At 65.2% G+C, this 228,292-nt stretch carries 195 protein-coding genes and 5 pseudogenes (1 of these 200 cut by a window edge); 77 read left to right on the top strand and 123 right to left on the bottom strand.

Annotated elements, in window-relative coordinates; all coding sequences use genetic code 11:
• Positions 1–490: 490 nt before the first annotated feature.
• Positions 491–733: a hypothetical protein gene (locus tag ACE3P9_RS02520; RefSeq protein ID WP_374491662.1), complete on the top strand. Its 243-nt coding sequence runs from the start codon at positions 491–493 to the stop codon at positions 731–733.
• A 75-nt stretch (positions 734–808) separates the two neighbouring features.
• Here ACE3P9_RS02520 and ACE3P9_RS02525 read toward each other — a convergent pair whose 3' ends face one another.
• The 7 genes from ACE3P9_RS02525 to ACE3P9_RS02555 form a co-directional block, all read right to left on the bottom strand.
• A complete protein-coding gene (locus ACE3P9_RS02525; RefSeq protein ID WP_374491663.1) occupies positions 809–1,321 on the bottom strand; it encodes a thioesterase family protein in 513 nt (170 codons plus the stop codon).
• Positions 1,322–1,487: 166 nt separating this feature from the next.
• Entirely contained in the window at positions 1,488–2,246 is a 759-nt protein-coding gene (locus ACE3P9_RS02530; protein WP_374491664.1) for an enoyl-CoA hydratase, read from the bottom strand.
• A gap of 149 nt (positions 2,247–2,395) precedes the next feature.
• The gene (locus tag ACE3P9_RS02535; RefSeq protein WP_374491665.1) at positions 2,396–3,595 is read right to left on the bottom strand and encodes an acetyl-CoA C-acyltransferase; all 1,200 of its coding nucleotides are present in this window, start codon (positions 3,593–3,595) and stop codon (positions 2,396–2,398) included.
• A gap of 80 nt (positions 3,596–3,675) precedes the next feature.
• A complete protein-coding gene (locus tag ACE3P9_RS02540; RefSeq protein ID WP_374491666.1) occupies positions 3,676–6,075 on the bottom strand; it encodes a 3-hydroxyacyl-CoA dehydrogenase/enoyl-CoA hydratase family protein in 2,400 nt (799 codons plus the stop codon).
• A gap of 183 nt (positions 6,076–6,258) precedes the next feature.
• Entirely contained in the window at positions 6,259–6,678 is a 420-nt protein-coding gene (locus tag ACE3P9_RS02545; protein WP_374491934.1) for a DUF2147 domain-containing protein, read from the bottom strand.
• 88 nt (positions 6,679–6,766) lie between these two features.
• On the bottom strand, positions 6,767–8,563 hold the full coding sequence (locus ACE3P9_RS02550; RefSeq protein WP_374491667.1) for an acyl-CoA dehydrogenase C-terminal domain-containing protein: 1,797 nt from the start codon (positions 8,561–8,563) through the stop codon (positions 6,767–6,769).
• Between the two features lie 162 nt (positions 8,564–8,725).
• Positions 8,726–9,391 carry a TetR/AcrR family transcriptional regulator gene (locus ACE3P9_RS02555; RefSeq protein WP_374491668.1) on the bottom strand — a complete coding sequence of 222 codons (666 nt, stop codon included), beginning with the start codon at positions 9,389–9,391 and terminating at the stop codon, positions 8,726–8,728.
• A gap of 352 nt (positions 9,392–9,743) precedes the next feature.
• On the opposite strand from ACE3P9_RS02555, the gene ACE3P9_RS02560 reads away from it, so the two are divergent.
• Complete coding sequence (locus tag ACE3P9_RS02560; protein WP_374491670.1) at positions 9,744–11,552, top strand: sensor histidine kinase N-terminal domain-containing protein; 1,809 nt, start codon at positions 9,744–9,746, stop codon at positions 11,550–11,552.
• A gap of 62 nt (positions 11,553–11,614) precedes the next feature.
• Here ACE3P9_RS02560 and ACE3P9_RS02565 read toward each other — a convergent pair whose 3' ends face one another.
• The 15 genes from ACE3P9_RS02565 to galU all read right to left on the bottom strand — a co-directional run bounded on the left by ACE3P9_RS02565 (position 11,615) and on the right by galU (position 26,920).
• Positions 11,615–12,289: a response regulator gene (locus ACE3P9_RS02565; RefSeq protein ID WP_374491672.1), complete on the bottom strand. Its 675-nt coding sequence runs from the start codon at positions 12,287–12,289 to the stop codon at positions 11,615–11,617.
• Positions 12,290–12,357: 68 nt separating this feature from the next.
• Positions 12,358–13,245, bottom strand: coding sequence for an acetylglutamate kinase (argB, locus tag ACE3P9_RS02570; protein ID WP_374491673.1), 888 nt, complete (start codon positions 13,243–13,245; stop codon positions 12,358–12,360).
• Positions 13,246–13,267: 22 nt separating this feature from the next.
• A complete protein-coding gene (locus tag ACE3P9_RS02575; protein WP_374491674.1) occupies positions 13,268–14,551 on the bottom strand; it encodes a flippase in 1,284 nt (427 codons plus the stop codon).
• A 1-nt stretch (position 14,552) separates the two neighbouring features.
• The gene (gene rfbC / locus ACE3P9_RS02580) at positions 14,553–15,113 is read right to left on the bottom strand and encodes a dTDP-4-dehydrorhamnose 3,5-epimerase (protein WP_374491675.1); all 561 of its coding nucleotides are present in this window, start codon (positions 15,111–15,113) and stop codon (positions 14,553–14,555) included.
• On the bottom strand, positions 15,110–15,997 hold the full coding sequence (gene rfbA, locus ACE3P9_RS02585; protein WP_374491676.1) for a glucose-1-phosphate thymidylyltransferase RfbA: 888 nt from the start codon (positions 15,995–15,997) through the stop codon (positions 15,110–15,112). Before rfbA ends, rfbC begins: the two co-directional genes overlap by 4 nt.
• A 58-nt stretch (positions 15,998–16,055) precedes the next feature.
• Positions 16,056–16,994, bottom strand: coding sequence for a dTDP-4-dehydrorhamnose reductase (gene rfbD / locus ACE3P9_RS02590; RefSeq protein WP_374491677.1), 939 nt, complete (start codon positions 16,992–16,994; stop codon positions 16,056–16,058).
• A gap of 18 nt (positions 16,995–17,012) precedes the next feature.
• A complete protein-coding gene (rfbB, locus tag ACE3P9_RS02595) occupies positions 17,013–18,071 on the bottom strand; it encodes a dTDP-glucose 4,6-dehydratase (RefSeq protein ID WP_374491678.1) in 1,059 nt (352 codons plus the stop codon).
• A gap of 5 nt (positions 18,072–18,076) precedes the next feature.
• Positions 18,077–19,285 carry an O-antigen polymerase gene (locus ACE3P9_RS02600; RefSeq protein WP_374491679.1) on the bottom strand — a complete coding sequence of 403 codons (1,209 nt, stop codon included), beginning with the start codon at positions 19,283–19,285 and terminating at the stop codon, positions 18,077–18,079.
• Positions 19,221–20,186 (bottom strand): glycosyltransferase, encoded by a 966-nt coding sequence (locus tag ACE3P9_RS02605; protein ID WP_374491680.1) that lies wholly within the window; start codon positions 20,184–20,186, stop codon positions 19,221–19,223. The genes ACE3P9_RS02600 and ACE3P9_RS02605 overlap by 65 nt, the downstream gene beginning before the upstream one ends.
• Before the next feature lie 7 nt (positions 20,187–20,193).
• A complete protein-coding gene (gene glf / locus ACE3P9_RS02610) occupies positions 20,194–21,294 on the bottom strand; it encodes a UDP-galactopyranose mutase (RefSeq protein WP_374491681.1) in 1,101 nt (366 codons plus the stop codon).
• Positions 21,291–22,547: an oligosaccharide flippase family protein gene (locus tag ACE3P9_RS02615; protein ID WP_374491682.1), complete on the bottom strand. Its 1,257-nt coding sequence runs from the start codon at positions 22,545–22,547 to the stop codon at positions 21,291–21,293. Before ACE3P9_RS02615 ends, glf begins: the two co-directional genes overlap by 4 nt.
• A gap of 41 nt (positions 22,548–22,588) precedes the next feature.
• The gene (locus ACE3P9_RS02620) at positions 22,589–23,488 is read right to left on the bottom strand and encodes a glycosyltransferase (RefSeq protein WP_374491684.1); all 900 of its coding nucleotides are present in this window, start codon (positions 23,486–23,488) and stop codon (positions 22,589–22,591) included.
• A gap of 20 nt (positions 23,489–23,508) precedes the next feature.
• Positions 23,509–25,005, bottom strand: a complete 1,497-nt coding sequence (wbaP, locus tag ACE3P9_RS02625) for an undecaprenyl-phosphate galactose phosphotransferase WbaP (protein WP_374491685.1) — start codon at positions 25,003–25,005, stop codon at positions 23,509–23,511.
• A gap of 20 nt (positions 25,006–25,025) precedes the next feature.
• Positions 25,026–26,036: a UDP-glucose 4-epimerase GalE gene (galE, locus tag ACE3P9_RS02630; RefSeq protein ID WP_374491686.1), complete on the bottom strand. Its 1,011-nt coding sequence runs from the start codon at positions 26,034–26,036 to the stop codon at positions 25,026–25,028.
• Positions 26,033–26,920, bottom strand: a complete 888-nt coding sequence (gene galU / locus ACE3P9_RS02635; protein ID WP_374491687.1) for a UTP--glucose-1-phosphate uridylyltransferase GalU — start codon at positions 26,918–26,920, stop codon at positions 26,033–26,035. The genes galE and galU overlap by 4 nt, the downstream gene beginning before the upstream one ends.
• Positions 26,921–27,112: 192 nt before the next feature.
• Here galU and ACE3P9_RS02640 point away from each other — a divergent pair, with 192 nt between their 5' ends.
• From ACE3P9_RS02640 to ACE3P9_RS02700, 13 genes are all read left to right on the top strand, one after another.
• Complete coding sequence (locus ACE3P9_RS02640) at positions 27,113–28,444, top strand: nucleotide sugar dehydrogenase (protein ID WP_374491688.1); 1,332 nt, start codon at positions 27,113–27,115, stop codon at positions 28,442–28,444.
• 204 nt (positions 28,445–28,648) lie between these two features.
• Positions 28,649–29,602, top strand: coding sequence for a Gfo/Idh/MocA family oxidoreductase (locus ACE3P9_RS02645; protein WP_374491935.1), 954 nt, complete (start codon positions 28,649–28,651; stop codon positions 29,600–29,602).
• Between the two features lie 93 nt (positions 29,603–29,695).
• On the top strand, positions 29,696–30,328 hold the full coding sequence (locus tag ACE3P9_RS02650; RefSeq protein ID WP_374491689.1) for an acyltransferase: 633 nt from the start codon (positions 29,696–29,698) through the stop codon (positions 30,326–30,328).
• 198 nt (positions 30,329–30,526) lie between these two features.
• Complete coding sequence (locus tag ACE3P9_RS02655) at positions 30,527–31,618, top strand: DegT/DnrJ/EryC1/StrS family aminotransferase (RefSeq protein ID WP_374491691.1); 1,092 nt, start codon at positions 30,527–30,529, stop codon at positions 31,616–31,618.
• Between the two features lie 55 nt (positions 31,619–31,673).
• Positions 31,674–32,999, top strand: a complete 1,326-nt coding sequence (locus ACE3P9_RS02660; RefSeq protein ID WP_374491692.1) for a lipopolysaccharide biosynthesis protein — start codon at positions 31,674–31,676, stop codon at positions 32,997–32,999.
• Positions 32,996–33,685, top strand: a complete 690-nt coding sequence (locus tag ACE3P9_RS02665; protein ID WP_374491693.1) for a DapH/DapD/GlmU-related protein — start codon at positions 32,996–32,998, stop codon at positions 33,683–33,685. Before ACE3P9_RS02660 ends, ACE3P9_RS02665 begins: the two co-directional genes overlap by 4 nt.
• Complete coding sequence (locus ACE3P9_RS02670) at positions 33,682–34,839, top strand: glycosyltransferase family 4 protein (RefSeq protein WP_374491694.1); 1,158 nt, start codon at positions 33,682–33,684, stop codon at positions 34,837–34,839. The genes ACE3P9_RS02665 and ACE3P9_RS02670 overlap by 4 nt, the downstream gene beginning before the upstream one ends.
• Entirely contained in the window at positions 34,836–36,128 is a 1,293-nt protein-coding gene (locus tag ACE3P9_RS02675) for a glycosyltransferase family 4 protein (RefSeq protein ID WP_374491695.1), read from the top strand. The genes ACE3P9_RS02670 and ACE3P9_RS02675 overlap by 4 nt, the downstream gene beginning before the upstream one ends.
• 197 nt (positions 36,129–36,325) lie before the next feature.
• Positions 36,326–37,483 carry a DegT/DnrJ/EryC1/StrS family aminotransferase gene (locus tag ACE3P9_RS02680; RefSeq protein ID WP_374491696.1) on the top strand — a complete coding sequence of 386 codons (1,158 nt, stop codon included), beginning with the start codon at positions 36,326–36,328 and terminating at the stop codon, positions 37,481–37,483.
• A gap of 38 nt (positions 37,484–37,521) precedes the next feature.
• Entirely contained in the window at positions 37,522–38,124 is a 603-nt protein-coding gene (locus tag ACE3P9_RS02685) for a sugar transferase (RefSeq protein ID WP_374491697.1), read from the top strand.
• A gap of 38 nt (positions 38,125–38,162) precedes the next feature.
• Positions 38,163–38,465, top strand: coding sequence for a YciI family protein (locus ACE3P9_RS02690; RefSeq protein WP_374491698.1), 303 nt, complete (start codon positions 38,163–38,165; stop codon positions 38,463–38,465).
• Between the two features lie 165 nt (positions 38,466–38,630).
• Positions 38,631–40,697 carry a polysaccharide biosynthesis protein gene (locus tag ACE3P9_RS02695; protein WP_374491699.1) on the top strand — a complete coding sequence of 689 codons (2,067 nt, stop codon included), beginning with the start codon at positions 38,631–38,633 and terminating at the stop codon, positions 40,695–40,697.
• A gap of 76 nt (positions 40,698–40,773) precedes the next feature.
• Complete coding sequence (locus ACE3P9_RS02700) at positions 40,774–41,028, top strand: acyl-CoA-binding protein (protein WP_374491700.1); 255 nt, start codon at positions 40,774–40,776, stop codon at positions 41,026–41,028.
• Positions 41,029–41,055: 27 nt separating this feature from the next.
• Here ACE3P9_RS02700 and ACE3P9_RS02705 read toward each other — a convergent pair whose 3' ends face one another.
• Positions 41,056–41,784 carry a TOBE domain-containing protein gene (locus ACE3P9_RS02705; protein WP_374491701.1) on the bottom strand — a complete coding sequence of 243 codons (729 nt, stop codon included), beginning with the start codon at positions 41,782–41,784 and terminating at the stop codon, positions 41,056–41,058.
• 192 nt (positions 41,785–41,976) lie between these two features.
• Between ACE3P9_RS02705 and ACE3P9_RS02710 the strand changes: the two genes are divergently transcribed.
• Positions 41,977–42,267, top strand: coding sequence for a BrnT family toxin (locus tag ACE3P9_RS02710; RefSeq protein ID WP_374491702.1), 291 nt, complete (start codon positions 41,977–41,979; stop codon positions 42,265–42,267).
• A complete protein-coding gene (locus tag ACE3P9_RS02715) occupies positions 42,254–42,559 on the top strand; it encodes a BrnA antitoxin family protein (protein ID WP_374491703.1) in 306 nt (101 codons plus the stop codon). The genes ACE3P9_RS02710 and ACE3P9_RS02715 overlap by 14 nt, the downstream gene beginning before the upstream one ends.
• A gap of 17 nt (positions 42,560–42,576) precedes the next feature.
• Here the strand turns inward: ACE3P9_RS02715 and ACE3P9_RS02720 are convergent, their stop codons facing one another.
• From ACE3P9_RS02720 to ACE3P9_RS02800, 17 genes are all read right to left on the bottom strand, one after another.
• Positions 42,577–43,368 (bottom strand): ATP-binding cassette domain-containing protein, encoded by a 792-nt coding sequence (locus tag ACE3P9_RS02720; protein ID WP_374491936.1) that lies wholly within the window; start codon positions 43,366–43,368, stop codon positions 42,577–42,579.
• A gap of 50 nt (positions 43,369–43,418) precedes the next feature.
• Entirely contained in the window at positions 43,419–44,096 is a 678-nt protein-coding gene (modB, locus tag ACE3P9_RS02725) for a molybdate ABC transporter permease subunit (protein WP_374491704.1), read from the bottom strand.
• 72 nt (positions 44,097–44,168) lie between these two features.
• Complete coding sequence (gene modA, locus ACE3P9_RS02730) at positions 44,169–44,924, bottom strand: molybdate ABC transporter substrate-binding protein (RefSeq protein WP_374491705.1); 756 nt, start codon at positions 44,922–44,924, stop codon at positions 44,169–44,171.
• 468 nt (positions 44,925–45,392) lie between these two features.
• Complete coding sequence (locus tag ACE3P9_RS02735; RefSeq protein WP_374491706.1) at positions 45,393–45,632, bottom strand: hypothetical protein; 240 nt, start codon at positions 45,630–45,632, stop codon at positions 45,393–45,395.
• A complete protein-coding gene (locus ACE3P9_RS02740) occupies positions 45,633–46,220 on the bottom strand; it encodes a DUF6036 family nucleotidyltransferase (RefSeq protein ID WP_374491707.1) in 588 nt (195 codons plus the stop codon).
• Positions 46,221–46,643: 423 nt separating this feature from the next.
• The gene (locus ACE3P9_RS02745) at positions 46,644–47,153 is read right to left on the bottom strand and encodes a pilin (protein WP_374491709.1); all 510 of its coding nucleotides are present in this window, start codon (positions 47,151–47,153) and stop codon (positions 46,644–46,646) included.
• A gap of 19 nt (positions 47,154–47,172) precedes the next feature.
• Positions 47,173–48,963, bottom strand: a complete 1,791-nt coding sequence (locus ACE3P9_RS02750; RefSeq protein ID WP_374491710.1) for a hypothetical protein — start codon at positions 48,961–48,963, stop codon at positions 47,173–47,175.
• A gap of 131 nt (positions 48,964–49,094) precedes the next feature.
• Positions 49,095–50,678 (bottom strand): NAD(P)/FAD-dependent oxidoreductase, encoded by a 1,584-nt coding sequence (locus ACE3P9_RS02755; RefSeq protein ID WP_374491712.1) that lies wholly within the window; start codon positions 50,676–50,678, stop codon positions 49,095–49,097.
• Positions 50,668–51,090, bottom strand: a complete 423-nt coding sequence (locus ACE3P9_RS02760; RefSeq protein ID WP_374491713.1) for a GtrA family protein — start codon at positions 51,088–51,090, stop codon at positions 50,668–50,670. Before ACE3P9_RS02760 ends, ACE3P9_RS02755 begins: the two co-directional genes overlap by 11 nt.
• Positions 51,091–51,589: 499 nt before the next feature.
• Positions 51,590–52,108, bottom strand: a complete 519-nt coding sequence (locus tag ACE3P9_RS02765) for a pilin (RefSeq protein WP_374491714.1) — start codon at positions 52,106–52,108, stop codon at positions 51,590–51,592.
• A 449-nt stretch (positions 52,109–52,557) separates the two neighbouring features.
• The gene (locus ACE3P9_RS02770) at positions 52,558–54,831 is read right to left on the bottom strand and encodes a CHASE2 domain-containing protein (RefSeq protein WP_374491715.1); all 2,274 of its coding nucleotides are present in this window, start codon (positions 54,829–54,831) and stop codon (positions 52,558–52,560) included.
• Between the two features lie 187 nt (positions 54,832–55,018).
• Entirely contained in the window at positions 55,019–55,606 is a 588-nt protein-coding gene (locus ACE3P9_RS02775) for an FHA domain-containing protein (protein ID WP_374491716.1), read from the bottom strand.
• Positions 55,607–55,982: 376 nt separating this feature from the next.
• Positions 55,983–56,876 carry a succinate--CoA ligase subunit alpha gene (sucD, locus tag ACE3P9_RS02780; protein WP_374491717.1) on the bottom strand — a complete coding sequence of 298 codons (894 nt, stop codon included), beginning with the start codon at positions 56,874–56,876 and terminating at the stop codon, positions 55,983–55,985.
• A gap of 26 nt (positions 56,877–56,902) precedes the next feature.
• The gene (locus ACE3P9_RS02785) at positions 56,903–57,928 is read right to left on the bottom strand and encodes an OmpA family protein (protein WP_374491718.1); all 1,026 of its coding nucleotides are present in this window, start codon (positions 57,926–57,928) and stop codon (positions 56,903–56,905) included.
• A complete protein-coding gene (gene sucC, locus ACE3P9_RS02790; protein ID WP_374491938.1) occupies positions 57,925–59,115 on the bottom strand; it encodes an ADP-forming succinate--CoA ligase subunit beta in 1,191 nt (396 codons plus the stop codon). Before sucC ends, ACE3P9_RS02785 begins: the two co-directional genes overlap by 4 nt.
• Before the next feature lie 328 nt (positions 59,116–59,443).
• Complete coding sequence (locus ACE3P9_RS02795) at positions 59,444–59,770, bottom strand: type II toxin-antitoxin system PemK/MazF family toxin (RefSeq protein WP_374491719.1); 327 nt, start codon at positions 59,768–59,770, stop codon at positions 59,444–59,446.
• The gene (locus tag ACE3P9_RS02800; RefSeq protein ID WP_374491721.1) at positions 59,757–59,975 is read right to left on the bottom strand and encodes an addiction module antitoxin; all 219 of its coding nucleotides are present in this window, start codon (positions 59,973–59,975) and stop codon (positions 59,757–59,759) included. Before ACE3P9_RS02800 ends, ACE3P9_RS02795 begins: the two co-directional genes overlap by 14 nt.
• A 261-nt stretch (positions 59,976–60,236) precedes the next feature.
• On the opposite strand from ACE3P9_RS02800, the gene argC reads away from it, so the two are divergent.
• The 3 genes from argC to gshA all read left to right on the top strand — a co-directional run bounded on the left by argC (position 60,237) and on the right by gshA (position 64,328).
• Positions 60,237–61,169: an N-acetyl-gamma-glutamyl-phosphate reductase gene (gene argC, locus ACE3P9_RS02805; RefSeq protein WP_374491722.1), complete on the top strand. Its 933-nt coding sequence runs from the start codon at positions 60,237–60,239 to the stop codon at positions 61,167–61,169.
• Between the two features lie 152 nt (positions 61,170–61,321).
• Positions 61,322–62,911, top strand: a complete 1,590-nt coding sequence (locus ACE3P9_RS02810) for a chloride channel protein (RefSeq protein ID WP_374491724.1) — start codon at positions 61,322–61,324, stop codon at positions 62,909–62,911.
• Positions 62,912–63,032: 121 nt separating this feature from the next.
• Positions 63,033–64,328, top strand: coding sequence for a glutamate--cysteine ligase (gene gshA / locus ACE3P9_RS02815; protein WP_374491725.1), 1,296 nt, complete (start codon positions 63,033–63,035; stop codon positions 64,326–64,328).
• Positions 64,329–64,415: 87 nt separating this feature from the next.
• On the opposite strand, the gene ACE3P9_RS02820 is transcribed toward gshA, so the two are convergent.
• Positions 64,416–64,865 (bottom strand): polyhydroxyalkanoate granule-associated phasin, encoded by a 450-nt coding sequence (locus ACE3P9_RS02820; protein WP_374491726.1) that lies wholly within the window; start codon positions 64,863–64,865, stop codon positions 64,416–64,418.
• Between the two features lie 447 nt (positions 64,866–65,312).
• On the opposite strand from ACE3P9_RS02820, the gene ACE3P9_RS02825 reads away from it, so the two are divergent.
• A complete protein-coding gene (locus tag ACE3P9_RS02825; RefSeq protein ID WP_374491727.1) occupies positions 65,313–67,523 on the top strand; it encodes a malate synthase G in 2,211 nt (736 codons plus the stop codon).
• 278 nt (positions 67,524–67,801) lie between these two features.
• Positions 67,802–68,356 carry a cytochrome b gene (locus ACE3P9_RS02830; RefSeq protein WP_374491728.1) on the top strand — a complete coding sequence of 185 codons (555 nt, stop codon included), beginning with the start codon at positions 67,802–67,804 and terminating at the stop codon, positions 68,354–68,356.
• Between the two features lie 241 nt (positions 68,357–68,597).
• On the opposite strand, the gene ACE3P9_RS02835 is transcribed toward ACE3P9_RS02830, so the two are convergent.
• Positions 68,598–68,993 (bottom strand): TraR/DksA family transcriptional regulator, encoded by a 396-nt coding sequence (locus ACE3P9_RS02835; RefSeq protein WP_374491729.1) that lies wholly within the window; start codon positions 68,991–68,993, stop codon positions 68,598–68,600.
• Between the two features lie 160 nt (positions 68,994–69,153).
• Complete coding sequence (gene mnmA / locus ACE3P9_RS02840; protein ID WP_374491730.1) at positions 69,154–70,278, bottom strand: tRNA 2-thiouridine(34) synthase MnmA; 1,125 nt, start codon at positions 70,276–70,278, stop codon at positions 69,154–69,156.
• Between the two features lie 419 nt (positions 70,279–70,697).
• Between mnmA and ACE3P9_RS02845 the strand changes: the two genes are divergently transcribed.
• Both ACE3P9_RS02845 and ACE3P9_RS02850 read left to right on the top strand, forming a co-directional pair.
• Positions 70,698–71,954, top strand: coding sequence for an NAD(P)H-dependent flavin oxidoreductase (locus tag ACE3P9_RS02845; protein ID WP_374491732.1), 1,257 nt, complete (start codon positions 70,698–70,700; stop codon positions 71,952–71,954).
• A 459-nt stretch (positions 71,955–72,413) separates the two neighbouring features.
• Positions 72,414–76,010, top strand: coding sequence for an LAGLIDADG family homing endonuclease (locus ACE3P9_RS02850; RefSeq protein ID WP_374491733.1), 3,597 nt, complete (start codon positions 72,414–72,416; stop codon positions 76,008–76,010).
• 185 nt (positions 76,011–76,195) lie between these two features.
• On the opposite strand, the gene ppc is transcribed toward ACE3P9_RS02850, so the two are convergent.
• From ppc to ACE3P9_RS02880, 6 genes are all read right to left on the bottom strand, one after another.
• Positions 76,196–79,141, bottom strand: a complete 2,946-nt coding sequence (gene ppc, locus ACE3P9_RS02855) for a phosphoenolpyruvate carboxylase (protein WP_374491735.1) — start codon at positions 79,139–79,141, stop codon at positions 76,196–76,198.
• A gap of 6 nt (positions 79,142–79,147) precedes the next feature.
• Positions 79,148–80,968 (bottom strand): L-lactate permease, encoded by a 1,821-nt coding sequence (locus ACE3P9_RS02860; protein WP_374491736.1) that lies wholly within the window; start codon positions 80,966–80,968, stop codon positions 79,148–79,150.
• Between the two features lie 187 nt (positions 80,969–81,155).
• On the bottom strand, positions 81,156–83,924 hold the full coding sequence (locus tag ACE3P9_RS02865; RefSeq protein WP_374491737.1) for an FAD-binding and (Fe-S)-binding domain-containing protein: 2,769 nt from the start codon (positions 83,922–83,924) through the stop codon (positions 81,156–81,158).
• A gap of 242 nt (positions 83,925–84,166) precedes the next feature.
• The gene (locus tag ACE3P9_RS02870) at positions 84,167–85,696 is read right to left on the bottom strand and encodes a LutB/LldF family L-lactate oxidation iron-sulfur protein (protein ID WP_374491738.1); all 1,530 of its coding nucleotides are present in this window, start codon (positions 85,694–85,696) and stop codon (positions 84,167–84,169) included.
• Positions 85,693–86,394: a lactate utilization protein C gene (locus ACE3P9_RS02875; protein WP_374491739.1), complete on the bottom strand. Its 702-nt coding sequence runs from the start codon at positions 86,392–86,394 to the stop codon at positions 85,693–85,695. Before ACE3P9_RS02875 ends, ACE3P9_RS02870 begins: the two co-directional genes overlap by 4 nt.
• Complete coding sequence (locus ACE3P9_RS02880; protein WP_374491740.1) at positions 86,391–87,209, bottom strand: (Fe-S)-binding protein; 819 nt, start codon at positions 87,207–87,209, stop codon at positions 86,391–86,393. The genes ACE3P9_RS02875 and ACE3P9_RS02880 overlap by 4 nt, the downstream gene beginning before the upstream one ends.
• Before the next feature lie 208 nt (positions 87,210–87,417).
• Between ACE3P9_RS02880 and ACE3P9_RS02885 the strand changes: the two genes are divergently transcribed.
• The 8 genes from ACE3P9_RS02885 (at position 87,418) to ACE3P9_RS02920 (ending at position 92,711) form a co-directional block, all read left to right on the top strand.
• Complete coding sequence (locus tag ACE3P9_RS02885) at positions 87,418–88,248, top strand: GntR family transcriptional regulator (RefSeq protein WP_374491741.1); 831 nt, start codon at positions 87,418–87,420, stop codon at positions 88,246–88,248.
• Between the two features lie 600 nt (positions 88,249–88,848).
• On the top strand, positions 88,849–89,073 hold the full coding sequence (locus ACE3P9_RS02890) for a hypothetical protein (protein WP_374491742.1): 225 nt from the start codon (positions 88,849–88,851) through the stop codon (positions 89,071–89,073).
• 71 nt (positions 89,074–89,144) lie between these two features.
• Positions 89,145–89,369, top strand: a complete 225-nt coding sequence (locus ACE3P9_RS02895) for a hypothetical protein (RefSeq protein ID WP_374491743.1) — start codon at positions 89,145–89,147, stop codon at positions 89,367–89,369.
• 67 nt (positions 89,370–89,436) lie between these two features.
• Positions 89,437–89,601 (top strand): hypothetical protein, encoded by a 165-nt coding sequence (locus ACE3P9_RS02900; RefSeq protein ID WP_374491744.1) that lies wholly within the window; start codon positions 89,437–89,439, stop codon positions 89,599–89,601.
• A 55-nt stretch (positions 89,602–89,656) separates the two neighbouring features.
• Positions 89,657–90,439 carry a hypothetical protein gene (locus tag ACE3P9_RS02905; RefSeq protein WP_374491745.1) on the top strand — a complete coding sequence of 261 codons (783 nt, stop codon included), beginning with the start codon at positions 89,657–89,659 and terminating at the stop codon, positions 90,437–90,439.
• 99 nt (positions 90,440–90,538) lie between these two features.
• A complete protein-coding gene (locus tag ACE3P9_RS02910; RefSeq protein WP_374491746.1) occupies positions 90,539–91,414 on the top strand; it encodes a lysozyme inhibitor LprI family protein in 876 nt (291 codons plus the stop codon).
• A 169-nt stretch (positions 91,415–91,583) separates the two neighbouring features.
• Positions 91,584–92,069 (top strand): hypothetical protein, encoded by a 486-nt coding sequence (locus ACE3P9_RS02915; RefSeq protein WP_374491748.1) that lies wholly within the window; start codon positions 91,584–91,586, stop codon positions 92,067–92,069.
• A gap of 135 nt (positions 92,070–92,204) precedes the next feature.
• A complete protein-coding gene (locus ACE3P9_RS02920; RefSeq protein WP_374491749.1) occupies positions 92,205–92,711 on the top strand; it encodes a hypothetical protein in 507 nt (168 codons plus the stop codon).
• 242 nt (positions 92,712–92,953) lie between these two features.
• Here ACE3P9_RS02920 and ACE3P9_RS02925 read toward each other — a convergent pair.
• Positions 92,954–93,542 (bottom strand): annotated as a pseudogene (locus tag ACE3P9_RS02925) (IS30 family transposase); the annotation flags it as partial.
• Between the two features lie 220 nt (positions 93,543–93,762).
• Between ACE3P9_RS02925 and ACE3P9_RS02930 the strand changes: the two are divergent.
• Positions 93,763–94,718, top strand: a pseudogene (locus ACE3P9_RS02930) (IS5 family transposase).
• A 149-nt stretch (positions 94,719–94,867) separates the two neighbouring features.
• On the opposite strand, the gene ACE3P9_RS02935 reads toward ACE3P9_RS02930, so the two are convergent.
• On the bottom strand, positions 94,868–95,074 hold the full coding sequence (locus ACE3P9_RS02935; RefSeq protein ID WP_374491750.1) for a hypothetical protein: 207 nt from the start codon (positions 95,072–95,074) through the stop codon (positions 94,868–94,870).
• A gap of 385 nt (positions 95,075–95,459) precedes the next feature.
• On the opposite strand from ACE3P9_RS02935, the gene ACE3P9_RS02940 reads away from it, so the two are divergent.
• Positions 95,460–95,927, top strand: coding sequence for a hypothetical protein (locus tag ACE3P9_RS02940; protein WP_374491751.1), 468 nt, complete (start codon positions 95,460–95,462; stop codon positions 95,925–95,927).
• A 35-nt stretch (positions 95,928–95,962) separates the two neighbouring features.
• Here ACE3P9_RS02940 and ACE3P9_RS02945 read toward each other — a convergent pair whose 3' ends face one another.
• The 8 genes from ACE3P9_RS02945 to ACE3P9_RS02980 all read right to left on the bottom strand — a co-directional run bounded on the left by ACE3P9_RS02945 (position 95,963) and on the right by ACE3P9_RS02980 (position 107,304).
• Positions 95,963–96,286 carry a hypothetical protein gene (locus tag ACE3P9_RS02945; protein WP_374491753.1) on the bottom strand — a complete coding sequence of 108 codons (324 nt, stop codon included), beginning with the start codon at positions 96,284–96,286 and terminating at the stop codon, positions 95,963–95,965.
• Positions 96,287–96,376: 90 nt separating this feature from the next.
• Positions 96,377–97,270 carry a helix-turn-helix transcriptional regulator gene (locus ACE3P9_RS02950; protein ID WP_374491754.1) on the bottom strand — a complete coding sequence of 298 codons (894 nt, stop codon included), beginning with the start codon at positions 97,268–97,270 and terminating at the stop codon, positions 96,377–96,379.
• 504 nt (positions 97,271–97,774) lie between these two features.
• The gene (rpoN, locus tag ACE3P9_RS02955; RefSeq protein ID WP_374491755.1) at positions 97,775–99,490 is read right to left on the bottom strand and encodes an RNA polymerase factor sigma-54; all 1,716 of its coding nucleotides are present in this window, start codon (positions 99,488–99,490) and stop codon (positions 97,775–97,777) included.
• Between the two features lie 57 nt (positions 99,491–99,547).
• Positions 99,548–100,369 carry an LPS export ABC transporter ATP-binding protein gene (gene lptB / locus ACE3P9_RS02960; protein ID WP_374491756.1) on the bottom strand — a complete coding sequence of 274 codons (822 nt, stop codon included), beginning with the start codon at positions 100,367–100,369 and terminating at the stop codon, positions 99,548–99,550.
• Positions 100,366–101,049 (bottom strand): lipopolysaccharide transport periplasmic protein LptA, encoded by a 684-nt coding sequence (lptA, locus tag ACE3P9_RS02965; RefSeq protein WP_374491757.1) that lies wholly within the window; start codon positions 101,047–101,049, stop codon positions 100,366–100,368. Before lptA ends, lptB begins: the two co-directional genes overlap by 4 nt.
• 85 nt (positions 101,050–101,134) lie before the next feature.
• Positions 101,135–102,343 carry a benzoate/H(+) symporter BenE family transporter gene (locus ACE3P9_RS02970; RefSeq protein ID WP_374491758.1) on the bottom strand — a complete coding sequence of 403 codons (1,209 nt, stop codon included), beginning with the start codon at positions 102,341–102,343 and terminating at the stop codon, positions 101,135–101,137.
• Between the two features lie 169 nt (positions 102,344–102,512).
• Positions 102,513–106,559, bottom strand: a complete 4,047-nt coding sequence (putA, locus tag ACE3P9_RS02975; protein WP_374491759.1) for a trifunctional transcriptional regulator/proline dehydrogenase/L-glutamate gamma-semialdehyde dehydrogenase — start codon at positions 106,557–106,559, stop codon at positions 102,513–102,515.
• A 397-nt stretch (positions 106,560–106,956) separates the two neighbouring features.
• Entirely contained in the window at positions 106,957–107,304 is a 348-nt protein-coding gene (locus tag ACE3P9_RS02980; protein ID WP_374491760.1) for a phage holin family protein, read from the bottom strand.
• Positions 107,305–108,084: 780 nt separating this feature from the next.
• Between ACE3P9_RS02980 and ACE3P9_RS02985 the strand changes: the two genes are divergently transcribed.
• A complete protein-coding gene (locus tag ACE3P9_RS02985) occupies positions 108,085–108,681 on the top strand; it encodes a hypothetical protein (protein ID WP_374491761.1) in 597 nt (198 codons plus the stop codon).
• 364 nt (positions 108,682–109,045) lie between these two features.
• Here the strand turns inward: ACE3P9_RS02985 and ACE3P9_RS02990 are convergent, their stop codons facing one another.
• The gene (locus tag ACE3P9_RS02990) at positions 109,046–110,776 is read right to left on the bottom strand and encodes a long-chain-fatty-acid--CoA ligase (RefSeq protein ID WP_374491762.1); all 1,731 of its coding nucleotides are present in this window, start codon (positions 110,774–110,776) and stop codon (positions 109,046–109,048) included.
• Positions 110,777–111,070: 294 nt separating this feature from the next.
• Here ACE3P9_RS02990 and ACE3P9_RS02995 point away from each other — a divergent pair, with 294 nt between their 5' ends.
• Together ACE3P9_RS02995 and ubiA are read left to right on the top strand one after the other, a co-directional pair.
• Positions 111,071–112,069 carry a LysR substrate-binding domain-containing protein gene (locus tag ACE3P9_RS02995; RefSeq protein WP_374491763.1) on the top strand — a complete coding sequence of 333 codons (999 nt, stop codon included), beginning with the start codon at positions 111,071–111,073 and terminating at the stop codon, positions 112,067–112,069.
• 57 nt (positions 112,070–112,126) lie between these two features.
• A complete protein-coding gene (gene ubiA / locus ACE3P9_RS03000; protein WP_374491764.1) occupies positions 112,127–113,002 on the top strand; it encodes a 4-hydroxybenzoate octaprenyltransferase in 876 nt (291 codons plus the stop codon).
• A gap of 85 nt (positions 113,003–113,087) precedes the next feature.
• On the opposite strand, the gene ACE3P9_RS03005 is transcribed toward ubiA, so the two are convergent.
• The 3 genes from ACE3P9_RS03005 to ACE3P9_RS03015 form a co-directional block, all read right to left on the bottom strand.
• Positions 113,088–113,759, bottom strand: coding sequence for a LysE family transporter (locus ACE3P9_RS03005; protein ID WP_374491765.1), 672 nt, complete (start codon positions 113,757–113,759; stop codon positions 113,088–113,090).
• Positions 113,760–113,837: 78 nt separating this feature from the next.
• Positions 113,838–116,138 carry an NADP-dependent malic enzyme gene (locus ACE3P9_RS03010; RefSeq protein WP_374491939.1) on the bottom strand — a complete coding sequence of 767 codons (2,301 nt, stop codon included), beginning with the start codon at positions 116,136–116,138 and terminating at the stop codon, positions 113,838–113,840.
• Between the two features lie 410 nt (positions 116,139–116,548).
• A complete protein-coding gene (locus ACE3P9_RS03015; RefSeq protein ID WP_374491766.1) occupies positions 116,549–117,934 on the bottom strand; it encodes a lytic murein transglycosylase in 1,386 nt (461 codons plus the stop codon).
• Positions 117,935–118,294: 360 nt separating this feature from the next.
• On the opposite strand from ACE3P9_RS03015, the gene ACE3P9_RS03020 reads away from it, so the two are divergent.
• From ACE3P9_RS03020 to ACE3P9_RS03040, 5 genes are all read left to right on the top strand, one after another.
• Positions 118,295–119,317, top strand: coding sequence for an SIS domain-containing protein (locus ACE3P9_RS03020; protein ID WP_374491767.1), 1,023 nt, complete (start codon positions 118,295–118,297; stop codon positions 119,315–119,317).
• 1 nt (position 119,318) lies between these two features.
• On the top strand, positions 119,319–119,927 hold the full coding sequence (locus ACE3P9_RS03025) for a KdsC family phosphatase (protein WP_374491768.1): 609 nt from the start codon (positions 119,319–119,321) through the stop codon (positions 119,925–119,927).
• The gene (gene lptC / locus ACE3P9_RS03030) at positions 119,924–120,652 is read left to right on the top strand and encodes an LPS export ABC transporter periplasmic protein LptC (RefSeq protein ID WP_374491769.1); all 729 of its coding nucleotides are present in this window, start codon (positions 119,924–119,926) and stop codon (positions 120,650–120,652) included. Before ACE3P9_RS03025 ends, lptC begins: the two co-directional genes overlap by 4 nt.
• 17 nt (positions 120,653–120,669) lie before the next feature.
• Positions 120,670–121,467 carry an SDR family oxidoreductase gene (locus ACE3P9_RS03035; protein WP_374491770.1) on the top strand — a complete coding sequence of 266 codons (798 nt, stop codon included), beginning with the start codon at positions 120,670–120,672 and terminating at the stop codon, positions 121,465–121,467.
• A gap of 70 nt (positions 121,468–121,537) precedes the next feature.
• The gene (locus ACE3P9_RS03040) at positions 121,538–122,164 is read left to right on the top strand and encodes a chorismate lyase (RefSeq protein WP_374491771.1); all 627 of its coding nucleotides are present in this window, start codon (positions 121,538–121,540) and stop codon (positions 122,162–122,164) included.
• Positions 122,165–122,324: 160 nt separating this feature from the next.
• Here the strand turns inward: ACE3P9_RS03040 and ACE3P9_RS03045 are convergent, their stop codons facing one another.
• The 4 genes from ACE3P9_RS03045 to ACE3P9_RS03060 form a co-directional block, all read right to left on the bottom strand.
• Positions 122,325–122,471 (bottom strand): hypothetical protein, encoded by a 147-nt coding sequence (locus ACE3P9_RS03045; protein ID WP_374491772.1) that lies wholly within the window; start codon positions 122,469–122,471, stop codon positions 122,325–122,327.
• A 416-nt stretch (positions 122,472–122,887) separates the two neighbouring features.
• Positions 122,888–123,877: an IS5 family transposase gene (locus ACE3P9_RS03050; protein ID WP_374491773.1), complete on the bottom strand. Its 990-nt coding sequence runs from the start codon at positions 123,875–123,877 to the stop codon at positions 122,888–122,890.
• Between the two features lie 209 nt (positions 123,878–124,086).
• The gene (locus ACE3P9_RS03055; protein WP_374491774.1) at positions 124,087–125,010 is read right to left on the bottom strand and encodes a GTPase family protein; all 924 of its coding nucleotides are present in this window, start codon (positions 125,008–125,010) and stop codon (positions 124,087–124,089) included.
• Between the two features lie 667 nt (positions 125,011–125,677).
• Positions 125,678–126,268, bottom strand: coding sequence for a helix-turn-helix domain-containing protein (locus tag ACE3P9_RS03060; RefSeq protein ID WP_374491775.1), 591 nt, complete (start codon positions 126,266–126,268; stop codon positions 125,678–125,680).
• 499 nt (positions 126,269–126,767) lie between these two features.
• Between ACE3P9_RS03060 and ACE3P9_RS03065 the strand changes: the two genes are divergently transcribed.
• Entirely contained in the window at positions 126,768–130,598 is a 3,831-nt protein-coding gene (locus ACE3P9_RS03065; RefSeq protein ID WP_374491776.1) for a DUF748 domain-containing protein, read from the top strand.
• Positions 130,599–130,827: 229 nt separating this feature from the next.
• Here ACE3P9_RS03065 and ACE3P9_RS03070 read toward each other — a convergent pair whose 3' ends face one another.
• Positions 130,828–131,340 (bottom strand): peroxiredoxin, encoded by a 513-nt coding sequence (locus tag ACE3P9_RS03070; protein ID WP_374491778.1) that lies wholly within the window; start codon positions 131,338–131,340, stop codon positions 130,828–130,830.
• A gap of 243 nt (positions 131,341–131,583) precedes the next feature.
• Between ACE3P9_RS03070 and ACE3P9_RS03075 the strand changes: the two genes are divergently transcribed.
• The gene (locus tag ACE3P9_RS03075) at positions 131,584–132,522 is read left to right on the top strand and encodes an IS481 family transposase (RefSeq protein WP_374491779.1); all 939 of its coding nucleotides are present in this window, start codon (positions 131,584–131,586) and stop codon (positions 132,520–132,522) included.
• On the opposite strand, the gene ACE3P9_RS03080 is transcribed toward ACE3P9_RS03075, so the two are convergent.
• The 4 genes from ACE3P9_RS03080 to gatC form a co-directional block, all read right to left on the bottom strand.
• Complete coding sequence (locus ACE3P9_RS03080) at positions 132,519–132,830, bottom strand: hypothetical protein (protein WP_374491780.1); 312 nt, start codon at positions 132,828–132,830, stop codon at positions 132,519–132,521. The genes ACE3P9_RS03075 and ACE3P9_RS03080 overlap by 4 nt on opposite strands.
• A gap of 133 nt (positions 132,831–132,963) precedes the next feature.
• Positions 132,964–134,421: an Asp-tRNA(Asn)/Glu-tRNA(Gln) amidotransferase subunit GatB gene (gatB, locus tag ACE3P9_RS03085; protein WP_374491781.1), complete on the bottom strand. Its 1,458-nt coding sequence runs from the start codon at positions 134,419–134,421 to the stop codon at positions 132,964–132,966.
• 20 nt (positions 134,422–134,441) lie between these two features.
• Entirely contained in the window at positions 134,442–135,935 is a 1,494-nt protein-coding gene (gene gatA, locus ACE3P9_RS03090; protein ID WP_374491782.1) for an Asp-tRNA(Asn)/Glu-tRNA(Gln) amidotransferase subunit GatA, read from the bottom strand.
• A 109-nt stretch (positions 135,936–136,044) separates the two neighbouring features.
• Positions 136,045–136,347, bottom strand: a complete 303-nt coding sequence (gene gatC, locus ACE3P9_RS03095) for an Asp-tRNA(Asn)/Glu-tRNA(Gln) amidotransferase subunit GatC (RefSeq protein ID WP_374491783.1) — start codon at positions 136,345–136,347, stop codon at positions 136,045–136,047.
• 347 nt (positions 136,348–136,694) lie between these two features.
• On the opposite strand from gatC, the gene ACE3P9_RS03100 reads away from it, so the two are divergent.
• The 5 genes from ACE3P9_RS03100 (at position 136,695) to ACE3P9_RS03120 (ending at position 142,738) form a co-directional block, all read left to right on the top strand.
• Positions 136,695–137,738 carry a rod shape-determining protein gene (locus ACE3P9_RS03100; RefSeq protein ID WP_374491784.1) on the top strand — a complete coding sequence of 348 codons (1,044 nt, stop codon included), beginning with the start codon at positions 136,695–136,697 and terminating at the stop codon, positions 137,736–137,738.
• 150 nt (positions 137,739–137,888) lie between these two features.
• Positions 137,889–138,860, top strand: coding sequence for a rod shape-determining protein MreC (gene mreC, locus ACE3P9_RS03105; protein ID WP_374491785.1), 972 nt, complete (start codon positions 137,889–137,891; stop codon positions 138,858–138,860).
• Entirely contained in the window at positions 138,857–139,372 is a 516-nt protein-coding gene (gene mreD, locus ACE3P9_RS03110; RefSeq protein WP_374491786.1) for a rod shape-determining protein MreD, read from the top strand. The genes mreC and mreD overlap by 4 nt, the downstream gene beginning before the upstream one ends.
• A 19-nt stretch (positions 139,373–139,391) precedes the next feature.
• Positions 139,392–141,779, top strand: coding sequence for a penicillin-binding protein 2 (gene mrdA / locus ACE3P9_RS03115; protein WP_374491787.1), 2,388 nt, complete (start codon positions 139,392–139,394; stop codon positions 141,777–141,779).
• 68 nt (positions 141,780–141,847) lie between these two features.
• Positions 141,848–142,738, top strand: coding sequence for a TonB family protein (locus tag ACE3P9_RS03120; RefSeq protein WP_374491788.1), 891 nt, complete (start codon positions 141,848–141,850; stop codon positions 142,736–142,738).
• Positions 142,739–142,834: 96 nt separating this feature from the next.
• On the opposite strand, the gene ACE3P9_RS03125 is transcribed toward ACE3P9_RS03120, so the two are convergent.
• The 3 genes from ACE3P9_RS03125 to ACE3P9_RS03135 form a co-directional block, all read right to left on the bottom strand.
• Positions 142,835–145,090, bottom strand: coding sequence for a TonB-dependent receptor (locus ACE3P9_RS03125; RefSeq protein WP_374491789.1), 2,256 nt, complete (start codon positions 145,088–145,090; stop codon positions 142,835–142,837).
• A 336-nt stretch (positions 145,091–145,426) separates the two neighbouring features.
• Positions 145,427–145,843 carry a DUF2946 family protein gene (locus ACE3P9_RS03130; protein ID WP_374491791.1) on the bottom strand — a complete coding sequence of 139 codons (417 nt, stop codon included), beginning with the start codon at positions 145,841–145,843 and terminating at the stop codon, positions 145,427–145,429.
• 48 nt (positions 145,844–145,891) lie between these two features.
• Positions 145,892–146,434, bottom strand: coding sequence for a MarR family winged helix-turn-helix transcriptional regulator (locus ACE3P9_RS03135; protein ID WP_374491792.1), 543 nt, complete (start codon positions 146,432–146,434; stop codon positions 145,892–145,894).
• A 149-nt stretch (positions 146,435–146,583) separates the two neighbouring features.
• On the opposite strand from ACE3P9_RS03135, the gene recA reads away from it, so the two are divergent.
• Together recA and ACE3P9_RS03145 are read left to right on the top strand one after the other, a co-directional pair.
• Positions 146,584–147,657, top strand: a complete 1,074-nt coding sequence (recA, locus tag ACE3P9_RS03140; protein ID WP_374491793.1) for a recombinase RecA — start codon at positions 146,584–146,586, stop codon at positions 147,655–147,657.
• A 14-nt stretch (positions 147,658–147,671) separates the two neighbouring features.
• Positions 147,672–148,316 (top strand): regulatory protein RecX, encoded by a 645-nt coding sequence (locus ACE3P9_RS03145; RefSeq protein ID WP_374491794.1) that lies wholly within the window; start codon positions 147,672–147,674, stop codon positions 148,314–148,316.
• Between the two features lie 105 nt (positions 148,317–148,421).
• On the opposite strand, the gene ACE3P9_RS03150 is transcribed toward ACE3P9_RS03145, so the two are convergent.
• The 4 genes from ACE3P9_RS03150 to leuS all read right to left on the bottom strand — a co-directional run bounded on the left by ACE3P9_RS03150 (position 148,422) and on the right by leuS (position 154,120).
• Positions 148,422–149,711, bottom strand: a complete 1,290-nt coding sequence (locus ACE3P9_RS03150; RefSeq protein WP_374491795.1) for a glutamate-5-semialdehyde dehydrogenase — start codon at positions 149,709–149,711, stop codon at positions 148,422–148,424.
• A 109-nt stretch (positions 149,712–149,820) separates the two neighbouring features.
• Entirely contained in the window at positions 149,821–150,876 is a 1,056-nt protein-coding gene (gene holA, locus ACE3P9_RS03155) for a DNA polymerase III subunit delta (RefSeq protein WP_374491796.1), read from the bottom strand.
• On the bottom strand, positions 150,873–151,391 hold the full coding sequence (gene lptE, locus ACE3P9_RS03160; RefSeq protein ID WP_374491798.1) for an LPS assembly lipoprotein LptE: 519 nt from the start codon (positions 151,389–151,391) through the stop codon (positions 150,873–150,875). The genes holA and lptE overlap by 4 nt, the downstream gene beginning before the upstream one ends.
• 8 nt (positions 151,392–151,399) lie before the next feature.
• Positions 151,400–154,120: a leucine--tRNA ligase gene (gene leuS / locus ACE3P9_RS03165; protein ID WP_374491799.1), complete on the bottom strand. Its 2,721-nt coding sequence runs from the start codon at positions 154,118–154,120 to the stop codon at positions 151,400–151,402.
• 301 nt (positions 154,121–154,421) lie between these two features.
• Here leuS and ACE3P9_RS03170 point away from each other — a divergent pair, with 301 nt between their 5' ends.
• Positions 154,422–155,420, top strand: coding sequence for a TauD/TfdA family dioxygenase (locus tag ACE3P9_RS03170; RefSeq protein WP_374491800.1), 999 nt, complete (start codon positions 154,422–154,424; stop codon positions 155,418–155,420).
• A gap of 54 nt (positions 155,421–155,474) precedes the next feature.
• Here the strand turns inward: ACE3P9_RS03170 and ACE3P9_RS03175 are convergent, their stop codons facing one another.
• The 7 genes from ACE3P9_RS03175 to ACE3P9_RS03205 form a co-directional block, all read right to left on the bottom strand.
• Positions 155,475–157,211, bottom strand: a complete 1,737-nt coding sequence (locus ACE3P9_RS03175) for a dual specificity protein phosphatase family protein (protein WP_374491801.1) — start codon at positions 157,209–157,211, stop codon at positions 155,475–155,477.
• Positions 157,212–157,240: 29 nt separating this feature from the next.
• On the bottom strand, positions 157,241–157,645 hold the full coding sequence (locus tag ACE3P9_RS03180) for a hypothetical protein (protein WP_374491802.1): 405 nt from the start codon (positions 157,643–157,645) through the stop codon (positions 157,241–157,243).
• A 372-nt stretch (positions 157,646–158,017) separates the two neighbouring features.
• Positions 158,018–158,374: a DMT family protein gene (locus ACE3P9_RS03185; protein ID WP_374491803.1), complete on the bottom strand. Its 357-nt coding sequence runs from the start codon at positions 158,372–158,374 to the stop codon at positions 158,018–158,020.
• Between the two features lie 72 nt (positions 158,375–158,446).
• Positions 158,447–158,827: an ExbD/TolR family protein gene (locus ACE3P9_RS03190; protein ID WP_374491804.1), complete on the bottom strand. Its 381-nt coding sequence runs from the start codon at positions 158,825–158,827 to the stop codon at positions 158,447–158,449.
• Between the two features lie 56 nt (positions 158,828–158,883).
• Complete coding sequence (locus ACE3P9_RS03195) at positions 158,884–159,534, bottom strand: MotA/TolQ/ExbB proton channel family protein (protein ID WP_374491805.1); 651 nt, start codon at positions 159,532–159,534, stop codon at positions 158,884–158,886.
• The gene (dapB, locus tag ACE3P9_RS03200; protein WP_374491806.1) at positions 159,531–160,382 is read right to left on the bottom strand and encodes a 4-hydroxy-tetrahydrodipicolinate reductase; all 852 of its coding nucleotides are present in this window, start codon (positions 160,380–160,382) and stop codon (positions 159,531–159,533) included. Before dapB ends, ACE3P9_RS03195 begins: the two co-directional genes overlap by 4 nt.
• 81 nt (positions 160,383–160,463) lie before the next feature.
• Positions 160,464–160,988: an outer membrane protein assembly factor BamE gene (locus ACE3P9_RS03205; RefSeq protein WP_374491807.1), complete on the bottom strand. Its 525-nt coding sequence runs from the start codon at positions 160,986–160,988 to the stop codon at positions 160,464–160,466.
• Positions 160,989–161,128: 140 nt separating this feature from the next.
• Here ACE3P9_RS03205 and fur point away from each other — a divergent pair, with 140 nt between their 5' ends.
• The 5 genes from fur to ACE3P9_RS03230 all read left to right on the top strand — a co-directional run bounded on the left by fur (position 161,129) and on the right by ACE3P9_RS03230 (position 164,399).
• Positions 161,129–161,560 carry a ferric iron uptake transcriptional regulator gene (gene fur, locus ACE3P9_RS03210; RefSeq protein ID WP_374491808.1) on the top strand — a complete coding sequence of 144 codons (432 nt, stop codon included), beginning with the start codon at positions 161,129–161,131 and terminating at the stop codon, positions 161,558–161,560.
• A gap of 300 nt (positions 161,561–161,860) precedes the next feature.
• Positions 161,861–162,259 (top strand): CidA/LrgA family protein, encoded by a 399-nt coding sequence (locus ACE3P9_RS03215; protein ID WP_374491809.1) that lies wholly within the window; start codon positions 161,861–161,863, stop codon positions 162,257–162,259.
• On the top strand, positions 162,252–162,968 hold the full coding sequence (locus ACE3P9_RS03220) for an LrgB family protein (protein WP_374491810.1): 717 nt from the start codon (positions 162,252–162,254) through the stop codon (positions 162,966–162,968). The genes ACE3P9_RS03215 and ACE3P9_RS03220 overlap by 8 nt, the downstream gene beginning before the upstream one ends.
• Positions 162,969–163,430: 462 nt before the next feature.
• Positions 163,431–163,928, top strand: coding sequence for a carboxypeptidase regulatory-like domain-containing protein (locus tag ACE3P9_RS03225; protein ID WP_374491811.1), 498 nt, complete (start codon positions 163,431–163,433; stop codon positions 163,926–163,928).
• Positions 163,929–164,180: 252 nt separating this feature from the next.
• Positions 164,181–164,399, top strand: coding sequence for a hypothetical protein (locus tag ACE3P9_RS03230; RefSeq protein ID WP_374491812.1), 219 nt, complete (start codon positions 164,181–164,183; stop codon positions 164,397–164,399).
• A 28-nt stretch (positions 164,400–164,427) separates the two neighbouring features.
• Here the strand turns inward: ACE3P9_RS03230 and ACE3P9_RS03235 are convergent, their stop codons facing one another.
• From ACE3P9_RS03235 to lplT, 3 genes are all read right to left on the bottom strand, one after another.
• Entirely contained in the window at positions 164,428–164,925 is a 498-nt protein-coding gene (locus tag ACE3P9_RS03235) for a glutathione peroxidase (protein WP_374491813.1), read from the bottom strand.
• A 79-nt stretch (positions 164,926–165,004) separates the two neighbouring features.
• Positions 165,005–165,886, bottom strand: a complete 882-nt coding sequence (locus tag ACE3P9_RS03240) for a DMT family transporter (RefSeq protein WP_374491814.1) — start codon at positions 165,884–165,886, stop codon at positions 165,005–165,007.
• A gap of 189 nt (positions 165,887–166,075) precedes the next feature.
• Complete coding sequence (gene lplT, locus ACE3P9_RS03245; RefSeq protein ID WP_374491815.1) at positions 166,076–167,362, bottom strand: lysophospholipid transporter LplT; 1,287 nt, start codon at positions 167,360–167,362, stop codon at positions 166,076–166,078.
• 394 nt (positions 167,363–167,756) lie between these two features.
• Between lplT and alr the strand changes: the two genes are divergently transcribed.
• Positions 167,757–168,875: an alanine racemase gene (gene alr / locus ACE3P9_RS03250; protein WP_374491816.1), complete on the top strand. Its 1,119-nt coding sequence runs from the start codon at positions 167,757–167,759 to the stop codon at positions 168,873–168,875.
• 94 nt (positions 168,876–168,969) lie between these two features.
• On the opposite strand, the gene ACE3P9_RS03255 is transcribed toward alr, so the two are convergent.
• The 3 genes from ACE3P9_RS03255 to ACE3P9_RS03265 all read right to left on the bottom strand — a co-directional run bounded on the left by ACE3P9_RS03255 (position 168,970) and on the right by ACE3P9_RS03265 (position 172,064).
• Positions 168,970–169,776: a carbon-nitrogen hydrolase family protein gene (locus tag ACE3P9_RS03255; protein ID WP_374491817.1), complete on the bottom strand. Its 807-nt coding sequence runs from the start codon at positions 169,774–169,776 to the stop codon at positions 168,970–168,972.
• Positions 169,777–170,073: 297 nt separating this feature from the next.
• On the bottom strand, positions 170,074–170,553 hold the full coding sequence (locus tag ACE3P9_RS03260) for an RNA recognition motif domain-containing protein (protein WP_374491818.1): 480 nt from the start codon (positions 170,551–170,553) through the stop codon (positions 170,074–170,076).
• A 302-nt stretch (positions 170,554–170,855) separates the two neighbouring features.
• Entirely contained in the window at positions 170,856–172,064 is a 1,209-nt protein-coding gene (locus ACE3P9_RS03265; protein ID WP_374491819.1) for an ammonium transporter, read from the bottom strand.
• Positions 172,065–172,461: 397 nt separating this feature from the next.
• Between ACE3P9_RS03265 and ACE3P9_RS03270 the strand changes: the two genes are divergently transcribed.
• Together ACE3P9_RS03270 and metW are read left to right on the top strand one after the other, a co-directional pair.
• Positions 172,462–173,613: a homoserine O-acetyltransferase gene (locus tag ACE3P9_RS03270; RefSeq protein WP_374491820.1), complete on the top strand. Its 1,152-nt coding sequence runs from the start codon at positions 172,462–172,464 to the stop codon at positions 173,611–173,613.
• Entirely contained in the window at positions 173,610–174,206 is a 597-nt protein-coding gene (gene metW, locus ACE3P9_RS03275; protein ID WP_374491821.1) for a methionine biosynthesis protein MetW, read from the top strand. Before ACE3P9_RS03270 ends, metW begins: the two co-directional genes overlap by 4 nt.
• 42 nt (positions 174,207–174,248) lie before the next feature.
• Here the strand turns inward: metW and ACE3P9_RS03280 are convergent, their stop codons facing one another.
• Positions 174,249–175,748: an AMP nucleosidase gene (locus ACE3P9_RS03280; protein WP_374491822.1), complete on the bottom strand. Its 1,500-nt coding sequence runs from the start codon at positions 175,746–175,748 to the stop codon at positions 174,249–174,251.
• A gap of 430 nt (positions 175,749–176,178) precedes the next feature.
• On the opposite strand from ACE3P9_RS03280, the gene ACE3P9_RS03285 reads away from it, so the two are divergent.
• Entirely contained in the window at positions 176,179–176,745 is a 567-nt protein-coding gene (locus tag ACE3P9_RS03285; RefSeq protein WP_374491823.1) for a hypothetical protein, read from the top strand.
• 186 nt (positions 176,746–176,931) lie between these two features.
• Here ACE3P9_RS03285 and lysM read toward each other — a convergent pair whose 3' ends face one another.
• Entirely contained in the window at positions 176,932–177,420 is a 489-nt protein-coding gene (gene lysM, locus ACE3P9_RS03290; protein WP_374491824.1) for a peptidoglycan-binding protein LysM, read from the bottom strand.
• Positions 177,421–177,560: 140 nt separating this feature from the next.
• On the opposite strand from lysM, the gene ACE3P9_RS03295 reads away from it, so the two are divergent.
• Positions 177,561–178,370 (top strand): type III pantothenate kinase, encoded by an 810-nt coding sequence (locus ACE3P9_RS03295; protein WP_374491825.1) that lies wholly within the window; start codon positions 177,561–177,563, stop codon positions 178,368–178,370.
• A 211-nt stretch (positions 178,371–178,581) separates the two neighbouring features.
• Here ACE3P9_RS03295 and ACE3P9_RS03300 read toward each other — a convergent pair whose 3' ends face one another.
• The 3 genes from ACE3P9_RS03300 to ACE3P9_RS03310 form a co-directional block, all read right to left on the bottom strand.
• Positions 178,582–182,286: a mechanosensitive ion channel domain-containing protein gene (locus ACE3P9_RS03300; RefSeq protein WP_374491826.1), complete on the bottom strand. Its 3,705-nt coding sequence runs from the start codon at positions 182,284–182,286 to the stop codon at positions 178,582–178,584.
• Positions 182,287–182,382: 96 nt separating this feature from the next.
• A complete protein-coding gene (locus ACE3P9_RS03305) occupies positions 182,383–183,645 on the bottom strand; it encodes a M20 aminoacylase family protein (RefSeq protein ID WP_374491827.1) in 1,263 nt (420 codons plus the stop codon).
• A gap of 47 nt (positions 183,646–183,692) precedes the next feature.
• On the bottom strand, positions 183,693–184,601 hold the full coding sequence (locus tag ACE3P9_RS03310) for a transporter substrate-binding domain-containing protein (protein WP_374491828.1): 909 nt from the start codon (positions 184,599–184,601) through the stop codon (positions 183,693–183,695).
• A 471-nt stretch (positions 184,602–185,072) separates the two neighbouring features.
• On the opposite strand from ACE3P9_RS03310, the gene ACE3P9_RS03315 reads away from it, so the two are divergent.
• Positions 185,073–185,966 carry an aminotransferase class IV gene (locus tag ACE3P9_RS03315; protein WP_374491829.1) on the top strand — a complete coding sequence of 298 codons (894 nt, stop codon included), beginning with the start codon at positions 185,073–185,075 and terminating at the stop codon, positions 185,964–185,966.
• A gap of 45 nt (positions 185,967–186,011) precedes the next feature.
• On the opposite strand, the gene ACE3P9_RS03320 is transcribed toward ACE3P9_RS03315, so the two are convergent.
• Both ACE3P9_RS03320 and ACE3P9_RS03325 read right to left on the bottom strand, forming a co-directional pair.
• Positions 186,012–186,467 carry a rhodanese-like domain-containing protein gene (locus ACE3P9_RS03320; protein ID WP_374491830.1) on the bottom strand — a complete coding sequence of 152 codons (456 nt, stop codon included), beginning with the start codon at positions 186,465–186,467 and terminating at the stop codon, positions 186,012–186,014.
• A 67-nt stretch (positions 186,468–186,534) separates the two neighbouring features.
• Positions 186,535–187,005 carry a YidB family protein gene (locus ACE3P9_RS03325; RefSeq protein ID WP_374491832.1) on the bottom strand — a complete coding sequence of 157 codons (471 nt, stop codon included), beginning with the start codon at positions 187,003–187,005 and terminating at the stop codon, positions 186,535–186,537.
• A 240-nt stretch (positions 187,006–187,245) separates the two neighbouring features.
• Between ACE3P9_RS03325 and ACE3P9_RS03330 the strand changes: the two genes are divergently transcribed.
• Entirely contained in the window at positions 187,246–187,413 is a 168-nt protein-coding gene (locus ACE3P9_RS03330) for a DUF3149 domain-containing protein (protein WP_374491833.1), read from the top strand.
• A gap of 125 nt (positions 187,414–187,538) precedes the next feature.
• Entirely contained in the window at positions 187,539–187,760 is a 222-nt protein-coding gene (locus ACE3P9_RS03335; protein ID WP_374491834.1) for a YdcH family protein, read from the top strand.
• Positions 187,761–187,943: 183 nt separating this feature from the next.
• Here ACE3P9_RS03335 and ACE3P9_RS03340 read toward each other — a convergent pair whose 3' ends face one another.
• The 3 genes from ACE3P9_RS03340 to ACE3P9_RS03350 are packed head-to-tail and all read right to left on the bottom strand — an operon-like array spanning position 187,944 to position 190,659.
• Positions 187,944–188,762 carry a 16S rRNA (uracil(1498)-N(3))-methyltransferase gene (locus tag ACE3P9_RS03340; RefSeq protein WP_374491835.1) on the bottom strand — a complete coding sequence of 273 codons (819 nt, stop codon included), beginning with the start codon at positions 188,760–188,762 and terminating at the stop codon, positions 187,944–187,946.
• A 50-nt stretch (positions 188,763–188,812) separates the two neighbouring features.
• Positions 188,813–189,541, bottom strand: coding sequence for an SDR family oxidoreductase (locus tag ACE3P9_RS03345; protein WP_374491836.1), 729 nt, complete (start codon positions 189,539–189,541; stop codon positions 188,813–188,815).
• 38 nt (positions 189,542–189,579) lie between these two features.
• Positions 189,580–190,659 carry an aminoglycoside phosphotransferase family protein gene (locus ACE3P9_RS03350; RefSeq protein ID WP_374491837.1) on the bottom strand — a complete coding sequence of 360 codons (1,080 nt, stop codon included), beginning with the start codon at positions 190,657–190,659 and terminating at the stop codon, positions 189,580–189,582.
• Between the two features lie 224 nt (positions 190,660–190,883).
• Here ACE3P9_RS03350 and ACE3P9_RS03355 point away from each other — a divergent pair, with 224 nt between their 5' ends.
• Genes ACE3P9_RS03355 through rsmA form a run of 3 tightly spaced genes read left to right on the top strand, consistent with a single transcriptional unit; the run spans position 190,884 to position 195,624 of the window.
• Positions 190,884–193,364, top strand: a complete 2,481-nt coding sequence (locus ACE3P9_RS03355; RefSeq protein WP_374491838.1) for an LPS-assembly protein LptD — start codon at positions 190,884–190,886, stop codon at positions 193,362–193,364.
• Positions 193,365–193,384: 20 nt separating this feature from the next.
• Positions 193,385–194,797, top strand: a complete 1,413-nt coding sequence (locus ACE3P9_RS03360; RefSeq protein WP_374491839.1) for a peptidylprolyl isomerase — start codon at positions 193,385–193,387, stop codon at positions 194,795–194,797.
• Between the two features lie 44 nt (positions 194,798–194,841).
• Positions 194,842–195,624 carry a 16S rRNA (adenine(1518)-N(6)/adenine(1519)-N(6))-dimethyltransferase RsmA gene (gene rsmA, locus ACE3P9_RS03365; RefSeq protein ID WP_374491940.1) on the top strand — a complete coding sequence of 261 codons (783 nt, stop codon included), beginning with the start codon at positions 194,842–194,844 and terminating at the stop codon, positions 195,622–195,624.
• A 374-nt stretch (positions 195,625–195,998) separates the two neighbouring features.
• On the opposite strand, the pseudogene ACE3P9_RS03370 reads toward rsmA, so the two are convergent.
• Both ACE3P9_RS03370 and mnmE read right to left on the bottom strand, forming a co-directional pair.
• Positions 195,999–196,454 (bottom strand): annotated as a pseudogene (locus tag ACE3P9_RS03370) (acyl-CoA thioesterase); the annotation flags it as partial.
• Positions 196,455–196,698: 244 nt separating this feature from the next.
• A complete protein-coding gene (gene mnmE / locus ACE3P9_RS03375; RefSeq protein ID WP_374491840.1) occupies positions 196,699–198,135 on the bottom strand; it encodes a tRNA uridine-5-carboxymethylaminomethyl(34) synthesis GTPase MnmE in 1,437 nt (478 codons plus the stop codon).
• Between the two features lie 200 nt (positions 198,136–198,335).
• Between mnmE and ACE3P9_RS03380 the strand changes: the two genes are divergently transcribed.
• The gene (locus ACE3P9_RS03380; protein ID WP_374491841.1) at positions 198,336–200,336 is read left to right on the top strand and encodes an ABC transporter ATP-binding protein; all 2,001 of its coding nucleotides are present in this window, start codon (positions 198,336–198,338) and stop codon (positions 200,334–200,336) included.
• Positions 200,337–200,427: 91 nt separating this feature from the next.
• Here the strand turns inward: ACE3P9_RS03380 and ACE3P9_RS03385 are convergent, their stop codons facing one another.
• From ACE3P9_RS03385 to tsaB, 7 genes are all read right to left on the bottom strand, one after another.
• A complete protein-coding gene (locus ACE3P9_RS03385) occupies positions 200,428–201,690 on the bottom strand; it encodes an MgtC/SapB family protein (RefSeq protein WP_374491842.1) in 1,263 nt (420 codons plus the stop codon).
• Positions 201,691–201,927: 237 nt separating this feature from the next.
• Positions 201,928–202,689: a thiol:disulfide interchange protein DsbA/DsbL gene (locus ACE3P9_RS03390; RefSeq protein WP_374491843.1), complete on the bottom strand. Its 762-nt coding sequence runs from the start codon at positions 202,687–202,689 to the stop codon at positions 201,928–201,930.
• A gap of 51 nt (positions 202,690–202,740) precedes the next feature.
• Complete coding sequence (locus ACE3P9_RS03395) at positions 202,741–203,670, bottom strand: SPOR domain-containing protein (RefSeq protein WP_374491844.1); 930 nt, start codon at positions 203,668–203,670, stop codon at positions 202,741–202,743.
• 14 nt (positions 203,671–203,684) lie between these two features.
• A complete protein-coding gene (argS, locus tag ACE3P9_RS03400; protein WP_374491845.1) occupies positions 203,685–205,376 on the bottom strand; it encodes an arginine--tRNA ligase in 1,692 nt (563 codons plus the stop codon).
• 113 nt (positions 205,377–205,489) lie between these two features.
• Positions 205,490–206,461 (bottom strand): uracil-DNA glycosylase family protein, encoded by a 972-nt coding sequence (locus tag ACE3P9_RS03405; protein WP_374491846.1) that lies wholly within the window; start codon positions 206,459–206,461, stop codon positions 205,490–205,492.
• Positions 206,462–206,570: 109 nt separating this feature from the next.
• Entirely contained in the window at positions 206,571–207,128 is a 558-nt protein-coding gene (rimI, locus tag ACE3P9_RS03410) for a ribosomal protein S18-alanine N-acetyltransferase (protein WP_374491847.1), read from the bottom strand.
• 4 nt (positions 207,129–207,132) lie between these two features.
• Positions 207,133–207,888, bottom strand: a complete 756-nt coding sequence (gene tsaB, locus ACE3P9_RS03415; RefSeq protein ID WP_374491941.1) for a tRNA (adenosine(37)-N6)-threonylcarbamoyltransferase complex dimerization subunit type 1 TsaB — start codon at positions 207,886–207,888, stop codon at positions 207,133–207,135.
• 546 nt (positions 207,889–208,434) lie between these two features.
• On the opposite strand from tsaB, the gene dacB reads away from it, so the two are divergent.
• Complete coding sequence (gene dacB / locus ACE3P9_RS03420) at positions 208,435–210,054, top strand: D-alanyl-D-alanine carboxypeptidase/D-alanyl-D-alanine-endopeptidase (RefSeq protein ID WP_374491848.1); 1,620 nt, start codon at positions 208,435–208,437, stop codon at positions 210,052–210,054.
• 232 nt (positions 210,055–210,286) lie between these two features.
• The gene (locus ACE3P9_RS03425; protein WP_374491849.1) at positions 210,287–210,931 is read left to right on the top strand and encodes a MarC family protein; all 645 of its coding nucleotides are present in this window, start codon (positions 210,287–210,289) and stop codon (positions 210,929–210,931) included.
• 84 nt (positions 210,932–211,015) lie between these two features.
• On the opposite strand, the gene ACE3P9_RS03430 is transcribed toward ACE3P9_RS03425, so the two are convergent.
• The 3 genes from ACE3P9_RS03430 to purE form a co-directional block, all read right to left on the bottom strand.
• The gene (locus ACE3P9_RS03430) at positions 211,016–212,050 is read right to left on the bottom strand and encodes an L-threonylcarbamoyladenylate synthase (protein ID WP_374491850.1); all 1,035 of its coding nucleotides are present in this window, start codon (positions 212,048–212,050) and stop codon (positions 211,016–211,018) included.
• 143 nt (positions 212,051–212,193) lie between these two features.
• Positions 212,194–213,405: a 5-(carboxyamino)imidazole ribonucleotide synthase gene (locus ACE3P9_RS03435; protein ID WP_374491851.1), complete on the bottom strand. Its 1,212-nt coding sequence runs from the start codon at positions 213,403–213,405 to the stop codon at positions 212,194–212,196.
• Positions 213,402–213,914, bottom strand: coding sequence for a 5-(carboxyamino)imidazole ribonucleotide mutase (purE, locus tag ACE3P9_RS03440; protein WP_374491852.1), 513 nt, complete (start codon positions 213,912–213,914; stop codon positions 213,402–213,404). The genes ACE3P9_RS03435 and purE overlap by 4 nt, the downstream gene beginning before the upstream one ends.
• Before the next feature lie 314 nt (positions 213,915–214,228).
• Here purE and trxA point away from each other — a divergent pair, with 314 nt between their 5' ends.
• The 5 genes and pseudogenes from trxA to ACE3P9_RS03465 all read left to right on the top strand — a co-directional run.
• Positions 214,229–215,128: a thioredoxin gene (trxA, locus tag ACE3P9_RS03445; protein WP_374491853.1), complete on the top strand. Its 900-nt coding sequence runs from the start codon at positions 214,229–214,231 to the stop codon at positions 215,126–215,128.
• 543 nt (positions 215,129–215,671) lie between these two features.
• Positions 215,672–216,223: an isochorismatase family protein gene (locus tag ACE3P9_RS03450; RefSeq protein ID WP_374491854.1), complete on the top strand. Its 552-nt coding sequence runs from the start codon at positions 215,672–215,674 to the stop codon at positions 216,221–216,223.
• Positions 216,220–216,831 carry a DJ-1/PfpI family protein gene (locus tag ACE3P9_RS03455; protein WP_374491855.1) on the top strand — a complete coding sequence of 204 codons (612 nt, stop codon included), beginning with the start codon at positions 216,220–216,222 and terminating at the stop codon, positions 216,829–216,831. The genes ACE3P9_RS03450 and ACE3P9_RS03455 overlap by 4 nt, the downstream gene beginning before the upstream one ends.
• Positions 216,816–217,841, top strand: a complete 1,026-nt coding sequence (locus tag ACE3P9_RS03460) for a GlxA family transcriptional regulator (RefSeq protein WP_374491856.1) — start codon at positions 216,816–216,818, stop codon at positions 217,839–217,841. The genes ACE3P9_RS03455 and ACE3P9_RS03460 overlap by 16 nt, the downstream gene beginning before the upstream one ends.
• Before the next feature lie 147 nt (positions 217,842–217,988).
• Positions 217,989–218,279, top strand: a pseudogene (locus tag ACE3P9_RS03465) (transposase); the annotation flags it as partial.
• A 56-nt stretch (positions 218,280–218,335) separates the two neighbouring features.
• Here the strand turns inward: ACE3P9_RS03465 and ACE3P9_RS03470 are convergent.
• The 6 genes and pseudogenes from ACE3P9_RS03470 to ACE3P9_RS03495 form a co-directional block, all read right to left on the bottom strand.
• A pseudogene (locus ACE3P9_RS03470) lies at positions 218,336–218,575 on the bottom strand (subtype I-F CRISPR-associated endonuclease Cas1); the annotation flags it as partial.
• A gap of 46 nt (positions 218,576–218,621) precedes the next feature.
• Complete coding sequence (locus ACE3P9_RS03475; protein ID WP_374491857.1) at positions 218,622–219,542, bottom strand: phosphoribosylaminoimidazolesuccinocarboxamide synthase; 921 nt, start codon at positions 219,540–219,542, stop codon at positions 218,622–218,624.
• A 290-nt stretch (positions 219,543–219,832) separates the two neighbouring features.
• On the bottom strand, positions 219,833–220,897 hold the full coding sequence (gene fba / locus ACE3P9_RS03480; protein WP_374491858.1) for a class II fructose-bisphosphate aldolase: 1,065 nt from the start codon (positions 220,895–220,897) through the stop codon (positions 219,833–219,835).
• Positions 220,898–221,108: 211 nt separating this feature from the next.
• Entirely contained in the window at positions 221,109–222,236 is a 1,128-nt protein-coding gene (locus ACE3P9_RS03485; RefSeq protein ID WP_374491859.1) for a fatty acid desaturase, read from the bottom strand.
• A gap of 364 nt (positions 222,237–222,600) precedes the next feature.
• Complete coding sequence (locus tag ACE3P9_RS03490) at positions 222,601–223,701, bottom strand: alkene reductase (protein ID WP_374491860.1); 1,101 nt, start codon at positions 223,699–223,701, stop codon at positions 222,601–222,603.
• A 115-nt stretch (positions 223,702–223,816) separates the two neighbouring features.
• Positions 223,817–225,013 carry a phosphoglycerate kinase gene (locus ACE3P9_RS03495; protein WP_374491861.1) on the bottom strand — a complete coding sequence of 399 codons (1,197 nt, stop codon included), beginning with the start codon at positions 225,011–225,013 and terminating at the stop codon, positions 223,817–223,819.
• A gap of 279 nt (positions 225,014–225,292) precedes the next feature.
• On the opposite strand from ACE3P9_RS03495, the gene ACE3P9_RS03500 reads away from it, so the two are divergent.
• The gene (locus tag ACE3P9_RS03500; RefSeq protein WP_374491862.1) at positions 225,293–225,745 is read left to right on the top strand and encodes a universal stress protein; all 453 of its coding nucleotides are present in this window, start codon (positions 225,293–225,295) and stop codon (positions 225,743–225,745) included.
• A gap of 258 nt (positions 225,746–226,003) precedes the next feature.
• Here the strand turns inward: ACE3P9_RS03500 and ACE3P9_RS03505 are convergent, their stop codons facing one another.
• The 3 genes from ACE3P9_RS03505 to ACE3P9_RS03515 all read right to left on the bottom strand — a co-directional run.
• Positions 226,004–227,164, bottom strand: coding sequence for a branched-chain amino acid ABC transporter substrate-binding protein (locus ACE3P9_RS03505; protein ID WP_374491942.1), 1,161 nt, complete (start codon positions 227,162–227,164; stop codon positions 226,004–226,006).
• Between the two features lie 224 nt (positions 227,165–227,388).
• Positions 227,389–227,748 carry an AzlD domain-containing protein gene (locus tag ACE3P9_RS03510; RefSeq protein ID WP_374491864.1) on the bottom strand — a complete coding sequence of 120 codons (360 nt, stop codon included), beginning with the start codon at positions 227,746–227,748 and terminating at the stop codon, positions 227,389–227,391.
• Positions 227,745–228,292 carry the 3' portion of an AzlC family ABC transporter permease gene (locus ACE3P9_RS03515; RefSeq protein ID WP_374491943.1) on the bottom strand. The gene runs 220 nt beyond the window's last position, so the window shows 548 of its 768 coding nt (coding positions 221–768); the start codon falls outside the window, past its right edge; it ends in the stop codon at positions 227,745–227,747. The genes ACE3P9_RS03510 and ACE3P9_RS03515 overlap by 4 nt, the downstream gene beginning before the upstream one ends.

Consider the following 228,292-nt stretch of genomic DNA (forward strand, 5'->3'; position numbering starts at 1 on the left):
CTGCCGCAGGAACTCAAGGCCATGGGCAGCGACCGGGAAATCCTGATCATCGAAGGCATGGCACACCCTGCTCTCGTGGACAAGATCCGCTATTACCAGGAAGACCTGTTCACCCAGCGCCTGCTGCGGCCAGCCCCTCTTCCGACACGTGTGCCGCTGCACACGGAGTGAGCACCATCGGCGCACTGCGGCGGTCAGGAGTTTTGCAGAGAGGGGAGAAAGGAAATCGGCCGGAAGCCTGAAGTGCAGCTGCGCAGGCACTGGTGCGCGGTGAATCTGTCACGATCAGCTACTTTCATGATGGCATTCATGCCATTTTTAAAAAATTTACGCCGCTAAAGGTTTCTGGTGAATGGGCAACCATATGATTCTTCATGCTTTATTCGCCTATGTGCCGGAATGCCGACCGAGTTGCGTCACAATGCGCGTCAGCGGGGCGGGTAGATTCCAGTAGTTCCTTTCCGCCCTCTCGATTTGAAAAGGAATTCTCATGTCGGCAAAAAAATTGACTATCGAATTGCTGGATGCACAGGGGCAGCCGGTTTCCGGCACGCTCGTGTCTGCCAGCGGCTGTGGAGAACTGCGCACCAGTGTGATGGGCACTGTCATGTTCCTGGTGGATGAGCCCCAGGTAGTGGTCAAGGTGGATGGGCAGGAGGTGCACAACGGCATGCTCGACGCGCTGCCCGCTCAGCTGCGCCTCACGCAGCAGGCAGGTGGCTGGAAGGCCTGACCCCGAAGGAAGCTCCGGGCCTGTGTTCTTCCTACTCCTGCGCAGGAGTAGGGCACAGAGAGACAGGCCCCGGCTTCAGGCCACCATGTAGGCAGCGGTGCCCAGCGCCAGCACCCTGCCTTCTCCCGTCATGAACTCCATGCGGGTGCTGGCCAAGCGGGACCCGAGCCGAAGCACCTCGGCGCGCAGGGTGTAGTGTTCGTCGAGGCCAGGGCGCAGGTAGTCGATGCGCAAATCGATGGTGCTCAGATGCATGAAGTGGCGCAGACGCTGCTCCAGCGGTTCGTGCTGATAGCGTGCCCCGATGGCGTTCATGACGGCCAATCCGCCCATGGTGTCGAGCGCAGCCGCAATGGCGCCCCCATGGATGCGCCGATGGGCATAGTGCCCGATGAGCTCGGGACGCAGATCCATGGCCGCTTCGCTCACCAGCGGGGTGCTGCGCGTCAGCCGCAGGCCCAGCAGACGGTTGAAGGCCATTTTTTCTCCGAACATGTCGTGCACGGCGCGCACGAATTCCGGATCGAGCTCCACGGCGGCCAGCTGCTCGAAAGGGAGGGCTCTCATTGGGACCTGGGTACTGCTCATGGCCGGTGTCTCCTGAAACGGGAAAAAGGAAGAAAAAGAGAAGTGGGCAAAAGCGCAGCACAAGAGGGAGGCGGGGAGCACGGAACGCTGCCCTGCCCCTTTCTGCCGGCTGCCACACAGAGAGTGGAGCGACGATCCGGCTCCCGAGTGCTCAATTCCCGGGCGCTCAATGGAACTGGGGCGGGCGCTTTTCCATGAAGGCAGCAAAGGCCTCTCGCGCGGCAGGTTCGCGCAGCATGCGGGCAAAGACCGTGGCTTCCTCGGCCATGCGTGCGGCAATGGCTGGCTGCAGATCGGCCTTGAGCAGGCGCTTGGTTTCGATCAGGGAGGACAGGGGCTTGGCCGCCAGGCGCGCTGCCTGTGCCTGTGCGTAGGCGTTCACCTCGACAGGGGCGACGATGCGGTTGACGACGCCCATTTCGAGCGCTGCATCGGCCAGGAAGGGTTCACCCAGCAACAGGGCCTCGCTCGCACGGGCATGCCCCATGCGCAGGGACGCGAGCAGGCTGCAGGCGGCCTCGGGACACAGGCCGAGGTTGACGAAGGGCATGGAAAACGCGGCATTGTCGCCTGCGTACACCAGATCGCAATGCAGCAGCATGGTGGTGCCGATGCCTACGGCAGGACCGGCCACCGCGGCCACCACAGGCTTGGGAAAGGTGCTGATCTGCTCCAGGAAGCGGAACACAGGCGCCTCAGGCGTGGAAGGAGGATGGTGCAGGAAGTCGGCAATGTCATTGCCGGCCGAGAACACGGTGGGATGTCCCTGGAAGACGAGCACGCGCACCCCGTCCTCCTGTGCCACCTGCTCCATGAAACGGGCCATGTCGGCGTACATGGCAGCCGTGAAGGCGTTCTTCTTGTCCACCCGGTTGAGGGTGATGGTGGCAATGCCGTGGTCGATGTGGGTCAGGATGTCGGACATGGAAATGCAGGGAATCTGGGGAAGGAAAGGGGCGTGCCATGGTGTGTCCGCCACCGCCTGGCGCCCCGGCAGGGACGGCAAGCGGTATGGACAGGGAAGTCACGCACGGAACTCCCTGCCCGACACACGGGCAGGGACACGCGCCCAGCTTACACGCGCTCGAAGATGCCGGCAGCGCCCTGTCCCATGCCGACGCACATGGTGACCATGCCGTACCGGAGCCGGTTGCGCTGCAGGGCGTGCACGACGGTGGCCGAACGGATGGCACCGGTGGCGCCCAGCGGGTGGCCGAGGGCAATGGCGCCCCCCATGGGATTGACCTTGGCGGCGTCGAGTCCCAGGGTGTTGATGACCGCGAGGGACTGGGCGGCGAAGGCCTCGTTGAGCTCGATCCAGTCCATGTCGTCCTGCCGCAGTCCGGCCACGCGCAGGGCGGCGGGAATGGCCTCGATGGGGCCGATGCCCATGATGGCCGGGGGCACGCCCTTGGCCGCGAAGCTCACGAAACGCGCCAGTGGCGTGAGGCCGAAGCGCTTGACCGCCGCCTCGCTCGCCAGAATGAGGGCGCCCGCTCCATCGCTCGTCTGAGAGCTGTTGCCTGCCGTGACGGTGCCGCGCGCGGCAAACACGGTGCGCAGCCGGGCCAGTCCTTCCAGGGTGGTGTCGGGCCGTGCGCCTTCGTCCAGATCGACGGTGCGGGTCGAGACGCGGACCTCGCCAGTGGCCAGGTCGAGACGGCGCTCCTCGATGTCCACAGGGGTCATTTCGTCGCGGAAGGCACCGGACTGCATGGCGGCCACGGCACGGCGGTGGGACTCGACCGCAAAGGCGTCCTGTGCCTCGCGGCTCACCTTCCACTGCTGGGCCACCTTTTCGGCGGTAAGGCCCATGCCATAGGCGATGCCGATGTCGTGGTTGCCGTCGAAGATGGTGGGCGACAGCGAGGGCGTGTTGCCCATCATGGGCACGAGGCTCATGCTTTCGACGCCAGCGGCGATCATCACATCGGCCTCGCCCACCCGGATGCGGTCGGCCGCCATGGCTACGGCGCTGAGTCCGGAGGCACAGAAGCGGTTGACGGTGATGCCGCCCACGCTCTCGGGCAGCCCGGCAAGCACGGCGCCCACACGGGCGATGTTGAGGCCCTGCTGGGCCTCGGGAATGGCACAGCCGCAGATGATGTCCTCGACGGCGGCGGGGTCGAGCCCCGGCACCTGCGCCATGGCCGACTGCAGTGCCCGCACCAGCAGGGTGTCGGGACGGGTGTGCTTGAAATAGCCCTTGTGCGAGCGACCGATGGGCGTGCGGGTCGCGGCCACGATGTAGGCGTCCTGGATTTGTTTGCTCATGCTTCAGACTCCGGATATGGGGGCCGTTCCCTGTAGGGAACGGACTCTGTCAGGGGGGTGGCAGTGCGTGCGGTGCGGGGTCAGTTCCGCAGCGGCTTGCCGGTGTTCATCATGTGGAGGATGCGGTCCTGGGTCAGGGGATGGGCGATGAGGGCCGTGAAGGCTTCGCGTTCAAGCTGCATCAGGTACTCCTCGCTCACCAGCGTGCCGGGGTCCACATCTCCGCCGCACACAATGCGCGCGATCATGGAGGCGATGTCGTAGTCGTGCTGGCTGATGAAGCCACCGTCGCGCATGTTGACGAGCGAGCCCTTGATGGTGGCGATGCCGTCGCGCCCCGCCACCGGAAACAGCCGCTTCATGGGCGGGCGGTAGCCGGTCTGGTACAGGGCCTTGGCCTGGGCGATGGCCACGTACAGCAGTTCGTCCTTGTTGGGCACGATCACATCGCTGTCGAGCACATAGCCGAGCTTGCGGCTTTCGAGGGCGCTGGTGCCCACCTTGGCCATGGCTGCAGCGGTGAAGCCTTCGGTGAGGAAGGGCAGCAGATCCTTGCCCGTGCTGTGTGCGGCATGCTCGGCCGCGCGGCGGGCAATGTAGGTCAGCCCTCCGGCTCCAGGAATGAGGCCCACCCCCACCTCGACCAGCCCGATGTAGCTCTCCATGGCCACCACACGCGCACTGCTGTAGACGGCCATCTCGCAGCCACCGCCCAGTGCCAGCCCCCGCACGGCGGCGACGGTGGGCACCTGGGCATAGCGCATGCGCAGCATGAGCTGCTGGAGTTCCTGCTCCATGCCGTTGACGGTGAGGGCGCCCCCCGCCATGAAGGCAGGCAGCACGCTCTGCAGGTCAGCGCCGGCGCTGAACCATTCGTCGTTCGACCAGATGACCAGCCCCTGGTAGGACTGCTCGGCCAGCTCCACGGCGCGGGTCAGACCCTCGCCCACGGCGGGGCTGATGGTGTGCATCTTGGTCTTGATGGAAGCGATGAGCACTTCGTGATCGAGCGTCCAGAGGCGGAGGGCATCGTCCTCGTGCACAGTGGTGCCCGCCGTGGCCGGATCGGCCTGCACGCTGCCGTGCACGCTCTCGGGGAAGTACTGGCGGGCATACACGGGCAGTGCCGAGCGGGGCTCGAACTCGCCGGTCGAGGGGTTGAACGAGCCCTCGGGCGTGTGCACGCCGCCCGCGTCGGCAACCGGTCCCCGGAACACCCACTCAGGCAGCGGCGCCTTGCACAGCGCTTCGCCCCGGTCGATGTCTTCCTGGATCATGTGGGCCACTTCCAGCCAGCCGGCCTCCTGCCACAGCTCGAACGGGCCCTGCTTGCTGCCGTACCCCCAGCGCATGGCGAAGTCGACGTCCCGCGCGGTATGGGCAATGGTCTGCAGATGCACGGCCGCGTAGTGCATCTGGTCGCGCAGCACGGCCCACACGAAGCGGCCCTGGGCGCCTTCGGCATGGCGCAGCAGCCGCAGGCGCTCGGCCGCAGGCTTCCTGAGCATGCGGGCATACACCTCGTCGCTCTTGTCGCCGGCGGGGACATAGTCGTCCTCGGCCAGGTCATAGCGCAGGATGTCGCGTCCCACCTTCTTGAAGAAACCGGCCTTGGTTTTCTGCCCCAGATTGCCCTTTTCGATGAGCCGCGCCACCACGGCGGGAGTCCCGAAGCTGCCGTAGAACGGATCGGTCTCGGCCGAGAGGTTCTCCTGCATGGTGTGGATCACGTGCGCCATGGTGTCGAGACCGACCACGTCGGCGGTCCGGAAGGTGCCGGAGCTCGCCCGTCCGAGCTTCTTGCCCGTGAGATCGTCCACCACGTCATAGGTCAGGCCGAACTTCTCGGCCTCGATCATGGTCGAGAGCATGCCGGCGATGCCCACGCGGTTGGCGATGAAGTTGGGGGTGTCCTTGGCGCGCACCACGCCCTTGCCGAGCGCGCTGGTGCAGAAGGTTTCGAGGTCATCGAGAATGCGCGGCTGCGTGGTCGGCGTGGCGATCAGCTCCACCAGATACATGTAGCGCGGCGGATTGAAGAAGTGGATGCCGCAGAAGCTCGGCCGCAGGCTCTCGGGCAGGGCCTCCGACAGCCGGGTGATGGACAGCCCCGAGGTGTTGGACGCCACGATGGCATGGGGAGCCACGTGCGGCGCGATCCTGTGGTACAGGTCGGTCTTCCAGTCCATGCGCTCGGCGATCGCCTCGATCACCAGATCGCACTCCTGCAGGAGCGCCATGTGCTCCTCGTAGTTGGCCGGCTCGATGAGCGCCGCGTCGTCCGCCACGCCCAGCGGCGAGGGTTTGAGCTTGCGGAGATTGTCGATGGCACGCAGCGCGATGCCGCTCTTGGGACCTTCCTTGGCCGGAAGGTCGAACAGCACCACCGGCACCTTCACATTGACCAGGTGCGCAGCAATCTGCGCCCCCATGACGCCGGCACCCAGCACGGCGACCTTCTTCACTTGAAATCGGGACATGGTTTTGCTTTCGGTTCAGCCGTCTGCAGGCCGGTGGAGATACCCCCTGCGCACACTGCAGGAGCCGGTCTTCCCCACGCGGCCTCGCAGCCAGCGGGTTGATGGGATGGAGGAAAAAAGACAGTCAGCATCGGCCCGGGCCCGCTCGGCCCATGGCGGCCGGCCCGGTCTCAGGTGCCCGGATCAGTGCACGCGCACCCAGGTCTGTGTACGGCCGATGCCGAACACCGAACCGCGCACCTGCAGCCTGCGGCCTTCCTCCACCGGCGTCAGGCGCAGGGTATAGCTGCGTCCGCTCTCGGGGTCCAGAATCTTGCCGTCTTCCCAGACCGCCCGGTCGCCATCGCGGCGGGCGCCGCGGATGATTTCCAGCCCCACCATGGGCTTGTCCTTGCGGTCATCGGTGCAGTGGCTGCACACGGCATGCGGGTCGGCTCCGGGCCGCAGGAGCTTCTCGATGCGGCCATAGAGCGCTCCGCCGCGTTCGCGGATCACGATCTGCGCCTTGGGGGCGCCCGTCCTGTCGTCGATGCTGCGCCAGGTGCCGACCGGAGTCATCTCGGCCGCCCAGGCTCCCGCCTGGGCCAGCAGCGCACCGGCCATCCCCAGGGCAACGGCCAGTCCCCGGCCTCTGCGTGCATGCGTCTGGTTCATCATGGATCTGTCTCCTCCAGCAGGTTGCGCATGCCGCTCAGGCGAGTGCGGCATCAGTGTCGAGCAGCACCCGGCTGCCAGCACGCGCCGTCTTCATGAGCGTGAGCGTCTCGGGGAACAGCCGGGCAAAGTAGAACCGTGCCGTCTGCAGCTTGCCCTGGTAGAACGGATCGGTGTTCCCCTCGGCGATCGCCCGGAGCGCCACCTGCGCCATGCGGGCAAACATGTAGGCAAACACCAGATGCCCGGCCACGCGCAGGTAGGGCACAGCCGCTGCCCCCACCTCGTCGGCGTTCTGGAACCCCCGGAACCCGATTTCGGTGGTGAACTTCTCCATCTGGCCCGCAATCAGCGCCAGCGGGTTGATGAATTCGGCCATCTTCTCGTTGACGCCTTCGCTCTCGATGAAGGCCGCCACTTCCTTGCCGAACTTGCGGAGCGTGGCTCCCTGGTTGCCCAGTACCTTGCGTCCCAGCAGGTCGAGCGACTGCACGGTGTTCGTGCCCTCGTAGATCATGTTGATGCGGGCGTCGCGCACGAACTGCTCCATGCCCCATTCCTTGATGTAGCCGTGCCCGCCGAACACCTGCTGGCACTCCACCGCCGCCTGGAAGCCGTTGTCGGTGAGGAAGGCCTTCACGATCGGCGTGAGCAGCGCGAGAATCTCGCCGGCGTCCTTGCGCACCTTGGCATCGGGGTGATGCTGCTCCTTGTCGAGCAGCAGCGAGGCATAGACGCCCAGCGCCCGGCCCCCTTCTGCCCAGGCCTTGGCCGTGAGCAGCATGCGGCGCACGTCGGGGTGCACGATGATGGGATCGGCCGGCTTGTCCTTGGCCTTGGTGCCCGAGAGGCTGCGCATCTGCAGGCGGTCCTTGGCATAGACCAGCGCATTCTGGTACGCCACCTCGGTCAGTCCCAGCGACTGGTTGCCCACGCCCAGCCGGGCCGCGTTCATCATCACGAACATGGCCTGCAGCCCCTTGTTCGGCTCGCCGATCAGGGTGCCCACGGCATCTTCCAGGGCCAGTGCGGCCGTGGCATTGGCATGAATGCCCATCTTGTGCTCAAGCGACGTGCAGAAAATGCCGTTGCGCGCTCCCAGCGAGCCATCGGTGTTCACCAGGAACTTGGGCACTGCGAACAGGCTGATGCCCTTGCTCCCCGCAGGCGCGTCGGGCAGGCGGGCCAGCACCAGGTGCACGATGTTCTCCACCATGTCGTGCTCGCCCGCGCTGATGAAGATCTTGTTGCCGGTGATGCGGTAGCTGCCGTCTTCCTGCGGCACGGCCCTGGTCCGCAGCAGCCCCAGATCGGTGCCGCAGTGCGGCTCGGTCAGACACATGGTGCCCGTCCACACTCCGCTCACCAGCCGGGGCAGATAGGTCGTCTTCTGCCATTCGGTTCCGTGCGCGAACAGGGCCTCGTAGGCACCGTGGCTCAGGCCGGGGTACATGGTCCAAGCCTGGTTGGCCGAGTTCAGCATCTCGTAGAAGCACTGGTTGACCACGGCAGGCAGCCCCTGCCCGCCGAACTCGGGAGCGCAGGACAGCGCAGGCCAGCCCCCTTCCACATACTGGCGGTAGGCTTCCTTGAAGCCCTGGGGCGGCGTCACCTCGTGCGTGACCACGTCGAGCCGGCAGCCCTCCGTATCCCCGGAAATATTGAGCGGGAAGATCACCTCGGCGGCGAACTTGCCCCCCTCTTCGAGCACGGCGTTGACGGTCTCGCGATCCACCTCGGCAAAGGCCGGCATGGCGGCGAACTCGCGGCTCACGTCGAACACCTCGTGCATCACGAACTGCATGTCGCGCAGGGGCGGGTTGTAAATCGGCATCTGTCCATCTCCTGTGTCCGGCGCACGCATGCGCCTCGTTCATTCAAGACCTCGAACCCCACCGATGGCTCCGCAGCATCGGGCCTGCCCGCAGGCCCCCCGATGTCGCACCGCTTCCGGTGGAACTCCTCTCCGACGTCTACCGCCCGTACCCCGCCGCGCCTACGCGGACGTGCCGGTGCTGTAATACGCCACGATGCGCTCGAAACCCCGCGCAATCCGGTCGAGTGCGTGCGGCTCCTGCAGGAAGCGCGCCTCGTAGTGCACCGACAGAATCAGCCCATGGGTCTCGAACACCATTTGCTGCGCATCGGTATCGGGCCGGAGGTGTCCTTCTTCCCTGGCCTGCTCGATCGCCCGGTACATGGCCGCCAGCCAGCTGCGCACGGCACGTTGCAACGCATCGCGCACAGCCCCCTCGCGGTCATCGAACTCCACCGCGCCACTGATGAAGATGCAGCCGGACTGCACCTCCTCCGTGACCCGCTGGATCCAGTTGCCGAACATCGCCCGCACCCGCGGCAAGCCCCGGGGCGCCTTGAGGGCGGGATAGAACACCTCCTGCTCGAAACGCTGGTAATACTCCTGAACGATGGCAATCTGCAGATCCTCGCGCGACCCGAAATGGGCAAACACGCCGGACTTGCTCATGCCAACCATCTCGGCCAGCGCACCGATGCTGATGCCCTCCAATCCCAGCTCGCTCGCCAGCGCCAGGGCTGCATCGAGCAGCATGGCACGGGTGTGCATTCCCTTGTGGTGGGCACGGCGGCTGCCGTGGCTCTCCGCTTCGGGTTTGGACGACGAAACAGGATGGATCGTGGACATGGCGTGAATATATCAAATGAATAGAACGGTCGTGCTTTTTTCAGGCACATCTAGGGAAGACACCTAGCCGCGCGAGCCAGCACCAGGCATCCTGCAGCACATCTCTCCACCTCCTCGCGGGATGTAACATGCTTGCGGCGCCCATGGTAGCGCACCCCATCCCCGCAGCGCATGGGGAGACTCCTCGTTTCCTGCCGTTTTCCCTCGGGCGCACAGCCGGCAGCCTGCCCTCGATCTGCCCTCCGGGGGCCCGATGCCACGGTGCGGGCGGGGGCAGGAGCGCCACACGCCTTCGGCCGGACAAGCATCGCGGGCCTTGGGAATTCGATCCCTTTTCCCGCATACTCGCCCCATGAACCTTCCCCGCTGGCTGCGGCTGCGCCTGGCCCCCCACTCCCTCACCGAGGCGGACGCCGCCGACGCCCTGTCTTCCCCCCGCTCCCCCGATGCCGCCGCCAGTGCGCGGGCGCGGGCCGTGGCAGACCGCGCAGTGGCCCGGGTGGACACGGTGCGCATCCAGCGCCGTCTGCTCATGCTGCTGATCGCCCCGCTGGTCGTGCTCGCGCTCATCAACGCCTGGTCGGACTACCGCTCGGCCGACTCGGCCGCCTCGCAGCAGGACAAACAGCTCCTGCAGCTCGTGCCCCTGCTGGCGGATTCGATCATCGCGGTGGGCGCACATGAGGGCGACCCGCCCGTGCTCCTGCTCGCCCCACCGGTGGAAGAATTCCTCAAGGAGCGCCAGGGCCTCGTCACCTACAAGGTCTACACCCCCAAGCGCAAGCTGCTGCACGGGGACGAACGCCTGCCCTCGATCGTGCCCGTGACCCAGGACCCCGACTTCTTCAACCAGGACGTCAAGGGCACCAGCTACCGCATCGTGGTCCAGCGCGTGCCCAGCGTGGCAGGCGACGTGGTGGTCGAAGTGGCCGACGCCTCCGACCCGCGCAAGCGCTGGCTGCAGCAGCTCTTTCTCAAGGTCCTGCTGCCCAACCTCGTGATGATTGCGGGTGCCTCCCTCGTCATCAGCTGGGCGGTGCGGCGCGCCCTCAAGCCGCTGCGCGACCTCATCATGGCCGTCGAGCAGCGCTCTCCCCGGGACCTCAGCAGCATCGACGAACGCATCACACCGGAAGAAATCCGCCCCCTCATCGCCTCGCTCAACCGCCTGTTCGCCCTCGTGAACGCCCAGGCCGAAACCCAGCGCCGCTTCGTGGCCGACGCCGCGCACCAGCTCCGCACCCCGCTGGCAGGCCTGCAGGCCCAGATCGAGGCCTGGACCGAGTCCCTGCGGCAGCAGCAGGACGCACTGCCGTCCTCCCCACCCGCCCGGCTCCACACACCCGGTCTGGCAGACACGGCTCCAGCATTGCCCCCCTCGACAGGCTCTGGGGCAGGCGCGGGCACAGGAGCCGATGCCAACGGCATCCGTCTGGTCTGGAGTCCGGAGCTGCACCAGCATGTGGCCCAGATCCCTGTGGCAGAGCTCACCCGCCTGCGTGCGGCCATCCGGCGCAACTCGCAGCTCGTGCACCAGCTCCTGTCGCTGTCCCGCGCCGATTCCGATGCCATGGAAGCGCAGCACCTGCAGGCCGTCGACCTCAAGGCGCTGTGCGAGGACCTGCTCGAATCGCACCTCGATGCCGCCGCCGCCAAGAACATCGACCTCGGGCTGGACGTGCAGCCGGTGCGCGTCTCCGCCCATGCGCTGTGGCTGCGTGAACTCCTGAGCAACCTGATCGTCAACGCCATCCACTACACCCCGGAGGGCGGCGTGGTCACCCTGCGCTGCGGCGTGCAGGGCGTCGGCGATACTGATGAGCACGACCATGCCAGCATGCTGGCTCGTGTCACCGGCCACCCCGAACACGCCCCGGTTCCACCCCGCGCCTTCGTGGAAGTGGAGGACAACGGCCCCGGCATCCCGGTGACGGAGCGTACCCATGTGTTCGAGCGCTTCTACCGCGTCCCCGGCACCAAGGGCGAAGGCACCGGCCTCGGCCTGGCCATCGCCCGCGAAATCGCGCTGCGCCATCACAGCGACCTGATTCTCTCGGACGGCATGCCCCACGAGCAAGACACCGGCTGCGGCCTGAAGGTCACACTGCTCTTTGCCGCCTCGCTGCTCCTGCGCTACGGCAACACCGTGCAGGGGGAATAGTGACGGCTGCACACAGCCTCCATGCCGGGCAGCCGCCCGGCTGAAGCCCCCTTCAAGCCCCCTCAGTGCCCGTTGTGCTCGATGCGGTAGCCGAAGCCACGGATCGACCGCAGCGCGATGCCGTAGGGATCGAGCTTGGCCCGCAGCCGGGAGATATAGACCTCTACCGCATTGAGGGTGATTTCCTTGTCCCAGCCGGTGAGCGCCTGCAGCAGCTTCTCCTTGCTCACGGGCTTGGGTGCATGCAGCATCAGATACTGCAGCACCGTCCATTCGCGTGGGCCCATGTCGAGCGGCTGGCCATCGGCCGTGACCTGGTGGGCCGCCGTATCGAGCGCAATGGGCCCGAGCGTGAGGACCGACGTGGTGGCCGCCTGCGATCGCCGCAGCAGTGCCCGCAGCCGCGCCAGCAGCTCCGGCAGCTCGAAAGGCTTGACCATGTAATCGTCAGCGCCCACATCCAGTCCCTGCACCCGGTCCTGGAGCGAATCCCGGGCCGTCAGCATGAGCACCGGCAGATTCAGCCCCCGCTCGCGAATGCGGCGCGTGAGCGCCATGCCGTCCATGCCGGGCAGGCCCACGTCGATGATCGCGGCATCGAACTCGTCGGATGTCAGGGCATCCAGCGCCGCTTCGGCACTGCCCACAGCATCCACGACATAGCCGCCCGCCGTGGTCAGCCCCTGCTTGATGCCATCGGCCAGCATCTGGTCGTCTTCCACCAGCAGCAATCGCATGTCTGTTCTCCTTTATGACGGGGCACTCTCAGGGAGCCGCCCCGCCCCACGGGCCGGCTCCGCCGTCTTCAGGCCCGGATCATGGTGCCGTAGGCCTGCTCGGTCAGCACTTCGAGCAGCATGCTGTGCGGCACCCGACCGTCGATGATGTGCACGGCCTTGACACCGCGCTTGGCCGCTTCGAGCGCCCCGGAAATCTTGGGAATCATGCCGCCGGAAATGGTTCCATCGGCACACAGCTCGTCCACCCGTGTGGGCGTGAGCTCGGGCAGCAGCTGGCCCTGCTTGTCGAGCACCCCGGCAATGTTGGTGAGCATGAGCAGCTTCTCGGCCTGGAGCTTGGTGGCCAGCGCAGCCGCCACCACATCGGCGTTGATGTTGTAGCTCTCGTTGTCCACGCCATAGCCGATAGGGCTGACCACGGGGATGAACTGATCGTCCTGCAGCGCCTTGACCACGCTCGGGTCGATCTCCTCGATGTCGCCCACCATGCCCACGTCATGTTCGATGGACGGATCGTGCTGGTCCTTGAGCCGCAGCTTGTGGGCACGGATCATGGCGCCATCGCGTCCGGTCAGGCCCACGGCCTTGCCGCCCACCTGATTGATGAGTCCGACGATCTGCTGCTGCACCTCGCCGGCCAGCACCCACGCCACCACGCCCATGGTCTCGGCATCGGTCACGCGCATGCCCTGCACGAAGTGTCCTTCCTTGCCCAGTCGCTTGAGCGCCGTCTCGATCTGCGGCCCCCCGCCATGCACCACCACCGGATTGATGCCCACCAGCTTCAGGAGCACGATGTCCTCGGCAAACGCCTTCTGCAGGGCCGGATCGGTCATGGCGTTGCCGCCATACTTGATCACCATGGTCTTGCCGTGATATTTCTGGATGCTCGGAAGCGCCTCGGAAAGGATCTCTGCACGCTGAACAGCATTCAATACGAAATTTTCTTCCATTTTTACTCCAACGCCCGGGTGATCAGTCATCATCCAATCTGCCGAGCAAAAAAGACATATAGGCAAGCATCAAGAAATCCATCGCCGCTCTCAACGACCATGCCACTGCCGCACCATTCAATCCATATTTTTCAGCAAGAAACACAAGAACCGGAACATACAGGCAAAGTTCCAGTACATGAAACTTTGCAGTCACATCCACTCTTCCTGCAGCCTGCACACGCGCAAAGGGAAGTTGCGCCATCCCATTAAAAAAAATACCTATTGCCAAGATATCTACCACGACCCATGCTCTATCAGAGAAAGTCTTACCCAACCAGAGACTGAGTCCTTCTCGTGACAATACAACTATCACCAAGCAAACTGCAGACATCACAGCACAAAGAAACAGCATTGATTTTTTATATATCTTCTTCCCTTCATTGGGTGCCACTTTATGCAGGGCCGTGAATCTAGGAAAAAGCGCAGTCGCAATCGCGCCAGGAACAATAAGCACTCTCTGCATCATTTCCGCAGGAACAGAATAATATGCCACCATGGCCGCCCCCACAATTCCAGATACAATAAATCTATCTGCCGTCACCATCAAGGGGCTTATCACATTCGACACGGTAATCCAAGCGCCAAAAGACAAAAGATTCTTGAATTTTTCGGTACTCCATGCACCTCTACTCCACCACCCCCTCTTCAGCCTAGCATTAACCAAGGAGGAAAACACCAGCACATTGGCAAGCCTCGCGCAAACAAGACTTACAACCATCCATACCAGAGAACTAGAAAAAAAATAAACCGATGCTGCTGGCAAGCCAAAATTCGCCATTCCCAAAAGCATTCTGGCAATATTTACGTTCTTGAAATCCTCATACGCTTCCAGAATACCCCTCTGTCCTGTAGCAAGTGTTGTCAACGGTATTCCAAAACCAGAAACAATCAATGCTAGGAACGCCTCATGCTGCAGGCCGGCACTTATTTTAAGCCATTGGTACGCCAGCGAATGAGACAAAAAAATCAAAATCAAAGCCCCAATCGCACCTGCAATCGCCGTAAAAATCAACCCGCTCTTTGCAATATCAGGAATATTTTCATGCTCACCAAGAGATATCTCAACCGCAATTTTTTGAGTCAGCGCTCTCCCCAATCCAAAGTCAAAAAGACTGAAATACCCAATCAGCGCCCATACCATGGTAAGGATACCAAATGCCTCTACACCAGCATGCTTAACGATGTAGGGAATGGCGACAGCTGCCAGCAACAGCGGTGCCCCCATCCCCAACATATTCCATGCCGCATTCTTTTTGATCGACATTTCAGCCCAGATTTTTCACATAGGTTTGAAAATCAATAGCTTTTGCATCTTTCTCAGAGATTATCAACTCACTTTTTTCAGAATCCGACATTGGCCATTGAATCCCAATAGTCTCATCATTCCACGCAATACTTCCTTCATACTGCGGCGCGTAGTAGTCCGTGGTCTTGTAGAGGAAGTCGGCACTTTCGCTGAGCACCACAAAGCCATGCGCAAACCCCGGCGGAATCCACAGCTGGCGCTGGTTGTCCTCGGTCAGCTCGGCGCCGAACCACTGTCCGAAATGGCTCGACCCCTTGCGGATATCCACGGCCACGTCGAACACGGCGCCACGCGCCACGCGCACCAGCTTGCCCTGGGGCTGCTGGGTCTGATAGTGCAGGCCGCGCAGCACCCCCTTTCGGGAACGGGAATGGTTGTCCTGCACGAAGCTGTAATGCGTGCCCGTGGCCGCATCGAAATCGCGCTGGTTGAAACTCTCGAAAAAGAAGCCGCGTGCATCGCCGAACACCTTGGGTTCGATGATGAGGACTTCGGGAAGCGTGGTTTCGATGATGTTCATGCCTTGACTCCATCCTTGAGCATGCGTTGCAGATATTTGCCGTAGCCGTTCTTGAGCAGGGGCTGCATGAGCCGCTCGACCTGTGCAGCGTCGATGAAACCGTTGCGCCACGCGATTTCCTCGGGGCAGGCGATCTTGAGCCCCTGCCGCTGCTCCAGCGTGGCAATGAACTGTCCGGCATCGAGCAGGCTCTCGTGCGTGCCGGTATCGAGCCAGGCGTACCCCCGCTTCATGATCTGCACATGCAGGGAGCCCTGCTCCAGATAGGCCTGGTTGACGCTGGTGATCTCCAGCTCCCCGCGCGCGCTCGGCCGCACGGCCTTGGCGATGTCCACCACCTGGCTGTCGTAGAAATACAGCCCCGTCACGGCATAGTTGGATCGGGGAGTCGCCGGTTTTTCCTCGATGCTGATGGCCTTGCCCGCCGCATCGAACTCCACCACGCCGTAGCGCTCGGGGTCCTGCACATGGTAGGCAAACACGCTCGCGCCCGTGGTGCGGGCGTCGGCCTGCTGCAGGAGCATGCTCAGGTCATGTCCGTAGAAGATGTTGTCCCCCAGCACCAGTGCACTCGGTGCGTTGCCTACAAAATGCTCCCCGATCAGGAAGGCCTGTGCCAGCCCATCCGGGCTGGCCTGCACCGCATATTCGAGATGGATGCCCCACTGCGAACCATCGCCCAGCAGCTGCTGAAAGCGCGGGGTGTCCTGCGGCGTGCTGATGATCAGGATATCCCGGATCCCTGCCAGCATCAGGGTGCTCAGGGGGTAGTAAACCATGGGCTTGTCGTACACCGGCAGCAGCTGCTTGCTGACGGCCAGAGTAGCCGGATGCAGGCGGGTGCCCGAACCTCCGGCCAGAATGATGCCTTTGCGTGTCGTCATGATGTGTGCGTAAGAAAGAGAATGCGACAGCCCTGCGGTTCACCGCGGGCCTTCAAAACTATTTCGCTGCCTTGCCATCGGGCAGAATCTCGGCCAGCATGCGCCGCACGCCCTGCTGCCAGTCGGGCAGCACCAGGCCAAAGGTCTGCTGCAGCCGCGTCGTGGACAGACGCGAATTGAGCGGCCGGCGCGCCGGCGTGGGAAATGCGCTGGTCGGCACCGCTGCAATGGCGTCCTGCGTCACCCGCACCGGCACCCCTGCCTCCCGCGCCGTCTGCAGCACCAGCGAGGCATAGCCATGCCAGGTGGTCTCGCCACCCGCCACCAGATGGTAGAGCCCGGCACACTGCGAATCACCACGCAGCAGCTGGCGCAGCGCATGGGCCGTGACATCGGCCAGCAGCTCGGCTCCGGTGGGGGCCCCGTGCTGGTCGTCAATCACGCTGAGGGCATCGCGCTCCTGCCCCAGCCGCAGCATGGTCTTGGCAAAGTTGCCCCCCCGGGCCGCATAGACCCAGCTGGTGCGAAAGATCAGGTGCTTCGGGCAATGCCGCTGCACGAGCTGCTCGCCCTCCAGCTTGGTGCGCCCATACACATTGAGCGGTGCCGGGGTATCGCCTTCGGTCCAGGGACGATCCCCCGATCCGTCGAACACGTAATCGGTCGAATAGTGCACCAGTGCCGCCCCCAGTGTGGCAGCTTCCTCGGCCAGCACGCCCACGGCCGTAGCGTTGAGACAGCGCGCCAGCTCCGGCTCGCTCTCGGCGCGGTCCACGGCCGTATGGGCAGCCGCATTGACGATGGCATCGGGGCGCACGCGGCGCACGGTGTCCCGCAATCCCTCGGGATCGCCGAAATCCCCGGCCAGCGGCCGGCCCTCCCATGCCGGGTTGTCCTCCAGGCGGTGATCCAGCGCCACCACCTCGCCCAGCGGCGCCAGGCTGCGCTGCAGCTCCCAGCCCACCTGCCCGTTGCGGCCGAACAGCAGAATTCTCATGACGGTATCCCCCGTGTCTTACTGGTGGTACTGCAGATTCACCCACTCCCGGTAGGCCCCGCTCTGCACGTTCTGCACCCATTGCGGATGGTCCAGATACCACTGCACCGTCTTGGCAATGCCGGTCTCGAACGTTTCGGCAGGCTTCCAGCCGAGTTCACGTTCGATCTTGCGCGCATCGATGGCATAGCGGCGGTCATGACCGGGACGATCCGTCACATGCGTGATCTGCGTGCGGTAGCTCTGGCCATCCGCACGGGGACGGAGCCCGTCGAGCAGATCGCAGACGATGTGCACGATATCGATATTGGCCTTTTCGTTCCAGCCGCCCACGTTGTAAGTTTCGCCGACCTGCCCTGCCTCCAGCACGCGACGGATGGCACTGCAGTGGTCCTTGACGTAGAGCCAGTCCCGAATCTGCATGCCGTCGCCATACACCGGCAGCGGCTTGCCAGCCAGCGCATTCACGATCATGAGCGGAATGAGCTTTTCGGGGAAATGGTAGGGCCCGTAATTGTTGCTGCAGTTGGTGGTCAGCACCGGCAGCCCATAAGTGTGGTGGTATGCACGCACCAGATGGTCGCTTGCAGCCTTGCTTGCGCTGTAGGGGCTGTTTGGCTCGTAGCGATGCCGTTCGGTAAACGCCGGAGCCGTGGATTCCAGCGTGCCATACACCTCGTCGGTCGACACATGCAGCAGGCGGAAAGCCGCCTGCTCGGCAACCCCCAATCCCCCGAAATACGCACGCACCGACTCCAGCAGATGGAAGGTGCCGACGATATTGGTCTGGATGAAATCCTCCGGGCCATGGATCGAACGATCCACATGGCTCTCGGCCGCAAAGTTCACCACCGCACGCGGCCGATGCTCGGCCAGCAGCCGCTCCACCAGCGCACGGTCGCCAATGTCCCCCTGCACAAAGACATGGCGGGGATTGTCCTTGAGCGAAGCCAGCGTCTCCAGATTGCCCGCATAGGTGAGCTTGTCCAGATTGACCAGCGGCTCCTCATGCCCAGCCACCCAGTCCAGCACAAAATTTCCGCCGATGAAACCGGCGCCGCCCGTAACAAATATCATTTATATCACCTTATCTTATAAGAAAACTTTAGCAGGGCAATCAGAATTATCTGAAAAAGTGCCGTTAGCGACAATAAGGATGGTGCAAAAATGCTCAACGCCAATGACGTCAAAACGACTGGATAGAACAATACAGAATTCCAACCACGGGATCTACGAAGAAGATAAGCAGCAACCAAATGAATGACCACCATCCCCAGCAACCCAACAAACCCAAAAGAGACTACGCCACTCATGAACGCAGTCCCCACATTCAAATTATAATTTTCAAGATTCCCAGTCAACTCAAAGGGAAGGTTATTAGGATTCCAATTATCCGATTTAAACATTTCAGTTCTCAAAAATTTCGGGAACAGAGTCACAAAAAAAGAACCAATATCATAATTAGGGACTGGCTTATCAATAAATAAATTGTACATCAGGTTAGATATGGGGGATGCCATATAGACATAGACCCACAAGAAACCCGCAGGCAATAGCAGAAACCACCCAGAACTCACCCCCACCAGAGAATAAAACTCTTCATTGCCCGTTCTTATATTACCCACCACACCAAACAATACCACCAAAATAAATGCGTAGGCAATTAATTTCAATAGCATAGCACGCCCAGAAAAACACATGTACATAAACAATGTCTGCAGAAACAAAACTATAGTCATCTGCCGCGAGAATATAACCACAGTCCATATCAATGCAAAAAATGGAAATACCAATGAAGCCTTCTTGCCCGACAAAAAATAATCAAGCATGTCTATCTGAACAAGAAGAAAAAATATTCCATTAAGAAGGCCATGCAAACCAGAAATACCAAAATCAAAATAATCTTTATCTATGCCAAATATCTTCCAAAGCAGCGGGAACCCGCCGCTATAAAATATCTCGAATACAGTTGCAACCAACCAAAATAAAGCCAATAAATTTTTTAGATTATTTTTTCTTACAACATCTTCTTCGGATATCCATGCAACCGCACGCCTCTTCCTAGAAATTATCCATGCTACAAAAAATGGGGCCAGCACTACAGCGCAAACAATAGCATACTGATAGTACTCAAAACTCCTAATTACGGGAACCAGTGAAAGATACTCGAGAAAAAAAGACCCTCCCCAAACACAAAAAAACAATAGATATGGATTCAATATTCCATCAAAACTTATCTTTATTTTTTTCTTCATTTTCCAAGACACTCTTCCACCACGAAGGCGTAACATCAAAAAATGTATCCGAAAAAATCACAGGCAAACATACACTTCTTAAATACTTCATTCTAATATTTTTTCTATCCTCGAAAATTAATATTTTGACATGCCTTTTAAATAAATTCCACAACAGCCACGCCACACCTTTACCCACCCTGTGCTTCATTAGAAACATGTAATTTCTAGCGCCACAAAGCGACTTCCAATATAGATTAATAGGCATAATAGCCAATCCGATCTTATTTTTTTTAGCCGCCGCACCATCCTTATGAACAATTATTGCATCATTGCAAAGCAATATTTTTTCACGCTTACTCACTCGCAAGCAAAATTCAACATCGTCATACCATATAAAAAACCTCTTGTCTGGCAACCCATACTTTTTGATAGCCAGCGAAGAAATCAAAGGACCAACAAAAGAACAATAATCAATATAGATATATTTAACTTTATAATCTGCATCGGTTAATGGTTCTATCTTATTCTTATTCCAGAAAAATCCTCTATGCTCATACTGAGGGAGCCCATCGATTCCAACTTTTTTGGGCGCCACAATCAAACAATCATTTTTCCCAAAGAAATCGTTTTGTACCATTCTTTGCAGACAATCATTTTTTGGCTCAGCATCATCATCCATCACCCATATCCAATCTGCCCCAGATTGATATGCCTGATCCATTCCAAAATTAAACCCTCCAGAACCGCCTGTGTTTTTATCCAACCGATATACAGAAATATTTTTATTTCCCGCAATCAAAGGATGGATTTTCAAAGACTCATAGCCTTTCTCCGAACTGCAATTATCTACAATGATAATTGAATCCAACTTCAATGTCTGAGCCAGCAAAGAAGCCACAGTCTCCAATAAAAGAGAAAATCTATTAAAAGAAACGACTACAGCAGTAATTTTCATAGAATTTTCACAAAGAAATGAATTCATCACAAATCTTCAAAGCCTCTGCAATCGTCACATCCATATCCAAATACCGATATGTACCCAAACGCCCCATGAATGTTACATTTTTTTCTTGTTTCGCCAGACTCTCATATCTCTCTAGCACAGACATGTCATTATTCAGACGAATAGGATAATAAGGCACATCATCCTCTCCACATTCAGAACTGAATTCTCGATAGCAGACACTAGAATCATGCAACTCCCAAGGTGAAAAATGCTTATGCTCAGTAATTCTGGTATAAGGGATATCTGCGTCACAGTAATTTATTACTGCATTTCCTTGAAAATCTCCATTATAATAAAACTTCTCAAACCTCAATGTTCTATACGGAAGTCTTCCATATTTATAATCAAACCAAGCATCAAGCGGCCCAGAATAAAAAACATAATCGAAATCAAGAAGTTTCTCGCGGCCAATTTTTTCCCCCAAAATCAAATCGATATTTTTATTATCCAGCATGGCTGCAATAACATTGGTATAACCATATTTAGGCATTCCTTGGTATCGATGATTGAAATAATTATCATCATAATTAAAGCGCAAAGGAAGGCGTTTAAGAATGCTAGCAGGCAACTGCTTAGGATCACGCCCCCATTGCTTTACTGTATATCCTTTAAAGAAGGTTTCGTACAAATCCTTCCCTACAAAGCTCAAAGCTTGCTCTTCAAAAGTCTGAGGAGAAGCTATGCCTTTATCAGAAATGCTCTCGATATATTTTTTCGCCTCATCCGGAGAAAATGTTTTGCCAAAAAATTGATTTATGGTATGCAAATTAATCGGCAACGAATAAACAGAATTTCGAGCTATCGCTTTAACCCTGTTGACATACGGAACAAATTCACCAAATTGATTAACATAATTCCAAACGCGTTCATTGTCGGTGTGGAAAATATGTGGACCATACGTATGAACCATCACGCCCGTGGACTCATCTCGCTCTGTATAACAATTTCCACCAATGTGTTCCCTACCTTCAAACACCGTTATCTCATGACCAATAGCACTCAGTCTATTAGCCACAACTGCACCAGAAAAACCGGCACCAACAATCGCAATTTTCATTCGACACCTCGCTTCCATACAAACAATGCCAACCCATGTTTCTTCAGAATCTTCAGCATCATGCCCGACACAAAAAATTCCACAATTACAACGGCCCAAGCAGAACCAAGCGCTTGAAATCGCCAAGACAATACTGGAAATAGAATCAAGTTCAACAGACAAGAATACATAAGTATTCCACTAAAAACTTTTTCCATTCCAAAATTCAACATCGTTAGGATGCCCGCAACATTAGAAACCACCACCAATAATGGCAAAACACTCATAACTCTCAAAACACTTACACTAGGCAAAAAATTCGAGCCAAAAAACTTATTAACCAAATAAGGAGCAGCTCCATATAGAAAAACACAGAGGATCGAAAAACACAGCAATCCATATTTGATCAGCCGCCTATTGAACTCAATCGCACCTGAAGGATTCACATGTGCCAAGCTACTGACTTTAGGATATACCGCCTGACTTACCGGATTAAATAAAAACTGCACCGCCCGAGAAATTTTTTCCGCCACATGATAATAAGCCACCTGCGTCGAAGAACTCACAAATCCCAAAATAATGGCGTTGCTCGATGTATATAAATTAATAAATGCAGTTGATATAAAAACATGCCACCCATTTTTCAGCTGAATTACCAAATAATGCCATCCTGGCAACTTTATTTTGCCACCCCCCAACATTTTAGGAATATAAAACCACGAAAGCACAGCACTCAAAAAACCACCGAAACCTTGCAAAAATCCAGCCAAAACGATATCATCACTACTTTTCACAAAAACAAAAACAAGAAGAAAAGAAAATGTTTTCGAAAATATTTGAATAAAACTTGCCGCCTTTAAAGCCTCCATCCCCTGGAAAAGCCACAAAGGGAAAAAAGCATTTCCCAGTACCGCTATGTAACTAACAAGATAAAGTCGTGCATTTTTACCGAAAAAATCCACGAAACACAAAAGCAATATCAACACAAGGAAACAAATGCCGACAAAAATAATTTTCAAACACATAACCGATGAAAAAATTTTTGCAACTTCGTCAACATCATCTGCAACAACAGCCACATCGCGAGATGCGGTCAAATTAAATCCATAATCAGTCAGTACAAAAAAAACCTGCATCAAAGATACAGAAACAACAAAAATACCAAATCCATTAACCCCCAATACTTTAGCCAAGTATGGCAAAAGCAGCAATGGAAGAATATAGTTCGTCGCCTGTAATCCAGCAAGCGCGATGATATTTTTAATTATTTTCACTTTTCCGTTCATATGTCATACGCGCAACAAGAAATTAGCCATCAAATCCAACGAACAAAATAAGAAAATACCAATACCAACCTATCAGACAACCTTCTACGAGAATACATCAGAAGATAAAAAACCGCTGCCATTCCGAAAGAGCTGTCTTTTCTAAGGCATTTCTCATAGACATCGATTGCTGCCCTCTCTCTTCCACCAGCAGACATGTAGAGATTTGCAGCTATAGCAATTTGATCCTTGTACCATCCACTTCGTATCTTACGCAGCCTGTTGGCAATCGATTTCCAGCCCCCTCTTGCACCCAATTCATTGTTGTCGTGTTGGCGGTAACGCATATGAGGAACAGGATCAAAATACCATTTTGATCCCCATGCCCTTGAAAGGACATAGGCCAGCCAGTCATGGAATTCAAATTTAGCTATTTCGCTTGCATGCGACCGCACAAAATCCTGTAACCTCACAAAAAATGCTTGCGTAAAAACGTAGGTACATCCCTGGCCGGCCGCTTCAAAAAAAGCATCGGCCGGGAGTTGTCTGGGATTTTGTTTCAATACCGAAGTCCTACCATCCGGCCAGAAGGCTTCTACTGCGCACGAGTAACATTCGCTTCCGCTGCCCTTCAGCAAATTCACTGCCGACGCCAACTTATCTGGCATCCAGATATCATCCTGATCTGCAAATGCATAATAATCATAATCAGGTGGAACATATCTTATTAACTCATAAAAATTAAATCCCGCCTTTCCTGTATTGGAATTTGCCTCAAGCACTTTCAAGGCGTCTTTTTTCAAAGAATAATTCTTCAAAACCTCACTTGTGCCATCACGAGAACAATCATCCCGAACAAATACATCGATGACATCACATTCGGATTGCTGAAAAATAGAGTCCAACTGCTCTTTAATATATTTTTCACCATCAAATGCAGCCAAAAGCACACACACTCTCATAATATCCTCTAGTACGCACCAGAACCAGCAAGCACCACCTTAAATGTTTTTGCAATAATCACTACATCCATCCAGGGGGACCAGTTCTTTATATACCATCCATCAAAATAAATGCGATCTGCAAACGAGGTATTACTTCGACCACTGACCTGCCACAGCCCACTCATTCCGGGCCGCACTACCCCATACAAAGAAATATCCTCACCGTAATCCACCACCTCACTGGGCATAAGAGGACGAGGACCAATAAGACTCATGTCCCCCTTCAATACATTGAAAAGCTGAGGAAACTCATCAACACTCGTCCTTCTTATGAAACGTCCAATCTTCAATATGCGCGGATCATTTGCCAGCTTAAAATTATTTTCTTTATATTCCAACCACTCAGGCGATTTATTTAACTTCCATTGCTCAAGAATCTGTCCCGCATTCACCACCATGCTTCTGAACTTATAAAACTTGAATGCTTTTCCATCTTTTCCTATTCTTGCTTGATGATAGATGACAGGACCACCATCTTCTCTTTTTATAAGAAATGCAATCCATAGAAAAAACGGAGACAGAACAAACAATCCGATACTTGCAAGGAAAATATCCAGACTCCTTTTCAATATCTGCCATTGAATTTTGGCAAGGTTATTCTGCAGGTGAATCTGCAGAACCTCATGGCTGAAGAAATAGGAGGTTTCCATACCGTACAGCGGCACGCCCCGCATGGAGGGGATGACGCGCACGCTCCTGACCATGTACTGGGTGAGCTGACGGATGCAGGCGTCGCGGTAGTCCCGCTGCTCGGCCTCGAAGGCGATGACGTTGTTGCACTCATGGATGCTGCTTGCCTGATCCTCTGTGCCCTGCCACTCCACGACCGGCAGGCCGGAGGCACGGATGGCAGGATCCACTTCGGTCAGCAGCTCCGGAGGGGCCACGAATCCGTCCAGAATGACCCCCAGCGCAGGCTCCGAGCGCAGGGCCAGACAGGCCTGCCAGGCATTGGGGCCCACACCATAGATCACGGTATGGCGGTTCCACTTGCCCAGCCGCATGAGCATGCGACGTGCGAGGCCCCTGCCCCAGGGCTGGAGCACGAGCAGACAGCCCCAGAACGCCAGCCACCAGAAGCGGGAATAGGACACCTTGAGCAGACCGAGCAGGGCCAGGTCGAGCACCGCAAAAATCAGAATGGCGGTGAGCGAACGCTGGAGATCGGTCCAGAAGGGCTTGCGCCGGGTATAGGCCTGCTTGACCACCCCGAACCAGAAGAGCCAGCCCAGAAGCAGCGCCAGGAAGACGGTGCCGCGCGCCCCCTGCCAGAAGGCCTGCTCGGCCTGGGAGCCATCGAGCCAGTCGGCGAGCACATTGGCCAGTGCCCCACTGGCCAGAAAGGCCAGCACATCATACAAAGCCTGCACCACGATCTGCCAGGTGGTGGCGTGGTGCGAGGAAGTGCGTTGATGCTGTTGCCGATAGAACTCGGCCGGATCCGACGATGGGGGGGTGCTCATGGAAAGGGGCTTTCAGGACTTCAGGATTGCCGCGAAAAATTCTGTTGCCATCGCCAGGTGCTGGCGCACATGTCGTGCAGCGTGCGATGGGCTTGCCAGCCCAGCTGCTCGCGGGCCTTGTCGGCCTTGGCATAGTAGGCGGGGAGGTCCCCATCCCGGCGCGGGGCAATGTGATAGGGGACGGGCACGCCCGATGCAGACTCGAAGGTCCGCACCATGTCGAGCACGCTGGTGCCCTGCCCGGTTCCCAGGTTGAAGGCATGCCAGCCCGCATGCTCCTGCAGGAAGCGCAGGGCGGCAAGGTGGCCCTCGGCCAGATCCATGACATGGATGTAGTCGCGCACGCCGGTGCCGTCGGGGGTGTCGTAGTCGTCGCCGAAGACGTTGAGCCAGGGCCGGGTGCCGACGGCGACCTGGGCGATGTAGGGCATGAGGTTGTTGGGGATGCCGTTGGGCGCCTCGCCGATCAGCCCGGAAGGGTGAGCGCCGACGGGGTTGAAGTAGCGCAGGGTCGCAAAGCGCCAGTCGGCCGAGCTGGCCGCGACGTCATGCAGGAATTCCTCGACCTGCAGCTTGGTGCGCCCATAGGGGTTGATGGCCGCCGTGGGATGCTGCTCGTCGTAGGGAAGGTAGTGCGGGGTGCCGTAGACGGTGGCGCTCGAACTGAACACCAGCCGGTGCACACCGGCGGCCTGCATGGCCTGCAGCAGGTTGATGGAGCCCTGCACGTTGTTGGCGTAGTAGTCGATGGGCCGCTCGACCGACTCGCCGACCGCCTTGAGGCCCGCGAAGTGGATGACGGCTTCGATGGAATGGCGCTCAAGGGTGTCCCGCACCAGGGCGGTATCACGCACATCGCCCTCGACGAAGACAGGCCGCGCGCCAGACAGGGCAGCGATGCGGTCGACCATGTCGGCCTGGCTGTTGCAGAGGTTGTCGAGCAGAACGACCTGGTATCCGGCCTCGATCAGCGTCACGGCCGTATGGCTGCCGATGTAGCCGGTACCGCCGGTAAGAAGAACAGTTTTCACTCTTTCACCTCTTGGTGCAGTCTAGTGGCCAACCATGCAGAAAACGGAGTTCCAACTTCCGGATGGGTCTGCGCCAGGTCGACCGTGGCCTGCAGGAAGCCCAGCTTGCTGCCGCAGTCATAGCGGGCACCTTCATAGCGGTAGGCAAAGACCTTTTCGCGCCGCAGGAGGGCCGCGATGGCGTCGGTGAGCTGGATCTCGCCGCCCACGCCGTGGGATTGGCGGGCAAGCTCGTCGAAGATGCCGGGGGTGAGGATGTAGCGTCCGGCCACGGCGAGCGTGCTGGGGGCTTCCTCGGGGGCAGGCTTTTCGATGATGCCGTCGACGTCGACGAGGCGTTCGCGGATGGGGGTGCCGGAGACGATGCCGTATTTGCGGGTTTCTTCGTGCGGCACGTCCTGCACGGCCAGGATGCTCGCGCGCCACTCGCGGAACTGCTGGACCATCTGGCTCATGACCGGGGGCTCACCGACCATGAGATCATCGGCCAGCAGCACGGCAAAGGGCTCGTCGCCCACAAGCTGGTGGGCACAGGACACGGCGTGGCCCAGCCCCAGGGCCCGCGGCTGGCGCACGTACACGCACTGCATGTCCTCAGGCATGATGCTGCGCACCAGATCGAGCAGCGCCGTCTTGCCTGCAGCTTCGAGTTCGGATTCCAGCTCGTAGGCCGTGTCGAAATGGTCTTCGATGGACCGCTTGGTGCGCCCGGTGACAAAGATCATCTGGCGAATGCCGGCTGCGTAGGCCTCCTCAACGGCGTACTGAATGAGGGGCCTGTCCACGACGGGAAGCATTTCCTTGGGACTGGCCTTGGTGGCGGGAAGGAAGCGGGTGCCCAGGCCCGCGATGGGGAAAACGGCCTTGCGGATGACAGTGTTCATGGGAGGGTTTGTATCACAGGGAACCCCCGTAATCCGGGGGAACGGTTCTTATAATTTGGGTGGACCCGGCCGGGCCCATGCGGCGCATGCATGGCAGCACAGTGACAAGTGTCTGACACGACATTGACACCGGCATGACAGGACTGCGCGCCACACGCTAGGCCGTTCAAACTACTCTTCTCTCGATATTGTATGCAAAGCACTTCTATGCCCTTGATGGCTGTGGTGGGCCTGGGCTATGTGGGCCTGCCCCTTGCTGTGGAATTCGGCCGTCAGCGACCCGTGGTGGGCTTTGACATCAACACGACACGGATTGCCGAGCTGGAGGCCGGACGGGACAGCACGCTCGAAACCACCGCCGAGCAGCTGGCTGCAGCCACCCATCTGCGCTACGCCAGCACGCTCGACGCGCTGCGCGACTGCCGCATCTTCATCGTGACGGTGCCAACGCCGGTGGACGGTGCCAACAACCCCGACCTGACTCCTCTGGTGAAGGCCAGCGAATCGGTGGGGAAGGTGCTCAAGCCGGGCGATATCGTGATCTACGAATCGACCGTGTACCCTGGCGCGACCGAAGAGGTGTGCGTGCCGGTGCTGGAGCGCATGTCCGGGCTCACCTACATTCACAGCGGCAACGAGGCCACGGCCGATGCGGCACGCGGCTTCTACTGCGGCTACAGCCCGGAACGCATCAATCCCGGCGACAAGGTGAACACCCTCACCAAGATCCGCAAGATCACCAGCGGCAGCACGGCCGCCACGGCGCAGACGGTGAATGCGCTGTATGCGGACATCATCACGGCGGGCACCTACCCGGCCAGCTCCATCCGGGTGGCGGAGGCCGCCAAGGTGATCGAGAACACGCAGCGCGACCTCAACATTGCGTTTGTCAACGAGCTGTCCGTGCTGTTCGCCCGACTGGGCATCGACACCGTGGAGGTGCTGGAGGCAGCGGGCAGCAAGTGGAACTTTCTGCCTTTCCGGCCCGGGCTGGTGGGAGGACACTGCATCGGCGTGGACCCCTACTACCTCACGCACAAGGCGCAGGCCGTGGGCTACAACCCGCAGGTGATTCTGGCGGGGCGCCGCATCAACGACAACATGGCGCGCTATGTGGCTCGCAACACCATTCGCCTGATGCTGCAGCAGGGCATGGACGCTCCGCGTTGCCGGGTGGGAATCCTGGGCATCACCTTCAAGGAGAACTGCCCGGACATCCGCAACAGCAAGGTGGTGGACATGGTGCGCGAGTTCGAGAGCTGGGGCATGCAGGTGGCGGTGTGCGACCCGGTGGCCGATGCGGTGGAGGTGCAGCGCGAATACGGCATCGCGCTGGAGCCGATCGACGCCGAGCACCCGGTGGATGTGCTGGTGGTGGCCGTGGGCCACAGTGCCTACCGGGCCCTGACGCCCGCCGAGCTCCGGCCTTTCACCCGTGGCGAGCACCCGATCCTGAGCGACGTGAAGAGCCTGTACGACCGCCACGCAGCCGCAGAGGCCGGGTTCAAGGTGTTCCGGCTGTAAGGCAACCAGGGGCACGAAGCACAGGCACGGGCACGGACACCCCGTGCAGGCCCCTGCCCCTGTGCCCCGGCCCTGTCTGCAGGAGGGGCTGCGTGCTCCGCCGGACGGACTGCGCCGATGTGTCACCCTTTTGTCAGCTTTGCCGAATAGGCGCACAATGCGGGCTGTTTTTCATGACACGCCTGATTTCCTTCCATGCATACCATCAAGAATTTCGCGCTGATCGGTGCGGCCGGCTACATTGCACCCCGCCACATGCGGGCCATCAAGGATCTGGGACACCATCTGGCGGTGGCCTATGACATCAACGATTCGGTCGGCATCATCGACAGCATCTCTCCGCAGAGCGAGTTCTTCACCGACTTCGAGCGTTTCTACGACCATGCCTGGAGCCTGAAGCGCGATCCGGCCCGCACGCTCGACTTTGTGAGCATCTGCACGCCCAACTACCTGCACCATCCCCACATCACGGCGGGGCTGCGGCTGGGGTGCGACGTGATTTGCGAGAAACCGCTGGTGCCGACGCCCGAGCTGCTCGACGACCTGGTGCTGGTGGAGAAGGAAACCGGCCACCGTGTTCGCAACATTCTGCAGCTGCGCCACCATGACGCCATTCTGGCGCTGCGCCGCAAGGTGGCCGAGGCGCCGGCCGACCGCAAGTTCGACGTGGAGCTGACCTACATCACCTCGCGCGGCAAGTGGTACATGGAGAGCTGGAAGGGCGATCCGCGCAAGTCCTTCGGGGTGGCGACCAACATCGGGGTGCATTTCTACGACATGCTGCACTTCGTGTTCGGCAACCTGCAGGAGAACGTGGTGCACTACAGCGCCGAGAACAAGGCGGCGGGATATCTGGAGTACGAACGCGCGCGCGTTCGCTGGTTCCTGTCGATCGACGCCAACGATCTGCCCGACAGCGTGAAGGGCAGGAAGCCGACTTTCCGCAGCATCGACATCAGCGGCGAGCAGCTGGAGTTCTCGGAAGGCTTCACGGAACTGCACAAGGTGAGCTACGAGGAGATTCTGGCCGGCCGTGGCTACGGGCTGGAAGATGCGCGGCACTGCATCGAGACGGTGAACGTCATTCGCCATGCGCAGCCCGTGCCCGCCCGGGACGACCAGGGACACCCGATGCTTGCCCGGCTGCTGCGGGCCTGAGGGGGCTGCGCTTTTTCCACGCATTGGAGGCGGCACGCACGGGCACATGCCGGTGCGCGCCGCCAGAAACATCGATCGACGAGGTGCTTGCCCATGGCGGCTGACATGACGACGGCGTCTGCGGACGCTCCTGCTTCTGCTTCTTCTCCTGTGGTCCATTCCACGGCCATCGTGGATGCGGGGGCGCAGATCGGCGCGGGCACCCGTGTATGGCACTGGGTGCACATCTGCGGCGGAGCCCGCATCGGCGCGGGGTGCTCGTTCGGGCAGAACGTGTTTGTGGGCAATGACGTGCAGATCGGCAACAACGTGAAGGTGCAGAACAACGTGAGCGTGTACGACGCGGTGACGCTGGAGGACGACGTGTTCTGCGGCCCGAGCATGGTGTTCACCAACGTCTACAACCCCCGCTCTGCCGTGGCGCGCAAGAGCGAATACCGCCGCACGCTGGTGCGACAGGGGGCGACGATCGGCGCCAATGCGACCATTGTGTGCGGCCATACCGTGGGGCGGTACGCCTTCGTGGGGGCCGGGGCCGTGGTACAAAGGGATGTGCCGGACTTTGCCCTGGTGGTAGGGGTGCCGGCGCGGCGCATCGGCTGGATGAGCCGGTTTGGCGAGCGGCTGGATCTGCCGGCTTCGGGCGAGGGCGAGGCGCGTTGCCCCCACACGGGCGACCGCTATGTGCTCCAGGACGACGCAGTGACGCTGGTGCCGGCGGCCTGAGGCCGGAGGGCCCTGCACGATCTGGCTGCGGCAGCCCTGCGGGGCGGACGACCGCGAGCACGCACCCGACATGCCACGCGCACAACACATTCCGGGACGGTCCTGTGGCCCTGCATGGCGCAGGGTCTGTTCACTGTCCCTTTTTTCATGACCTGTGGAGGACAGGGCTCCCGTGCGGGATGCCCTGCATGCATCACGATGGATTTCATCGATCTCAAATCGCAGTACGCTGCCCTCAAGACCCGCATCGACACCCGCATCCAGCAGGTGCTCGACCACGGCCAGTACATCATGGGCCCCGAAGTGGCCGAGCTGGAGACGGCGCTGGCAGCGCGGACCGGTGCGGCGCACTGCATCACGGTGTCGAGCGGCACCGAGGCGCTGCTCATCAGCCTGATGGCGCTGGAACTGCGCCCCGGCGACGAGGTGATCACCACGCCCTTCACCTTTGCCGCCACGGTGGAGGTGATCGTGTTCCTGGGCGGGCGCCCGGTGTTCGTCGACGTGGAACCCGACACGGGCCTGATCGACGCCGGCCGGATCGAGGCAGCCATCACGCCGCGCACCCGTGCGATCATGCCGGTGAGCCTGTATGGACAGGTGGCGGACATGACGGCGATCCGCGCAGTGGCCGCACGGCATGGGCACCTGCCGGTGATCGAGGATGGCGCGCAGAGTTTCGGGGCCACGCTCGACGGGGTGGAAAGCGGCCATCTGTCCACGCTGGGCTGCACGAGCTTTTTCCCCAGCAAGCCGCTCGGCTGCTACGGGGATGGCGGCGCCATCTTCACGAGCGACGACACGCTGGCCCGCGCCTGCCGCGAGCTGCGGGTGCATGGCCAGAGCAAGCGCTACACCCATACCCGCATCGGCGTGGGCGGACGCATGGACACGATCCAGTGCGCCGTGGTGCTGGCCAAGCTGGAACGGTTCGACTGGGAAGTGGCGCGGCGCGCGGAGCTGGGCGCCCGCTACAACGCACTGTGCGATGCCGCAGGCATCACGCGCATCCAGCAGCGGCCGGGACGCACCAGCGTGTTTGCACAGTACACGGTCCGGGTGCCTGACCGCGAGGCGGTGCAGGCGGCCCTCAAGGCCGAGGGCATTCCGACCGCCGTGCACTACCCCATCCCCATGAACCGCCAACCGGCCTATCAGGGACTGTGCGACACCCCCACCCCGGTCGCAGACATGCTGGCGGGCTCGGTGATGAGCCTGCCGATGAGCGCCGACCTGACGCACGACACGCAGGACCGCGTCATCGCGGCCCTGGCTCGGGTGCTGGGCTGACCGGCGCAGGTTGCCCCGCCCTCTTTCTTCCCTCCCCGCTGCCCTGTTGCCGACGATGTCTTCCCGTGCTCCTGCCGGACTCCTGCGTGCCACGCTCACCCTGCTGATGGGCGGAGCGCTCGCACAGGTCGTGCCCCTGGCACTGGGGCCGGTGATCACACGCCTGTTCACGCCGGAGGCGATGGGCGGATTCACGAGCTTCACCACGGTGGCCGCCACCCTGGCCGTGGTGGCCTGCGGCCGCTACGAGTTTGCGCTGCCGATGGCACGGCAGGAAGGCGATGCCCGTGCCCTGCTGGCGCTGTGCCTGCGCATCTGGCTGGCGGTGACGGTGCTGTGTCTGCCAGTGGGCTGGGCGCTGGCGCGCTGGGCGCATCTGCCTCTGCCGGCCCTGCTGCCGCTGGCGGTGGCAGGGAGTGGGCTGCTGCAGCTGCTCGTGATGTGGTGCAACCGCGCCGAACAGTTCCGCGCACTGGCCACCAGCCGGGTGGTGCAGTATGGCGGAGGCGCCGTGCTGCAGGTGCTGTTCGGCTATGCACTGTGGAGCGGCCAGGCCACGGGCACCGCCGGCACATGGGCACTGGTGCTGGCCCCCATCGTGGCGGTGCTGCTGGCGACCCTGCCCCTGTGGCGCCCTGCTCCGGCGGGGGGCTGGCGGGGAGTCTGGCCGCTGGCGACCTCTGCGGACCTGGGACAGGACATGCGCCGCATGGCCTCCATTCATCGCGATTTTCCGCTGCTCAACACGCCGCATGCCTTTCTGGGCACGCTGCAGGATGCACTGGCCGTGGCGCTGCTGGTGGCCTGGTCGGGCGATGCGGCCGCAGGCTTCTGGGGACTGGCGCTGCGCTACCTCAAGGCGCCGGCCACACTGGTGGGCAGCGCGGTGTCGCAGGCGCTGTACCCCCGGCTGACCGGCGCCCGGCCCGAGGATGCCCGGCGTGCCGTGCGACAGATCATGCTGCTGCTCGGGGCTGTGGCGCTGGGGCTCATGGGCGTGCTGATGGTGGCGGGGCCCTGGCTGTTCCGGCTGGTGTTCGGGGCCGGATGGCGGGATGCGGGCGAGCTGGCCCGCGCCCTGGCACCCTACATTGCCGCGCATTTCGTGGCTGCGCCGCTGGCCGTGGTCACCATGGCCTGGCAAGCCCAGCGCTGGGCCTTCCGTTGGGCGGTAGTGGGGCAGATCGCCTTCGTGGGCGCCCTCGCGGCCGGGCTGCGCTGGGGAGGGCTGCTGGCCGGGGCCTGGGCCGTTTCGGCTGCGATGGTGGTGTATTTCGGCATCTATTTCTGGCGTCTGGCCTTCTGGTCGGACATTCCCGCACCCGAGCCTGCCGATCCGGCTGAAGCGGATGTGGGTCAACTGGTGGAGGAGCAGCCATGACGTCCCCCATGTCCCCGCCTCCCATGACCGCCGCCCTGCGCTGGCGCGCCCGCCTCAACCGCATGCGGCGCTGGCTGTGGCAGGCACTGTGCTTCCGCATGGTGTTCGGCGAGGTGTCCGGCGGCCAGCCCCGCCCCGCCACCCGCATCTCGCCGAGCACCTGCATCGAGCACGAGGACCGGCTGCTGCTGGAGGACGACGTGTTCATCGGGCACTTCAACTTCATCGAGGCCAGCGCGGGCATCACCATCGGGGCCGGGACGCAGATCACCAACTTCGTCAGCATCGTCACCCACAGCACCCACCGCAGCGTGCGGGTGGCAGCCCGGGTGCCGGGCGCTCCCGGGCCCGCTGCGGACGGCTCGTTCGCCAGCGACATCCGGGCTCCGATCCGCATCGGGGCGCACTGCTTCATCGGCCCGCACTGCGTGATCGAGGCCGGCACGGTGCTGGGCAAGGGCTGTCTGGTGGCCAGCCACAGCCGGGTGCGTGGCACATTTCCCGACTTTGCGGTGGTGAGCGGTTGCCCTGCCCGCGTGGTGGGCGACACCCGCACGCAGGATGCCCGCTGGCTCGCCGAGCACCCCGACCATCTGACGGCCTACACACACTGGGCCGGTGCGCTGCCCTCCGCTTCCGGGATGCAGGCGGCATCGGCATCCCCATTTCCTCCGCACGACGCATGACCCCTGCCGTTTTTCCCGTCCCCTTGCCGGTCGATGCCACACGCCGCCTGCGCTATGCCCTGGTGGGCGACGGCGAAAGCCCGCACCTCGTCAAATGGGGGCGTGCCCTGCATCCGCATGTCGATCTGTGGGTATGCTCCAGCCGGGGCTTTGCACCCGGGCTGGCGGAGCTGGTGCCGCCCGAGCAGCGGCTGGCACTGCACACCGACCCGGCCCATGGCGGGGGCAACGCTGCGCTGCTGCGCCGCCTGCCGGAAGTCGGCCGCTGGCTGCGCCATGCGGATGCCGACTGGATCAACCCCCACTACCTCACCTCGCACGGCACGCTGGTGTGGCTGGCACGCCGCCCATGGCGCCTGCGCGGGCGCGTGCTGGCATCGGCTTGGGGCAGCGACATCCTGCTCACGCCCGGGCGCCATGCGGCCTACCGGTGGCTCACCTCTTCCATTCTGCGCAACGCGGACCTCTGCACCAGCGACTCGCAGCACATGACGCAGCAGATGCGGGCGCTGGGCGCACGCGAGGTGATGACCTTTCCCTTCGGGCTCGATGCGCTGCCGCCCGTGCCGGCACAGCCGGTGCGCGAGCCCTGGCTCTTTTACGCCAACCGGGGGCTGGAGCCCATCTACCAGCCCCTGCGCGTGCTGGAGCTGTTCCGCAGCATCGTCTCCTGGCAGCCGCAGGCCCGGCTCGTGATGGCCCACGACGGCAGTCTGCGCCCCGAGCTGGAAGCGTGGGTGCAACGCGAAGGCTTCGGCGACCGCGTGCGCCTTGTCGGGCGCCTGGACGCAGCCGCACAGGCCGTGTGGTACGACCGGGCCCAGTGGTATCTGAGCCTGCCGCAGAGCGACTCGGTCGCCGTGTCGGTGCTCGAAGCCATGGCCCACGGCTGCATTCCGCTGCTGAGCGACCTGCCCGCCAACCGCGAGCTGGTGGCCGACGACGCCCACGGCTGGATCGTGCCGGATCGCCTGGGCAGCGCGGAGCTGGCCCGGCTCAGTGCCCAGCAGCTCCCGGTCCTGGCCGCACGCGCCCCGGACATCGCCCGACACCATCGCGCCTGGGTGGCCGACCACGGGCTCTTTGCCCCTGCCGTCTCGCGCCTCATCCAGACCCTGCACACCCTGCCTCCGCTCCGGGGGCCGCACGCATGAACATTCTCTACCTCAACCACTATGCCGGCAGTCCCCTGCACGGCATGGAATACCGCCCCTACTACCTCGCCCGCGAATGGGTGCACGCCGGCCACTGCGTGCGCATGCTCGCCGGCAGCTACAGCCATGTGCGGGCCAGGCAGCCCGATCTGCCCGCGCTGCAGGCGGCGGGAGCGACACGGTCGGGACACGCCACCGTGCAGGACATCGACGGCATCGCCTACCACTGGTATGCCACCCCCCCCTACGCGGGCAACGGCCTGGGCCGGGTGCGCAACATCTGGGCCTTCCTGCGCCAGGCATGGGCCGATGCCCCCCGCATCGCTCGTGAGTTCAGGCCCGATGTGGTCATCGCCAGCAGCACCTACCCCATGGACATCTGGGTCGCCCGCCGCATCGCGCGCCTCACCCGCCGTGCCGGCCACCCCTGCACGCTGGTGTTCGAGGTGCACGACCTCTGGCCCCTGTCTCCCATCGAACTGGGCGGCATGTCGCCCGGCCACCCCTTCATCCGGCTGTGTCAGGCCGCCGAGAACGCCGCCTACCGGGACGCCGATGTCGTGGTGAGCATGCTGCCCAAGGTGGCCGGACACATGCAGGCGCACGGACTCGACCTGCGCCGGCTCCACATCGTGCCCAACGGCATCACGCTCGACGAATGGCAGGGCGAGCCGCCACCCCTGCGGGGCGACATCGCGCGCCACGTGGCCGCACAGAAGGCCGCCGGCCGCACCGTGGTCGGTTATGCCGGCTCGCACGGCACCCCCAACGCGCTCGACGTGATGCTCCAGGCTGCCACCCTGCTCCGGGACGCACCCTTCAGCTTCGTGCTCGTCGGCGACGGACACGAAAAAGCCGCCCTGCGCCAGCAGGCCGAGGCCCTGGGGCTCGCTGACACCGTGGCCTTTTTCGACCCCATTCCCAAGGCACAGATCCCCGCCTTTCTGGCCCAGGTGGACATCGCCTACATCGGCTGGCAGCGCGTGCCCATCTACCGCTTTGGCATTGCGCCCAACAAGCTCATGGACTACATGATGGCGCGCTGCGTGGTCCTGCACTCGGTCGAGGCCGGCAACGATCCGGTGGCCGAAGCCGGCTGCGGACTCACCGTGCCCCCGGCCGATCCTCCTGCCATTGCCCAGGGCCTGCGCCAGCTCGCCGCGATCGACCCCGCCACCCGTGCCCGCATGGGCGAATCGGGCCGCGCCCACGTGCTCGCACACCACACCTACCCCGTGCTCGCACGCCGCTTTCTGGAAGCCTGTGGCGCGAGCCTTGCAAAAAGCTGAAACGCCCTCCCGGCTCCAGACCAAAAGTCGGACAATACCTTTCTGATGCAACCCGGAATGCCTCTCCTGCGCCCCGCCCCTGGCCGGGCCCTGCACGAGAGGCCCCGGGGGTCTCCTGCGCCCGGTCAGGGGCGGCCCAGCGGCCGCTGACGCATGCCCCTTCCGCGCAGGCACTTTCCCCTTCTTCCATCGACTTCATGAGCACACCTGCCTTCATCCCCTTTGCTCGCCCCGACATCGGCGAGGAAGAAATTGCCGCCGTCACGCAGGCCATGCGTTCCGGCTGGGTCACCACCGGCCCTGAAACCCGCGCCTTCGAGCAGGAATTTGCCGACTCGCTCGGCGGTGGCGTCGACACCGTGGCCGTCAATTCCGCCACGGCCGGACTGCACCTGGCCCTCGAAGCCATCGGCGTGCAGGCGGGCGACGAAGTCATCGTCCCCACACTCACCTTCACCACCACCGCCGAAGTGGTGCGCTACCTGGGCGCCGACCCCGTCTTCGTGGACTGCGACCCCATCACGCTCAACATCGACGTGCGCAAGATCGAGGCCGCCATCACCTCCCGCACCAAGGCCATCCTGCCGGTGCACTACGGCGGCCTGTCCTGCGACATGGACGCCATCATGGCGCTGGCGCGGCAGCACCACCTGCGCGTGGTCGAAGACGCCGCCCACGCCCTGCCCTCCACCTGGAAGGGCGTCAAGATCGGCCAGCTCCCGAGCGATGCGGCCGTGTTCAGCTTCTACGCCAACAAGACCATGACCACCGGCGAAGGCGGCATGGCCGTCACGCACGACCCGGCCCTGGCTGCGCGCATGCGCATCATGCGCCTGCACGGCATCAGCCGCGATGCGTTCGACCGCTTCACCAGCAAGACACCGGCCTGGTACTACGAGATCGTGGCACCCGGCTTCAAGTACAACATGGGCGACATGGCCGGGGCCCTGGGCCGCGTGCAGCTGCGACGCCTGCCCGCCTTCCTGGCGCGCCGCCAGCAGCTCGCCGCCCGCTACTTCGAGGCGCTGCGTGACCTCCCCCTCATCCTGCCCGCCGATGCCCCTGCGGGCGACGTGCACTCATGGCACCTGTTCGTGCTGCGCCTCACCGAGGCGGCCCGCGTCACGCGCGACGACGTCATCCAGCGCCTGTCCGACGCCGGCATCGGCACCAGCGTGCACTATGTGCCCCTGCACCGCCAGCCCTACTGGCGCGACCGCTACCACCTCACCCCCGAGCAGTTCCCCGAGGCAGACAAGGCCTACCAGCACATGTTCAGCATCCCGCTGTTCACCGCCATGAGCGACGACGACCAGGAACGCATCATTGCGGCCCTGCACGACATCCTCGGCTGAGCCTCCGCGCACATGACGACGACCGCACGACACCCCGCATGAAGTCCCTCGCCCTCAAGCGCGCCTTCGACCTCGCCGCCTCCGGCATCGGGCTGCTGCTGCTCTCGCCCCTGCTGCTGGCTCTGGCGGCCTGGATCCGGCTCGACTCCCCGGGGCCGGTGTTCTTCCGCCAGGAACGCATCGGCCTGCGCGGGCGGCCTTTCCGCATCTACAAGTTCCGCAGCATGCGCGTGGACCACTCCGGCCCGCAGATCACCGTGGGCGCGGACGACCGCATCACCCGCAGCGGCCACATCATCCGGGCCTACAAGCTCGACGAGCTGCCCCAGCTCCTCAACGTGTTCCTGGGCGACATGAGCCTTGTTGGCCCGCGCCCCGAAGTCCCCCGCTACGTGGCGTTCTACCCGGCCGACGTGCGCGCCGAGGTGCTCAGCGTGCGCCCCGGCATCACCGATCTGGCCTCCGTACAATACCGCAGCGAGAGCACGCTGCTCGCACAGAGTGCCGACCCCGAACGCACCTACGTCGACACCATCCTCCCGGCCAAGCTCGCGCTGTGCAGGCAGTATGTGCGCGAGCGCAGCCTCGGGCTCGACCTGAAGATCATCGGCATGACGCTCGGCATCCTGCTCAAGCCCTGATGCATTGCCCTCTCGTGCCCCTTTTCCCTGCTGTCCCCATGCCCGCTCCCCTGTTTCTCATCACCCTGCGCTACCTTCAGCCCCTGGAAGAAGTGGAACGCCACCTGGAAGCCCACCGCGCCTATCTGCGTCAGGGCTATGCACAAGGCGTGTTTCTCGCCTCCGGCCGGCTCGAACCCCGCACCGGTGGCGTGATTCTGGCCCGCGCGGCAGACCGTGCGGCGGTGGACACGCTGGTGGCACAGGACCCCTTTCACCGCGAACGGATCGCGGCCTACACCATCCAGGAATGGTGGCCGTCGATGACGGCAGAGGGCCTCGAACCCCTCCGGGTGCTGTGATGCCGCTCCCCTGCACCCACACGCCATGCGCCCGCACCTCCCAGCGCGCCTTCTGCAGGGTTCTTCTGGCTGCCGGCACTGTCCCGCTCCCCGCCCGAGCCGCTCCCCGTCTGAATGAAGTTCATCCCCTCCCCTGAAGAACCTGTGAACAGGCTCTGAAACACCATGCAGTCCCGCATCTTCAACACCCAAACCCTGCCCCGCCAGCTCCTGGCCATGGGCATGGACATCCTCTGCGCCTGGCTGGCCCTGTGGCTGGCCATCAGCCTGCGGCTCGACGTCTGGACCGCCCCTTACCGCGCCCAGGGCATCACCTACCTGCTCGCCCCGGCGCTCGCCATTCCGATCATGCTGCGGTTCGGGCTGTACCGTGCCATCTTCCGCTACACCGGCTTCGCGGCCATGGTCACCACCATCCAGGCCATCGCCGTCTACGGGGTGCTGTTCTTCTGCTATGTGGTGTTCGTCGGCAACCCCACCCATGTGCCGCGCAGCGTCGGCATCCTGCAGCCGCTCATGTTCCTGCTCCTCGTGGGCGGAAACCGCGCCTTCATCCGGGGACTGTTCCTCTACAGCGGCCAGCACGAGGCCCGCCAACAGGGCCGCCTGCTCATCTACGGCGCCGGCGAAACCGGCATCCAGACCGCCGGAGCCATCCGCAACGCCCGCCAGTACACCCTCATCGGCTACGTCGACCAGGACCCCGCCAAGATCGGCCGCAGCATCAACGGCGCCGAAGTCTGGTCCCCCGCCGAGCTCCCCGACGTGATCCGCGACAGCGAAGTCACCGACGTGCTCCTGGCCATTCCCTCCCTGCCCCGGGCCCGGCGCAACGCCATCATCCAGAGCCTGCAGGGGCTCAACGTGCATGTGCGCAGCGTGCCCAGCATGGCCGAGCTCACCAGCGGCCGCTCGGGCGTGCAGCAGTTCCAGGAGCTCGATGTCGAGGACCTGCTGGGCCGCGACCCCGTGCCGCCCGTCCCCGCCCTCATCGCCCGCGACATCCAGGACCGGGTCGTGCTCGTGACCGGCGCCGGCGGCAGCATCGGCAGCGAGCTGTGCCGCCAGATCGTGCGGCAGGGCCCGCGCACCGTGCTGCTCGTCGAGCACAGCGAATTCGCGCTCTACCGCATCTACCACGAGCTGCGCGCCCTGGCTGCCGCCACGGCAGGCCCGCAGGGCACCCCCGCCACCATGGTGCCCCTGCTGGGTGACGTCAAGGACCTGCACCACATGCGCGAAATCGTGCACACCTGGCAGCCCGCCACCCTCTACCATGCCGCCGCCTACAAGCACGTGCCCATGGTCGAGCACAACCCCGTGCAGGGCCTGGCCAACAACGTCTTCGGCACCCTCACCATGGCGCGCGTCGCACTGGAATGCGGGGTGCCCCAGTTCGTGCTCATCTCCACCGACAAGGCTGTCCGCCCCACCAACGTCATGGGCGCCAGCAAGCGCCTGGCCGAAATGTGCCTGCAGGCCCTGGCGCACGCCACTGCAAGCGCCGCCGCCCCCGGCTTCGCACCGCTCGACGACGCCATGCACATCCCCCCGGGCGACCGCCCCCTGCCGCAGCTCCCCGCAGCGGCAGTGGCAACAGCCACGGACGGCAGTCCTGCCCAGCCTTCGGCTGCCGCCCCCCGCACCTGCTTCACCATGGTGCGCTTCGGCAACGTGCTCGGCTCATCCGGATCGGTGGTGCCGCTGTTCCGGCAGCAGATCGCCCACGGCGGCCCCATCACCCTCACCCACCCCGAAGTCACCCGCTACTTCATGACCATTCCCGAGGCCGCCCAGCTCGTGCTGCAGGCCGGCGCCATGGGCACGGGTGGAGACGTCTTCGTGCTCGACATGGGAGAACCCGTCCGCATCCTCCAGCTCGCGCGCCAGATGGTCACCCTCTCCGGCCTGAGCGTGCGCGACGAACAGCACCCCGAAGGCGACATCGCCATCCAGATCACCGGCCTGCGCCCCGGCGAAAAGCTCTACGAGGAACTGCTCATCGGCGACAATCCCCAGCCCACCGAACACCCCCGCATCATGAAAGCCCACGAGGCCCTGCTCCCCTGGGAACAGCTCCAGCCCCTTCTGGTGGAACTGCAGGCCCACATGCAGGCCAACGAGGTCGAGGCCCTGTCGGGTCTGCTGCTGCGGCTGGTGAGCGGCTTCAAGGCCGGCCCCATTGTGGACTGGCTCAGTCTTGCGCAAAAAAGCACGAGCGTTCAGAAATAGGTAGAATGCGCCTCTGCCTGCCTGCCCCTTCCTGTGCGCGCAGGCCATGCATCCCAGCCCCACAGAGGAGACATCCATGACCGACCTGAACGCCGCCTTCGAAGCCGCCGTCGCCCGCTCCACCACCCTGAGCGAAAAGCCCGACAACCAGACCCTGCTCAAGATCTACAGCCTCTACAAGCAGGCCACCGAAGGCGACAACACCGCCGCCAAGCCCGGCTTCAGCGACTTCGTCGCCCGCGCCAAGTGGGACGCCTGGAACGCCCTCAAGGGCACCAGCGCCGACGCAGCCCGCCAGCAGTACATCACCCTCATCGACAGCCTGGCCTGAGCGGCCCCGGCTACCGCCCGGAGCGCATCAGGCCGGTACCGCCACAATCACGCTCGACGCCTTGAACACGGCGCGGGCCTGCATGCCCTCCTCCAGCCCCAGCGCGTCGGCGCTGGTGTTGGTGATGATGGCCGCCAGCGTCAGCCCGGCGCCAATGTCGAGCACCACCTCGGTATTCACTGCCCCCGGATGCAGCCGCATGATGCGCCCTCCCAGCGCATTGCGCGCCGAGAACCGCACCCCTTCGCTCTCGGTCACCAGAATGACCGAAGACGACTTCACCAGCGCAATGGCCTCGCACCCCGGCGCCAGCCCCAGCGCATCGGTGCTTTCCCGCGTCACCACGGCCACCAGCTCATGCCCTCCGGCAATGGCCAGCATCACCTCGTCGTTGACCGCTCCCCGCTCGATGCGGGACACCGTCCCCATGAACTGATTGCGCGCACTGGTTCTCATCATCATTCTCCTCAGCAGTCGGTAATCGTCGGCCAGATGGCCTGCATCTTCGGCCAAATGAGCCAGAAAGCGCCGGTGCTCGGCCTCGATGCGCCGATAGCCCGCCAGCAGCCTCCGGCCGCGCAGCGTGAGCACCGTGCCGCCACCGCCCCGCCCCCCCGTGGCGCGCACCACCAGCGGCTCGCCGGCCAGCTGGTTCATGGCATCGATGGCATCCCAGGCCGTCTTGTAGCTCACGCCCGCCATGCGGGCCGCCTGCGTGATGGAGCCACAGGCCTCCACCGCCTCCAGCAGCCGCATCTGCCGCTCCCCCCCAGCACCCGTCCCCCCAGCGCCAGCTGAAGCGGCGCTTCGAGCGTCACGGCAGTCTCTTCGCTGGCTTCTTCACAGGGGCAGGGAGCGTGCGCTCCGTGCGGGACAGCCTCTGGCGTTTCCTTCATGCGCATTTCGCTCGCCCTTTTTGTATATACAAAAATATGCTACTCTTTTGCCATGCAGCGCTACTTCGAATGGGACGACCACAAAGCAGATCTCAATTTCCGCAAGCATGGCATTCGATTCGAAGACGCAGCGCGCGTGTTCGATGACCCTCTGGCCCTGTCGGTACAGGATCGCATCGAACATGGAGAACAGCGATGGCAGACCCTTGGCATGGTCGGCGGGTGCGTGGTACTGCTGGTTGCCCACACCCTCCAGCTTGAAGACGAAGGAGCCGAAATCATCCGCATCATCAGCGCCCGTCGCGCCGATCGCCACGAAAGGCATCATTATGAGCAAAGTTAGGTACGCACAGGGCACACTTCCGCCCATCAGCGCAGCCCGCGAGGCCGAACTCAAGGCGCTTGCGAGCCAGCCGGCAGACAGGATCGACTACAGCGACATTCCCCAGCTGGATGACGCATTCTTGGCACGCGCCCTTTCCAACCCCTTTTTCAAGCCCGTCAAGACCCACGCCTCCGTGCGCATCGATGCCGATGTCCTGGCCTGGCTCAAGAGCCAGGGCAAAGGCTATCAGACCCGCATGAATGCCATCCTGCGGGAAGCCATGCTGCGCGCACTGCATCACAAGACCTGACCCCCCACTCCCCCGCATCACCGAGGGGGCCATGGCCTGCATGCCTGCCCAGCCTCGGCGCTCGCAGGCAGAGCGATCGCCCCCTGCCACATTTCCCCCACCACTTCGCCCTCGCGCAGGCGAAACACATGCTCGCCCAGCTGGGCTGCATCGTCGGCGTCGTGGGTAATGAGCAGCATGGGAAGCTGCAGGCGCTGCTGCAAGACATCGAGCTCGTCGCGCAGGGCCGCACGCCGGGACGGATCGAGTGCCGAAAAGGGCTCGTCGAGCAGCAGGGCATCGGGCTGCGCCACCAGCGTGCGTGCCAGCGCCACCCGCTGCCGCTGCCCGCCCGAGAGCGCATCCGGAAGCTGGTGCGCCAGCGGCATCAGCCCCAGCATGTCCAGCCAGTGCTCCACCTCGGGCCACCGGGCCCGTGCCGACGGATTGCGCCACCCCCGGCGCAGTCCAAACGCCACGTTCTGCCGCACGCTCAGATGCGGAAACAGCGCGTAATCCTGAAACACATAGCCCATGCGGCGTGCCTGGGCCGGCAGATGCACCTTGCGCGCACTGTCGAACAGCGTGCGCCCGGACACCCGCACATGCCCGGCGTCGGGGCGCAGCAGCCCCGCCACCGCCCGCAGCGTCATCGACTTGCCCGCCCCCGAATCCCCCAGCAGCACCACCCGCCGGCTCGGGGACTGCAGCCGCACCCGCAGCGCAAACCGGTGCTGCCGCGACTGCAACACCTTGTCCACCGCCAGATCAAACACGGCCGCAACCTCGGCTGCCGCAGGCACAGCCCCTGCTGCCTCCGCCGGCTGCATGCACGGTGTGGCATGCGCCACCCCAGCCTTCTCATGGTTCTGCATGTCCGTCACTCCTGCCGCGCCAGTCGCCCGGGGGCGAGCCGGCCCGCCGACAGCAGCACCACCACGCACACCACCGAAATCAGCACCACCAGCCGGTTGGCCACATCGTCCTGCCCGGCCTGCACCGCCTCGTACACGGCAATCGAAAGCGTCTGCGTCTTGCCCGGAATGCTCCCAGCCACCATCAGCGTGGCCCCGAACTCACCCAGAGCCCGCGCAAAGGCCAGCAGCAACCCCGCGAGAATGCCGCGCCAGGCAAGCGGCAGCGTCACCCGCCAGAAAATGCCCCACTCGCTCACGCCCAGCACCCGCGCGGCCTGTTCCAGATGCCCATCCACCGCCTCGAAGGCTGCACGCGCCGGCTTGAACACCAGTGGAAACGCCACCACGGCAGCCGCCACCACGGCTCCCTGCCAGGTAAAGATCAGATGCATGCCGAACACCTCCTGCAGCCAGCCGCCCAGCCACCCCCGAGAGCCCAGCAGCACCAGCAGGTAATAGCCAAGCACCGTCGGCGGCAGCACCATCGGCAGGGTGCACACCGTATCGAGCACATCCCGCCCCGGAAAGCGCCGCCGCGCCAGCAGCCAGCCCAGCGCCACCCCCAGCACCAGATCCACCGCAGTGGCCAGCCCCGCCACCCGCAGCGACAGCTCGAGCGCCACCGTCACCGGCTCGTCCATACGGCCCCCCTCCTGCACAGATCAGTCATCGTACACGCCTGCTGCCTTGCATCCCTGCCTGCAGTCGGCCCCTCACGGCCGGCCAAAGCCGTAGCGGGCCAGCAGTGCCTGCGCCTCGGGCGTCAGCACAAACAGCACAAAGCGCCGCGCCTCCACCTGCTGCGAGCTGCCCGTGGTGGACGCAATCGGGTAACGGATCGCCACCGGCAGGGGCACCGTGGCTACCACCTTCACCTTGCCCGGCATGATGGCCGCATCCGTGCGGTACACCAGCCCGGCATCCACCTCGCCACGGGCCACATAGTCCAGTGCCTGCCGCACATTGGCGGCATGGATCACGCGCGGCTGAATCTGCGGCCAGCTCTTCAGGCGCCCCAGCACCATCATGCTGTAACGCCCTACCGGCACACTCGCTGGATTGCCCACCGCCACCCGGTGCACACCCGGCTGCGCCAGATCCTCCACACGGTGCAGCGCCAGGCGGCTGTCGGCCGGCACGATCAGCACCAGTGCGTTGCGGGCAAAATCGCGCCGCGCATCGGCCCGCACCAGTCCGTGCTGCTGCGCCTGGTTCATCGTCTCCTCGTCAGCCGACGCAAACACATCCACCGGTGCGCCCTTGGCCATCTGCTGCAGCAGCGCCCCCGACCCACCGAAGTTGAAGTGCACCCGCGCCCCCGGATACCGCCGCTCGTAGGCCTGCCCCACCTCACGAAAAGCGTTGGTCAGACTCGCCGCAGCCGACACCGTGATCTCGGCCGCCTGCGCCGCCACGCTCCCCCCCAGCAGCCACACCGCCGCCACCGCCATCCCGATCCGCCTGTTCATCAGCCTGGTCATCCGCATCGAAGTGCTCCTGTTGCTCGTCAGATGAGCGAAGTATAGTCATCTATACAGCGCATGGCCGTCTGCGTGTGTTGCCTCCAGACAAGGAAAGTGGTGCATGCAGCAAAGCCATGACGTCCTGATGCAGAGCGTATTCTTGCCAGTCACCGCCCTCCACGAGAAGCAAGGCCCATGACTGCCAGAGAGACCGAGTCTGACAAGAATGGATATCCACCAGCCTGCCTCGGGCTGGATCACATACTGAGTCAGCGGCTCCAGCGAGACTGATCCATGGCGGCAGGCCCCGCAGCTTCATGCACCAACCAGCTCAGCTCCATAGCCCCTTGGCGCTGCCACAAACCCACACAGTGCACGCCGATTTACACATTTGCACCCAGCCAGCTGGATGATTCACACCCTTTCTCGCCTCGCGCCTTGGCATATTGCGCTTGAAGTTCAGGTGCGAGCCTTTCAACCAAGGCACGCAGGTCGTCTTGCCTTCGTCACGGCCCCCGGACTGTGCTGGCAGATCACATCCGCACCATCAGAGGCGGGTTGCCCATGCTCAGAAATGCTTTCGAGGATGGTTCTGTGCTCGATATCAGCCCAGTTCATGCCACCAGCGCCATGCGCCTTCATGGCCTCGGTGGCGTGCCGCCAAAAGGTGAATGCCGCTCCCGCATGCTTTTCGAGAAGAGGCAGTTCGGTCAATCACTGCGCGGCCACCCGTTCGCTTTCGACCTCGCGAGCCAAGGCGACGGCATCCCGCAGGTTCAGTTGCAGCATCGCCTGACCACCAACATAGCCCGCCAAGGCGCTTGTTGCGCGATGTTCAATCTCGTCTGCGCTGGTCAGGCCAAGCCTTACCAATGCAGCAATGTCATCCTTGTCGTTGTCAGCAAAGCGGGCGATTTTGCTCACCGCGAGATCGACGGGAGAGAGGACGTGGACACGAATCTGATCCATGCCGAGGTCTACAGGGATGGAGTCGTCCAGATAGTCCTCGTGCATCAGCGCAAAGGTCGAGTTGTAGTTGGTGTCGAAATAGACGACTTGCTCGGTGCCGTCCTCCAGAGTCACCTCGACCATCAGATCGTTCGGAAGGTAAACACGGCCTCCGAACTCCGCGTCCACATCGGTCGTGACGCGACTGGCTGTGTAAAGATGGACAGCCATTCCCCCAGCCAGGTAAACATTAACCGGGCTGCGCAGCGAAAGCCGTTCCTCAAGTTGCTTGAACAACTCTCGCAGACCTTCCGCCAAAGCCGTGCGAGTATGGAATGCTTGTTTCGTCACCATAGATTCAATGCCCGTGAAGTCGGTGGCTCAGCATGTCACACAGGCGAGGAAGGCTCAGAACCCAGCCCTTCCTGACAACATCAGCCGGTGCAAGTCGTTCGTTCGGGTGCGAGTCGAAGTACCGCTCGCTCGCTCGCATCAAGCACATCGACTCGCTGGGAAATCGCGACTGAACGACCATCGCAGCCAAGCGGAACACATTGGCCTCGCGTTGATCCTGCGCGGACTGCGCAACCTCCCGTGCGACAGCGGAGCACCGGGCAAGCAGCGCTGATTCAGCATCTCTGGCAGTCATGCCACCAACCTCCGTCACAACAGTGAATTTACGATTTTCGATGTCATCACTCTACAGCGAAACAGATAAGTCTTCTTGAGCATGAATGTCCCTCCCCCATCAACCGACATGCACACTGCCCTATCGCCTCAGGGCAGTGCCGGAATCGAGCCATGTGGGCACTCCGGCGGAGCGAACTGTGCATCTGCATCCGTAGCGCAGCCCCAGCTGCCGTTATCTGCCCGTGACCAGGCAACTTTCTTGCCCACCACCAGCGGGCTGACCTGATTGCCCATGACAGCCACTACCTGCGCGGCCCTGCCCGTGCTGCCGAACGCCAGCGTGGGCACACCCAGTCCTGCAGCCGGAGCTCCGCCATTGAACATGTTGCCCCCATTGGCCATCAGATTGGACCCCGTGGCCAGGCCCTTGCACATGCCACTTGCGCCCACCGTAAGCTGCCCATTATTGATGCAGTCTTCTACAGCCACTTTCTGCGACCCGGCTTCATACACTACCCGCGATATTTGAGAACGAATCACATACCGCTGATACTGAGGCAAAGCCAAGGCAGCCAGAATACCTATGATGGCCACCACAATCATCAGCTCAATCAAAGTAAAACCAAGATTGAAATTATTCGATTTTTTAATCAGCATCACCTCTCCCCTCATGAATTCAAATTATTTTACGAATTTCCCTGCAATCAAAAACATACCATGCCTTGCCAGATACCCCACCCCCAAGATAAAACATATTAGAAGGCAATGATGAATATCTGACATCATCCACCACGATATCCAAATCGTTATCTTGACACAAAGCAACAACTGATTTTCTCGTCAATGAAAAAGGATGAAACATTGATGCATGGAGATCGAATTCATTTTCGCCTATACCATTCCCCTTCGGCAAACCAAGCCCCTTAATCATTCTCTCACGTCGATACAAAAGAGACGCATGTTCTCTCGAAAAAACAATCCCCACCCCTTGCACACTTTGCGCATACCCTGCTGCGCCTAATATAAACCAAGGCCCAGAATCAATTTTAGGCCAATAAACAACATCTTCTTTCTTTATCCCAGAAGACAGCCATTCCCCAGAATGAACCCCATAAAATGACTCAAGACGCATCGTTTCCAGAGAACGTTGATCCCATACAAAGAAGGAAAACACGGCAAAAGAAATACTCAGAACCATCAAAACAACATCATGGGAAAAAGAAATACATGCAATCACCACGGGGAAAATCAACACAGCCAACAGCACATATGCAATCTCGAATTTCCCTCCACCAATCATCACCTCACGGTACTGAATAGGAAAAATTTTCAGAAAAACAACGATTGCCAAAACACACCATACACTCATTCTTCCCCATCGCCACAAGGGAAAGCATTCAATGGTTTGCCACCGTGCATTGACCCATCCATGGAATCGATTGCACGAAAAATAAAACCACGCAAGCAAAATAAAAATCCACCCACCCGCATCTGCACTCAAAAAACTAAGGCATATCACAGCCCGCCACAACCATTTTGCACGCGGATTCTCTGGAATCGACCAAACCTCCGTTCCAGCCATCACCCCAAGACACAGTGCGACCCAGTATGCTCTCCACACCTGAACCTTTGCCAGAAATATCACTGGAAAGAAAAATGACACCAGAATAGCAATCAAAAATGTCCAAGCAGAAATGAAAGACACTACGTCATACAGTCTTCCCACTTTATCGGACCGCATACGCCCCGCGAGCGCCAACAGGGAAATCCACCAGAGAGGCGCCCCCCAAGCCACGCTCTCGCTATCCTTTGGAAAAACAATTACTGATGTATTCTTGACCAAGTCATACCACGTAGTATCCATCAATGAAAAATCACCCACCCCAAAAATGGATGCAATTCCAATGGCCAGAACAGTCACACACAAAAAAACCAGCAACGCAATATCGGAAAAGAACACACCCACACATGCCAATATTGCCCAAATCGCCAGCAAGGGATGAATCAACAATCCCAGCAAAAAAAACAGAAAAGAACGAAAGTAATACCCACGAACGAAGAAAGCCATCCCCAATACAGCACTTGCCAATGCAAATGGACGCGCATTTGCAAAGCTTTCCACAAGCAGCAAAACAGCTCCGTCCTGCATTCCATAACATAGCGGCACGCATCCCAATATCAGCGCACAATAAATGGCTTTTTTTGGCGACACAATTCCTTTGGCAAAATATAATACCGCCCCCATCCAAAAAAAACCACCAAGAGCTGCCAGCAGCTTCGCTGCCTGCGCCACCGGCAGGACCTGTAAAACGTATGAATAAAACTCATCAAACAGACTGTATCGATCTTGAGCGCCAAACATGAACCAGACATCCCTGACAAATGCCTCAGGCTCAAGATGCTGCAATCCCATTACCAAATATATTCTTGCATCATGCCATATTCCATAATAAGGATTGGCGATCATCCAGCAGCCGTACAATAGCACAAGCAAAGATATCCAATATAAATACCCTCGCGCATCTTCACCTCTCGACATTGCACAACCTCATTCGCCAAGACATTGGCACAATTCATTTTTGCTCATGCAGCCTAAATTTACACTTTTACTTCATGGTATTCATCGTCTACGTTGATGGCCCATATTTCATCACGAGAAATTCCGCCATTCAAGATATCCTCTGCTGCCATCTTGCCCGTCAGCATGGAATGATCTTGATTATTGTAGCGATGCATGCCATTTCTCCCCACAAGATAAAGATTATCAAATTCATCCACCCATTTTCTAACAGTCCCGAATTCCGCATAAGCGCCAAAATAAGCTGGATAGGCCTTTTCTACGCGTACAACGCGCCAATCAAGGACATCTTCCTTTCGAATCAAATCAATCGACTCCAGCTCCTGGATGGCAAAATTCGAGAACTCATCATCGCTCATTTCCCAGAGATGATCCCCTTCATTGCAGAAATATTCCAAGCCAAGCCAGACTGTATTTGCATCGTCTGCAACCAGATTTGCGCTCCAGTTATTAAATATCTGGAGCCTTCCCAAACGCACCTCCTTCTCTTGGATATAAATCCAATTATCCGGCAACAAGTGGGTAGGCGACCCTGCCTTGGCATATGCGCTTGGTGTCAACTTGCGCACCAACAGCCCCAATGTCATAAAGTCTCTATAAGGCAGATTCCCTGCAACCTTTTGAATTTCTAGCGGTGCGCCTGGGTTCATACCAGCAATCAAATCTTTCACAGGCATGGTGGAAATAACAACATCTGCATCAATCACCTCTCTCTTTCCATCTTTTCGTTCAACTTCCACCCCATGTATTCTCGTTCCATCTCGCAGCAAGGAAACCACCTTGACATCGAATTCAATCTCTCCCCCTGCTTCTTTTATTTTTGCAGCGACCGTTTCCCACATTTGCCCCGGGCCCAGAGGCGGATACAAAAATTTCTCAATCAGACTGGTATGTTTTTCTTTTGTTTTTTTATTTCCACCCAGGCAAGCTTGAACAGCATGCTTTAGGGCTTCCGATGCCGACAGTCCTTTAATTCTCTGCGCGCCCCACTCCGGACTAATATCACTGCATGGAACACCCCACACTTTTTCTGTGTAGTCCTTAAAAAACATTTCATACAGCCGCACACCAAAACGATTGATGACAAAATCCTCCAGGCTTTTTTCTGCACGAGGATTCATTTTGGCTTTTAAATAACTCACCATAATAAAAATCAAACGTACCACGCCAAGATTTTTAATGGTCGTCCAGTTCAGCTTCACCGGATAATCAAAAAATTTACGCAAAAAATAAATTCTTGACAGGCGCGGCCTGACCAACATACAGGCATCGAAGGTAGTATTCGATGCAGGAGAAACTGCTCTGCTTTTTCCATGATAGGTGATGTTCACAGAAGCAGCCCCTTCTACTGCTGCAACCGGAAGCATCTTTGCCCACCAATTCATGACCCAGTCCGATTTAGAAAAGAATCGATGTCCACCCAGATCCATCCTGTTCCCATGATGTTCTATGGTTTTTGATATTCCGCCAACCTGATCAGATGCTTCTAAGACAAGGGGTTTTATTCCAGAGCGCGTCACCAACTCATATGCAGCAGTCAACCCTGCGGGACCGGCACCGATCACAACCACTTTTTTCAATTCATTAGCAGCATCATGCGACATTCGATTCAACCTTTGCGTTCAAAAAAACGAAATTTTTCCGTATTAAATAATTCACAACAAAAACCACAACCGCAACTACCGCCCTGGATATTTTCTCATTCAATCCTTCCTGTTCCACGATCCAATACATTAACAAAAATGTCAGAATCACCCCCCATACGCCAGACAATACGAACCAAAAGAACTCCACCCCCCCCATCTTGTGGCTTCTTTTAAAAACCCATCCCGAGCAGAAAAAATAGTTCAACGATACACCGACAAGGAACCCAAAGAAAGAAGCCAGCATATACCCCAAACCAAGAACATCCACGCACAGCAGGAAGGTACTGTAATCTCCTATAAATGCACCTCCCCCCACAAGGGCATATCTCGTCACTTCTGCCTTCCACGACATACGCGTCAAAAAATTCATATCATCCGTCCGGACACAAGCGTATCAAATGATACATATTACCCATACCTCAATCAAAAAAAGGCGCCTTTTTCAATATAGCCTGTCTTACGACGGAGTGCCAACCGGGCAGTCTGCCAACGCATATTTGACATCCGCATCCGTCATACAGCAAGAGGTGGACCACAGCTCCATGCAGGCAATCAATCCCACGCAACCCCACACCTGTTGCGCCTGACTGCTTGGCCCGCGCAAATCCCCATTGTGCCTGCCACACCGGCCTGCCCCAGGAGCGCCCCCCGCCAGCCTTGCACATGCCCGCACTGCCCCGAACGTCACGCCCACACCAAGTAATAGGCGCTGCATGTCATAGACCCCCACATCGCCCACCCAGAAACTCGATACATTGGGGCCCAGCACCAGACACAGGACAAAGATCCCTACCACATAAGACATGACGGCTCCATAAAAAAAAGGAAGGCCAAGCCTTCCTTTTTGCATTCAAGCAAGAAGCTGAATATCAGGACCCAGAACTAGAAGTAGAAGTAGAAGCAGCAGTGCCAGAACATCCAGCAGGCTTGTATTTGGCATCTGCCGTAGTAGAGCAAGACCAGCTGCCATCAGGAGTCCGCGTCCACGTAATGGTCGCTGCCGGACTAGTAGAGGTCAGCGCAGAAGATGCATTACCCGCAAACGTTGCACTGATCTTCCCATCGGGAGTCAGAGCTGCAGCACTGTTAGTGGGATCAGCCAAAGGAGTGCCTGCCTTGGATGTCAATGGTGTCGTAAAACTAATAATATTAGAGCTAGTTGCACCCATATTACAAGCGCTTTTATCCGTCTGCCCATTATTCAGGCAATCTTCATAGGCTGTCTTGAGTGCACCAGTTTCTTCCATGGCACGAGCCACTTGCGACTTGGCCACATAGGTCTGGTACTGAGGAATGGCAATGGCGGCCAGGATACCGATGATGGCCACCACGATCATCAGTTCGATCAGGGTGAAACCTTGCTGGGCTTTACGCAGGGAGGCTTTCATGAGATGTACTCCAAAAAACTTTTACCAAAGAATTAAAACTCGGAACTCGCGCTCTGTAGTTTTGCTGACTACGACTGACATGATGCAACTGTCGTGCCAGACTGCATGATGGAGGGCCACGGCGTGCGCTGTGCCCACTTTTTCACGCTTTGCGGAGGTCGACGTTCTCGCTGGGTTCACCCAGGCTGCACAAGTTGTGACAAATTCTGTCGTACGTCACAAAAAACGTCCTGCACCAGACGTTTTTTGTCAGCGCAGAGGTGACAACTTCTGTCGGTGGACATGGTTTGCTGCGCCGTACTTGCCGCATGCCGTGCGTCCAGCCCCCACGGGCATGGCCTGTCTGCACCAAGGTGTACAGGTTCACGCACACTTTGGTACACGGGGCTGCGCACGCCTTGGTATGCCCTGGCGGTCTCCCCTGCCCCCACTCTGATGCGCGGACCCCGTCAGATGACGGCAGACACCCGCATGGCATGGAGCCGCTCGGCATGCAGTCGATAGAGCAGATGGTCTGGGGCTTCCCGGAGGAGACGGGTGAGGAGAGTCTGGCAGGAATTCCAGTGCTGGGCACGCCAGGCGCTCTGGTACTGCTGCCACAGGTCGCGCTGTGTGCGATACGCCGAGGCGGCCGAGGTCGGAGCCCAGGGGGCATGGAGCTCCACCATGCGGTTGCGGCCGGTGACATGGGTGTCGTCGACCCACTGCCACAGAAAGTCGGTGGCCGCCGCTGCGGTGTCGGGCCCGACGATGAGGGGCTGCTCCCACTGCTTGGAGCAGGGTTCGAGACGGGCAGCCAGGTTGACGGCATCTCCGAGCACGGTGTAATTGCGGCGCAGGTCCGAGCCCATGTCCCCCACGCGCATGATTCCGGTATTGATGCCGATGCTCAGACGCAGCAGCGGGCGGCCCTGGCGGGCGCGCTGGGTGTTGTATTCGCCCATGAGCGCCTGCAGCTCCAGGGCGGTGTGGACGGCATGGTTGGCGTGGTCGGGGTCGGGCAGCGGCGCTCCCCAGAACACCATGACACAGTCGCCGATGTATTTGTCGATGGTGCCCCGGTGTCGCGCAATGACGCCGGCCATGCGGTTGAAGAGGCCATTGAGGAAGCGCTGCACCTCTTCGGGTGCCATTTCCTCGGCCATGGCCGTGAAGTTCTGGATGTCGCAGAACATGACGGTCATCTCCCGCGACTGCGCCTGCAGCGACCAGGACTGGGGCTGGCGATCCATTTCCTTCACCAGCTCGGGCGGGACATAGTGTCCGAAGAGAGTCACAAGCCGGGCGCGCGCCCGGCGCTCGTGCAGGTAGGCCATCAGGGTGTGGAGCACATACATGGATACGACCAGCACCAGACTGGCTGCCAGGGGCAGCACCAGGCCTGCACGGAAGAGTGCCACCTGCGCCCCCACCACCACAGCCGCGCAGGCCAGGGTCACGAACCATGCCCTGAGGGCGCCAGCATGCGCCAGCCCCCACCACAACCCGCCGGACAGCAGCAGCAGCCACAGCGCGGACCACGCATTGGCATAGTCAGGGGCCACAAGAAAACGACCATCGAGCATGGCGGCCAGCGCCGAGGCATGGACCTCCATGCCGGGATAGGCTCTGTCGAAGGGGGTGGCCCGCAGGTCGCGCAGCCCGGGCACGCTGGTCCCCACGATGACCATGCGCCCCGCCAGCGATCCGGGCGGCAGGCGCCCAGCCAATATGTCGGCCGCACCTATGTACCGGAAGTGTCCGGCTCCTGCGCCTCCCTCTCCCCGGAACGGGACGAGCATGGCCCCCCGGTCATCCGACGGAATCCACAGGCGATCCGCCCCCTGCGACAGGCGCACGCCGGCCAGATGGGCAGAGCCCCCAGAGGCCCCGTCGGCAGGGTTCAGGGCGACCTGCACCTGGGCGGCGGGCAAGGCACGCTGCAGCATGGCCAGGGCCAGCGAGGGATAGAAGCGGGACACGCCCTGCGCATCGACATGGCGCATCACCAGCGGAATGTGCCGCAGGGTGCCATCGGGGTCGATCCAGGCGTTGAGGGCGCCAAACGGCATGTCCCGCAGCCCGGACACACTGCCGGTATAGCCGCGCATGGCAGGCACATGGGACCAGTCCGCCCCCAGCACCTGGTGGGCAGAGGCGGGCACGGGCAGAGCCCGCGCAGCGGGCGGCGGCACCATGGTGGAGGCGCCTTCCTTCTCGAAGTAGGCGCCCATCACCACGGGCTGGTGCTGCAGGGCACGCACCAGGGCTGCGTCGTGGTCCATCTCGGCCTGCAGCTGGCGGGAGAGCGTCTGAAGCGCGGGGTTGTGCCCCGCCTGCTGTGCAATCACCCGTGCCACACCCGGCAGCACCGTGTCGCCCTCGGGCTCGGCAAACACGATGTCGAGCCCCAGCACGCTGGCCTTCTGGCGCTGCAACAGCTCGGTGACCAACTGCGCCATGACGGCGCGACTCCAGGGCCAGCGCCCCCACTGGCGCAGACTGGCTTCGTCGATGTCGACGATCACGATGCGGGAATCGGCTCCCTTGCGTGCGCACAGGGTGGTGAGTTCAAGGTCGTACCAGGCGCGATCCAGCGACGTGATGGCTCCATACGGCCACCATCCGGCAGCATGAGGCCACAGCAGCACCAGGGGCAGAAGCAGGACCCACCGCCAGCCTGCCCGCTGCAGCAGAGAGCCGCACGCACGCAGGTGCGCTCGCGCCCACAGGGAAAATCTCACGAGCAAGGCGCGCATAGCCACAAGGCCCTGTGCATGCGTGCACCGGAAAGCGCAAAAGACTTGCCGAGGCTCTCCCTGAGCATGACCGCACACACGAATGCCCAAACATCTGCCGGTGCGGGTATCTCAAGACCATGCAGGCAGCAGCCCCGGCGCTGCCCGCCGAAATCTTCCCCCCGGAGAGGCATCAGAGGTGCTGTGCAAAGCGCATCTGAACCCCGGCAAGGTCGATGAGGTCGCCGTCGAGCAGAATGTGCTCCCGCGTGGCAACGGTGTTTCCGTTGCAGGTCATGGGGCGTGTACCTTCGATGTAGCGCAGCACAAAGCTTTCGGCCCGCCGCGAGATGCTGGCCACTGCCACGCCGGGCTTGCCTACCGTGGTCACCGGCTTGGTGAGCACCAGCGAACGCCCCGTGGCAGGCCCTGAAATGACCTGGACCGTGCTGTTGAGCACGCCTGTGGGACGAGGTGGACGCAGGGCGTCCTCAGGGGAAGACAGGAACTCGATGCGGTATCTGGCCACACCGACAATGTCGCCATTCTGGAGTTTCTGGCGCTTGATCTTGAGGCCGTTCACCGAGGTGCCGTTGGTGCTGTCCACGTCCTCGACGTAGAACTGCCCACCCACATACTGGAACACGCAGTGGTCTCCACTGACGGCCAGATTGTCGATCACGATGTGGTTGTAGGGACGGCGCCCCAGGGAGATGTGATCCTTGTCGAGAGGAACCTCTCGGATGACGACACCATCGAGCGTGATGACCAGCTTAGCCATGTGCAGACCTCTTGGGCTGTGACGGAAAGAGCGGAACGACCCCTGCGCACCATGCGCAGGCCACTTGACACGGTCAGGCCATGCAATGCATGGATCCGCATACCGCAATAGCCTTAATTTATTAATTGTACATAGAAGTCATCCCATATACCTACTTCTGGGCTTCTTCCATGTGAGAAACCTCGGTCAGCAGGCATGGAATGTTCGATGGATTATGAATGGTTTCCCACAAGGATGGAGCAGCCGCCCGCGGCTCCCCTCAAAAAAAACCGCCAGCCGTGAAAAGCTGGCGGCTGGATGGCGGAGCCCGCTTCCGGGCGGAGGAAAGACTCTCCCTCTGCCCCGGACGCTCCGCCCACCTGGACCCGCGCTGCGATCAGAGCAGGCTCTTGAGCAGCTTGCCCATTTCGGACGGATTGCGCGTGACCTTGAAACCGCACTCTTCCATGATGGCGAGCTTGGCTTCGGCCGTATCGGCACCGCCGGAGATCAGCGCACCGGCATGGCCCATGCGCTTTCCGGGAGGCGCGGTCACGCCTGCGATGAAGCCAACGACGGGCTTCTGCATGTGGTCCTTGCACCAGCGGGCAGCTTCGGCCTCGTCCGGACCACCGATTTCGCCGATCATGATGACGGCATCGGTGTCGGGGTCATCGTTGAACATCTGCATGACATCGATGTGTTTGAGACCGTTGATGGGGTCGCCACCGATGCCGACGGCACTGGACTGTCCCAGACCGATTTCGGTCAGCTGGGCCACGGCTTCGTAGGTCAGCGTGCCGGAGCGGCTCACCACCCCGATGCGTCCCTTGCGGTGGATGTGGCCGGGCATGATGCCGATCTTGATCTCGTCGGGCGTGATGGTGCCGGGGCAGTTGGGGCCCAGCAGCAGGGTCTTCTTGCCGCCTGCGGCTTCCTTGGCTTTCATCTTGTTGCGAACCATCAGCATGTCGCGGATCGGAATGCCTTCGGTGATGCAGATGACGAGGTCGAGGTCGGCCTCGACGGCTTCCCAGATGGCGTCCGCAGCGCCTGCGGGCGGCACATAGATCACGCTGGTGGTGGCGCCGGTCTGCTTGGCAGCTTCGGTCACGTTGGCGTAGATGGGAATGCCTTCGAAGTCTTCGCCGGCACGCTTGGGATTGACACCTGCCACGAAGCAGTTCTTGCCATTGGCGTAGTCACGGCACATGCGGGTATGGAACTGGCCGGTCTTGCCGGTGATACCCTGCGTGATGACCTTGGTGTCCTTGTTGATCAGAATACTCATGGAATGCTCCGATGGTTTTTCGGGGTTTATTGTGCGATGAATGCCACGCGGCGATTGCGCTGCCGGCCTTCGGGAGTGGAGTTGTCGGCAACGGGACTGGCGTCCCCATGGCCCTTGGCCGTCAGCGCGGCGGCATCGACGCCGTGCCCGACCAGATAGGCCCGAACGGCTTCTGCGCGTGCCTGCGACAGGCGAAGGTTGGTGGCGGAGTTGCCGACATGGTCGGTGTAACCCGCGATTTCTCCCTTGACCCGCGCCGACTTGAGCGCTTCGGCCAGTGCGTCGAGCTCCGCATGGCTGGCAGGGCGAATGAACGCCTTGCCGGTGTCGAATTCGACATGGATGCGGAAGGTTGTGGCTCCCTGCCGCAGTGCCTCTGCCGCCTGCATGGCCTCGATCCTGACGCTGCTGGTGTCGACGGTCACGCCCTCACCGAACCACAGGTGCAGCCGGCTGGCGATGTCGTCGACCAGGGCCTCGCCCAGCGTGCCGGACAGGGCCATGCGGTGTCCCTGGGCACGCAGGCCTGCGCCCGCATGCGACTGGAGCCAGCCGAAGAGCTCGTCCATGCGCTCACCCAGCATCGTGGCCGGCAGGGAGCCGTCCACCTGGAGATGGTCGATGACATGGTCTGCGCCGAACCGGGCACGCGCTGCGGTCAGCAGGGCGTTGCGCGCGGCTTCGCTGGACACGCGCCCGTCGAGGGTGAGCGTGCCGCCTGCCACGGTGGCCGACCACTGGCCGAATTCCACGGCCGCATCGGACGATGCGGAAGCGGATGCGGCGGGTGTTTCGCCCCCTGAGGCAGGCTGCATGGGCGGCAGTGGCATGTCGACAGGCTGGGCCTGCTGACTGCACAGACGCAGCAGCGCGAGCGAAGTGGCTGCGATGGCCGCGAACCAGAGCGCACGGCCATACCACGTGCCTTCGGGTGCCGGAAGACCGGTCCCTGCTGCAGCGTGTCCATGGGCGTGTCCGTCATGTCCGGGCAGGTCATGCCCCTCGGGGGCGACCGGCGACTGGACGGCGACAGGAACGGAGGCGGTTTTCACCGGGCGGCGTCCTTGACGGCAGTGACGACCTTCTCGGCGGCTTCGGCCATGGTGTTGGCACTGATGATGGGCAGACCGGAATCAGCCAGGATCTTCTTGCCGGCGTCTTCGTTGGTGCCCTTCATGCGCACCACCAGCGGCACGGACAGGCCGACTGCCTTGGAGGCAGCCACCACGCCCTCGGCGATGGTGTCGCAGCGCATGATGCCCCCGAAGATGTTGACCAGAATGGCCTTCACGTTCGGATTCTTGAGCATGATCTTGAACGCTTCGGTGACCTTCTCGGTGGTGGCACCGCCGCCCACGTCGAGGAAGTTGGCAGGTTCGCCGCCGAAGAGCTTGATGGTGTCCATGGTGGCCATGGCCAGACCGGCGCCGTTGACCAGGCAGCCGATGTTGCCGTCGAGGCTGATGTAGGACAGATCGAACTTGGAGGCTTCGACTTCGGCCGGGTCTTCTTCATCCAGATCGCGCAGGGCGACGATCTCGGGGTGGCGGAAGAGCGCGTTGCTGTCGAAGTTGAACTTGGCGTCGAGCGCCATGATGTTGCCCTTGCCGTCGCGGTTGAGCGGGTTGATCTCGACCAGGGAGGCGTCGGTGTCCATGTAGCACTGGTAGAGCTTCTTGAACACGTCCATGGCCTGCGCGGTGGAGTCGGCGGGGATGCCGATGCCGTCTGCGAGCTGCTTGGCCTGCTCATCGGTGAGGCCGGCGAGGGGGTCGATGAAGATCTTGACGATCTTCTCGGGCGTGTTGTGCGCCACTTCCTCGATGTCCATGCCGCCTTCGCTGGAGGCCATCATGGCGACCTTCTGGGTGCCACGATCGGTGACGACGGAGACGTAGTATTCCTTCTGGATGTCGGCGCCCTCTTCGATATAGAGACGGCGAACCTTCTGGCCTGCGGGCCCGGTCTGGTGCGTGACCAGCTGCATGCCGAGCATGTCGCCGGCGAGCTTCTGCACGTCCTCGATGGACTTGGCCACCTTCACACCACCGCCCTTGCCACGGCCGCCGGCATGAATCTGTGCCTTGACCACCCACACGGGGCCTCCCAGCTTCTGGGCGGCTTCCACGGCTTCCTGCACAGTGAATGCAGGAATTCCCCGTGGGACCGGCACGCCGAACTGACGCAAGATTTCCTTGCCCTGATACTCATGAATCTTCATGCGGTTCTCTCTACGAATGGAAAAGGATCCCCCGAGACGGGGCCGGAAGGCTGCCCCGAAAAGGGTCTGGAAAATCCGGGCGTAAATGTATCATGTGCGACTTACGCTCGAATATAGGAGCATCCCTGAAAACCCGGAGCCTGCACACCCCTGTTCTATCGCATGATGAAATATCGGCGTTTTTTCGCATGATTGAATGCAAATTCTCGATGCAAAAAATGAACCGGTGCGCCAAGGGGGCAGCACGCGCGTGTGTTCCGCCCCACACAAGCCCCTGATTGCAGCAAGGCCGCAAGCTGCATGCAAGTGGCGTGAGGCAGGCCTCCAGGAGTTGCTCCCCGTGCCTTCACCGGGAAAAGGCCAGATGCACCTTGATGGCATCCTCGATGGCCAGCATGTCTGCCCTGGAAAGGGTGTCGAGCCGCGTCTTGAGGCGTGACTTGTCAGCCGCCATGATCTGGTCGGCCATGGCCTTGCTGAGCTGCCCTCCCACATGAACCACCGCCTCGCCAGGATACTGGCGCCCGGTGCTGCTGGTGACAGGAACGACAACGACTCTTGCCAGATGTCTGTTGGCTGCATCATTGCTGATGATGACGGCCGGACGTGTCTTGCGAATTTCGCTTCCGATGGCCGGATCGAATTCGACCCACCACACTTCACCGCGCTGCATCGGCCATGTCTCCGGCGAGGCCATTGCACCACTCCGTGGCCTCGGCTTCACGCAGGGTGTCGCCTGCCATGGCGCGATAACCCTGGTCGAGTGCAGTGTCTACCACGTGAGGGCGAATCAAATCCTCGATGAACTGGCTCATTTTGCGACGCCCTACCGTGCGATAGAGGCCGTCATAGACCGTCTCGTCCAGGGTGATGGTCATTTTTCTGTGCATATCACTTCCTCAATACACGTTATACGTATAACGTGCATGTTGCATTCTTTTGGCAGGTACGTCAAGAATGGGTGCCGACACGGCATGCAGGCCACAAATCACAGCTCCACACCCACCGGCCTTGACCTTGACACCGATAATGGCACCTTGACCAGAAAGCCGAACTGCCACAGTTCTGGGCGGGCCTTCCGATACTGGAGGTGCTCCGTGGCGCAGTCGGCAGCGACACAGACCGCAGAGGAGCAGATCATGGATCGATTCAGAATTTTCATCGACGGAGAGGCGGGCACCACCGGGCTCCAGATCCGCGAACGGCTCGCCCATGTGCCGGAAGTGGAACTGGTCAGCATCGACCCCGCCCTGCGCAAGGACGCCCAGGCCAAGCAGGCGCTCATGGCCTCGGTGGACGTGGTGATCCTGTGCCTGCATGACGATGCCGCGCGCGAATCGGTGGCACTGATCGACGCCCTGCCGGCTCCGCGGCCCCGCATCATCGACGCCTCCACGGCCCACCGGGTGGAGGCGGGCTGGGTGTACGGTTTCCCCGAGCTGTGTGCAGGCCAGGCCGAGGCCATCCGCAAGGCCGCCCGCGTGGCCAACCCCGGCTGCTATGCCACGGGGGCCATCGCGCTGCTGCGTCCGCTGATCGATGCAGGCGTGCTGCCGCCCGACTACCCCGTGACCCTGCCTGCCGTGAGCGGCTATTCGGGGGGCGGACGGCAGATGATCGAGACCTACGAGGCCGGCCAGGGGGCCCCCTACGAGCTGTATGCACTGGGGCTGTCGCACAAGCATCTGCCCGAAATCATGGCCTACGGCAAACTGGCCCGTCGCCCGGTGTTCGTGCCGAGCGTGGGCAATTTCGATCAGGGCATGCTGGTGCAGCTGCCGCTGCATCTGACTCTGCTGCCGGGAGCGCCGACGCTGGAGCACCTGCATGCCATCTATCGCCGGCACTACGAGGGCAGCACCTGCGTGACGGCCCCCGACCCGACGCCGGACGGCAAGCTCGACGCCGTGGCTCTCCGTGGCACCAACCGCCTGGAGATCCGGGTGTACGGCAACGAGGGCGCCCAGCAGGCCGTGGCCGTGGCGCGGCTCGACAACCTGGGCAAGGGCGCGAGCGGTGCTGCCGTGCAGAACCTGCGGCTGATGCTGGGGCTGCCGGAAGGACAGGCGTGAGGCACTCGTCGCCCACGGCTCCCCGGGCCTGATCCTGGGGGCCGAGGCGGCCACTTTCGCAGAATGCCCTGGCTGACTGCATGACACCGGGCTGACGGGCATGCCGTTTTTTTCTACAATCCCCCCTTTTGCCTGCGCCGCACCCCTGCCTCATGGACGATCCCTCCCTACGCGAAGAACCCAATGTCTGGCACAACGTGCGCCAGGAACTGGCGCAGGGACGGCAGTGGGTGGATCGGGCCATCATTTTCGGGTATGCCACGCTGGCCGGTCTGAGCGTGGTGGCCTTCACCTGGCTGACCGATCGGACCTTTGGCCTGTTCTCCCGGCTCTATGCGGCCTGGCCTCTGGCCCTGCTGGTGTGGACGCCCCTGTGTACCGTGGCCGTGGCCTGGTGCACGCGACGGTGGTTTCCCCGAGCCGGGGGCTCGGGCATTCCACAGGTGATGGTGGCGCTGGAGCCTGACCTGACGCCATCGCAGCGCACGAGCTTTGTGTCGCTGCGGCTGTCGGTGGCCAAGATCCTGCTGTCTGCCGCCGGACTCCTGGGGGGGCTGTCGATCGGGCGCGAAGGCCCTTCGGTCCAGGTGGCCGCCGGGGTGATGCTGCATGCCCGCCGCTGGCTGCGCAAGGATTCGGAACTGGGCGTGCATGCCCTGCTGGTGGCAGGTGGTGCGGCCGGACTCGCGGCCACGTTCAATGCGCCACTGGCCGGGGTGGTGTTCGCACTGGAGGAGCTGGGCCGCAAGCTGCCACCCAGAAACAGCAGCCTCATCATCGTGGTGATCGTGCTTGCCGGTCTGGTGGGCATCACGTTCTTTGGCAACCAGCATTTCCTGGGCACGATCGTCGTGCCTCCCATCAGCCTGTCGATGCTGGGCCCCGGTATCGGGGTGACGCTGGCCAGCGGTCTGCTGGGCGGACTGTTCGCGCGGGTGATGACGGCCTCGCTCAATGGCGCGCCCTCCCCCCTCAATGCGCTGCGACGGCGGTATCCGCTGCCCTTCGCCGCGTTTCTGGGGCTGCTGATCGCAGGCATCGGGCTGGCCACACAGGGCGCTACGTTTGGCGGCGGTGCCGAATCGGTACGGAACATGCTGACGCAGACCGAACGCCCGTCGTTCCTGTTCGTGCCCCTCAAGTTCCTGGCCACCTGGCTGACGGCCTGGTCCGGCGTGCCGGGCGGCATCTTCGCCCCGAGTCTGGCCGTGGGCGCGGGGGTGGGCTACGACGTGGCCTACTACAGCCAGAACATGACCATTCTGGCACCCCTGATTGCGCTGGGCATGGCGGCCTTTCTGGCCGCAGTGACCCAGGCGCCGCTGACGGCATTCATCATCGTGATGGAAATGGTGGATGGAGGCGCCATGGTGCTGAGCCTGATGGCTGCGGCCATGGTGGCGGCCATGCTGTCTCGCCTCATCAGCCGACCACTCTATCCGGCTCTGGCCGGAGCCATGTACCTCTCGCTGCAGCCGGCCTATGTGGTGCGCGACAGCCGCGAGGACAACTCCCATGCGCTCCACAGCGCCCCGGAAGCTCCTTCGGACATCGCCCCCAAGGCAGCCCCAGGCAGCAGCGCGGCGCCCTCTTCCTCCCCCGCCGAGGCCAGCGCCGATCCATCCGTGCCGCTCCCGAACACAGCCGCCGCGCAGCCTCCGGCATCGACCGCCCCGCCAGAGGGCTCCACGTCAGAAGATGCGGACACGGCAGGCGCCGCAGGCGATTCTGCGCCAAAGTGAGGAGACAGCCTCTTTCTCCTTCCTTGCAGCGTGTCCTGCACCTCCTTGAATCCTCCGGAACTGGCCTCAACTGGAAGCGTATTTTGCTGCCGGCCCTCCACCTCTTTCTCTCCCCCCTGCCATGGTTCCCCACCTCGTGACTGCCCTGACCGGGCCGATCAACGAACTTGAGCAACGCATCATCGACTCCATGCCCGCCACCGAACGGTGGTTCCGCCTGGAATGGATGGAGCACACGCCTCCGTTCTACACCTCCGTCGACATCCGCAATGCGGGCTTCAAGCTCGCCCCGGTGGACACCAACCTCTTTCCCGCCGGCTGGAACAACCTTTCCGAGCCCATGCTGCCGCTGGCGGTGCAGGCGGCCATGGCCGCCATCGAGAAAGTCTGCCCCGAGGCGCGCAACCTGCTCATCATTCCCGAGAACACGCTCCGCACCGACCTGTCCTACCTGCACAACGTGGCCCAGCTCGAACGCATCTTCCGCATGGCCGGACTGAACGTGCGCATCGGCTCGATCGACCCCGATCTGCGCGAACCCACGCGCTTTACACTGCACAATGGACATACCCTGCTGGTCGAGCCCGTGCTGCGCACGGAGCGGCGGCTGGTGCTGCGGGACTTCGATCCCTGCACCATCCTGCTCAACAACGACCTGAGCTCCGGCATGCCCGGCATTCTGGAAGACCTGCACGAGCAGAACCTGCTGCCGCCTCTGCATGCCGGCTGGAATGTGCGCCACAAGGGCACGCACTTTGCCTGCTACGACGATGTCGCCAAGCGCTTCGGCAAGATGCTGGGCATCGACCCGTGGCTCATCAACCCCCTCTTTGCTCCGTGCGGAGAAGTCGATCTCACCGACCCGCACGGGCTCGACGGCGTGCGCCACCAGGTCGACACGGTGCTGACCCGCATCCGGCGCAAGTACAAGGAGTACGGCATCCACGAAAAGCCCTTCGTGCTCGTCAAGCCCGACAACGGCACCTACGGCATGGGCATCGTCACCGTGCATGATGCCGCCGAACTCGACGATCTGAGCTGCCAGTCCCGCAAGGACCTCAACCACCTCAAGGGCGGGCAGCCCGTGAGCAAGGTGATCGTGCAGGAAGGGGTACTCACCCAGGAACGCATCCACGACGCCGCAGCCGAGCCGGTCGTGTACCTCATGGACCGCTACGTGGTGGGAGGGTTCTACCGCATGCACCAGGAACGCGGCGTGGACGAGAACCTCAACACGGCCGGCGCCAAGTATGTGCCACTGGCGTTCGACCGCAGCACCCACCTGCCCGAACTGGGCAAGAAGCCGGGCATGAGCGCGCCCAACCGCTTCTACATGTATGGGGTCATCGGGCGGCTGGCCATGCTGGCGGCCAGCTACGAGCTGGAAGCCACCGACCCTCTGGCCCTGGACTCCTGATGTCCTGACGTCCGCCGCTCCCATCCCCGCCCCGGCTCACACGGGAAGGGCTGGAGGGGCCACGGACAGGCTTTTGCGGGGTGCGCTTCAGCGCAGGGCGCTGGCGCGTGCCGCTTCCCGGTGTCCCAGGCGGCGGGCATTGGCCACTGCACGGCTGTGCACGGGCTTGAGCCCCTTGCGCATCACATCGAGCCAGGCCTGCTGGTACTGGCTGCCCACGGCGGTCAGCCCCATGCCTTCCCAGGGCTGCGCCCACTTGAGGGGATTGGCACAGTAGCCCCACCATCCCGACCAGAAATGCTGCTGCGCCTGCAGCATCTGCATGCCCATGGCGTGCCACGATTCGGTGAAGGCTGCCAGCTTTTCGGCCCCCATCAGGGTGAATTCGCGCCGGTCTTCCTCGGAGGGGTCAGCCCCAGCCGTGGCCATGCGTGCCACGCGCAGAGCCACGACCTGAGGCGCCGCAAAGGACAGCTCGGTGGTCTGCTTGGCGAGCTGCAGTGCCTTGCGCGTATTGGGAATGGTGTAATGGTTCATGATGTGTGGGTTGTAGTGGCGGAAGACTCCCTGATGCGGGGCCCGTCCTGCAAGACAGGCCTGCCGCTCTGCCCCTGGGCCTTCCTGCCCCGGGGAGATGCCAGCGTGTGGTGGCCGGCATATTCTGAATGGTTCGTGAACATCCCTGCTGCCCCGTCAGGCAATCGCCTGCCGTGATCATGCCGGAAGACAAGGCCCAGCGGCCTGAATTACCGCCCAAAAAGTCACCAATCATGAGATAAATTACCGATTAATAACCCATTGATGCTGTAATACAGTCCATTCATACGGAACGGTCGACCGGCAATTCCGGATGCGTACGACATCACCGCCATTCATGATACATACCGCATGACACTTTGGTGGAAACGCCTGTGCGACTTCTGTGTACAGCCTGCCACAACCGTTCGTCTCTGTATTTTTCTCTCCGGATGCAAAGGAAGCCCCATGTCACACGCCCGCACCCAGGCCCATCAGCTCCAGGTCGACTCCACCCTCTATGACTTCATCAACCAGGAGGTGCTGCCGCCGGTCGGCATCGCACAGGACACTTTCTGGAAGGGATTCAGCGATCTGGTGATGGATCTGGCTCCCCGGAATGCCGCCCTGCTGGCCGAACGCGACCGCCTGCAGACGGCGCTCGACCAATGGCACAGCGCCCATCCCGGCCCCATCACCGACCTGCCGGCCTACCGTGCCTTTCTGGAAGGACTGGGCTATCTGGTGCCGGTGCCTGCCGATGCGCAGATCACCACGACCGGGGTCGATGACGAGCTGGCCGTACAGGCGGGTCCGCAGCTGGTGGTGCCGATCCTGAATGCCCGGTATGCCCTCAATGCCGCCAACGCGCGCTGGGGCAGCCTGTACGACGCGCTCTACGGCACGGACGCCATCCCCGAGACCGATGGGGCCAGCAAGGGCAAGGGCTACAACCCCGCCCGCGGCGCCAGGGTCATTGCCTTCGCCCGCGACTTTCTGGACCAGGCCGTGCCGCTGGCCGGGGCCTCCCACCGCGACGCGACGGTGTACTTCGTGCAGGACGGCCAGCTGGCCGTGAACGTGAAGGGCGGACAGATCGTCGCCCTGCAGGATCCGGCCCAGTTCAAGGGCTACCAGGGAGACGTGCGCGCGCCCGACAGCATCCTGCTGACCCACAACGGCCTGCACATCGACATCCGTGTCGACCGCTCCACCCCCATCGGCCAGTCCGATCTGGCCGGGGTGAGCGACGTGGTGGTCGAGGCAGCGCTCTCCACCATTCTGGATCTGGAGGATTCCGTGGCTGCGGTCGACGCCGAGGACAAGCTCCTGGGCTACCGCAACTGGCTCGGCATCCTGCGCGGCACACTGACCGAGACCTTCGACAAGGGCGGCCAGAGCATGACCCGCGGTCTCCACGCCGACCGGCTCTACACGGCCCCGGACGGTCAGGGCGAGGTGCGGCTGCATGGCCGCTCGCTGATGTTCGTGCGCAACGTGGGCCATCTGATGACCAATCCTGCCATTCTGTGGGGTGCGGAAGGCCGCGAGATTCCCGAAGGCATCATGGATGCGGTCATCACCACGACCATTGCCCTGCATGACCTGCAGGGGCTGGGTGCCGAGGGCATCCGCAATTCGCGCAAGGGCTCGGTCTACATCGTCAAGCCCAAGATGCACGGCCCGGCCGAAGTCGGCTTTGCCAACGACCTGTTCGGCCGCGTGGAGCAGCTGCTCGGACTCGCACAGAACACCGTCAAGCTCGGCATCATGGACGAGGAGCGCCGCACCAGCATCAACCTGCAGGCCTGCATCGCCGCGGCCCGTGGGCGGGTGGCCTTCATCAACACCGGCTTCCTGGACCGTACCGGCGACGAGATCCACAGCGGCATGCGCGCCGGCGCCATGATCCGCAAGGGCGACATGAAGTCCAGTGCCTGGATTCAGGCCTATGAACGCAACAACGTGCTGGTGGGCCTGACCTGCGGCCTGCGCGGCAAGGCCCAGATCGGCAAGGGCATGTGGGCCATGCCCGACCTCATGAAGGCCATGCTCGAACAGAAGATCGCCCATCCCCGCGCTGGCGCCAACACAGCCTGGGTGCCGAGCCCCACGGCCGCCACCCTGCACGCGCTGCACTACCACCAGGTGAACGTGGCCGACGTGCAGCGCCAGCTCGAACAGACCGACGCGGCCGCCGAGCGCGACGCCCTGCTCACGGGACTGCTCACCGTGCCGGTGGCTGCTCGCACCGACTGGAGCGACACCGAGAAGCAGCAGGAACTCGACAACAACTGCCAGGGCATCCTCGGCTACGTGGTGCGCTGGGTCGAGCAGGGCGTGGGCTGCTCCAAGGTGCCCGACATCCACAACGTGGGACTCATGGAAGACCGCGCCACCCTGCGCATCTCCAGCCAGCACATGGCCAACTGGCTGCTGCATGGCGTGGTGACCCCCGAGCAGGTGCGTGCGACCTTCGAACGCATGGCTGCCCTGGTGGACGAGCAGAATGCAGGCGATCCGGCCTACCGCCCCATGGCAGGCCATGCCGACACGAGCTTCGGCTATCGCGCGGCGCTCGACCTGGTCTTCAAGGGCGTCGAGCAGCCGAGCGGCTACACCGAGCCGCTCCTGCACGCCTGGCGCCAGAAGGCCAAGGCCGCTGCAGCCGCTGCCTGATTCCGGTGGGCACGGGCCGTGCCCTGCGTCCGGCAGGCACGGTCGCCACCGACTCCGGCCCCCCAACACACCCCCATGGCTGGACATGCCCGGTCGTGGGGGTGTGCTGCATCCGGCCCCTCGTGCCGTCAGGGGCAGGTGGTGCAGGCAGCCCTGCGGCTTCAGCGAAGCTTCATCGGGCAATGCGACAATGGGCGCCGAAGTCTTTCCGCCGACTTGCCTGTCCCACGGCATGGCCCCGGGGGAAGGACATTCCGCCCCTTTTCCGGAGATTGCGCATGAATACCCCTCTTCCGTCCCGGGCTGCCCGCTTTGGCACGCCCCTGGTTCTTCTGCACTGGCTGACGGTGCTGCTCATCATCGCGGTATATGCCCTGATGGAATTCAGCGACATCTTTCCCAAGGGCAGTGCAGAGCGCACCGCCATGAAGTCCTGGCACTTCACGGTCGGGATGACGATCTTTGCCGTGACCTGGCTGCGCCTGCTGGCCCGCCTGGCGTCTCCCACCCCCGCCATCGAGCCGCCGCTGCCGCGCTGGCAGAGCGTGCTCAGCCATGCGGTCGAAGGCCTGCTGTACCTGCTGATGATCGGTCTGCCGCTGTCAGGCTGGCTGACGGTGAGCTACAACGGCGGCCACGTGTGGTTCTGGGGAGTCGATCTGCCCTCGCTGGCTTCGGCGGTCAACAAGGACACCTCTCACAGCATCAAGGAAGTGCACGAAGCCGTGGCCAACCTGGGCTACGCCCTCATTGGCCTGCATGCCGTGGCGGCCCTGTACCACCACTACATGCGCCACGACAACACGCTGCTGCGCATGAGCCTCAAGGGCTGATTTCGCGCCGCTGACCGTGGCGGGGATGGCGGATGTCGGGGTGCAGCCTGCTCCCACTTGGCAGCGCGTCCGGTGGAGGTGGAGGCCTTCTCCCCGCCCATTTACCCGTCTGCCCTGCATGTCTGTGGGGGCACTGTCCAAGCAAAGGGGCCGCATCTGCGGCCCCTTTGTTCTTTGCGGTGCGACGGCACGAATGCATGCGCCGCTGCGCGGCAGTCGCGCCATCAGCCCCGGGAATGGATCACATGCGCGCGTCGGGCACGGCGGCGGTGCGCTTTTCCCAGCGGCCCTTGCAGGCCACACAGTGCTGGGTCTGCGGTTCGAGCTTGAGGCGGGCGTAGGGAATCTCGCAGCCGCATTCGTCGCAGTAGCCGTAGGTTCCGTTCTTCATGCGTTCGAGGGCGGCGTTGATGCGCGCCAGATCGACCGAGCCCATGTCGCTGGCCACCAGATCGACCTCGCGGTCGGAGGCGCGGTGCGAAAGGTCATCGCTGTCCTGCAGCAGAATCTCGCGGGCGTGGTCGGAGCGGCTCTGGCCTTCCTGCACCTCCTGCAGACGGGCTTCGATGGTGGCCTTGCGGGCTTCGAGCAGGGTCTTGAGTTCGGTCAGCTGCGCGGCGGTGAGGTGTTTGCTCATGGAAATACTCCGTAGTCGTTGGCGGCGGGGCAGAAGACGTGCTCCTGCCCTGTCCGCGTGGGATGCTTCACTGGACAGTGTAACGACGATTGCCACAGCCCACGGCGGCGCCCCTGCCGAAGATGACCTGCATCAGCCCCCGGCAGAATCGCCACCCGCTTCAGGCGGTGATGATGCCGCCGCCCAGACAGACCTCGCCGTCGTAGAGCACGGCACTCTGCCCCGGTGTGACGGCCCACTGCGACTCGGCAAAGTCGAGCTGCAGGGTGCCGTCGGCCCGCAGCGACGGCGTGCAGGGTGCATCGGCCTGCCGGTAGCGGGTCTTGGCGGTGAAGCCCGCAGACGAGGTGGCGGCCATGGGCGGATGCCCCGCGCACCAGCTCAGCTGGTCGGCCTGCAGGGTCTGCGACAGCAGCCACGGATGGTCGTGCCCTTGCACGGCGTAGAGGGTGTTGGTGGCCATGTCCTTGCGGGCCACGAACCAGGGGGCATGGTCGCCGCCGCCACGCGGAGCGCCCTTGTCGCGGATGCCGCCGATGCCCAGTCCCTGCCGCTGGCCGAGGGTGTAGAAGGACAGCCCCATGTGCCGCCCGATGGTGCGCCCCTTCTCGTCCTTGATCGGGCCCGGCTTGCTTGCGAGATAGCGATTGAGAAACTCGCGGAACGGACGCTCGCCGATGAAGCAGATCCCGGTGGAATCCTTCTTGCGGGCATTGGGCAGGCCGATCTCGGCGGCGATGCGGCGCACCTCGGTCTTGAGCAGCTCCCCCACGGGAAACAGGGCACGGCGCAGCTGGGCCTGGGTCAGGCGGTGCAGGAAATAGCTCTGGTCCTTGGCGGGATCGACGCCCTTGAGCAGCTCCACCTGGCCGTCTTCGGCCCGCGTGCGCACACGGGCATAGTGGCCGGTGGCGATGCGGTCGGCCCCGAGGCGCATGGCATGGTCGAGAAAGGCCTTGAACTTGATCTCGGCGTTGCACAGCACGTCCGGATTGGGGGTGCGGCCCGCCTGGTACTCGCGCAGGAATTCGGCAAAGACACGGTCGCGGTACTCGGCCGCGAAGTTGACGTGCTCGATCTCGATGCCCAGCACATCCGCCACGGCAGCGGCATCGACGAAATCCACATTGGAGGAACAGTACTCGCTGTCGTCGTCATCCTCCCAGTTCTTCATGAAGATGCCGACCACTTCGTGGCCCTGTTGCTTGAGCAGGTAGGCCGTGACGGCGGAATCGACTCCGCCCGAGAGGCCCACCACGATACGCTGTTTGGTCATGGGCGCCATTATCGCAGTTGCCCCCATGGGCCCTGCAGGCCCGGCGCAGGGCGGGCCCCGATGCCGCCAGCAGCGCCGCACTGTCTCGCTTTACCCTCAGGCAAGCCCCTGTTGACGGAATACCTATAGGGCAAAGTCGACAAAGCGTGTCGGACACGCGACAATAGTCCACTCAGTTTTCTCACATGAGCTCCCGATGGGCTGAAATTTTTTCAGCTCGCTTCCGGTGGCCTGGCTCCCCCAGTCCCCGGAGCCCACGGGTCGAGACACCCCCATTGCCCTTCCTCTCCCTGCCTGCGTCCTGCGCATCCCCCTGTGGAAACCGGATGCATGCCCTGTCATGCACCCGGCGCTGTCCGCCCGGGCGCGTGCCCCGGAAGGCCCGGGGTGTCGCCCGCTTCCCCTTTCGCCAGTTCGACCGTTCCGACATGACCTCCGTTGCCATTCCCTCTCCTGTCCAATCCGCCGTGTCCGAAGCCACGGCCATTGCCGATCGCCTGCGCGCCATGGCCCTGCAGTCGGGTCTCAAGCTGCTGACGGTCGCCGGCAAGACCGTGCTCCCGGTTGTCCAGGGCGGCATGGGCGTGGGCATTTCCGCTGGCGGCCTGGCCGGCACGGTGGCCCGCATGGGCGCCATGGGCACCATCTCGTCCATCGACCTGCGCCGTCTCCATCCCGACCTGATGGAAGAAACCGCCCCGCACGAAAAGGCCCGCGACACCGGCCCCGCCAAGGCGATCATCGAGGCTGCCAACTACGAAGCCCTGCGCCGCGAGATCGCGCGGGCCCGCCAGCTCTCCGAAGGCCTGGGCATGGTGGCCGTCAACATCATGAAGGCCCTGAGTGCCTATGCCGGCTACGTCCGCGCCTCGCTCGAAGCCGGGGTGGACGCCCTGGTGGTGGGCGCGGGCCTGCCGCTCGATCTGCCCGAGCTGGCCAAGGACTTTCCCAAGACAGCGCTCATCCCCATCCTGTCGGACGCACGGGGCGTGCAGCTGATCGTCAAGAAGTGGGAAAAGCGCGGCCGCCTGCCCGATGCCATCGTGATCGAGCATCCCCGCCTCGCCGGGGGCCACCTGGGCGCCTCGCGGGTCTCGGACCTGAACCATGAGCGCTTCGAGTTCCAGAACGTTCTGCCGGCCGTGCGCGAATTCTTCAAGAGCGCCGGCTACGAACGCCACATTCCGCTGATCGCGGCGGGCGGCATCGAGAGCCATGAAGACCTGCAGCGCATGCAGGATCTGGGGGCCGATGCCGTGCAGATGGGCACCGCCTTTGCCGTGACGCGCGAGAGCGACGCCGACGCCGAATTCAAGAGCGTGCTGGCCAACGCCAAGCCCGAGGACATCGTCGAATTCGTGAGCGTGGCGGGGCTCCCCGCACGCGCCGTGCGCACTCCGTGGCTCGACAAGTACCTGCGCATCGAACCCAAGCTCCAGGCCGTGGCCCATGAAAAGCGCTGCAACATGGCCTTCGACTGCCTGGCCCACTGCGGCCTGCGCGACGGCAAGTCCGACATGGGGCAGTTCTGCATCGACAAGCAGCTGGGCCATGCCGTCAAGGGCGAGGTGCAGAAGGGCCTGTTCTTCCGCGGTGCGGGCCGCCTGCCCTTCGGCAACCAGATCCGCAGCGTCCAGGAACTCATGGAATGGATGCTCGCAGGCAAGCGTCCCGTGGGCGTCTGACCCCGATCTCCCCTCCCCCGCACAGGTCCCTTGATCGTGCCTGGCGCGGTCCCCAAGGCGCACGGGCGCATGTCCGGCGCCTTGTTTTTTGGCTGGACCGGGCGGGCTGCATGTGCCCCATACCGCAAAACGACTTTCTGTCAACGCAGGGGCCGATGCCTGCATGGATCCTGTGGTTTTTTGTCCGCCCCCAAAAAGCGGCCATCCGGCGGCAAGCCAGACGGGGCGCGGCATTCAGCGGATGCCCGGGTTCGACCTGAAAATTTCGGGCGCCTCAGCGATCCCGGAACCGCTAAACTGGCGCCCTGATCTGACGGTTTGCGATCCCGCTGCACGGACTCTCTGGCCCTCCTGAGGCGGAAGCACCGTGCCTCTGCAGGGCATGCAGCCGTTGCGCCGTCCCCTGGCGACCGCGCCAGCCATTCACCCGATTTTTCCCTTATTCCGATGTACCCCGACATGGACACTGCTGCACGCACTCCCGAGAATTCCCCCGCCCTGCCCGCCCAGCACATCAGCCTGGACGTCCTGCACGAAAAATACTGCAAGGAGGGCGAATCCACGGCCGAGGACATTTACCGCCGCGTGGCCCGTGCGCTCGCCGGGGCCGAGAAAGCAGAGCTGCGCCCCGAGTGGGAAGCCCGCTTCCTCGACAACCTGCGCGCCGGCGCGATCGGGGCAGGCCGCATCATGAGCGCGGCCGGCACCGCCATCCAGGCCACCCTCATCAACTGCTTCGTGCAGCCCGTGGGCGACTGCATCCAGGGCGTGGATGCCGAAGGCTATCCCGGCATCTACGAGGCGCTGCGCGAGGCGGCCGAGACCATGCGCCGCGGCGGCGGCGTGGGCTATGACTTCAGCCGCATCCGTCCCAAGGGAGCCGAGGTCAAGGGCACGCACTCCATCGCCAGCGGCCCGTGCAGCTACATCAACGTCTTCGACCAGAGCTGCTCCACGGTCGAGTCCGCCGGCGCCCGCCGGGGTGCCCAGATGGGCGTGCTGCGCATCGACCACCCGGACGTGCTCGACTTCATCACGGCCAAGCGCACCCCTGGACGCTGGAACAACTTCAACGTGTCTGTCGGCGTGAGCGATGCCTTCATGCAGGCCGTCACCGACGACGCCGACTGGGAACTGGTGCACAAGGCCCGCCCCGGCCAGAAGGTGCTCGACGACGGCGGCTACCTGCGTGACGACGGCAAGTGGGTCTACCGCAAGGTGCCCGCCCGCGAACTGTGGGACACCATCATGACCTCGGCCTACGACTTTGCCGAGCCGGGCATCCTGTTCCTCGACCAGATCAACCGCGACAACAATCTCTCGTACTGCGAGACCATTGCGGCGACCAACCCCTGCGTGACCGCCGATACCTGGGTCATGACCTCCGAAGGCCCTGCCCAGGTGGCAGACCTGATCGGCGTTCCCTTCACGGCCGTGGTCGACGGCGCCGCCTACGCGGTCGAAAGCAGCGGGTTCTTCGCCACGGGACACAAACCCGTGCTGACGCTGCGGACCCGGGAAGGCCATGCCCTGCGCCTGACTCATGACCACCGCGTGCGTCGCGTGAGCCATCGCACACGCCATCTGCTCCAGACCGAATGGACCGAGGCTGCCCGCCTGCAGCCTGGCGACGAGATCATGCTGCATGACCACCGCGCCATGCAGGGATGGGAAGGTCTGGGCTCGGAGGCCGAAGGCTATCTTCTGGGCCTGCTGGTCGGCGATGGCACCCTGACCCACGAGAAAGCCGTGCTGTCCGTCTGGGACGAGCGCCTGCGCCATGTCTCCAACGGAAGCCCCGTCACCACCGGCATCATGTCCGCTGCAGAAACGGCAGTCCGCACCCTGGACCATCGCATGGACTTCCGCGGATTCCAGCGTCCCCTGACGGAACGGGGCGAGGCACGGCTGGCTTCTGCCGCACTGCGCGATCTGGCACTGGCCTTCGACATGGCTCCGGGACACAAGACCCTCACTGCTCGCATGGAGCGCAGCTCCAGCGGCTTCCATGCCGGCGTGCTGCGCGGCCTGTTCGACGCGGACGGCTCGGTGCAAGGCCACCAGGGCAAGGGCGTGAGCGTGCGTCTGTCGCAGAGCGACCTGCCGTTGCTCGAACAGGTGCAGCGCATGCTCCTGCGTCTCGGCATCGCCAGCACGCTGCATCCCAACCGCCGTGCGGCAGGCATGCGTGTGCTGCCCGACGGCAAGGGATCGAGCCGCGCCTACGCCACGCGCGCCCAGCATGAGCTCATCATCAGCGGCGACAACCTGGCGGTGTTTGCCGATCGCGTCGGCTTCGAGGACGATGCCAAGTCCGCACGGCTGGCGCATCTCCTGCAGACCTACCGCCGCGAACTCAACCGCGAACGCTTCACGGCCACTGTCGACTGTCTGGAAGACGCCGGCCATGCCGATGTCTACGACGTCACCGTGGCCGATGTGCACGCCTTCGACGCCAATGGGCTGTATGTGCACAACTGCGGCGAGCAGCCCCTGCCGAGCTACGGCTGCTGCGACCTGGGCCCCATCATCCTGCCGCGTTTCGTGCGGCATGCGTTCCATGTGGGCGGGACGGCGGAATTCGATTTCGAGGCCTTCGAGCGCAGTGTGGCCGTGCAGGTGCGCGCACTCGACAACGTGCTCGACGTGACGTTCTGGCCGCTGGAACAGCAGCGCGCAGAAAGCGCCTCCAAGCGCCGCATCGGCGTGGGCTTCACCGGGCTGGGCAATACGCTGTCCATGCTGGGGCTGCGCTACGACCGCGAGGAAGGCCGCGCCATGGCTGCGCTCATTGCCGAGCGCATGCGCAATGCCGCCTACCGCGCGTCGGTGGATCTGGCCCGCGAGAAGGGACCCTTCCCCAAGTTCGATGCCAAGGACTACCTGGGCAGCGAGAGCTTTGCCAGCCGTCTGCCCGAGGACATCCAGGCCGACATCCGCAAGTACGGCCTGCGCAACAGCCATCTGCTGTCGATCGCCCCGACCGGCACCGTGAGCCTGGCGTTTGCCGACAATGCCTCCAACGGCATCGAGCCGGCCTTCTCCTGGACCTACACACGCAGGAAGCGCGAAAGCGACGGCAGCAAGAGCGAGTACACGGTCGAGGACCACGCCTACCGCCTCTACCATGCCCTCAAGGGAGCGGATGCGCCCCTGCCCGAGAGCTTCGTGTCGGCGCTGGAGATGAGCGCTGCCGACCACGTGGCCATGATGCAGGCCGTGCAGCCGTATATCGACACCTCCATTTCCAAGACGGTCAACATTCCGGCCGACTACCCCTACGACGACTTCAAGGACCTGTACCACCACGCCTGGCGCGCGGGGCTCAAGGGACTGGCCACCTACCGTCCGAACAACATTCTCGGGGCCGTGCTCGAAGCCACTCCTGCGCCCAAGGTCGAGGAAGCGGCCCGTCCGGAGGCTGTGGCGGCCATTGCGGCCCATGCGCCGATCGACCCGATGCGCGTGGTCATCGAGAGCCGGCCCAAGGGCGCGCTCAATGCCGTGGCCGAGAAGATCGAATACTGGACGCAGGAAGGCAAGAAGCGCCTGTACCTGATCGTGAGCTTCATGCCGATCGAGACCGAGGACGGCCGCACGGTGGAGCGCGCGATCGAGTTCTTCATGCCGGTGGGCCAGAGCAGCGAATCGCAGCAGTGGATCACCTCCACCATGCGGGCCCTGTCGCTGGCCGCCCGTGGCGGCTTCCTGGACCGCTCGCTGTCGGACCTGCGCAAGGTGGCATGGGACCGCGGCCCGGTGCGCCTGGGCACCTACCAGAAGGCCGACGGCACGCTGGTGCCGCGCTGGCACGATTCGGAGGTGGCGGCGATTGCCTACGCAATCCAGAACCTGATCGCCGAGCGCAGCCAGATGGAGCTCCCGCTGCAGAACCTGGACGCCCCCTCGCCCAATCACACGCCCACCATGACCGAGCAGATGGCCCTGCCGGTGATGGCCGGCAAGAAGTGCCCTGAATGCGGCGCGCACGCCATGATCCGCAAGGACGGCTGCGACTACTGCACGCAGTGTGGCTTCGTGGGCAGCTGCGGCTGATCCACCCCCTGCCCGGCCGGTCACCCCTTGCTGGGTGGCACGGCACGCACGCCATGGCATCCCTGTGCAGGAAGCCATGGCATGACATGACGCCCACGGCCTTCCCCTGCGGAAGGCCGTGGCGCATGGGGCGCCACAGGCTGCAGCCGCAGGGGTGCCGGCACCGCTGCGCCGGGCCGCTCGCCTCAGCCGGTATTGCGCAGACCGGAGGCGATGCCGTTGATGGTGAGATGGATGCCGCGCGCCACGCGCTCGTCGGTCTCGCCTGCACGGTGTCGCCGCAGCAGCTCGACCTGGAGATGGTTGAGTGCGTCGAGATACGGGGCACGCAGCCGCAGCGATTCGCGCAGGAGCGGATCTGCGGCAAGCAGCTCGTCCTGCTCCAGGATCTGCAGCAGGAAGTGGCGGGTGCGCGTCCATTCAGCGCGGATGCACTCGAAGATGCGCGTGCGCAGGGCTGCATCGTCCACCAGCTCGGCATAGCGCGAGGCCATGGCGAGGTCGGACTTGGCAAGCACCATGTCCATGCTGGAGAGCAGCCCGCGAAAGAAGGGCCAGGTGCGCGCCATGTGTCGGAGGATGTCGAGCCCGTCGGGCACCTCGGCCAGATAGCCCTGTACCGCTGCCCCGAATCCATACCAGCCTGGCAGCATGAGACGGCACTGTGTCCAGCTGAACACCCAGGGAATGGCGCGCAGGTCCTCGATGCGTGCCGAGGCGGTGCGCGAGGCCGGCCGGCTGCCGATGTTGAGAGCCGCGATCTCGGCCACGACCGTGGACTGCCGGAAGTAGACCTCGAAGCCCGGCGTGTCGTACACCAGACCGCGATAGGCCGCAAAGGCCAGTGCAGAAAGCCGTTCCATGACGGGATGAAAGACCTCGACCGGCGTGACACGGTTCTCGGCATCGGTCAGGCTGGCCTCCAGCGTGGCTGCGAGCAGCACTTCGAGGTTGCGACGCCCGGTGTCGGGATTGCCGTATTTGGCCGAGATGGTTTCACCCTGTTCGGTGAGGCGGATCTGCCCGTCGACCGCTCCCGGGGGCTGCGCCAGGATGGCATGGTAGGCGGGGCCCCCTCCCCTGCCCACCGAACCGCCCCGGCCATGGAACAGCCGCAGCCGCACTCCCCGTGCCTGAAACACGCGCGTCAGGGCCTGCTCGGCCTGGTACAGCTCCCAGCCCGAGGTGAGGAATCCGCCGTCCTTGTTGCTGTCGGAGTAGCCGAGCATGACTTCCTGCCCGTCGTGTCGACTCGCCAGCAGGGCGCGATAGGCCGGCAGATCCAGCAGCGCCTCCATGATGCCGGCGCTGCGGCGCAGGTCGTCGATGGTCTCGAACAGCGGGATGATGTCCATGCCGAGCCGGGGCGTGTTGCCGGGCAGCAGCAGGCCCGCCTCCTTGAGCAGCAGCGCCACTTCGAGCACATCGGAGACGGCATCGGTCTTGGAGATGATGCAGTGCGGCAGGGCCGCGTGTCCATGGCGTTCGCGCAGTTCGCGGGCCGCCAGAAAGATGGCCAGCTCTCCGCGCGTCTCCTCCCCATAGGGCAGCCAGGGAGCGTGGAGCGGACGCGGACTGGTGATTTCCTCCACCAGCAGGGCCACACGGGCGTCCTCGTCAAGGCGGGCGTAGTCGGCACAACGCCCCGCGCGCGCCAGCAGCTCGGCCACGGTGCGGGCGTGCACGTCGGCGTTCTGACGCAGATCGAGCGAGGCGAGATGGAAGCCAAAGACCTGCACGGCCCGAATCAGGCGCCGCAGCCGTCCGTCAGCCAGACGGGCACTGCCATGGGTGCGCAGCGAATCGGCCAGCACTTCCAGCTCGGCGCGCAGGTCTTCTGGGCAGGCATAGGGCTGCACCGCCAGGGCTGTAGGGACACGGCCCGATGCCGCCGCCGATGCGGCGCCCTGCTCCAGCGTCTGCACCGTGGCCTCCAGGCGTGCGTGGATGCCGGCGAGTGCGCGGCGATAGGGTTCGTCGGCCCGCTGGGGCGAATGGTCGGGTGAAGCGTTGGCGAGCGCACGCAGGGCGGGCGAGATGCCGACCAGCCGGTCGGACAGGGAGAGCTCCTCGCCCAGGGCATGCACCTCGTCGAGGTAGTGGGTGCAGGCCGCGGCGGACTGCAGATGCAGGGCTTCGCGCAGAATGCCGGCATCGACGTGGGGGTTGCCGTCCCGGTCGCCCCCGATCCAGCTGCCGATGCGCAAGAACGGCGGCAAGGTCCATGCGCCGTCTGGATAGTGGATGGCGAGCAGCCGTGCGGTTTCGGCATACAGATGCGGCAGCTCGTCAAAGAAGGTCTGGCCGAACCAGGCGATGCCGTTGTGGATTTCGTCGATCACCCGCAGCCGTGCCGGCCGCAGCATGCGCGACTGCCACAGCGCCAGCACGGTGTCGTACAGGACCACGTCGTGCTCCGCCTGCTCTTCGGGGGTCAGGGCCTGGCGGTCGCGTGCATCGAGCAGCCGGGCAATGGCCCGGTGGTTGCGCATGAGGCTCTGGCGCCGCACCTCGGTGGGGTGGGCCGTGAGCACGGGCACGATGAGGGCACGTGCAAAGAAGTCAGCGACCGCTGCCCGGGACACTCCGGCCGCCACGAGCGTGTCGAGCGCATGGGCGAGACTCCCCGCGCGGGGAGGGGACGCCGCCATGCCATGCGCCCGGCGGCGGCGTATATGGTGGGCATCCTCCGCGATGTTGGCCAGCTGCAGGAAGAAGCTGAAGGCGCGCACCACGGTCTGGGTGGTGTCAGGCCCCAGGGGGTCGAGCAGGACCGAGAGCGCATCGCGGGTGGCCGGATCGCCATGGCGGGCAAAGTGCACGGCGGTCTGCCGCACACGCTCCACGAGCGCAAACACGGCATCACCCTCCTGCTCGCGCACGGTGTCGCCCAGCACCCGCCCCAGCAGGCGGATGTCGTGTCGCAGGGGGTCATTCTTGCGTGCCGCCTCGGGAGGGGGGCAAGGAAAATCATCGGTCAGGGACGAAGACATGGAACGGCCTTTCGGATGGCAAACATGCAAACGGACACACGGACAGCACAGGGCCCGCCGGGTGGCGCGCAACCTCCCGACGGGCCCGGAACCCGGCCGCTTCTGGCCCGCGAGGGGGGCCAGTCGCTGCGCCGGCATGGTGGATCAGTGAAAATGCACCTCGTCATGCCCCTCCACCGGGGCTTCGAGCCGCGCTCCCAGGGTGCGTGCAGCCACGGTCACGAAGGTGATGATGCCCACGAAGATCGCCAGCCACATCAGCCCCTGCGGATTGATGGCCGCCTGCGCAGTCTTGGCCACGGCAGCAGCTGCCGCCGCCACGGGCCTGACATAGCTCGGCACGATGCCAGGGAACACGTAGGCCCACAGCAGATGCATGCCGCCGACGATGGCGGCCATGAAGATGGAGTGCTTGAAGGTGAAGCGGAAGATTTCCGACTCGCGCCCGACCATGCCGGTGGAGCCGGTGGCCACAGAGATCGACTGCGGGGAAATCATCTTGCCGCACACGCCACCGCAGGTGTTGGCCGACATGGTGATGACGGGATCGATGCCGAGCTTGTCGGCGGTGACCGCCTGCAGCTTGCCGAACAGCGCGTTGGTGGAGGTATCCGAGCCGGTCATGAACACACCGAGCCAGCCGAGCAGCGCGGCAAAGAAGGGGAAGGCCGCCCCGGTGTGGGCAATGGCATGACCGAGCGTGATGGCCATGCCCGAGAAGTTCATGATGTAGGCAAAGCCCAGGATGGTGGCGATGGTCACGATGGGCCAGGCCAGCGTGCGCAGCGTGTCGCGTGCCACCCCGGCAGCGGTTCGGAGCGAGGCCCCCATGACGGCGATCGAGAAGAACCAGGCAAACAGGATGGCGGTACCGGCGGCGCTGAGCACGTTGAGCTTGAACACGGCAGGCTTGGCCTTGCCGGCCTGGTCGATGACCATCTTGTCGAGCCCCGCGATGGGCAGCGAGAAATCGAACACCTGCTTGGTGATCTGGTCGAGCGCCTGGCTGACGGGCTTGATGCCCCAGGCACAGACGAACAGCGACAGGATGATGAAGGGTGCCCAGGCACGGAAGATCTGTCCACCCGTGTAGCGCAGCTGCTCCTTGCCCTGGCGGCGCGGTTCGTCGGCAAAGTGCCAGCTCTCCTTCGGGTGCCAGAAGTGCAGGAACACCACGGTGCAGACGATGGAGGCGATGGAGGCAATCAGGTCGGGCAGCAGCGGTGCGGTCAGCGGCGAATTGGCCGAGAAATACTGCGCCACGGCAAACGAGCCCCCGCTCACGAGGCAGGCAGGCCACACTTCGAGTCCCTTCTTCCAGCCCGCCATCAGCACCACCAGATACATGGGCACGCACAGGCTCAGAAAGGGCAGCGTGCGCCCCACCATCTGGCTCAGGGCCAGGTCGGGAATACCGGCCACCTGACCGCCCACCACGATGGGAATGCCGATGGCTCCCCAGGCCACGGGGGCAGTGTTGGCGAACAGGCACAGGCTCGCAGCATAGAGGGGATTGAAGCCCAGCCCCGCCAGCATGGCCGACGTGATGGCCACGGGCGTGCCGAAACCGGCCGCTCCCTCGATGAAGGCCCCGAAGGAGAAGGCGATCAGCAGCGCCTGCAGGCGGCGGTCGTCGGTGATGGAGGCGAGCGAATTCTTGATGACTTCGAACTGCCCGGTCTTGACCGACATGTTGTAGATGAAGAGTGCCGTGATGACGATCCAGCACACCGGGAACAGCCCGAAGGCTCCGCCATACAGCGTGGACAGCGCCGCATACTGCACCGGCATGCCATACACAGTGAGCGCGATGAGCAGTGCCAGCGCCGTGCCGCCCAGGGCCGCGTAGTGCCCCTTCATGCGGCGGATGGCCAGCGCCCAGAACAGAAAGACGATCGGCACCGCGGCCACGAGGGCCGAGAGGCCAATGTGGCCGAGCGGGTCGACATTCATTTGCCAGGTCATGGAATGGTCCTTATGAGAAAAGCGGTCCACGGTCAGGGGGTCGACGCAGCGTGTCTGTCGGCATGCGCCCCGGTCCGGGACATGGCCTGCGCCCTCGGGCGGCAGGCGGAGTGGGGTCTGGGGGTGAACCGACTCCCGGGAATAAGCTCCTCCGGGGCCGGCCTTCTGGGTTGTCTCCTTGTCCTCCTCAGCAGGGCATGGCGTCCTCCTTGCGTGTGCACGCTTCGAGCAGGTAGGCCACCGAGCGGTAGGGCCTGCCGGTCTCGGCCGTGAGGCCGATCTCGCAGGTGCGGTTGGTGGAGACGCCGCAGGCACAGGCCGCAGGCAGGGCCTCGTGCACATGGCGCAGCGCGTGGTGATTGAGCTCGGGCACCGCAAAGCCGCGATCGCCCCCGAAGCCGCAGCAGGTCACACCGGCCGGCTCGATGACCTCCTCGACGCAGGCCTGCACCAGGGCGCGCAGCCTGGCCTCGCTGCCGGCACGGCGCACGCTGCAGTTGAGATGCAGGGCCACGGGGCCGGGCTGGCGGGTGACCATGAGGCGCGGCAGCAGCGCATCGTGCGCGAACTCGTGAAAGTCGTACACCGGCAGCCGCCCGGCCAGATGCTGCTGCATGCGCACCGTGCAGGCACTCGCGTCCATGACGATCGGGATGCGTCCGCCGTCCGATGCCGTGTGCAGGGCCTCTTCGAGTCGCTGCGCCATGGTTTCGGCCTCCTCGGCCAGCCCCTTGCTGGCCAGCATCTGTCCGCAGCACAGGCGCTCCACCCCCTCCGGCACGATGGGGCGATAGCCCGCGCGGCGCAGCAGGGTGTCGATCACGTCGGCCTGCTGGGCGTCCTGCCCCGTCGGCCCGAAGATGCGTGTGCCACAGGTGGGGAAGTACACCACCGGATCCCCCGCCCCGCCGCGCTGCAGCGGAGCCCGCCCGGGATGGGGCATGCCGGATTTCCAGCGCCCGGCACTCAGGCGCGACATTGCGGCATCCCCCACCACTGCCGATACGGCATGCCCCGCACGCAGCCCCGTGCGGGCCACGCCAGCCAGCACCCCGATGTGCTCCCCGGCCCAGACCGTGGCAGTCCGGGCCACCCCTTCAAGCCGCTGGCCGCGCAGGCGCCGGGTGAGCGCGCCCGTGTCGATCCCCACCGGACAGGCCGTGGCACAGAGCCCGCAGGCGGCGCAGGTGTCGAGTCCCATGTAGGGATAGTCGTCCCCCAGGCTGCCAGCCGGCTCGCCGGCATCCGCACGCCGGGCCAGCTCGCGCACGCTGGTGATGCGCTGGCGGGGACTCAGGGTGAGTCGGAACGAGGGGCACAGCGGCTCGCAGAATCCGCACTCGATGCAGCGATCGACCAGGTCATCGGCTGCCGGCATGGGCTTGAGGTGCTGCAGATGGGCCTGCGGATCGTCGTTGAGGATCACGCCGGGATTGAGCAGCCCGGCCGGATCGCACAGGGCCTTGATGCGTCGCATCAGCCCCATGGCTGCGGCTCCCCACTCCAGCTCCACAAAGGGGGCCATGTTGCGGCCCGTGCCGTGTTCGGCCTTGAGCGAGCCGTCGTAGGTGTGCACCACCATGTTGCACAGCGCATCCATGAACCGGGCGTAGCGGTCGATCTCGGCCGGATCGCCAAAATCCTGCGTGATCACGAAGTGCAGATTGCCCTCCAGCGCGTGGCCGAAGATGATGGCCTCGTGGTAGCCGTGGTGGCGCAGCAGCGCCTGCAGTTCGAGCGTGGCATCGGCGAGCCGCGGCAGCGGAAAGGCCACATCCTCGATCAGCACCGTGGTGCCCGTGCGGCGCATGGCCCCCACGGCCGGGAAAGTGCCCTTGCGCACCTTCCAGTAGGTCTCGCACAGCGAGGCATCGGTCGAGAAGGCCACAGGCTCCACCGTGGGTACGCCCGCGAGAGCCTGCTCCACGGCGTCGATGTGCTCGGCGAGCCGTGCGGCATCGCCCGCCCGCACCTCGATCAGCAGCGCCGCCGCCTCCTCGCCCAGCGCCCGCAGACCGGCTGGCAGACCCGGCTTGTTCTCGACCGAATGCAGGGCTGGCCGGTCGAGCAGCTCCACGGCCGATACCGGCTGGCTCTTGAGCCGCACCACCGCCTCGCAGGCCGTGCGGATGTCTGGAAAGAACACCAGCGCCGACGCCTTGCAGGGATCTTCCACCACCGTGCGGTAGCTGATGCGCGACAGAAAGCCCAGCGTTCCCTCGGAGCCGATCATCAGGTGCGCCAGAATGTCCACGGGGTCCTCGAAATCCACCAGCGCATTGAGGCTGTAGCCCGTGGTGTTCTTGATGCGGAACTTGCGCCGGATGCGCTCGGCAAGCGCCACGTCGGCCTGCGTCTCGCGCGCCAGCGCCGCAAGCCCGTCGAGCAGCGCCGCATGCGACTGCCGGAAGGCCGTCACGCTCGTCGCGTCCTCGGTATCGAGCACCGTGCCGTCGGCCAGCATGAGGCGCAGTCCTGCGAGCGTGCGGTAGCTGTTCTGGGCGGTGCCGCAGCACATGCCAGACGCATTGTTGGCGGCGATGCCCCCGATGCGGGCCGCCCCGATCGAGGCCGGATCGGGCCCGATCTTGCGCCCGTGCGGAGCCAGGCGCCGGTTGACCTCGCCACCGACCATGCACGGCCCCAGCCGCACCACCCCGGCATCCGGGCTGAGCGCATAGGTGGCAAACCCTTCGCCCACGAGCGCCAGAATGCCGTCCGTCACGGCCTGTCCCGACAGGCTGGTGCCCGCCGCCCGGAATGTCACGGGGGTCGTGTGTGCCTGTGCGATGCGCAGCACCTCGCGCACCTGAGCCTCGTCCTGGAGCACCACCACCACGGACGGAATCAGGCGGTAGAAACTCGCGTCGGTGCCATAGGCCAGACGACGCAGATCGTCGGTAATGACCTGCCCGTCCGGCAGGGCCGCCTGCAGGGCGGAAATCAGAGGAGTCATGAGCACACACCCTCCCGGAATTCAGCTCCGGGACAAGAAATCAGTGAATGAAAAAACCGGTGCATCCGTCACACCGTGGCGACATGGAGACGCAGGGCATCCAGCGCAGCGGCTGTCAGCCCGACAGCCACCCGACGGGAGAGCCCATTCGCACAGAAGCGGCATCTGGCATACAGGAACGCAAGGAAGCAGCGATGCAGACACGGGAGCAAACACACTGCCCCGGGCCTCGGCGCAGCGCGTCACCTCCCCGACGATCCTGTGGGGTTGCTGTGGGAATTCAGGCTCGCGTTCTTGCCCTTCTCCGTCGGCTGCTGCCCAGTCGCCTCACGGGCCTGCAGCAGATCGCGCAGACGGCGTGGTGCAGGCACGATCGGCTCCCGCGCACGCGTCCAGCCCCCCTGCCGGCGCGGGGTGAGCGCACGCAGGCGGCTGGTCAGCCAAGACACTGCGCGGTACGCCCTTGGCGAGCCATACACCCGCGCCCACCAGCGCCAGATCGCAGCCTCCCACGCGCTGTAGCCTGCCCCCTGCCCGCGCAGCGCCGGATGCGGATGCGGAGCCGAAAACTGCTCCTCGCGCAGCCGGATCAGCAGCTCGGGAATGGGAATGCGCACCGGGCACACCTCCCCGCAGGCTCCGCACAGCGACGAGGCCGTGGTCAGCCCACCGGCTGCCTCCATGCCCAGCAGATGCGGCGACACGATCTTGCCGATGGGCCCCGGATAGGTCGTGCCATAGGCATGGCCGCCGATGCGGGCATAGACGGGGCAGTGGTTCATGCAGGCACCGCAGCGGATGCACTGCAGCGTGGCTCGCAGCTGCTCATCGGCGTAGGCCTGCGTGCGTCCGTTGTCCAGCAGCACGAGGTGCACCTCGGTCGGCCCGTCCTTTTCGCCCGCGCGACGCGGACCGGAGATCATGTTGAAATACGTCGAGATGTTCTGCCCCGTGGCCGAACGGGTGAGCAGCGTGTAGAGCGGCGGCACATGGTCGAGCCGCTCCACCACCTTCTCGATGCCCGTCACGGCAATGTGCACCGGTGGAACCGTGGTGCACATGCGGCCGTTGCCCTCGTTCTCCACCAGACACAGCGTGCCGGTCTCGGCCACCGCGAAGTTCACCCCCGACAGCCCGATGTCCGCCTCCAGGAACTTCTGCCGCAGCACGCGCCGCCCGATCTGGATGAGCGCGTCCACACTGTCGGTGTAGTCCACCCCCGGAATCCGCTCGGCAAACAGCCGGGCAATCTCCTCGCGCGTCTTGTGAATGGCGGGCATGATGATGTGCGACGGCTTCTCGCCAGCGAGCTGCACGATGTACTCGCCCATGTCCGACTCCAGCGCATCCACGCCAGCAGCCTGCGCCGCATGGTTGAGCTCGATCTCCTCGCTCACCATCGACTTGCCCTTGACCATGTGCCGCGCTCCGTGCGTCCGGCAGATGTCCAGAATGATGCCCGTCGCTTCCTGCGGCGTGGAAGCCCAGTGCACCCGCACCCCATTGCGCGTGAGCGTCTCCTCCAGCTGCACCAGCAGATCGGGCAGCCGGGCCAGGTTGTACTGGCGAATGCGCTCGCCCAATACCCGCAGACTCTCCAGCTCCTCCGCATCGGGAAACTGGGCCGCACGCTTGGCCATCAGAAAATCCATCGCCCCCCGGAAGCTCTCGCGCAGCTGCGGATGGGCCACCACGGCCCCCGCCCGCTTGCGAAACCCTGCTGCGGGATGAAACTCCAGCACCTGCTCGGTCGTCGTCGTGCGTGCCGTCATGCGCCTGCTCCTTCCGCTTCCGCTTCCGTTTCTGTGTCTGCGGCACACACCAGCACCACCAGCTCGCGCGGACCATGCGCGCCGTAGGCCAGCGTCTGCTGAATGTCCGCCGTCTTGGACGGTCCCGACACCAGCAGCGCATTCGTCGGCAGCCCATGCGCCCAGCCATCGGCCCCCATCGCCTCGTAGAAGGTGTCATACACGCGGGCGGCATCCACCAGCACCACATGCACCGGCGGCACCAGCGACATCAGCCGCGGCTCCCGCGCATCGGGCCAGAGCACCAGCGTGCCAGTCTCGGCAATGGCCGCCCGCGCCGCCGTCAGGGCCGCCGGCACCTCGTGAAACAGCCGCTCCTTCCAGTGCTCGATCGCCTGCCCGTAGCCCGGGCACATCACTCCGCGCGCCGCCAGCGCCTCGGCCGCACGCGCACCATGAGCGGTATCGCGCCCTACCAGCAGCGTCGTCAGCGCCCGCGCCTGCAGCACCTCCGCCAGCCGGTCCACCCAGTTCTCCGGCGTGACGCGATGCACCTCGGCATGGGCCAGCTCCAGCCCCGCGCACAGACGCTCCACCCGCTCGGCCATCGGCGTGACCGGACGATGCGCCGCATACCATGCGGCCACCTCGGGCGCGGACACCGGCGCAGCCGGACGATGTGCCCGCAGCCGACCCAGAATCTGCTCTCTCGCGTTCATGCGCCCTCCCCGCCCTGCGTCGTGCCCTGCCCGGCCGTGCGCCGCAGCAGAAAACTGGCCATGTGTTCCCCCGGCAGGCTCGCACTCCGGCGCCCCTCCTGGCGGTCCTTCCAGGCCGCGTGTCCCAGAATGTTCATCAGGCAGCCGCAGTCCGCACTCACCACCTCCGATGCGCCCGTCGCCTGCAGGGCACGCACCTTGTCCTCCACCATCGCCACCGAAATCTCCGGCTGCTTCACCGAAAACGTCCCCCCGAAGCCGCAGCACTCCGACTCGTGATCCTGCTGCGCCACCGTCACCCCCGCCAGCGCCCCCAGCAGCGCCCGCCCCGTGCGGTGCACCCCCATCTCGCGCCGCGCCGAACAGGAGGTATGCAGCACCACCGTGCAGGGCTCGCCCCCATCCTGCGGCTGCCAGCCCATCACCTCCACCAGGAACTGCGTGAGCTCATACACGCGCGGCGCCAGCGCCTCGGCCTGCGCCCGCTCCTCCGGGCAGTCGGCAAACAGGCGCACATAGTGGTGCCGCATCATGCCGGCACATGACCCCGAGGGCACGATCACCGGCCACGGCTCGGGAAACAGCGTCAGCGTGCCCGCCGCCACGCGCCGTGCCGCATCGGGCTGGCCGCTCGTGTAGGCCGGCTGGCCACAGCAGGTCTGATCCTCGGGGAAATGCACGCGCAGCCCCAGCCGCTCCAGAAGCGTGATGGCATCGAGCCCCGCCTGAGGGAAAAACTGGTCCACCACACAGGTGGCAAACAGGTACACGTCCTGCGGCCGGGACGGCACGGCAATTTCAGCAACGGATGACATGGTAAATTGGTAAGACAAATGATCCGATGCGCGAATGTAGGGGAATCACTCCATGCCGTCAAATCAGGGAAATCCCGCAATTCGATCGGTATCCCGCCACATGGCCTCCCTCAGACAGCTGTCTTGCACTCTGCGCGGAGGCTGTTCAGCCACCAGACATGCGGCATTGGTAAAATGAATGGTCTTACCAATCAATTTGGTCTTACCAATGTCCAGCAAGCTGCAGATCCCCCGCATTTCCGACGCCATCGCCTCCACGCTGGAGCAGCGCATCCTCGAAGGCTCCCTGCGCCCCGGGGATCGCCTGCCGCCCGAACGTGAACTGGCCGCCGAACTGGGCGTCTCCCGCCCCAGCCTGCGCGAAGCCATCCAGAAACTCGCCTCCAAGGGCATGGTGCGCAGCCGTCAGGGCGGCGGCACCTACATCACCGGCGCCCTCGAAGCCAGCTTCTTCGACCCCTGGCAGGCCATGATGGGCAAGCACCCCCAGCTGCGCGAAGACCTGCTCGAATTCCGCCGCATGCTCGAAGGCCAGGCCGCCGAACTCGCCGCCCAGCGCGCCACCGAGGCCGACCTGCAGCGCCTGGAACAGGCCTTCCACACCCTCGATGCAGCCAACGACAGCACCGACGACGCTGCCCCTGCGCCATCGGCCACCTCGTCTGCGGCCGAATCCCCCACCGCCGGCGACACCCCCCGTGCCGATGCCGACATCGCCTTCCACCAGGCCGTGGGAGACGCCGCGCACAACGTGCTCATCGGCCACCTCTTCGGCGCCCTGCTGCGCCTGCTGCACGACCACATCCGGCTCAACCTCGACGAACTCGAACGCGTCCCCGCCGCCCGCAGCCGCATCCGCGAACAGCACGCCGCCATCTACCACGCCATCCGCGACCGCCAGCCCGCCGCCGCCCGCGCCGCCGCCGAAACCCACATCGACTACGTGCGCGAAACCCTGCACCAGACCCTGCGCACCGTAGCCCGCCGAGAAACCGCCGCCCGCCGCCTCGAATCCGTGCTGGGGCAGGAGCGGGGGTAAGCCCCGAAAGCTGGCATCTGGGCCAGACGCCGCTGCGGCACCGCCCTGCGCAGGAGTCCGTATCGCTACCCATTGACACCCTGATGTGCTCCCGCAGCAGGACGCACATCAGCCCGGGTCATGCACCCCCTGTGCGCACACGGCCGACCTCCCCTTGCCAAGGAATCGCCCAAGGGTTCCCGGTGGATGACGCGCTCTGCAAGCCGCATGCATGCCACCGTACGCCTCTGCAGCAGGGCCACCCATGGACGGACGCCATCGCCTGCTCCGGTCAGCGCTCTGGCCCATCGCATGCAGGAGATGCAGGGAGTGCAGGAGAAGCTGACAAGCGCACGGCTATGCCCGGGCGCAGCGGAGACATACCACCCCCTGCCCTGTCGGCCCCCCGCTTGCCCTTCTGTGTTCTTTTTTCTACATCTGTCGCTGTCAGAGAGCTCATGGAGCCTATGGCATCGTGCAAAAGCCACTTCTCTTTCGTATCTGTCTCGCCACTGACACGTCCTGTCAGCACGGATTGCCATACTTTTTCCATGCGCCGCACGGAGCCTTGCATCCCGTGCGGAATGTCCTCCCTTCTGCTTCTGCCTCCAGGGCCTCGTCATGGATCTGCTGACCCTCTACGGAATCATTGCCCCTTCCCCGCTTCCCCTGTCGGCCCATTACGTGCGCTACACCTGCAGCGACTGTGGCCGCGACACCCTGATTCCCCAATCTGCCCTAGACCACCGCACCCTGCGTCTGGCTCTGGCAGAAGGATTCATCGACATCGCCTGCAGCCACTGCCATGGCCTCCATGTGGAACGCACAGGCACTGCACTGGCCTGACAGAACCACTATCGCCAACGCCAGCCGGCGCCACGCGCGCTGCCCCATCCCTGCTTTTCGGAGTCTTTCTCATGGACATCCTCGCCCTGCACCGCCTCGTGGGCCGGCCGCCCCGCCCGCTCTGGACGCACTATGCCGTCTACCAGTGCCGTGACTGCGGTGCCCGCCGCCTCATTCCCCTGCCCGCCCTGCGCCATCCCATCGTCCGCGCCGCCCTGGCCACAGGCATGGCCCGGATCGAATGCCTCTCCTGCCGCGGCCACGACATGGAGCAGGCGGGCATGGCCCTGTCGTGAGCCGCAGGCCCATCCACTGGGCTGGGCCTGCCGTGCGCACAGCCTGTTTTCTCATGGAGGTTCCTGCATGTTCGATCACCGCACTTCCCCTCTCGACCACCTCTCGGCCTTTGCCCTGACCTTTGGCGCCGGCTTTCTGTGCGCCTGCGCCGTACAGCTCTATGGCAACTGGATGGCCCAGCGCTCCCAGGCCAACGGCGCTCCCGCTCCCGCACCTGCTCCACACGCCTGATGCACGACTTCCCGGCGTCTGTCTTGTTGTCATCCCCTGTTCAAGGAATCCGACCATGTCCCGCCTCCTCCTTCCTGCACCTGCGTTTCCCGCCGCCCTGCGCCGCGGTGCTGCCCGTCTGGCACGCCTTGGCACCTGCATGACGCTCATCGGCACCGCCTGCGCCCTGCCCGCACAGACCCTCACCGGACTCTATGCGCGTGGCAAGACCCACGATGCCATCTTTGCCACCAGCGACGCCTCGGGCGACCTCATCGGCTACGCGGTGGCGCATGGCAGCCCCCTCGCCAAGGCGCTGGCCCGCCGCTGTCTGCAGGACCTGGGCTGCTCGATCGAAGCGCCCCGAACCGCAGCCCTTTCCCAGCAAGCGGCCCTGCAGGCGCAGTTCCGTGCTCCGGCCTCGGGCTATGTCCATCTGGTGGACGGACACGATCCTTCGCTGTCCTCGCTGCTCCCGCACACCGCGGCGGTCGATACCCGCTATGGCCGCCTGGCCATTTCCCAGCCCGGCCCCAGCGCCCACCTGACTTTTCGGGGCCACGCCGTGCTGCCCGGCATCGAGGGCAATTCCGCTCTCACCATTGCCGGGCTGTATCCCATGGGAGACCGTGACATAGCCCTGGTCGAAATCATCGGCGGCAGTGCCTGCCCAAGCCTGTTCCACTTCGTCACCATTTCCCGCTCCGGCATTTCCGCAAGCCGTGAATTCGGTTCCTGTTCCGATGTGGCTGTGGCCCAGTTCCAGCATGGCCAGCTCACCCTGCGCATGCCCAAAATGCAGGGGGAAGGCATGGTAACCTATCGTTACACCAATGGTCTTGCCATAAAAACCAAATAACAGGAATCACTTGTATTTGAAATGGTGTCGACGGGTTTTTACAAACCTAAGTTCAATAAATTTTATTACTTTTCAAACACAAAAAAGGGAGTGCAAAGTATGCATAAAAAATATATGGGCTTGTTGTGTCTCGTGCCGTTTGTGCTGAGCGCCTGCGGGGAAAAGGCGGATGCATCGTGCTCCAGTGCGAGTGCCCAGGCACTGGTCTCCAAAATCCTCAATGAAGAAGCCGAAAAGGCGGCGGCGGAACAGAAATCCACCGACGGAAACTCGGTATTCGACATCTCGAAGGTGCGCTCCACGCTCAGCCAGTTCAAGATCTCCATCGAAAACATCCGCACCACCAAAAAAGATCCTGACAGCACCAAGCAGTTCTGTGCGGGCGACCTGAAAGTCGTGGTTCCTGTGGATGTCCTGAGTGCGGCCGGCAAGGGGCGCGAACTGGCAGGTGCCAACAGCGTGCTCCAGTTCGTGCAGGACAGCGGATTCGAACTCAATGCCAACTCCCTGAAAAAGGGCATCGAATACAACGTGCAGCCCACGGACGACAAAAAGAAGGTCTTTGTCGAACTCGACAATGCCAAGATGCTCGGAGCTGCCGTGAGCGGAGTGGCACAGTCGGCCCTGCTCAAGCCGATTCTGGAAGCCAGAAAGAACGAGGCGGACGCCCAGGCCAAGGCCCAGCAGCAGGAACATGACCAGCAGATGCAGGCCCAGCGTCAGGCCGCGCTGGAACAGGCCAAGGCCGACAATGCCCTGGCCAATCAGGCCATCACCGAGCTGTGGAAGAGCATCCCCGAGGAAAACCGCAAAATCCTGCTGGAACAACAGCGCGCATGGATCAAGAAAAAGGATGTGGACTGCCGGCTGGAAGCCGCCAGCAAGACCACCGACCCGACCGAAAAGGAAACCCTGCGCCTGAACTGCGACACCACCGCCACCGGCCAGCGAATCAACGCCCTGCGACAGAACTGAGGCGCGGTGTGCCACGCACGCGCACACCCAGACAAATTCCCCGCAAACCACTCCAGCCCCCTCCCGGCCCCCTCAAAGGCCGCAGGGGCCACGGCTCCCTTTTCTCGCCTGCCCGCCCCTGCATGCACATGCACATGCACAACATTCACCAGACAAAGGATGATTTCCCATGCTGCCTCCTTCCCTTCATGAACTCGACCGCATCAGGGACGCCTGCTACAGCCTCGTGACCCTGAGGTCTTCGGCCTCTGCCGTCGCAGCCATCGTGCCCGTCCCGGGAATCGATGTCGGTGCCGACGTCACGATCCTCCTGGAAATGCTCCCCACCATCAACCGGAAATTCGGACTGAGCGAAGAACAGGTCGATGAACTGGACCCCCACACCAAGAAACTGATTCTGGTCGCTGCCACCAGCATCGGCAGTGAAATCATCGCCCGTACCGTGACCAAGCAGGTCGTGATCTCCATCCTCAAGAAAGTATCCCTGCGACTGGCCACCAAGCAGGTGACCAAGTGGATCCCCTTCGCCGGACAGGCCATTGCCGGCGCCATCAGCTTTGGAGCCATGAAGTACGTGGGCAACTCCCACGTCGACGACTGCTATGAAGTCGCCAAAAAAGCCATTCTGGGATCGACCCCGCCGCACATCGCGTGAAGATCCCTGCCGGGCAGCAGGGTCGACCATCCTCCCTCACCATCCCATCACCACCTGCCCCTGAATCGCGCCATCCGCACTCGGGGACACCTCGTTCTCTGCAGAGACATCCTCTCATTGATACATAGCACCCACATGTCGTCCCTTTTCCACTCCAAAGCCGCATGGCTCCTGGCGGCAGCCCTTGCATCGGGCAGTGCCACGGCCGCATGCCCCAGCGACAATCCGGCTGCCATAGCCCAAGCGTTCTACACCCATCACGCTGATTTTTATAACAGCAATCCTGCAAAAATCAGGCAGGCCATCACCCCGCGCCTGTTTGCCGCCCTGACACAGGAATACATCTGCAAGCAGGGCGAAATCTGCGCCATTGAAGCAGACCCCTGGATCGATGCCCAGGACGGCACCATCGGGCAGCCCGTCTCCTTCACGACCCTCAGCAACACCCGCACGGAAGCCAAAGTCCTCATGATGTATTCCTTCATGCTGAATCATCAGTCCCACCCCCAACACGCCACAGTGGTGCTGCAGCGCCCCACCCCTTCCTCCTGCCTCGTGGTCAGCGATGTAATCGGCCCCCATGGCCATTCGCTGCTCAAACAACTGGAGAGCTGGCACCGCCAATACGGCAAGGCGCATTGATCTGCATTGCTGCATTTCTTTCCAGAAACCTCCGGGAAACCCGGCCATACACGCAGCAAGTCCAGTTGCGACCGTCTGACTTAAACCAACTGGCCTCCACGCCCCAGTGCGGTCCACAGCTCTCGGCTGATGGTGCTGGGTTACGCCCTTGCAGTTGGGCGATGACTCGCATGCTCCAGCCTTGCTGGAGCAGCGATGCCTGGGCGGTCTCCAATCCGAAGTGCAAAACTGCAGGTTGATATTCAATGAATGGCAGAGGAGTTTCTGTCCTCCAAAGCAGCCATGCACTGCGCGAAGGCCTGGTAGGGCGAGCGCCAGTCGAGCGTCTGTCTGGGGCGGTTGTTCATCAAGTCCGCAATCGAATCCAGGGCCTCCTGGTCATGCACACTCAGGTCTGTGCCCTTGGGCAGAAACTGACGCAGCAGCCCATTGCTGTTCTCACAGCAGCCCTTTTTCCAGGGGCTGTGCGGATCGCAGAAGTACACCCGCATGCCAGTGGCTTGCGCCAGCTCCTTGTGGCGTGCCATCTCCTTGCCCTGATCGTAGGTCAGCGTCTGGCGCAGCGGCGCTGCCACCGCATTGAGCTTGGCAGTAAATGCCGCCAGCGCCGACTCGGCCGTAGCGTTCGCCATCTTGCACAACAGCACCAGGCGCGTCGTGCGCTGCCACCAGTACCCCCACAGAAGACTGGTTGCCCGCACCCTTGATCAAATCCCCCTCCCAGTGCCCCGGCATCACACGGTCACTGACCTCGGGCGGGCGAACATGGATGCTGACCATCTCTGGAATCTGACCACGCCGATCGGCTCCTCCAGCGCGTGGGTGATGGCTCGCATGCTCCAGCCTTGCTGGCGCAGCGATGCCAGTGTCCCCCGTTCTTCAGCCTGCAAATGTTTGCATATCGATTCCATATGCGTACATTACCCGTTTTGGGCAGTGTTGCACTTCGGATTGGAGACCGCCCTCTGAATCTGCTACTGGATCGTGAACACGCTCTTAAGACGGTCTGCAGAACCCCAGTGCCCGCAGCCCGATATGAGACAGTCATGGCATGAAGCAAATGAGCCTGGGCGAGAGCGGATTTGAGCGCAAGACCAAGAGGACGCGTAAGCGCGAGTTCCTCAATGAGATGAACCTCGTGGTGCCCTGGGCCGAGCTGGTGTCGCTGATCGTGCCGCACGCACCGACACCTGGAGCCCGAGGCGGACGCCCACCGTTTGCCATCGAGACCATATTGCGCATTCACTTTCTGCAGCAGTGGTTCAATCTCTCGGACTCTGCCATGGAAGAAGCGCTGTACGACACGCCGATGTTGCGCGAGTTTGCGGGCCTGGATGTGGGGAAAGACAAGCTGCCCGACGAGAGCACCATTCTTCGGTTCCGCCACCTGCTCGAACCCCACAACCTGAACTTGCAGATCCTTGCCACCGTCAACGCCAGGGGTTGCTCTTGAAGAGGGCCACGCTGATCGCTGCACCGAGCTCAACAAAGAACAGCAGCGGCGAGCGCGACCCCGAGATGCACCAGACCAAGAAGGGCAACCAGTGGCACTTCGGGATGAAAGCGCACATCGGTGTCGATGCCGATTCGGGCCTGATGCATACGGTGGCGGGCACCGCGGCCAACATCAGCGACGTGACGCAGGCGCATGCGCTGGTGCACGAAGAAGAAGCGGACATCTTTGCCGACGCGGGCTACCAAGGTGTGAGCAAGCGCGAAGAAACCCAAGGCATCAACGTCAACTGGCATGTGACCATGCGAGCGGGCAAGCGCAAGCTGCTCGACAGGCACACGCCGATGGGCGCGATCATGGACCAGTTGGAGCAGGCCAAGGCGCGCATCCGGGCCAAGGTTGAACACCCGTTCCGGGTGATCAAGCGCCAGTTCGGGCATGTGAAGGTGCGCTACCGTGGACTGGCAAAGAACACGGCGTAGCTGCACACGCTGTTTGCACTGTCGAACCTGTGGATGGTACGGCGCGCGTTGTTGCAGAAGATGCGAGGATGAGCGCGTCCCAGTGTGGTCAGAGGGCCGCGAATCGGAGCGAAATAGGCCTTCAACCCGGCCTCGTGAGGCTGAAATCGCCGTCATCTGAAATCGGGCGCATCAACTCACGCTGCGGCCGGGGTTTAGCAGACCTTCCTAGAACATACCTTTCACCCTTGATTTCCGTAGCCACGTTCTTTCAAAACCTTAGCAGCCGCCATTTTTTCCGTAGCCTTTCCACTCCTCAGCTTCCGCTTCAAATAATCATCATCTTCTTGACGATAGTCCTCGGCAATCACATTTGCTTCTTGCCCCGCAGCCTCCACTCTGCCAGCAACACTTTTCGCAACATTTCCAACAGATGACCAAAATCCCATTTTAATCTCCAAAATTACTTAGACACTTCTTCACACAAAAATACCACGGTATGCATGCATTATACACAACTCATGATCACCTCGAGACGGAATTGAGCTAATGCAGGAATAGTTATAACGTCAAAATAAATTACCGAATGAAAGAATAAAAGATGAAGTGAGTCCGTTCAACATGCCTGTCAAAAATTATGCTTATAGGCTATTCACATTAGCCATTTTATGCTACATCCTATTTTGTGGCCCCGGGACATACCCACGGAGTTCGGCAAGTGGCACTCTGCCTACGTGCGCTTTGCACGGTGGGAGGCCGGCGTAATCTGGGATCGCATTGCGCGCGCCCTGCAAGGCGATGCGGATCTTGAAGTGTTGTTCATCGACGCCACGATTGTTCGTACGCATCAGCACGCTGCCGGGGCACGGAAAAAACGGTACGCATCAGGACCAAGCCATCGGACGCTCCCGTGGCGGGCTGACCACCAAGATCCACGCCTGTGTCGATGCTCTGGCCAATCCGATCCGTTTGATCCTGACTGCTGGGCAAGTGGGCGATGTCACACAAGCAGCAGCGTTGATCGAGCATTTTGAGGCCGAGCCATCATTGCCGACAAGGGCTACGACAGCGATAGCCTGGTTCAGAGGATCGAAGGCAGGGGGCGCAAGCGATCATTCCCCCGCGCAGCAGTCGCAAGACACGACGTGCGGTCGATTGGCATCGCTACAAAGCCAGAAATCTGGTGGAGCGCTTCTTCAATCGTCTCAAGCAATTCCGCTGACTGACAATCCGCTACGACAAACTCGCCACACGCTTCAACGTATTTCTGCAACTCGCAGTGCATCCATCTGGCTAATGTGAACACGGCCTAGATAAACTGTTCCAGGCCTTGCTTTTTAACGGTCGCGGCTCCAGCGGCTCCACAGTGCATGGACACCCCATGCCAGTGCGGCGCACAGGAGGGTGCCGACTGTGACGGTGCCCAGCAGGACCAGGACGGGATGCGCGTCTCCCAGCCAGGAAGACAGGCCGAGCCAGGTGGTGACGTAGATGAGTCCGCAGCCCACGGCCACGGCTCCGAGGACGACTGCGGCCACGCTCAGGAGCACGCCCAGCGCCGCCACGGCCAGAATCACGACCCACTGCACGATCCACCACAGCAGGGCCAGTGCAGCGCCGACCACTACGAGGCCGACAAGAAGGGCAAGCAGGAATCCCATGGAGCAGATGTGCAGAGGTGATGAGGTAGGGGGCGGCGGTGGACCGGAAGCAAGCCTCCGTCAGGGCGCAGGAGTCGCCGCGCGACGGGTTCAGGCTGGTGTGGCGCCTGCCTGTGTCTCCAGGTCGAGGTAGTGCGTCAGGGTGCGGTGCAGGCGGGTGGCGTAGTCGGCGGGGGAGACGATGCGCACGTGCGGAATCCAGTAGCGGACGATGGGGAGGATTTGCTCGGGGTTGCGGATTTCGGTGCGGATGAGGAGGTGGTCGTCGGCTTCTTCGACGGTGGTCTGGGAAGGGACGAGGTCGCGCCGGCGGAAGTAGTACATGGCCATGCCGGTGACACGCAGGGTGACGAGGGTCTTGGGGCCGAACCAGATGCTGTCGGCGTGGGTGATTTCGGCATCGATGGCGGGGTCGGGAAGATAGGGGGTGGCGGTGACGGCCAGGTGGGTGCAGCGCTGCAGGGTGAAGGTTTTGAGCACACCGGCATCCATGGCCACCAGGTACCAGATGCCGTGCTGGTTGACGAGGCGGTAGGGGGCAATGGTGCGGGCCTTGTCTGCGTAGACGATGTGGCACTGCAGGCGGTCACGGATGGCGTCGTCGAGGGTCTGGAAGGCGCGGTTGCTGGCGCGCTCGTGCTCGTAGGCTGGGCCCTTGACCAGGTAGCTGCGGGCGCGGTCTCCGTCGAGCAGGGGGAGCAGGAACCGGGTGCCGTGCTCGGGGAACAGGCCGTCGGAGCCGAGCAGCGTGACGAGTGCCTGCAGGTGGCGGGGCTCGATGCGGCAGCCAAAGCCGGGGGCCAGCTCGTAGAGGCCGTCTTCGCGCAGGCGGATGATGTCGCCGAGGCGCTGGAGGTCGCGGTAGATGGTGCGCTCGGTGACGCCGAATTCGACGGCGAGGATCTGCCGGTCGAGCGCCTGCCGCTGGTAGAGCCGCTCCAGCATGATGCCGAGGCGGCGGGCCAGTTGCTCGTTGTCTGCCATGAGTCGTGCTCCCTGAGAGTGTCTGTCCCTCTGCTCCGGGCCAAGGCGCCTCTCTGGTTCGGTGGCGAGGCATGGATGGGGGGACGGGTGCACCGAGTATAGAAAGCGTCCCTGACAGGTGGTGTCAGCGAGCAGGCAGGACGTGCCTGCACAGGGGGTGCTGCCGCTCCGGCTGCCCGGCGACGGGAGGTTTTTGCAGCGGTGATGGTGAGAGTGGCGAAGTGAGTGGATGAATGTTCTGCGGGGACCATGTGTTCCCGCATGTGCTCCCCGATATACACGACTCATCCTTCAGGCAGTCCGGGAGTTCACCGTGGAGGGCTCTTTCAAGGGCATCGCGCAGGAGGGGCTGGTGGCCCTTGCCGCGCACAGGGGCAGCGATCTGGTCTGGTCGCCCTCTGGCGCGAGAGTCGGATGGCCATGCGCTGCAGCGCCGGGCGCCTGGGCCTGATGGCTTTGGGGCACCCCATTCCACACCCCGTTCCATGCAGATGCGACGCCTCCCTACCCCAGCACCTTGCGCAGATGGGCTGGGGGGATGCGCAGGGCTTCGCGGTATTTGGCTACGGTGCGGCGGGCGCACTGGACGCCGCGTTCCTGGAGGAGTTCGCAGAGGCGGTTGTCGCTGAGGGGCTTGGCGGGGGGTTCGTCGGCGATGAGTTTCCCGATCATGGCGCGCACGGCGGTGCTGCTGGTGGTGCTGCCGTCTTCGCTGGCGAGGCCCGAGGCGAAGAAGTACTTGAGCTCGAAGGTGCCCCAGGGGGTGCTCATGTATTTGGCGCTGGTGACGCGGCTGACGGTGGATTCGTGCAGGCCGAGTTCGTCGGCGATTTCGCGCAGGACGAGGGGTTCCATGGCCAGTACGCCCTGCTCGAAGAAGCGGTGCTGGCGCTCGACGATGGCGGTGCTCACGCGCAGGATGGTGTCGAAGCGCTGCTGGATGCTCTTGACCATCCAGCGGGCTTCCTGCAGGCGCTGCTGCAGGGCCTGGATGCCTTCGCCCTTGTGGTGGCGCAGGGCGCTGGCGTACATCTCCTGCACGCGCACGCGGGGCATGACGGCGGGGTTGAGCTGCACGCTCCAGGGGCGGCTGGCGGCGTCGCGGCCCTGGTTGGCGCGCACGAGCACGTCGGGGATGACGATGTTGCGCTCGGTCTGGGCAAAGGCGCGGCCGGGCTTGGGTTCGAGGGTGGCGATGAGCTGCATGGCGCTGCGCAGGTGCGCGGCCGAATAGGGCAGCAGCTTGCCGAGGCCGCGCACGTCGCGCCGGGCAAGGTAGTCGAGCGGCTGGCGGCAGACGTCGAGGGCGACTTCGCGCGCGAGCAGGCGGGGGGTGTCGGCGTCGGGGATGTCGAGGGCACGCAGCTGGAGCTGCAGGCATTCGGCCAGGTCGCGCGCGCCGACGCCGACGGGGTCGAGCGACTGAAGCAGGCGCAGGGCCATGGTGAGGTGGTGGAGGAGTTCGGCGTGCTCCTCGGCGTCGCGTTCGGGGTCGCCGGTGGGGTTGCGCTCCTGCAGGCTCTGGGCGAGTTCGCCGAGGGTGTCTTCGAGGTAACCGTCGTCGTCGAGGGATTCGATGAGGAAGTACAGCGCGGCCTGTTCGCTGGTATCGAGGCGCAGGGCCAGGGCCTGGCGGTGCAGGCAGTCCTGCAGGCTTTCGTGGCAGCCGGCGCGCTCGATGGCGGAGGGCTCGTCCTCGTCGTCGTCATGGCTGCTGCCGGCGCTGCTCACGCGCAGGCTGTCCCAGTCGTCGTCACCATCGCTGCTGCTGGAGAGGACTTCGTCGTCGCCCGAGGTGGCAGGGCTGTCGTCGCGGGTGGAGCCGGCGCTCCAGTCGTCGGTCTGGGCGTTGGCGAGGTCGGTGTGGTCGGGGGCGTCGCTGGAGAGGACTTCGCTGGTGTCGGGGGCGTCGGCGCCTTCGGGGTCGTCGTAGCCGCCTTCGGCTGTGGCGCCCATGCCGTCGTCACTGCCTGCCTCTGCGCTGGGGCCGGTGGTGGCATCGACATCGCCGGATGCGTGGCCAGCAGCGTCGGGCTCTGACTCGGAGGCTGCCGCGTCCTCGGCGCTGGTGTCCTGCTCCAGGAAGGGGTTGTCGGCCAGCATCTGGTCGATCTCCTGCTGCATGTCGAGCGTGGAGATCTGCAGCAGGCGGATGGACTGCTGGAGTTGCGGCGTGAGGGAGAGGTTCTGCGCAGTGCGCAGCTGCAGTCCTGCTTTCATGGCACGGAGGGCGGCTTCGGAAGGTACAGCGGGAAGCGGCTCATGGACGGAGTCCGCTCACATGCGGAAGTGTTCGCCGAGGTAGACACGGCGCACTTCGGCGTTGGAGACGATCTGCTCGGGCGTGCCCGAGGCGAGCACGGCCCCTTCGCTGATGATGTAGGCGTGGTCGCAGATGCCCAGGGTTTCGCGCACGTTATGGTCGGTGATGAGCACGCCGATGCCGCGCGCCTTGAGGAAGGCGATGATCTTCTGGATTTCGATGACGGCGATGGGGTCGATGCCGGCGAAGGGCTCGTCGAGCAGGATGAAGCGCGGCTGGCTGGCAAGGGCACGGGCGATTTCGACCCGGCGGCGCTCGCCCCCGGAGAGTGCGAGCGCGGGGGTGTCGCGCAGGTGGGTGATGTGCAGGTCGGCGAGCAGGGCATCGAGCTGGGTGTCGATGGTGGCGCGGTCGAGCGGCTTACCGTGGGCATCGACCTGGAGCTCCAGCACGGCGCGGATGTTGTCCTCGACGTTGAGCTTGCGGAAGATGGAGGCTTCCTGCGGCAGGTAGCTCAGGCCCATGCGTGAGCGGCGGTGGATGGGCAGGTCCTCGACGGGCTGGCCATCGATGGAGATGGCGCCGCCGTCGGCCCGGATGAGGCCGACGATCATGTAGAAGGATGTGGTCTTGCCGGCTCCGTTGGGGCCGAGCAGGCCCACGACTTCGCCCTTGCGCACGCTCAGGGACACGTCCTTGACGACGCGGCGGCGGCCATAGGCCTTCTGGAGATGGCGCACGCACAGTTCGCTGCCGTCGGCAGGCGGACGGCCCTGGCTGCCGCCCTCGCAGCGGAGGTCGGCGGCCGGGGCAGATACGGGAGCGGCATCGCTCATGGGCGGCCTCCGATGGTGGCGCTGGAGCGCAGGGTGGTGACGGGAGCCGACGCGGCGCGCGCCCCCTTGCTGGCGGCCCGGGTGGCGGGCATGGGCAGGGCGGATTTGCCGCCGCTCTGCCCCACGGGATTGATGACGGCGCGCACCCGGCCGGCCGGCACGGCCCCTGCGGCAGCGCCCCCGGCGCCGGTGGAGGGGCCGCCGGCCACGTTGTAGACCTCGGTGAGGTCGTTGTAGACGATGGTGTCGCCACGGACTTCGTCGGCGAGCTGGGTGCCCACGAGGCGGCGCATGCGGGCGTTGCCGGTGAGGCGCGCGATCTGGGTTCTGTCGTCCCGCTCGATGCGGTTGGCCTCGCCCTCGATGTACTCGTTGAGTCCCTCGCGCTTCTGGCGCATGAAGGCCTGGTGGCCCGCGCTGCCTTCGGCGTACATGAACTGGTTGCCCTGCGGATCCTGGCGCACCTCGACCTTGTCGGCACGCAGCACAATGGTGCCCTTGGTGGCCACGACCCGCCCTGTGAAGGTGGTGATCTTGTGCGCATCGTCGTAGCGCATGGCGTCGGCCTCGATGTTGAGGGGCTTGGCGCGGTCGGCCAGCTCGGCGTGGGCGGTCTGCACCAGACCCAGGCAGGCGACAGCCAGCGCGAGGGCCGGCAAGGCGGAGGACAACGGTTTCATGTTCGGCACGATTCTTGCTCGTTGGACGTATGGTCCATTGTAGCGATGCCGGATGCCTCCCGCGCGGGCCGGGCCGAAGAGCCGTTCAGATGCGGCGGCGGGGCATGTAGTCCTGCACCAGGAGCGCCACCACCCCGGCCACCACGCCCCAGAAGGCCGAACCCACGCCAGCCACCTCCACCCCGCTGAGGGTGACGAGAAAAGTGATGACGGCCACATCGCGGTGGCGCGTCACGTCGAGCGCAGTCACGAGGCTGCTGGCAATGGTCGAGAGGAGCGCAAGCCCTGCAATGGCGGCAATGAACTCGTGCGGAAAGGCCATGAGCAGGCCCGTGACCACGGTGCCGAAGAGGCCGATGAGCAGCATCCACAGCCCCCACACCACGGCGGCGACGTAGCGGCGGTCGGGGTCGGGATGGGCTTCATCGCCCATGCAGATGGAGGCGGTGATGGCGCTGAAATTGATGGCATAGCATCCCAGCGGCGCCAGGGCGAGCCCCACCATGCCGGTGACGGTGACGAGCACGGACGTGGGCAGCTCGTACCCGGCGGCACGAAAGGCTGCCACGCCCGGCAGGTTCTGCGATGCCATGGTGACGACGAACAGCGGCAGCGCCAGGCTGGTGATGGCTGCCATGGAAAAGACCGGCGCCGTGAAGACCGGATGCGCCCAGTCGGCATGCAGATCGTGCAGCGAGAGGTGCCCGCCGAGCGCGACGAGCACCACCCCGACGGCCAGCGTCCACACCACCGCATAGCGCGGGCTCAGGCGCTTGCCGAGCAGGTAGGCCAGCAGCATGCCGATGACAAGCACCGGGGCCGAGCCCGCTGCCGCGAATGCCTGCATGGAAAACCGCGCCAGCACTCCGGCGAGCAGGGCCGCCGCCACCGACAGGGGAATGCGGTTCATGACCCGCTCGAACCAGCCCGTGAACCCGCAGACGGTGATGAGCGCGGAGCTGACCATGAAGGCCCCCACCGCTTCCGGCATGGTGAACTGCCCCGAGGCGGCCGCCGTGGCGAGCACCACGGCCCCCGGGGTGGACCAGGCAATCATGACCGGCTTGCGCAGCCACAGCGAAGGCAGGATGCTGCAGACGGCACACCCGAGGCAGACGGCCCAGATCCAGGAGGTGATTTCGGCGGGAGTGGCGCCAAAGCCCTGTGCCGCCCGGAAGATGATGGCCACCGAACTGGTGAAACCCACCAGGGTGGCCACGAAACCTGCGACAAACGCCGTCAGGGAGAAGTCGCGCACGAACTGCAGTGGCGACAGACGTTGGGTCCAGTGCATGACGGACGTCCTGCAAAAAGCAAAGTCCCGATTGTGGCAGGAAAGTCGACATCGCTCAGGCACCCCGCACGCCCGGCGCCGGGCCGGGGTGCCGTGCCGGTACCCCTGCGGCAGGGGACCAGACGCCAGCCCGGGGCGGCGAGCCGGGCTGCCGTCCCGGGCCAGTGGCTCAGCCGATGGTCATGAGGCTGGCGTTGCCCCCTGCAGCGGCGGTGTTGATGCTCAGGCTGGTTTCGGCGACGAGGCGCACGGGGTCCCACGAGGCTCCGTCTGCCACCTCGCCCGAGGACAGCCCATACACCGGCACCAGTGCCCCGGCGCGTCCAGCCACCTCCTGCTGCACCTGCAGGAGCACGTCGGCATCGCCCTCGAAGAGCACGGCGGCCACCGGCTCCGCGTGCGTGCCGAGGCTGGCCTGTGGTCCGGCCACCACGGCCGCCTCCTGCACCTCGACCGGCAGGCCGGCCTGCCAGGCGCACAGCTCGGAGGCGAGAGCCTCGTCCCGCACCTGCCACAGCACCCGGTTGCCCGCAGCCAGCGCGGCCATGAGCTGCATCTGCGCCCCGGCCAGCGTGGCCGGCATGCACCACACGGTGCCGCGCGGATGGAGCTGGTAGCGGTTGCTTTCCCCTGTCGGCCCAGGCAGGCGCCAGGGGGCAGCGAGGAGCGGCGTGGCCGTCATGTGGGCCAGATGCTCGGGGTCCTGCGCATGAATGCCGTGCAGCCCGAACCAGCCATGCCAGGCATCCCACACCGCGCGCGCCTGGCGCAGCGGCGAGAGGGCGGCCTGTTCCTCGGGGGTGAGGCCATGGGCCTCCCGGGCCGGGGCAATGGCTGTGGAAGCCTCGGCCGGCGCCAAGCCTGCCAGCAGGTTCTGTCCCAGCGGGCGCTGCGCCAGCAGGCGCGAGAGATACAGCGGGCCGCCTGCCTTGGGCCCGGTGCCCGACAGTCCCTCGCCCCCGAAGGGCTGCACCCCCACTACAGCGCCGATCACGTTGCGGTTCACGTACAGGTTGCCTGCATGCACGGCCTGCGTGACCTGGGCCACGGTTTCGTCGATGCGGGTATGCACCCCGAAAGTGAGCCCGTAGCCGGTGGCATTGATGGCGTCGATGAGTGCAGGCAGCTCCTCGCGCCGGTAGCGCAGCACATGCAGCACGGGGCCGAAGACCTCGCGGCGGAGCTGGCCGAGGCTGCCGATCTCGATGAGCGTGGGCGGCACGAAGTGGCCCTGCCCTGCCCCTTCGGACACGGGAGTCTGGAGCACGCGGCAACCTTCCTCGCGCAGCCGGGCAATGTGCGCCTCGATGACTTCGCGGGCCGGGGCGTCGATGACGGGGCCGACATCGGTGTGCAGGTGGTCGGGCCGATCGACCCGCAGGGTCTGCATGGCCCCTTCGAGCATGTGCTGGATGCGGTCGGCCGCTTCTTCCTGCAGGCACAGCACGCGCAGCGCCGAGCACCGCTGTCCGGCCGAATCGAAGGCGGAGGCGAGCACGTCGGCCACCACCTGCTCGGCCAGCGCGGAGGAATCCACCACCATGGCGTTCTGCCCACCCGTTTCGGCAATCAGCGCCACGGGCCGGCCATGCCGGTTGACCCGCTGTGCGAGCGTCGCCTGCAGGATGCGTGCCACCTCGGTCGAGCCGGTGAACAGCACGCCCTGCACGCGGGCATCGGCCACCAGTGCGGCGCCCACCGTCTCGCCCCGTCCCGGCAGCAGCTGGATGGCCCCGGCCGGCACCCCGGCCTCGCGCAGGATGCGCACGGCGGCGGCGGCAATGAGCGGCGTCTGCTCGGCCGGCTTGGCCAGCACGGCATTGCCTGCCGCAAGCGCGGCCGCCACCTGCCCCGTGAAGATGGCCAGCGGAAAATTCCAGGGGCTGATGCACAGCACCGTGCCCAGGGGGCGGTGGGTGTCGTTGGCAAAGCCTTCGCGCACCTGCGCCGCGTAGTAACGCAAGAAGTCCACCGCCTCACGCACCTCGGACACCGCATTGGGCAGCGACTTGCCGGCCTCCCGCACGATCAGCCCCATGAGCTGCTGCATGCGTGATTCGAGCAGATCCGCCGCGCGGCACAGGCACTGGGCCCGCTCGGCGGGTGCCGTGGCCTGCCAGATCGGCTCGGTCGCTGCGGCGGCGGCCAGGGCGGCGTCGATGTCGGCCGCGTCGGCCTCCACCACCTGCCCCACCACGTCGCGGTGGTCAGCCGGATTGCACACCGGCTGCAGGCGCTCGGCCGGCCAGACCGTTTCGGCACGCCCATCGCCAATGAGCGGAGCGGCCTGCCACACCTGCACCACGCTGTGCAGCAGCCCGGCCGTGAGCGAAGCCAGACGCTGCTCGTTGGCCAGATCCAGGCCCTGCGCCAGCAGGCGTTCATCGCCGAACAGGGCGCGCGGCAGCGGAATGCGCGGGTGCGGCGTGCCCAGCGGCACCCCCTCCCGCTCGGCCACGGCCCGGGTCTCCTCCACGGGGTCGACGGTGAGCGACTCGACCGGCACCGCCGGATCGCCGATGCGGTTCACGAACGACGTGTTGGCCCCGTTCTCCAGCAGGCGCCGCACCAGATAGGCCAGCAGCGTCTCGTGCGAGCCCACCGGCGCATACACCCGGCAGGGACGCTGGTACTTGCCGGCCGTGATCTCTTCGTACAGCGGCTCGCCCATGCCGTGCAGGCACTGGAACTCGAACTGCCCGCGGTAGTAGTTGTTGCCTGCAAAGTGGTAGATGCTCGCCGCCGTCTGCGCGTTGTGCGTGGCGAACTGCGGATAGATCGCATCCGGCGCCGACAGCAGCTTGCGCGCGCAGGCCAGATAGGACACATCGCTGTGCACCTTGCGCGTATAGACCGGGTAGCCTTCCATCCCGTCGATCTGCGCGCGCTTGACCTCGCTGTCCCAGTACGCCCCCTTGACCAGCCGCACCATCAGGCGGTGGCGGCTGCGGCGTGCCAGATCGATGAGCCAGGCAATCACATGCGGGCAGCGCTTCTGGTAGGCCTGCACCACAAAGCCGATGCCGTTCCAGCCCGCCAGCTCGGGCGCAAAGCACAGCGCCTCCAGAATGTCGAGCGACAGCTCCAGCCGGTCGGTCTCCTCGGCGTCGATGTTCACCCCGATGTCGTACTGGCGCGCCAGCACCAGCAGCCCCTTGAGCCGGGGCAGCAGCTCGGTCATCACCAGCTCCTGCTGCGCACGGCTGTAGCGCGGATGCAGCGCCGAGAGCTTGATCGAGATGCCTGGCCCCTCGTAGATGCCCCGGCCATTGCTCGCCTGCCCGATCGCCTGAATCGCCTGCTCGTAGAGCCGCACATAGGCATCGGCATCTTCCATGGTCGCGGCCGCCTCGCCCAGCATGTCGTAGCTGTAGCGGAAGCCCTTGGCCTCGAACTTGCGGCTGTTGGCCAGCGCCTCGCCGATGGTCTCCCCCGTCACGAACTGCTCGCCCATGAGTCGCATCGCCATGTCCACGCCCTTGCGCACCAGCGGCTCGCCACCCGTGGCCAGCAGGCGGGTCAGCGCCTTGCTCAGCGTGGCCTCGCTGCTGGTGCTGGTGAGCTTGCCGGTGATGAGCAGGCCCCAGGTCGCCGCATTCACGAACAGCGACTTGCCCCCGCCCAGATGCGCCTTCCAGTCGCCCTTGCCGATCTTGTCCCGGATCAGCGCATCGCGCGTGGCCCGGTCCGGAATCCGCAGCAGCGCCTCGGCCAGGCACATCAGCGCCACGCCCTCCTGGCTGGAGAGCGAAAACTCCTGAATCAGCCCCTCCACCCCGCCGCCGCGGCGCTTGGCACGCAGCGCCTCCACCAGACTGGCCGCCATCTGGCGAATGGACGCGCGCTGTGCCTCGTCGTGCACCTCGGCCTGCGCCAGCAGCTGCGGCACGCACTCGGGCTCCGGCACGCGCCAGGCCGAAGTAATGGCCGCGCGCAGCGGCGTCTGGGGCGATACCGACTGCGCAAACTCCAGAAAGGGTTGCACCTCCACCCCACCGACACCGCCCGCCGACAGCCCGGACTCCTCGGCGCCCTGCCCTTCCGGCAGCGGAGCCCCCGGCATCGGCGGCACAACACCCCGGTCGAGCGAATCCAGAAAATTGAAAATCGCCTGCTTGATGAGCCAGTGCGGCGTGCGCTCGATCTGGCTGGCGGCAGTCCTGATGCGCTGACGCAGAGCGTCATCGACTTTGATCCCGAGGGTGGTGCTGGTCATGATGGAAATCCGTGGCTACACAGAAAGCAGAAAGTGACTGCAAAGGAACGCCACTCCCCCAACTGCGAAGCGGCACGCAGCCATCATGCCGGCAAAAAATCCAAGGTGCAACCTTGATTTTGCACGGGTTGCACCTTGGTGCATGACGCACCATGCCGCACCGCCTTTCCGCACCACGAACAGGCAAAATCCGCACGCCCGGGCCCCCTCTACCGGCCCGTGCACCACAGCCGTGCCCCCAATGTGGCGCCGCCGCATCAGCGGCATGCCACCCCCTCATGCACGAAAAAGGCAGCCGACGCTGCCGCCGGCTGCCTGTAGCACACACATCATTCCATGCAGCCCGTCAGCCCATGCACCCTGTCATGGTCGGGACTCATGAAGGGGGTCGATCACCTCACAGCGCCGTCTCCACCACGGCGTCGATGAGCACCCCGAGCAGCGAATACACCAGCGCCCCCAGCAGCGCCGCGCCGAACCCCGCCACCGCAAAGCCCGCCAGAATGCTGCCCGCCATCCAGAACACCAGCGCGTTGATCACCATCAGAAACAGCCCCAGCGTGAGCACCGTCACCGGCAGCGTCAAAAGCACCAGCACCGGCCGCACCAGCATGTTGAGCAACCCAATCACCGCCGCCGCCACCAGCGCAGACCCCAGGCTGCGCACCTCGATCCCCCCGATGACATTGGCCACAAACATAAGAGCAGCCGCATACAGCAGCCATTTGACAGCAAGCTTGATCATGACTTTTTGGAAAAGAGTGGTTCTGGGAGGCAGCATAGCATCGTGGGTGATGCGGTGGCGTGGGGGCTCACGCTACAGAAAATACCCGCGATGCAAATCTGATCAGCCGCTTACTCATTCAGCACTCACCTTCGGGCTTGGCTGGCACCGTGTCACTACCGATAATCAAGCAACAGGCCGTAGCATTGCCTTACCTTTCGAATTGGGGAGTACCAATGCCAATAACAGCATATTCCAAAGACGCTGCACGTGAGGTCGATCTTGAGCAGTGGCTGACGCTGAACCAATACTCGATCAAGGACGACCCGTTGCTCAAGCGGATACCGGACGAGTTGAAGGATAAGGCCGCACACGACATAGAATGCTGTAGCTGCCGTGCGCACGGTGCGATGCTAGTGGCAGTTGGCCGCCAACACGGCGTGGGCCGCAGTGTGAGTCAGGGGCACTTTCGATTCGGCACCGCAGTCGATGCCAACCCTCATCATCCGCTCTGCGACTTCTATTGCGACGAACAGGCTCCGCGCAACGCGGACCACCTCGTGAACTTCGCGAGCGATAGGTCAACTTTCACCCGAGTCGTCCGTGACTTGGTGTGCAGAGGCATCCGCGCCGGTCATTTCGGTCAAGGCGATATCCGCCGCATGCGGCTATGGTTCCTTGATGAGAAGACTGCGCACGCCATGCCGCTGGACGTGACGCCCGAACTCCTGAACTGGTGCATCGATATGGATGCCACAAGGTTTGCTAGGGAGTTGCCTTTCCAGCCTGGAGCATGGGCAAATGCCAGGTTTCGACTGGGCGGAAGCGGCCAAAAGCGAATGGCGCCGACGAAACGCCGGACTGTTCGAGGAACGGCCGATGCGAGTTCATTTCAGGACGGAGACGATTGAGCGCGCACTCAAGCTGATCGAACCTAAAGGCAGCGCCACTGTGCTTGACCCGACCGTCCTCCGCGAAAAATATGAGGCTGTGGTGCAGTTGTCGGAGTTTGCAGCGCTCTACATCTTCCATCTCGTAGGCACGAAGCCAAAAACCTATTGGCGCGTTGACGGTCTTAAATCGGCAGGGCGTGGGCTTCAGGCGCTGTGCGCGCTGCTACTGTTCATGAACGACTGGGACATAGCCCGAGCCAGCTCGGCTTTCGCGCGTCTGACGACGCTCCCACCCGCTGCGGACGGCACCGAGGGCAACGTCATGGGTCTGAACCCGTTTCACGACTACGAGTCCTGGCAGATCCTCCATGAAGCCAAACGGGTCGCAGCTCGCCGAACCGATGATCGGCCAGTGGCCGAGCAAATCGACGCGATCAAGACGGAAATGCATATCGCCCATCGGGAATGGCTTGCAAAAACCATTCCTCACTCGGACGTGTTATGAACGGCCAAGTCAGCCCCCAGGTGCAACACAGCCTCATGGCATGAGAGAAGCCGGGAGATCAAGCTTGTCGAGCATAGCCCGGTAGACGGTGGTCTGGGCAGCAAAAGCCATGAACGACGCGCGAGCGGTTGTTGGGCGAGTCTGCGTCAACGCGCTGCTCGTGGCTGTGCGCAGAAAGAGCCGTCCCCTTGGGCAGGCATTGCGCATCAGCCCATGAGGCTTCGCAGGGCCCCGTTGCCAGCGGACTGCGCGGATCACGGAAGTACACCTGCACACCGGTGTGGGCTGTGAGCTCGGCCTGACAGGACAGGCCATCCCCTTGTCTTGATGGCAGGTCAGGCCCCAGCCCTGCCCCATGTGGCCCTCAGGTCTGTGGGGGCATCTCCGCCGCACGCGCAGCCAGATACTCATCGCGCAGTTCGCGGCGCAGGATCTTGCCGATGGGGGACTTGGGCAGGGAGGTGCGGAACTCGATGCTGCGGGGGCGCTTGTAGCCGGTGAGGTCTTCCTTGCAGTGGTCGCGGATTTCCTGCTCGGAAACCTGGCTGCCTGGCTGGCGCACCACGTAGAGCTTGACGGCTTCGCCGGTGCGCTCATCGGGGATGCCGATGGCCGCGCATTCGAGCACGCCCGGCACGGCAGCCACCACGTCCTCGACTTCGTTGGGGTACACGTTGAAGCCGCTCACGAGGATCATGTCCTTCTTGCGGTCCACGATGGTGATGTAGCCGCTGGCGTCCATGATGCCGATGTCGCCGGTGCGGAAGTAGCCCTCGGGGGTCATGGCGCGGGCGGTTTCGTCAGGGCGCTGCCAGTAGCCGGCCATGACCTGCGGCCCCTTGACGGCGATTTCGCCCCGGTCGCCGAGGCGTTCGACCTCGAATCCCTCGTCGTCGACCAGCATGACCCAGGTGCCGGGCACGGGCACGCCGATGGTGCCGGTGTACTTGTCGTTGGTGACCGGGTTGCAGCTCACCACCGGGCTGGTTTCGGAGAGGCCGTAGCCCTCCACGATGGGGCAGCCGGTCTTCTCCAGCCACAGCCGGGCCACGGCGCCCTGCACGGCCATGCCGCCGCCCACCGTGATGCGCAGGTGGCGCCAGTCGACGCGGTCGAATTCGGGGTGGTGTGCGAGCCCGTTGAACAGGGTGTTGACGCCGGGGAAGGCGTGGAACACATGCCCGCGCAGCTCCTTGATGACCGCGTGCAGGTCGCGCGGGTTGGGCAGCAGGATGTTCTTGCCCCCCAGCACCGAGCACAGCATCATGTTCACCGTGAAGGCAAAGATGTGATAGAGCGGCAGGGCACAGACAAAGGCGATCTGGTGGTGCGGCGGCCGGTGCGCGAGCGCCGGCATGTACCAGGCTTCGCACTGCAGCACGTTGGCCACGAGGTTGCGGTGCAGGAGCACGGCGCCCTTGGCCACGCCGGTGGTGCCGCCGGTGTACTGGAGCGCGGCCACGTCGTCGGGTTCGAGTGTGACCGGCTGGTATTCGGTCTGGGAGTGGCGGCGCAGCGCCGCATTGAAGCGCACGGCACCGGGCAGCTCGTAGGCGGGCACCATTTTCTTGACGTGGCGCACCACGTAGTTGATGAGCCCGCCCTTGAGCGTGCCCATGAGGTCGCCCATGGAGGCGAGCACCACGTGCTCGATGTGGGTGCGTGCCACGCACTGCTCCAGGGTGTGGGCAAAGTTCTCGATGATGAAGATGGCGCGGGCACCGGAATCGTGGAGCTGGTGCTCGAGCTCGCGTGCGGTGTAGAGCGGATTGACGTTGACGAGCACGAAGCCAGCCCGCAGGATGGCCATGACCGCGATCGGGTACTGCAGGATGTTGGGCATCATCACCGCCACGCGGTCACCGCGCTGCAGGCCGAGCTTCTGCAGATAGGTGGCGAGCTTGCGGCTGTAGGTCTCCAGCCGGTGGTACTTGAACTCCTGCCCCATCATGCTGTAGGCCGGCTTGTCGGCGTGCTTGAGGAAACTGTCTTCCAGCAGGTCGACCAGCGAGCGGTAGCGGCCGGTGTCGATGTCGGACGGCACCCCGTCGGGATACTGCTTGAGCCAGGGGCGGCTGTCGGTGAACTCACTCATGGGACTTGTCTTCCTTGTGGTGCCCGGAATCTGCAGGGCATGGGCGCTGCGCCCTGTCCTGCGCGGCACCCCCAGGTCGCGCAGGCGGGTGGTGACGGGAGGCGGGCGAAATTCGCACAGTCGTTCGTTTTATATGGGATTCATCTTACCCCGGGGGAATGGCCCTGCTCCACGACTGTGGCCTGCCGGGGCACAGGAGTTTCCCCAAGCCGGGATGGTACATGGGAGATGAAGTGCGTCGCATTTCGGTACCGGGTCGCCCTGCGCTGCGGGGGGCTGCTACCATCGCAGCCCATGACTCTGACCGAACTCAAGTACATCGTGGCCGTGGCCCGCGAAAGGCATTTCGGACGTGCGGCGGAGGCCTGCTTCGTGGCACAGCCGACCCTGTCGGTCGCGGTGCGCAAGCTCGAAGACGAGCTGGATGTGAAAATCTTCGAGCGCAACGCGAGCGAGGTCACGCTCACCCCCATCGGCGAGGAGCTGGTGCAGCAGGCGCAGGTGGTGCTCGAACAGGCGGGCGTCATCCGCGACATCGCCAAGCGAGGCAAGGACCCGCTCGCCGGGCCGCTGCGGCTCGGCATCATCTACACCATCGGCCCCTACCTGCTGCCGGACCTGGTGCGCCAGAACATGGCGCTCACCCCGCAGATGCCGCTGATGCTCCAGGAGAACTTCACCACCCGGCTGCTGGAGATGCTGCGGGCGGGCGAGATCGACTGCGCCATCATGGCCGAGCCCTTTCCCGACTCGGGCATGGCCTCGGCGGCGCTGTACAACGAGCCCTTCTGGGCCGCAGTGCCGGCAGACCACCCGCTGGCCGCGCGCGCCCGGATCGACACCGAGGACCTGCGCCGCGAGCACATGCTGCTGCTCGGCACCGGCCACTGCTTCCGCGACCATGTGCTGGAAGTCTGCCCCGAGTTCGCGCGCTACTCGAGCCATGCCGAGGGCATCCGCAAGAGCTTCGAAGGCTCGTCGCTCGAAACCATCAAGCACATGGTGGCGGCAGGCATGGGCGTGACCCTGGTGCCGGCCCTGAGCGTGCCGCCAGCCGTGCTGCTGGCCCACGAGGCGGGGGATGCCACCGACATGCAGCCGGTGCGCACCACCCCTGCGAGCCCTCACAGCGACGCACCCTTTGTGCACTACATCCCGTTCAGCGGGGAGGCGCCCTCGCGCCGCGTGGTGCTGGTGTGGCGCCGCAGCTTCACCCGCTACGAGGCCATTGCCGCCCTGCGCAACGCGGTGCATGCCTGCGCCCTGCCCGGCGTGGAGCGGCTCAACGCCTGAGGTCTGCCGCCTCGTGTGTCTCCGCCCGGTGGAGTGCGGCGCCTACAATGGCGAGCCATGCGAGACAAACTACATCTGTACCTGGACCTGATCCGCTGGAACCGCCCTGCCGGCTGGCTGCTGCTGCTGTGGCCGACGCTGGCGGCCATGTGGCTGGCCGCGCGAGGCTGGCCCGGCTGGCATCTGGTGACCGTCTTCACGCTCGGCACCATCCTGATGCGCAGCGCGGGCTGCTGCATCAACGACGTGGCCGACCGCCACTTCGACCGGCACGTCAAGCGCACCGTGCACCGCCCGCTCACCAGCGGGCGCATGGGCGTGCCCGAGGCACTGGGCGTGGGCGCCGTGCTGGCGCTGGTGTCGTTCGCGCTGGTGCTCACCACCAATCCCCTCACCATCGCCTGGTCGGTGCCGGCGCTTCTGGTGACCATCGTCTACCCCTTCACCAAGCGCTTCTTTGCCATGCCGCAGGCCGTGCTGGGCGTGGCCTTCAGCATGGGCATGCCCATGGCCTACGCCGCCGTGCAGGACAGCGTGCCGGGCGTGGTGGTATGGATGCTGATTGCCAACCTGTGCTGGACACTCGCCTACGACACCGAGTACGCCATGGTGGACCGCGACGACGACCTGCGCATCGGCATGAAGACCTCGGCCATCACGCTGGGCCGCTTCGACGTGGCCGGCATCATGGCCTTCTATGCCGTGCATACCGGGGTGTGGTGGACGATCTTCTGGCTGCATGCAGGGCTGGGACATGGGGCGCCGGGCTGGAAGCTCGCCGTCTGGTACCTCACTCTGGCGGCCGTGGTGGCACAGGTGAGCTGGCACTGGCACCTGATCCACCGCCGGCAGCGCGACAGCTGCTTCGTGGCCTTCCGCGAAAACCACTGGATCGGGCTGACCGTGTTCGTGGCAGCCCTGCTGCTGGCCTGAGCTCTGCTGCCGCAGCCTGCTCGCCCAGCGCAGGCTCACTGAGCCCGACGACTCCTGCTGCGGTCATCGCCTGAATGGCTGCCGCTTAGCCCTGCCGGTGGCGCTGCACGAACAGCAGCCCCGTGCCCAGCACCATGAAAAAGCCGCCGAAGATGCGCCGCTGCCAGCATGCCGCGCGCGGGGACTGCAGCAGCTGGCGCAGGGCGCGGCCAAAGAGGGCATAGCCGTGCATCACCACCACATCGACGGACAGCGTGGTGACGGAAAGAATCAGGAGCTGCAGCGCAAGCGGACGCGCGGGATCGATGAACTGCGGCAGCACTGCCACCATGAACACGATGCCCTTGGGATTGGTGACGTTGGTGAGAAATCCCGTCAGAAAGCGGCTGCCCCACGAGGGACGCGCCTCGCCGCCTGCCGGGCCGCCCTGCGCGTCAGGGGCGGTGGATGAGATGGTGCCGGGCAGCAGGCTGCCCGTGCTGCGCCACTGCTGCACCCCGAGGTAGAAGAGATAGCAGGCCCCGGCCACCTTGACGGCCCAGAAGGCCCGCTCGGAGGCCACCAGCAGCGACCCCACCCCCAGCCCTGCGACCAGCAGAATGGCCAGGAGCCCGCCTTCGAGCCCCGCGATGGCGGCACTGGCACCACGCACCCCGTGCTGGCTGCCGTGCGTGATCGAAAGCACCGCACCGGAACCCGGCGACAGGGCGATGAGCACGGCTGCCGCGAGGTAGGCAACCCAGAGATGCAGATCCATGGCGGCAGGGGATGCGAGCGGCGCAGCCAGCTCGGAGCGGCAGGACCCGGCACCCACGCACCGGGCCGCTGCAGCGCCTTACTTGCGGCGTGCCTCTGCGGCAGCCACGGCCAGCGCGGTCTGGTTGAGCACGCGGCGCATGGTGGCGCTGGGCGTGAGGATGTGCACGCTGGCGGCGGCCCCCATGAGGACCGGGCCGATGGTGAGGCCGTTGCCGCCCGTGATCTTGAGCATGTTGAACAGGATGTTGGCGGCATCCAGGTTCGGGCAGATCAGGACGTTGGCCGAGCCATTCATGCGGTTGGAGGGCAGCATGTGGCGGCGCAGCTCGGCGTCCATGGCGTTGTCGCCCTGCATCTCGCCTTCGCTTTCGATGTGCGGGGCCAGCCGGCGGAAGATTTCCTCGGCCTCGCGCATCTTGCGGGCGCTGGCGCGGCGGCTGGTGCCGAAGTTGGAGTGCGACAGGAAAGCCACGCGCGGCGTGATGCCGAAGCGCTGCACCTCCACGGCCGACAGCAGCGCAATGTGCGCGAGCTCCTCGGCGCTGGGGTCCTCGTTGACGAAGGTGTCGGCAATGAACAGCGTCTGGTTTTCGAGGATGACGGCGTTGAGCGCCGCGAACTTTTCGCCGGGCTGGGTGCCGATGATGTTGCGCAGAGTGTCGAGGTGGCGGTCGTAGCTGCCCACCAGACCGCAGATCATGGCATCGGCATCGCCCAGACGCACGGCCAGACCACCGATGACGGTATTGCTGCGGCGCACGGCCATCTTGGCCGCGTCGGGGGTGACGCCGTCCCGGCCCATGAGCGTGTGGTAGGTTTCCCAGTAGGTGCGGAAGCGGGGATCGTTCTCGGGGTCGATCACGCCCACGTCCGGCCCGAGGTGCAGATTGAGGCCCAGGCGGCGGATGCGTTCCTCGATGATGTCGGGACGGCCAATGAGGATCGGCTCGGCAATGCCTTCATCGACGGCCTGACGCACGGCGCGCAGCACGCGCTCGTCCTCGCCCTCGGCGTAGATCACGCGCTTGCGACCCGAATCCACGGCACGCGCCATGTTGAAGACGGGGCGCATGAACATGCTCGTGTGGTTCACGAACATCTTGAGGCTTTCGCGGTAGGCGTGCATGTCCGCGATGGGGCGGGTGGCCACGCCGGATTCCTGCGCCGCCAGCGCCACGGCCGGCGCGATGCGCAGGATGAGGCGGCTGTCGAACGGCTTGGGGATGATGTATTCGGGGCCGAAGCGCAGCTCCTGCCCGACATAGGCCGACGCGACCTCGTCGCTGATCTCCATCTTGGCCAGGGCCGCGATCTCGCGCACGCAGGCGAGCTTCATGGCCTCGGTGATGCGCGTGGCGCCGCAGTCGAGCGCGCCACGGAAGATGTACGGGAAGCACAGGACGTTGTTGACCTGGTTCGGATAGTCCGAGCGGCCGGTGGCGATGATGCAGTCCGGACGCGCGGCACGGGCGACTTCGGGACGGATTTCCGGGTCGGGGTTGGCCAGCGCCAGGATGATGGGGGTGGGCGCCATGGTCTTGACCATGTCGGCAGTGAGCACGTTGGACGTGGAGCAGCCGAGGAACACGTCGGCGTTCTCGACCACGTCCGCCAGGGTGCGCTCGCCGGTGTCGGGCTGCGCATAGCGCGCCTTGGACTCGTCGAAGCCTGCCGGGCGGCCGTCATAGATGAGGCCCTTGGAGTCGCACACGTACACGTTGTCGCGCCGCACGCCGAGCTCGACCATCAGGTCCAGGCAGGCCAGGGCGGCAGCGCCGGCGCCGGAGACGGCCACCTTGACCTTGCCGATGTCCTTGCCCACGAGTTCGAGCCCGTTGAGCAGCGCGGCGCTGGAGATGATGGCGGTGCCGTGCTGGTCGTCGTGGAACACGGGAATCTGCATGCGCTCGCGCAGGCGCTTCTCGATGTAGAAGCACTCGGGGGCCTTGATGTCTTCCAGGTTCACACCGCCGAGCGTGGGTTCGAGGGCGGCGATGATGTCCACGAGCTTGTCGGGGTCGCGCTCGGCGAGCTCGATGTCGAACACGTCGATGCCGGCGAACTTCTTGAACAGGCAGCCCTTGCCTTCCATGACCGGCTTGCCGGCCAGCGGGCCGATGTCGCCCAGCCCCAGCACGGCCGTGCCGTTGGTGACCACGCCGACCAGATTGCCGCGCGCGGTGTACTCGGCCGCACAGGCCGGATCGGCCTGGATGTCGAGGCAGGGATACGCCACGCCCGGCGAATAGGCCAGACTCAGGTCGCGCTGGTTGGACAGGGGCTTGGTGGCATTGACGGAAATCTTTCCGCGCACCGGGCTGCGGTGGTATTCCAGCGCGGCTTCGCGCAGATCCGAGCCGGGAGCGGCGGAAGACATGGAGCTATCGGTCGTCACGTTGTGGTCCTTCAAGGAGGTCATGCTGCTGCGTTGCTGCGGAACGCGCCGGCCTGTGGCTGCCGGAGGCCGGTCATTCCCCCGGCCATGGGCGTTCCCTGCAGAAACAAAAACCACCTCCCCCACCCCGGGCATCGGAATTGGCCGCGCGGGCAGCGGGCAGTGTGGCTCTCGGGGTGTTTGTGCAGCACCCCGGGCGGTTCGCTGCCCGGGAGCCGTCGAAAGGCGCACCCCCACCTGAATGCGCGTCAAGGGCCGGTAGGCCCTCGACGGTGGAACCTTGCATTTTCGCACACAAAGAGGGAATCGGAACAGCCCCTGGCACCGGGACGGTGCACTTCAGCGACAGGGCATGACGTAGCGCAACATCGCGCGGCGCAGTGATCCGTGGCTCAGAAGTCCGTCTGCCCCAGCCCTGCCGCTCTGGGTACGGGCCGAGCTGGCCGCACGGCTGCCGGTGCTGCAGGCGACACGTCCTGCACCGGGCGTGCGCCGCCGCCACGCAGCGCCGCGAGCAGACGCTGCCCGGCCCTGCCGGTGACCGGCATGCCCAGGCGGGCCTGCTCGGCACGGATGGCGTCCCGCGTGCGGGCTCCGATCAGGCCATCGGCCACGCCCACGGCATGGCCGCGCGCGAGCAGCAGGCGCTGCAGCTCGCGGTTGTCGGCGCGGCTCAGGCCGGGATCGTCCGTGGGCCAGGCAGTGCGGAAGGCCACGGAGCGATCGCGCCCCGCGATGAGGTCCGACAGATGGGCAATGGCGAGCGCGTAGTTCTCGCTGGCGTTGTAGCGGTACAGGGTGTCGAAGTTGCGTCCCACCAGAAAGGCAGGGCCCTGCGGGCCAGCCGGCAGCATCAGGCCGGCACGGTCGGGCACCGCCGGCAGGGGCGCGCCGCCCGGGAGCGTCACGCCCTGCGCAGCCCACAGGCCCACATCCTGCCGGTTGCGGCGCCCGGCGCCGCTGGCGTCGAAACCGGGCGGCAGCTGCACCTCGTAGCCCCAGGGCTCGCCCGTGCGCCAGCCCGCCTGCTGCAGAAACCGCGCGGTGGAGGCCAGGGCGTCGGGCACGCTGCCCACGATGTCGCGCCGGCCATCCCCGTCGAAATCGACCGCCGTGCGCAGGAAGGTGCTGGGCATGAACTGCGTCTGCCCGAAGGCACCGGCCCAGGAACCGTTGAGCTGCGAGGCGGGAATGTCGCCATCCTGCAGGATGCGCAGGGCGTTGGCGAACTCGGTGCGGAAGTACGTCTGCCGCCGCCCGTAGCACGACAGGGTAGCCAGCGACTGCACCAGTGGCCGCCCTCCGACGTTCTGCCCGAAGTTGCTCTCGATGCCCCACACCCCGACCACCATGGCCGGGTCCACACCGTACTCGGCTCCGATGCGCTGGAGCACATCCTGCCAGCGGCGATAGGCGGCCCGGCCATCGGCCACGCGCTCGGCATCGACGAGCTGGGCCAGGTAGTCCCAGGGGCGAAGCGAGAATTCGGGCTGCCGGTTCAGGAGCGGCAGCACGCTCATGTCAGGCTGCAGGGGCACCACGTAGCGCTGCCAGGTGGCCTCGTCGATGCGGGCAAAGCCGCCTGTCTGGCGCAGCCCGTCGAGGCACTGCGCGAAGTCGCTCCCGGGAGCCTCCAGCTGCGCCGGCTTCTGCGCCTGCATGGAATCGGGTTCAGGGGCGTCCGGCCCGGGCGCCTCCTGGGCCCAGCCTGCCAGAGAGCTCAGCGCCAGCGCACAGGCCGTCACAGCGGGCCGCACGGCCCACCGGCCAGAACGCATGCGCGGGCCGGCGTGAGATGCAGACAATGCCGGCCGAAACTGCCGACCAGGGAAACAGGGCAAGATCGCAGACGACAGGGGCATGGACGTTCCTCGAAACAGAAGGTGGAGAGAAGGGCAAAGAGGGGCATGCAAGGGCAGAGCGGGGCCGTCAGCTGGGAACCCGTAGGCGCCACCTGCCGCCGCATCGGCACACCGGCGCATGGGACGCCCAGTGCCATGGCAAGTACAAGGGCGCTGCACGCTTTTCAGGAAGTCTTCATTCTGTCACGCCGTGCGGCGGTGCTTCCTTGCCCATACGGGATCCGGGCCATGCCCAGCCGCCTCCGCCGCGCGGGACGGCGCCGCTACAATGCCCCGATGAGCACCGTTCCCCCCTCTGCACGGCCCGCGCAGCCGGATGCGGCCCACGTGCTGCAGCTGGCCGTCAGCGCCCTCGACATCGAAACCTCTGCCCTGCAGGCCGCTGCCCGGCGCCTGCGCGAAGGTCCGGCAGGCGCCGCCCTCGTGGAGGCGGTGTCCCTGATCCTCGCCGCCCGTGGGCGGGTAGTGGTGATGGGCATGGGCAAAAGCGGCCATGTGGGCCGCAAGATCGCCGCCACCCTCGCCTCCACCGGCACGCCGGCACTGTTCGTGCACCCGGCCGAGGCCAGCCACGGCGACCTGGGCATGGTGCGCGAAGTGGATGTGGTGCTCGCCATCAGCAACAGCGGCGAGAGCGAGGAGCTCACCCGCATCATGCCCGTACTCCGGCGCCTCGGCGTGCCGGTGGTGGTCATGACGGGCGGACTGCACTCCACGCTCGCACGCCATGCCGACATCGTGATCGACAGCAGCGTCGAGAAGGAAGCCTGCCCCCTCAACCTCGCCCCCACCGCCAGCACCACCGTGCAGCTCGCACTGGGCGATGCCCTGGCCGTGGCCCTGCTGGATGCACGCGGATTCAGGGCCGAAGACTTTGCCCGCTCGCACCCGGGCGGCGCGCTGGGCCGACGGCTGCTCACCACGGTGGCCGATGTCATGCGCGCCGGCGATGCCGCACCGGCCGTGCCGCTGGCAGCGGACTTCAGCACCGTCATGCGCGAGATGAGCGCCAAGGGTCTGGGCGCCACGGTCGTGGTCGACGAGGCCGGACGGGCCGTGGGCATCTTCACCGACGGCGATCTGCGCCGCCTGCTCGAACGCGGGGCCGACCTGCGCAGCCAGACCGCCGCCACGCTGATGCATCCGCATCCCTGGACCATCCGGCCCGACGCGCTGGCCGCCGATGCGGCCCGCCTCATGGAAGAGCACCGCATCAACAGCGTGGCCGTGACCGATGCCGACGGCCTGCTGCTCGGTGCCCTCAACACCCACGACCTCATGCTGGCCAAGGTGATCTGACATGGCGGCCCTTCTTCCCTCCTCCGACCGGCCCCTGCTGCAGTTTCCGCCCGAAGTGCTCATCGGCGCCCAGGAAGTGCGTGTGGTGTTTCTGGACGTGGACGGCGTCTTCACCGACGGCGGCCTCCTCTATACCGAGACCGGCGAGACGGTCAAGCGCTTCCACACGCTCGACGGCCACGGGCTCAAGCTGCTGCAGCGCGCGGGCATCGTTCCGGCGGTGATCTCGGGCCGGGACAGCGCGCCGCTGCGCGTGCGGCTCCAGGCGCTGGGCGTGACGCATGCGGTCTTCGGCACCGAGGACAAGGCGCCTGCGGCCGAACGCATCCTTGCCGAACTGGGGCTCGGCTGGCACCAGGCTGCCGCCATGGGCGACGACTGGCCCGACCTGCCCCTGCTCACCCGCGCAGCCTATGCCATGGCACCGGCGCACGCCCACCCTGAAGTGCGGGGCCGCGTGCACTACGTCACCCAGGCCGGCGGCGGCGCAGGCGCCCTGCGCGAAGCCTGCGACCTGCTGCTGCAGGCGTCCGGGCGCTATGCCGCGCTCCTGGCCCCCTACCTGCACACGCCCGGCGCCGATCGGGACGGCGGAGACCTTGCCCCATGAATCCGGCCACGCCCTCGTCTCCCCCTCCTCCGCAGGCCCCGGTGCCCGCACGGGCACCCGTGCTCGATCTGGGCGCCCTGCATCCGGCCGTGGCCGGCAGCGCTCCCGAGACGTGGTACGACCGCACCCGGCGCCGGGTGGCGGATTTTCTGCCCATGGGGCTGCTGCTCATCCTGGCACTGGCCACCGGCTGGCTGGTACACAACATGCCCAAGGAAGAAGGCCCCCGCGCCGCCCCTCCCGCAAGCGAGCCCGACTACTACATGCGCGACTTTCGCATCCGCAGCTATGACGGCCAGGGCGCCCTGCACAACGACATCACCGCCGTGTACGGCGAGCATCTGCCGGTCGACGACACCATCCACGCCCGCACAGTGCAGGGCTACAGCCAGGACAGCAGAGGCGCCGACATCCGCTCCACGGCCGACCGCGCCATCTCCGACCGCAAGGGCGACGACGTGCGGCTCTTCGACCACGTGCACGTGGTGCGCACCGCACCGCCTGCCCCTGGGGCCTCCCGGCCAGCCGAGCCGCTGGGCTTTGCGGGGGATTTTCTGCACATCCTCCGGCGCGGCGAGCGCATCAGCTCCGACCAGCCCGTGCGCATCACGCGCGGCACCGACGTGATGACCGGCTCCGGACTCGACTACACCGGCGAAAGCAAGGTGCTGGAGGTGCGTGGCCGCGTGCACGCCACCATCCGGCCCGCCTCTGCCGCGCGCTGACGCCTCCTCCCACGTCCATGACCGCACCCACGGCTCCCCTGCTGTACGTGACCGGCGCATCGAGCGGCATCGGGCAGGCGCTGGCCCTGCATGCCTACGCCCTGGGCTGGCGGCTCTGCCTGGTGAGCCGCCGCGCGGACACGGTGCACACCTGGGCCACGCAGCAGGGCCTCGATCCGGCACGCCATGCCATTCTGGCGGCCGACGTGACCGATACCGACTCCATCGTCGTCGCAGGACACACCTGCCTGCAGACGCTGGGCCTGCCCGACGTGGTGGCGGCCTGTGCCGGCATCAGCCATGGCATCGACACCGCCGAGCGGGCCGATCTGGACGTGATGCAGCGCATTCTCGACACCAACGTCATGGGGCTCGCGGCCACCTTCCACCCCTTTGTGGCGCCCATGCGGGCCGCCGGGCGCGGCACGCTCGTGGGCGTGGCCAGCATGACCGGCATCCGCGGCCTGCCCGGACACGGCGCCTACTGCGCCAGCAAGGCCGCCGTCATCGCCTACTGCGAGAGTCTGCGCGGCGAACTGCGCGCAGCAGGCGTACCCGTGGTCACGCTGGTGCCGGGCTACATCGACACCCCCATGACGGCGCACGACACCTATGCACGCCCCTTCCTGATCTCTGCGGCCGAATTCGCCCGCCGCGCATGGCCCACCATCCGGGCCGGACGCAGCTACCGCGTCATTCCCTGGCAGATGGCCGTCGTCGCCCGGCTCCTGCGGCTGCTGCCCAACGCCGTCTTCGACCGTCTGCTGGCCGGCCGCCCACGCAAGCCGCGCCTCACGCCCGACGGGCAGCCCTGAGCCGGCGGCCGCCCTGCCGGTCTCCTTTCTTTGTTGCGCCGATTTCGCCTTTCCCGTCTCTGCACCGCCCATGTTCTCCCCTGCCTCCATGCCCGCCAGCCCCCCTGTCCGCCAGCCGGGTGCGGCATGGCCGCGCGCACGGCAGGCCCGGAGCTGGCTGCAGGCCCCCGGTTCACTCACCCGGCATCTGGCACAGGCCATCGGGCCGGTACAGGTCGAGGTGCTGCAGCAGGGCGCAGCCCCGCTGTGGCCGGAAGAAGCACGCGCCCTGCAACGCGGGCAATTCCGGCACGGCGGCGTAGCCCATGTGCGCACCGTGGTGCTGTGGTGCACCCTGCCCGACGGCCGCCCCTGGCCCGCCGTGCTGGCCCGTTCGGCCGTGCTCGCCCCCCACGCCCGACTGCGCTGGAGCGGCCTGCGTGGACTGGGCCGCTCCCCCCTCGCACAGCTGCTCTATGACACCCCGCGCATCCGCCGCTCCCCGCTCGTGGCGCAGCGCGATGCCCCTGCCAGCCCCGCCGCCCGCCACGTGCTGCGACTCTGGCCCCGCCCAGCAGACCCCACCCCGCCCCTCCCCCCCCGCGCAGTGTGGCGACGCAGCTCGGTCTTCGTGCGCGCACAGGCTCCCCTGATCGTGACCGAATGGTTCGCCCCCGGCGTGTGGGATTCGTCTGTGGCAGCGCGGCAGAATCAATAGACGCAGTCAACAATCACGTGCATCATCCCACCGATAAGGTTCTCTCGATGAGAACACACCACGAACAACTGACAGCAAAAAAGAAAAAGCACGCAGCGATCGATACCGTAGAAAAATTACCATGTGACACACCACAGAATCGATGGAATGGTTGCGTGCTTCACCGGCGCAGAGAAATTGGAGCAGACGCTAAGGCGTAAGCGACTTTACAATAATCCGGGATGCGGAATTTATAAAATACGATAAAGGAGAGCGCCTCCTCTTCTCCCAATTCTCTCAAAAACTGCCGTTGCACCAGAACGAACATGATATCCATCTCCCAAATTCAGCCCGCGCTGACTTGTTGACAGATTCGGCGGTTCTGTTCTCAATGTCGACTCTGCATAATTTTCGCGCAAATTGGCATTTGCAACTAGATTGGCAGTCGTCCATGTATTCGCAAGACGTCCCTGACCAATCTCAGTATTAATATCATCACACAATGACATATTAAACTCCATCTCCATGTATACATGGGTTGTTGTGGATTATATATAAACTTATAAAGTTTATCATAGGCACCGTCAACACTCAAGTGCAACACCCTCAACCGATAAGGGACAGTCTGAATAACCCACATCCAGTGCGAGCACCGGCGTGAACGCTGTGAACCAACCGATCCGCTGCGTGCGATGCGCCCCTGGGGGCCTATTTGAGGCCGCCAGGGTCGCATTTCCGCGTTCTTCAAGCCGCATTCGCCGCTTTCGGACGGAGTTGTCCATCCAGTGCCAGCAACGCTCGACGCGCCATCCACAGGTTCGACAGAGCGAACAGCGTCACCAACTGCGCCGTGTTCTTCTTCAGTCCGCGGTAGCGCACCTTCACATGCCCGAACTGGCGCTTGACGACGCGGAACGGATGCTCAACCTTGGCGCGCACGCTGGCCTTCAGACGTTCGATCTCATCGACGAGCGCGTCCAGCGGCTTGGTCTTGTCAAGCGCCCGGCGCTTGCCGGGCCGCATGGCAACGTGCCACTGGACGTCTTCATTGGCATCAGGCCGATTGCTCACGCCTTGGTAGCCGGCGTCACCGAAGGCCTCGGTCTCCTCGCCATGCAGCAGTGCGTTGGCCTCGACCACATCGTTGACGTTGGCCGCCGTGCCACGCACGGTGTGCACCAGTCCCGACTCGGCGTCCACCCCGATGTGCGCCTTCATGCCGAAGTGCCACTGGTTGCCCTTCTTGGCCTGATGCATCTCCGGGTCACGCTCGCCACTTTGGTTCTTGGTCGAACTCGGCGCCGCGATCAGCGTAGCGTCGACGACGGTGCCCGCCTTGAGCATCAGCCCCTTGTCGCGCAGCAACTCGTTGACGGTGGCCAATATCGGTTCGGCGAGCTTGTGCGCCTCCAGCAGGTGCCGGAATCGCAGGATGGTGCTTTCGTCGGGCAACCGCTTGTCCCAACCCAGATTGGCGAACTCCCGGAACAGCGGCACGTCGTGCAGCGCCTCTTCCATCGCCGGGTCGCTGAGCGTGAACCACTGCTGCATGAAGTGGATGCGCAGCATCGTCTCCACCGGAAACGGCGGGCGCCCCGTCTTGGCCGCGGGCGCATAGGGCAACACCAGCCCCACCAGCGCGGCCCACGGCACCACGCGCTCCATCTGCACCAGGAACTCGCGCTTGCGCGTCTTCTTCGTCGTCAGGCTCAGGCCCAGATCAGCTTGCTTCATGGCTTGCATCGTTGCAGCTCTTCGGCATTCCGGGTAGCAGAATTGCCGGGGGTTTTGCAGACCTTCCCTAGACCCTTCGTTTGTACACAGAACGCCAGCATGGATAAAAATGTCATTTCTATTCCAAATGCCGACAATTTCAGCTTCAAATAGCGGCAACCACGGAGCTACTGAACGCGATTTGGCAGGCATTCTCTCGCAAAAAATCATCAAGATTTATATTTTCCCAAAATATTTTGAATGGTTTTTTCTATAATTCCCACCGCCAACTCCTTAAGCGGCTCTTTGAATTTATCATACATTTCCCCCAACCATTCTTTAACACTTTCCCATGTATTCTCCCAGGCCCCCTTTTCAGCGTTCGCGCGTGCCTCTTCGCTTACGTTCTCCTCTTTTGTTTCCCGAGTGAAAGAGTACTTCGTTTCGTTGGGCAGCACTTCAACCACCAAATCAACGAGCTTCTTGAGATTGAATTTTTCTTCAGAAGATATTGAAATTATAAACTTAGTTGATATTTCAAACCGTTTTGAAATATCATGCTCCTTCACAACAATATTCTTTTTTTGATCGATCCCGGGTTCATTTTTTTGAAAATTCCATTCCCGAAATGGATTGGTTTTTGCAACCTGAGTGATTACAAAAATGACCGGTATTTCTGGATTTGCCTTTTTTACATTTTTATATGCTTCAAGACTTGATGCATAATTTCTGTCATCCGCTTTGATCAACCACAAAATAAGATCAAGTTCAGAAGCAAGACTTATATAAAGTTTTGTATATTCTTGATGATGCTCCGGGTCTTCACCAATTCCAGGCACATCGATTAGGATTATTCCACCCTCGCCATTATTTTTTCCAATCAGTATTTCTTGCGGCCCCCTGGTGCATGCCTCAACATCGGAGATCTTTGCGACTTCTTTTCCAAAGAGTGCGTTGCAAAGGCTTGATTTTCCAACCCCAGAATTTCCAAAAACACCAACTTTAGGCGTGTAATTTCTAATTTGACTAATTTTTTCTTTAATAAAATCTTCCATTTTTTCTTGCGCGCCATTTGGAAGCCCCCTCAAAATAGAAGAAGGCAAGCCCATGCCGGCGAGCATTGAAATACGTTCCTCAATAGATTTATCGCTCATACAATCTCTCCGTGGTATTTAAGCCCAAGGCGGGCAGTTAAAATAATAAATCATTTAGTTAAAATTCAATTTCATAGCGCGTTCGCAATCAAGTGCGCATACCTCCACACTTAAGGTTGCACTATGAGAAAACACCACGAACAACTGGCCGCAGAAGGACGCGCAGCTATGCATAATGATGCAGGGCTGATAACCCCTCGCCATGCCACATGGCCTTCGTGCTACAACGCCGCCTTAAACCATCATACGCAAACTGGCACGGCACGTTTTGCCACATACCAGAGCGCCATGCGCACTCGGCCCACACCTCTTGCATGCGCATCGCGCTCACTTTACCTACAGCAGGCAGCTCCAAGCCGAACGTCGATACCCTGCTCTTCGAGATGATAGAGCATTTCCTGGGACTGCACGCTCACTCTCTCAGATTGCAGACGCACTCAAATGCATGTGACCTATGCCACAGCGCGCTGTCTCGCACGAAACCATTTACACCTGCACCTACGCCATGGCTCCCCAGACATTCGGCCACGCATCCTTTCGGCCAAGAGTCGGCCTGTCGTCGTTTTCGATATATGCATCCGTGAATGCAAAGAGCGTGCGATCTCCGCTGACATGGGTCAGAGTCCCGATGGGTTCGTCGTAGAGATTCACATTCAGTACAGAGGCGCTACTCATCATTGTCCTCATCCAGTCGATAGGCAGGGCGCGGCAAGCCCGGACGATCCGAGCCCGTACTGCCATGGGCCAGCGCGTTTCGGATGTCACTCACCTGCCTGGTGATGTCCCGCAGGTTCCCATGACCTCCTGATTCCTCACATTCATTGAGGGCCTCTCTGAGGCCGCGGAGGGCCTCGGCGTTCGTGATGAGATGTGCGTATTGCCGAAGCTCACGGAACTGACGATTCAGGTCTTCAAATCCTGATGGGTCCATGCTTGAAACCCTGATGTGGTTGAGTTGCTTGGCAACCCGAGAAATTTCTTTACGCACATCGGACGGAGCCTGCGGCACGTCATCCACGCTGCGTGTGATCGAGTTGACAGCGGGCATGGCCTTGCGCGGAACGAGTGCCAACTCCAGATCAAGCGCATGGGCGATGGCGGTCAGGCTCGAGACGGTGAGGTTCACCTTGCCATGCTCGATCTTGGAGATGTGCGACTGCGGTACGCCGGCGCGCACGCTCAGCGTTCGTTGGCTGAGCGTCTTCTTCTCTCGTGCAGCCTTTAAGGTCGCTGCCAGCCTTTCCGCTTCGTAAGTCATACTTGATCTACAAAAACATATCATTCTTGATTCATGATATGCAAACAGGCATCTGCAATCAAGCAGATCTCCAATGAAAATCTATTTTTATATATCTACACAACTTTTTGATCTGCAAGAATAGATCAAAACTTTCCTAAAACACTCTCAGCAGGCACGTGCCGGGGCAGGACGTCCGCCAGGGCCCGCCCACGTAGCCTCGGCGATGCAGTGCCATGCGTTTTCAGGAGCCCTGCTGCCACCCGCCCCTTCTCTCCGCTCCCTTTGCTCAGGGACACAGAGAACATGCCCCGTCCGTTCGTGACGGATTTTCCGGAATGCGGGGCAATGTGCGTCGGTCTGGCGGGGCGGGGTTACTGGCTGCGGCTCGGGGCTACACTCGGTAGCATTCCCTCCCATTCCCGATCCGCGTCCGCATGCGGCGGCTTGCATGCATGCCGCGCTGCACGTTCCGGGGTGCGGCAGGTTTTTCTTTTGCCCGCGACCGGAGCCCCGGCAGATGTCCGACACCCCACCCGCCCTTTCTTCCTCTGACGAGACGCACGACGCCCCGCCGCAGCCGCCCGCTCCTGCACCGTCCCGGCTGAAGGCTGCCGGGCAGCGCCTCGGCACCCTGGCACGTTCCCGGCTGATGCGCCGGGGTCTTGTGGCCACCGTGCTGTTTCTGCTGGTGGTGGGGGTGCTGGGCTTTCTGGTGGCGCCCGACCTGCTGCGCACGCAGATCGAGCAGCGTGCCGGCGCCGCCCTTGCGCGCAAGGTGCAGATCGGGCAGGTGCATCTCAACCCCTACACGCTGCGTCTGCAGCTCGACGGCGTGCACATTGCGGATGCCGACGGGCAGTCGCCCTTTGTCGACATCGACCGCGCCACCACGCGGGTGTCGTGGGCCTCGCTGTTCCGGTTGGCTCCGGTGGTGGGCGAGCTGCGGCTGGACCGGCCCCGCGTGCGCATCGTGCGCACCGGACCCCAGCGCTTCAACTTCAGCGACATCGTGGACCGGCTGATGGCGCAGCCCGCCAGCCCCAGCGCCTCGCCCACGCGCTTTGCCGTCTCCAACATCGAGCTGCGCGACGGCGATATCCAGTTCGACGACCGCGTGCTCCAGGCACGGCACCACGTGGCCCATCTGGAGCTGGGCGTGCCCTTCCTGGCCAATCTGCCGAGCGATGTGGACGTGTTCGTGCGGCCGCTGCTGTCGATGCAGGTCGACGGCAGCCCCCTGCGCTTCGAGGGACAGGCCAAGCCCTTTGCCCGCTCGCTCGATTCGACCCTGCACTTCCGCCTCGACCGGCTCGATCTGGCCCGCTATGTGGACTACGTGCCGGTGCGTCTGCCCGTGGCGCTGCCGCGCGGCTGGCTCTCGGGCGACGTGGCGCTGCGTTTCCTGCAGGCGTCCACGCCGCAGCTGGGCCTCACGGGCCAGCTCCAGCTCGATGACCTCGCCCTGCAGGACACCCATGCGGCGCCCCTCGCCACCATCGGCCGGGCACGGGCCCAGCTCACCGATGTGCAGCCCCTGATCGCCCGCTACCACCTCGGTGCCATCTCGCTGGAGCGTTCGCAGCTGCACTTTGTCGGACACGCGGGGGGCGGCAGCAACTTCAGCACCCTCGCTGCCTCCCCGGCGGCTGCGGCATCGGCCACTTCCGCTCCTGCGCCCAAGTCCGCCGCTCCCGCCACCGATCTGCGCGTGGCCACCCTGACCCTGCGGGACAATGCCCTGCACTACACCGATGCCACCGGCCACACCCTGTCGCTGGACGGGCTGCAGGGTGCGCTGCAGCATCTGGCCCTGTCCGCCAGCGCCCCACCTGCGGCGCTGAACCTGTCGGGCCACGTGGCAGGCGGCACGATCAGCTCCACCGGCACCCTGGACCTCGCCCACGCGCGGCTCGACACCACGCTCGGCCTGTCCCATCTGGACCTGCCCACCCTGCTGCCTCTGGCGCAGGGGGCGCTGCCCGTGCAGGTCCCCAGGGGCACCCTCGATGCCGCAGGCCAGCTCCAGCTCGGCTGGGCTACGGGCCTCACCCTGCACCTGTCCAAGACCAGAACCACCCTCTCCGACACGGCCCTGCAGCCTGCCGGCACCCGCGGCGGCACGCCCCCCGTCGCCTGGCAGAAGCTCGACACCGTCATCGACGAAGTGGACCTGACCCAGCGCGTGGCCAGGGTGCAGTCCGTGCTGGCCACCGGGCTGGCACTCGACGTGCAGCGCGCCCGAGATGGGCAGCTCAACCTCGCCCGGCTCGCGGCCGCCCCTGCCGCAGGCAGCTCCCGCGCAGCGCAGACCCGCTCCCGCCCGGGCACGGCCTCTGCTCCCTGGCAATGGAGCGTGGCCCATGCCGGCATCGACCAGTCCACCGTCCGCTGGACCGACGCGGCCACCGGCTCCCGCCCCGTGCACCTGACGGTGGAGGCGCTCAAGGGGGGCATCGACGCCCTCGACAGCCACCTCGATCGTCCGCGTGCCCTCACGCTGGCGGGGCGCATCGGTGCAGGCAGCTTCGCGCTGGCCGGCAAGGCCCAGCCCACGCCCGTCTGGGCCGACCTGCACGTCACCACCCGCGCAATGGACCTGGCTCCGTTCCAGCCCTATGTGCAGGTGCCGCTCAACGTCACCATCACCAGCGCGCACGCCTCCAACCAGGGACAGCTGGTGTACGACGGGCGCCGCAGCGGCCATCCCACCTTCAGCTACCAGGGCAATGCCGCGCTCGAACAGGTCCGCATCCGCGACAAGCTCACCGGCGACGACTTCCTGCGCTGGCGCACGCTGGCAGGCACCTACCTGCGCGTGACGGCCGGTTCCGGCCGCCCCCGCATCGACGTGGGCCACGTGCTGCTCAGCGCCTTCTATGCCCGCATGATCATCAACGCCAACGGCCGGCTCAACCTGTCGGACGTGGTGGCACAGCCGCAGTCGGCCCCCGTGTCGGTCACCCGCGTGCAGCCCACGGCCGGCGCAGCGCCCAGCCGTACCCCGGCGCCTGCTCCGGTCACGGCGCCTTCTGCCCCGCTCCGCACCGCCGTGGCAGCCTCTGCGGGCACCGTCGCCACGGCCCCGACCGCAGCGGCCTCCGCGCCTGCCGCCCCGCTGCCCGTGGACATGCGCATCGGCGGCATCACCCTGGCCAACGGCCAGCTCAACTACACCGACAACTACATCCGCCCCCACTACACCGCCAACATGACGCGGCTCGCGGGCCGCATCGGCGCCTTCGGCACGGCTCCCGGTGCTCCGCCGGCCAGCGTGGCCGTGCATGCGGCGCTCAATGGCCGCTCGCCCATCGACATCACCGGCTCGGTCAACCCGCTGCAGCCCGTGGCCTTTCTGGACATCAAGGGCAAGGCCGACCGCGTGGAGCTCCCCAGCCTGAGCACCTATTCCACCCGCTACACCGGCTACCCCATCACCCACGGCCGCCTCAGCGTGGACGTGCACTACCGGCTCGACCACCGCCAGCTCAACGCCGACAACCACATCCTGCTCACCGAGCTGACCTTCGGCAACCGCGACGAGAGCCCCGGCATCCGCCACCTCCCCGTCAAGCTCGCCGTCGCCCTGCTCAAGGACGACAACGGCAACATCGACGTGAACCTGCCCGTCACCGGCTCCCTGGACGATCCGCAGTTCAGCATGGGGGGCCTCATCTGGCGTGCCGTGGGCAACCTCATCGTCAAGGTCGTCACCGCCCCGTTCAAGCTGCTGGGCGCCATCTTCGGCGGCAGCGATCCGGGTGCGCTCGGCTATGTCGAATTCGCCCCCGGCTCGGCCGTGCTCGACACCGACGCGCAGGACAAGCTCGCCAAGGTCGTCACCCTGCTGCAGAAGAAATCCGCACTGCAGCTCGGCCTCGTCGGCCGCGTCGACCCTGCCCGCGATGCCGACGGCCTGCGCCACGCCATGGCACAGACCCTGATCCGCCGCGAAAAGGCCCTCGACACCCAGGGCAAGAAGGCCGACCTCTCCGACGCCGCCCTCGCGTCCATCACCATCACTCCCGACGAATACGAAACCTATCTCAAGCGCGCCTACAAGCACGCCCCCGTCAAGAACCGCCCCCGCAACTTCCTCGGCCTCGACAAATCCCTCGACCCCGAAGCCATGCGCAAGCTCCTCGACGCCAGCATCCCAGTGGACGACAAGGCCCTCAAGACCCTCGCCGAACACCGCGCCCAGGCCGTGCGCACCTGGCTGCACGGCAAGCTCGACGACCAGCGCATCACCCTGCGCCCCGTCAAGCTCAGTGCCGCCGGCATCGAGGACAAGGGCAAGACCACCCGCGCCGACCTCGCCCTCGGCGTGGACGGCGAAACCGGCGACTGATTGCCCCCCCGCTCCGGCTTCTCCGGCTTCTTCTGCACACGCGGAAATCCGAGGCTCTGGAAAATCACGCCCCCGGGGGCATCGAGGTGCCGAAGCGCCGAACACGGCATGCCGAAAAGCTCCTCCACCAAAAACACAGGGCCGGCCCCCTTTCCGGGAACCGGCCCTGTATGGGCACAGAGGCATGGCACACGGGCATGCACCACGGTGTGCCCCAAACGCGGGGCGATCAGCCCTGCTGGCGTACCTGCGCGAGCAGCGTGTCCGCATCGCTCACCGCGAACTGCCCGGGCGCCTCCACATTGAGCGTCACCACCCGGCCGTCGCGCACCAGCATCGAATAGCGGTTGCTGCGCAGCCCCAGGCCCTTGCCCGTCAGATCGAGCGTCAGTCCTGTCGCGCGGGCAAACACCGCATCGCCATCGGCCAGCAGGCGCACCTTGCCCGCCGTCCCCTCGGCACGCGCCCAGGCTCCCATCACGAACGGATCGTTCACCGACACGCACCAGATCTCATCCACCCCGGCCGCCAGCAGCGCATCGTGCGCGGCCAGATACCCCGGCAGATGGCGCTCCGAGCACGTCGGCGTAAAGGCCCCCGGCACCGCAAACAGGGCAATCGTCCGGCCCGCAGCCGCCTGCCGCACCGGCACCGCATTCGGGCCGAGGCTGCACCCCTCGCCTTCCACCTCCACATACTCCGACAACGTCACATCAGGCAACAGATCTCCAACGGCAATCATGGGCACGCTCCGCAAACAGAAAAAACAAAAAAGGGAAGGAAGCGGCCCCACAGGAACCACCCCTTCCCCATTGTCGCGTCCCACCCATAAACCCCGCGTCCCCTGCGGGCATGCCGGAGCCTCAAGCCTCAGGCGCCACGGCCCGATCCGCCGCTAGCTGTGATGTTTCAATAGGTTGTTCACCCGACAGGATCTGGGAAACTGGAGTTCTCGACGCTTCAGTACTCTCAGGGGGCCAACCGGATGAACAGTCATAAGAATGCCAGAACTACCTTCGAAGGTCGCAAATTGCTCATTGAACGCATTGCCGTGATGGGCCTCAGGCCCGCAGCCGAGTCGGCTGGCATCAGCGTGCGCACCGCCCGCAAGTGGCTGGGCCGATTCGAACGGTCAGGGCCGGACGGATTGCTCGATCGCAGCTCCAGGCCTCATCAGACGCGCACCACGGTCGATGAAGTGCTTTCCCGGCGCATCGAACAACTGCGCCGTACGCGCATGCCCATGCGTGCCATCGCTGCGGTCGTCGGTCGAAGCGTGGCGACGGTCAGCCGGGTGCTCAACCGCCTGGGGCTCTCCAGCCTCAAGGCGCTCGAACCTGCCTCGCCGGTGCTGCGCTACGAGCGCGATGCGCCCGGCGAGTTGCTGCACATCGACACCAAGAAGCTCGGCAGGATCGTGCGCCCCAGCCATCGCGTGACCGGCAACCGCCGTGACAGCGTCGACGGCGCGGGATGGGAGTTTGCCCATGTCGCCATCGACGATCATTCCAGGGCGGGATTCGTGCAGATGTATGCCAACGAGCGCAAGGACTCGGCAGTGGCGTTCCTCAAGGCGGCCGTGGCGCATTACGCCGCACTTGGGGTGAAGGTCAAGCGCCTGCTGACCGACAACGGTCCCGCTTACCGCTCCCGATTGTTCGCCATGACGTGCCAAACCTTGGGGATCAAGCACACCTTCACGCGGCCTTACCGGCCGCAAACCAATGGCAAGGCCGAACGCTTCATCCAGACCTGCCTCAGGCAATGGGCTTATGGCCGGGTCTGGCAGAACAGCGCAGAGCGAACTGCTTGGCTGCCTGCCTTCCTCGCTTACTACAACGCCCGCAGGCCACACTCGGCATTGGGCTACAAACCCCCAGCTTCGCGCCTCGCCGGGAACAACCTATTGCAACTCAACAGCTAGCGCGCCAGCACCCAGAACAGCGCAGGCGGCACGAAGACCAGCACAAAGCCCAGCGTCGTCGCCGCCCAGGCCCCCAGCCGCAGGCGAAAGAGCCACGTCCACCCGAGTGCCGCCGCCAGAAACTGCAGCAGCGCCATGAGCACCGCCGGCCCCCCGTCATAGAACCGCGCGTTCGCCACGTACTTGTTCGGCGAATGGTAGAACCCACCTCCCCAGACAATGATCCACCCGCCCAGCATGGAGAGCAGCGCGAAGGCCCCCACGGAAACGATGGCGGCGAAGGAAGGGGGCGACTTGGAAGACGGCATGGGAATCAGTGTGCGGAACGGTGTTTCACGATCGAAATGCCACGGACCGATGCGCCCGCGATGAAAAAGCATGTGCCCGGCACCGGCGTGCAGGCCCCGGCAGCACGCGGCAGCCGGGAATGCATTCCGTCACTCAACCCAGCTTCTGCTTGAGCAGGGCGTTGACCTGCGCCGGATTGGCCTTGCCCTTGCTGGCCTTCATGACCTGGCCCACGAGGGCATTGAATGCCTTGTCCTTGCCGGCCCGGTACTGCTCGACGTTGCCGGGATTGGCGGCGATGACGTCGTCGACCATCTTCTCCAGGGCGCCGGTGTCGTTCATCTGGCGCAGGCCCTTCTGGTCGATGACGGCGTCCACGTCGTGGCCTTCGCCGGTCCAGAGGGCATCGAAGACCTGGCGGGCGGCGTTGTGGCTGACGGTGCCGTCGTGGATGCGGCCGATCAGGGCGGCCAGCTGCGCGGTGGAGACCGGGCTGTCGGCCACGCTGCGCTCGTCGGCATTGAGGCGGCGCGAGAGCTCGCCCATGACCCAGTTGCCGGCCAGCTTGGGCTGGCCACTGAGGCGGGCGGTGTCCTCGAAGTAGGCCGCCATGTCGCGGCTCAGGGTGAGCTGGCTCGCGTCATAGGCCGGCAGCCCGTAGTCGGCCACAAAGCGCTCGGCCATGTGGCGCGGCAGTTCGGGCATGTCGGCGCGCACCTGCTCGACCCATTCCGGCGCCACGACGAGCGGCGGCAGGTCGGGGTCGGGGAAGTAGCGGTAATCGGCCGAATCCTCCTTGACGCGCATGGCCCGGGTTTCGCCGCTGTCGGGGTCGAAGAGCACGGTGGCCTGCTGAATGGCGTGGCCGTCCTCGATCTGCTCGATCTGCCAGCGGATCTCGTAGTCGATGGCCTGCTGCATGAAGCGGAAGCTGTTGAGGTTCTTGATCTCGCGGCGGGTGCCGAGCGGCTGGCCGGGCCGGCGCACCGAGACGTTGGCGTCGCAGCGGAAGGAGCCTTCCTGCATGTTGCCGTCGCAGATGCCGATCCAGGTCACGATCTTGTGGAGCTCGCGGGCGTAGGCCACGGCTTCCTCGGTGCTGCGCATGTCGGGTTCGGTCACGATTTCGAGCAGCGGGGTGCCCGCGCGGTTCAGGTCGATGCCGCTCATGCCGGGGAACACGTCGTGCAGCGACTTGCCGGCGTCCTCTTCCAGGTGGGCGCGCACGAGGCGCACTGCACGGGGTTCCTCGCCGAGGTGGAAGTGCACCTCGCCGCCCTGCACCACCGGAATCTCGAACTGGCTGATCTGGTAGCCCTTGGGCAGGTCGGGGTAGAAGTAGTTCTTGCGCGCAAAGATGCTGCGCGGGGCGATGTGCGCGCCCACGGCCAGCCCGAAGCGGATGGCGCGGTCGACTGCCGCACGGTTCATGACCGGCAGGGTGCCGGGCAGGGCCAGATCGACGGCGCAGGCCTGGGTGTTGGGCTCGGCCCCGAAGGCGATGCTGGCGCGGCTGAAGATCTTGCTGTGGGTGGAGAGCTGGGCGTGGGTCTCGAAGCCGATCACGACTTCATAGCCCTGAATGAGAGGGGACGATGTGGAGGTGCTCATGATGGTGTGCTGCTGCTCGGTCAGATGCCTGCGGGGGTGCGTGCGTGCCAGTCGGTGGCCTGCTGGAATCGGTTCGCCGCCTGCAGCAGACGCGCCTCCTGCAGATAGTTGCCGATGAGCTGCAGGCCCACCGGCATGCCGCCCTCGCCAAAGCCCACGGGATGGCTCATGCCGGGCAGGCCGGCCAGGCTGGCCGGCAGGGTGTAGATGTCGGCCAGATAGTCGGCCAGGGCGTCCTTTTCGGCACCGATCTTCCAGGCGACGCTGGGAGCCACCGGGCCGGCGATCACGTCGCACTGCGTGAACGCCTGCTGGAACTCGTTGGCGATGAGACGGCGGATCTGCTGGGCCTTGAGGTAGTAGGCGTCGTAGTAGCCGTGGCTGAGCACGTAGGTGCCGGTGAGAATGCGGCGCTTGACCTCGGGGCCGAAGCCTTCGGAGCGGGTCTTCTCGTACATGTCGCCCAGGTCGGTGTACGCCGCCGCCCGGTGGCCGAACTTGACGCCGTCGAAGCGCGACAGGTTGGAGCTGGCCTCGGCCGGCGCGATGATGTAGTACACGGGAATGGCCAGCGGCGCATGCGGCAGGCTGATGTCCACGCGGCGCGCACCCAGCCGCTCGTATTCGGCCAGCGCCGCCTCGATGGCCTGGCGCACGTCGTCCTGAAGCCCGTCGCCCAGGAATTCCCGGGGCACGCCGATGCGCAGGCCCTCCAGGCTCTGGCCGAGCGAGCGGGTGTAGTCCTCGGCCGGCAGGTCGAGCGAGGTGGAATCGCGCAGGGCGTCCCCCCCGCACATGGCCGACAGCAGCAGTGCGCAGTCTTCGGCGGTGCGGGCCATGGGGCCGGCCTGGTCGAGGCTGCTGGCAAAGGCCACCATGCCGTAGCGGCTGGCACGCCCGTAGGTCGGCTTGATGCCGGTCACGCCGCAGAAGGCGCTGGGCTGCCGGATGGAGCCGCCGGTGTCGGTGCCGGTGGCCGCCGGTGCGAGCCGGGCCGCGATCGCCGCAGAGCTGCCGCCGCTGGAGCCGCCGGGCACGCGCGTCACGTCCCAGGGGTTGTGCGCCTTGGCGTAGGCGGAGTTCTCGGTGCCGCTGCCCATGGCGAATTCGTCGCAGTTGAGCTTGCCGAGCGTGACCATGCCGGCGCCGTCGTCCTGCCCGCCCTGGTCCCGGTTGCCGAAGCCCAGACGGGCCACCACGGTGGCGTCGAAGGGGCTGCGGTAGTTTTCGAGCATGCGGCTCGCGGCCGTGGTGGGCCATTCGCGCGTGACGAAGATGTCCTTGTGGGCAATCGGCACGCCCGTGAGCGGGGTGGCCGTGCCGGCGGCGCGGCGCGCATCGGCGGCGCGGGCCTGGGCAAGGGTGGTCTCGGGGTCGATACTCAGGTAGGCGCCCAGATCGGGGCGGGCCTGGCTGCGCTGCAGAAAATGCTGGGCCAGCTCGACGGCGCTGGCTTCCTTGCGGTCGAGCATCTGGCTCAGGCCGGCAACGGTGGATTGGTGAAAATCACTCATGGGGGGCAATCAAGGGTTCGGAACGCAGGGCCTGCAAGGCCATGCGATGCCATGGGAGAACGCGGCAGTCCGGGCAGGAAGGCCGGCAAGACGAATCAAGGGCAGGCGATCACTCGATCACGCGCGGCACCAGGAACAGCCCGTCCTGCACGGCCGGGGCGCTGACCTGGTTGCGCTCGCGCTGATCGGGCTCGCTCACCACGTCGTCGCACAGCCGCAGCGCCACCTCCTGCATCACGTCGGTGGGATGCGCCAGCGGCTGCAGGCCCGTGGTGTCCACCTGCTGCATGGGGCCCACGACGGTGTCGAAGAACTGGTTGAGGTGGGTGCGCAGGCGCTCGCCCTCGTCGGGCGTGAGGGCCAGCCGCGACAGCTTGGCAATGAAGGCGATGTTCTCGGCGGTAAGGGACATGGTGAAATCGATGCGTCCGGGCAAGAAGTGGCCCCGGATCGGGAGGCTCCGGGAGTGCGCCGGCAGCGCCCGGAAAGCGGGCCGGCACACGGGCTGCAGAAGGCCCGCAAGGAATGGTGTGCAGTGCAAAAAAGGCTTGCGGCGCATACCCTTGCGAACGCATATACGGTATTATCTAAGGTTTAACACGGTGGGGTATTGTTTCTGCCGTTTCGTGGTTTTTGCGGTCCGAGAAGCAGCGCCACTTCCCGCGCGCAGGCTCTTTCCAACCCCTTCCACACCCCTCATTTTTGCACATTGCCGCAGGGCCGCCGCAGGCCGCCCTGGGCACACGAAGGACTACGCACATGTTTAACGGTTTCCGTCGGTACTTCTCCACCGACCTGGCCATCGATCTCGGCACCGCCAACACCCTCATCTGCACCCGCGACAAGGGCATCGTGCTCGACGAGCCCTCGGTGGTCGCCATCCGCCAGGAAGGGGGCCCCAGCGGCCGCCGCGTGATCCAGGCCGTGGGCAAGGACGCCAAGGCCATGCTGGGCAAGGTGCCCGGCAACATGGAAGCCATCCGCCCGATAAAGGACGGCGTGATCGCCGATTTCGTGGTCACCGAGCAGATGATCAAGCAGTTCATCAAGATGGTGCACCCCCGCTCCCTGATGAAGCCCAGCCCCCGCATCATCATCTGCGTGCCCTGCGGTTCCACCCAGGTCGAAAAGCGCGCCATCCGTGACGCCGCTCTCGGTGCCGGCGCCAGCGAGGTGTTCCTGATCGAGGAGCCCATGGCCGCCGCCATCGGCGCAGGCCTGCCGGTGAGCGAGGCAAGCGGCTCCATGGTGGTGGACATCGGCGGTGGCACCACCGAGGTGGGCGTCATCAGCCTGGGCGGCATGGTCTACAAGGGCAGCGTGCGCGTGGGCGGCGACAAGTTCGACGAGGCCATCATCAACTACATCCGCCGCAACTACGGCATGCTCATCGGCGAGCAGACCGCCGAGGCGATCAAGAAGGAAATCGGCTCCGCGTTCCCCGGCAGCGAGGTGCGCGAAATGGAAGTCAAGGGACGCAACCTCTCCGAAGGCGTGCCGCGCAGCTTCACCGTGAGCAGCAACGAAATCCTCGAAGCCCTCAACGATCCGCTCAACCAGATCGTCAGCGCCGTCAAGACCGCGCTCGAAATGACCCCGCCGGAACTGGGTGCCGACATTGCCGAACGCGGCATGATGCTCACCGGCGGCGGTGCGCTGCTGCGCGACCTCGACCGCCTGCTGGCCGAGGAAACCGGCCTGCCGGTGCTGGTGGCCGAGGAGCCACTGACCTGCGTGGTGCGCGGCTGCGGCATCGCACTCGAACGCATGGACCGTCTGGGCAGCATCTTCACCAACGAATGATGCCCGTGGCCGGGTGCCTGTCGGCGTCTCGTCCGCTGGTGCCACTCCTCCCCCTCCGTTCTCTCTCCCCTTCTCTGCCTGCGTCAGGCGGCATCGGTGGCCTGCGGGCAGCGCTGCCGATGGCGCTGGCCGCCGGAGCCGGGCTCGCCCATGTCGCTGCAGCAGCTTGAACGCACGCCTCCCCTCTTCCGCCGGGGGCCGTCGCCCCTGACGCGACTGGCCATGGCCGGGGCGCTGTCGGTGTTTCTGATGGTGGCAGACAGCCGCTTCCATGTCGGGGACGGCATGCGCAGCGCCATTGCCACCGTGCTGTCGCCGCTCCAGTGGCTCGGCGCCCAGCCGGTGCGGGCCGTGGACCTCATGGGCGGCTATGTCACCACGGTCGAATCGGCCAAGCACAGCCAGGAGCAGGCAGCCCTGCTGGTGTCGCAGCAGTCGCTCAAGGCCCAGCGCGCCGACCTGCTCGAACGCGAGAACGCCCAGCTCCGCCATCTGCTCGGCCTGAGCGAGGCCCTCCCCATCCGGGCCCGGGCAGCCGAAGTGGTGTACGTGGCTCCTGATCCGTTCACGCGCAAGGTGGTGATCAACCGCGGCAGCAGCCACGGTCTGGCCGTGGGTTCGCCGGTCATCGACGAGTACGGTCTGGTGGGACAGCTGGTGCGCGTGTACCCGTTCAGCAGCGAAGTCTCGCTCATCGACAACCCCGAACAGCCCACGCCGGTGCTCAACAGCCGCACCGGCGAGCGCGGGCTGGTGTACGGCGACAGCCAGTCGCCCAAGAGCAGCGCGCTCGAAGTGCGCTTCCTGACCAACACGGCCGATTTCCGGGTCGGCGATGTGCTCATGACGAGCGGCATCGGCGGGATCTATCCGGCGGGCCTGCCGGTGGGCACTGTCACGCTGGTGGACCGGCGCGGCAACACGGCCTTCGAGCGCGTGCAGGTCAAGCCGGCAGCGCGCCCGCTGTCCATGGGCTACGTGCTGGTGCTCGAACCGCAGAAGGTAGCCAGCAACGAGGCCACGGCCGCCGCGAGCGCCCCCGACGCATCGGCCGCCAGCGGAGCGGCCAGCGCGCCGGCCCGCGGCAAGGCGTCCAGAAATAAGGGAGCCCGCAAGCCATGATCGAGCGCGACCAACAGCTGCTGCTGCCCGTGCGGCCGTCCTACATCGTCGGCACGCTGCTGGCGGCGCTGATGCTCAACCTGCTGCCCTTTGGCCGCGCGCCCTGGGCGCCGGACTTCCTGCTGGTGACGGTGGCGCTGTGGTGCCTGTACCAGCCTGCCCGCGTGGGCGTGGGCGTGGCCTTCTGCCTCGGGCTGGTGATGGATGTGCATGCCACCACGCTGCTCGGCATCCATGCACTGTCCTACAGCGTCATGGCCAGCACGGTGCTGCTGTTGCACCGGCGCCTGCAGTGGTTTCACCCGTTCACGCAGGCGCTGCAGATGGCGGCGGTGTTCGTGGCCGTGCATGCCCTGACCTGGGTGCTGAGCATGGCCAGCGGCGGGCAGTTTCCCGGCTGGGAGCTGCTGGGAGCGCCCGTGGCCGAGACCCTGCTGTGGCTGCCGGTGAGCATGATCCTGCTCGCACCGCAGCGCCGTGCCCCGGACCGCGACCTGACCCGGCCGCTCTGATCCTCTTTTCCCTGTCTGCATGCCCATGCGCCGCAAGGACGATTCCTCCCTTCCCGTTGCCAAGGAGCTCCGGAACGCCGCGAACCAGCAGGAGCTGGTGCAGCAGCGGCTGCTGGCCATGGCGATGCTGGTGCTGCTGTGCTTTGCGCTGCTGACCTGGCGCTGGGTGGTGATGCAGGTGGTGCGCCACAAGGACTACATCGCCCAGGCCGAGAACAACCGCACGGCCACGGTGCCGATCACCCCGAGCCGGGGCGACATCGTGGACCGCAACGGCATCGTGCTGGCGACCAACTACACCGCCTACACGCTGGAGCTCACGCCCAACAAGATGCCGGATGTGCAGGCCACCATCGACCAGCTCGCGCAGCTCGTGACCATCACGCCGGCCGACCGCAAGCGCTTCCGGCGGCTGCAGGCCGACAGCAGGAGCTACGAGCCCATCCCCCTGCGCAGCCGCCTGAGCGACGAGGAAATCGCACGCATCGCCACCCAGCTCTACCGTCTGCCGGGCGTGGAGGTGAATGCGCGGCCCTTCCGCTACTACCCCTACGGCGAGCTGGCGAGCCACGTCATCGGCTACATCGGACGCATCAACCAGAAGGAAAAGGACGCGATCCAGGACAGCGAGGACGGCCCCAACTACCGGGGCACCGACCACATCGGCAAGCTCGGCATCGAGCAGAGCTACGAGACCGAGCTGCACGGCACCTCCGGCAGCGAGCAGATGGAGACCACGGCAGGCGGCTTCATCGTGCGCCGGCTCTCGTCGACGCCGGCCGTGCCGGGCAAGACCGTGGTGCTGTCGATCGACATCCGGCTGCAGAAGCTGGTGGAAGACCTGTTCGGCTCCCGGCGCGGCGCCCTCGTGGCCATCGACCCGCGCGACGGACAGGTCCTGGCCTTCGTGAGCAAGCCTACGTTCGATCCGAACCTCTTCGTCGACGGCATCGACCAGGACAGCTGGCAGGCCCTCAACGATTCAGCCGACAAGCCGCTGCTCAACCGCGCCCTGCGCGGCACCTATCCCCCCGGCTCGACCTACAAGCCCTTCATGGCGCTGGCGGCGCTGGAAACCGGCAAGCGCAAGCCCGGCGACACCATCTATGACCCGGGCTACTGGATCTACGGCAATCACCGCTTCCGCAGCCCCGAGGCCGGAGGTCTCGGCATGGTGAACCTGGCGCGCGCCATCACCATGTCGAGCAACGTGTACTTCTACATCCTGGCGCACGACATGGGCGTCGATGCCATCCATGACTTCATGGCCCCGCTCGGATTCGGCCAGCGCACGGGCATCGACCTGCAGGGCGAGGCACGCGGCGTGCTGCCCAGCCAGGAGTGGAAGCGCAAGACCTTCAAGCGCCCGGCCCAGCAGCGCTGGCTGCCCGGCGAGACGATTTCGCTCGGCATCGGGCAGGGCTACAACAACTTCACCATGCTGCAGGTGTCCCATGCGCTCGCGACCATGGTCAACGGCGGCAACAACTACCAGCCCCGCGTGGCCCTGGCGCTGCAGGACGCGGTGTCGCACCAGTTCGTGCGCCCCGACCGCAACAAGCCCGTGTACCTCGGCTACAAGCCCGAGAATGTCCAGCTCGTCAAGAACGCCATGGTCAACGTGACCGTCGCAGGCACCTCGCGCATGTCGTTCAGCGGGGCAGGCTACGTGAGCGGAGGCAAGACCGGCACCGCCCAGGCCGTCACGCTCGGCCAGCACCAGCGCTACAGCGCCTCGGCCATGAGCGAACGCAAGCGCGACCATTCGCTCTACGAAGCCTTTGCCCCGGCGGACCATCCCACCATCGCGCTGGCCGTGATCGTGGAAAACGCCGGCTTTGGCGCCACGGCAGCCGCGCCGATTGCCCGGCGTGTGCTCGACTACTGGATCAAGGGGCTCTACCCGAGCGAGGCCGACATCGAGGCCGTCTCCCACGGCGGTGGGGCGGGCAATCCGGGCGGATCGCGTCCCGTCGCCACCCTGCCCTGGCCGCCTGCGGGCATGAAGCTGCTCACCCCCGTGCGCAACAGCAACCGGGGCGTGACGGCCATCAGCGCACTCACGGGCCCCTCCGCCCCGGCACTCACCCATGCCATGGCCAGCAGCGGCGCGGTGCCGCCCGCGCAGGCAGCGGCGGCAGCAGCCCCCGGCAGTGCGGCAGCGCCCTCGGCTGCGGCGGCTTCGGGAGCCGCCCCGCAGGCCTCGGCGGCCAGTGCCCCTCCGCCCTACGCCCCGCCGCCTGCGGCGCTGCGGCTCAACCAGCTCTTCCTGCGGCTGCCCGGGCAAGGGTCCATTCCGCGTCCCGTCCCGGCACCGGCTCCTTCCGCTCCGGCCTCGGGCCTGGCCCCAGAAACGGCACGACGCGTACCGCCTGCCCCTGCTGCTGCCAGCGCGGTGCGACGCTGATGCCGAAAGGGATGGACATGGCCTCCGGTGCAGCTTCTTTCCCTGCTCCCTCCGCTGAAGGTCTGTCCATGACCGGCCCCGCCCTGCTGACCGTCTCTGCGGCGGGAGACTCTCCCGTGCCGGAAGCACGCTCCCCGGACAGTTCGGGCCTGACGCTGGGAGACTGGGCCGGATCGGCCCTGCTGCATGCGGCCGTGCTTGCAGGGGTGCTGCTGGTGGCCCGGCAGGTGCCCACTCACACACCTCCCGCACCGCCATCTCCTCCGCAGGACCTGCAGGTTCTGTGGATGCCCAAGGAAGCGGCTCCGGCCACTGCCGTACCCGCCCCCGAATCATCCCCCCGCCCGGACGAATCCCCTCCCGACACATCCACCCCCCAGCCTGCCCCGACACGACAGGTCCGTCCTGCCCCACCGGATGCAGAACGCGCCCGGCCGGTGACGGCCCATGCCCCGGCTGCCACCTCTCCGGCGCCCGCCCTGACGGCACGCGCCCTGCGCACCACGTCCCCCGCCCGCGCTGCCCACAGGACTCAACGCCATGATGCGTCTGCCGGGCCGCAGACTTTGGAGACGGCGCCTCCATCTGCAGGGGGCACGCATTCCGGCGGCTCTGTCTCTGCGCCAGCCCTGCGGTCGAACTCCGAATCGGCAGGCCATCAGGGGGCGGCGACGCCGGCCCGGTGGACAGATCTGCTGCAGGCCCGCGTGCGGCAGCTCCGGCGCTACCCGGCCCTGGCCGAACGCCTGCAGCAGCAGGGACAGGTCGTGGTGCAGGTTCGCCTGGCTGCCGATGGCGCCCTGCTCGGATGCGAGGTGGTCGAGGGCTCGGGCACCGGCATTCTGGATGAGGCGGCGCTGGAGCTGGTGCGTCGCGCCGTGGCGTCGGTGCGCAGCAGCGTGGGCGGGCCCGGCACGCCCCTGCAGCGACGCGTGCCGGTCATCTACCGGCTCGAATGACGCCCCACCGGCCCCGCAGGGCACGGCACGGGGCCGGGCACCGCCCTCCCCCGCCATGCAGCCAGGGAGAGAGCTGCCACGCGGGCATGCTGGGAATCAGAACTTCATCTTCACGCCCACATAGAACGAGCGGCCCGGTCCGGGCACGGCAATGCCCCAGGGAATGGCATTGATGCCCATGGTCTTGCCCTGGCCGGCATAGGCGCCACCGAGCGGCAGGTAGTAGAGCTTGTTGAGGGCGTTCTCGACCCCGACATCCAAGCGCAGGTTCTTCCACTCGTAGCTGCTGCGCAGGTGCAGCAGCCCGTAGCCGGGCGTGCGGATCTCGTTGCGCGGAGTGGAGACGTGGTCCTTGGCGGCAACGCCTTCCCATTCGATGCGGTTGTTCCAGCCCCCGAGCTGGTGCGCCAGAGTGAGCCTGGCGTGCAGCGGCATGACGTTGTAGAGGTCATGCCCGGTATCGAGGTTGCGGCCCCGGGTATAGCCCAGCGCCCCCTGCAGCTCCCAGTCGCCCCAGGCGGTATGCCCCAGCGCAGCACGGCCGGAAAGATCCAGCCCGTAGAGCCGCGCGGTCTGGTTGGCATAGCGCAGCACGACGAACTGGTCCGTGCGCAGCACGGTGCTGGCGCTGCCGGTGGCGGCGTTGCCGCTCCACTGCACGGCGTCGATATAGTCGCGCACATGGGTGTAGTACGGCGTGACCTGCAGCTCCCACGACCGATCCGGTGCATGCAGGTCGAAGGTGGCCGACAGGGTATCGGCCTTCTCGGGCTTGAGCGCCGGATTGCCGAAGTAGCCGTTGCCGTCGCCCACGGTGTTGTTCATGACCGCCGCCATGGGCCAGGTCGACCAGCTGTAGCGTTCGTACAGATTGGGCGCGCGCTCCTTGTGCGCGTAGCCGAACTGGATGTCGCGGCCTGCGTCGAGCGTGTAGCGGGCCATGGCGGTCAGATCGACGGTGTAGTCGGTGCGTCGGCGCTCGGCCGTGTTGAGCGTGGCCGCGTCGCTGATCTGGTTGGCCATGGTGGTGCCGGCGGTGGCCGTGGGCGCCGTGTCCTGGTTGTAGCCATGCACGGGCGCAGCGTCCGAGGTGACGCGCTCCAGCCGCAGTCCGAGCTGGGTGAGCCACTGCGGGCTGTGGCGTTTTTCCCATTCGCCGTACAGGGCCACGCGCTCGCGCAGACCGTCGCGAAGGTTCCAGAATGTATAGGGCGCCATCATGCCGGTGCCCGAGACGGGCCACCAGTCGGCCAGGGTGTAGCGCTGGTATTCGGTGCCGGCACGCAGGGTGCCGCGTTCACCGAGATCGACGGTGGCCCCGAGCCGGGCACCGGTGGTGTGGCTGCGCGTGTACATGGGCATGCCGGGCGCCGTGCCGTACCAGAACTGCTTGTCCTCGCCAAAGTTCATGTAGTGGTCCACCTCCTCGTGGTAGACCTGCGCCTGCAGGGTGCCCCAGTCGAACTCGCCCGTGTAGCGCAGGTTGACGCGCGTCTGCTGGTTGTCGAGCATGTCCATGCGCTGGTTGGGATAGAGCTGGTAGGGCAGGTTCTGGCGGCTGTAGGTGGCCTCGACCAGATTCCCGCCGCTGCGCCATGCCACGCCCAGCGCATGGTTCTGCGTCTTGTAGGCGGTGGAGCCCACCACGTCGCGGTCCAGCGTCTGACCGGGATTGCCGGTGGCGGTGAACGTCCTGAAATCGCCCCCGGCACGATAGTCTCCGCCCTGCGCCACCGAGCCGCGATAGCTCAGGCTGAGCGCATCGGTCGCCAGGGTGGCCGACACATCTGCACCCCGCACATGCCCGTTGCTGCGGTAGAAGCCGCCGATCTCGCCGGTGGCTAGCGTCTTGCCCGCCTCGGCAAACACAGGGGGCTTCGTCTCCACCACGATCGAGCCGCCGATGCTGTCGCCGCCCACGCTCACGGGTGTGAGCCCCGCATACACCCGGGCACTCTGCACCACCGACGGTGCCAGATACGACAGCGGAGGATTCATGTGGTTGGGGCAGGAAGCGATGGCATCGACCCCGTCGACGGTGATGCGCAAGCGGTCATCGGCGAGCCCATGCACCACCGGCAGGCTGGACACCCCGCCGGCCGACTGCAGGGCCACGCCGGGCACATCGGCCAGCAGCGCGGCGGTATCGCTGGTGGTGGGTTTTCTGGCTTCCAGGGCGGCGCCCTGGAGCGTCGCGGAACCGCGGGTCAGGCTGCGCGCGGAGGGTGCTGTCACCGTCACGGGAGCCAGTTCGGGCGCATCGGTCGCGGGCTCCTCGGCCCAGGCCGAAGGCAGCCCCGCGATCACGAGGGCAATGGGAGTCAGGGAATGACGGGAAAGGGAAGTGGACACAATGGACCTCGTCTGCAGACATGCGGGCACGCCGGCCCCCCTTGCAGGGAAACGCACAGGCAGAGCCCGCCCCCGGTCGAATGCCACCGGGGTCAGGAATCGAAAGAAGGGAAGAAAGAGCCCACCTGCCCCATCCACCGACCTCTGCAGCCGCCTGCCGGCCCCATGGCAGGGTCGGACAGGCGCACAGCGCGGCCCCACCTCCAGGCCACCTCGCACAGGCAGCCCGGCAAACGGGAAGGGAAAAGAACACGTCAGGAAGGCCCCAGGCCTCGGTAGCGCACAGGGCGACCGGGCATCAGGCAGAACGCCAGCAGGCCAGCGGCCGGCTCGGCTTCAGAACCACAAAGGCGCGTCTGCAGGAGGACCGCGCGGCGGAGCCGACCAGGGCACCCGCAGCACAGGCGGCGGGGGCACCACCAGGTCGGCCACGATCTGCGCTGCGGCCGCGAGCACCGGCAGGGCCGGAGGCAGCGACGGCGGTGCCTGCCGGTCCGTGGCCAGCACGCACAGCGGGCAGACATCGAGCGAGAACCCGTGGTCGCCGCCTGCGGCATGGGCTCCGTCGCCTTCCTCGTCTCCCGCCTGAACCCAGCGCATGCCATCGGCGCTGCAGACCATCTCCCAGCCGCCCACACCCTCGGCGGCCAGTGCGCGCGACACCGTCGGCGCCATCACGGCCAGCGCCATCAGCAGACCGCTCAGAAAGGCGATCCAGCGCTGCCGGCGGGGATGGAGAAGGGAGACGGACATGTCGAAAGACTTTACTGCGGGAAGGGGCATTATAGGGGGCGGGCTTCCTCAGCCCCGCGCCTCCCAGTCGCCGCCTCCGGCGTAGATCTCCAGCCCCAGCCGCACCACGGCCGCCACTTCCGGCCCCACCTCGTCGCGAAACTCGGCCTCGGCCTGCGCCACGGCACGCTCGAAGCCGCCGAGCCAGGCCAGCCCGATGGACGTGAACACGATGCGCCGGGCCCGTGCATCGGCCGGGTCCTGCTCGCGCCGCACCAGCCCCCAGGCCTCGCACTGATCCACCAGCGACGCCATGGCCTGCTTGCGCATGCCCGCCGCAGCTGCCAGATCGGTGAGCCGCCCCCCCTGCAGGGGCAGGTGGCGCGTGAGGTGGATGTGCGCCGCGCCCACCTGCTGGCGGGCCGCCAGATTGGACAGCGCCAGCGGCACCTCGGGGTCCTGCGCCATGAGCTGCAGCACCCGGGCATCGAAGCGCCGCATGGCATGCCCCAGCAGGCGCCCCAGATGGCTGGCCCGCCAGTCGTCCGGCGGCGTGGGCAGCGCCCGGTGGCTGCGCATCCGCCCGCCCTGGGGGGTACGTACTCCTGCCATGATCGGCTCCCGAAGAAGAGAATGGCCGCATTCTAATCTGGTCATGCAAACTGACCAACAAACTGCTTTACAAGCCGATATACGCCCCTAAACTACTGTCTACGCATCCAGCATGATCTTTTGCACAGTTTCCCCACAAGGAGTTTGTCATGGCAGCCGTCGACCAGAATGAAAAAGCCAAGGCCCTGCAGGCCGCCCTCGCCCAGATCGAGAAGCAGTTCGGCAAGGGCACTGTCATGCGCCTCGGCGAGGGCGAGCCCATCGAGGACATCCAGACCGTCAGCACCGGCTCGCTCGGACTGGATGTGGCCCTGGGCGTCGGGGGCCTGCCGCGCGGCCGGGTGATCGAGATCTACGGCCCCGAATCGTCCGGCAAGACCACCCTCACCCTGCAGGTCATTGCCGAAATGCAGAAGACCGGCGGCACCTGTGCCTTCGTCGATGCCGAGCACGCACTCGACGTGCAGTACGCCCAGAAGCTCGGCGTGCGGCTGCCCGACCTGCTCATCAGCCAGCCCGACACCGGCGAACAGGCGCTGGAAGTGGTGGACAGCCTCGTGCGCAGCGGCGCCGTCGACCTGGTCGTGATCGACTCGGTGGCCGCCCTCACCCCCAAGGCCGAAATCGAGGGCGACATGGGCGACCAGCTCCCCGGCCTGCAAGCCCGCCTCATGAGCCAGGCCCTGCGCAAGCTCACCGCCACCATCAAGAAGACCAACTGCATGGTCATCTTCATCAACCAGATCCGCATGAAGATCGGCGTGATGTTCGGCTCGCCCGAAACCACCACGGGCGGCAACGCGCTCAAGTTCTACTCCAGCGTGCGCCTCGACATCCGCCGCGTCGGCACCATCAAGAAGGCCGACAGCGCCATCGGCAACGAGACCAAGGTCAAGGTCGTCAAGAACAAGGTGGCCCCGCCCTTCAAGGACGCCCACTTCGACATTCTCTACGGCGAAGGCATCAGCCGCGAGGGCGAAATCATCGACATGGGCGTCGAGGCCCGCATCGTCGACAAGGCAGGCGCCTGGTACTCCTACAACGGCGAGAAGATCGGCCAGGGCCGCGACAACACGCGCGAATTCCTGCGCGAGAACCCCGACCTCGCCCGCGAGATCGAGAACAAGGTCCGTGCCCATCTGGGCGTGATCCAGCTCCCGCCCATCGCCGCGCCTGCGGCAGCCGCAGCCGAGGAAGCCGCCCCGGATTCCGGCACCCACTGAGGCGCCGGCCGTCCATGCGTCCCCCACTCACCCTGAAAGCCAAGGCCCTGCAGCTGCTGGCCACGCGCGACCACTCGCGCGCCGAGATGGAGCGCAAGCTCGCCCAGTGGCTGCAGCAGCAAGCCCGCCAGGCGCAGGAGCGTGCAGCCGCACGCGGGCACTTCCAGACCGACAGCCGCCCTGCCGAACGCGATCTTGATGACAGCCCCCTCCCGCAGGAGCTGCCCTGCGTGGAGTCTGGCGACGCCGATGCCAAAGCCGGCTCCCACGCAGAGATTGCCCGGGTGCTCGACGACATGACGGCGCGCGGCTACCTGAGCGAAGAGCGGGCAGCACAGTCGCTGGTGCACCGCCGTGCCGGCCGCATGGGCGATGCGCGCCTGGCTCAGGAGCTGCGGCAGAGAGGGCTGGACGCCACGGTCATCGACGCCACACTCGCCGGGCTGCGCGCTGCCGACGATGAACCTGCCCGGGCATGGGCCGTGTGGCAGCGCAAGTTCGGCACGCTCCCCTCCTCGCCTCAGGAGCGGGCACGGCAAACCCGCTTTCTGGCCAGCCGGGGGTTCCGGCACGACACCATCCGGAAGGTGCTTTCCGGCAGTCTGGAAAACCCCGACGGCGACGGAAACACCCTCTGCTGCCCCGAAGACGGCCCCTGATGCTGACCGGGCGATTTTCCCCTCAGGAAGCCCGGGAAGCCGCCCATCGGCACGTGGGCACCCGGACGGAGGCGGCCGCAGGGAATTCCTTCGCAGGCACTCCGTTCAGCGACGGATCTCGCCCTGCCCCAGCACCACGTACTTGAGCGAGGTCAGTCCCTCGATGCCCACCGGCCCGCGTGCATGGAACTTGTCGGTGCTGATGCCGATCTCGGCACCCAGTCCGTACTCGAAGCCGTCGGCAAACCGTGTGCTGGCGTTGACCATGACACTGGCCGAATCCACCTCGCGCAGAAAGCGCTGGGCATGCACATGGTCCGTCGTGACGATGGCATCGGTGTGGTGCGACGAATAGCGGTTGATATGGGCAATGGCCTCGTCCACGCCCGCCACGACCCGGATGCTGATGATCGGCGCGAGGTATTCGGCCGACCAGTCGGCCTCGGTGGCCTCGGCGAGTCGGGCATCCTGCAGGGCCGGATCGGCCGCCAGAATGGCACGCGCCTCCGGGTCGCACCGCATCTCGACGCCCTTGTCGCGGTACACGGCCGCGATGCGCGGCAGAAAGTCCGCCGCCACCCCACGCGCCACCAGCAGGCTCTCGGTCGCGTTGCAGGGGCTGTATTTCTGGGTCTTGGCATTGTCGGCAATGGTCACGGCCATGGCCACGTCGCACGGATGGTCGACATAGGTGTGGCAGTTGCCGTCCAGATGCTTGATGACCGGCACCTTGGCCTCGGCGCTGATGCGCTCGATGAGTCCCTTGCCGCCGCGCGGGATGATCACGTCGACATAGTCCGGCATGGCAATGAGCTGCCCCACGGCCGCACGGTCGGTGGTGGGCACGAGCTGCACCGCATCCTCGGGCAGACCGGCAAGCTGCAGGGCACGACCCACCAGCCTCGCCAGCGCCTTGTTGGAGTCGATGGCCTCGCTGCCACCTCGCAGGATGCAGGCATTGCCGCTCTTGATGCTCAGGCTGGCGGCCTCGATCGTGACGTTGGGACGGCTCTCGTAAATCATGCCGAACACGCCCAGCGGAACCCGCATCTGCCCCACCCGGATGCCGCTCGGCTGCTCGCGCATGCCGCTGATCTCGCCGATGATGTCCGCCATGGAGGCCAGCTGCAGGCAGCCTTCCTGCAGGGTGGCGATGATTCCGGGCGTCAGGCGCAGGCGGTCCACCATGGGCGCAGCCAGTCCGGCCGCCTGGGCCCGGGCAACGTCGGCCTCGTTGGCCTCCTGCAGCTCCGGCCCTGCCTCTCCCAGCAGGCGCGCCAGCTCGCGCAGGGCCTGGTTTTTCCGGGCCGCCGGGGCGCGTGCCATGACGGCGGAAGCCGCGCGCGCGCGTGCGCCCATGTGCTGCATGAGGGTGGAAACGTCTTGGGAAGTCATGTGCTGTACGGAATCGAAGGGAAGGAGCAATGCGCAAAGGCCGCGCTACGGCGGCCGATCTCCCTGCAATGATAAGCGCAACGTCCCGACAGCGCCTGCTGCGGATCGGTCAGGCGGCCGCGCGCATCTGCCGGCAGACCATGAAAGCCAGCCGCTGCAGGGCCTGCCACGGATCGTCGGGCCACTCGGGCACCCGGATGCCCTTGACGATGCCGTCCACGACATGGGCTGCATGGACCAGCCGGGCCAGCGCACGCCCGTCCAGCCGGGGCACCACGCGCTCGAACAGGCGCTCGCGCAGCCCCCACACGCGCTGCTCGCGCAGGGCCATGGGCAGCGGCTTGCCGCCATCCATGGACTGGCGCACACGCGCCAGCGCGCGAATGTCTTCGGCCAGGACATAGTGCACCAGCACGGCGCTTTCGCCCTCGGCCTCCAGGCCGTCGAGCATGCGCTCGACCCGCTCGACCTGCCCGGCCAGCACAGCCTCGCCGAGCTTGAAGGCGTCGTAACGGGCCACGTTGAGCACGGCGGACTCGATCTGCGCGGCACCGAGTTCGCCTTCGGGGTACAGCAGGGCCAGCTTCTGGATTTCCTGGTGGGCAGCCAGCAGGTTGCCCTCGACCCGGTCGGCAAAGAAACGCAGCGCATGTTCGCCCTCGGCTCCGGCGGCGACCTGCTGCCCCTGGGCGCGCAGGCGCTGGGCGATCCACTGCGGGAGCTGCTGGCGCTCCACGGCGTCGATCTGCACAGCCACCCCATGGGATTCGAGGGCCGTGAACCAGCCGCTCGCACGGGCCGTGCGGTCCAGCCGCGGCAGGGTGACGATCACCAGCAGGCTGTCGCTCCCGTCGACCGCTTCCGCGAGCTGCTGCAGCGCGGCCGCACCGTCCTTGCCCGGCTTGCCGCCGGGAATGGCGATTTCCACCAGCCGCCGGTCGGCAAACAGGCTGAGCGACTGGGCTGCACCGAGCACCTCGCCCCAGTCGAAGTGGGCGCCGCTCACGGTATGGCTGGTGCGCTCCGCAAAGCCAGCGGCACGTGCGGCCGCTCGCACGGCATCGACGGCCTCCTGCACGAGCAGTGGCTCGCTGCCGTGAAACACGTACAGCGGGCGGAGTTCCTTGCGCAGCTGCTGTGCCAGCTGGGCGGCGGGCAGGTTCATAGGCTCCTGACCGCGCCGAGCCGCCGCAGGATCTGCTGCACGGCGTCGATGCGCATGTCGCGGTAGAGGGTGGCGAATTCCTCGTCCTTGGACAGGGTCTGGGTTTCGTTGTAGCTCACGTCGCGCGCGAGCTCCAGCGTGTTGCGCGCGATCAGCTCCTTGCCGCCTGGCGTGACCAGGGCAAAGTCGACCAGCACGCGCAGCTCCACCTCCAGCACCTGGGCAGTAGGCCCGCGCGCAACCGCCACCTGTTCCTGCCGGTCCGAGAGGATCTGCAGGATCACGTCGGCCTCGTTCCGGTGGGCCGCCTCGGTGACGATGCGCACCTGGGGCGCCAGCAGGCGCCGGAGCCGCGAAACGATGACCGACTTGGGATCGCCCTCGATGTAGATCGAGTGGAAGGCCAGCACCGGCGCCTCGCGCAGGTGAAAGCCGCAGCCGCCGAGCGCGAGCGCGGCAGCCGAGGCACCGGCCGCCGCCAGCGGCACGTGCAGGAGAAAATGCCGGCGTTGCATGACCACCCTCACACGACGAGGTTGACGAGGCGCTTGGGCACCACGATGACCTTGCGGGGCGCGGCGCCTTCGGCAAAGCGCTGGAAGGCCTCGCTCGCCACGGCCACGGCCTCGATCGCGGCACGGTCGGCATCGGCCGGCACGCGGATGCTGCCGCGCAGCTTGCCGTTGACCTGCAGCATGAGCTCGATCTCGTCCTGCACCAGCGCGGCTTCGTCCACCTCGGGCCAGGGCGCGTCCAGCAGCACTCCCATGCGTCCCGTGTAGCCCAGCTCGGTCCACAGGGCGGCGGTGATGTGCGGGCACACCGGATAGAGCACGCGCAGCAGAATGCCAAAGCCCTCGGCCAGGGCCATGGCGTCCTCGGCCGAACCCTCGGCGGGACGGAATCCCTCCAGCGTGTTGAGCATCTTCATCACGGCCGACACCACCGTGTTGTACTGCATGCGCTCGTAGTCGTAGTTGGCCTGGCGCAGCGTGGTATGAATTTCCAGACGCAGCTGGCGCGCGGCCGCCCCGTAGGCGGGCTGGCTGCCGGACTGGTCGACCGGGGCCTGGCCGGCCTGCAGGGCATCGCGGTGGCGGTAGGCAAAGCTCCACACACGCCGCAGAAAGCGGTAGCTGCCCTCCACGGCGGCGTCGTTCCATTCGAGAGTGGCCTCGGGCGGCGCGGTGAACATGGTGTAGAGCCGCGCGGTATCGGCACCGTACTTCTCGATGAGCAGCTGGGGATCGACCCCATTGTTCTTGCTCTTGGACATGGTGCCCACGCCCTCATAGTCGATTGGCGTGCCCACGGGCAGCTCGCCGTCGGCACTGGGTATGGCCTTGGTGAGGCGCGCCCCGATGATCTTGCCGCCTTCGTCGAGCACGTTCTCCACGTCGCTGGGCCAGAAATACTCCTTGCCCCCCTTGGCCGTGCGCCGGCTGTAGATGTGGTTGAGCACCATGCCCTGCGTGAGCAGCCGCTGGAAGGGCTCGTCGCACTCCACCAGCCCCAGGTCGCGCATGACCTTGGTCCAGAAGCGCGCGTACAGCAGATGCAGGATGGCGTGCTCGATGCCACCGATGTACTGGTCCATCGGCATCCAGTAGTTGGTGCGGGCATCGACCATCTTGTGGTCATTGCCCGCGCAGGTGTAGCGCATGTAGTACCACGAGCTGTCCACGAAGGTGTCCATGGTGTCCGTCTCGCGGCGTGCGGGCTTGCCGCAGATCGGGCAGGTCACGCCATGGTGGAAGCCTTCGTGGCGCAGCAGCGGGTTGCCACTGCCGTCTGGGATGCAGTCCTGCGGCAGCACCACCGGCAGATCCTTCTCGGGCACCGGCACCGGGCCGTGCTCCTCGCAGTGGATGATGGGAATCGGGGTGCCCCAGTAGCGCTGGCGGCTGATGCCCCAGTCGCGCAGGCGCCAGGTGGTTTTCTTCTCGCCCAGCCCCTTGCCGGCCAGCACGGCGGCCACCGCATCGACGGCCTCGTGGTAGCCCAGTCCGCTGAAGTCGCCGGAATTGATGGTGACGCCCCGGGTCTTGTCCGCGTACCAGTCCTGCCAGTGGTGGTAATCGAAGGGGGGCTCGTCCTCGACCAGCACCACCGGCTTGATGGGAATGCCGTACTTGAGGGCAAAGGCGAAGTCGCGCTCATCGTGTGCGGGCACGCCCATGACGGCGCCATCGCCATAGCCCATGAGCACGTAGTTGCCCACCCACACGGGCACCGGCACCCCCAGAATGGGGTGTGTCACGGTCAGCCCCGTGGGCATGCCTTCCTTTTCCTTGAGGGCGAGCTCGGCCTCGGTGGTGCCGCCCTGCTTGCACTTCTCGATGAAGGCGGCCAGCTCGGCATTGTCCCGCGCCGCATGCTGGGCGAGCGGATGCTCGGGCGCCACGGCACAGAAAGTCACGCCCATGATGGTGTCGGCGCGGGTGGTGAAGACGTACATGCGCCCGCCGCCTATGGCCTCGCCATCCTCGCCACGGATGTCGTGGGGAAAGGCGAAGCGCACCCCCTCGCTCTTGCCGATCCAGTTCTCCTGCATCAGGCGCACGCGCTCGGGCCAGCCTTCGAGCGTGGCCTGCGGATTGCCCACCTGCACATGGGTGAGCAGCTCCTCGGCGTAGTCGGTGATCTTGAGGTAGTAGCCGGGGATTTCACGCTTCTCGACCAGCGCGCCGGTGCGCCAGCCCCGGCCGTCGATGACCTGCTCGTTGGCCAGCACGGTCTGGTCGACCGGGTCCCAGTTCACGACCTGGGTCTTGCGGTAGGCGATGCCCTTTTCGAGCATCCTGAGAAACAGCCACTGGTTCCAGCGGTAGTAGTCAGCATCGCAGGTCGCCACCTCGCGGCTCCAGTCGATGGCCAGGCCCATGGACTGCATCTGCTTCTTCATGTAGGCGATGTTGTCGTAGGTCCACTGGGCCGGCGGCACCCCGTGCTTGATGGCCGCATTCTCGGCCGGCAGACCGAAGGCATCCCACCCCATGGGCATGAGCACGTTGAAGCCCTTCATGCGCAGGTGGCGCGTGAGCATGTCATTGATGGTGTAGTTGCGCACGTGTCCCATGTGCAGCTTGCCGCTGGGATAGGGCAGCATGGAACAGGCATAGAACTTGGGCTTCTGGTGGCCTGCGGCGTCAGGGGCATCCTCGCTGACGGTGTAGGCATGGGCATCGCGCCACGTCTGCTGGACGGCGGCCTCGATCGGGGTGGGCTGGTAGTTTTCTTGCATGGCAAAGTCGCCTGGGACAGGAACAGGCGTCACAAGGGAGATGGCGCGCGCAGCGGCAGGCCGTGAGGACGGCGCCCGGCTCGAAAACCGGGGGCGGCATCGGCCTGCTGCGCGAAACTTGAAATATACCGCACCACCTCCCCGGCAGCACGCATCAGCCCCCGGTCCGGCTGCCTTCCGTACAGGGCTCCAGGAGGCCCCAATCGCTTTCGGATACGGTAAAGTGGAGGGCTTTTGTCCCCAAAAGGCCGCAAACCGATTGCTTTGCCGGTTCATGGGCCTCTTTTTCAGGAACGCCGCCATGTCTCTCATCCTCACCCAACCCGTCACCGGCCCCGCTGCCTGGACGGCAGCCGACTTTCGCGAGCGCCAGGACTGGGTCTACCCGCTGTCGCCCGCATCGATTGCAGTGCTGGATGCGGCACTCGCCACCCTCAAGGCGCGCGGGCTGCGCTACCCCGACTTCACCCGAGAGGACTTTCCGATCGAGGCCCTCGCGCCCCAGCTGCACGCATGGGCCGACGCGCTGGAGGACGGTCGCGGCTTCGTGGTGGTGCGCGGCATTCCGGTGGAGCGCTACACCGACGAGGAAGTGCAGGCCGTGTGCTATGGCCTGGGCCTGCATCTGGGCAGACCCGTGCGCCAGAACCCGCGCGGAGACCTGCTGGGCACCGTCTCGGCCGTGGGCAACGCGCAGGACAGACACACCCGCGTCTACGAAACCAACCTCTACCTGCCCTACCACACCGACCCTTCCGATGTGGTGGGCCTGCTGTGCCAGCGCAAGGCCAAGGAGGGCGGCCTGTCGAGCCTCGTGAGCGTGGCCGCCATCTACAACCAGATCCTTGCCGAACACCCCGAATACCTCGGCCTGTACTACAAGCGCTGGTACATGGCCCACCTGTGCCAGGACACGCCCGCGCTGTCGGCCCTGTTCAGCTACCACGAAGGCAAGCTGAGCTGCCGCTACCTGCGCCAGTACATCGAGCTGGGTCACGAGATCATGGGGCTGCCCCTGTCGGCCGTGGAAATCAAGGCGCTCGACATTTTCGACGAGGCCATCCACAACCCCGAGCACCGCATCGACATGATGCTCGAACCTGGCGACCTGCAGCTGGCCAACAACAACGTGGTGCTGCATTCGCGCACCGGCTTCGAGGACCACGACGACCCGGCCCAGCGGCGCCGCCTGCTGCGGCTGTGGCTGCAGATGCCCAACGCCCGCTCGCATTCGCCCGACTTTCCGGGGCGCAACGGCTTTCCCGACCCCGTGCCCGCAGCCGCTCCCGCCACGGTGTAAGCACAGATCCCCAGTCCCCTGCCCTCGCAGGAGGGCATCGAAGGCAGACCTTTTTTACTGCAGCCGCGACAGAATGTCCTGCTCGAAGGCGTACAGGAACTCCTCCTGCTCGCGGCTCTGCACATAGCTGGGCCGGATGGAGCGCAGCCGCTCGATCGCGCCCTGCGCCCCCACGCCGCCCTGGTGGATCATCCAGCACGCCAGAATGGTGCCCGTGCGGCCTATGCCTGCCTTGCAGTGCACGGCGATCCGCTCGCCCTGGTCCATGGCGCGCTGGATGCGCTTGCTCACCATGTAGGCCTGCGTGATGCTCGGCGCCTCGCGGTCGTAGATGGGAAAGTGGATGTTGCGCAGGCGGTTGCGCGTCAGCGCCGCCTGGTCCAGGTCGGTCTCGGTCAGCGTGAGCAGCATGGTGATGCCCACCTGCGCCAGCAGATCGAGGTCGTAGTCGATCGGCCGCAGCAGGCCCGGCTGCGCGCAGCCCGCCAGCTTCAGGGGCACGATCCACGAGAATCCATCGGGCACATGGGTGCTGTGCAGCATCACCTTGCCCACCATGGCCGAATCCTGCACTCCCTGCCCGTCCGGCATGGGCAGCACTCGCCGCCCTGCCCCTTCTGCCGGTGCGGACTCCCCTGCCGCCGCCGCAGGCAGCGCTGCGGCAGGTGCCGCCTCAGAGTCCGCCTGCAGCTCGTGCTCGGGCACAGACTCTTCGACAGCAGACTCTTTGGCCGCAGGCACAGAGGCAGATGCAGACACAGCCTCCACTTCTGCCTCGACAGACTGTGCCGGCATCGGGACAGGTTCCTGTGCTTCTGCCGCCGGCGCCGTCACATCGGGCTCAGGCTCGGGCGCAGGCACCCGATCCTCAGGAAGGGGAGCAGATGCTGCCTTCACCGGCTGCCCGACAGGCTGCACTGCCGGAGATGCGGGCTCTCCCGAAGGGGCCGCTTGGTGCAGGCTCTCGCGCAGGGCGCGTCCTTCATCGGTCAGCCATTCCTCGGGCGCGTCGGGCGACGGCAGATCCAGGCTCCCGGTGTGGATGAAGTGATCGGCCAGGGCATTGACCGGATGCGTGAAGAACTCCGATACCGGCGCACTCGCCACGGCCTGCCCCCCGCCAATGAGCAGGATGCGGTCGCCGAGGCGCCGGGCTTCCTGCTGGTTGTGCAGCGACACCAGGAGCGGATGGTGCTGCGAGATGTTGCGCAGCAGCGGCAGCAGGGCTGCCACGGAATCAGGCTTCATGCCGAAGGTGGGCTCGTCGAGCAGCAGCAGCGACGGCGCCGTGAGCGCATGCGCCAGCGTGATGAAGGCATAGCGCTGCCAGTCCGGCAGGTCGATGACAGCCTGCGACATCCGCCCCGAAAGGGCGGACATGCCGTAGCGCGTGAGCAGCGCCTCGGCCCACTCGCCGGCATCCAGATGGGGCACATGGTGCGCAGCCTGGCGCTGGCGCACGAGCACATGAAAGGCCTCGCGCACTGTGGCCTGGAGCATGCGCACATGCTGCCGCATGAGTGGCACCGGCCCCGCCTCCTCCAGAGGGACTCCGTTGAGGCGGATGTCCCCCCATTGCCGCATGTGCACATTGCCGCGGTACTGACCGGCCAGCGTGCGCATGAGGGTGGACTTGCCGGTCTTGGTCGGCCCCATGAGAATGGTGATGCCCTGCAGGGGAATCTGGGCATTCAGCCCCTGAAAGACCACATGCTGTCCAAAGGAACAGCCGAACTCCCTGAGTTCCAGCATGGCATGCGGGTGTCCGTTACCGGATTGCGTTGCTTGCATGAGCAAGCCCTCCCCATTCTTCTGAATACTTACACGGACATTTCAATCTCCGGCATGGCCATGCGTGCCTTGGTCAGCACCATGCCGAGATTGGCATGCTTGCGACACACGAAAATGGCCACGTAATCCGGATATTTCTTGCCACGCAGAAAGACGTGGATCAGGTTGTCGCTGTTGACCAGGATTTCCTGGAAATAATGGTGCCCATCGTCCACCAGACCACGCGCCTGGTTGAACAGTTTTTCGATCATGGACACGTTGGGACCCGCGAACAGATCCGCAGTGGCGGCCGCCACGAGAGACAGCACCTCCTGGGGATGCGAGTCGACTGTCTTGACCGACAGCAGCATGCCCGAGGCAATGTCGACATAGCCCAGCGCCAGGCATTCGGGAACGGTCTGCACGGCAGCAGCAATCTGGGTATCGAGGGACATGGCGGCAATCTCCTGTAATTCGTGAATGAAAATGAATATCTTCCCCTTGCAGGAGGAATATTTCCACCTGCCACCCGCTTCTCATGGATTTTCCGTTCATATACGCACATGAGCATATGAATATATATGACATCCATCGAAGCACACCGACCGGCGGATGCAGCAGGGTTTCCACGGATCATAGCCATCCAGAATAAACTCTGGCGGACATGCCCCATAAAACCATTACTGCAGATGCATTTTCATTCTACGCAAGATTTTGTCGCGCACCTGACAGGCACCGAAGATTAAATTTCATTCATGATCAAAATAATTTGTACATTAATAAGCATCAATGAAAATACATGAATTGCCCGCGCCCGCAGCCCGTGCTCACTGTCCCCGGAACATGAAATACACCGCCCCCAGCAGACACAGCCCCGCCCACAGATAGTCGAGCCGGAGGGGCTGCTTCATGTAGAACACCGCAAAGGGCATGAACACGGTCAGGGTGATGACCTCCTGCATGACCTTGAGCTGCCCCAGACTGAAGACGGTGTAGCCCAGGCGGTTGCCCGGCACCTGCAGCAGATACTCGAACAAGGCAATGCCCCAGCTGGCCAGCGCCGCCACATACCAGGGGCGCGTGGCCAGCTCCCGCAGGTGGGCGTACCACGCAAAGGTCATGAACACATTGCTGCACAGAAGCAGCAGCACAAAGCCCCAGGCGGGGCGAATGGACATCAGCATGGCAAGAGACGTGCCCGCAAGGCGCACGCAGCAAGAAAAATCACAGGGCCCAGGACCGCAGCAGGCCCCGCATCAGGATGCAGGCTGCACAGCCACAAAGCCGATGCGCGAAAGCCCGGCCTGCTGGGCCAGCCCCATGATGCGAGCCACAGTCCCGTAGGGCACGGTCTGGTCGGCGCGCAGCTGCACTTCGGTGGCCGATCGGGTCTGCGCCGTCTGCCGCAGGCTCGCGGCCAGCGCGGCCTCGGTGATCTCGGCATCGTTGAGGTAGAGGCGGCCATCGGCCTGCACCGAGATGCGCACGAACGCGGCGTCGGGCGCTGCCTGTCGGGTTCCCTGAGCCTGCGGCAGGTCGAGCGCGATGCGGCTCGCGAGCAGCGGCGCTGTGATGAGCAGAATGGCCACGAGCACCAGCATCACGTCGACGAGCGGCGTCATGTTGATATCGCTCATGGGGCGTTCACGCTCCGGGGTTTCGAACCGTCCGAGAGGCATGACAACTCCCCCCCTCAGGCCGCTTCGCCGTACAGGGCAAGCAGGTCGTGCGCGAAGCCGTCGAGCTGCTCCACCACGCCCGCGATGAGGCGGCCAAACACGTTGTAGGCCATGACGGAAGGAATGGCCACCAGCAGCCCAAAGGCCGTCATGATGAGCGACTCGCCCACCGGGCCTGCCACCTTGTCGATGCTGAGCGCTCCCGCACCGGCCAGCCCCGTGAGCGCATGGTTGATGCCCCACACCGTGCCCAGCAGCCCGACAAAGGGCGCCGTGGAACCGATCGTGGCCAGCACGATCTGCCCCCACTGCAGCTGGCGACTCGCGGAGCCGAGCGCCTCGCGCAGGCGGCGGGTGAGCCGTGCAGCACGGGACCCTGTGGCCTCCAGCGTGGCCTGCGCCGCCACATCCGGGCCCTGCACGCCGTCGAGGAGCGGCAGCACGAGCCGCAGGGGATCATGGGCGCGCACCCCCTGCCATGCGGCGGTGGCATCTGCCGCCTGCCAGTAGGCCGCAATGCTGCGGGGCACGCTGCGGCGGGCGCGCGCCACGAGCCAGCCCTTGTAGACGATGACCACCCAGGTCAGCACCGACATGCACAGCAGCACCACGATGACGCCCCGGCTGACGGCATCGCCCTGCTGCCACAGCGCGACCAGGTTCATGCCGCCGTCCCGGCTCCGTCGCGCAGCCCGAGCACGTCGAACATGTCGTAGAGGCCGCTGGAGCGCCCCGCCAGAAAGCGCACCGCGCGCAGGCTGCCCTGCGCATAGCCGGCACGGCTGCTGGACTTGTGGCTGATCTCGATGCGCTCGCCGGTGCCTGCGAACATCACGGTGTGATCCCCCACGATGTCCCCGCCGCGAATGGTCGAGAAACCGATGGTGGACGGATCGCGCTCGCCGGTGTGGCCATAGCGCTCATAGACGGCGCAGGTCTTGAGATCACGCCCGAGCGCCTCGGCAATCACCTCGCCCATCTTGAGCGCAGTGCCGCTGGGCGCATCGACCTTGTGGCGATGGTGTGCCTCGATGATCTCGATGTCGTAGCCCGTGGACAGGGCCTGGGCGGCCATCTGGAGCAGCTTGAGCGTGACGTTCACGCCCACGCTCATGTTGGGCGCCATGACGATGGCGATGTCCTGAGCGGCGGCAGCGATCTCGGCCTTCTGTGCGTCCGTGAAGCCGGTGGTGCCGATCACCAGATTCACCCCTGCTGCACGGCAGGCCGCCAGATGCTGCATGGTGCCTTCGGGACGGGTGAAGTCGATGAGGGCCTGCGCTCCCTGCAGCCCCTGCGCCAGGTCGGCGGTGATGGCCACGCCAGAGAGCTTCCCGGTAAAGGCGCTCGCGTCGCTGCCCAGAGTGGGCGAGCCCGCACGGTCGAGTGCGCCGGTGAGCGTGCAGTCGTCGGCCTGCATGACAGACTCGATCAGCATGTGGCCCATGCGCCCGGAGGCGCCGGCAATGGCAATGGCATGCCGCCCGGTGGCGGCAGAAGAAGAAAGGCTCACGGGAAAATCCTGCACATGGAAGAGGCGCAGGCAGGCACCCCTGGCACCCGCCTGCACGGGAATGAGAGACGCTGCCCTCCCTTACTGGGGCAGCGGCGGATAGCTGGTCGTGGAAGGGGCCGTCGGCAGCGACGCCGGGGCTGCCGGCTTGTTGTGTGCGGCAAACTGCTCCAGCTGGGCGGGAGAGGCTTCGAGCGAACGCGGCTTGTAGGTGCGCTTGCCACCGATCTCGCGGTCGAAGTCCAGCTCGGCCGGCAGGGTATCCGCGCCTTCGACCTTGCTGAGAACATCGCCCTCGAAATACACGGTCAGGGCATAGCGCTGGGGCGCGACGCCCTTGCGGTTCTTGATGGTGAAGACGTAATCCCAGCGGTTCGAGCGGAACATGTCGGTCAGCAGGGGCGTGCCCAGCACCTGCCGCACCGTGGCGCGCGGCATGCCCGGCTGCAGCGCAGCCGCCTGCTCGCGCGAGATGAAGTTGCCCTGGATGACCTCGGGCTTGTAGATGGCGCAGCCGCCGGCAGCCAGCACGGCCCCCAGCGTGCACGCGCATGCCACCGCCTTCGCGGAACGGGACAGACGGTGCCAACGGTTCATAACAGGCATGGTATGCATCCTGACAATAAAGCTATATGATCCGGCACATTGTAGCGGCAGCCCCTGCACTCGCCGCCTTGCCGGACGGGTGGGTTTGTGACCGTTTCCCACATGTCCTGCACGCATTGCCGATTCCCCATTCCGCCCGCATGGACAACATCGAAGAAATCAAGAGCACCGGACTCAAGGCCACCGCCCCGCGGCTGAAGATCCTGGAAGTTTTTCAACAGAGCACGCAACGGCACATGAGTGCCGAAGATGTCTTTCGCGTGCTCATGCAGGAAGGATCGGACGTGGGCCTGGCCACCGTCTACCGCGTGCTCACCCAGTTCGAGCAGGCGGGCCTTCTGTGCCGCAGCAGCTTCGACAACGGACGTGCCGTCTACGAGCTCGACCTCGGGCAGCACCACGATCACCTGGTGTGCCTGGACTGCGGCCGGGTCGAGGAATTCGTCGATCCTGCGATCGAGAAGCGCCAGACAGCGATTGCCCGCGAACGTGGATTCGCACTCGCCGACCACGCCCTGAGCCTGTACGCCCACTGCCAGAAGCCCGACTGCCCCCACCGGCCGTCGAACTGACCCCCCACAGGCCCTTGCCCCACCTGGGCCATGCAGGGGGCAGGTCTTGCTGCGCTTTGCAGTTTGCTCACACGACGGTGGCAGAAAAATCACGCTTTCCTGCCGGCTCGGACAGACCCGGATCGCATAGCATGATCGCCATGCAGGCCCATCGGGCGCCGGGACAGTGTGCGTCCCGGCCCGGGTCACGTGCCCCATCCGACACGGCCTGACATGCAGGCCGCCTCCTGATCATCCGGGTCACGCATCCGGAGTGCGGGGGTGAGCGCTGCATTTTTTCGTCAAGAAAGCTTTCTGTTCATGCAAGGTCTTCAAGGTTTCACCATTCTGCTGCTCATGCAGGCCGCCGGCGAGGGGCTGGCACGGCTGCTGCATCTTCCACTCCCCGGCCCTGTCATCGGCATGATGCTGCTGCTCCCGAGCCTCGCCTGGCGTCCTCTGCGCGCTCCGGTGCAGGCCTGTGCCGAATTCCTGCTCTCGCATCTGGCGCTGCTGTTCGTGCCGATCAGCGTCGGAGTGGTGAGCCAGCTGCCGCTGCTGCAGCAGTACGGTGGGCGCATCGCCATCATCCTGCTCGCCTCCACGGCGCTGGGGCTGGTGGTCACGGCCCTCGTCATGCAGTGGCTGATGCGCGGCACCACTGCCCAGATGGTGCAGGAAGCTGCCCTGCCCTCGGAGTCAGGAGCTCCCCGTGAATGATTTCGTCCAGTTCTTCACCTATCTGTCGAGCACGCCGCTGTTTGGACTGACAGCCACGCTCGGTGCCTACGTGCTGGCCTCGGCCGTCTACGCAAGGCTCGATGCCAATCCATGGGCCAATCCGGTCCTGTGGTCGGTCGTGGTCCTGATCCTGCTGCTGCTGGTCACGCACACGCCCTATCCCCGGTATTTCGCGGGAGCCCAGTTCATCCACTTTCTGCTGGGGCCGGCCGTGGTGGCCCTGGCCTGGCCCCTGTGGCTGCGACGCGAAGTGCTGCTGCGCCACATCCGTACCCTGCTGACGGCAGCCGTGCTGGGGGGCATTGCCGGATGCGGCTCGGCCGTGCTCATGGGGTGGGCCATGGGCCTGCCGCCCGACCTGCTGCGCTCGCTCTCGCCCAAGGCCATCACGGCCCCGGTGGCCATGGGCATCGCGCAGTCGATTCACGGTGTGCCTGAACTGACGGCCGTGTTCGTGCTCATCACCGGACTCATCGGAGCCATCGGGGGGTCGTATGTGCTCAACGCCATCGGCGCGCGCGGCTGGGCCGTGCGCGGCTTTGCGCTCGGCGCGCAGTCCCATGGCTTCGGTACTGCGCGGGCCATCTATGTCCACCCCGAAGCCGGCGCCTTTGCTGGTCTCGCACTGGGCATGCAGGCTCTCATCGGCTCCATCCTGATCCCGCTCATCGCCGCCTTCTTTGCCTGAGGCGGGCTGGCCCCGGGTCTGCCTGCACGGCACGGTACGGCCAAGGGTCTGGGTGAACTGCCCCGGTAAGCAAAGGTTGCGTCGGCAACACATCTGCCGGGGGGTGTCAGGGCAGAGGTGCCCGGCGTTGCATGCAGTCACCGCTGCCACGCCTGCTGACAAATGCATGTCACATCGCGTTCCTACAATGAAGCCGTCCAAACCCCGGGCCCGCACGGCAGTCATCTGCCCGGCCCGATGGCCGCGTTGCCGTGCCGCGGGTTCACTGGATGCACAGTTGCCCGGAGCAGGCCCTCTGCCCTCCGGATGCCAGATATTCCGACCCTCCCCGGTCGTACCGCCGGCACTTCTGCCGTCCGCAAAGGCTCCGACTGCCGCCTCCTCCCTTCCGGAGCGAGCGCTGAGATGCATCCCCGATCCCGGTCCACGCCACACGAACGGCCCCATCATCAGGAGACCGCCATGACCATTCCTACCGCTTCCACCCCTGCCCTTCCCCTCACTCCGGCCCAGCGTTTCCGGGCCCGCGCCCGCGCCATGCTGCGCATCACCGCTGCCGCCTGGTGCGCCGGCGGTACGGTGGCCCTGGCCGTGGCCCAGCCGGCACCGCCCGCTCAGCCCGTGCCGATTCCGGCCATGCAACAGCAAGGCTCAGCACAATGGAGCTGCGGCGGCATAGGCATCGACGAATCGACCGCCATGCGCCATGCCATGAAAGACCATGCCCTGTCCCTGCTGATGAGCACCCCCACCGGCGCCTACGATGCCGACGTCCAGGTGCGCATTGCCGACAGCCGGGGACGCACCGTGCTCGCCACGCGTGCCGGTGGCCCCTTCTGCCTGATCGATCTGCCACGCGGCCACTACACGGTGCAGGCCACGCAAAAGGGCCAGACCCTGACCCATCCGGTGCATCTGGCAGGCAAGCCCGTGACGGTGCACCTGACCTTCCGCCCCTGATCCTGCCGGGCAGGCAGCATGCCCGGCCATGGCACAGATGTGACAGTCTGTCTCGATGACAGCCATGCCGGAACTTTCCAGACCCTGGAGGATCTTTCCCACATATCCGACAGGACAAGGCTGCGGGAGCCGCTCCCCCCCACAAGCCGTCCTGCCGAAGTTTTCAGACACACTTTTTCGCCTGTAGGAGGCAGCCATCTGAAGTATTCTGTGGCTGACCGGCAATCCTGCTGCACTGCAAGGAGAAGCACCATGAACATGCTCCGCCATTTCCTGAAGCGTCCGCTGCTCGGCTTTGGTCTGATCGCACTGGCCTGCATCGCAGCCGTGCTGGTGCAGGTGGTGTGGCTGCGCGGCGAAGGCAGTACCCAGCGCGTTTCCGCCACGGACACCGACAGCAGCCATTCCCGCCATGCCGAGGTGCAGACATGGTGCACCACGGCCTCCGGTGCAGTGGATTTCTGTACCTGAGCTGCGGAGTGTCCCTGCAAGGAGTGGTTCAGGTGCTTGAACCGCTCTCCAGTGCCTGCGCAATGTCCGCAGCCAGCCGTTCCGGCCGCGTCCAGGGGGCGTAGCGGCGCAGCGGCTGTCCATCGCGCCCCACCAGAAACTTGGTGAAGTTCCATTTGATGCGCGGCGTTCCCAACACCCCCGGCAGGCTGTGGGTGAGCCACACAAACATCGGATCGGCCTGCGGCCCGTGCACATCGACCTTGCCCATCATCGGGAAGTCCACGCCATGCCGCAAGCGGCAGAATGTGCCGATCTCGTCCGGGGTGCCGGGCTCCTGTCCGGCAAACTGGTTGCAGGGAAACCCGAGCACCACGAACCCCCGCTCGCGGAACTGCCGGTACAGGGCTTCCAGCCCCTCCAGCTGCGGCGTGAATCCACAGTGGCTTGCCGTATTCACCACCAGCACCACCTCACCCGCATGGCGGCTCAGCGGATAGGGATGACCGGACAGATCCAGCGGAGTGAAATCGCTCAGGCAGCTCATGCATCAGCCCTGTGTCGGTTGCAGCAAAAAGAAAAGGGACGCCACATCGGTGCTTGCCCTTCCATCGAAACTCTCGCCCTCAGTGCGCCGAAACAGCCGCCAGCACAGCCGCCGACATCACCAGCATGCCTCCCAGGGCAGTCTGTGCGGTGAGATGCGCCGCCCCGGCCCAGGCTGAAGAGGTGGTGGCAAACACCACTTCGAGCAGCATGATGAGGGACATGGCATGGGCGGTCAAGCGGGCCGAACCGTACTGCAGTGCCGTGTTGCTGAGCATGAAGGCCGCGCTCGCAGCCAGCACCACCAGCCCCCACTGTGCCGCCAGCGGCGGCAGGGGGGTCACCCCGTAGCGGTGCGTCAGCAGCGCACCCCCTGCCACCAGCCCTCCCAGCAGGGCACCACCGGCAAACATGGCCCATACACGCGCCAGCGGCGAGTGCCGGACAGCGCTGCGGGACAGCAGCACATTGGTGGCCGCGAACATGAAGCCCCCCACGAGTGCCAGCCCATCGGCCATGCCCGAGGGCAGCGGCAGACGCCACCCCTGCCCTGCAGGCTGCAGCACCAGCGCCACCCCGGCAAGCGCCAGCACGATCCGCACGATGGCCATGGTCGTGGGCCGCTCGCCGAGCAGCCACCAGGCCAGCAGCACCGCCCAGGCCGGCATCAGGTAGAACAGCAGCACCACCCGGATCACGTCGCCGATGGTGATGGCCCAGTTGAAGCAGGTATTGGTGAGCCCCGCCACCACAAGCAGCGCCCACAGATCCGACGGCCGCGCAAACTCCCGCAGCATGGCAGGCCGGACCAGCACGATACCGACGAGCGGCACGCAGTACATCAGCACCGTGGCCCACAGCGGGTGCACCCCCATGCCCTGCAGGACATGAAAGGGCCACCACGACACCCCCCACACCAGCGCATTGAAGACGATGGCAAGAACGGGCAGCAGGTTGGACATGGACAGCGATGGACGGAAGGGTGAAAGTGAAGAAAAAGCCGGCTGGAGATGCTGCACCTGCACCGGTGGGCCAGGTCAGCCACACTCGCTGTGCATCTGCGTGAAACCCTGCCCAGTGCAAACACTGCGCGAGCCGGCAGGGCTGCAGAGCCCCACGGCAGGCTTTCCAGACAGCGCCCCCGGATCGGATCAGACGCAGTGGCTCTTGTCGCTGCGGGCGATTTCGAGCAGGTTGTCGAGCTCGGCCGCATGGCGCGTGCAATTGTGCGCATACCAGCGCTGAATCAGCCACATCGACAGCGACACCAGCACCCCGAAGATGACGATGGCACCATAGGCCGACAGGCCGCCGCGCGTGGCCAGACTGTAGAGAAAGCCGATGCCCAGGATGCAGGCCTGCTCATTGAAGTTCTGCACTGCAATCGAGCGGCCAGCCCCCATGAGGTTGTGCCCCCGATGCTGCAGCAGCGCATTCATGGGCACCACCAGATAGCCCCCGATGGCCCCCAGCACGATCAGGAAAGGCACCGCCAGCCACAGCTGGTGAATGAACACCATGGCCACCACCAGTACCCCCATGACGATGCCGAGCGGCATCACGCGCGTGGCCTGGTCAAGCCGCATGCGCATCGACGCGAACACGGCCCCGGCAGCGGTGCCGATCGCCACCACCCCCACGAGCCGGGAGGCCTCGGGCACTGCATAGCCGAGCGCCACGGCGGCCCAGGCCAGCACGATGTAACGCAGATTGCCACTCACCCCCCAGAACAGCGTGGTGCTGGCCAGGGAAATCTGTCCGAGCTTGTCTTCCCAGAGACGCTTGTTGCAGGTCCAGAAGTCGGGCAGCAGGCTCAGCGGATTGGAAGGCATGGGCCGCATGACCGCGCACGTGAGCGGAATGCGCGTGTTGATCGCTGCGGCAATGAAGTAGATGACCCCGATCACGCTGATGGCCGCCTCGGGGGGGGTATCGACACCGGTGTCGATGAAGGGGAAGTCGAAGGCCAGCAGGGGTTGCGCGATCTGCGGGCTGAGCAGCTGCCCGCCAAACAGCACTCCCAGAATGATCGAAGAGATGGTCAGCCCCTCGATCCAGCCATTGGCCTTGACCAGCTGCGAGGGCGGAAGCAGCTCGGTGAGGATGCCGTACTTGGCCGGCGAATAGGCCGCCGCCCCCAGCCCCACCACCGCATACGCCAGCAGCGGGTGCCCGCCGAACAGCATCATGATGCAGCCGAGCACCTTGATCGCGTTGCTCAGGAACATGACGCGCCCCTTGGGCTGCGAATCGGCAAAGGCCCCCACAAACGGAGCCAGCACCACATAGAACAGGGCGAACACCGGCACCAGAGCAGCCTTCTGCCAGTCTTCGGCGCCGGCTGCCTTGAGCAGGGCAATGGCCGCGATGAACAGGGCGTTGTCGGCCAGCGAGCTGAAGAACTGCGCGGCCATGATGGTATAGAAGCCGCGTTTCATGAAACCGCAGCCCCGCAACTCCGAACGAATAGCATCAGATCACTCAAACACAACCCCTCGCGCCCCTCGGGAACGCTTGTCTCCATCATGGCGCCGCGTCCTTGCACGCGTGCAGTCCATGCCCTGACGGTGCACTGTGTCCGCATGACGGATAGCCGCACCATATCGTAGTATGCGCCATTTCAGGCACTGTCGCCCCGCGCCCCTTCTCCGCCGCCGCAAAACAGGGGTGCACCCCCTGTGGCAGACCCAGGGCCTGTCGCAGGAAACCCACCGTCTGCAGTCCGCCACGCAGGCCAGACACCCACGCGCCCACTCCCGGCAGGAGACGCCCACGCGGTGGGCAGAAGAGGATAATGCCTCCCATCCTCTTTCCTCCTCCGGAATTTCCACCATGCCGCGCCCGATCCATGCCTATGTCCATACCGATGCCCTTGCCCATAACCTGATGCGCTGCCGACAGGCGGCAGGCGAGGCGCGGGTCTGGGCCGTCGTCAAGGCCAATGCCTACGGACACGGCATCGAACGCGCCTACGAGGGTCTGCGCGGTGCGGACGGCTTTGCCCTGCTCGACCTGGACGAGGCCGTGCGTCTGCGCGACCTGGGCTGGCGCGGCCCCATCCAGCTCATCGAAGGCGTGTTCGAGCCCCGCGACCTGGAACTCTGCTCCCGCCTGGGTCTGTGGCACACCGTGCACAGCGACGAACAGATCGACATGCTGGCCGCCCACAAGACGGTGCAGCCCCACAAGGTCTTCCTCAAGCTCAACACGGGCATGCAGCGCCTGGGATTCAACCCCGACCGCTTCCGTGCCGCCTATGCCCGCGTGCAGGCACTGCCCCAAGTGGAAGATGTGGGCCTGATGACCCACTTTGCCACTGCAGACGTGGCCGTGCCGGGCATTGCACGCGCCTGGGAAATCTTCGAGCGCACCACGGCCGAACTCCCCGGCGAACGCAGCGTGTGCAATAGCGCCGCCCTGCTCCGCCACCCGGAACTGGCCGCCGCCACCGACTGGGTGCGCCCCGGCATTGCCCTCTATGGCAGCAGCCCCGACGTGGATGCACACGACGTGCATCACTGGGAGCTGCAGCCCACCATGAGCCTGCGCAGCAAGCTCATCGAGGTGCGCGACCTGCAGCCGGGCGACCAGGTGGGATACGGCGCCCTGTTCACGGCCGATCGCCCCCTGCGCATCGGCGTGGTGGCCTGCGGCTATGCCGATGGCTACCCCCGCACCTGCGGCACCGGCACCCCGGTGCTCGTGGCAGGTCACCGCAGCCGCACCCTCGGCCGCGTCAGCATGGACATGCTGGCAGTGGACCTGACGCCCGACACCACCGACATCCCGGCCGATGCCGTCATCGGCCTGGGCACGGAAGTCACGCTCTGGGGACGTGCCAGCACCGGCGAAGTGCTGCCCATCGACGAGGTGGCCGCCACCGCCGGCACACTGGGCTACGAGCTCATGTGCGCACTGGCGCCCCGGGTGCACGTCAGCGTCACGGACTGAGTCCCTCCGGCTCCTTTGTCCGGTTCCACAGCGCTCCAGTCCTGCACATCCTGCCGCATCGGTGCCGAAGGTTGAAGCGGCAGAACATGCCGCGTCACAGCCGTCGATGCTGCAGCGCGGGCAGCTGCTCGCGCATTTCCTGCATCACGGCCCAGTCGCAGTCGGCCTGCACTACGCCCTCTCCTTCGGCCAGCTCGCCCGTCACCCGCCCCCAGGGGGTGATGGCCAGCGTCTGCCCCCAGGTTCGCCGCCCGTTGGCATGGCGACCGCCCTGCGCCGGTGCCAGCACCCAGGCCAGATTCTCGATGGCCCGTGCCCGCAGCAGCACCTCCCAGTGAGCCTGCCCGGTGGTGTGGGTGAAAGCGCTCGGCACCAGCAGCAGATCGGCGCGCAGCGCCCGGTACAGCTCGGGAAACCGCAGGTCATAGCAGGTGCTCAGCCCCACCCGCCAGACATGGCCATCGCGCGACGGCAACTCGAAGGCCACCGGCTTCGCCCCCGCCTGCTGCACACGGGATTCGTCGTAGCTCTCGCCTCCCCGCTGAAAGGCGAACAGATGCACCTTGTCGTAGCGGGCCACTTCGCGCCCGTCGGGCGCGTACACGAGCGTGGTGTTCGTCACCCGTGCGGGATCGTCGGTCCGCAGCGGAAGGGTGCCTCCAGCCAGCCAGATCCCCAGTCGGCTGGCCTGTGCACGCAAGAAATCCTGCAGGGGCCCGGCGCCGTGCTCCTCTGCAATGCCCAGCTTGTCCCGGTCACTGTGCCCCATGAGACAGAAATACTCGGGCAGTGCCACCAGCTCGGCCCCGCCCTGCGCGGCCTCCTCGATCAAGCGGGCAGCAGTGTGCACATTGGCGGCGGGCTCGGTGCCGGAAACCATCTGGATGGCAGCAACTTTCATGGAACGCTCCGAAAATCAGGAAAGGAATGGCAACATGCCCACTCTAGCGGCTCCAAGCGCTGCCCGCAGGGGGGGCTGCTCCATGTCCACATACAGAGGAGCACGCATTCCCGCAATCGCGGGCCTTTCCCGGGCTGCCACCGCAGTCGACATGCAGAAAGACCCTGCGCAAAACCATGCGCCATGGGTCTTGCACACTGCCTCGCACCTCATCCAGAAAAGCAAAAGCCCCGCATGGAAGCGGGGCCCTGTCATGATCGGGTGCACCATGGACCGGGGCCCATGGAAACCGTGTGATCAATAGTTGTTGTCGCGGTCGTCGAAGTTGTGACGACGGCTGGAGCTGTCACGACGGCCACCGTAGGGGCTGCGGAAGCCATCGCCGCCGTTGCCACCATTGCCGCCACCGAAGCCACCGGCATTGCGACCGCCACCGAAGCCGCCTTCGCGGTTGCCACCGCCGAAGCCACCTTCACGACGGCCGTAGCCACCGCCACCGAAGCCGCCTTCGCGACGGGGGGGACGGGGTTCGAGAGGACGAGCCTCGTTGACCACGAGCGGACGGCCGCCCATGTCCTTGCCATGCAGGCCTTCAATGGCGGCCTGTGCCTCGGCATCGCTGCCCATTTCGACGAAGCCGAAACCCTTGGAACGGCCAGTGTCGCGCTCCATCATGACCTTGGCGCTGGTCACGCTGCCGAATTGGCTGAATTCTTGTGCCAGATCGTTGTCGCGCACAGCATAGGGCAGGTTGCCCACGTACAGTTTGTTGCCCATAAACGGACTTCTCCAGATAGATCAAATACCAGCGATGTCCGTTTGGGATGCGATTCGAAAACCCACTCTATCACTCTCGCAAATCAATCACCGCAGTCATATGGCCGACCTGCCTGCCGGCACAGAAACCGGCGCGACAGAGTGTCATCCATACGCGGCTCATTATCGGCCAGATATGTGACTCGCGGATGCCCCGTGCGCCTGAAAACCCCGGGTTTTCTGCGCGCCTTCATCACAAAAGCAACGGCGCTGTGCGCTTTGTTCTTCCCGCGCCACACTGCCCCGCCCCGGGGCAGCACGCCTTACCAGCTCGTTTCGCGGTCCGGAGTGGAGGAAATGCGGTGGATGCTCAGGTCTGCGCCATCGAACTCTTCTTCCTGTCCCAGCCGAATGCCCACGGTCTTCTTGAGCACCCCATAGACCACCAGACCCGAGCAGACCGCCCACGCCACGCCCATGAGGCTGCCGATGAGCTGAGCCCCGAACGACACCCCGCCGATGCCTCCCAGCATGCGCTGCCCGAAGATGCCGGCTGCAATGCCGCCCCACAGGCCGCACAGGCCGTGCAGGGGCCACACGCCCAGGACATCGTCGATGCGCAGGCGGTTCTGCGTCAGGGTGAATGCCTTGACGAACAGGGCGCCTGCCACGCCACCGACCACCAGGGCGCCCAGCGGGTGCATGAGATCGGAGCCGGCACACACCGCCACCAGTCCAGCAAGGGGGCCATTGTGGACAAAGCCGGGGTCGTTGCGCCCAACCACGAGCGCTGCGAGCGTGCCGCCCACCATGGCCATGAGGCTGTTGACTGCCACCAGCCCGCTCATCCTGTCGATCATCTGGGCGCTCATGACGTTGAAGCCAAACCACCCGACAATGAGAATCCACGAGCCCAGCGCCAGGAAGGGAATGCTGGAAGGCGGATGGGCCGACATGGCGCCGTCCTTGCGATAGCGGTTGTGGCGCGCCCCGAGCAGCAGCACGGCCGGCAGGGCCACCCAGCCACCGAAGGCATGCACCACGATGCTGCCTGCGAAGTCATGGAACTCGGCTCCGGTGACCTCCCTGAGCCAGGCCTGCAGCCCCAGATGCTGGTTCCAGGCCACGCCCTCGAAGAAGGGGTAGCAGAACCCCACCAGCACCGCCGTGGCCATGAGCTGGGGCCAGAAGCGCGAGCGCTCGGCGATGCCCCCTGAAATGATGGCGGGAATGGCGGCCGCAAAGGTGAGCAGGAAGAAGAACCGCACCAGCTCATAGCCATTGGCTGCCGCCAGCGCGTCGGCATGAACGAAGAAATGGGTGCCATAGGCCACCCCGTAGCCCACCAGAAAATACACCACGGTGGACACACTGAAATCGACCAGGATCTTCACCAGCGCATTGACCTGGTTCTTGCGCCGCACGGTGCCGAGCTCCAGAAAGGCAAAGCCTGCATGCATGGCCAATACCATGATCGCGCCCAGCAGAATGAACAGCGCATCGACGCCCTGTTTAGGTGCAAACGTCCCCATTATTGAACACACTCCCTTTTGAGAAAACACTGCATCGCCATATTTCGCACTGATAAGGTGCGCATCACGAGATGCTTTTGCGAACACCCGGAAGCTTTCTGATCGGAAGCCTCAAAGCGCACCGGAATAAGCACGAACTGTGCCAATGAGGTGCGCCTTACGTATGCCATGATGGTGCATCACCCTCAATTGGTGCGCAGCGGCCGGGGCCGGCCCGCGTGCGCTGCCATCGGCAGGCCGGTTCTCCACGCGGGGGGACTTCTTGCTATACTGGTTCCGAGTCAGCGCCGATTTGCTTCCAGCTTGCGGGCGCGTTACAAGTTCAGCTAAAACGGAGCACTGGCAAACCCGGCGTCCCGTTGCGGCTCCGGGTTTTTTTGTTCCAGTTTTCTTTGCGATGTCCCTGATAGCCATTCCCCAGACCATGCACTTTGCGGAGCCCCTGTCTCTGCAGAGTGGCGCCAGCATCCACGACTACACCCTGGCCTACGAGACCTACGGCACCCTCAACGCTGACAGGAGCAACGCCATCCTGATCTGCCACGCGCTCAATGCCTCCCACCATGTGGCGGGCGTGTATGCGGACGATCCCAAGAACGTAGGCTGGTGGGACAACATGATCGGCCCCGGCAAGTCGGTCGATACCGACCGCTTCTTCGTGATCGGAGTCAACAATCTCGGCTCCTGCTTCGGCAGTACGGGGCCGCGCGACCCCAATCCCGATGCGCCGCCGGACAGCCCCCGTACGCGCTACGGGGCGGACTTTCCGGTCATGACGGTGGAAGACTGGGTCCATGCCCAGGCCCGGCTGCTCGATGCACTGGGCATCACGCAGCTCGCGGCGGTGATGGGAGGGAGCCTGGGCGGCATGCAGACCCTGAGCTGGACGCTGCAGTATCCCGAGCGGGTGCGCCATGCGGTGGTGATCGCAAGCGCCCCCAACCTCTCGGCCGAGAACATCGCCTTCAACGAGGTGGCGCGGCGCGCCATCGTGACGGACCCGGATTTTCACGGCGGCCACTACTACGAGCACGACGTGGTGCCGGCGCGCGGGCTGCGCATCGCCCGCATGATCGGGCACATCACCTATCTGTCCGACGACGTGATGAACGCCAAGTTCGGCCGCGAGCTGCGCGACGCCGTGACCGACAACGCCACGGGCTACAAGTACAGCACCCAGGACATCGAATTCCAGATCGAGAGCTACCTGCGGCACCAGGGCGACAAGTTCAGCCGCTACTTCGACGCCAATACCTACCTGCTCATCACGCGCGCGCTGGACTATTTCGATCCGGCGCGGCGCTTCGACGGCGACCTCACCCGCACGATGGCGCAGGCCCGGGCCGGCTTCCTGCTGGTGAGCTTCAGCACGGACTGGCGCTTTTCCCCGGCGCGCAGCCGCGAGATCGTGAAGGCCCTGCTCGACAACGGCCGTGACGTGACCTATGCAGAGATCGACGCGCCCCACGGGCACGACGCCTTCCTGCTCAACGACCCGCGCTACCTGGCTCTGGTGCGCGCGTATTTCGACAAGGAGGTGGCAGCATGAGCGGCGGACTGGTCAATGTGAAGGCCGTGGCGGCCCTGGTGCCCGAAGGTTCGCGCGTGCTCGATCTGGGCTGCGGACGCGGCGAACTGCTGGCCTACCTGCAGCAGCACAAGGGCTGCTCGGGCTACGGCGTGGAGCTCGACGATGCCAATGTGCTGGCCTGCGTCCAGCGCGGCGTCAACGTGCTGCAGCTCAACCTCGATCAGGGGCTGTCGGTGTTTGCCGACGACATGTTCGACGTGGTGCTCCAGATCGACACGCTGCAGCATCTGCGCAATGCCGAGACCATGCTGCGCGAGACGGTGCGCGTCGGGCGCATGGGCATCATCGCGTTTCCGAACTTTGCCCACTGGGCCAACCGCCTGTCGGTGCTGCGTGGACGCATGCCGGTGAACCGCCGCATGCCCTACGAGTGGTACGACACGCCCAACATCCGGGTAGGCACCTATGCCGACTTTGGCATCATGGCGGCCCGCAACCACCTGCGCGTGCTCGACAGCTTTGGGCTCAACGAAGCGCGCGTGGTGCGCCACCTGCCCAACCTGCTCGCCCCCACCGCCGTGTACCAGGTGGCGCGCAGCACGCCACGCTGAGAGGCGCTGCCCGGGGCCATCACCCCGGAGCCGCCCACGCGCTCACTGGAAGGCCACCTCCTGAAAGCTGCGCAGCTTGCGGCTGTGCAGCTGCCCCGTGGCACGCTGGCGCAGCAGCTCCAGCGCCTTGATGCCGATGCGCAGATGCTGGTCGACCCGCTCGCGGTAGAAGCGGTCGGCCATGCCGGGCAGCTTGATCTCGCCATGCATGGGCTTGTCGCTCACGCACAGCAGGGTGCCGTAGGGCACGCGAAAACGAAACCCGTTGGCGGCCACGGTGGCGCTTTCCATGTCGATGGCCACGGCCCGGCTCTGGCTGAAGCGGCGGGCCGGCGTGTTCTGCGCGTCCAGCTCCCAGTTGCGGTTGTCGGTGGTGGCCACGGTACCGGTGCGCAGCACGGCCTTGAGGTCGTCCCCTTCCAGCCGCGTCACCTCCGCCACGGCCTGCTGCAGGGCCTGCTGGATCTCGGCCAGAGCCGGCACGGGCACCCACAGGGGCAGATCGTCGTCGAGCACATGGTCGTCACGGACATAGCCGTGGGCGAGCACGTAGTCGCCCAGAGTCTGGCTGTTGCGCAGCCCCGCACAGTGTCCGAGCATGAGCCAGGCATGGGGGCGCAGCACGGCCACATGGTCGGTCATGGTCTTGGCGTTGCTCGGGCCCACGCCGATGTTGACCATGGTGATGCCCTCGTGGCCAGGACGCACCAGGTGATAGGCCGGCATCTGCGGCAGCCGCTGCGGGTGCGTGCCCTGCACGAAGCCTTCGGGCGGCTGGCCTCCGGCCGCGTGGGTGACCACATTGCCCGGCTCCACAAAGGCGGTGTAGCCACTCGCGGGGTCCTGCACGGCAGCGTGCCCCAGGCGGATGAACTCGTCGATGTAGAACTGGTAGTTGGTGAACAGCACGTAGTTCTGGAAATGGCCGGCAGCGGTCCCGCTGTAGTGGCGCAGGCGCTGCAGCGAATAATCCACACGCGGCGCCGTGAACAGCGACAGCGGATGCGCTGCCGAGCCGTGGGGCTGCCAAGTGCCGTTGGCGATGCGGTCGTCCATGCTCGACAGGTCGGGCCAGTCGAAGGTGGTGTGCATGCGCTCGCGCAGAGTGGCATCGAGCGTGCCCTGCAGCGCCTCGTGCGGATCGAGCGCAAAGTGCAGCGCAATGGGCTGGTGGCTGGTGGCGATCTCCAGCGGCACCCCATGGTTGGCCAGCAACAGCGCGAACTGCATGCGGTAGTAGTCGGCAAACAGAAAAGGATCGGACAGCGTGGTCTCGTACACCCCCGGCTGCGCCACAAAGCCAAAGGCCGAGTGGCTCTCGCCCCGCGGATGCACGGTAGGCACCACCGTGCGGATGCGCACCAGCGGATAGTGCGCCCGCACCGGCCAGGGCAGACTCCCCTCTTCCAGAAACCGCCTGAACCCCGCCCGCAGATGGTCGATGGCCTCCTGATAGATCGTCTGCACCTGGCGCAGCGCAGCATCAGGATCGGTATGGAGCTGGGGCGCCTGAAACGGCGGCGTGAGCGGTTGCTGGGTCATGCGCCCCATTGTACGAAGCGCGCGTGGCAGGGGGATGACTGGGCGGTGGGGGGGCTGTCTCCTGTTTTTTCTTTCCCCGGGGCTTTGGAACGGGCAGCAACTCAATCTGTTTGATCCTGACTGCGGGGCAAGTGGCCGATGTCACACAGGCAGCAGCATTGATCGAGCATTTTAGGCCGGTGCCATCATCGCCAACAAGGGGTACATTGAATCAATGTTCCAATTTCAAGGTGGAATCTCCGACTCCGATAGAAACCGCATCGTTTCAGACCTCCAGAAGCATAGTCACAATTTCTATTGACCAGAACGGTCGTGTGTCCTTCGACATGCAATGGCGCAAGGGTCTACACTTCAATGCAACGCACCGGAAAAAACTACGTTTTTTGCCGTCCAGTGATTTTTTACGTTAAGTTTCACGAGGAAAACTCCGATGACTGACCTGATATCAGAATACAAAAAAGTTTGGGGTGACAACCTAAAGCAGTTACTCGAAGAGTACGACTACCAGAAAAAGCTAACGGAGAAGCTCGACACGCTCGGGCCAAAAGACCTTGATATCAAAACCTTCTACGAAATCGTTCTGTGGAAGCTCAACCGCTTCCCAAGTATCGAAGACAATCTTCTAGAAGAGCTCAAGACAGTAAAAGAAATAAAACCTAATGAGCACCGCAAAGCCAAGGACGTACTTTACAAGATGCTGAGGAGCCCAGGCATTGCGCTGCCAATGGCATCTACGATTCTCAGGTTCCTGAATCCGTCAGCTTTTCAGATCATTGACGATCGCGTCTATCGGGTCGTTCACCCTGGAAAGGCGAAGTACCCGGCCAAGCCACAGAAGCTGAATGAACGCTACCTGAAAACCTCATCCAAGATCTACTTCGACTACCTTGACGCGTTGCACAAGCTATCGTCCCCAAAGTTGCCTTTTGATAAGGCAGATCGAATTCTTTATCAACTCGACATAAAGCTTGGCAACAAGATTGGCACTGGAACCTAGGTGTCGCATCCCAGACGATCATAAGGTCGCTTGCAAAACAGATGCGAGTGAGGCTGGTACCCCTCCTTCATAAAAAAACGCACCGATCACAAGGGATGCGGTGCGCATGGGGAAAAGCAATGATCTCGCTTGCTGGCGCTGTCCCGCCAGCTGGAGGACCCGGGTGCTGGCCCGGGCTGCTGGGGGTCAGAGTGCGGGAATGCGCAGCTTCTGGCCGGGGTAGATGCGGTCGGGGCTCGACAGCATGGGCTTGTTGGCTTCGAAGATGACCATGTACTTGTTGGCGTCGCCGTAGTACTTGCGGGCGATGGCGGAGAGGGTGTCGCCGCTCACCACGTCGTGGTACTGGGCATCGGCTGCGGCGGTGTCGGCCACGGTGAGGTTGTTGTCGACCGACTGGACGCTGGCGACGTTGCCAGCGGCCAGGGTGGCTTTTTCGGAGGCTTCCTTGCTGGGAGCGCTGCCGGTGAGGGTGACTTTGCCGCTGGCACCGTCGAAGACCACGGCCAGATCGCTCAGGCCGAGGTTCTGGGTGTCGATGTACTGCTTGATGGCGTCGGCGGCCTGGGCGTTGAGGGTGGACAGGTCGGGGCTGTTGCTGGCCGCTGCCTGCTCGACTTCCTTGTGACCGAAGAGCTTTTCACCGGCTTCCTTGATGAAGCTGAGTAGTCCCATGCGTGATCTCCTTGATAAAAGCGGAAAAGTGACTGGACCCTTAAAGAGTAAGGGCTTTCCTGGGGGCATGCATGGCAGCAGGGGGCAATTTGGGTAAGCAAATGTCAAATTTTGCGCACTGGCATCGCATAATCGCGCCTATGAGTTTCCTTGCCATCGACGTCGGCAACACCCGCCTGAAATGGGCCCTGTACGCGCAGGCCCGGCCGGATGCGCCGCTGATTACCCACGGAGCGGAGTTCCTGGAGAACATCGACCGCCTGGCCGAAGGTCCGTGGAAGGATCTGCCCGTGCCGGACCGGATGCTGGGCTGTGTGGTGGCGGGCGATGCGCTCAAGCGCCGGGTGGTGGAGCAGATGGAGATCTGGCCCGATCTGGTGCCGCGCTGGGTGGTGCCCCGCCCCGAGGAGGCGGGGGTGCACAACGGCTACGACATTCCCACCCGCCTGGGCGCGGACCGCTGGGTGGCGATGATCGGTGCCCGGCACCGCATGCTGCAGGGCTGCACGGACGGCGCCGGGCCGCGCCCTCTGGTGGTGGTGATGGTGGGCACGGCGGTGACGGTGGAAGCCGTGGATGCCGAGGGGCAGTTTCTGGGCGGGCTGATTCTGCCGGGGCACGGCATCATGCTGCGTGCGCTGGAGTCGGGCACGGCAGGGCTGCATGTGCCGACCGGGCATGTGACGGAATTTCCCACGAACACGAGCGATGCGCTGACGAGCGGCGGGACCTTTGCGATTGCCGGCGCGGTGCAGCGCATGGTGCGTCATGTGGCGGAGCGCTGCGGACAGCCGCCCCTGTGCGTGATGACGGGGGGCGCGGGCTGGAAGATGGCGCCCTACATGGAGACGCCTTTCGAGCTGGTCGAGGGGCTGATTTTCGAGGGGCTGCTGGCCATGGCAGCCGCCAATGATCCGCTTGCCAGCCAGCAGCGCGTGACGGCACTCTGACGACGGCTGCGGCGGCGGCTGCATCTGGGTTTGCACGCGGCAGGCCTTGCATGGACTGCCCCGCGCAGGGGTGTAGTGTGCCGGGTGTGGTGTGGGGGCGCTGACTGCAGGGCGCCCCCGGGGCACCGCACCGGGGCGGGTGCCGCCCTCCTCCTTGGCTTGGCCTTGTGTCGCTTTATTTTCTGTCCTGTGCGGTCCGGGCGGTTCCGGCTCAGGCGTGCGGAGCGGACGGCGTGGTGCCTCCGCCGGACTGCGACTGCGGCCGAGAGGGCACTGCGGGCGCCGATACGGCACCGGGAGCTGCCGGGGGAACGACAACGCCCGGTGCGGACGTGCCGGCGGGCGGCTGGGGCGGCCAGTCGCGCAGGTGCACGTCCATCTGCGGGAAGCTGATCTCGATGCCGGCAGCGGCAAAGCGCTCGACGATGGTCTGGTAGAGGTCGTTGGTGACGCGGATGCGGTCGGCCAGTTCGGGCACGTAGGCACGCAGCTCGAAGTTGATGGTGCTGTCGGCCAGGGCGATGAGGGCGGTGACGGGGGCGGGGTCGTCCATGACGCGCGGATGCGAGCCGGCGATTTCGAGCAGGAGGCGGTGCACGCGGCCGAGGTCGGAGTCGTAGGCGACGCCCACGGGCAGCACGATGCGGGTGACCGTGTCGCTCAGGGACCAGTTGATGATCTGGCCGGTGATGAAGGTCTTGTTGGGGATGATGACTTCCTTGTTGTCGTAGTCGCGCACGGTGGTGGCACGGGTGCGGATGCGCGTGACGGTGCCGTTGAGGTCGCCGATGGTGACGGTGTCGTTGACGCGGAAGGGGCGCTCGACCAGCAGGATGAGGCCGGAGACGAAGTTGGCAAAGATTTCCTGCATGCCGAAGCCGAGCCCGACCGTGAAGGCCGCCGCGAGCCACTGCAGCTGCGACCAGCGCAGGCCGAGCTGACTGAAGCCGAGCAGGCTGCCCGAGATGACGATGGCATAGCGCAGCAGCGTGGTGACGGTGTAGCGGGTGGAGGATGAGATGCGGTCGTAGGGGGTGAGCAGGATTTCGAGCAGGCCGGGCAGATTGCGCGCCATGCTGGTGGTGAGCACGATCACGGCCAGGCTCACGCCGAGGTCCATGAGGCTGATGGCCTGGCTGATGGTCTGGCCGTCACTGTCGGTAGTGGTGCTGTGCCACACGACGATGCTGTCGAAGCGCAGCAGCGCCGGCAGCACGCCAGACCAGGCCCACAGCAGGCCGCCGAACAGCAGCACGAACAGGGCCATGCGCACGAGCCGCCGGGTCTGGGCGCTGACGGTGACGAGGGTGAGGCCCGAATCGACGTCGGGCGATTCCCCCGATTCGAGGTCGGCCACGGCAGGCTGTTCGCCCCCGTCGCCCTGCTGCGCCTTTTGCGCGGCCAGGCGGCGTTCGCCCAGGAGCAGCCAGCGCTGCAGCAGGCCGGCCGCCACGGCCACCACCAGCCCCACCGACAGGCTGGTGATGAGCGCGTGCAGCACGATGGCGCCCGAATACACATAGCCCAGGGCCACGATGATGGCGCAGAACGCCAGCGCGGCAGGCAGGAGGATGCCGACCCAGCGCACCAGCAGGTGCCGCCGGTGGGCATGCCCGGGAGACATCGGCGCCCACTCGCGTGCCTCGCGCAGGGTGCGTGCGGCCAGCACGGCCAGCCCGCCGGCGAGCAGCATGAGGGCCAGCCGGGTCTGGCTGTCGATGTCGGCGTCGACATTACGGTCGAGGGGAACGAGCGCCAGCAGGGCCAGCGGCACGATGAGGGTGGTGCCCACGGGCCAGAAGCGCCGCGCGGCGCGCACGCGGTCCGGCGCCCAGTAGAGGTGGGCCTGCGCCAGCCCCAGCGGCAGGATGAGCGAGTGCAGGAAGCAGATGATGAAGATGGTGCCATCGGTGCGCAGCAGGGCCTGGCCCCAGGCCTCGCCCCCGGTCACGCGCTGCAGCAGATAGCCCAGTCCCCCCGCCAGGGCAGGCCAGGGAGCGGCATGCAGCAGGGTCCAGCCCAGAGCTTCCAGGGTGTAGCGGAAGCGGTCCTGGAGCGGGTCGTGCATGCGCGTGGCAATCTGCTGCAGTGCGGCCGGGGCGCGCCGCGCGGCCACGAACAGGGCTCCCACGGCCAGCACCACGAGCAGGTACAGAAAGGGCGCCTGCACGAGGTCGGCCAGCACGCGCGCGGGCATCTGCAGCACGGCGCCGGGGTGCAGCGACTGCGCCAGATGCGTCGGCAGCTGCAGCAGCCAGGACAGGCTCACCGGGCGGTGGCTGGGGATCCAGAGCAGCTCGCGCTCCATGAGGTCGCGCAGCTCGGTGCCCCGGCTCGTGATGGTGTAGAGCGCCGCATCGGTCTGCTCCAGCATGGTGATGCGGCGGCGCAGCAGGGGATCGAGCTGGTCCATGAGCTCGACCTGAGTAGCCTGCCAGCGTGCCATTTCATCGGCCGAGGCGTTGTTTGCCGTGGGGACGGAGGCGGCCCCCGACGCGGCCTCGGATGCAGCTGCGGCGATGCCGGTGATGCCACTCTGGGGCTGCCCATGCACCAGGGCATAGCGGCGCTCGGAGAGGTTGTAGAGCCGCAGGCGCAGGTCGCCCAGCTCGGACTCGACCGTGCGGCGCTGCTGGTAGAGCGCATACACCGAGGGCAGTGCAAGCCGCTGCTGCCACAGCCAGTGGCCGATGGTGGCGTTGCTGCCCCCGAGTCGCAGGCGGGCCTGGGTGTCGCGCAGGGTGGTGGCGACCAGATCGCTGGTGCGCTCGGCTTCGGCCAGCGCAGCGCGGTCGGCGGAGAGGCTCTGGGTATTGGTCAGCAGCTCGTTGGCGAGATGGGCGTTTTCGCGCGCGATGGCGGCGATGCGGCTGTCGGGGGATGGCTGCTGCGCGGCCAGGGCAGTCATCTGGGCGGCGAGCTTCTGCAGGCGGGCCTGACTCACGGCTGCGATGCGGCGGCTGAGCCAGTCGAGGCGCGGGGCGCGCAGGGTTTCCTGCTGCCGCAGGCCGTGCAGGGTCGATTCGAGGGCGCGCTGACGCAGATCGCTGGTGTTCTGCTCCAGTTCGGCCACGGCCAGCGCCAGACTGGCCTTGCGCTGCTCGGCGCTGTGCTTGAGCTGCCGGGCCTCGGTGAGAGCGGCCGGCTCGCCCTGTACCTCGGGCAGCGGGGTGGTGGCGGTGTCGGCGGCACGGCGCAGGGTGTCGAGCCGGTCGAAGGTCTGGCCCGGGCTAGAGATGAGGCCGGTGAGCTCGTCGGAGGTGCTGTCGATGCGCGAGCGCAGATCGGCCTGCGCGCTGCGCTCCTGGGCGAGCAGGCGTTCGAGCGTGTCGCTGTCGGCATCGGCCGGAATGCGCCGCACCCAGGCCTGCAGCTGGGCGTCGATGTCTGCCTGTGTGAGCGGCCGCACGGTGGCAGCGGCAGGAGCGCTCTGTTGCTGGTGCAGGGTCTGGAGACGGGCGGCCAGGGTATCGCTTTCCTTTTCGAGGGCGGAGGCGTCGTCGAGCAGCGCCTTGGCGGTCTTGAGCTGGGCGGCTCCGAGCCCCGCATTGGGAAGGGCCTTGCGGGCTGCCTCGATGCGCGGCGCCACCGGAGCCGGTACGGCTGCCGCACTGCCCGTGCCGGAGCCGGCTGTGCCATCGAGCACTGCAGTGGGAGCGGCAGGCAGTGCAGCAGAGGACGCCGTTGCCGCACTGCCGGTCACCACGCCGAGCAGCCCTGCCACTCCGGTGTCCGCCGTCTGGGCTGCAGCCGATGCAGGCTGCACGCCACCCGCCACGGTCAGGGCCACCGCAGCAGCCACCCCGCACAGCCAGCGCACAAGCGGCCTGCCGAACGAAGGCGCAGCAGAAGCGGCAGAAGCCGCAGAGGCGGAAACAACGGAAGCAGAAACGGAGGCGGCGGATTCCGGGATCATCGGCAGACGGGATTCATGCAAGGGAAAACGGAGCCCGTCACGCGGGACGTCGATGGGCGCCTGGAAGGACGCGGAGAGCGCGCAGGCATTCCCGCGTCAGGTGGCCTCGGTGACGGCCTCTCCGTCGGACGCGGAAGGCACCGGGGCCGGCCGGGCCAGCCAGCGCTCGGCCAGCCGGACCCAGAAGGTCGCTCCCTGGGGCAGCAGGCGGTCGTTGAAGTCGTAGCTGCCGCTGTGCAGCATGCATGGCCCTGCCCCGTGCCCCAGACTGCGGTGCTGCCCGTCGCCGTTGCCGAGGAAGAAGTAGCACCCCGGCTTCTGCAGCAGCATGAAGGAAAAGTCCTCTGCCGCCATGCTCGGCTCCTGCCGGTGGCTGTGGCGCGGACCGAGCAGCTCGGTGGCCAGCTCATGCACGAAGCGGGCCTCCTCGCGGCTGTTGAGGGTGGGGGGGTAGTTGCGCTCGAACTCGAAGGTGGCCGTCATGCCGAAGGCCTCGGCCAGATGCTCGGTGAGCAGCCGCATGCGCTCCTCGACCAGATCGAGCACATCCAGCGCAAAGGTGCGCACGGTGCCCTGCAGCGTGCAGCGATCGGGAATGACGTTGGTGGCATCGCCCGCCTCGATCATGGTGACCGAAATCACGGCGGCATCGAGCGGCCGGGTGTTGCGCGACACGATGGTCTGGAAGGCCTGCACCAGCTGACAGGCCACGGGCACCGGGTCGTTGGCATCCTGGGGCATGGCGGCGTGGCCGCCCTTGCCGTGCAGGGTGATGCGGAATTCGTTGCTCGACGCCATCACGGCCCCGGGCGAGGCGGCAATGTCGCCCGCAGGCAGGCCGGGCCAGTTGTGCAGGCCAAAGATGGCCTCCATGGGAAACCGGGTGAACAGGCCGTCGTCCATCATGGCCTCGGCACCGCCGCCTGCCTCCTCGGCAGGCTGGAACACGAAGTGGATGGTGCCGTCAAAAACGCCGTGCGCAGCCAGATGCTGCGCGGCCCCGAGCAGCATGGCGGTATGCCCGTCGTGCCCGCAGCCGTGCATGCGGCCGGGATGCCGGCTCGCATGGGCGAAGGTGTTGGTCTCCTCCATGGGCAGGGCATCCATGTCGGCGCGCAGGCCCACGGAGCGCGCGGCATGGCCACGCCGCAGCACGCCCACCACGCCCGTGCCACCGACCCCCCGGTGCACCTCCAGCCCCCACTCCTCCAGCCGGCGCGCGACGATGTCGGCGGTGCGGAATTCCTCGAAGCACAGCTCGGGGTGCGCATGCAGATCACGCCGCAGGGCGACGAGCGCATCGGCCTGCGCGGCAATCTCGGCCGGAATGGCCAGGCGGGGCAAGGGCGGGGCAGTCATGGTCACAGTGTAGCCGCATGCGCTGCGCAGACCCGCAACCGGCGGCCTCAGGTGGCCGGACGGTCGCTCAGGTTCCGCAGGTTGGCCTTGAGTTGCGGGCCCATGGGCATGTTGATGCGCACGTTGCGCGGCGGGATCGGCTGCATGAACCAGCGCGTGTAGAGCCGTGTGAACTCACCGGACTTCATCATGTGGCCGATGGTGCCGTCGACCAGCGTCTTGAACCGGGGATCGTCCTTGCGGAGCATGCACGCATAGGGCTCGACCTGCAGCGGGGTGCCCACCACGGCATAGTCGTGCGGAGTGCGCGAATTGGCGATCAGGCCGAACAGCAGCACGTCGTCCATCGCAAAGGCATCGGCACGCCCGGTCTCGACCATCAGGAAGGCATCGGCATGGTCCTTGGCCATGACCATCTTGGCGTCCAGATGGTGGTCGACCAGGTACTTGCGCATGACCTGCACGTTGGTCGTGCCCGTCGTGACGGCGACCACCTTGCCCTTGAGATCGGCATAGCCGTGGATGCCCGAACGCGCCTTCACGGCGAGGCGGGTGCCGGTGTAGAAGTGGTTGATGGCGAAATCCACCTCCTTGGCACGGGCCGAATTGTTGGTGGTGGAGCCGCACTCCAGATCGATGGTGCCGTTGGTCAGCAGCGGGATGCGGTTCTGGGAGGTGACGGCCTGCATCTCGACCTTGATGTCGGGGCGCTTGAGCTGCTTGCGCACCGCCGCCACGATGGCATTGCTCATGTCCATGGTCAGCCCCACCGGCCGCGTGCCGTCAAGGTAGCTGAAGGGCACGGACGACTCGCGGTAGGCCACCGTGATCTTGCCGGTCGAGGCAATCTTGGCCAGGGTGTCCCCCGCCTGGGCCGGCAGCACGACGGCGGCAGCCAGCACGGAGAGGGTCAGGGGGCGCAGTGCGCGGCGGGCAGGGAACGGAAAACGCTTCATGGGCGAGGCTCCTGGATCGGTCGGTAAGGGAAGGATGCCGGCAGACTCCGCCGTTTCCGGGATAAGGCGAAAGGCGGAGGCCATGCAAACCCAAGCAAAAAACACGCCAGCCCCGCCGGCAGGTGCACCCCTGCCACGCTTCCTCGCCGGAAGCCAGCCTCCTGCGCTGGCAGCACGGCACCCTCAGCCAGCTCCCCTGCATGTGCGGGCATGACGCATTCCGGTGCATGGCGCCCCAAATCCGCGCCAGCCCTGCACGATTCCGTGGTCGCGCCCCGGCCACACCTGCAGGCCGATCCGGCTCCGCCCCCGCGCCGCTGCACGCAGCAGGAAGGACGCGCAGTATCATGAATCCGGCTTTTCTTCGTGGCATCTCTGCCGTGACCGGAGGGCAGAGGTCGTGCACCGGCACGCCATGCGCTGCCCGGCCGACGCGATGCCGTGTCCGCACCTGTATGAAAGCATGCGCCCATGAGCCTCCCTGCCCTGCCCTGCCATCTCAATGGCCGCTACACCACGACCGACCAGGCCACCGTCAGCGTCTTCGACCGGGGATTCATCTTCGGGGACGGCATCTACGAGGTAGTGCCGTTCTACGGCGGCAAGCCCTTCCGGCTGGAGCAGCATCTGGCCCGGCTGGAGCGCTCGCTCAGCGCCGTACTCATGCGCAACCCCCATACCCCGGCCGAATGGCGCACCATGGTCTGCCAGCTCGTGGAGCAGCTCGGTGCCCAGCTGGGGCTGACCCCGGAGCAGTTCGACCAGACGGTGTACCTGCAGGTCACGCGGGGCGTGGCCGTGCGCGACCATGTGATCGACCCCACGCTCGCCCCCACGGTATTCGCCTACGCCAACCGCTGGACTCCGCCGTCGGACGAGATGGTGCAGCATGGCGTGCGCTGCGTCACGGCCGACGACTTCCGCTGGGAGATGGCGCATGTCAAGAGCATCAGCCTGATGGGGGCCATTCTGGCCCGTGACCTGAGCCACCGCGTGGGGGCCACCGAGACGGTCATGTTCCGCCACGACATGCTCAGCGAAGCTGCCGCCAGCAACGTCTGGATCGTCAAGCAGGGCACCGTCATCGGCGTGCCGCGCAGCCACCTCTCGCTGGAAGGCATCCGCTACGGCGTGCTTGACACCCTGTGCGCCGCGCTGGGCATCGGCTTCGAGCTCCGCCCTGTGTCCCGCGAGGAAGTGCTGACGGCCGACGAGGTGCTGCTCACCTCGGCCTCCAAGGAAGTGCTTGCCGTCGTGCAGCTCGACGACCAGCCCGTGGGCGCCGGTGTTCCGGGCCCCGTGGCCCTGCGGCTGCAGGCCGCCTACCGTGCCTGGGCCCGCAGCGGAGCCGACACCCCGGCCTGATGCCGCGCACAGGTCAGGCCCGCACGGGCCTGCCGTGTCTCCGCCTCAGCCCTGCACCCAGGGCAGGCCATGGTGGCGCCAGCCGCCCTGCGTGCCCCGATGCCCCTCGGCATCCAGGGCTCCTTCGAAGCCTTCGAGCACATTGAAGCATGGCGACAGCCCCAGCTCGGTGGCGCGGGTGGCGGCTGCCACCGAGCGCACGCCACTGCGGCACAGAAACAGCAGCCGGCATCCCGGATGGGCCCGGGCCACGGCTGCAATGCCGGCATCGAATCCGGCATTGAGCTCCATGCCGGGATAGATCTTCCAGCCCAGGGGGACGGCACCGGGCACCTGCCCCACCCAGTCGCGCTCGGCATCGGTGCGCACGTCGACCAGCACGGCCGAGCCCGCCTGCACCCAGGCCCAAGCCTGTTCGGGGGACACGTCACCGGCATACCCGGGCTGTGCGTCCGGCGTGAAGGAGGAAGGGAAAGAGGGGGAGGCAGCAGGGGCAGTCATCTGGCAACTCGTGGGATCGGAATGATCCGAGTATCACCCCTTTTGCCAGCCCCCGCTCTGCCCAGGGTCAGCGATGGCCGCCCAGCAGGCCCCCCAGCATGCCCACGAGGCTGGAGGCATCGAGCTGCCCGCTGGCAGCGGCGCCTTCCGTCACCTGCCCCTGGGGAGTGAGATGGTTGACCAGATCGGGCAGCACCTGGGCCAGCATGCCCGAGGCCTGCGATGCATCGAGTCCCAGCTTGCCGGCAAGAGAGCTCACCACGCCCGAACCCAGTGCGGACTGAATCTGCTCTGCGCTCACGGGCAGGTTCTGGCCGTTGCCGATCCAGGAGCTGACCTGTTCACCCAGACCGGCCTTGCCCATGAGCTCCTGCAGGCCATTGAGCCCGCCGACCTGGTTGAGCAGCCCACTGAGCAGGCCCGCACTCTGCTCCTGGCTGCCGCCCCCGAGCAGGCCACCCAGACTGCCGAGCAGCCCTCCCTGGCCGTTGTTCTGACTGTTGAGGGCGGCGCCCAGTACCGAATCCAGCAGTCCCATGGGATGCTCCTTGTGCAAAGAAAAGTGAAGAAGAGAACTGTCTTCCGGTGGCGAGCCTTGATGTCTCGGCCGTGGGCCGGACACGCGCCGCCAGAATGAACAGCGATGAAAATGTACCCTATCCCCCGCGGCAGGCATCAATTCATCATATTCGAATGTCTTTGATTCAGGTCAAAAGTCACATCCCGCAGCCAGTGCCTAATCGACATGTTTCTATAAGTAACCTACAAGGAGTTGGCGATGGATGTCCTGATGCGTGAACTGTTTAGTACGGATATTGGGCTGCTGTCCCTCTTTACCATCGCTTTCATCATCGTGATGGCTGTGTTCATCTACAAGTTCGTGCGCCGGCACATTGCCGAGGACCGCGCCGCAGCCGAACAGCAAAAACCTCAGCTGCGCACCTGAGCCTGAGCCACCATCACGCCGGCGGGGGGCTGGCTGGCGCATGCGGAGATTCCAGTGCGTCGCTTATACTTGATGCAAGGGCTCTGTTGGCCCTTTTAGACTCCCCACCGTGACAAGGGAAAACCATGTTTCCAGAATACCGCGACCTGATCACCAAGCTCAAGACCGAAGACGCCCGTTTCGAGCGCCTGTTCGACAAGCACAACGAACTCGACCAGAAGATCAAGAACATCGAAGCCGATCCTGCTGGTCAGACCGGTGCCGACATCGAAAACCTCAAGAAGGAAAAGCTGCAGCTCAAGGACGAGCTGTACGAAATCCTGCGCAAGGCTGCCGGCAAGGCATGAACCAGACGGGCCGCGGGCCGGGCACTCCCCGGACGCCGCCCTTCTGCACCGAGAACCCACCCCATGCGGTGGGTTTTTTGTTGCCCGTCCCAGACCGAGTGGAAAAAGAAGATGGGGCTCTGCCAGAGGCAGCGCAACGCCCCGTACCGGCCCGCTGGCCTTTCACCGATCCCGGCAGCGCCCTTAGCCCCGCAGCATCAGATAGGCCAGGGCCGCCAGAGGGGCGGTCTCGGAGCGGAGCACCCGGTTTCCGAGCGTGACGGGCAGCCAGCCCTGCTGCAGGGCGGCAGCTTCCTCTTCGGGGGCCAGGCCTCCTTCGGGACCGGAGAGCAGCCACACCGCGCGGTTCGCCTCCAGGGCCGCCGTGCGCACATGCAGGGGCTGTGCGCCGGCAGCGAGCGACAGCACGAGGCGCAGGGGGAGCAGCGCTGCTGCATCTCCGCCGCCCGAACCTGCCGCCGGGGCCAGTGCGTCCTGCAGATCGCGCACGCCCCAGACCGGCGGCACCGACAGCCGCCCCGATTGCTCGCTGGCAGCCACCGCCACGCCCTGCCAGTGGGCCTGCCGCCGCGTGGCGCGCTCGCCCTTGAGACGCAGCACGCCGCGCGCGGTCATGAGCGGCTGGATGCCGGACACCCCGAGCTCGGTGGCCTTCTCGACCAGCCAGTCCATGCGGTCGTTGGCAGGCATGCCTGCGGCCAGATGCACTTCGGGGACAGGGGTAGAGGAAGGCAGCGCGGCATGGCAGGCCCCGATCTGAACGAGGACCTCGCTGCGCCCCATGCGGGTGATGGTGGCCTCAAAGGCGCCCTGTGCACAGGCTGGTGCATCCGCACCGGGCACGGGGAGCCCGTCGGCGTCGAGGGTCAGCCCGCCATGAAAGAGCACGATGGCATCTCCCGGCTGCAGGCGCAGCACCTGAACGTGGCGGGCGGTGCCGGGGGGCAGGCTGATTTTCTCGCCGCTCACGAGCGGCACGGGGCAATGGAAGCGGGCAGGCATGGCGGGTCTGTCGAAAAGGGAGGAATCAGGAAATGTGCCGCATCGGCGCGCTACACGCCGCCGGCCACGTCGAGCAGATGGCCCGTGACATAGCTGGCCGCCGAGCTGGCCAGCCAGACAATGGCCTCGGCCACTTCGCGGGGGCTGCCGATGCGCCCCAGGGGCACGACCTGCAGACGGCGGGCCATGGCTTCGGGGCTGTCGTGATGGATGCCGGTGTCGGTGATGCCGGGACGCACGGCATTGACCCGCACGCCTTCGGCGGCCACCTCGCGCGCGAGGCCGACGGTGAAGCTGTCGATGGCGCCCTTGCTGGCGGCGTAGTCCACATACCGGCCCGGCGAGCCGCCACGCGAGGACGAGCTGCCCACGTGCACGATGGCACCGCCCCGGCCGCCATGGCGCGTGCTCATGTGGCGCACGGCCTCGCGGGCGCACAGCATGGTGCCCAGCGTGTTGACGGCAAACAGGGTCTGCCAGCGGGTCAGGTCCTGCGCATCGAGCCGCGCAGCAGCGGGCGCCAGTCCGGCACTCGTCACCAGGGCATCGAGCCTGCCGGCACGGGTCAGGGTGTCGGCAAAGAGCCGCTGGACCTCCTCCTCGCGGGACACGTCGGCCTGCAGCGCCCAGGCAGTGCCGCCGCCGTCAGCGATGTCTCGCACCACGGCCGCAGCTGCCGCTGCATCCCGGTGGTACGCCACCACCGGTCGCCAGCCCCGGGCAGCCGCAAGCCGGGCCACGGCGGCCCCTATTCCCCGGCTCGCGCCGGTGATGAGCATGACGGGAGTGTCGGGGGAGGCCACAGTGCCCATGGCGCTCACACGCGACCGAAGGCGTAGCCGGTCACGTCGCCAGTGCCCTCGATCTCGTCGACCAGGCGCAGCAGCGGTGCGAGCTCGCGATAGCGCCGCGCCGTGTGGCGGATGTAGTCGATGAAACGGGGCGCATCGGCCAGATAGCGCGGCTTGCCGTCGCGCAGCGTGAGACGGGCAAAGATGCCTGCGACCTTGAGGTGACGCTGCAGCCCCATCCATTCGACGGCGCGGTAGAAGGCGCCAAAGTCGCCATGCCAGCCCTCGTGGTCGAGCAGCCCGGCCTTGCGGGCACGCTGCCAGTAGCGCACGGTGATGTCGAGCACCATGTCCTCCTCCCAGCTGATGAAGGCGTCGCGCATGAGGCTGGCGATGTCGTAGGTCACGGGCCCGTACACGGCATCCTGAAAGTCGAGCACCCCCAGCGGAGCCCCCGGTTCGGCTCCGAGCATGAGGTTGCGGGGCATGAAGTCGCGGTGCACATAGACCTGCGGGGCAGCCAGATTGGCTTTCACCAGGGTGGCGAAGGTGCGCTGCAGCACTTCGCGCTGGGCCTCGGTGAGCTGCACCTTGCGGTGCTCGGCCAGATACCAGTCGGGAAAGAGCTGGAGCTCGCGCAGAAGCATGGCTTCGTCATAGAGCGGCAGCTCGGCAGGGCGCGAGGCCAGCTGCCAGGGCAGCAGCACATCGAGCGCCTGCACGTACAGCGGCTGGGCCGCCTCGGGACGCTCGGGGTCGAGCGCCGTCATCATGGTGCGGTCTCCCAGGTCGGTGAGCAGCATGAAGCCGTGGGGCTCGTCCCACTCCAGCACGCGGGGCGCGTGGAGCCCCGCCTCCTCCATGAGGCGCGCCACATGGACGAAGGGGTGGCAGTTCTCCCGATCGGGGGGCGCGTCCATGATGATGCGGCTGGGCAGCCCGCCTGCGCTGTCGATGCGCAGATAGCGGCGGAAGCTGGCATCGGCACTGGCCAGGACCACGGTATCGGGCAGCAGCTGGTGGGACGGAGCCACCTGCCCGAGCCAGCGGGCAAAGTCCTGGGCACGGGCGGAATCGGCCCAGGTGACGGAGGGAATCGCAGACATGGGGAAACATCCTGAACAGGCCGGCCACCCGGCACGCCCGCATTGTAGGCGTTTGCCCCGGGCCGCCGGCACCCCGTGCAGGCCCGCAGGACGGCTACATTTTGGCGCGGACATGTGATGGGGCGGCCGGCAGAGACTGGCACAATGGCAGGATGGCCGTGCCTGCGCGCGGGCCCTGTCGTTTTCCCCGTTTCCTGTTGTCCAACCCCAACCCTACGTCTGGCGTGATTCAGAATTCCTCCCCGCTCCGTCGGCGCTCCCGCACGGACGAGATGCCGCCGCGCCTGCATCCGCAGGCCACCGCGCTGGCAGCCTGGCTGCTGTGTGCCGGATGCCTGGCCCCCTCCTCTGCCGGTGCCGGCACGGCCGCTGCGCCTGCGCCTGCCGCATCCCGCGCCGAGGCGGCGTCGGCTCCTCTGTCCCTGCAGCCCAGCCCCTGGCTCGACGAGCGCCTGCCCGTGCGCGAGCCCGGCACGGCCAGCCCCGGCGCCACCACCGTGGTCGATGCCGACCGTCTGCATGGTCAGGTCGACCGCAGCGTGACCGCCACCGGCCAGGCTGTGCTGCGCCAGCCGGGCGGCGTGGTGCACGGCGACACGCTCGTCTATGACCAGAGCGCCAACACGGTCACGGCCACCGGCCATGTGCGCATCAACCGCCAGGGCAATGTCTACCGCGGCGACCGCCTCCAGCTCCAGCTCGACACCATGTCCGGGGGCTTCTCGGACGTGCAGTACGGACTGCTGCGCAACGGCGCGCACGGCACCGCCAGCCAGGTCGACTTCATCGACGACACCCACAGCCTGGCGCACGACGCCATCTACACCACGTGCCGCACCGACGACGCCCGGGCGGGCAAGTCCAACCCGGCGTGGTACTTCCGGGGGGACAAGATCCTCATCGACACCGAACGCGACGAAGGCTACGTGCAGCACGGCGCGCTCGTGTTCAAGGGCGTGCCCATCCTGCCGATTCCCGGCGGACTCGGCTTTCCGCTGTCCGACAAGCGGCGCTCCGGTCTGCTCGCTCCGAGCATGTCCTACGGCTCCAACGATGGCCTCACCTACAGCCAGCCCTACTATTTCGACATCGCCCCCAACCGCGACGCCACCGTCACCCCCACGATCTACAGCAGCCGGGGCGTGAACCTCTATGGCCAGTTCCGCTACCTCGAACCGCACTACAGCGGCAACATCGAGGTCAACGACATGCCGCACGACAACCTGCGCGACATCAAGCGCTGGAGCTACCGCCTCAACCACACCCAGACCATCCCCACAGGCACCAGTCTGGGGGGCGATCTGGGACTCACCCTCAACCTGCACCGGGTGAGCGACGACAACTACTGGCGCGACTTCAACAGCCTCTCGGCCATCAACAGCTCGCTGTCCGACCGCCTGCTCTCCAACGACGTGCGGCTCAACTGGAGCCACGGCGACTGGTCTGCCTACGTGTTCGCCCAGAAATGGCAGACCCTGCAGCAGCCCGACACCCTCACCCCGCCCTTCGACAAGCTCCCGCAGGCACACGCCACCTACAGCAGAACCGACGTGCGCGGCTTCGACTACTCGATCGACCTCGACACCACGCGCTTCCGCTCCGACAGCACCCTCACCGGCTACCCCAACGGCCAGCGCAGCTACGTGCAGGGCCGTGTCAGCTACCCGTGGCTGAGCTCCTGGGGACACCTCACCCCCACCCTGCAGCTCGATGCCACGCGCTACGACACCTCCACCCCCATGAGCAACGGCGCCACCAGCGCCACGCGGGTGCTGCCCACCTTCACGCTCGACGGTGGACTGGTCTTCGAGCGCTCCACCCAGTTCTTCGGGCGCAACATCACGCAGACGCTCGAACCACGGCTGTTCTACGCCTACACGCCCTACCGCGACCAGAGCTACCTGCCCGTGTACGACACGGCGCTCAAGGACTTCAACCTCTCAAGCATCTTCAGCGCCAACCCCTTCTCCGGCAACGACCGGGTTGCCGACATCAACGCCCTCACCGCCGGCGTCACCAGCCGGCTCTACGAAGCCGACACCGGCAAGGAACTGGCCAGCTTCACCGCCGCCGCACGGCGCCAGATGCATGCCCGGCAGGTCACCCTCAACGCCAGCGACACCGCCGACAGCAGCAGCTTCAGCGACCTGCTCTTCGACGCCAGCCTGCACTGGAGTCCCCGCTGGAGCACGCGCGCGGCCCTGCAGTACGACCCCACCATCGGGCGCAACATCCGCTCGGTCTTCGGCGTGAGCTACAGCCCCGGTCCCTACCGCACCCTGTCGGCCAACTACCGTCTGCAGCGGGGCGTGAGCGAGCAGGTCGACGCCGGCTGGCAATGGCCCATCAACGACCTCTGGGGCGAAAAGGACGCCTCGCCCGGCCGTGGTCAGGGCCTCGGCCCGAACCGCTGGTACTCGGTCGGCCGCGTGTACTACTCGATGCTCGACCGCCGCATCGTCGACGCCATCCTTGGCTTCGAATACGACTCCTGCTGCTGGATCGGCCGGGTGGCGCTGCGCCGCCAGCAGACCCAGGAAACCCCGGTACAGTACAGCAACAAGATCATGTTCCAGCTCGAACTCACCGGCCTCACCCGCCTCGGATCGAGCCCCATTCCCACCTTCCGCGACAATATTCCGCACTACCAGCTGCTGCGCGACGGTTCCGCCGCCGAGCACAGCCGATTCGAGCAATACGAATGACCCCCACCGCAGAGCATCCCATGACTTCTTCCGTCGTCCGCCTGTCCTCCCTGACCCGCCGTACCGGCGCCCTCACCCTGGCCACCCTCATGGCCATCGGCGCCGTGCTGCCCGCGCAGGCCCGCACCCCCTCCCGCAAGAAGGCCCCCACGGCTGCCGCGCCGGCAGTCCACGCGACGCCGGGCGCCCCGGTCGTGGGCGACTACATCGTGGCCGTGGTCGAATCCACCCCCGTCACCAACCGCGAGGTCAACCTGCGCGCCGACCTGATCGCGCACGACCTCACTGCCCGCCATGCCGCCGTGCCCGAACGGGCCGCCCTGCTCAAGCAGGCCCTCAACGACCTCATCCTGCGCAAGGCCGCCATCAGCTTCGCCAAGAAGGCGGGCCTCACCGCCAGCGACGAGGAAGTCAACGTCCGCCTGCAGGAAGTCGCCGCCCAGAACCAGACCGACATCAAGACCCTGCTGGCCCGCGTGCAGACCGACCGCCATCTCACACCGGCCCAATACCGCCAGGAACTGGCCGACCAGATCGCCGTGGAACGCCTGCGCCAGGGACAGATCGCCTCCATGACCGGCAAGGTCACTGATGCCGACGCGCTGGCCTACCTGCGCGAGCAGCAGGCCAAGGCGGGCGCCGGAGTCGCTCCGGTCGAAATGCTCAATCTGGCCCAGATCATCATCGCCGTGCCCCGCAATGCCGATGCCGCCACCGTGCAGCAGCTGCAGGCCAAGGCCGAGGAAGCCCTCGCCAAGCTGCGCTCGGGCACCGACTTTGCCACCGTGGTGCACGACTACACCGACGGCTCCGGCCGCACCACCGGCGGCGTCATGGGCCTGCTGCCCGCAGCGCAGTACCCGGCCGAATTCACCAGCGCCGTGCAGAACGTGCCGGCAGGCCAGACCACCGGCATCATCCGCACCGTGGCCGGCTTCCACATCCTGAAGGTCGTGGACCGCCAGCAGACCACCGCCGTCATGACCGTGCCCGAGCTGCACGTGCGCCACATCCTGCTGCGCACGGGCCCCAAGCTCACCCAGGCACAGGCTCTGGCCGAACTCACCAAGCTGCGCCAGCAGATCACGGCTGGCAAGCGGGACTTTGCCGATGCCGCACGGGCCGTCTCCGAAGACGGCAGCGCCCAGCAGGGCGGCGACCTGGGCTGGACCCCGCCCGACGTGTTCGTGCCCGAATTCACCCAGCAGATCGACCGGCTGCAACCGGGACAGATCAGCGCTCCGTTCGTGACCCGCTTCGGCGTGCATCTGGCCCAGCTCCTCGGACGCCGCGCCATGCCCATGACCCCGCAGCAGGAGCTCGAAGCTGCCCGCGCCGCCCTCCGCCAGCAGAAGGAAGCCGCCGCCGGTGCCGAATGGGAACGCAACATCCGTGCCCGTGCCTACGTCGAGCTGCGCGAGGCCGCGCATTGAGCCGTTCCACCCCCTCCCGCCCAGGCCACCATGCCCGCACCCCGGTGGCCCACAGCGGGGGCCATGTGGCGCGCAAGCGCTTCGGCCAGAACTTCCTGCATGACCAGGCCGTCATCGAGGGTATCGTCGATGCCATCGATCCCCGGCCCGGCGAGCCTCTCATCGAGATCGGCCCCGGTCTCGCTGCCCTCACCCGGCCGCTCGTCGAGCGCTGCGGCCATCTGACCGTCATCGAGCTCGACCGCGATCTCGCTGCTCGCCTGCGCACCGTGCCCACGCTCGACGTGATCGAGGCCGATGTGCTCAAGGTCGACATCACGGCGCTGGCGGCCGAGCGTGGCTGGACCCAGGTTCGCCTTGCGGGCAACCTGCCCTACAACATCTCCACCCCGATCCTGTTCCACCTGCTCGACCACGTTGCCATCGTGCAGGATCAGCACTTCATGCTGCAGAAGGAAGTCGTGCACCGCATGGTCGCCGGCCCGTCCACCTCGGACTACAGCCGGCTGAGCGTGATGCTGCAGTGGCGCTACGCCATGGAAAAAGTCCTCGACGTGCCCCCCGGCAGCTTCAACCCGCCGCCCAAGGTCGACAGCGCCGTGGTGCGCATGGTGCCCCTTGCGGACGCGCCTGCCGTCGATGCACGGCTGCTGGGCGAGCTGGTGCAGTCCGCCTTCAGCCAGCGACGCAAGCTCCTGCGCCACAGCCTGGGCCACTGGCTGGAGGCCCACGGCTACACCGGCGATTTCGACCTGCACCGCCGCGCCGAGGAAGTGCCGGTAGCCGAATATGTGGCGCTGGCCCAGTCCCCCTCACTGTCCGCCTGAAGCGCCCCGCCGCACGGCACAGGCAGCAGCACACAGGCGCTGACTGGGCAAAAGCAAGAGCCTGCGCGCGTCAGCACGCAAGCTCCCACAGCGACGGAACGGAACCGCCCCTGTCAGTCGGCCGATGCCTTGCCGGCCTTGCTCCCCTTGGCGTGCTTGCCCGCCGCCTTGCCGGACCTGGCAGGCTTGACGGTCTTCACCCCCTTGGGCAGGTGAGCGGCCACCGCATCGGCACCTGCCGGAGCCAGCGCAGCCCCTTTCCCTGTCTGCGCAGCACCGGCCACAGGCACTTCCGCCCTGGCAGCTGCCGGCACACGCCCGCTCTGCCCCGCAGACTTCGATTCGGCTGCAGGCGCCAGAGTCCGGCGCGGTGCGCGCTCCTCGTACTCGCGGCGAAGCTGCTTGCGGACCATGGCCTCCTCGAAGCGGCGTTTCTCGTCAGAGGTAAAGGGCCGCAGCGGCGTCACGGCCACCGGCCGCCGTTCCTCGTCCACCGCCACCATGGTGAAAAAGCAGCTGTTCACATGCCGCGTCTCCTGCGACAGAATGTTCTGCGCCTCCACCTTGATCCCCACCTCCATCGACGAAGTACCCGTGTAGTTCACCGAGGCATAGAACGTCACGAGCTCGCCCACATAGATCGGCTGCCGGAACATCACCTGATCCACCGACAGCGTGACCACGTAACGCCCCGCATAGCGGCTCGCGCAGGCATAGGCCACCTGGTCGAGAAGCTTCAAAATGGTCCCCCCGTGCACATTGCCGGAGAAATTGGCCGTATCGGGAGTCATCAGCACCGTCATGGTGAGCTGGTGGGCAGGTAAGTCCATGGTTGACAGATCGGTTCAGAAAAAAAGAAAAATCAAGCAGGCCAAGCTCCACGCCAGGCATGAAGCACGCGCCCCGCTTTGCCGCATGCAGCCGCAAGCACCAGCAACCCAAGCAAAATCCAGGCCACCCATGCTGCACCTCTGCATGCCGCTGAGGTACCGCATTGTGCGCCAACCACAAGCTCCCTGCCGCAGACACGGCCCACTCACGGCCAACTGCCCCGCAAGGCACGGGCTCTTTGGGTTATTTGCCAATGCAGAACTTGCCGAAGATTTCGCCCAGGAGGTCGTCGGGGGTGAATTCGCCGGTGATGGTGTTGAGGGCGTTCTGGGCGAGGCGGAGTTCCTCGGCGAGGAGGTCGAGGGCGGGGGCGGGGGCGGGTCTGGCGAGGTGGGCGCGGGCTTCCTCGACGTGAACGGCCACGTGTTCGAGCGCGTGGAGGTGGCGCTCACGGGCGATGAAGACACCTTCGGGGGCAGATTGCCAGCCGACGAGGCGCAGCAGGCGCTGGCGCAGGGTTTCGAGTCCGGCACCGGTGCGTGCGCTGAGCAGAAGGGGCGCATCGGCATCCTCCTGCCGATGGGCGTCCACGGGAGCTGACAGGTCAGGGGGCGCATCGGTCAGGGTGTCGGCCTTGTTGGCCAGATGCAGCACGGGCACGCTTGCGGGGAGCTGCTCGGCAAGGCGCTCGGCGATGCGGGCGTCGGCCTCGCGGTAGGCGGGGTCGGACTGGCGGGTGAGGTCGTGCAGGAAGAGGACGGCATCGGCCTGGGTGATTTCGCCCCAGGCGCGCTCGATGCCGATGGCCTCTACGGCGTCGACTTCGGCAAGGGAGGTGTCGCGCAGGCCGGCAGTGTCGACGACGTGCAGGGGCACGCCCTCGATCTGGATGGTCTGGGTGACCTTGTCGCGCGTGGTGCCGGCAATGGGAGTGACGATGGCCAGTTCGGCCCCCGCCAGGGCATTGAGCAGGGAACTCTTGCCGGCATTGGGCTGGCCGGCGATGACGACGCGGATGCCTTCGCGCAGGAGCGCGCCCTGCCGGGCCTGGCGGCGGATGCTGGCCAGGCGCTCGGCGATGCGGTCGAGCTGTCCCGAAGCGTCGGCCTGGCGAAGAAAGTCGATGTCTTCCTCGGGGAAGTCGAGCGTGGCTTCGACGAGCATGCGCAGGTGCACGAGGGCGTCGCGCAGGGTCTGCACCTCGTGGCTGAAGGCGCCACTCAGCGAGCGGCTGGCGCTGCGGGCAGCGGTTTCGGTGCTGGCGTCGATGAGGTCGGCCACGGCTTCGGCCTGGGCCAGATCGAGTTTGCCGTTGAGGAAGGCGCGTTCGGTGAATTCTCCCGGCTCGGCCACCCGCACCCCCAGGGAGGTGCCGGCCTGCAGGCAGCGAGCCAGCAGCAGCCGCAGCACCACGCTGCCGCCGTGGGCCTGGAGTTCGAGCACGTCTTCTCCGGTGTAGCTGTGCGGGGCCGGGAACCACAGGGCCAGTCCATGGTCGAGCGCGGCCCCCTGCGCATCCGGAAACGGCAGGTAGGTGGCCATGCGGGCCACGAGCGGGCGTCCGAGCAGGGCTTCGACGAGCGGGGCAAGCCCCTGCCCGCTCACCCGCACGATGCCCACGGCTCCCCGTCCGGGGGCGGTGGCAATGGCGGCAATGGGCTGGGCATGACGGGCAAGCATGAAACGGGGTCTCCGGATAGAGGGGGTCTGCTGCAGCGCAGGCAGGCAGCTCGGACAATCGCTGCATCTTGCCAGAAACCAGGTCCCGGCGCAGCTCTCGGGTGGCCCTGGATGCACGGGATACGCCTGCACCGAATCTGGCGCACAGAAGCGCAAAACCTGCTGCCATGCGGGCATGGCTTCTCCGCTACCATGCAGCCATGTGTCTGTCCCGGTTCTTTTCCTGGTGCGAGCATCGTCTCGCGCCCTATCCCGCTCCTGATCCTGCCCTGCCGCCCCGGGCGTTCTGGCCCTTTGTGTGGCAGGCGGCGACCGGGGCGCGTGGCTCCCTGGTGGCGCTGGCTGTGCTGTCGGCACTGATCTCGATGTACGAGGTGTTCCTGTTCGCCACGCTGGGGCGCGTGGTGGACTGGCTCGGCGCGCTGCACCCGCACGCGCTGCTGGCCGCACGGGGGACATCGCTTGCCTGGCTCGCCGGCATCATGCTGGCCTCGATCGCGCTGGTGACGCTGCAGACCACAGTCAAGCACCAGGTGCTGGCCATCAATTTTCCGATGCGGCTGCGCTGGAACTTCCACCGCCTGATGCTCGGCCAGAGCATGGCGTTCTATGCCGACGAGTTCGCGGGCCGCATCACCACCAAGATCATGCAGACGGCCCTGGCCGTGCGCGACATGCTGTTCACCACGGCCGACGTGCTCATCGGCATGGGCACCTACATGCTCACGATCCTGCTGCTGGCCGCGGGTTTCGACTGGCGGCTGATGGTGCCGTTTGCCCTGTGGGCGGCTGCCTATGTGGCGGCCTGCCGCTACTTCGTGCCACGGCTCGCGCAGGTGAGCCGCGAGCAGGCCCATGCCCGCGCGGCCATGACGGGACGCATCACCGATGCCTATACCAACATCGCCACGGTCAAGCTCTTTGCCCATACCCGCAGCGAGGCGGCCTTTGCCCGTGCGGCCATGGACGGCTTCCGCTCCACCGGCTACGCGCAGATGCGGCTCGTGAGCCAGTTCGAGATCACCAACCAGGTCATGATGGTGGCGCTCATCGGCAGCTCGGGCGGCCTGGCGCTGTGGCTCTGGGCCCAGCAGGGCATCGGCATCGGGGCGGTGGCGGCCATCACCGCCATGGCGCTGCGCCTCAACGGCATGAGCCACTGGGTCATGTGGGAGCTGACCACGCTGTTCGAGCATGTGGGCACCATCCAGGACGGCATCAATACCCTCTCGCGGGCCCCGACGGTGGTGGATGCGCCCGAAGCCGGCACGCTGCGCGTGACGCAGGGGGAAGTGCGGTTCGAGCATGTGACCTTCGGCTACCGGCCCGACCTGTCTCCGGTGATCGACGACCTCACGCTCACGATCCGTCCCGGCGAGAAAGTGGGGCTGATCGGCCGCTCGGGCGCGGGCAAGTCCACCCTGGTGAGCCTGCTGCTGCGCTTTCAGGACGTGCAGGCCGGCAGCGTGCGCATCGACGGGCAGGACATCCGCGCCGTCACCCAGGACAGCCTGCGCGCGCACATCGGCGTGGTCACGCAGGACACCTCGCTTCTGCACCGCAGCATGCGCGACAACATCCTCTACGGCCGGCCGGATGCCAGCGAGGCCGAGCTGCATGCCGCTGCCGCGCGTGCCGAAGCCGATGGATTCATCTCCGCGCTGGAAGACCGCGAGGGCCACACCGGCTACGACGCCCAGGTGGGCGAGCGGGGCGTGAAGCTCTCCGGCGGCCAGCGGCAGCGCGTGGCCATCGCGCGCGTCATGCTCAAGAACGCCCCCATCCTGGTGCTCGATGAGGCCACCAGCGCCCTCGACTCCGAAGTGGAGGCGGCCATTCAGGACAGCCTCGCCAAGCTCATGGAAGGCAAGACCGTGCTTGCCATTGCGCACCGGCTCTCGACCATCGCGGCGCTCGACCGGCTCGTGGTGCTCGACCAGGGCCGCATCGTCGAAGAAGGCACGCACCACGAACTGCTGGCACGCCATGGGCTGTATGCGCGCCTGTGGCAACGGCAGAGTGGCGGTTTTCTGGGCGAGCAGTCCGGACACGAAGAGGCCGATGCCCTCCAGACCGCGCTGGCGGCCGGTCAGGCTGCGGACCCTGCCGCGTCCGAGACCACTCCGGCCGATGCAGCCTCCGAAGCCGACACGCCCCAGCCGCCCTCGGGCGCTTCTGCCGATCGCCCTGCGGCCTGCTGACAGGCGGGCCTGCCCCTTCACCAGCAGCTCAGACCCACCGCCAGGCCCTGCTTTCTGTCGAGGGGCCAAATGTCCTTGACTGAGGTGCCAGTCAGGCCGCAGCCCCCCTGCCGGCCAGCATGGCTCCATGCACCACCAGCGCTGCCGCCTCCATGCTGGCCAGAGCCACGGCCACGCGCATGCCATAGCGCCGGCCACCGCTCACAAAGGCCAGCACCGACTTCGACACCGCGCTGCTGGCCAGCACGCACAGCACACCCCATTGCGCATACACGGGAGACATGCTGCCCGAAGTCCCCATCTGGGCAATGCCCACGGCCGCCGCCTGCAGCTCCGTGAGTGCGGCCAGCATGGCAGCTGCAATGGCCACCGTATCCCCGAAGGTGCTGCGCAACCAGGCCGCCAGCACCGAGAACCCCGCAATGACGGCAGCCACCAGAAAGGCATGGGCGAGCTTGAAGGCCTTGGCCGTGGGCTCCTCCACCCACTGCTGCGCGCGGGCCGCCGCCCGCAGGCCGAACGCGGCGTTGAGCACCAGCACCCCCACGGCCGCCGCCATGGGCCATGCCAGCGCCTGCATGAGCCCGGGCGCCGCCGCCCACACCACCGCCAGCAACAGCAGCAGCGAGGCCAGATTGGAGAGAATCGCCGCCGAGCTGGCCGCCATCATCAGGCGGGGCTCGGTCTTCACCCGCTGCCCAAAGCTCGCGGTGGCCGCTGTGGACGAGGCAAAGCCCGAAAAGAACCCCGTCACGGCCAGCCCCCAGCGCACCCCGGCCATGCGCATGGCGACATGCCCCAGCATGCCCATGGCCATGACGAGCACCACGATCATCCAGACCGTGCGCGGATCGAGCACGCCCCAGGGATCGACCGCATGGTGCGGCAGCAGGGGCATGACCACCAGCAGCGCCGCCAGGATAAGCAGCGCGTCCTTGAGCTCCTGTTCGGTGACGATGTTGCGGCTGATGTTCTGCAGCTGGGCCTTGGCCTGCAGCAGCATGGCCGCCACCACCCCCAGCCCCGCCGCCAGTTGCGGGTCACGCACCGCAAGCCCGGCCAGCGCCATGTTGAGCAGCAGCGCCGTCTCGCCGGTCAGCCCGAGATCGGTCGGGGCATTGCGCACATAGCCCACCACGGCCAGCGCTCCCACGGCAGCCAGCGCCGCGATGTAGGGCCCCGGCCCCAGCCCGAACGTCACCACCCCCAGCAGCGCCACGATGGCATGGGTACGCAATCCGGCCAGCGGCCCGGTGCTGTGGCGCTCCCGGATCGCACCCACCAGAATGCCCATGCCGAGCGCCGTGGCAATGCTGGTGATGGAAACAGACAGAGGCACGGATGGGTCGGTCATGGCGGCACACTCCTGCTCGGAAAAAGAGAAAAGAGACAAGGACCAGGACACGCAGCACACCGTACCCGTCCAGCCCGCAGCCTTCCATGCAGAATAATCGCTCTGCCCCGTGGCACACCGGACGGCGGCCGCCGGGAGCATGAAAATGCCCGCACATGGCGGGCATTTTCATGGGGAAGGCCCATGCGCTGCCGCTGAGGCTGCCCGCGCAAGACGCCTGCGCGCACGGCGCAGGCCTCAGGCGTGGCCTGCTTCCTGCTTGCCGAGCTGGGTGACGATCTGCAGGGCGCGGGTCATGCCCTGGGCGTGTTCGCCGTCGATGTAGTACTTGCCGGCCACGCCGAACGAGGGTACGCCCTCGACGCCGTAGTCCTGCACCAGCTGGTTGGCGCGGCGCAGGTTGGCATCCATGGCAAAGGACTTGTAGGCCTCTGCAAAGTTCGTGCCCTGCAGCTCGGGCTGCTTGGCCGCCCAGGCCAGCACGGCTCCGTCGGAAAAGAGCTGCTGGCGCTCCTTGTGCACGGCATCGAACACCTTGCCGTGCATCTGCGCGAGCTTGCCGGATGCCACGAGCGCGTAGTACATGCGCTGCAGCGGCACCATCTCGGGCCGGAAGGCGACCGGCACCAGGTTGACGACCAGCTCGGCAGGTGCGGATTTGCGCCAGGCCTCGAACTCGGGCTCGAAGTGGTTGCAGTGCGGGCACCAGTAGCCGAAGAACTCGACCACCTCGGCCTTGCCCTTGGGCACTTCGGTGGGCAGGGGCGACTTGAGCACCATGTAGTCCTGTCCGGCCACAAAGGAGCCGGCGGCCGCCGGCTGGGCCGGTGCGGCATTGGCCGAACTGATGGCACCGGGGGCAGGCACAGCCTCGGCACCTGCCGTGGACGAGCCGGCCGGTGCGGGGCCGGTGGTGGTGGTCTGCTTGCAGCCGGCAAGCAGGCCGGCGATGGCGCCCGAGCCCACCAGGAGGCTCAGGGAAAATTCACGACGCTTCATGGGAACACACTCCGGAAACGGCATGCCGCGCGGGCACGCCTGAGCAGGAAATCAGCGCTGGACCCGCACCAGTGCGGCCTCCACGCCATTGCTGTCGAGACGCGATTTTGCATGGTCGGCGTCGGCCTTGCTGTTGAAGGGGCCAAGCCGTACCCGGTAGACGGTGCGTCCGGCCTGGTCACGCTCGGTGACGCGGGCACCGAAGCCCATGAGCGACAGACGCGCCTTCTGGGCATCGGCCTCGCCCTGGTCGCGGAAGGCGCCTGCCTGCACGAAGTAGACGAAGGGCTCGTTGGCGGCCGCCGGCTGGGCCGGTGCATGGGGGCGCGCCGGTGCGGCGGCTCCGCGCTCCTGCGCCAGGGTGCCGATGGGATCGGCGGAGGCATTGGCCCGGTCGGTCTGGACCTTGTTGGCTCGGGCTTCGGCCTGCTGGGCCCGGGCGCGCGCCTCGGCACGGGCCTTGGCACGCTCGGCTTCCTGCTGCTTCAGGTCGGCACGGTGTCTGGCCTGGGCTTCGGCACGGGCCTGAGCCTGGGCCTGCTCCTGCGCGCCCATGACTTCAGGGTAGTTGCCGCTGTGGTTCTGGCTGGTGGCTGCCGGCTGCTGCTGGGCATGGCGGGCAGTGGCCGGTGCGGTCGTACCCTTGGCAGGGGTGTCGCCGAGCTCGTTGACGATGGGTGGTGGCGCATCGGCCGAGGCGCCCTGCTGGGCTGCGGGCTCGACCTGCCCGCTCACCCCCCCGCGGTAGCCCTGCAGGCCGGCGTTGGGATCCCAGGCCTTGAGCCGGGCTTCCTCGGAGGCCTTCTGCTCGGCGGTCTTGCCCATGAGCTTGTCGGTGAAGGGCGTGGGTGCCTTGGTGACATAGACCGCCACGCCCAGCGCGATGGCCAGTCCGACGACCAGCCCGATGATGAAGCCCACGATGCCGAGGCCACGCTGGCGGGTACGGCGGGCGATGGGGGCGGGAACGGTGCGGTTCATGTCCTTGGGGTGCCTCACATTTTGGCGGGTGCCGAAACACCCAGAAGGGCCAGGCCGTTGGCCAGCACCTGGCGGGCGGCCTCGACCAGCGCGAGACGTGCAAGCCGCGTGGGCTCGTCGTCCACGAGAATGCGCTCGGCATCATAGTAGCTGTGGTAGCTGGCGGCCAGTTCGCGGAGATAAAAGGTTACATCGTGCGGTGCAAAGTCCTGGGCCGCCGCGCGCAGCATGTCGGGGTACTGCGAGAGCTTGAGCAGCAAGGCCTGGGCTGCCGGGGTGTCGAGCGGAGCCAGGTCGGCCGCGCGCAGGCGGGCGGGGTCGCCACCCTGCTCCTGCCACTGGGCCAGCACGGAGCTGATGCGGGCGTGGGCGTACTGGACGTAGTACACCGGGTTCTCGTTGTTTTTCTGCACGGCGAGATCGACGTCGAAGGTGTATTCGGTGTCGGGCTTGCGCGAGAGCAGGAAGAAGCGCACGGCATCGGCGCTGGTCCATTCGATGAGGTCGCGCAGGGTGACGTAGCTGCCGGCACGCTTGCTGATCTTGACTTCCTCGCCGCCACGCACGACGCGCACCATGGTGTGCAGCACGTAGTCGGGGTAGCCCTCGGGGATGCCGACGCGGGCGGCCTGCAGGCCGGCGCGCACCCGGGCGATGGTGCCGTGGTGGTCGGTGCCCTGGATGTTGATGGCCTTGTGGAAGCCGCGCTCCCACTTGGCGATGTGGTAGGCCACGTCGGGCACGAAGTAGGTGTAGGTGCCGTCGGTCTTGCGCATGACCCGGTCCTTGTCGTCACCGAAGTCGGTGGTGCGCAGCCACAGGGCGCCATCCTGCTCGTAGGTGTAGCCGTTGTCGATGAGGCGCTGCACGGTGCGCTCCACGCGGCCGCTCGCGTACAGGCTGCTTTCGAGGTAGTAGTTGTCGAAGCGCAGGCGGAAGGCCTGGAGGTCCTTGTCCTGCTCGTTGCGCAGGTAGGCCACGGCGAACTGGCGGATGTTGTCGAGGTCTTCGGCGTCGCCGCTGGCGGTGAATTCACGGTCGTCGGCATGGACGGTGCGGCCGGCGAGGAAATCGTCCGCGATGTCCTGGATGTAGTCGCCGTTGTAGGCAGACTCGGGCCATGCGGCGTCACCGGGACGCAGGCCACGCGCGCGGCACTGCACCGAGCGTGCCAGGGTGGCGATCTGCACGCCGGCGTCGTTGTAGTAGAACTCGCGCGTGACGTCCTTGCCCTGCGTGGCGAGCAGGTGGCAGATGGCGTCGCCGAGTGCAGCCTGCCGGCCGTGGCCGACGTGCAGGGGCCCGGTGGGGTTGGCGCTCACGAATTCGACGAGCACGCGGTCCTCGGGCCGGCCGGTGGGCGCGAGGCAGCCGTAGGCGGTGCCGGCTTCGAGCACTTCGCGCACGACCTGCTGCTTGGCTTCGGGCCGCAGGCGGATGTTGAGAAAGCCGGGGCCGGCGATCTCGATCGCGGCCACCCAGCGCACATAGGCCGGCTGGGCGAGCAGTGCCTCACGCAGCTGTTCGCCCAGGGCGCGCGGATTCTGGCGCAGGGGCTTGGCAAGCTGCATGGCTGCGTTGGTGGCCCAATCGCCATGGGCCGCCTGCTTGGGGGATTCGAACGCGGCCTTGCTGCCGGCGCCGGGACTGAGTTTTTCCAGCTCGGCGGACAGGGCCGCGAGCAGTTCTTGTTTGACTTGGAGCATGGCCGCTATTTTAGGGGCCTGCGGTCCGGGGCCGGCAAGTGGGTGTGACCTGGGGACGACGGGGCCGCACTCCCTTTCGCCCCCGCGCATGCGATGCGAATGCCGCGCCCGGTTCAGGCGCTGCGCTGCACCGCATAGGCCAGGCACAGGTCCTGCCACGCCTGCGCCTTGGCCGAGGCATGGCGCATGAGGTGCGCCAGCGGGTAGCTGACGATGACCGGCAGCTCGGCAAGCCAGTCGGGCGCCGCCTCCTGCGTCGGCACGGCCACATGGTAGACCTGCCCCCGGAGCGTGCCCAGCGGCTCGGAGCGCCCCAGCAGCCCCTGCACAGCATGGCGCCCAAGGGCCACGACCACGGTGGGCTGCACCAGCAGGATCTCGCGGCGCAGGCAGCCCGCGCAGGAGGCGATTTCGTCGCCCGTGACGTTGCGCGCCGCCGGAACGGCGCACTTGGTGACATGGGTGCGGTAGACCTGCGCGGGGTCGAGCCGCAGGGCCGCGATCATGTGGTCGAGCAGCCGCCCGGGGTCGCCTGCGGCCGCGAGCCCGGCGGCATCTTCGGCTTCTCCGGGGGCGTCGAGCACGACCATCCAGCGGGCAGTTCCTGGCGCCGGGGGGGCAAGCAGCCCGGCGGCCCGCGCGTCCCACACGGCATGGTGCCGGCCGGTGTGCAGGGCACAGGCTTCGCAGTCGGCCACGGCCTGCTGCAGCCGTGCGGCATCGAGCGCCTCCCATGCAGGCCAGTGTCCGGTGGCCGGCCCTGCGGCAGAGGACGAAGCGGGAGGTGCCACGGCCGTGGCGCGTTCTGCAGGCTCCGGCTGGGACGGGGGCAGCGCAGGAGCCACCGACTGGGCGGACGGGCGCGCTGCGGCATCCGCTGCGGGAGAGTAGGCCGTCGCCGGCGCAGGCATCGGCCGGACGGTGGACGGCACCACGGGCTGTGCAGGCGCTTGGGCAGGCACCGTGCGGGCAGTGGCAGCCTCCGCCTGCCGCGTGACGGAGGGGGGCTCGGGCAGGGGCTGCCACACCCGGATGCCCATTTCGGCCAGCATGGCGCGCTGGCGGGCGTCGAGAAGCAGGCTCATGGACAACACAGGCGCCACGGACGACGCGCGGAGGAACGGGAAAACGGCATGATGGGGCTATTGTCGCGCAAAGGCCATGCGCCCTGCCCCGCCAGGCAAGGGGCTGTGCTCAGCAGCCGTCGAGCGAGGAGTCGGAGGGCGCGTCGAGCATGCAGCACATGACGATGGCATCCTCGCGCCCGCCGCCGACGGCGGGGTAATAGTTCTTGCGCCTCCCCACGGCCCGGAAGCCGAACCGCTCGTACACGCGGTGGGCGTGGGGATTGCTGGTGCGCACTTCCAGCCAGACCTGGCGGGCCTGGTGCCACAGGGCCCAGTAGCAGAGCTGCCGCAGCAGAAAGACCGACCAGCCCTGCCCCTGATAGTCGGGATGCACGGCGATGTTGAGCAGATGTGCCTCCTGCACGCCCTGCATGACCACGAAGTAGCCGATCAGGGAAGGCGGTGCATCCGGCAGGCGCTCGTCCCAGAGCAGCTGGATCGCGTACTGCGCCGGATGGGCCAGGATGTCGGCAAAGTTGAGCCGCGTCCACGGAATCGGGTAGGCGCGCTGCTCGACGTCCATGATGGCATCCAGATCGGCAAACGCGGCATGCACCACGCGCACCCCCGGCACTCCGGCCAGCTCCGGTGCCACGGGAGGCACGGTGGTGGTGTGGTGGAACATGGGATCAGTGCTCCGCCGCCGCTGCGCGGGCGGCCTCGCGCTCGGCGGTGGTCTGGGCCACCTTGTCACGCACATAGCGGGGCAGGGCCAGCGCCGCATCGACGGCTGCCGACTGCACGAGCAGGGCAGGCGCGAGCCGCAGCATGGCCTCGGCCGTGGGCATGGCAGGCATGACCGACACGGGCAGACGCGGGCCATAGACGGCCGCGACATTGCCCACACAGGGCACGCCGGGCTGCCAGCCCGGCAGGGCGGACAGATCCTCGGGGTGCACCAGAAGGGCATCGGCCGCGCAGCTCCAGGCCGGCAGTCCCTGCGCGTCGGGCTGCCAGCGCCAGCGGGCGGCGTACATCTCGTCCATGCGGGCATCGAGCAGGCTCCACACCTCCAGCCCCGCCGTGGGCACGGGCGTCTGCCGCACGCGCCAGTCCTCGGCCACGGCCAGCAGCGTATCGACCGGCAGCACCGGCAGATGCGCCCCCAGCGCCAGCCCCTGCGCCACCGAGCAGGCGGTGCGCAGGCCGGTGAAAGAGCCCGGACCGGCGCCGAACGCCACGGCATCGAGCTCGCGCAGGGTGCAACCTGCCTCGCCCAGCAGCCGCAGCAGCGACGGCAGGAGTGTGGAGGAAGAATGGGCCGCGCCCGGCCCCTCGAAGGCCCAGGTCCGGGGCGCTTCTCCCCGGGCGGCCGCACCAGCGGGCCAGCGCCCCACGGCGATCGAGAGGCGATCGGTACTGGTGTCGAGCGCGAGCAGGCTCAGGGGTGCCTCGGTCGACCACTTCCGCAGCGAAAGCGGGGTGCCCGGTTCCACGTCGGGCAGGGAAGGAAGGGCTTCGTACATGGAGCGCATTGTTCCACAACTCCCTGCCCGGAGGCCGCTCGGGCACAGGCGCACCACTCTATGCAGTGCAGTGTCTGGCCGGCTGGCTCCTGTGCGGGCCGGGCGCCCCATGGCTGCAGCACACCGGCACGCCCGCTCTGGCCGGTCTGCAGCTACGGCGCACCTGGCGCCGAAATGTACCTCCCGTCACACATCCTCCCCCTGGTTGGCAGTAGACTCCGAGCGCCCGCGCACGGGCGCAGTCCACGCAGTCCAGAGCACAGGCAACGGCCCCCGTTTCCGCGTGTCCTGCGGACACTCTGCGGGGCTCCCGGTGCGCGAGGCACGGTGCCACCCGACCCCCGGCCGGATGGTGTGCTCCGGATTGCTGCTGGCGCGCCCTGTCCCGACATGTTTTTCCCCATCCCTTCCGTCGCGGAGGTGATGGAGACATGTCTCGCGCGCAGCCGTTTGCCCCTGATTCTCATGCAGTTTTTCTCTCCCTTGCGATGCCGTCCGAGCCTGGTGGCCGGTGCGGTCGCTGCCCTGCTGACCCTGTCCGCCTGCCATCGGGCCGAGACGCCCGATGCCCCGGCCTCTGCCGCCGACCCCGAAGCCGCTGCCGACGGCTCCACCCTCACCCGCCATTACGAGGAAGCCCGCACGCCCGCACTGGCCGCCCAGGCCGCGGCCACGAGCATCCCTTCGGGCGTGCTCGACCTGCTCACGCAGGCCAAGATTCCGCTCGACGATGTGTCCCTGCTCGTGGTGCCGGCCGACGGAGGCGCCCCGCTGGTCAACCATGCGAGCAGCGTGCCGCGCAACCCGGCCTCGGTCATGAAGCTGGTGACCACGGCAGCCGCGCTCGACGTGCTCGGCCCCACCTACACCTGGAAGACGCCCGTGTGGGCGGGCGGCCCGGTGCAGAACGGGGTGCTGCACGGCAATCTGTACGTCAAGGGCTCCGGCGATCCGCTGCTGGTCATGGAACGGCTGTGGATGCTCATGCGCAATGTGCGGCAGGCCGGCATCGAGACCATCGACGGCGATCTGGTGCTGGACAACACGGCCTTCGAGGTGCCGCAGCAGGACCCTGGCAGCTTCGACGGCAAGCCCTTCAGCCCCTACAACGCACGCCCCGATGCGCTGCTGGTGAACTTCAAGTCGGCGGTGCTGAACTTCACGCCCGATCCGGCCCAGCAGGTGGCCCATGTGAGCATCGATCCGCCGCTGCAGGGCGTATCGGTGCCCGCCACGGTGCCGCTCACGCACGGTGCCTGCGCAAACACCTGGCAATCCGGGCTGGGCGCACGGCTGTCGGACCCGCACGCCATCACCTTCTCGGGCCATTACGCCGACGGCTGCGGCCACCAGATCTGGGCCTTTGCCTACCCCGCGCCCAACGAGTTCGCGGCGCGTGCAGTAGCTGGCATGTGGACCTCGCTCGGCGGCCGCATCCAGGGCCAGGTGCGCTATGACAAGGTTCCCGCCGACATCGTGCGCAAGGCGCCACTGGCGGAGTCTGTCTCTCCCACGGTGCCGGAGGTGATCCGCTCGCTCAACAAGCACAGCAACAACGTGATGGCCCAGCAGGTGTTCCTGAGCATGGGCTTGCGCCGCGCCGGCGTGGGCAACATGTCCACCTCGACCGCCGCCGTGCAGGACTGGTGGCGCGGCATGCTGGGAGCCACCCCCATGCCCGATGTGGACAACGGCGCGGGGCTCTCGCGCAGCGCCCGCATCAGCGCCTCCTCGCTCGGCGCCATGCTGCAGGCCGTCTGGCGCTCGCCGAACATGCCGGAATTCATGGAGTCGCTGCCCATCATCGGCGTGGACGGCACGCTGCGCCGCAGCCGCATTGCCGACCGGGGCGCCGCCCACCTCAAGACAGGCACCCTGCGCGATGCCTCCGCGCTGGCCGGCTACGTGCTTGCCAAGGACGGCCGCCGCTACGTGTTCGTCGCCATCGCCAACGGCGGACGCGCCCTGCTGGCACGCCCCGCCTTCGAGGCGCTGGTGGACTGGACCGTGCACCGGCCGGCCACCGCCACGGCCGGAGCTCCTGCCGTGACCGCCACCCCGGCCGTGGCCGCCAGCGCACCCTGAACCGCCCCTCTGCACCGCCGCAGAAAGGCAGGGTGTCTCTCGCCCGCAATCCCCCGCAGGGATTTGCGGGACAGGCTCCCGGGCCAAGGCGGTTTCACGTTACGATGGGGCCATTCAGACCGATCGGGCCACGCGCAAGCGCGATGCATGGGGGGGTTTCCCCCTGTGCGCCGCTGCCTTCCGCCCATGTCCTGCGGTCTGCCCACAGCCCCTGTCGCATTTCCCTCCGACTGTGTCCACTTCCCTGCAGCTCCTCAGCCTCAAGCCGCTCATCACGCTGCTGGCGATCGTCAACCCGCTCGCCATCCTGCCGTTCTACATCTCGTACACGCAGGACTTCAACGCCTCGCAGCGGCTGCGCACCATCCGGGCCACCACCCTGACGGTGTTCGTGGTGCTGACCTCCTGCGCGCTGCTGGGGCTGGAGATTCTGGGCTTCTTCAACATCTCGCTGGCCAGCTTCCAGGTGGGGGGCGGCATGCTGCTGCTCATCAGCGCCCTGCAGATGATCAACGCCCAGCCCGCCGAGGCCCGCACCAACGCCGAGGAAACCACCTACGCGGCCCGGCAGGCCAGCATCGGGGTGGTGCCTCTGGGCATTCCGCTGCTCACAGGCCCGGCCACCATGTCCACCATGGTGATTTTTGCCAACCGCAGCAAGAACTGGCTGCAGATGGTGCAGCTCATCGGCTACGCCGTGCTGGTGGCGCTGGCCGTGTACGTGAGCTTCCTGCTGGCGCCGCGCATTGCCCGCGCCATGGGACAAACAGGCATCAACGTGATGACACGCCTCATGGGCCTGATTCTGGCCGCCATGGGCGTGGAAGTCATGGCAGACGGACTGCGGCAGATTTTTCCGGCGCTCGGCGGCAGCTGATTCAACGCCGACACACCGGCGCACCCGTGGCCCCGGCGTCCGGTTCGAGCCCGGCGCCTCCTGCCCCCCTGAGCGCAGAATCCCTTACGCGGCCGCGCGGCGCAGCCGGTCGGCCACGCCGGCCCACTCGGCCGTGGGCGGCACGGCCTCGATCCAGATCAGCCCCACTCCCAGCGCATCGAGCGCACGCAGCTCGGCAAACAGCGCGTGGGCAGCGGCGGCGGCATCGGCCGGCATGGCATGCAGATGCACCTGCCGCGCGGTGGTGCGCAGCGGCGTCCGGTTCCAGATGCCGATGGCAGGCGCCTCGTCGCCCAGCAGGTCGAGCGCAGCCTGCATGTCGGCGGCCCCCATGAGCCGCACCCGTGCCCTGGGCGCATAGTGCGACACGAGCGTCCCGGAAGCCTGGGGAGCAGCCCCCTGTGCCGCCTCGGGCAGCAGCACACGCACCTGCAGGCGCCGGAACACATCGTCTGGCGTGATGGCACCGGGGCGCAGCAGCACCGGCTGGCCCCGCGTGCAGTCGATGATGGTGGACTCGATGCCCACCTGACACGCCCCGCCATCGAGCACCGGCAGGGCATCGCCAAACTCGGCCAGCACATGCTGCGCCGTGGTGGGGCTCACCCGCCCGAAGGGGTTGGCACTCGGCGCCGCCACCCCAGGCACCCCCCGTGCCGCTGCCGCGCGCAGCACGGCCTGCGCCACCGGATGCGAGGGGCAGCGCAGCCCCACGCTCGGATGGTGCCCCGCCGCAGCAGTGGCCACGCCTTCGCGCCGGGGCACGATGACGGTCAGCGGCCCCGGCCAGAAGGCCCGCATCAGGCTCGCGGCATGGTCGGGCAGGGTGTCGAGAAAATCGGGAGCCGCGAACGGCCGGGCCGCATCCACCGGATCGTCCGTGGCGGCCACATGCACGATGAGCGGATGCCCCGTGGGCCGCCCCTTGGCCGCAAAGATCTGTGCCACGGCGGCATCGTCGTCGGCGCGGGCAGCCAGCCCGTACACGGTTTCGGTCGGCAGCCCGAGCAGCCCGCCATCGGCCAGAATCTGCGCCGCCCGGGCAATGGCCACCTCGCGGTCGGCAGCAGAAGCGGAAGAAGTGGCATCGAGCAGCATGGGCATTCCAGAAACGGACAGAAGAAAAATCGAGAAGGGTCACCGGCCCCGCCGGAAAGATCCGGCCAAGGCCCCGGAGCGGAAGACAGGAGCACCCCTGCCCCGCCCCCGGCTCCAGTCGTGGCTCGCGTCCAGGTGCCGGCTCAGTCCTCGGCCACGGGCAGCGGCAGGAAGGGCAGACCCAGCATCTCGGCCACCTGGGCCGCCTGGCGCTGCACCTCGTGCGGGGTGGCTGCGGTAAGGGTGATGTGGCCCATCTTGCGCCCGCGCTTGACCGTGCGCTTGCCGTACAGATGCAGATGCACCCCCGGCAGTGCCTGAATGCGGGCCCAGTCCGGCGTGCGCCACTGCCCGTCCGTGCCGATCCAGGCATCGCCGAGCAGGTTGAGCATGATGGCCGGGCTGTGGTGACGCGGCGCCACCAGCGGCAGGCCCATGGTGGTGCGCACCTGCAGATCGAACTGGCTGTGCTCGCACGCATCGATGGTGTAGTGCCCGCTGTTGTGCGGACGCGGCGCCATCTCGTTGACCACCCAGGAGCCGTCCTCCAGCACGAAATACTCCACGCACAGCACGCCTACGTAATGCAGCCCCTCGGCAATGCGCCGCGTGGCCTGCACCAGCTCGTCGGCCAGATGGGCCGGCACGGCGCCCCGGAAGGCATAGGTCGTGGCCAGAATGCCGTTGCGGTGGGCATTGCGCTGCGGCGCAAAATGCACCATGGCCCCATCGGCCCCCCGCGCCACCACCACCGAGCACTCCAGCGCCAGCGCCAGCCGGCGCTCCAGCACGCACTCGACCTGGCCCATGGCTTGCCATGCTGCCCGCAGTTCGGCGGGGGTGGACACCACGGCCTGCCCCTTGCCGTCATAGCCCATGCGCGCCGTCTTGAGAATGCCGGGCAGCAGATCTGCCGCCGCCGCACGCTCCAGATCGGCAGGCGTGGTGATGGTGCGGTACGGGGCACAGGGCACCCCGCAGTGGGTGAAGTGCGCCTTCTCGCGCGAGCGGTCCTGCGCAATGGCCACCGCCTCGGCGGGCGGCGACACCGGCCGGCGCTGCGCCAGATAGGCCAGCGCCGCCGCCGGCACGTTCTCGAATTCGGTCGTGATGCCGTCACACTGGGCGGCCAGCGCATCCCAGCCTGCAGGGTCGTCGTAGGCGGACACCACCTGTGCCTGGCTCACCTGCCCGGCCGGCCCATCGGCCGCCGGATCGAGCACCACCGTCGAAAAGCCCATGCTCTGCGCCGCATGCACCAGCATGCGCCCGAGCTGCCCTCCGCCGAGCACCCCCAGCGTGGCCCGGACTCCCGTCACCGTCGCGCCGGCATCGGCTGTGCGTTCCGTGGTCATTGGGCGGCCCCCTCGGAGCCGGACACCGGCAGTTCCATGGCACGGGCCACCTCGGTCTGACGCGCCCTGAATTCCTGCAGCCGGCGGCGCAGATCCGGATCATGGACCGCCAGCATGGCCACCGCGAACAGCGCGGCATTGGCTGCACCCGCCGCCCCGATGGCAAAGGTCGCCACCGGCACGCCCTTGGGCATCTGCACGATGCTGTGCAGCGAATCCACACCCTGCAGGTGGCGGCTCGCCACCGGCACGCCCAGCACCGGCACCACCGTCTTGGCAGCCACCATGCCCGGCAGGTGCGCCGCGCCCCCCGCCCCGGCTATGATCGCCTGCAGACCGCGGTCCGCCGCGCTCTCGGCATAGGCGAACATGTCGTCTGGCATGCGATGGGCCGACACCACGCGCGCCTCGAACGCCACGCCAAACTCCTGCAGCACCGCCACCGCGTGCTGCATGGTGTCCCAATCGGAACTCGACCCCATGATGACGCCGACCTGCACCTCTGCCATAGCTGACTCCCCTTCCATGCTTGCGTGACCTGCGGCAGACACTGGCTCCCCGCTTGCGCGGAGCACCCCGGCCGGGCTGCGCCACACACCCCGCACCACCCCTGTCTGCCTTGAAAAAATTGCCGCACGGCCCCATGTCGAAAGGAGTCTCTCCTCTCCGGGCCATACGGTCTGCTATTGTAAGAGCCTGCCTGTGCCCCTGATGGCCGCATGCCCGGCATGGCAGGGCCTGCCCACAGCCCCGTTCACCCCCGTCGAACCCCGTTTCCGGCTTCTGACGCCGCCCTTTTTCTCTCCCCCTTCTTGCGCACATCATGATCGACATCACCGCCGACAACTTCGAAACCGACGTCCTCCAGGCCTCCGTCACCACCCCGGTTCTGGTCGACTTCTGGGCCCCCTGGTGCGGCCCCTGCAAGTCCCTCGGCCCCGTGCTCGAAAAACTCGAAACCGCATACGCCGGCCGCTTCATCCTGGCCAAAATCAACTCCGACGAACAGCAGCAGATTGCCGGCATGTTCGGCGTGCGCAGCATCCCCACCTGCGTCCTCATGGTCGGAGGCCAGCCTGTCGACGGCTTCATGGGCGCCCTGCCCGAAGGCCAGGTCCGTGAGTTCCTCGACAAGCACCTGCCCCAGCCCGAAGCCCTCGCCGCCGAGGCCGATGAAGCCGCCGCCCAGGACGCCCTCGCCAGCGGCGACACCACCTCGGCCCTCGAACAGCTCCAGCATGCCGTCGCCACCGACCCCGCCAACGACGACGCCCGCTTCGACTACGTCAAGCTCCTGCTGCAGGAAGGCCGGATCGACGACGCCAAGGTCGCCTTCGCCCCCGTCATCGCCAAAACCAGCGCCGTGCGCCGCCTCGACAGCCTGCAGCGCTGGATGGACGCCATCGACGCCCAGCACCCCGTGCCCGCCGACATGGCCGCACTCGATGCCGCCATCGCCGCCAACCGCCGCGACTTCGACGCCCGCTACGCCCGCGCCCAGGCCCTCATGGCCGCCCAGCGCTGGACCGACGCCCTCGACGAACTCCTCGACATCCTCATGCGCGACAAGCACTGGAACGAAGACCTCGCCCGCAAGACCTACATCGCCATCCTCGACATCATGGAGCCCCCCAAGCCCGCCGTCGCCGAAGGACAAATCCCCCCCGAAGACCCCACCATGGCCAGCTACCGCCGCCGCCTCAGCAGCGTGGTCCTGAGCTGATCCAGCCCCGGCTCCTGCCCTCCCCCCTCGCACACTCCCAAGGCCGGTTTCTCCGGCCTTTTGCATGCCTGACCTCTTTTCCCTGCCCTCCCGAAAATCTCCGCACAGCGAAGCCCCAGCAACAGGATCTTGGAACAGGCTGCGGCGTTCCTATGAGCTGCTATGCGGCAGATAACTCCATCCCTTCAAATGTGATGAAGTGCGCAGCATCCCTTCTGGGAATGAATTCCTGTTCCAAATCAGCATCCGCCCCTTAAAAGGGCATTCAGATTGCAATATCCACCGTCGGCAATGCAACGGGAACTGTCGGGGTGCCATCAAGCGGAGGCCCTGCGCTCACTGCCATATAACGGCCGTTGGGCACGCCCACCGATGTGTGCGCATGCAGTTGCCATACGAAATACTGCGGCCAGAATCATCTGCGACCCAGCCGGCACGACATGTCCGAAATGGATCGATATCTGACCATCCCCGCATGGTGCAAGCGGCCGACCTTGACCACAATTCAGGCTTGCCTGTTCAATTGTGGAGAAGGAAGCCGCTATGCACACCTGTCTTTTGGTGATCGACGCCCAAGAATCGTTCCGCCATCGCCCCTATTGGAACGCAGCCCTGGCCGCCTCCTATCTGACTGAACAAAACACCTTGATTAAGGAGGCCGTGGCACGCAACATCCCCATAGTGCGCATCCTGCACAGTGACGGCCCTGAAGTGCTCGATAACCCTTTTGCCATGACTTCCGGCTTGGTGCGCCCCCTGGAGGGGCTGCAAGATTTTGCTGCAGCCGCTGCCTTTATCAAACATCGCCACAGTGCCCTCGTCGATACCGGTCTGACCGAGTGGCTGACCGAGAACCATATGCACCGTCTGATCATCAGCGGCATCCGCACGGAACAATGCTGCGAGACCACCGCCCGTCACGCCTCCGACCTAGGTTGGACCGTTGACTATGTGCTCGATGCCACCCTTACCTTCGACATGATTCAGCCCGACGGAAAGCCGCTGTGCGCGGCCGATATCAAGATGCGTACCGCCACCGTGCTCGAAGGGCGTTTTGCCAGGATATGTAGCGTGGCACAGGCCTTGTCCGCATGAAAACCTTGCGCTTCACCCTGCTGGCCTTTGATGGCATGGAGGCCCTGGACTTCGCAGGGCCGTACGAGGTGTTCACCACCGCAAGCCGTGTGTACCAGAAAATGCATCCCCACTCTGACGCTTGGTGTTCAGTGCACACTGTGGCTGCCTCGCCAGGTCCGGTCGCCACACGCGCCGGGCTGAAAATCCTGCCAGATGCCAGTATGGACACCACCAGCCACGCTGCGGATGAGGTACTGCTCATTCCAGGAGGCATCATCGACGGCCCATTGCATGACCCGAAGTCCCTGCTATGGATCAGAATCCGGGCGCGCACAGCTGGCGTCACTGCATCGGTATGCACTGGTGCCTTCCTGCTGGCGGCCAGTGGTGTGATCCGAACCGAACGTGTCACCACGCACTGGGAAGATGCAGATGATCTCCAGCGACAGTTTCCAGAACTCAAGGTGGAAACCAATGTGCGTTGGATCGATGAAGGCAGGGTTGTCACATCAGCAGGCATCAGTGCGGGTATCGACATGTGCCTGCACCTCGTGTCTCGCTTGGGTGGTGCCCTTTTGGCTGAGCGCACTGCACACCAGATGGATTTCAAATGGACACACAGCTGACATCCAAGTCTGCACCCTGCGCCTGGGACGTCCTGTTCCTGCTGCTGCCCAACAGCCTGATTCTCGATTGGGCAGGCCCGGCCGAAGCTTTGCGCATCGCCAATGCAGCCATGGTGCAGCGGGGCAGGCCAGCCCCTTTCCGCATGCGCTTTGTGAGTCCACGCCCGCAGACCGTCAGCTCAGTCGGCGCCACGATTGCGGGACTGGAACCGCTGCCATCCTCGTTCACACATCCAAGCTGGGTCATTGTGCTGGGCCAGCCTGGAAATCACCTGCGCGTAGATGATTCGATCAGCCAAGAGGCCCTGCATTGGCTGGCACGCTTACAGCCCCAAACGGACGAACTGGAATTGCTGACAATCTGCGCCGGCGCCGTTCTTGCCGCCCATGCCGGGCTGCTGCACGGCCGCCGTGCCACCACGCACCATCAGCATCTGGATGAATTGCAGACCACTGCGCCGGACTGCCATGTGGTGGGCAACCGCGTGTTTGTGGAAGATGGCCCGGTGTTCAGCAGCGCGGGCGTGACCACGGGTATTGATCTGATCCTGCACCGCATCAGTATGGTGTGCGGCCCTGCCATTGCGGCGCAGGTGGCACAAACTCTGGTGCTGGCGCTGCGGCGCGGCCCGCATGATCCAGAACTCTCCCCCTTTCTGGCACACCGCAACCACCTTCACCCCGCTGTGCATCGGGTGCAGGATGCCATTGGTCAAACACCGACCCACGCCTGGAACCTGGATGCCATGGCGGCGGTGGCCCACACCTCGCCCCGACACCTGGCACGCCTGTTCGCAGAACACGCCCAAATCGCGCCGCTGGCTTATCTGCGGCAGATACGGCTCGCCGTGGCCCAGAGCGCCCTGAGCAGCGGCCGCAGCGTAACGCAGGCAGCCGACATGGCCGGTTTCGGATCGGACACCCAGTTGCGTCGGGCTTGGAAGCAGTTCCAATTGCCTGGCACACCATCGCATCACCTCGCCACCCACACAGCACTCGGTACCTCCTGAGCTATCAGGGTCGTGTCACACGACAGGCATGACGAATACACATCAACCGGGCTGCAACCGCATGATCGGCATCTGGTGCCAACAAGGGGCACTCAGCAGGCAAGGAATCGTCGTGTCGAGCGACATTGCCAAGAAATATCGTTTGAGATGCGTGAAGTCCTGCTTTCCATACGGCGAACCCTATACGGAAACTTTCTCGGTGAGATGGAGCGCGTAGTGCCTTGGTCGGAATTGGTGGCGGTGGTGTCACCCCGCCTGCCAAGGCGATGCCGTGCATCCACTTCATGCAGCAATGGTCGACTTGTCGGCCTCAGTAATGGCCGACGCCTTGCACGAGGCGCCGCTGTCTCATGAGTTCGCAGGACTGGAAACAAACGACTCCCAGATGAGTCGACCATCCTGAAGTTTCACCATGTGTTGGAGCGGCACAAGCTGGCCTGGCCGATCCCGCTTGCACGGGTTCATTCAACGCGATTTTTTGCCACCGGATCGGCAAGGGTGTGCCGCTTGGCCAGCTCGCGAACGGCTGCCTGCGTGATGGAAGTCCCCGTTCCCAACAGCACCGTGGTGGTATTGGCAATGGGAATGTTCCAGTACAGCGAGCGGTCTCCGTCCTCGGTGACGTATTCGACCCGCCCGCCCTTCACCAGCACGCGGCAATGCTCCAGGTAATAGAGACTGGCCCGCTTGGAGTGCAGGATGGTCTTGAGATCACCGGGGGTGAAAGCCTCCATGCCGGCTCCTGCTGCAGCGTTGCGATGCGAATCGCGGAGGGGGCGGTCAGCGCGTCAGCGCTTCGAGTGCCTCGCGGTACTTGGCCGCAGTGTTGTCGATGACTTCCTGCGGCAGGGTCGGTGCGGGCGGCTGCTTGGCCCAGGGCTTGCCGTCGACAGTGGCGGTCTGGAGCCAGTCGCGCAGATACTGCTTGTCGTAGCTCGGGGGATTGAGTCCGGCGTCGAAGGCGGCCTGATAGCCGGCTTCGGGCCAGTAGCGGGAGCTGTCGGGGGTAAGCACCTCGTCCATCAGGGTGAGGGTGCCGTTCTCGTCAAGGCCGAACTCGAACTTGGTGTCGGCAATGATGATGCCCTTGGTGCGTGCAAAGGCAGCGGCAGTGCGGTAGAGCTCGATGCTCACCTCGCGCATGCGGGCGGCCAGCTCCTTGCCGATGGTCTGCTCGACCTTCTCGAAGCTGATGTTCTCGTCATGCTCGCCCACTTCGGCCTTGGCAGCCGGGGTGAAGATGGGCTCGGGCAGCGGGGAGGCATTGCGCAGCCCGGCGGGCAGGGGCACACCGCACACGCTCTGGCTTTCCTGGTATTCGGTCCAGCCGCTGCCGGCCAGATAGCCACGCACCACGGCCTCGATGGGCAGGGGCTTGAGGCGCTTGACCAGCATGCTGCGCCCCGTCACCTGGGCCACTTCATCAGGCTGCACCACGCTCTCGGGTGCTTCGCCGGTCAGGTGGTTGGGCACGATGCCCTTGAGGCGCTCGAACCAGAACAGGGCCATGCGCGTGAGCAGCGCGCCCTTGCCGGGAATGGGCTGGCCCATGATGACATCGAACGCGCTGATGCGGTCACTCGCGACCATGAGAATGCGGTCGTCGCCCACGGCATAGTTGTCGCGCACCTTGCCGCGTGCAAGGAGCGGCAGGGAGTGGATGGAGGAGGTATGGAGGGCGGCGGGGGTGTCTGCAGACATGGAAATATCCTGTTCCTGTGACGGAAGGGTAGAAAGAAACGATCTGCCCATTTTATGCCGCCGCCCCCGCTGGGCGCTGCGCAGTTGCCGCGTGCATGCCCGGCCCCGCCACCTCGCGGCCGTCCATGGCGCCGTTGCCACCACCCCCTTGCTGCCGCACAAAAGAAAAAGCACATGGCCCGTTCCCACGGCACCATGCGCCCTGCAGCCTTCCTGCCGGCCCCGGGTCTAGTGCCGAACCAGACCCACGGCCGTGCAGACGCCGGATGGACAGCCAGCTCGACGCTGCTTTACTGAACGACCTGCGCGAGCGCGCCGGTGGCGTAGAGCTCGGCCATCTCGGACAGCGGAATGCCCTTGATCTTGCCCCCCTGCCCTTCGCAGCCGAATTCGAGGTAGCGCTGCTTGCAGACGGCCTTGGCGGCTTCGCGGGCGGGCTTCATCCATTCACGCATGTCGAACTTGGAGGGATTCTCTGCCATGAACTTGCGCACGGCACCGGTCATGGCCAGGCGAATGTCGGTGTCGATGTTGATCTTGCGCACGCCGTACTTGATGGCTTCCTGGATTTCCTCGACGGGCACGCCGTAGGTTTCCTTCATCTGACCGCCGTACTGGTTGATGATCGCCAGCAGGTCCTGCGGCACCGACGACGATCCGTGCATCACCAGGTGGGTGTTGGGGATGCGGGCGTGGATTTCCTTGACGCGCGAAATCGCCAGAATGTCCCCGGTGGGCTTGCGGGTGAACTTGTAGGCGCCGTGGCTGGTGCCGATGGCAATGGCCAGGGCGTCGAGCTGGGTGGCCTTGACGAACTGGGCGGCCTCCTCGGGATCGGTCAGCATCTGGCTGTGATCGAGCTTGCCTTCGGCGCCGATGCCGTCTTCCTCACCCGCTTCGCCGGTTTCGAGCGACCCCAGACAGCCGAGCTCCCCTTCGACGGTGGCGCCGATCCTGTGGGCCATGGCCACGACATCGCGGGTCACCTGCACGTTGTAGTCGAAGCTCGAAGGCGTCTTGCCGTCTTCCTTGAGCGAACCATCCATCATGACCGAGCCGAAGCCCAGGCGCAGGGCGCCCTCGCACACGGCCGGAGACGTGCCGTGATCCTGGTGCATCACCAGCGGAATGTGCGGATAGGCCTCGGAGGCGGCGGCAATCAGGTGCTTGATGAAGCTCTCGCCTGCGTACTTGCGGGCCCCTGCACTGGCCTGCAGGATCACGGGCGCACCGACTTCGTCGGCAGCCGCCATCACGGCCTGCACCTGCTCGAGGTTGTTGACGTTGAAGGCAGGGATGCCATAGCCGTTTTCGGCGGCATGGTCGAGCAGTTCGCGCATGGAAACGAGAGGCATGGAAATTCCTTCGGGAAATAGAACGTGAAAATCTTGTGTATGTCCAGATACAGCCTGCCGATTTTAGGGCCTGTTGGCCCCCGCGCCTAGAACCTGGCCTTCCCTGCCCGCTGTGGACTGCCGCGAACGCCCCCTCTCCCCCCGCTCGCGCATGAAAAAGCCGCCCCATGTGGGGCGGCTCGGAACGGAATGCGCCGGGCGCAGTGCGGAATCAGGCGGGAACCACCGTGGCGTCAAGGCGCGGAGTGCTGGTGGCCTGGCCGGCAAAGTCGGTCCAGCAGCGCTTCTCGAAACAGTAGAGCTTGCACTTGCGGGCCGTGTCGAAATACCACTTCCACGAAAAGCGCTGCACCACGATGCGGCTGGGCAGCAGGTCTTCGAGACGCTGCTGTGCCTGCTGGAGGTGGTAGAGCGGAATGCTCATGTCCACATGGTGCGCGGTGTGCTCCATGATGTGGTGCATGAGCGCACCGATGCGGAAGGGGAAGGTCAGGTGCACGGTGGTGGACACAAAGGGCGCTGCCTTGCCCCAGGCGGTTTTGTCCTTCTGCCAGCTCACCTTCTCGTGGGTGTGGTGCACATAGACCACGAAACCGATCATGGTGACCCAGAACAGGAAGGGAATCACGGCCCCGAAGAGCACGGCCTGCCACACCGACTGCCCGAAGCCCCAGGCCAGCGCCACCACGGCCGCCAGCCACAGCACGGCAAAGGCCAGCACCAGCACGTTGTCCCAGATGAACACGGAACGGCGCGTGGGCATGTGCTTGCGGCTGGGGAAGAATTCACGCTTCCACCAGATCTCGATCATGTAGTACAGCCCCGGAGCCCAGCCGCTGCGATAGAGCCGCTGCAGCAGGCGTCCCATGGGAGACAGGGCGTCATATTCCTCCTGCGTGAGCGGTTCCCACACGAAGTCCACCCCCTTGAGGCAGGTGTAGCCGTGGTGGATGACGTTGTGCCCCACATCCCACAGGCTGTAGGCGGTGAGCGAAGGCAGGAAGGCGATGCGTCCCAGCCACTTGTTGAGGGTGCGGTGGGGAGTGAGGCTCTGGTGGCAGGCGTCGTGCCCGATGATGAACAGGCGCCCGGTCACAAAGCCTGCGGCCATGCCGCACAACAGCTGCAGCCACCAGGCATCGAACAGCACGGCTCCGGCCACAAAGGCGGCAAAGAGCACATAGTCAAGCGCCATGAGTGCAAACGCATGCCAGCTGTCTCGCTGGGCAAAGGGCGCCGTCCAGAACCGGATCACCTTGCGGTGAGGAAGCGGCTGGTCGGGCGCAATGGGCTGCTGCGCAGGAGCAGCGGGATCAACTGCGGGAATCGAATCGTTCATCAACGTGCAAACACTCGCAAAGAGTCGGCGCAAGGAACTGCCATGCTGCGCCTTTTCATGTGATGGGTCCTGCAGACCCCCTCCGCCGCGGGCGGAAGGCTCCAGCAGAAACCGGCATCATCGTCATTCATTCTATGAACCGCGCAAGAGAAACACCAGCAAAATCATTAACCGCAACAAGGACTTGTGTCACAGTTGCATCGCATTGCGCAGTGCTGTGCGAACGGGGCCACAGGCAAGGGCCTGCATGCTACCCGATGCCCGCCGCGCGGCACAGGCCACACGGTGGTGCCGCCTGTGTCGCTGTGGCAATCGCACCACCGTGCGAAAGTCGCAGCAGGGCTCTGGCCGCCGCTTTCCGGGTTCAGGCGGCCAGCGGGGCGTAGTCGGTGTAGCCGTGCGCGCCGCCGCCATAGAGCGTGGCGGGATCGGGCCGGCGCAGGGCAGCGCCCTCGGCCAGACGGGCCACCACATCCGGATTGCCGATGAACGGCACCCCAAAGGCCACGGCCCGCGCGCGGCCGCTGGACACCGCAGCGGCAGCCGAATCGCCGGTGTAGCCGTCATTGGCCACATAGGCACCATGCCAGTAGGGCAACAGGCGCTGCACGTCCACCATGGGCATGCCGGCTTCGGGCTGGCCGAGCCCGGCCTGGTGCTCGACCAGGTGCAGATACGCCAGACCCCGGGTGTCGAGCTGGGCCATGGCGTACGAGAAGGTGCGGAAGGGATCGCTGTCGCGCATGCCGTTGAAGGGGTTGTTGGGCGACAGGCGCACCCCCACGCGGGAAGCGGGCCATACGGAAGTCACGGCATCGACCACGCGCAGCAGCAGGCGGGCCCGGTTCTGCACGGAGCCGCCATAGGCATCGGTGCGGCGGTTGGCCCCGTCGCGCAGGAACTGGTCGAGCAGATAGCCGTTGGCCCCGTGGATTTCCACGCCATCGAAACCGGCATCCATGGCCAGCCGGGCGGCATGGCGGTATTCCTCGACCACGCCGTCGATTTCCTCCACGGTGAGCGCATGCGGAGTCTCGAAGGGCAGCTTGCCCCGAGGCGTATGCACCAGCCCCGGAATCGCCAGGGCGCTGGGAGCGACTGGCAGGGCACCCCCAGGCTGGAGGCTCGAATGCGAGGCCCGCCCCACATGCCAGAGCTGCAGCACGATGAGACCGCCGCGCGCATGCACGGCCGAGGTGATGCGCCGCCAGGCGCGGGACTGCGCCTCGGTATAGATGCCGGGGGTGCCGACGTAACCCTTGCCCCGGGGGCTGATCTGCACCCCCTCGCTGACGATGAGGCCGGCCGTGGCGCGCTGCTGGTAGTACGTGGCCATGAGCGGCGTGGGCATGTCCCCCTGCGCCGCGCGGCAGCGCGTGAGAGGAGCCATGACGATGCGGTTTCTCAGGGCCAGATCACCCAGATGGGTGGCGGTGTAGAGAGGGGAATGCAGAAAGGTGTTCATGGGAGGCAGTGTAGCCAGCCCCTGTTTTTCCCCGTCTGCTCCCTCCACAAAATCCTGCTGCGATCAGGGGCACTGCGCCGGGCAGGCACCGCCCGCCCGGGGGGCCCGTGCGCGCTCAGCCCTGGGCGCGCTTGCCCAGAATATCGAAGGCCGGCAGGGTCTTGCCTTCGAGCACTTCCAGGAAGGCGCCGCCGCCGGTGGAGATGTAGCCCACCTGCTGCTCGATGCCGTACTTGGCGATCGCGGCCAGGGTGTCGCCCCCGCCTGCGATGCTGAAGGCCGGAGAGGCCGCAATGGCACGGGCCAGCGTCTCGGTGCCATGCGAGAAGGGCTCGAACTCGAACACGCCGACCGGGCCGTTCCAGACGATGGTGCCGGCCGACTGCAGCCGCTCTGCGAGCATCTGGGCGGTGCGGGGACCGATGTCGAGGATCAGGTCGTCCTCGGCCACGTCGTGGGCGTCCTTGATCTGGGCCGGAGCGTCGGCCTTGAATTCCTTGGCCACCACCACGTCGACGGGGATCGGCACTTCGGCGCCACGGGCCTTCATCTTGTCCATGACCTTGCGGGCGTCCTCCACCAGATCGGGCTCGGCCAGCGACTTGCCGATGGGCAGGCCCGCAGCGAGCATGAACGTGTTGGCGATGCCGCCCCCCACGATCAGGCCGTCGACCTTTTCGGCCAGGCTCTGCAGAATGGTGAGCTTGGTGCTGACCTTGCTGCCGGCCACAATGGCCACGAGCGGGCGCCGGGGATTGGCCAGTGCCTTGCTGATGGCATCCATTTCGGCCGCCAGCAGCGGACCGGCACAGGCGATGGGGGCGTGTTCGGCGATGCCGTAGGTCGTCCCCTCGGCACGATGGGAGGTGCCGAAGGCGTCATGCACGAAGATGTCGCACAGACGGGCCAGCTTGTGGGCCAGCTCGGGCTTGTTTTTCTTCTCGCCCACATTCAGGCGGCAGTTTTCGAGCAGCACGACCTGCCCGGGCTGTACCTCGACGCCGTCGACCCAGTCGCTCACGAGGGGAACCTCGCGCCCCAGCAGCTCCGAAAGGCGCTGTGCCACGGGCGCCAGCGAATCCTGCGGCTGGAAGGCGCCTTCGGTGGGACGGCCGAGGTGGCTGGTGACCATGACGGCTGCACCACCGTCGAGCGCCATGCGAATGACCGGCAGCGAGGCCCGGATGCGGGTGTCCTCGGTGATGTGGCCTGCGTCATCCAGCGGCACGTTGAGGTCGGCGCGGATGAAGACACGTTTACCCTTGGCCTGGCCCTTGTCGCACAGGTCGGAGAAGCGAATGAATGGCTGCATGACGGTCATGGTCTGATGGGTGATGATGAAAGAAAAGAAAACGGAACCATTGCGGCCCGATTATAGAAACCGCCCCTGACGGCCCGGTAACGGGTGCCATGCCCTGCACACGGCCGCCCTGCCCCTGTGTGCGGCCCTGCTGCCGCGGCTGCCGGAGGACGCGAAGCCTTACGGTACCATGGAGGTCTCTGGCGGCGCCGCCGAAACAGGGCCCGGAACGCACCGCGCTCGCCTCGTCTGCGGCGACATGCCTGCCCCTCTGCCACAAGGAACTTCACCGTGAACATCCTCATCCCCGTCGATGGCACCGAACTCTCGCTGCACGTGACCCGCTTTGCCCTGCGCCTGGCGCAGGAAGGGCTCAAGACCCGCATCATCCTGGCCAATGCCCAGGAACCGGCCTCGCTCTACGAGCGCCTGACCAGCCACGACGACGCCCGCATGCTCGCCGACATGACCCAGGAAACCGGCGAGGACATGATCGAATCGGCACGCCGGCTGGTGAACAACGCCGGACTGGTGCACGAGTCGGTGGTCATCACGGGCGATCCGGCCGCGTCCATCATCGAACTGGCCCAGATCCATGCCTGCGACCTCATCGTGATGGGAACCCGTGCGCTGGGAGCCCTGCGCAGCGCCATCGAAGGCTCGGTGTCGCGCTCGGTGGTCGAAGGCGCCACGGTGCCGGTGCTCATCGTCAAGGCGCCCGACCCGATCCGCGACGAGGCCTGACTTTCCGCCTTCCTCCTGCCGCCCGGCTCCGGGCCGACAGCGGCCTCTGCAGAGGTGCACCACGGGTGTCATGCAGGGGCAGACCATGGACATGAAAAAACCGGCTGCCAGTGCGCCGGTTTTTTCATGCGTGCATACGGTTCATCATGCGGCAAGGGGGCAGCGCAGGCTGCACGGCAAGGTCAAGGCCTGTGCAGGGAGCACCATGCGCCCTGCACTGCGCGTGCCGCCGCGCCCAGGTGCCGCGGGCACCACACCTTACATTTCGGTGCGCTTGCCGTCCTTGTAGGTGTAGAGCGTGACGGCGGGCTTCTGGAGCTCGCCCTTGTCGATGAAGCTGATGTCTCCGACCAGTCCCTTGAAGTGAATCGCCGCCAGCTTGGGCAGGTACACCTTGGGATCGGTGGAGTTGGCATCCTTCATGGCCTGCACCAGCACGCGGGTGGCATCGTAGGCATACGGGCTGTAGATCTGGAACTGGCCGTTGTACTTGGCGTTGTACTTCTTGAGCCAGTCTGCGCCCCCGTTCATCTTCTGCACCGAAGCCCCGCCTGTGGCGCAGGTCACGTTGGCCACGGTCTTGGCATTGCCGGCCAGGGTCGGCAGCTTCTCGGTACAGATGGCATCGCCCCCGAAGAGCTTGACGTTGGACATGCCGAGCTGCTCCATCTGGCGCAGCATGGGGCCGGCCTGTGCGTCGAGCCCGCCGTAGAAGATGGCGTCGGGGTTCTTGGCCTTGATGGCGGTGAGAATGGCCATGAAGTCGGTGGCCTTGTCGTTGGTGAACTGCGCATCCAGCACCTGGATGCCGTCCTTGGCAGCGGTTTCCTTGAACACGGCAGCCAGGCCCTGCCCCAGCGCCGTGCGGTCGTCGACGATCACGGCCGTCTTGACCCCGCTCTTGGCGGCATGGTCCACCACGCTGGCACCCAGCTGGTTGTCGTTGGCGATCATGCGGAACACGTTCCTGTAGCCCGGCTTGGTCAGGTCGGGGTTGGTGGCGGAAGCCGTCACCATGGGAATTCCGCACTTGTTGTAGACAGTGGAGGCGGGAATGGAGGTGCCGGACTGCAGGTGTCCCACCACGGCCACGACCTTGGCGTCGCACATCTTCTGAGCCACGGCGGTGGCCTGCTTGGGATCGCCGGCATCGTCCTCGGCCATGAGCTTGAACTGCACAGGCTTGCCGCCGATCACGGGATGCTCGGCATTGATCTCGTCGAGTGCCAGACGAACGCCGTTTTCGACATCCTTGCCGATGTGGGCAATGCCGCCGGAGATCGGACCAACGGTGCCGAACAGCACCTCATTGCCTCCTGCCGCTGCGGCAGAGCTGCCGCCTTGCGGACCGGAGCCCTTGGAACAGCCGGCCAGGGCTCCCAAAGCGGCCATGGCCACGACGCCGAGTGTCCAGCGCAGAGTGCGACGATTGTGCATGAATGACTCCTTTTCCTTGATGTTCGGGGACGAAGCCCTCTGCCGCGCTTCGCCGCAGTTCGGCATTCCGAACACAGGGTGGCAGGCAGGGAGCAGATCAGTCTGTCAGTGTAATGCAAGGATTGTGCCCTGACCAGTGCCGGGAACCCTTCCGCAGCCTCCCTGCCCACTCCGGCTGCCGGGCTGCCGGCTTCCTCTTGCCTCCCTTACCAGCCCAGTGCCAGATGCAGGGGCAGGTACACGGCCATGCCGGCCACGATGGTGCCCATGACGCTGTGCCGGTGCAGATACCATGCCACCCCCGCCAGGGCACCAAAGATGCGTGCATCGTTCCAGACCGTGAAGTGCCCGTGGGTCAGCAGAATCTCCGGGCCCAGCACCGCGGCCAGCGCTGCCACCGGCGCATAGCGCAGGCCCCGCCGGAACCACAGGGGCAGGTGCAGAGGCCGCGACGAGAGAAAGAACAGGCTGCGCGACACCACGGTGATCACCGTCATGCCCAGAATGATGACGAGCGTGAGCCAGTCGGTCTGGCCGGGCACGGGCAGCAGGTGCGCAGCGGTCATGGCTGGTGCTCCAGGGCGGCCTCGCGGGCTTCGCGCTCCTCGGTGGCCTGCCGCAGCACGGTGTATTCGAGCGCCACGCACAGAGCCACCGCCACCAGAATGCCGGCCACCAGATTGAGCCGCAGCGGCAGCGCAGCCGTGAGCACCGCCACGCCGGCAGCCAGCACGGCTGCGAGCACCCGCATGCGGCTGTCGAGCATGGCGCAGGCCACCCCCAGCACAGCGAGCGTGCCCGCAAATCCCAGCCCCCACGACAGCGGAAAGAACTGCGCGGCCAGCACACCCGTCAGGCAGGACACGCACCAGTTGACATAGTTGCTCACCGTGCTTCCCATGTACCAGGCCACCCGCTCGCCACGCCCGGCCGGGTCGGACACGGCATGGGGGTAGCGCTGCACGAAGAGCACATAGTTCACATCGCCCGACAGGTAGCCAAACAACATGCGCTCCCGAAACGGCAGATGGATGGCGTAGTCGCGCAGATGGGCGCTGAACACCACAAAGCGCAGATTGACGCAGAAGGCCGCCGCCAGCACCACCCACA

The organism is Allobrachymonas sp. (genome assembly GCF_041912815.1).
GTDB lineage: Bacteria > Pseudomonadota > Gammaproteobacteria > Burkholderiales > Burkholderiaceae_C > Brachymonas.

What these genes read in the sequence shown, in the direction of transcription:
- ACE3P9_RS02865 (WP_374491737.1), bottom strand. Translation starts at nt 83,924, where the DNA reads ATGACTCCTCTGATTTCCGCCCTGCAGGCGGCCCTGCCGGACGGGCAG.
- ACE3P9_RS02970 (WP_374491758.1), bottom strand. Translation starts at nt 102,343, where the DNA reads ATGCACTGGACCCAACGTCTGTCGCCACTGCAGTTCGTGCGCGACTTC.
- ACE3P9_RS03335 (WP_374491834.1), top strand. Translation starts at nt 187,539, where the DNA reads ATGTTTCCAGAATACCGCGACCTGATCACCAAGCTCAAGACCGAAGAC.
- mnmA (WP_374491730.1), bottom strand. Translation starts at nt 70,278, where the DNA reads ATGGCGCCCATGACCAAACAGCGTATCGTGGTGGGCCTCTCGGGCGGA.
- ACE3P9_RS02765 (WP_374491714.1), bottom strand. Translation starts at nt 52,108, where the DNA reads ATGAAAGCCTCCCTGCGTAAAGCCCAGCAAGGTTTCACCCTGATCGAA.
- ACE3P9_RS02680 (WP_374491696.1), top strand. Translation starts at nt 36,326, where the DNA reads ATGAGCACACCTGCCTTCATCCCCTTTGCTCGCCCCGACATCGGCGAG.
- ACE3P9_RS03270 (WP_374491820.1), top strand. Translation starts at nt 172,462, where the DNA reads ATGTCCCTGATAGCCATTCCCCAGACCATGCACTTTGCGGAGCCCCTG.
- ACE3P9_RS02775 (WP_374491716.1), bottom strand. Translation starts at nt 55,606, where the DNA reads ATGGCTAAGCTGGTCATCACGCTCGATGGTGTCGTCATCCGAGAGGTT.
- rfbB (WP_374491678.1), bottom strand. Translation starts at nt 18,071, where the DNA reads ATGATATTTGTTACGGGCGGCGCCGGTTTCATCGGCGGAAATTTTGTG.
- metW (WP_374491821.1), top strand. Translation starts at nt 173,610, where the DNA reads ATGAGCGGCGGACTGGTCAATGTGAAGGCCGTGGCGGCCCTGGTGCCC.
- ACE3P9_RS03330 (WP_374491833.1), top strand. Translation starts at nt 187,246, where the DNA reads ATGGATGTCCTGATGCGTGAACTGTTTAGTACGGATATTGGGCTGCTG.
- ACE3P9_RS02905 (WP_374491745.1), top strand. Translation starts at nt 89,657, where the DNA reads ATGTCCCGCCTCCTCCTTCCTGCACCTGCGTTTCCCGCCGCCCTGCGC.
- mreC (WP_374491785.1), top strand. Translation starts at nt 137,889, where the DNA reads ATGTCGCTGCAGCAGCTTGAACGCACGCCTCCCCTCTTCCGCCGGGGG.
- ACE3P9_RS02705 (WP_374491701.1), bottom strand. Translation starts at nt 41,784, where the DNA reads ATGCGGCTGCTGGAGGCGGTGGAGGCCTGTGGCTCCATCACGCAGGCG.
- lplT (WP_374491815.1), bottom strand. Translation starts at nt 167,362, where the DNA reads ATGAAACGCGGCTTCTATACCATCATGGCCGCGCAGTTCTTCAGCTCG.
- ACE3P9_RS03325 (WP_374491832.1), bottom strand. Translation starts at nt 187,005, where the DNA reads ATGGGACTGCTGGATTCGGTACTGGGCGCCGCCCTCAACAGTCAGAAC.
- ACE3P9_RS02795 (WP_374491719.1), bottom strand. Translation starts at nt 59,770, where the DNA reads ATGCAGCGCGGTGAAGTGTGGTGGGTCGAATTCGATCCGGCCATCGGA.
- ACE3P9_RS03495 (WP_374491861.1), bottom strand. Translation starts at nt 225,013, where the DNA reads ATGCAGCCATTCATTCGCTTCTCCGACCTGTGCGACAAGGGCCAGGCC.
- rfbC (WP_374491675.1), bottom strand. Translation starts at nt 15,113, where the DNA reads ATGAACATCATCGAAACCACGCTTCCCGAAGTCCTCATCATCGAACCC.
- ACE3P9_RS03040 (WP_374491771.1), top strand. Translation starts at nt 121,538, where the DNA reads ATGTTCTCCCCTGCCTCCATGCCCGCCAGCCCCCCTGTCCGCCAGCCG.
- ACE3P9_RS02850 (WP_374491733.1), top strand. Translation starts at nt 72,414, where the DNA reads ATGGACACTGCTGCACGCACTCCCGAGAATTCCCCCGCCCTGCCCGCC.
- ACE3P9_RS02540 (WP_374491666.1), bottom strand. Translation starts at nt 6,075, where the DNA reads ATGTCCCGATTTCAAGTGAAGAAGGTCGCCGTGCTGGGTGCCGGCGTC.
- ACE3P9_RS03080 (WP_374491780.1), bottom strand. Translation starts at nt 132,830, where the DNA reads ATGCCGTCTTCCAAGTCGCCCCCTTCCTTCGCCGCCATCGTTTCCGTG.
- ACE3P9_RS02950 (WP_374491754.1), bottom strand. Translation starts at nt 97,270, where the DNA reads ATGGCAGACAACGAGCAACTGGCCCGCCGCCTCGGCATCATGCTGGAG.
- ACE3P9_RS03450 (WP_374491854.1), top strand. Translation starts at nt 215,672, where the DNA reads ATGCACACCTGTCTTTTGGTGATCGACGCCCAAGAATCGTTCCGCCAT.
- ACE3P9_RS02895 (WP_374491743.1), top strand. Translation starts at nt 89,145, where the DNA reads ATGGACATCCTCGCCCTGCACCGCCTCGTGGGCCGGCCGCCCCGCCCG.
- ACE3P9_RS03345 (WP_374491836.1), bottom strand. Translation starts at nt 189,541, where the DNA reads ATGCTCATCACCGGCGCGAGCCGGGGAATAGGGGCCGCCGTGGCCCGG.
- ACE3P9_RS03320 (WP_374491830.1), bottom strand. Translation starts at nt 186,467, where the DNA reads ATGACTGCCCCTGCTGCCTCCCCCTCTTTCCCTTCCTCCTTCACGCCG.
- ACE3P9_RS02520 (WP_374491662.1), top strand. Translation starts at nt 491, where the DNA reads ATGTCGGCAAAAAAATTGACTATCGAATTGCTGGATGCACAGGGGCAG.
- ACE3P9_RS02575 (WP_374491674.1), bottom strand. Translation starts at nt 14,551, where the DNA reads ATGTCGATCAAAAAGAATGCGGCATGGAATATGTTGGGGATGGGGGCA.
- ACE3P9_RS03285 (WP_374491823.1), top strand. Translation starts at nt 176,179, where the DNA reads ATGACTGACCTGATATCAGAATACAAAAAAGTTTGGGGTGACAACCTA.
- ACE3P9_RS03025 (WP_374491768.1), top strand. Translation starts at nt 119,319, where the DNA reads ATGGCGGCCCTTCTTCCCTCCTCCGACCGGCCCCTGCTGCAGTTTCCG.
- putA (WP_374491759.1), bottom strand. Translation starts at nt 106,559, where the DNA reads ATGACCAGCACCACCCTCGGGATCAAAGTCGATGACGCTCTGCGTCAG.
- ACE3P9_RS03170 (WP_374491800.1), top strand. Translation starts at nt 154,422, where the DNA reads ATGTCTCTCATCCTCACCCAACCCGTCACCGGCCCCGCTGCCTGGACG.
- ACE3P9_RS02655 (WP_374491691.1), top strand. Translation starts at nt 30,527, where the DNA reads ATGGATTTCATCGATCTCAAATCGCAGTACGCTGCCCTCAAGACCCGC.
- ACE3P9_RS03020 (WP_374491767.1), top strand. Translation starts at nt 118,295, where the DNA reads ATGAGCACCGTTCCCCCCTCTGCACGGCCCGCGCAGCCGGATGCGGCC.
- argB (WP_374491673.1), bottom strand. Translation starts at nt 13,245, where the DNA reads ATGGAAGAAAATTTCGTATTGAATGCTGTTCAGCGTGCAGAGATCCTT.
- ACE3P9_RS02650 (WP_374491689.1), top strand. Translation starts at nt 29,696, where the DNA reads ATGGCGGCTGACATGACGACGGCGTCTGCGGACGCTCCTGCTTCTGCT.
- ACE3P9_RS03265 (WP_374491819.1), bottom strand. Translation starts at nt 172,064, where the DNA reads ATGGGGACGTTTGCACCTAAACAGGGCGTCGATGCGCTGTTCATTCTG.
- ACE3P9_RS03075 (WP_374491779.1), top strand. Translation starts at nt 131,584, where the DNA reads ATGAACAGTCATAAGAATGCCAGAACTACCTTCGAAGGTCGCAAATTG.
- sucD (WP_374491717.1), bottom strand. Translation starts at nt 56,876, where the DNA reads ATGAGTATTCTGATCAACAAGGACACCAAGGTCATCACGCAGGGTATC.
- ACE3P9_RS03050 (WP_374491773.1), bottom strand. Translation starts at nt 123,877, where the DNA reads ATGAAGCAAGCTGATCTGGGCCTGAGCCTGACGACGAAGAAGACGCGC.
- ACE3P9_RS02760 (WP_374491713.1), bottom strand. Translation starts at nt 51,090, where the DNA reads ATGAATTTTTTGACGCGTATGTCGTGGAAGGCAGAAGTGACGAGATAT.
- lptE (WP_374491798.1), bottom strand. Translation starts at nt 151,391, where the DNA reads ATGCAACGCCGGCATTTTCTCCTGCACGTGCCGCTGGCGGCGGCCGGT.
- ACE3P9_RS03390 (WP_374491843.1), bottom strand. Translation starts at nt 202,689, where the DNA reads ATGAAGCGTCGTGAATTTTCCCTGAGCCTCCTGGTGGGCTCGGGCGCC.
- ACE3P9_RS02710 (WP_374491702.1), top strand. Translation starts at nt 41,977, where the DNA reads ATGCAGCGCTACTTCGAATGGGACGACCACAAAGCAGATCTCAATTTC.
- ubiA (WP_374491764.1), top strand. Translation starts at nt 112,127, where the DNA reads ATGCGAGACAAACTACATCTGTACCTGGACCTGATCCGCTGGAACCGC.
- ACE3P9_RS03100 (WP_374491784.1), top strand. Translation starts at nt 136,695, where the DNA reads ATGTTTAACGGTTTCCGTCGGTACTTCTCCACCGACCTGGCCATCGAT.
- purE (WP_374491852.1), bottom strand. Translation starts at nt 213,914, where the DNA reads ATGGCAGAGGTGCAGGTCGGCGTCATCATGGGGTCGAGTTCCGATTGG.
- galU (WP_374491687.1), bottom strand. Translation starts at nt 26,920, where the DNA reads ATGAACACTGTCATCCGCAAGGCCGTTTTCCCCATCGCGGGCCTGGGC.
- ACE3P9_RS02665 (WP_374491693.1), top strand. Translation starts at nt 32,996, where the DNA reads ATGACGTCCCCCATGTCCCCGCCTCCCATGACCGCCGCCCTGCGCTGG.
- rfbD (WP_374491677.1), bottom strand. Translation starts at nt 16,994, where the DNA reads ATGAGAATTCTGCTGTTCGGCCGCAACGGGCAGGTGGGCTGGGAGCTG.
- ACE3P9_RS03360 (WP_374491839.1), top strand. Translation starts at nt 193,385, where the DNA reads ATGACTTCTTCCGTCGTCCGCCTGTCCTCCCTGACCCGCCGTACCGGC.
- ACE3P9_RS03060 (WP_374491775.1), bottom strand. Translation starts at nt 126,268, where the DNA reads ATGACTTACGAAGCGGAAAGGCTGGCAGCGACCTTAAAGGCTGCACGA.
- ACE3P9_RS02935 (WP_374491750.1), bottom strand. Translation starts at nt 95,074, where the DNA reads ATGGGATTTTGGTCATCTGTTGGAAATGTTGCGAAAAGTGTTGCTGGC.
- ACE3P9_RS02860 (WP_374491736.1), bottom strand. Translation starts at nt 80,968, where the DNA reads ATGACCTGGCAAATGAATGTCGACCCGCTCGGCCACATTGGCCTCTCG.
- gatA (WP_374491782.1), bottom strand. Translation starts at nt 135,935, where the DNA reads ATGAGTGATTTTCACCAATCCACCGTTGCCGGCCTGAGCCAGATGCTC.
- ACE3P9_RS02995 (WP_374491763.1), top strand. Translation starts at nt 111,071, where the DNA reads ATGACTCTGACCGAACTCAAGTACATCGTGGCCGTGGCCCGCGAAAGG.
- ACE3P9_RS02835 (WP_374491729.1), bottom strand. Translation starts at nt 68,993, where the DNA reads ATGAGCAAACACCTCACCGCCGCGCAGCTGACCGAACTCAAGACCCTG.
- ACE3P9_RS03350 (WP_374491837.1), bottom strand. Translation starts at nt 190,659, where the DNA reads ATGTCTGCGATTCCCTCCGTCACCTGGGCCGATTCCGCCCGTGCCCAG.
- wbaP (WP_374491685.1), bottom strand. Translation starts at nt 25,005, where the DNA reads ATGAGCACCCCCCCATCGTCGGATCCGGCCGAGTTCTATCGGCAACAG.
- holA (WP_374491796.1), bottom strand. Translation starts at nt 150,876, where the DNA reads ATGAACCTGCCCGCCGCCCAGCTGGCACAGCAGCTGCGCAAGGAACTC.
- ACE3P9_RS02885 (WP_374491741.1), top strand. Translation starts at nt 87,418, where the DNA reads ATGTCCAGCAAGCTGCAGATCCCCCGCATTTCCGACGCCATCGCCTCC.
- ACE3P9_RS02915 (WP_374491748.1), top strand. Translation starts at nt 91,584, where the DNA reads ATGCTGCCTCCTTCCCTTCATGAACTCGACCGCATCAGGGACGCCTGC.
- ACE3P9_RS02560 (WP_374491670.1), top strand. Translation starts at nt 9,744, where the DNA reads ATGAACCTTCCCCGCTGGCTGCGGCTGCGCCTGGCCCCCCACTCCCTC.
- ACE3P9_RS03490 (WP_374491860.1), bottom strand. Translation starts at nt 223,701, where the DNA reads ATGAACACCTTTCTGCATTCCCCTCTCTACACCGCCACCCATCTGGGT.
- trxA (WP_374491853.1), top strand. Translation starts at nt 214,229, where the DNA reads ATGATCGACATCACCGCCGACAACTTCGAAACCGACGTCCTCCAGGCC.
- leuS (WP_374491799.1), bottom strand. Translation starts at nt 154,120, where the DNA reads ATGCAAGAAAACTACCAGCCCACCCCGATCGAGGCCGCCGTCCAGCAG.
- ACE3P9_RS02605 (WP_374491680.1), bottom strand. Translation starts at nt 20,186, where the DNA reads ATGAAAATTACTGCTGTAGTCGTTTCTTTTAATAGATTTTCTCTTTTA.
- ACE3P9_RS03195 (WP_374491805.1), bottom strand. Translation starts at nt 159,534, where the DNA reads ATGAACCTGGTCGCGCTGTGGCAGCAGGGCGATGCCGTCAGCCGGGGC.
- alr (WP_374491816.1), top strand. Translation starts at nt 167,757, where the DNA reads ATGCCGCGCCCGATCCATGCCTATGTCCATACCGATGCCCTTGCCCAT.
- ACE3P9_RS03215 (WP_374491809.1), top strand. Translation starts at nt 161,861, where the DNA reads ATGCAAGGTCTTCAAGGTTTCACCATTCTGCTGCTCATGCAGGCCGCC.
- glf (WP_374491681.1), bottom strand. Translation starts at nt 21,294, where the DNA reads ATGAAAATTGCGATTGTTGGTGCCGGTTTTTCTGGTGCAGTTGTGGCT.
- ACE3P9_RS03120 (WP_374491788.1), top strand. Translation starts at nt 141,848, where the DNA reads ATGACCGGCCCCGCCCTGCTGACCGTCTCTGCGGCGGGAGACTCTCCC.
- lysM (WP_374491824.1), bottom strand. Translation starts at nt 177,420, where the DNA reads ATGGGACTACTCAGCTTCATCAAGGAAGCCGGTGAAAAGCTCTTCGGT.
- ACE3P9_RS03015 (WP_374491766.1), bottom strand. Translation starts at nt 117,934, where the DNA reads ATGCGTTCTGGCCGGTGGGCCGTGCGGCCCGCTGTGACGGCCTGTGCG.
- ACE3P9_RS03175 (WP_374491801.1), bottom strand. Translation starts at nt 157,211, where the DNA reads ATGCAAGCAACGCAATCCGGTAACGGACACCCGCATGCCATGCTGGAA.
- ACE3P9_RS03485 (WP_374491859.1), bottom strand. Translation starts at nt 222,236, where the DNA reads ATGAACGATTCGATTCCCGCAGTTGATCCCGCTGCTCCTGCGCAGCAG.
- ACE3P9_RS02980 (WP_374491760.1), bottom strand. Translation starts at nt 107,304, where the DNA reads ATGATCAAGCTTGCTGTCAAATGGCTGCTGTATGCGGCTGCTCTTATG.
- ACE3P9_RS03310 (WP_374491828.1), bottom strand. Translation starts at nt 184,601, where the DNA reads ATGAAGCGTTTTCCGTTCCCTGCCCGCCGCGCACTGCGCCCCCTGACC.
- ACE3P9_RS03455 (WP_374491855.1), top strand. Translation starts at nt 216,220, where the DNA reads ATGAAAACCTTGCGCTTCACCCTGCTGGCCTTTGATGGCATGGAGGCC.
- ACE3P9_RS02945 (WP_374491753.1), bottom strand. Translation starts at nt 96,286, where the DNA reads ATGGGATTCCTGCTTGCCCTTCTTGTCGGCCTCGTAGTGGTCGGCGCT.
- ACE3P9_RS02555 (WP_374491668.1), bottom strand. Translation starts at nt 9,391, where the DNA reads ATGTCCACGATCCATCCTGTTTCGTCGTCCAAACCCGAAGCGGAGAGC.
- ACE3P9_RS02985 (WP_374491761.1), top strand. Translation starts at nt 108,085, where the DNA reads ATGCCAGGTTTCGACTGGGCGGAAGCGGCCAAAAGCGAATGGCGCCGA.
- gshA (WP_374491725.1), top strand. Translation starts at nt 63,033, where the DNA reads ATGGTTCCCCACCTCGTGACTGCCCTGACCGGGCCGATCAACGAACTT.
- dacB (WP_374491848.1), top strand. Translation starts at nt 208,435, where the DNA reads ATGCAGTTTTTCTCTCCCTTGCGATGCCGTCCGAGCCTGGTGGCCGGT.
- ACE3P9_RS02900 (WP_374491744.1), top strand. Translation starts at nt 89,437, where the DNA reads ATGTTCGATCACCGCACTTCCCCTCTCGACCACCTCTCGGCCTTTGCC.
- ACE3P9_RS03430 (WP_374491850.1), bottom strand. Translation starts at nt 212,050, where the DNA reads ATGCTGCTCGATGCCACTTCTTCCGCTTCTGCTGCCGACCGCGAGGTG.
- lptB (WP_374491756.1), bottom strand. Translation starts at nt 100,369, where the DNA reads ATGAGCGATGCCGCTCCCGTATCTGCCCCGGCCGCCGACCTCCGCTGC.
- ACE3P9_RS02810 (WP_374491724.1), top strand. Translation starts at nt 61,322, where the DNA reads ATGGACGATCCCTCCCTACGCGAAGAACCCAATGTCTGGCACAACGTG.
- mreD (WP_374491786.1), top strand. Translation starts at nt 138,857, where the DNA reads ATGATCGAGCGCGACCAACAGCTGCTGCTGCCCGTGCGGCCGTCCTAC.
- ACE3P9_RS03255 (WP_374491817.1), bottom strand. Translation starts at nt 169,776, where the DNA reads ATGAAAGTTGCTGCCATCCAGATGGTTTCCGGCACCGAGCCCGCCGCC.
- gatB (WP_374491781.1), bottom strand. Translation starts at nt 134,421, where the DNA reads ATGAGCACCTCCACATCGTCCCCTCTCATTCAGGGCTATGAAGTCGTG.
- ppc (WP_374491735.1), bottom strand. Translation starts at nt 79,141, where the DNA reads ATGCCGGCGCAGCGACTGGCCCCCCTCGCGGGCCAGAAGCGGCCGGGT.
- ACE3P9_RS02525 (WP_374491663.1), bottom strand. Translation starts at nt 1,321, where the DNA reads ATGAGCAGTACCCAGGTCCCAATGAGAGCCCTCCCTTTCGAGCAGCTG.
- ACE3P9_RS03380 (WP_374491841.1), top strand. Translation starts at nt 198,336, where the DNA reads ATGTGTCTGTCCCGGTTCTTTTCCTGGTGCGAGCATCGTCTCGCGCCC.
- ACE3P9_RS03150 (WP_374491795.1), bottom strand. Translation starts at nt 149,711, where the DNA reads ATGACTTCCCAAGACGTTTCCACCCTCATGCAGCACATGGGCGCACGC.
- mnmE (WP_374491840.1), bottom strand. Translation starts at nt 198,135, where the DNA reads ATGCTTGCCCGTCATGCCCAGCCCATTGCCGCCATTGCCACCGCCCCC.
- fba (WP_374491858.1), bottom strand. Translation starts at nt 220,897, where the DNA reads ATGCCTCTCGTTTCCATGCGCGAACTGCTCGACCATGCCGCCGAAAAC.
- ACE3P9_RS03045 (WP_374491772.1), bottom strand. Translation starts at nt 122,471, where the DNA reads ATGTTCGTTCTGGTGCAACGGCAGTTTTTGAGAGAATTGGGAGAAGAG.
- ACE3P9_RS02675 (WP_374491695.1), top strand. Translation starts at nt 34,836, where the DNA reads ATGAACATTCTCTACCTCAACCACTATGCCGGCAGTCCCCTGCACGGC.
- ACE3P9_RS02695 (WP_374491699.1), top strand. Translation starts at nt 38,631, where the DNA reads ATGCAGTCCCGCATCTTCAACACCCAAACCCTGCCCCGCCAGCTCCTG.
- ACE3P9_RS03005 (WP_374491765.1), bottom strand. Translation starts at nt 113,759, where the DNA reads ATGGATCTGCATCTCTGGGTTGCCTACCTCGCGGCAGCCGTGCTCATC.
- ACE3P9_RS02690 (WP_374491698.1), top strand. Translation starts at nt 38,163, where the DNA reads ATGCCCGCTCCCCTGTTTCTCATCACCCTGCGCTACCTTCAGCCCCTG.
- ACE3P9_RS03225 (WP_374491811.1), top strand. Translation starts at nt 163,431, where the DNA reads ATGACCATTCCTACCGCTTCCACCCCTGCCCTTCCCCTCACTCCGGCC.
- ACE3P9_RS02600 (WP_374491679.1), bottom strand. Translation starts at nt 19,285, where the DNA reads ATGTTACGCCTTCGTGGTGGAAGAGTGTCTTGGAAAATGAAGAAAAAA.
- lptA (WP_374491757.1), bottom strand. Translation starts at nt 101,049, where the DNA reads ATGAAACCGTTGTCCTCCGCCTTGCCGGCCCTCGCGCTGGCTGTCGCC.
- lptC (WP_374491769.1), top strand. Translation starts at nt 119,924, where the DNA reads ATGAATCCGGCCACGCCCTCGTCTCCCCCTCCTCCGCAGGCCCCGGTG.
- ACE3P9_RS03130 (WP_374491791.1), bottom strand. Translation starts at nt 145,843, where the DNA reads ATGTCCGTCTCCCTTCTCCATCCCCGCCGGCAGCGCTGGATCGCCTTT.
- ACE3P9_RS02685 (WP_374491697.1), top strand. Translation starts at nt 37,522, where the DNA reads ATGAAGTCCCTCGCCCTCAAGCGCGCCTTCGACCTCGCCGCCTCCGGC.
- ACE3P9_RS03190 (WP_374491804.1), bottom strand. Translation starts at nt 158,827, where the DNA reads ATGAGCGATATCAACATGACGCCGCTCGTCGACGTGATGCTGGTGCTC.
- ACE3P9_RS03065 (WP_374491776.1), top strand. Translation starts at nt 126,768, where the DNA reads ATGTCCGACACCCCACCCGCCCTTTCTTCCTCTGACGAGACGCACGAC.
- gatC (WP_374491783.1), bottom strand. Translation starts at nt 136,347, where the DNA reads ATGTCCCTTACCGCCGAGAACATCGCCTTCATTGCCAAGCTGTCGCGG.
- ACE3P9_RS03305 (WP_374491827.1), bottom strand. Translation starts at nt 183,645, where the DNA reads ATGACTGCCCCGCCCTTGCCCCGCCTGGCCATTCCGGCCGAGATTGCC.
- ACE3P9_RS02830 (WP_374491728.1), top strand. Translation starts at nt 67,802, where the DNA reads ATGAATACCCCTCTTCCGTCCCGGGCTGCCCGCTTTGGCACGCCCCTG.
- ACE3P9_RS02755 (WP_374491712.1), bottom strand. Translation starts at nt 50,678, where the DNA reads ATGTCGCATGATGCTGCTAATGAATTGAAAAAAGTGGTTGTGATCGGT.
- ACE3P9_RS03185 (WP_374491803.1), bottom strand. Translation starts at nt 158,374, where the DNA reads ATGCTGATGTCCATTCGCCCCGCCTGGGGCTTTGTGCTGCTGCTTCTG.
- ACE3P9_RS03300 (WP_374491826.1), bottom strand. Translation starts at nt 182,286, where the DNA reads ATGATCCCGGAATCCGCCGCCTCCGTTTCTGCTTCCGTTGTTTCCGCC.
- ACE3P9_RS03135 (WP_374491792.1), bottom strand. Translation starts at nt 146,434, where the DNA reads ATGGCAGGAGTACGTACCCCCCAGGGCGGGCGGATGCGCAGCCACCGG.
- ACE3P9_RS02535 (WP_374491665.1), bottom strand. Translation starts at nt 3,595, where the DNA reads ATGAGCAAACAAATCCAGGACGCCTACATCGTGGCCGCGACCCGCACG.
- ACE3P9_RS03280 (WP_374491822.1), bottom strand. Translation starts at nt 175,748, where the DNA reads ATGACCCAGCAACCGCTCACGCCGCCGTTTCAGGCGCCCCAGCTCCAT.
- ACE3P9_RS03385 (WP_374491842.1), bottom strand. Translation starts at nt 201,690, where the DNA reads ATGACCGACCCATCCGTGCCTCTGTCTGTTTCCATCACCAGCATTGCC.
- ACE3P9_RS03055 (WP_374491774.1), bottom strand. Translation starts at nt 125,010, where the DNA reads ATGAGCGATAAATCTATTGAGGAACGTATTTCAATGCTCGCCGGCATG.
- ACE3P9_RS03180 (WP_374491802.1), bottom strand. Translation starts at nt 157,645, where the DNA reads ATGTCCCTCGATACCCAGATTGCTGCTGCCGTGCAGACCGTTCCCGAA.
- ACE3P9_RS03035 (WP_374491770.1), top strand. Translation starts at nt 120,670, where the DNA reads ATGACCGCACCCACGGCTCCCCTGCTGTACGTGACCGGCGCATCGAGC.
- ACE3P9_RS02565 (WP_374491672.1), bottom strand. Translation starts at nt 12,289, where the DNA reads ATGCGATTGCTGCTGGTGGAAGACGACCAGATGCTGGCCGATGGCATC.
- ACE3P9_RS02910 (WP_374491746.1), top strand. Translation starts at nt 90,539, where the DNA reads ATGCATAAAAAATATATGGGCTTGTTGTGTCTCGTGCCGTTTGTGCTG.
- ACE3P9_RS03295 (WP_374491825.1), top strand. Translation starts at nt 177,561, where the DNA reads ATGAGTTTCCTTGCCATCGACGTCGGCAACACCCGCCTGAAATGGGCC.
- ACE3P9_RS02845 (WP_374491732.1), top strand. Translation starts at nt 70,698, where the DNA reads ATGACCTCCGTTGCCATTCCCTCTCCTGTCCAATCCGCCGTGTCCGAA.
- ACE3P9_RS03460 (WP_374491856.1), top strand. Translation starts at nt 216,816, where the DNA reads ATGGACACACAGCTGACATCCAAGTCTGCACCCTGCGCCTGGGACGTC.
- ACE3P9_RS03260 (WP_374491818.1), bottom strand. Translation starts at nt 170,553, where the DNA reads ATGGGCAACAAACTGTACGTGGGCAACCTGCCCTATGCTGTGCGCGAC.
- ACE3P9_RS02660 (WP_374491692.1), top strand. Translation starts at nt 31,674, where the DNA reads ATGTCTTCCCGTGCTCCTGCCGGACTCCTGCGTGCCACGCTCACCCTG.
- ACE3P9_RS02800 (WP_374491721.1), bottom strand. Translation starts at nt 59,975, where the DNA reads ATGACCATCACCCTGGACGAGACGGTCTATGACGGCCTCTATCGCACG.
- ACE3P9_RS03340 (WP_374491835.1), bottom strand. Translation starts at nt 188,762, where the DNA reads ATGCCTGCCCGCTTCCATTGCCCCGTGCCGCTCGTGAGCGGCGAGAAA.
- ACE3P9_RS02880 (WP_374491740.1), bottom strand. Translation starts at nt 87,209, where the DNA reads ATGTCATCCGTTGCTGAAATTGCCGTGCCGTCCCGGCCGCAGGACGTG.
- ACE3P9_RS02820 (WP_374491726.1), bottom strand. Translation starts at nt 64,865, where the DNA reads ATGAACCATTACACCATTCCCAATACGCGCAAGGCACTGCAGCTCGCC.
- ACE3P9_RS02715 (WP_374491703.1), top strand. Translation starts at nt 42,254, where the DNA reads ATGAGCAAAGTTAGGTACGCACAGGGCACACTTCCGCCCATCAGCGCA.
- ACE3P9_RS02890 (WP_374491742.1), top strand. Translation starts at nt 88,849, where the DNA reads ATGGATCTGCTGACCCTCTACGGAATCATTGCCCCTTCCCCGCTTCCC.
- ACE3P9_RS03240 (WP_374491814.1), bottom strand. Translation starts at nt 165,886, where the DNA reads ATGTCCAACCTGCTGCCCGTTCTTGCCATCGTCTTCAATGCGCTGGTG.
- ACE3P9_RS02870 (WP_374491738.1), bottom strand. Translation starts at nt 85,696, where the DNA reads ATGACGGCACGCACGACGACGACCGAGCAGGTGCTGGAGTTTCATCCC.
- ACE3P9_RS02990 (WP_374491762.1), bottom strand. Translation starts at nt 110,776, where the DNA reads ATGAGTGAGTTCACCGACAGCCGCCCCTGGCTCAAGCAGTATCCCGAC.
- ACE3P9_RS03145 (WP_374491794.1), top strand. Translation starts at nt 147,672, where the DNA reads ATGCGTCCCCCACTCACCCTGAAAGCCAAGGCCCTGCAGCTGCTGGCC.
- rpoN (WP_374491755.1), bottom strand. Translation starts at nt 99,490, where the DNA reads ATGAAAGCAGGACTGCAGCTGCGCACTGCGCAGAACCTCTCCCTCACG.
- rfbA (WP_374491676.1), bottom strand. Translation starts at nt 15,997, where the DNA reads ATGACGACACGCAAAGGCATCATTCTGGCCGGAGGTTCGGGCACCCGC.
- ACE3P9_RS02545 (WP_374491934.1), bottom strand. Translation starts at nt 6,678, where the DNA reads ATGGCCGGTGCGCTGCTGGCCCAGGCGGGAGCCTGGGCGGCCGAGATG.
- ACE3P9_RS03395 (WP_374491844.1), bottom strand. Translation starts at nt 203,670, where the DNA reads ATGAACCGCACCGTTCCCGCCCCCATCGCCCGCCGTACCCGCCAGCGT.
- ACE3P9_RS02700 (WP_374491700.1), top strand. Translation starts at nt 40,774, where the DNA reads ATGACCGACCTGAACGCCGCCTTCGAAGCCGCCGTCGCCCGCTCCACC.
- modB (WP_374491704.1), bottom strand. Translation starts at nt 44,096, where the DNA reads ATGGACGAGCCGGTGACGGTGGCGCTCGAGCTGTCGCTGCGGGTGGCG.
- ACE3P9_RS03230 (WP_374491812.1), top strand. Translation starts at nt 164,181, where the DNA reads ATGAACATGCTCCGCCATTTCCTGAAGCGTCCGCTGCTCGGCTTTGGT.
- ACE3P9_RS02825 (WP_374491727.1), top strand. Translation starts at nt 65,313, where the DNA reads ATGTCACACGCCCGCACCCAGGCCCATCAGCTCCAGGTCGACTCCACC.
- ACE3P9_RS03315 (WP_374491829.1), top strand. Translation starts at nt 185,073, where the DNA reads ATGAGCCTCCCTGCCCTGCCCTGCCATCTCAATGGCCGCTACACCACG.
- mrdA (WP_374491787.1), top strand. Translation starts at nt 139,392, where the DNA reads ATGCCCATGCGCCGCAAGGACGATTCCTCCCTTCCCGTTGCCAAGGAG.
- ACE3P9_RS02875 (WP_374491739.1), bottom strand. Translation starts at nt 86,394, where the DNA reads ATGAACGCGAGAGAGCAGATTCTGGGTCGGCTGCGGGCACATCGTCCG.
- ACE3P9_RS03475 (WP_374491857.1), bottom strand. Translation starts at nt 219,542, where the DNA reads ATGTCTGCAGACACCCCCGCCGCCCTCCATACCTCCTCCATCCACTCC.
- ACE3P9_RS02720 (WP_374491936.1), bottom strand. Translation starts at nt 43,368, where the DNA reads ATGCAGCCGGCGGAGGCAGCAGGGGCTGTGCCTGCGGCAGCCGAGGTT.
- ACE3P9_RS02740 (WP_374491707.1), bottom strand. Translation starts at nt 46,220, where the DNA reads ATGGTGACGAAACAAGCATTCCATACTCGCACGGCTTTGGCGGAAGGT.
- ACE3P9_RS02550 (WP_374491667.1), bottom strand. Translation starts at nt 8,563, where the DNA reads ATGCCGATTTACAACCCGCCCCTGCGCGACATGCAGTTCGTGATGCAC.
- rimI (WP_374491847.1), bottom strand. Translation starts at nt 207,128, where the DNA reads ATGTTCCACCACACCACCACCGTGCCTCCCGTGGCACCGGAGCTGGCC.
- ACE3P9_RS02920 (WP_374491749.1), top strand. Translation starts at nt 92,205, where the DNA reads ATGTCGTCCCTTTTCCACTCCAAAGCCGCATGGCTCCTGGCGGCAGCC.
- ACE3P9_RS03435 (WP_374491851.1), bottom strand. Translation starts at nt 213,405, where the DNA reads ATGACCACGGAACGCACAGCCGATGCCGGCGCGACGGTGACGGGAGTC.
- argC (WP_374491722.1), top strand. Translation starts at nt 60,237, where the DNA reads ATGGATCGATTCAGAATTTTCATCGACGGAGAGGCGGGCACCACCGGG.
- ACE3P9_RS03235 (WP_374491813.1), bottom strand. Translation starts at nt 164,925, where the DNA reads ATGAGCTGCCTGAGCGATTTCACTCCGCTGGATCTGTCCGGTCATCCC.
- ACE3P9_RS02640 (WP_374491688.1), top strand. Translation starts at nt 27,113, where the DNA reads ATGCAAAGCACTTCTATGCCCTTGATGGCTGTGGTGGGCCTGGGCTAT.
- ACE3P9_RS02750 (WP_374491710.1), bottom strand. Translation starts at nt 48,963, where the DNA reads ATGATCGCCAATCCTTATTATGGAATATGGCATGATGCAAGAATATAT.
- ACE3P9_RS03510 (WP_374491864.1), bottom strand. Translation starts at nt 227,748, where the DNA reads ATGACCGCTGCGCACCTGCTGCCCGTGCCCGGCCAGACCGACTGGCTC.
- modA (WP_374491705.1), bottom strand. Translation starts at nt 44,924, where the DNA reads ATGAACAGGCGGATCGGGATGGCGGTGGCGGCGGTGTGGCTGCTGGGG.
- ACE3P9_RS03010 (WP_374491939.1), bottom strand. Translation starts at nt 116,138, where the DNA reads ATGTCTTCCGCCGCTCCCGGCTCGGATCTGCGCGAAGCCGCGCTGGAA.
- ACE3P9_RS02745 (WP_374491709.1), bottom strand. Translation starts at nt 47,153, where the DNA reads ATGCTGATTAAAAAATCGAATAATTTCAATCTTGGTTTTACTTTGATT.
- argS (WP_374491845.1), bottom strand. Translation starts at nt 205,376, where the DNA reads ATGCTCCAAGTCAAACAAGAACTGCTCGCGGCCCTGTCCGCCGAGCTG.
- ACE3P9_RS02670 (WP_374491694.1), top strand. Translation starts at nt 33,682, where the DNA reads ATGACCCCTGCCGTTTTTCCCGTCCCCTTGCCGGTCGATGCCACACGC.
- ACE3P9_RS03405 (WP_374491846.1), bottom strand. Translation starts at nt 206,461, where the DNA reads ATGAGCCTGCTTCTCGACGCCCGCCAGCGCGCCATGCTGGCCGAAATG.
- ACE3P9_RS03070 (WP_374491778.1), bottom strand. Translation starts at nt 131,340, where the DNA reads ATGATTGCCGTTGGAGATCTGTTGCCTGATGTGACGTTGTCGGAGTAT.
- fur (WP_374491808.1), top strand. Translation starts at nt 161,129, where the DNA reads ATGGACAACATCGAAGAAATCAAGAGCACCGGACTCAAGGCCACCGCC.
- ACE3P9_RS03205 (WP_374491807.1), bottom strand. Translation starts at nt 160,988, where the DNA reads ATGCCTGTTATGAACCGTTGGCACCGTCTGTCCCGTTCCGCGAAGGCG.
- ACE3P9_RS02530 (WP_374491664.1), bottom strand. Translation starts at nt 2,246, where the DNA reads ATGTCCGACATCCTGACCCACATCGACCACGGCATTGCCACCATCACC.
- recA (WP_374491793.1), top strand. Translation starts at nt 146,584, where the DNA reads ATGGCAGCCGTCGACCAGAATGAAAAAGCCAAGGCCCTGCAGGCCGCC.